178 protein-coding genes, 1 pseudogene, 3 riboswitches and 1 other annotated feature (1 of these 183 only partly in view) are annotated in these 175,153 nt (G+C 41.4%); of the genes and pseudogenes, 34 read left to right on the top strand and 145 right to left on the bottom strand.

The window, feature by feature from the left end:
- A protein-coding gene (locus B1K52_RS01510) for a hypothetical protein (RefSeq protein ID WP_077304569.1) crosses the window boundary here: on the bottom strand, window positions 1–205 show its start. 899 nt of this gene lie to the left of the window's left edge; only the first 205 of its 1,104 coding nucleotides appear in the window; its start codon is at window positions 203–205; its stop codon lies beyond the left edge, outside the window.
- Window positions 206–331: 126 nt separating this feature from the next.
- On the bottom strand, window positions 332–802 hold the full coding sequence (locus tag B1K52_RS01515) for a GNAT family N-acetyltransferase (protein ID WP_077304572.1): 471 nt from the start codon (window positions 800–802) through the stop codon (window positions 332–334).
- A gap of 99 nt (window positions 803–901) precedes the next feature.
- Here B1K52_RS01515 and B1K52_RS01520 point away from each other — a divergent pair, with 99 nt between their 5' ends.
- The gene (locus B1K52_RS01520) at window positions 902–1,099 is read left to right on the top strand and encodes a hypothetical protein (protein ID WP_077304574.1); all 198 of its coding nucleotides are present in this window, start codon (window positions 902–904) and stop codon (window positions 1,097–1,099) included.
- A gap of 277 nt (window positions 1,100–1,376) precedes the next feature.
- On the opposite strand, the gene B1K52_RS01525 is transcribed toward B1K52_RS01520, so the two are convergent.
- From B1K52_RS01525 to B1K52_RS01540, 5 genes are all read right to left on the bottom strand, one after another.
- Window positions 1,377–2,273 carry a 3-hydroxyacyl-CoA dehydrogenase gene (locus B1K52_RS01525; RefSeq protein ID WP_077304576.1) on the bottom strand — a complete coding sequence of 299 codons (897 nt, stop codon included), beginning with the start codon at window positions 2,271–2,273 and terminating at the stop codon, window positions 1,377–1,379.
- A gap of 116 nt (window positions 2,274–2,389) precedes the next feature.
- On the bottom strand, window positions 2,390–3,637 hold the full coding sequence (gene sstT, locus B1K52_RS01530; RefSeq protein WP_077304579.1) for a serine/threonine transporter SstT: 1,248 nt from the start codon (window positions 3,635–3,637) through the stop codon (window positions 2,390–2,392).
- 160 nt (window positions 3,638–3,797) lie between these two features.
- Window positions 3,798–4,220: a hypothetical protein gene (locus tag B1K52_RS18145; protein WP_256855814.1), complete on the bottom strand. Its 423-nt coding sequence runs from the start codon at window positions 4,218–4,220 to the stop codon at window positions 3,798–3,800.
- Window positions 4,221–4,336: 116 nt separating this feature from the next.
- Window positions 4,337–4,765: an HD domain-containing protein gene (locus B1K52_RS18150; RefSeq protein ID WP_256855815.1), complete on the bottom strand. Its 429-nt coding sequence runs from the start codon at window positions 4,763–4,765 to the stop codon at window positions 4,337–4,339.
- Between the two features lie 31 nt (window positions 4,766–4,796).
- Window positions 4,797–5,846 (bottom strand): SDR family oxidoreductase, encoded by a 1,050-nt coding sequence (locus B1K52_RS01540; protein WP_077304582.1) that lies wholly within the window; start codon window positions 5,844–5,846, stop codon window positions 4,797–4,799.
- Between the two features lie 242 nt (window positions 5,847–6,088).
- On the opposite strand from B1K52_RS01540, the gene B1K52_RS01545 reads away from it, so the two are divergent.
- Both B1K52_RS01545 and B1K52_RS01550 read left to right on the top strand, forming a co-directional pair.
- Window positions 6,089–6,391, top strand: a complete 303-nt coding sequence (locus tag B1K52_RS01545) for a hypothetical protein (protein ID WP_077304585.1) — start codon at window positions 6,089–6,091, stop codon at window positions 6,389–6,391.
- Between the two features lie 24 nt (window positions 6,392–6,415).
- Window positions 6,416–6,811, top strand: coding sequence for a DUF350 domain-containing protein (locus B1K52_RS01550; RefSeq protein ID WP_077304588.1), 396 nt, complete (start codon window positions 6,416–6,418; stop codon window positions 6,809–6,811).
- 26 nt (window positions 6,812–6,837) lie between these two features.
- On the opposite strand, the gene B1K52_RS01555 is transcribed toward B1K52_RS01550, so the two are convergent.
- Window positions 6,838–7,296, bottom strand: a complete 459-nt coding sequence (locus B1K52_RS01555; protein ID WP_077304591.1) for a hypothetical protein — start codon at window positions 7,294–7,296, stop codon at window positions 6,838–6,840.
- A 72-nt stretch (window positions 7,297–7,368) separates the two neighbouring features.
- Between B1K52_RS01555 and B1K52_RS01560 the strand changes: the two genes are divergently transcribed.
- Window positions 7,369–8,616 (top strand): glutathionylspermidine synthase family protein, encoded by a 1,248-nt coding sequence (locus tag B1K52_RS01560; protein WP_256855816.1) that lies wholly within the window; start codon window positions 7,369–7,371, stop codon window positions 8,614–8,616.
- A gap of 268 nt (window positions 8,617–8,884) precedes the next feature.
- The gene (locus B1K52_RS01565) at window positions 8,885–9,781 is read left to right on the top strand and encodes a WD40/YVTN/BNR-like repeat-containing protein (protein WP_077304594.1); all 897 of its coding nucleotides are present in this window, start codon (window positions 8,885–8,887) and stop codon (window positions 9,779–9,781) included.
- 92 nt (window positions 9,782–9,873) lie between these two features.
- On the opposite strand, the gene B1K52_RS18375 is transcribed toward B1K52_RS01565, so the two are convergent.
- Window positions 9,874–10,728 (bottom strand): methyl-accepting chemotaxis protein, encoded by an 855-nt coding sequence (locus tag B1K52_RS18375; RefSeq protein ID WP_306278106.1) that lies wholly within the window; start codon window positions 10,726–10,728, stop codon window positions 9,874–9,876.
- A gap of 446 nt (window positions 10,729–11,174) precedes the next feature.
- Here B1K52_RS18375 and B1K52_RS01575 point away from each other — a divergent pair, with 446 nt between their 5' ends.
- Entirely contained in the window at window positions 11,175–12,059 is an 885-nt protein-coding gene (locus B1K52_RS01575) for a glycine betaine ABC transporter substrate-binding protein (protein WP_256855817.1), read from the top strand.
- Window positions 12,060–12,295: 236 nt separating this feature from the next.
- On the top strand, window positions 12,296–13,675 hold the full coding sequence (locus B1K52_RS01580; protein WP_077304600.1) for an FAD-binding oxidoreductase: 1,380 nt from the start codon (window positions 12,296–12,298) through the stop codon (window positions 13,673–13,675).
- A 136-nt stretch (window positions 13,676–13,811) separates the two neighbouring features.
- Here B1K52_RS01580 and rlmD (B1K52_RS01585) read toward each other — a convergent pair whose 3' ends face one another.
- Together rlmD (B1K52_RS01585) and B1K52_RS01590 are read right to left on the bottom strand one after the other, a co-directional pair.
- The gene (gene rlmD, locus B1K52_RS01585) at window positions 13,812–15,227 is read right to left on the bottom strand and encodes a 23S rRNA (uracil(1939)-C(5))-methyltransferase RlmD (RefSeq protein ID WP_077304603.1); all 1,416 of its coding nucleotides are present in this window, start codon (window positions 15,225–15,227) and stop codon (window positions 13,812–13,814) included.
- A gap of 184 nt (window positions 15,228–15,411) precedes the next feature.
- Window positions 15,412–16,941: an AbgT family transporter gene (locus B1K52_RS01590; protein ID WP_077304606.1), complete on the bottom strand. Its 1,530-nt coding sequence runs from the start codon at window positions 16,939–16,941 to the stop codon at window positions 15,412–15,414.
- 628 nt (window positions 16,942–17,569) lie between these two features.
- Here B1K52_RS01590 and B1K52_RS01595 point away from each other — a divergent pair.
- On the top strand, window positions 17,570–18,910 hold the full coding sequence (locus tag B1K52_RS01595) for an MATE family efflux transporter (RefSeq protein ID WP_143588811.1): 1,341 nt from the start codon (window positions 17,570–17,572) through the stop codon (window positions 18,908–18,910).
- A 64-nt stretch (window positions 18,911–18,974) separates the two neighbouring features.
- Here B1K52_RS01595 and B1K52_RS01600 read toward each other — a convergent pair whose 3' ends face one another.
- From B1K52_RS01600 to B1K52_RS18440, 14 genes are all read right to left on the bottom strand, one after another.
- Entirely contained in the window at window positions 18,975–19,811 is an 837-nt protein-coding gene (locus B1K52_RS01600) for a DUF3500 domain-containing protein (RefSeq protein WP_077304609.1), read from the bottom strand.
- On the bottom strand, window positions 19,778–20,173 hold the full coding sequence (locus B1K52_RS01605; protein ID WP_077304612.1) for a hypothetical protein: 396 nt from the start codon (window positions 20,171–20,173) through the stop codon (window positions 19,778–19,780). Before B1K52_RS01605 ends, B1K52_RS01600 begins: the two co-directional genes overlap by 34 nt.
- 162 nt (window positions 20,174–20,335) lie before the next feature.
- Window positions 20,336–20,623 carry a YczI family protein gene (locus tag B1K52_RS18435; RefSeq protein ID WP_077304615.1) on the bottom strand — a complete coding sequence of 96 codons (288 nt, stop codon included), beginning with the start codon at window positions 20,621–20,623 and terminating at the stop codon, window positions 20,336–20,338.
- On the bottom strand, window positions 20,601–21,260 hold the full coding sequence (locus tag B1K52_RS01615; protein WP_077304618.1) for a hypothetical protein: 660 nt from the start codon (window positions 21,258–21,260) through the stop codon (window positions 20,601–20,603). Before B1K52_RS01615 ends, B1K52_RS18435 begins: the two co-directional genes overlap by 23 nt.
- Window positions 21,261–21,407: 147 nt before the next feature.
- A complete protein-coding gene (locus B1K52_RS01620) occupies window positions 21,408–21,641 on the bottom strand; it encodes a hypothetical protein (protein ID WP_077304621.1) in 234 nt (77 codons plus the stop codon).
- Window positions 21,642–22,071: 430 nt separating this feature from the next.
- Window positions 22,072–23,049 (bottom strand): tRNA dihydrouridine synthase, encoded by a 978-nt coding sequence (locus tag B1K52_RS01625; protein ID WP_077304624.1) that lies wholly within the window; start codon window positions 23,047–23,049, stop codon window positions 22,072–22,074.
- Window positions 23,050–23,304: 255 nt separating this feature from the next.
- The gene (locus tag B1K52_RS01630; RefSeq protein WP_077304627.1) at window positions 23,305–23,901 is read right to left on the bottom strand and encodes a kinase; all 597 of its coding nucleotides are present in this window, start codon (window positions 23,899–23,901) and stop codon (window positions 23,305–23,307) included.
- A gap of 40 nt (window positions 23,902–23,941) precedes the next feature.
- Window positions 23,942–24,619 (bottom strand): N-acetylmannosamine-6-phosphate 2-epimerase, encoded by a 678-nt coding sequence (locus B1K52_RS01635; protein ID WP_077304630.1) that lies wholly within the window; start codon window positions 24,617–24,619, stop codon window positions 23,942–23,944.
- A 54-nt stretch (window positions 24,620–24,673) separates the two neighbouring features.
- On the bottom strand, window positions 24,674–26,683 hold the full coding sequence (locus tag B1K52_RS01640; RefSeq protein WP_077304633.1) for a glycosyl hydrolase 115 family protein: 2,010 nt from the start codon (window positions 26,681–26,683) through the stop codon (window positions 24,674–24,676).
- A 445-nt stretch (window positions 26,684–27,128) separates the two neighbouring features.
- Complete coding sequence (locus B1K52_RS01645) at window positions 27,129–28,148, bottom strand: hypothetical protein (protein WP_077304636.1); 1,020 nt, start codon at window positions 28,146–28,148, stop codon at window positions 27,129–27,131.
- Between the two features lie 108 nt (window positions 28,149–28,256).
- A complete protein-coding gene (locus B1K52_RS01650) occupies window positions 28,257–28,631 on the bottom strand; it encodes a hypothetical protein (RefSeq protein WP_077304639.1) in 375 nt (124 codons plus the stop codon).
- Window positions 28,632–28,685: 54 nt separating this feature from the next.
- Complete coding sequence (locus B1K52_RS01655; protein ID WP_077304642.1) at window positions 28,686–29,465, bottom strand: hypothetical protein; 780 nt, start codon at window positions 29,463–29,465, stop codon at window positions 28,686–28,688.
- Between the two features lie 24 nt (window positions 29,466–29,489).
- Window positions 29,490–31,073 carry a T7SS effector LXG polymorphic toxin gene (locus B1K52_RS01660; RefSeq protein WP_077304645.1) on the bottom strand — a complete coding sequence of 528 codons (1,584 nt, stop codon included), beginning with the start codon at window positions 31,071–31,073 and terminating at the stop codon, window positions 29,490–29,492.
- A gap of 14 nt (window positions 31,074–31,087) precedes the next feature.
- Window positions 31,088–31,237, bottom strand: a complete 150-nt coding sequence (locus B1K52_RS18440) for a DUF5344 family protein (RefSeq protein ID WP_179106425.1) — start codon at window positions 31,235–31,237, stop codon at window positions 31,088–31,090.
- 141 nt (window positions 31,238–31,378) lie between these two features.
- Here B1K52_RS18440 and istA point away from each other — a divergent pair, with 141 nt between their 5' ends.
- Window positions 31,379–32,920: an IS21 family transposase gene (gene istA / locus B1K52_RS01665; protein ID WP_143588798.1), complete on the top strand. Its 1,542-nt coding sequence runs from the start codon at window positions 31,379–31,381 to the stop codon at window positions 32,918–32,920.
- Window positions 32,920–33,684: an IS21-like element IS643 family helper ATPase IstB gene (gene istB / locus B1K52_RS01670; RefSeq protein ID WP_077303950.1), complete on the top strand. Its 765-nt coding sequence runs from the start codon at window positions 32,920–32,922 to the stop codon at window positions 33,682–33,684. The genes istA and istB overlap by 1 nt, the downstream gene beginning before the upstream one ends.
- A gap of 210 nt (window positions 33,685–33,894) precedes the next feature.
- Here istB and B1K52_RS01675 read toward each other — a convergent pair whose 3' ends face one another.
- The gene (locus tag B1K52_RS01675) at window positions 33,895–34,179 is read right to left on the bottom strand and encodes a helix-turn-helix domain-containing protein (protein ID WP_077304648.1); all 285 of its coding nucleotides are present in this window, start codon (window positions 34,177–34,179) and stop codon (window positions 33,895–33,897) included.
- Window positions 34,180–36,015: 1,836 nt separating this feature from the next.
- Between B1K52_RS01675 and B1K52_RS01690 the strand changes: the two genes are divergently transcribed.
- Entirely contained in the window at window positions 36,016–36,201 is a 186-nt protein-coding gene (locus B1K52_RS01690; RefSeq protein WP_077304658.1) for a hypothetical protein, read from the top strand.
- A gap of 94 nt (window positions 36,202–36,295) precedes the next feature.
- Entirely contained in the window at window positions 36,296–36,532 is a 237-nt protein-coding gene (locus B1K52_RS18445) for a helix-turn-helix domain-containing protein (protein WP_077304661.1), read from the top strand.
- 47 nt (window positions 36,533–36,579) lie between these two features.
- Here B1K52_RS18445 and B1K52_RS01700 read toward each other — a convergent pair whose 3' ends face one another.
- From B1K52_RS01700 to B1K52_RS01805, 21 genes are all read right to left on the bottom strand, one after another.
- A complete protein-coding gene (locus B1K52_RS01700) occupies window positions 36,580–36,918 on the bottom strand; it encodes a hypothetical protein (RefSeq protein ID WP_077304664.1) in 339 nt (112 codons plus the stop codon).
- Entirely contained in the window at window positions 36,919–38,751 is a 1,833-nt protein-coding gene (locus B1K52_RS01705; protein ID WP_077304667.1) for a DUF6792 domain-containing protein, read from the bottom strand.
- Between the two features lie 5 nt (window positions 38,752–38,756).
- Complete coding sequence (locus B1K52_RS01710) at window positions 38,757–39,365, bottom strand: hypothetical protein (RefSeq protein WP_077304671.1); 609 nt, start codon at window positions 39,363–39,365, stop codon at window positions 38,757–38,759.
- 221 nt (window positions 39,366–39,586) lie between these two features.
- On the bottom strand, window positions 39,587–39,781 hold the full coding sequence (locus tag B1K52_RS01715) for a hypothetical protein (RefSeq protein WP_077304674.1): 195 nt from the start codon (window positions 39,779–39,781) through the stop codon (window positions 39,587–39,589).
- A 941-nt stretch (window positions 39,782–40,722) separates the two neighbouring features.
- Complete coding sequence (locus B1K52_RS01725) at window positions 40,723–41,691, bottom strand: hypothetical protein (RefSeq protein WP_077304678.1); 969 nt, start codon at window positions 41,689–41,691, stop codon at window positions 40,723–40,725.
- A 422-nt stretch (window positions 41,692–42,113) separates the two neighbouring features.
- Entirely contained in the window at window positions 42,114–42,767 is a 654-nt protein-coding gene (locus tag B1K52_RS01730; RefSeq protein ID WP_143588813.1) for a hypothetical protein, read from the bottom strand.
- A 565-nt stretch (window positions 42,768–43,332) separates the two neighbouring features.
- The gene (rlmD, locus tag B1K52_RS01735) at window positions 43,333–44,718 is read right to left on the bottom strand and encodes a 23S rRNA (uracil(1939)-C(5))-methyltransferase RlmD (protein ID WP_077304684.1); all 1,386 of its coding nucleotides are present in this window, start codon (window positions 44,716–44,718) and stop codon (window positions 43,333–43,335) included.
- Between the two features lie 109 nt (window positions 44,719–44,827).
- A complete protein-coding gene (locus B1K52_RS01740; RefSeq protein WP_077304687.1) occupies window positions 44,828–45,745 on the bottom strand; it encodes a diacylglycerol kinase in 918 nt (305 codons plus the stop codon).
- A 142-nt stretch (window positions 45,746–45,887) separates the two neighbouring features.
- A complete protein-coding gene (locus B1K52_RS01745; protein ID WP_083731683.1) occupies window positions 45,888–46,337 on the bottom strand; it encodes a DinB family protein in 450 nt (149 codons plus the stop codon).
- Window positions 46,338–46,562: 225 nt separating this feature from the next.
- Window positions 46,563–47,276, bottom strand: a complete 714-nt coding sequence (locus tag B1K52_RS01750; protein WP_077304693.1) for an alpha/beta fold hydrolase — start codon at window positions 47,274–47,276, stop codon at window positions 46,563–46,565.
- Between the two features lie 124 nt (window positions 47,277–47,400).
- Window positions 47,401–48,831 (bottom strand): Asp-tRNA(Asn)/Glu-tRNA(Gln) amidotransferase subunit GatB, encoded by a 1,431-nt coding sequence (gene gatB, locus B1K52_RS01755; protein ID WP_077304696.1) that lies wholly within the window; start codon window positions 48,829–48,831, stop codon window positions 47,401–47,403.
- Window positions 48,828–50,294, bottom strand: a complete 1,467-nt coding sequence (gene gatA / locus B1K52_RS01760) for an Asp-tRNA(Asn)/Glu-tRNA(Gln) amidotransferase subunit GatA (RefSeq protein ID WP_077304699.1) — start codon at window positions 50,292–50,294, stop codon at window positions 48,828–48,830. Before gatA ends, gatB begins: the two co-directional genes overlap by 4 nt.
- 11 nt (window positions 50,295–50,305) lie before the next feature.
- Window positions 50,306–50,596, bottom strand: a complete 291-nt coding sequence (gatC, locus tag B1K52_RS01765; RefSeq protein ID WP_077304702.1) for an Asp-tRNA(Asn)/Glu-tRNA(Gln) amidotransferase subunit GatC — start codon at window positions 50,594–50,596, stop codon at window positions 50,306–50,308.
- 281 nt (window positions 50,597–50,877) lie between these two features.
- On the bottom strand, window positions 50,878–51,078 hold the full coding sequence (locus B1K52_RS01770) for a hypothetical protein (RefSeq protein ID WP_077304705.1): 201 nt from the start codon (window positions 51,076–51,078) through the stop codon (window positions 50,878–50,880).
- Between the two features lie 11 nt (window positions 51,079–51,089).
- Complete coding sequence (locus B1K52_RS01775; RefSeq protein ID WP_077304708.1) at window positions 51,090–52,436, bottom strand: helix-turn-helix domain-containing protein; 1,347 nt, start codon at window positions 52,434–52,436, stop codon at window positions 51,090–51,092.
- 129 nt (window positions 52,437–52,565) lie between these two features.
- Entirely contained in the window at window positions 52,566–53,780 is a 1,215-nt protein-coding gene (locus B1K52_RS01780) for a CamS family sex pheromone protein (RefSeq protein ID WP_077304711.1), read from the bottom strand.
- A gap of 13 nt (window positions 53,781–53,793) precedes the next feature.
- Window positions 53,794–55,800 (bottom strand): NAD-dependent DNA ligase LigA, encoded by a 2,007-nt coding sequence (gene ligA / locus B1K52_RS01785; RefSeq protein ID WP_077304714.1) that lies wholly within the window; start codon window positions 55,798–55,800, stop codon window positions 53,794–53,796.
- 15 nt (window positions 55,801–55,815) lie between these two features.
- Entirely contained in the window at window positions 55,816–58,035 is a 2,220-nt protein-coding gene (pcrA, locus tag B1K52_RS01790) for a DNA helicase PcrA (protein WP_077304717.1), read from the bottom strand.
- 19 nt (window positions 58,036–58,054) lie between these two features.
- Entirely contained in the window at window positions 58,055–58,738 is a 684-nt protein-coding gene (locus B1K52_RS01795) for a heptaprenylglyceryl phosphate synthase (protein ID WP_077304720.1), read from the bottom strand.
- 138 nt (window positions 58,739–58,876) lie between these two features.
- On the bottom strand, window positions 58,877–59,869 hold the full coding sequence (locus B1K52_RS01800) for a Gfo/Idh/MocA family protein (RefSeq protein WP_077304724.1): 993 nt from the start codon (window positions 59,867–59,869) through the stop codon (window positions 58,877–58,879).
- A 13-nt stretch (window positions 59,870–59,882) separates the two neighbouring features.
- Window positions 59,883–60,185: a YerC/YecD family TrpR-related protein gene (locus B1K52_RS01805; protein WP_077304727.1), complete on the bottom strand. Its 303-nt coding sequence runs from the start codon at window positions 60,183–60,185 to the stop codon at window positions 59,883–59,885.
- A gap of 161 nt (window positions 60,186–60,346) precedes the next feature.
- Here B1K52_RS01805 and B1K52_RS01810 point away from each other — a divergent pair, with 161 nt between their 5' ends.
- Window positions 60,347–60,580, top strand: coding sequence for a YgaP family membrane protein (locus tag B1K52_RS01810; protein WP_077304730.1), 234 nt, complete (start codon window positions 60,347–60,349; stop codon window positions 60,578–60,580).
- Window positions 60,581–60,957: 377 nt separating this feature from the next.
- Here the strand turns inward: B1K52_RS01810 and purD are convergent, their stop codons facing one another.
- The 17 genes from purD to B1K52_RS01895 all read right to left on the bottom strand — a co-directional run bounded on the left by purD (window position 60,958) and on the right by B1K52_RS01895 (window position 78,753).
- Window positions 60,958–62,211, bottom strand: a complete 1,254-nt coding sequence (gene purD / locus B1K52_RS01815) for a phosphoribosylamine--glycine ligase (protein WP_077304733.1) — start codon at window positions 62,209–62,211, stop codon at window positions 60,958–60,960.
- 18 nt (window positions 62,212–62,229) lie between these two features.
- Window positions 62,230–63,756: a bifunctional phosphoribosylaminoimidazolecarboxamide formyltransferase/IMP cyclohydrolase gene (gene purH / locus B1K52_RS01820; protein WP_077304736.1), complete on the bottom strand. Its 1,527-nt coding sequence runs from the start codon at window positions 63,754–63,756 to the stop codon at window positions 62,230–62,232.
- Window positions 63,757–63,762: 6 nt separating this feature from the next.
- Complete coding sequence (gene purN, locus B1K52_RS01825; RefSeq protein ID WP_077304738.1) at window positions 63,763–64,332, bottom strand: phosphoribosylglycinamide formyltransferase; 570 nt, start codon at window positions 64,330–64,332, stop codon at window positions 63,763–63,765.
- The gene (gene purM, locus B1K52_RS01830) at window positions 64,329–65,354 is read right to left on the bottom strand and encodes a phosphoribosylformylglycinamidine cyclo-ligase (RefSeq protein ID WP_077304741.1); all 1,026 of its coding nucleotides are present in this window, start codon (window positions 65,352–65,354) and stop codon (window positions 64,329–64,331) included. Before purM ends, purN begins: the two co-directional genes overlap by 4 nt.
- 10 nt (window positions 65,355–65,364) lie before the next feature.
- Window positions 65,365–66,777, bottom strand: a complete 1,413-nt coding sequence (gene purF, locus B1K52_RS01835) for an amidophosphoribosyltransferase (protein WP_077304744.1) — start codon at window positions 66,775–66,777, stop codon at window positions 65,365–65,367.
- Window positions 66,753–68,975 carry a phosphoribosylformylglycinamidine synthase subunit PurL gene (gene purL, locus B1K52_RS01840; protein ID WP_077304747.1) on the bottom strand — a complete coding sequence of 741 codons (2,223 nt, stop codon included), beginning with the start codon at window positions 68,973–68,975 and terminating at the stop codon, window positions 66,753–66,755. Before purL ends, purF begins: the two co-directional genes overlap by 25 nt.
- On the bottom strand, window positions 68,959–69,642 hold the full coding sequence (gene purQ / locus B1K52_RS01845; protein ID WP_077304750.1) for a phosphoribosylformylglycinamidine synthase subunit PurQ: 684 nt from the start codon (window positions 69,640–69,642) through the stop codon (window positions 68,959–68,961). Before purQ ends, purL begins: the two co-directional genes overlap by 17 nt.
- Window positions 69,639–69,890 carry a phosphoribosylformylglycinamidine synthase subunit PurS gene (gene purS / locus B1K52_RS01850; protein WP_077304753.1) on the bottom strand — a complete coding sequence of 84 codons (252 nt, stop codon included), beginning with the start codon at window positions 69,888–69,890 and terminating at the stop codon, window positions 69,639–69,641. The genes purQ and purS overlap by 4 nt, the downstream gene beginning before the upstream one ends.
- A complete protein-coding gene (purC, locus tag B1K52_RS01855) occupies window positions 69,887–70,600 on the bottom strand; it encodes a phosphoribosylaminoimidazolesuccinocarboxamide synthase (RefSeq protein ID WP_077304756.1) in 714 nt (237 codons plus the stop codon). Before purC ends, purS begins: the two co-directional genes overlap by 4 nt.
- Before the next feature lie 25 nt (window positions 70,601–70,625).
- On the bottom strand, window positions 70,626–71,921 hold the full coding sequence (purB, locus tag B1K52_RS01860; RefSeq protein WP_077304759.1) for an adenylosuccinate lyase: 1,296 nt from the start codon (window positions 71,919–71,921) through the stop codon (window positions 70,626–70,628).
- Window positions 71,918–73,045, bottom strand: a complete 1,128-nt coding sequence (purK, locus tag B1K52_RS01865) for a 5-(carboxyamino)imidazole ribonucleotide synthase (RefSeq protein ID WP_256855818.1) — start codon at window positions 73,043–73,045, stop codon at window positions 71,918–71,920. Before purK ends, purB begins: the two co-directional genes overlap by 4 nt.
- A complete protein-coding gene (gene purE / locus B1K52_RS01870; RefSeq protein ID WP_077304762.1) occupies window positions 73,032–73,523 on the bottom strand; it encodes a 5-(carboxyamino)imidazole ribonucleotide mutase in 492 nt (163 codons plus the stop codon). Before purE ends, purK begins: the two co-directional genes overlap by 14 nt.
- 127 nt (window positions 73,524–73,650) lie before the next feature.
- A riboswitch (purine riboswitch) is annotated at window positions 73,651–73,750 on the bottom strand.
- Between the two features lie 115 nt (window positions 73,751–73,865).
- Window positions 73,866–74,084, bottom strand: a complete 219-nt coding sequence (locus tag B1K52_RS01875) for an NETI motif-containing protein (RefSeq protein ID WP_077304765.1) — start codon at window positions 74,082–74,084, stop codon at window positions 73,866–73,868.
- Window positions 74,047–74,625 (bottom strand): DUF2179 domain-containing protein, encoded by a 579-nt coding sequence (locus B1K52_RS01880; RefSeq protein ID WP_077304768.1) that lies wholly within the window; start codon window positions 74,623–74,625, stop codon window positions 74,047–74,049. The genes B1K52_RS01875 and B1K52_RS01880 overlap by 38 nt, the downstream gene beginning before the upstream one ends.
- 35 nt (window positions 74,626–74,660) lie before the next feature.
- Complete coding sequence (locus B1K52_RS01885; RefSeq protein WP_077304771.1) at window positions 74,661–75,428, bottom strand: tryptophan-rich sensory protein; 768 nt, start codon at window positions 75,426–75,428, stop codon at window positions 74,661–74,663.
- 162 nt (window positions 75,429–75,590) lie between these two features.
- Window positions 75,591–76,928, bottom strand: a complete 1,338-nt coding sequence (locus tag B1K52_RS01890) for an NCS2 family permease (RefSeq protein ID WP_077304774.1) — start codon at window positions 76,926–76,928, stop codon at window positions 75,591–75,593.
- A gap of 116 nt (window positions 76,929–77,044) precedes the next feature.
- Window positions 77,045–77,146: riboswitch (purine riboswitch) on the bottom strand.
- A 95-nt stretch (window positions 77,147–77,241) separates the two neighbouring features.
- The gene (locus B1K52_RS01895) at window positions 77,242–78,753 is read right to left on the bottom strand and encodes a UDP-N-acetylmuramoyl-L-alanyl-D-glutamate--2,6-diaminopimelate ligase (protein WP_077304777.1); all 1,512 of its coding nucleotides are present in this window, start codon (window positions 78,751–78,753) and stop codon (window positions 77,242–77,244) included.
- A gap of 179 nt (window positions 78,754–78,932) precedes the next feature.
- Here B1K52_RS01895 and B1K52_RS01900 point away from each other — a divergent pair, with 179 nt between their 5' ends.
- Window positions 78,933–79,982 carry an FUSC family protein gene (locus B1K52_RS01900; RefSeq protein WP_077304780.1) on the top strand — a complete coding sequence of 350 codons (1,050 nt, stop codon included), beginning with the start codon at window positions 78,933–78,935 and terminating at the stop codon, window positions 79,980–79,982.
- A 19-nt stretch (window positions 79,983–80,001) separates the two neighbouring features.
- Here the strand turns inward: B1K52_RS01900 and guaA are convergent, their stop codons facing one another.
- The 7 genes from guaA to B1K52_RS01935 form a co-directional block, all read right to left on the bottom strand.
- Complete coding sequence (guaA, locus tag B1K52_RS01905; RefSeq protein WP_371747623.1) at window positions 80,002–81,522, bottom strand: glutamine-hydrolyzing GMP synthase; 1,521 nt, start codon at window positions 81,520–81,522, stop codon at window positions 80,002–80,004.
- Between the two features lie 251 nt (window positions 81,523–81,773).
- Window positions 81,774–83,966 (bottom strand): transglutaminase TgpA family protein, encoded by a 2,193-nt coding sequence (locus B1K52_RS01910; protein WP_077304786.1) that lies wholly within the window; start codon window positions 83,964–83,966, stop codon window positions 81,774–81,776.
- Window positions 83,959–85,197, bottom strand: coding sequence for a DUF58 domain-containing protein (locus B1K52_RS01915; RefSeq protein ID WP_077304789.1), 1,239 nt, complete (start codon window positions 85,195–85,197; stop codon window positions 83,959–83,961). The genes B1K52_RS01910 and B1K52_RS01915 overlap by 8 nt, the downstream gene beginning before the upstream one ends.
- A complete protein-coding gene (locus B1K52_RS01920) occupies window positions 85,187–86,155 on the bottom strand; it encodes an AAA family ATPase (protein ID WP_077304792.1) in 969 nt (322 codons plus the stop codon). Before B1K52_RS01920 ends, B1K52_RS01915 begins: the two co-directional genes overlap by 11 nt.
- 152 nt (window positions 86,156–86,307) lie before the next feature.
- Complete coding sequence (locus B1K52_RS01925; RefSeq protein ID WP_077304795.1) at window positions 86,308–87,525, bottom strand: cation:proton antiporter; 1,218 nt, start codon at window positions 87,523–87,525, stop codon at window positions 86,308–86,310.
- Window positions 87,526–87,528: 3 nt separating this feature from the next.
- Window positions 87,529–88,026: a cation:proton antiporter regulatory subunit gene (locus tag B1K52_RS01930; RefSeq protein ID WP_077304798.1), complete on the bottom strand. Its 498-nt coding sequence runs from the start codon at window positions 88,024–88,026 to the stop codon at window positions 87,529–87,531.
- 11 nt (window positions 88,027–88,037) lie between these two features.
- Window positions 88,038–88,256 (bottom strand): AbrB/MazE/SpoVT family DNA-binding domain-containing protein, encoded by a 219-nt coding sequence (locus B1K52_RS01935; RefSeq protein WP_077304801.1) that lies wholly within the window; start codon window positions 88,254–88,256, stop codon window positions 88,038–88,040.
- Between the two features lie 252 nt (window positions 88,257–88,508).
- On the opposite strand from B1K52_RS01935, the gene B1K52_RS01940 reads away from it, so the two are divergent.
- Complete coding sequence (locus tag B1K52_RS01940) at window positions 88,509–88,784, top strand: hypothetical protein (RefSeq protein WP_077304804.1); 276 nt, start codon at window positions 88,509–88,511, stop codon at window positions 88,782–88,784.
- A 34-nt stretch (window positions 88,785–88,818) separates the two neighbouring features.
- Here the strand turns inward: B1K52_RS01940 and B1K52_RS01945 are convergent, their stop codons facing one another.
- From B1K52_RS01945 to B1K52_RS01955, 3 genes are all read right to left on the bottom strand, one after another.
- Window positions 88,819–89,910 (bottom strand): N-acetylmuramoyl-L-alanine amidase family protein, encoded by a 1,092-nt coding sequence (locus tag B1K52_RS01945; protein ID WP_179106426.1) that lies wholly within the window; start codon window positions 89,908–89,910, stop codon window positions 88,819–88,821.
- A gap of 214 nt (window positions 89,911–90,124) precedes the next feature.
- Window positions 90,125–90,937, bottom strand: coding sequence for an N-acetylmuramoyl-L-alanine amidase (locus B1K52_RS01950; RefSeq protein ID WP_077304810.1), 813 nt, complete (start codon window positions 90,935–90,937; stop codon window positions 90,125–90,127).
- 178 nt (window positions 90,938–91,115) lie between these two features.
- Entirely contained in the window at window positions 91,116–91,589 is a 474-nt protein-coding gene (locus tag B1K52_RS01955; protein ID WP_077304813.1) for a VOC family protein, read from the bottom strand.
- Window positions 91,590–91,718: 129 nt separating this feature from the next.
- On the opposite strand from B1K52_RS01955, the gene B1K52_RS01960 reads away from it, so the two are divergent.
- A complete protein-coding gene (locus tag B1K52_RS01960; RefSeq protein ID WP_179106427.1) occupies window positions 91,719–93,461 on the top strand; it encodes a methyl-accepting chemotaxis protein in 1,743 nt (580 codons plus the stop codon).
- 39 nt (window positions 93,462–93,500) lie between these two features.
- Here B1K52_RS01960 and B1K52_RS01965 read toward each other — a convergent pair whose 3' ends face one another.
- Complete coding sequence (locus B1K52_RS01965) at window positions 93,501–93,713, bottom strand: hypothetical protein (protein WP_077304818.1); 213 nt, start codon at window positions 93,711–93,713, stop codon at window positions 93,501–93,503.
- A 226-nt stretch (window positions 93,714–93,939) separates the two neighbouring features.
- On the opposite strand from B1K52_RS01965, the gene B1K52_RS01970 reads away from it, so the two are divergent.
- A complete protein-coding gene (locus B1K52_RS01970) occupies window positions 93,940–94,227 on the top strand; it encodes a hypothetical protein (protein WP_077304820.1) in 288 nt (95 codons plus the stop codon).
- Window positions 94,228–94,255: 28 nt separating this feature from the next.
- Here B1K52_RS01970 and B1K52_RS01975 read toward each other — a convergent pair whose 3' ends face one another.
- Complete coding sequence (locus tag B1K52_RS01975; protein ID WP_077304823.1) at window positions 94,256–94,753, bottom strand: GNAT family N-acetyltransferase; 498 nt, start codon at window positions 94,751–94,753, stop codon at window positions 94,256–94,258.
- A gap of 468 nt (window positions 94,754–95,221) precedes the next feature.
- Between B1K52_RS01975 and B1K52_RS01980 the strand changes: the two genes are divergently transcribed.
- Window positions 95,222–95,440 (top strand): YozQ family protein, encoded by a 219-nt coding sequence (locus tag B1K52_RS01980; protein ID WP_077304826.1) that lies wholly within the window; start codon window positions 95,222–95,224, stop codon window positions 95,438–95,440.
- 44 nt (window positions 95,441–95,484) lie between these two features.
- Here the strand turns inward: B1K52_RS01980 and B1K52_RS01985 are convergent, their stop codons facing one another.
- The 15 genes from B1K52_RS01985 to B1K52_RS02055 all read right to left on the bottom strand — a co-directional run bounded on the left by B1K52_RS01985 (window position 95,485) and on the right by B1K52_RS02055 (window position 110,397).
- On the bottom strand, window positions 95,485–96,975 hold the full coding sequence (locus B1K52_RS01985) for a PH domain-containing protein (protein ID WP_077304829.1): 1,491 nt from the start codon (window positions 96,973–96,975) through the stop codon (window positions 95,485–95,487).
- Window positions 96,975–97,469, bottom strand: coding sequence for a PH domain-containing protein (locus B1K52_RS01990; RefSeq protein WP_077304832.1), 495 nt, complete (start codon window positions 97,467–97,469; stop codon window positions 96,975–96,977). The genes B1K52_RS01985 and B1K52_RS01990 overlap by 1 nt, the downstream gene beginning before the upstream one ends.
- Before the next feature lie 227 nt (window positions 97,470–97,696).
- On the bottom strand, window positions 97,697–99,166 hold the full coding sequence (locus B1K52_RS01995; RefSeq protein ID WP_077305841.1) for a DHA2 family efflux MFS transporter permease subunit: 1,470 nt from the start codon (window positions 99,164–99,166) through the stop codon (window positions 97,697–97,699).
- A gap of 179 nt (window positions 99,167–99,345) precedes the next feature.
- Window positions 99,346–99,969 carry a TetR/AcrR family transcriptional regulator gene (locus B1K52_RS02000; protein WP_077304835.1) on the bottom strand — a complete coding sequence of 208 codons (624 nt, stop codon included), beginning with the start codon at window positions 99,967–99,969 and terminating at the stop codon, window positions 99,346–99,348.
- 152 nt (window positions 99,970–100,121) lie between these two features.
- Window positions 100,122–101,030, bottom strand: coding sequence for an aldo/keto reductase (locus B1K52_RS02005; RefSeq protein WP_077304837.1), 909 nt, complete (start codon window positions 101,028–101,030; stop codon window positions 100,122–100,124).
- A 14-nt stretch (window positions 101,031–101,044) separates the two neighbouring features.
- Complete coding sequence (locus B1K52_RS02010; protein ID WP_077304839.1) at window positions 101,045–102,241, bottom strand: ornithine--oxo-acid transaminase; 1,197 nt, start codon at window positions 102,239–102,241, stop codon at window positions 101,045–101,047.
- 156 nt (window positions 102,242–102,397) lie between these two features.
- Entirely contained in the window at window positions 102,398–102,796 is a 399-nt protein-coding gene (locus B1K52_RS02015; protein WP_077305843.1) for a GNAT family N-acetyltransferase, read from the bottom strand.
- 173 nt (window positions 102,797–102,969) lie between these two features.
- Window positions 102,970–103,548, bottom strand: coding sequence for a DUF2238 domain-containing protein (locus B1K52_RS02020; RefSeq protein ID WP_077304842.1), 579 nt, complete (start codon window positions 103,546–103,548; stop codon window positions 102,970–102,972).
- Window positions 103,549–103,651: 103 nt separating this feature from the next.
- Window positions 103,652–104,812: a D-alanyl-lipoteichoic acid biosynthesis protein DltD gene (gene dltD / locus B1K52_RS02025; RefSeq protein ID WP_077304845.1), complete on the bottom strand. Its 1,161-nt coding sequence runs from the start codon at window positions 104,810–104,812 to the stop codon at window positions 103,652–103,654.
- Window positions 104,812–105,048, bottom strand: a complete 237-nt coding sequence (gene dltC / locus B1K52_RS02030; protein ID WP_077304848.1) for a D-alanine--poly(phosphoribitol) ligase subunit DltC — start codon at window positions 105,046–105,048, stop codon at window positions 104,812–104,814. The genes dltD and dltC overlap by 1 nt, the downstream gene beginning before the upstream one ends.
- A gap of 15 nt (window positions 105,049–105,063) precedes the next feature.
- A complete protein-coding gene (dltB, locus tag B1K52_RS02035) occupies window positions 105,064–106,221 on the bottom strand; it encodes a D-alanyl-lipoteichoic acid biosynthesis protein DltB (protein WP_077304852.1) in 1,158 nt (385 codons plus the stop codon).
- Window positions 106,218–107,720 (bottom strand): D-alanine--poly(phosphoribitol) ligase subunit DltA, encoded by a 1,503-nt coding sequence (dltA, locus tag B1K52_RS02040; RefSeq protein ID WP_077304855.1) that lies wholly within the window; start codon window positions 107,718–107,720, stop codon window positions 106,218–106,220. The genes dltB and dltA overlap by 4 nt, the downstream gene beginning before the upstream one ends.
- Before the next feature lie 17 nt (window positions 107,721–107,737).
- The gene (locus tag B1K52_RS02045) at window positions 107,738–107,884 is read right to left on the bottom strand and encodes a teichoic acid D-Ala incorporation-associated protein DltX (protein WP_077304858.1); all 147 of its coding nucleotides are present in this window, start codon (window positions 107,882–107,884) and stop codon (window positions 107,738–107,740) included.
- A 14-nt stretch (window positions 107,885–107,898) separates the two neighbouring features.
- Window positions 107,899–108,570, bottom strand: coding sequence for a response regulator transcription factor (locus B1K52_RS02050; protein WP_077304861.1), 672 nt, complete (start codon window positions 108,568–108,570; stop codon window positions 107,899–107,901).
- 78 nt (window positions 108,571–108,648) lie between these two features.
- On the bottom strand, window positions 108,649–110,397 hold the full coding sequence (locus tag B1K52_RS02055) for a sensor histidine kinase (protein ID WP_077304864.1): 1,749 nt from the start codon (window positions 110,395–110,397) through the stop codon (window positions 108,649–108,651).
- Window positions 110,398–110,592: 195 nt separating this feature from the next.
- On the opposite strand from B1K52_RS02055, the gene B1K52_RS02060 reads away from it, so the two are divergent.
- Window positions 110,593–111,234: a cupin domain-containing protein gene (locus B1K52_RS02060; protein WP_077304867.1), complete on the top strand. Its 642-nt coding sequence runs from the start codon at window positions 110,593–110,595 to the stop codon at window positions 111,232–111,234.
- Window positions 111,235–111,277: 43 nt separating this feature from the next.
- On the opposite strand, the gene B1K52_RS02065 is transcribed toward B1K52_RS02060, so the two are convergent.
- Window positions 111,278–111,709 carry an RrF2 family transcriptional regulator gene (locus B1K52_RS02065; protein WP_077304870.1) on the bottom strand — a complete coding sequence of 144 codons (432 nt, stop codon included), beginning with the start codon at window positions 111,707–111,709 and terminating at the stop codon, window positions 111,278–111,280.
- A 156-nt stretch (window positions 111,710–111,865) separates the two neighbouring features.
- Between B1K52_RS02065 and hmpA the strand changes: the two genes are divergently transcribed.
- Window positions 111,866–113,041, top strand: coding sequence for an NO-inducible flavohemoprotein (hmpA, locus tag B1K52_RS02070; protein ID WP_077304873.1), 1,176 nt, complete (start codon window positions 111,866–111,868; stop codon window positions 113,039–113,041).
- Between the two features lie 40 nt (window positions 113,042–113,081).
- On the opposite strand, the gene B1K52_RS02075 is transcribed toward hmpA, so the two are convergent.
- Window positions 113,082–113,519 carry an Rrf2 family transcriptional regulator gene (locus B1K52_RS02075; RefSeq protein WP_077304876.1) on the bottom strand — a complete coding sequence of 146 codons (438 nt, stop codon included), beginning with the start codon at window positions 113,517–113,519 and terminating at the stop codon, window positions 113,082–113,084.
- Window positions 113,520–113,638: 119 nt separating this feature from the next.
- Between B1K52_RS02075 and B1K52_RS02080 the strand changes: the two genes are divergently transcribed.
- Window positions 113,639–114,280 (top strand): NAD(P)-dependent oxidoreductase, encoded by a 642-nt coding sequence (locus B1K52_RS02080; RefSeq protein WP_077304879.1) that lies wholly within the window; start codon window positions 113,639–113,641, stop codon window positions 114,278–114,280.
- Between the two features lie 37 nt (window positions 114,281–114,317).
- Here B1K52_RS02080 and B1K52_RS02085 read toward each other — a convergent pair whose 3' ends face one another.
- The 11 genes from B1K52_RS02085 to B1K52_RS02135 form a co-directional block, all read right to left on the bottom strand.
- Complete coding sequence (locus B1K52_RS02085) at window positions 114,318–114,827, bottom strand: cysteine protease YraA (RefSeq protein ID WP_077304882.1); 510 nt, start codon at window positions 114,825–114,827, stop codon at window positions 114,318–114,320.
- Between the two features lie 295 nt (window positions 114,828–115,122).
- Window positions 115,123–115,740: a P-loop nucleotide/nucleoside kinase family protein gene (locus tag B1K52_RS02090; protein WP_077304885.1), complete on the bottom strand. Its 618-nt coding sequence runs from the start codon at window positions 115,738–115,740 to the stop codon at window positions 115,123–115,125.
- Window positions 115,741–115,809: 69 nt separating this feature from the next.
- Window positions 115,810–116,676 (bottom strand): class II fructose-bisphosphate aldolase, encoded by an 867-nt coding sequence (locus B1K52_RS02095; RefSeq protein WP_077304888.1) that lies wholly within the window; start codon window positions 116,674–116,676, stop codon window positions 115,810–115,812.
- Between the two features lie 38 nt (window positions 116,677–116,714).
- Window positions 116,715–117,119 carry a hypothetical protein gene (locus B1K52_RS02100; RefSeq protein WP_077304889.1) on the bottom strand — a complete coding sequence of 135 codons (405 nt, stop codon included), beginning with the start codon at window positions 117,117–117,119 and terminating at the stop codon, window positions 116,715–116,717.
- Window positions 117,120–117,134: 15 nt separating this feature from the next.
- The gene (locus B1K52_RS02105) at window positions 117,135–118,424 is read right to left on the bottom strand and encodes a PTS sugar transporter subunit IIC (protein WP_077304892.1); all 1,290 of its coding nucleotides are present in this window, start codon (window positions 118,422–118,424) and stop codon (window positions 117,135–117,137) included.
- A 36-nt stretch (window positions 118,425–118,460) separates the two neighbouring features.
- Window positions 118,461–118,769: a PTS sugar transporter subunit IIB gene (locus B1K52_RS02110; protein ID WP_077304895.1), complete on the bottom strand. Its 309-nt coding sequence runs from the start codon at window positions 118,767–118,769 to the stop codon at window positions 118,461–118,463.
- Complete coding sequence (locus B1K52_RS02115; RefSeq protein WP_077304898.1) at window positions 118,766–120,895, bottom strand: BglG family transcription antiterminator; 2,130 nt, start codon at window positions 120,893–120,895, stop codon at window positions 118,766–118,768. Before B1K52_RS02115 ends, B1K52_RS02110 begins: the two co-directional genes overlap by 4 nt.
- A 157-nt stretch (window positions 120,896–121,052) precedes the next feature.
- Entirely contained in the window at window positions 121,053–122,417 is a 1,365-nt protein-coding gene (locus B1K52_RS02120) for an amino acid permease (RefSeq protein WP_077304901.1), read from the bottom strand.
- A 143-nt stretch (window positions 122,418–122,560) separates the two neighbouring features.
- Complete coding sequence (locus B1K52_RS02125; RefSeq protein WP_077304904.1) at window positions 122,561–123,907, bottom strand: amino acid permease; 1,347 nt, start codon at window positions 123,905–123,907, stop codon at window positions 122,561–122,563.
- A 74-nt stretch (window positions 123,908–123,981) separates the two neighbouring features.
- Window positions 123,982–124,208: a binding site (T-box leader), on the bottom strand.
- Window positions 124,209–124,280: 72 nt separating this feature from the next.
- Window positions 124,281–125,075 carry a 2-keto-4-pentenoate hydratase gene (locus tag B1K52_RS02130; RefSeq protein WP_077304907.1) on the bottom strand — a complete coding sequence of 265 codons (795 nt, stop codon included), beginning with the start codon at window positions 125,073–125,075 and terminating at the stop codon, window positions 124,281–124,283.
- A 139-nt stretch (window positions 125,076–125,214) separates the two neighbouring features.
- Window positions 125,215–125,403, bottom strand: coding sequence for a hypothetical protein (locus B1K52_RS02135; RefSeq protein ID WP_077304910.1), 189 nt, complete (start codon window positions 125,401–125,403; stop codon window positions 125,215–125,217).
- Window positions 125,404–125,535: 132 nt separating this feature from the next.
- On the opposite strand from B1K52_RS02135, the gene B1K52_RS17815 reads away from it, so the two are divergent.
- On the top strand, window positions 125,536–125,709 hold the full coding sequence (locus tag B1K52_RS17815; protein ID WP_179106429.1) for a hypothetical protein: 174 nt from the start codon (window positions 125,536–125,538) through the stop codon (window positions 125,707–125,709).
- Here B1K52_RS17815 and B1K52_RS02140 read toward each other — a convergent pair.
- Both B1K52_RS02140 and B1K52_RS02145 read right to left on the bottom strand, forming a co-directional pair.
- Complete coding sequence (locus B1K52_RS02140) at window positions 125,706–126,338, bottom strand: DUF2306 domain-containing protein (RefSeq protein WP_077304912.1); 633 nt, start codon at window positions 126,336–126,338, stop codon at window positions 125,706–125,708. The genes B1K52_RS17815 and B1K52_RS02140 overlap by 4 nt on opposite strands.
- A 56-nt stretch (window positions 126,339–126,394) precedes the next feature.
- On the bottom strand, window positions 126,395–126,943 hold the full coding sequence (locus B1K52_RS02145) for a TetR/AcrR family transcriptional regulator (protein ID WP_077304914.1): 549 nt from the start codon (window positions 126,941–126,943) through the stop codon (window positions 126,395–126,397).
- Window positions 126,944–127,119: 176 nt separating this feature from the next.
- Here B1K52_RS02145 and B1K52_RS18165 point away from each other — a divergent pair, with 176 nt between their 5' ends.
- Window positions 127,120–127,245 (top strand): hypothetical protein, encoded by a 126-nt coding sequence (locus B1K52_RS18165; RefSeq protein WP_256855819.1) that lies wholly within the window; start codon window positions 127,120–127,122, stop codon window positions 127,243–127,245.
- A gap of 112 nt (window positions 127,246–127,357) precedes the next feature.
- Window positions 127,358–128,026 carry a hypothetical protein gene (locus B1K52_RS02150; protein ID WP_077304917.1) on the top strand — a complete coding sequence of 223 codons (669 nt, stop codon included), beginning with the start codon at window positions 127,358–127,360 and terminating at the stop codon, window positions 128,024–128,026.
- A 295-nt stretch (window positions 128,027–128,321) separates the two neighbouring features.
- Here the strand turns inward: B1K52_RS02150 and B1K52_RS02155 are convergent, their stop codons facing one another.
- The 3 genes from B1K52_RS02155 to B1K52_RS02165 all read right to left on the bottom strand — a co-directional run bounded on the left by B1K52_RS02155 (window position 128,322) and on the right by B1K52_RS02165 (window position 130,793).
- Window positions 128,322–128,966, bottom strand: a complete 645-nt coding sequence (locus tag B1K52_RS02155) for a hypothetical protein (RefSeq protein WP_077304920.1) — start codon at window positions 128,964–128,966, stop codon at window positions 128,322–128,324.
- Window positions 128,967–129,159: 193 nt separating this feature from the next.
- Window positions 129,160–129,726, bottom strand: a complete 567-nt coding sequence (locus B1K52_RS02160) for an NADPH-dependent FMN reductase (protein WP_077304923.1) — start codon at window positions 129,724–129,726, stop codon at window positions 129,160–129,162.
- A complete protein-coding gene (locus tag B1K52_RS02165; protein WP_077304926.1) occupies window positions 129,723–130,793 on the bottom strand; it encodes an LLM class flavin-dependent oxidoreductase in 1,071 nt (356 codons plus the stop codon). The genes B1K52_RS02160 and B1K52_RS02165 overlap by 4 nt, the downstream gene beginning before the upstream one ends.
- Before the next feature lie 120 nt (window positions 130,794–130,913).
- Between B1K52_RS02165 and B1K52_RS02170 the strand changes: the two genes are divergently transcribed.
- Together B1K52_RS02170 and B1K52_RS02175 are read left to right on the top strand one after the other, a co-directional pair.
- Window positions 130,914–131,282: a winged helix-turn-helix transcriptional regulator gene (locus B1K52_RS02170; RefSeq protein ID WP_077304929.1), complete on the top strand. Its 369-nt coding sequence runs from the start codon at window positions 130,914–130,916 to the stop codon at window positions 131,280–131,282.
- Between the two features lie 106 nt (window positions 131,283–131,388).
- Window positions 131,389–131,967 (top strand): YjgB family protein, encoded by a 579-nt coding sequence (locus B1K52_RS02175; RefSeq protein WP_077304932.1) that lies wholly within the window; start codon window positions 131,389–131,391, stop codon window positions 131,965–131,967.
- A gap of 77 nt (window positions 131,968–132,044) precedes the next feature.
- On the opposite strand, the gene B1K52_RS02180 is transcribed toward B1K52_RS02175, so the two are convergent.
- The 17 genes from B1K52_RS02180 to B1K52_RS02265 all read right to left on the bottom strand — a co-directional run bounded on the left by B1K52_RS02180 (window position 132,045) and on the right by B1K52_RS02265 (window position 148,164).
- Complete coding sequence (locus B1K52_RS02180; RefSeq protein WP_077304935.1) at window positions 132,045–132,677, bottom strand: FMN-dependent NADH-azoreductase; 633 nt, start codon at window positions 132,675–132,677, stop codon at window positions 132,045–132,047.
- 177 nt (window positions 132,678–132,854) lie between these two features.
- Window positions 132,855–133,364, bottom strand: coding sequence for a DUF3231 family protein (locus B1K52_RS02185; RefSeq protein WP_077304938.1), 510 nt, complete (start codon window positions 133,362–133,364; stop codon window positions 132,855–132,857).
- 586 nt (window positions 133,365–133,950) lie between these two features.
- Window positions 133,951–134,562, bottom strand: a complete 612-nt coding sequence (locus B1K52_RS02195) for a DUF421 domain-containing protein (RefSeq protein WP_077304943.1) — start codon at window positions 134,560–134,562, stop codon at window positions 133,951–133,953.
- Window positions 134,563–134,701: 139 nt separating this feature from the next.
- Window positions 134,702–135,181 carry a GNAT family N-acetyltransferase gene (locus B1K52_RS02200; RefSeq protein ID WP_077304946.1) on the bottom strand — a complete coding sequence of 160 codons (480 nt, stop codon included), beginning with the start codon at window positions 135,179–135,181 and terminating at the stop codon, window positions 134,702–134,704.
- A gap of 31 nt (window positions 135,182–135,212) precedes the next feature.
- A complete protein-coding gene (locus B1K52_RS02205; protein WP_077304949.1) occupies window positions 135,213–135,581 on the bottom strand; it encodes a VOC family protein in 369 nt (122 codons plus the stop codon).
- Window positions 135,582–135,616: 35 nt separating this feature from the next.
- Complete coding sequence (locus B1K52_RS02210) at window positions 135,617–136,042, bottom strand: DinB family protein (protein ID WP_077304952.1); 426 nt, start codon at window positions 136,040–136,042, stop codon at window positions 135,617–135,619.
- A gap of 138 nt (window positions 136,043–136,180) precedes the next feature.
- Window positions 136,181–137,326 (bottom strand): family 43 glycosylhydrolase, encoded by a 1,146-nt coding sequence (locus B1K52_RS02215; RefSeq protein WP_077304955.1) that lies wholly within the window; start codon window positions 137,324–137,326, stop codon window positions 136,181–136,183.
- A gap of 18 nt (window positions 137,327–137,344) precedes the next feature.
- Complete coding sequence (locus tag B1K52_RS02220) at window positions 137,345–138,130, bottom strand: HAD-IIA family hydrolase (RefSeq protein ID WP_077304958.1); 786 nt, start codon at window positions 138,128–138,130, stop codon at window positions 137,345–137,347.
- 22 nt (window positions 138,131–138,152) lie between these two features.
- Entirely contained in the window at window positions 138,153–138,410 is a 258-nt protein-coding gene (locus B1K52_RS02225; RefSeq protein WP_077304959.1) for a DUF6171 family protein, read from the bottom strand.
- A complete protein-coding gene (locus tag B1K52_RS02230) occupies window positions 138,407–139,621 on the bottom strand; it encodes a sn-glycerol-1-phosphate dehydrogenase (protein WP_077304962.1) in 1,215 nt (404 codons plus the stop codon). Before B1K52_RS02230 ends, B1K52_RS02225 begins: the two co-directional genes overlap by 4 nt.
- Window positions 139,621–141,111, bottom strand: a complete 1,491-nt coding sequence (locus tag B1K52_RS02235) for an alpha-N-arabinofuranosidase (protein ID WP_077304965.1) — start codon at window positions 141,109–141,111, stop codon at window positions 139,621–139,623. Before B1K52_RS02235 ends, B1K52_RS02230 begins: the two co-directional genes overlap by 1 nt.
- A gap of 31 nt (window positions 141,112–141,142) precedes the next feature.
- The gene (locus tag B1K52_RS02240) at window positions 141,143–141,766 is read right to left on the bottom strand and encodes a YesL family protein (RefSeq protein ID WP_077304968.1); all 624 of its coding nucleotides are present in this window, start codon (window positions 141,764–141,766) and stop codon (window positions 141,143–141,145) included.
- Between the two features lie 65 nt (window positions 141,767–141,831).
- Window positions 141,832–142,671 (bottom strand): carbohydrate ABC transporter permease, encoded by an 840-nt coding sequence (locus B1K52_RS02245; protein ID WP_077304972.1) that lies wholly within the window; start codon window positions 142,669–142,671, stop codon window positions 141,832–141,834.
- Entirely contained in the window at window positions 142,671–143,612 is a 942-nt protein-coding gene (locus B1K52_RS02250) for a carbohydrate ABC transporter permease (protein ID WP_077304975.1), read from the bottom strand. Before B1K52_RS02250 ends, B1K52_RS02245 begins: the two co-directional genes overlap by 1 nt.
- Before the next feature lie 12 nt (window positions 143,613–143,624).
- The gene (gene arfA, locus B1K52_RS02255; protein ID WP_077304978.1) at window positions 143,625–145,151 is read right to left on the bottom strand and encodes an arabinosylfuranosidase ArfA; all 1,527 of its coding nucleotides are present in this window, start codon (window positions 145,149–145,151) and stop codon (window positions 143,625–143,627) included.
- 241 nt (window positions 145,152–145,392) lie between these two features.
- Window positions 145,393–146,733: an ABC transporter substrate-binding protein gene (locus B1K52_RS02260; protein WP_077305845.1), complete on the bottom strand. Its 1,341-nt coding sequence runs from the start codon at window positions 146,731–146,733 to the stop codon at window positions 145,393–145,395.
- Window positions 146,734–147,036: 303 nt separating this feature from the next.
- Entirely contained in the window at window positions 147,037–148,164 is a 1,128-nt protein-coding gene (locus B1K52_RS02265; protein WP_077304981.1) for a GntR family transcriptional regulator, read from the bottom strand.
- A 232-nt stretch (window positions 148,165–148,396) separates the two neighbouring features.
- On the opposite strand from B1K52_RS02265, the gene B1K52_RS02270 reads away from it, so the two are divergent.
- On the top strand, window positions 148,397–149,086 hold the full coding sequence (locus B1K52_RS02270) for a YjjG family noncanonical pyrimidine nucleotidase (RefSeq protein WP_077304984.1): 690 nt from the start codon (window positions 148,397–148,399) through the stop codon (window positions 149,084–149,086).
- Window positions 149,087–149,170: 84 nt separating this feature from the next.
- On the opposite strand, the gene araA is transcribed toward B1K52_RS02270, so the two are convergent.
- The 3 genes from araA to araD are packed head-to-tail and all read right to left on the bottom strand — an operon-like array spanning window position 149,171 to window position 153,064.
- Window positions 149,171–150,643 carry an L-arabinose isomerase gene (araA, locus tag B1K52_RS02275; RefSeq protein WP_077304987.1) on the bottom strand — a complete coding sequence of 491 codons (1,473 nt, stop codon included), beginning with the start codon at window positions 150,641–150,643 and terminating at the stop codon, window positions 149,171–149,173.
- Window positions 150,644–150,655: 12 nt separating this feature from the next.
- Window positions 150,656–152,350 carry a ribulokinase gene (locus B1K52_RS02280; RefSeq protein WP_077304990.1) on the bottom strand — a complete coding sequence of 565 codons (1,695 nt, stop codon included), beginning with the start codon at window positions 152,348–152,350 and terminating at the stop codon, window positions 150,656–150,658.
- A 12-nt stretch (window positions 152,351–152,362) separates the two neighbouring features.
- Entirely contained in the window at window positions 152,363–153,064 is a 702-nt protein-coding gene (araD, locus tag B1K52_RS02285) for an L-ribulose-5-phosphate 4-epimerase (RefSeq protein ID WP_077304993.1), read from the bottom strand.
- A 225-nt stretch (window positions 153,065–153,289) separates the two neighbouring features.
- Here araD and B1K52_RS02290 point away from each other — a divergent pair, with 225 nt between their 5' ends.
- The gene (locus B1K52_RS02290; RefSeq protein ID WP_179106430.1) at window positions 153,290–153,838 is read left to right on the top strand and encodes a DUF4825 domain-containing protein; all 549 of its coding nucleotides are present in this window, start codon (window positions 153,290–153,292) and stop codon (window positions 153,836–153,838) included.
- 57 nt (window positions 153,839–153,895) lie between these two features.
- Here the strand turns inward: B1K52_RS02290 and B1K52_RS02295 are convergent, their stop codons facing one another.
- From B1K52_RS02295 to B1K52_RS02335, 10 genes are all read right to left on the bottom strand, one after another.
- Entirely contained in the window at window positions 153,896–154,489 is a 594-nt protein-coding gene (locus tag B1K52_RS02295) for a type 1 glutamine amidotransferase family protein (protein ID WP_256855820.1), read from the bottom strand.
- Between the two features lie 23 nt (window positions 154,490–154,512).
- Window positions 154,513–154,941 carry a GNAT family N-acetyltransferase gene (locus B1K52_RS02300; protein WP_077304999.1) on the bottom strand — a complete coding sequence of 143 codons (429 nt, stop codon included), beginning with the start codon at window positions 154,939–154,941 and terminating at the stop codon, window positions 154,513–154,515.
- Between the two features lie 11 nt (window positions 154,942–154,952).
- Window positions 154,953–155,417: a GNAT family N-acetyltransferase gene (locus B1K52_RS02305; RefSeq protein ID WP_077305002.1), complete on the bottom strand. Its 465-nt coding sequence runs from the start codon at window positions 155,415–155,417 to the stop codon at window positions 154,953–154,955.
- A 258-nt stretch (window positions 155,418–155,675) separates the two neighbouring features.
- Window positions 155,676–156,395, bottom strand: coding sequence for an AAA family ATPase (locus tag B1K52_RS02310; protein WP_077305005.1), 720 nt, complete (start codon window positions 156,393–156,395; stop codon window positions 155,676–155,678).
- Between the two features lie 211 nt (window positions 156,396–156,606).
- Window positions 156,607–157,794 (bottom strand): acyl-CoA dehydrogenase family protein, encoded by a 1,188-nt coding sequence (locus B1K52_RS02315; RefSeq protein WP_077305008.1) that lies wholly within the window; start codon window positions 157,792–157,794, stop codon window positions 156,607–156,609.
- 121 nt (window positions 157,795–157,915) lie between these two features.
- Window positions 157,916–158,018: riboswitch (SAM riboswitch) on the bottom strand.
- Window positions 158,019–158,410: 392 nt separating this feature from the next.
- Window positions 158,411–158,497 (bottom strand): putative holin-like toxin, encoded by an 87-nt coding sequence (locus B1K52_RS18170; protein WP_256444542.1) that lies wholly within the window; start codon window positions 158,495–158,497, stop codon window positions 158,411–158,413.
- Between the two features lie 164 nt (window positions 158,498–158,661).
- A complete protein-coding gene (locus tag B1K52_RS02320; RefSeq protein WP_179106431.1) occupies window positions 158,662–159,867 on the bottom strand; it encodes an aminotransferase class V-fold PLP-dependent enzyme in 1,206 nt (401 codons plus the stop codon).
- 145 nt (window positions 159,868–160,012) lie between these two features.
- The gene (locus B1K52_RS02325; protein WP_077305015.1) at window positions 160,013–160,705 is read right to left on the bottom strand and encodes a DUF4937 domain-containing protein; all 693 of its coding nucleotides are present in this window, start codon (window positions 160,703–160,705) and stop codon (window positions 160,013–160,015) included.
- Window positions 160,706–161,115: 410 nt separating this feature from the next.
- Window positions 161,116–161,493 (bottom strand): DUF4870 domain-containing protein, encoded by a 378-nt coding sequence (locus B1K52_RS02330; RefSeq protein WP_256855821.1) that lies wholly within the window; start codon window positions 161,491–161,493, stop codon window positions 161,116–161,118.
- 251 nt (window positions 161,494–161,744) lie between these two features.
- The gene (locus B1K52_RS02335) at window positions 161,745–162,617 is read right to left on the bottom strand and encodes a YitT family protein (RefSeq protein WP_077305018.1); all 873 of its coding nucleotides are present in this window, start codon (window positions 162,615–162,617) and stop codon (window positions 161,745–161,747) included.
- A 470-nt stretch (window positions 162,618–163,087) separates the two neighbouring features.
- Here B1K52_RS02335 and fbp point away from each other — a divergent pair, with 470 nt between their 5' ends.
- Window positions 163,088–165,019 (top strand): fructose-1,6-bisphosphatase, encoded by a 1,932-nt coding sequence (gene fbp / locus B1K52_RS02340; protein WP_077305021.1) that lies wholly within the window; start codon window positions 163,088–163,090, stop codon window positions 165,017–165,019.
- A gap of 55 nt (window positions 165,020–165,074) precedes the next feature.
- On the opposite strand, the gene B1K52_RS02345 is transcribed toward fbp, so the two are convergent.
- Entirely contained in the window at window positions 165,075–165,845 is a 771-nt protein-coding gene (locus B1K52_RS02345; protein WP_077305024.1) for an SDR family NAD(P)-dependent oxidoreductase, read from the bottom strand.
- Window positions 165,846–165,848: 3 nt separating this feature from the next.
- On the bottom strand, window positions 165,849–166,529 hold the full coding sequence (locus B1K52_RS02350) for a type 1 glutamine amidotransferase domain-containing protein (protein WP_077305027.1): 681 nt from the start codon (window positions 166,527–166,529) through the stop codon (window positions 165,849–165,851).
- Window positions 166,530–166,765: 236 nt separating this feature from the next.
- Between B1K52_RS02350 and B1K52_RS02355 the strand changes: the two genes are divergently transcribed.
- Entirely contained in the window at window positions 166,766–167,257 is a 492-nt protein-coding gene (locus B1K52_RS02355) for a hypothetical protein (protein WP_077305030.1), read from the top strand.
- Window positions 167,258–167,305: 48 nt separating this feature from the next.
- Here the strand turns inward: B1K52_RS02355 and B1K52_RS17820 are convergent, their stop codons facing one another.
- Complete coding sequence (locus B1K52_RS17820) at window positions 167,306–167,482, bottom strand: hypothetical protein (protein ID WP_179106432.1); 177 nt, start codon at window positions 167,480–167,482, stop codon at window positions 167,306–167,308.
- Between the two features lie 563 nt (window positions 167,483–168,045).
- Between B1K52_RS17820 and B1K52_RS02365 the strand changes: the two genes are divergently transcribed.
- From B1K52_RS02365 to B1K52_RS02380, 4 genes are all read left to right on the top strand, one after another.
- Window positions 168,046–168,843, top strand: a complete 798-nt coding sequence (locus tag B1K52_RS02365; protein WP_077305036.1) for an AAC(3) family N-acetyltransferase — start codon at window positions 168,046–168,048, stop codon at window positions 168,841–168,843.
- Window positions 168,844–169,076: 233 nt separating this feature from the next.
- On the top strand, window positions 169,077–170,762 hold the full coding sequence (locus B1K52_RS02370; RefSeq protein ID WP_077305851.1) for a methyl-accepting chemotaxis protein: 1,686 nt from the start codon (window positions 169,077–169,079) through the stop codon (window positions 170,760–170,762).
- A gap of 334 nt (window positions 170,763–171,096) precedes the next feature.
- Window positions 171,097–172,503, top strand: coding sequence for a YhgE/Pip domain-containing protein (locus tag B1K52_RS02375; protein WP_256855822.1), 1,407 nt, complete (start codon window positions 171,097–171,099; stop codon window positions 172,501–172,503).
- A gap of 133 nt (window positions 172,504–172,636) precedes the next feature.
- Window positions 172,637–173,290, top strand: a complete 654-nt coding sequence (locus tag B1K52_RS02380; protein WP_077305042.1) for a TetR/AcrR family transcriptional regulator — start codon at window positions 172,637–172,639, stop codon at window positions 173,288–173,290.
- Window positions 173,291–173,364: 74 nt separating this feature from the next.
- Here the strand turns inward: B1K52_RS02380 and B1K52_RS02385 are convergent, their stop codons facing one another.
- From B1K52_RS02385 to B1K52_RS18450, 3 genes and pseudogenes are all read right to left on the bottom strand, one after another.
- Entirely contained in the window at window positions 173,365–173,550 is a 186-nt protein-coding gene (locus B1K52_RS02385) for a hypothetical protein (RefSeq protein WP_077305045.1), read from the bottom strand.
- A 12-nt stretch (window positions 173,551–173,562) separates the two neighbouring features.
- A complete protein-coding gene (locus B1K52_RS02390; RefSeq protein ID WP_077305048.1) occupies window positions 173,563–174,759 on the bottom strand; it encodes a class I SAM-dependent rRNA methyltransferase in 1,197 nt (398 codons plus the stop codon).
- Window positions 174,760–174,939: 180 nt separating this feature from the next.
- Window positions 174,940–175,050: pseudogene (locus B1K52_RS18450) on the bottom strand (LPXTG cell wall anchor domain-containing protein); the annotation flags it as partial.
- Window positions 175,051–175,153 lie beyond the last annotated feature (103 nt).

The following is a 175,153-nucleotide window of genomic DNA, read 5'->3' on the forward strand; positions in this document are numbered from 1 at the left end:
CTCTTGTTAACAGAACAAGTAACATGAGACCGCATCCTGCCAACAACGGTATGTTCGTGCGAAGCTGCCCAATGTACGTAATCGTATCTGCTAATCGCCATGCAAACCAATAAAACAGCAACAGGAAAACAGTGTATACACTATCGAAAAATAGATTCTTGATCAGTAATATGCGGTATGTCTTTTTGTTTGATTTTTGTTCCAATTTGAAGTCTGACTCCTTATTAATGATTCAAAGCTATTAATAAATCATAGCATGTTAATGGAATCATATGGAAGAGTTTGAGCTATATGAAATGATACTATTTCAGTATTGTACCGCAGCTTTTGATCATAATGAACTCGTATGAAACCTTTGAATATATTTATTACTTTCGAATCTTTCTCCCATTTCTCCTTTAGTAATATCCAAAATCAATCCTCTCCAAAATGCTTGAGCTGGACGATTTTTCTCTATTTGAGAAATATTCCAGTATCCATCAAAGGTTTCGAATAGCCTTCTTGCTGCTGTCTTCCCATAACCCTTTCCTTGGTAACCCGCCAGAATGAAAAATTCACGGACTGTATTTTCTTGCTGATTGCTTTCGATAAGAGCAAAGCCGATAAGTTCCGTATCTAAATAAATAAAAAACGCATGATGTATCTCACTATTCCAGTATGATCTCAGGTCAAATGGCTTAAAGGTACCGTCTTCCTCTAATTTAATATCGGAAATATAGCTGCTGAATTCATAGATGTAGAATTGCATAAGGTGATGAAGGAATTTCTCTTCGCTTGGTTTTATCTTTCTAATTTTAATCATACATTGCCTCCTCGCCGGAATAACATTTTACAAAATTAGCAGCTGTTTCCTGTTAATATATATATCATATCAGGAAAAACACATAACGAAGGAGATAGCATGAATAAATTAAGACTTAGTATCTTTGGCATTGTTTTCGTAACCATGGTAATTGTCATAGCCATCTATGCATATGAGAGAGCCACTGATGATACTTATGCAGGGATGTCTATCATTCCAGAAGAACATGAAGATATTCCGCTTTTTGAAGGATTAGAACCGACAAGAAGTGACTATGAAATCGATGGAGATAGATGAGGAGAAATTTATACATATTATAATGATCAACTCGCTCTCAATGGATGGAAAGTTCTATTTGAAGACACTTCCTTAAATAATAACGATTCTGAAGACGAATGGGGCGGCTTTTATTCCCGTTGGCGGAAAGAAGGATTTGAGGGTGAATTGTGGCTGTCTGCCGGTTACGATAAGGAGAACAAGCAGACGAGCGTCCTCTTTGATCATATTCAAAATGAATAAAGCAATCTAAAAACGCTCAGTAAGTGCTGAGCGTTTTTGTTAGAGTAAATTCTACTTACTTCAAGAAATCTTCTCTTTCAAAACTTGGATTTGGATAGTTATAGAAACCTTCGCCAGTCGCCGCACCAAGCTTTCCTTTATCGATATACTCCGCTTTTAAGACATCAGCTATCTTTTTATAGGTAGGATCTCCGGTCGCTACCGCTTTTGCATGAGAAATGTTATAAGCTGTATTAATTCCTACAACATCTAATATGGCAAATGGTCCTTTTGGTGAGCCTGTCGCAACCATCCATGTCTTATCAATTGTTTCTACATCAGATACTTCATTGACGAGCAGCTTTTGAGCAGCATCAAGCAGCGGTACAAGCAAGGAGTTTAGGATATACCCAGGCTGTTCCTTCTGTAGAGGCAGTGCGACCATTCCGATTGACTTGGCAAACTCGACAATTTCATCGAATATGTTCTCGTCTGTGCCTGGGTGTTTCATTATTTCAGCAGTATTATTAAGCCAAATTTCATTAGCAAAATGCAGCGCTAAAAACTTCTCCGGACGTCCCGTTGCTTCGGCAAACTGACTAGGAAGCAACGTAGAAGAGTTCGTCACAAAGATTGTCTTAGCAGGAGCCACACTGCCCAGCTTTTGATAAAAGTCTGTTTTAATATCAATGACTTCCGGAATTGCTTCAATGACAAGATCGGCATTGGAAGCTGCCTCCACTAGATCACTGCTGTAAGAAATTCGCTGAAATGCAGTCTGTACTTCTTCCTCAGAAGCATGCAGGTCCTCTATATAATTCGCTTGCAGTTTTTGCAGTCTTTCCTTCGCTTTTCCAGTTGCCTCTTCATTGATGTCATAAACGATGACACTGTACCCTTTGTATGCTGATTGAAAGGCGATTTGACTTCCCAATACGCCGCCTCCAGCAACTGTTACATGTTGAAAATTCATTCTCCCATCCCTTTCTATTACAGATATATTTCCTCAATTTTTATTTTCTCTCTTTTTTATATAATTAAACAGGAACATAAAAAGACTGCATCCATTTTAGATGCAGTCTTTGCTTTTTATGCCGTTTTATTTGAAGGCTTCGCTATCTTTTTTCCCGCTTTTCGTCTCTCTCTGTATTCAGCTGTTGCTGTAAATAGGACATCAGTGGAAGAGTTAAGAGCCGTTTCAGTAGAATCTTGCACAACACCGATTATGAAGCCGACGCCAACTACTTGCATCGCAACTTCTGCTGGGATACCGAACAAGCTGCTTGCTAATGGAATCAACAGCAATGACCCGCCGGCTACACCAGATGCACCACATGCACTGACAGCTGCTAATACACTTAGAAGAATTGCAGTAACAAAATTCACTTCCATGTTGAGCGTATGAACAGCAGCTAACGTTAGTACCGTAATAGTGATGGCAGCACCGGCCATATTAATCGTTGCACCTAATGGAATAGATACAGAATAGCTATCTTTATTCAATCCTAGTTTTTCACTTAGCTTCATATTCACGGGAATATTAGCTGCCGAGCTGCGTGTAAAGAAGGCTGTAACACCGCTTTCCTTTATGCAAGTAAAAACAAGCGGATATGGATTTTGTTTGATAGAAAGGAAAACAATCAGCGGATTGACAACCAGCGCTACGAATACCATGCTTCCGAGCAGTACAGCTAGCACTTGACCATAGCTCGCTAGCGATGACAAGCCGTTCTCTGAAATAGACTGATATACGAGCCCCATAATACCTAATGGTGCAAATTTAATGACCCAAGTGATGACTTTTGAGATGGCGTCTGATATATTCGAAATCATTGTTTTCGTCGTATCTGGCGCACTTCGAAGTGCAATACCAAAGAGCACCGCCCAAGCCAGGATACCGATGAAGTTGGAATTTACAAGCGCACTCACTGGGTTATCTACAATATTAAGTAACAGCGTTTGCATGACTTCGCCTAAACCACCAGGAGCTGCCGCTACATCTTCCGGACGATCTGCAAGTGATAAAGTGACTGGGAAAAGGAAGCTTGCCACTACTGCCACAAGCGCTGCAGCAAACGTAGCGAGAAGATACAGTCCAATAACAGACTTCATATTCGTCTGCTGTCCTTTTTTATGCTGAGATATAGCTGACACGACCAAGAAAAAGACAAGCAACGGCGCAATTGCTTTTAATGCACCGACAAACAGCGTCCCAAATATCGTAATAGATGTTCCTGCATTGGGAATCGTCAGCGCAAAAATGATACCAATAATAAGACCAATAATAATTTGCTGCACCAAACTTATCCGATTCCACTGCTTTAACATGTTTCTCATCGAATCCCCCCACTCTAATGTCCACACGAGCTGCTAAAAGAGAGAACTTCAATATATGTCCTCTCTAAAAAGACAACTGTCTTTATAATAAGAACAATTATAGAGCTATTTAGAATGGATTACAAGATTTTTCGATGTTTTTTTATATCTTTGCAAATTTTTATGGATTGATCCTTACATAATAAGTGAATTCAAGATTAGCTAAACCATCTATAATACGTTTTGCTTCTACACTCACTTCTGATAAAGGACGACCATTACATAGAGGCACTTTTGCATAAATTTTTCTAACATTAATCTGGTGCCCTTCCCCCACTTGATCGAAAATGCATATATTATCCGGCTTGTATAGCAACGTTTCAATTATGCGTTGAGCTTCTAAGGAAGAAGAAGATGTTAACATTGCTACCACATCTGCATCCGTAAGCACTACAAAACTTTCTCTGTCAGCATGCTGGGGCTGCTCGTTCCAATGCAATTTTATCGCTTCTGCTAACAAACAGTCGGCAGCTACTAAGAAGGGAGACAAAAAGAGCTCGTGATCTTTCTTTATCAACTGCAGCAAGTACAAACCAATATCCATATCTGTCTCAATTCCTTGCTCGGTACACACTAGGTTCGACAAGATTTGCATAGGAGAAACTTCCAGATTGTAATACATATACGTATCTCGAAAAAAGCTATCCAAATGATCGATACCTAGGATATCGTCTGTTCAGTTAAAACAGACGGTTTACGCAGAAGTTCAACAACAGCAGAGGACTCTATGGAAGCTTTAGCCAAGATTGAAGTAATTTCTTCCCCTAAAATCCTTTTTTCTGTGAGTTGATGGTGATTAAAATTCAACGCACTTTCCACTGCATGTGAGAACGGCAGATGCCCGATATCGTGAAGAATAGCCGCTGCTCTCAACAACTTGTCATCGGGGAAGAAGTAAGATGCCAGCTTCCAAACACCAATTGTATGTTCATACCTACTGTGCACAACTGATGTTACAAGTGCCCCAGCTCCAAAGTGAGCCAAATGCTTTAAACGTCTGACAGGCTTGCTTTGAAAAAGTTCTACTTCCCATGGGAGTGGCTGACAGAATGCGTATAGCGGTTCTTGCAACATTGTATGGAAGTTCATTGTTACCCCCTCATTTTATAAATATTTCCATTTAATCATCTCCTTTTCTCGTCATTTTCGTCAAGACCCATGCGCCAACACTTGCTAGAATAATTCTTGTTATGACTGGATGTTTGGCAGCTTTGACGAAGATACTGCTTTTCCGCTTCCACCCAAGGTTTGTTCCACGTTCATGTAAACCATAACCAGCATGATACAAATTGCTGTCTTCCAGCGGGTTTGCGTGCCTATGTTTATCATATTGTGTTGGAGGAAATACAGCTTCCCATAACTTATCTGTAAAACGCGGAAAATTTGAACCTAGGAACTGCAGCATCTTCGCTTGCGATCCGACGTAAACATCTCGTTTTGGGTTGGCTGCTGCATACAAAATGGCCTCCGCTACTGCTTCTGGAGGGTAAATCATTCCCTTATGTACAGGCATATATTCCTCGTAGCTGCGGGCATGTTCGTTATAAGGTGTGTCCACTTTGGCAGGGTGAATTAACGTAATGGAAACAGGCACACCTTCCCGTTCACACTCCATACGCAGACTGTCTGTCCAGCCATGAACAGCAAACTTTGAAGATGCATACGCAGATTGGACAAGCGTTCCCCGATCACCAAAGATACTGCCTACGTTAATTAATGCTCCCCTATCCCCTCGCTCGAGATAGTAACGAACCGCTGTTCTCGATCCATAAACAACGCCCCAATAATTCGTCGCAAACAATCGCTTCATATCCTGGTCACTAACGTCCATTGCACGACCGTAAATACCTACACCAGCATTATTTACCCATGTATCAAAACGCCCGAATTCCTTCATGGCTGTTTCGGCTATTCTTATAACATCTTCTTCCAGACCAACATCTGCTTTCACATAAATAGCTTCATGACCCGCCTGCTGCAGCTCGTCTGTCAGTTCATGCAGTGCTTCTTCGTTCCTCGCTGCTAAGACGACTTTGGCACCTTTTGCCGCTGCCATACGAGCGGTAACCAATCCAATGCCGCTGGATGCGCCGGTTATGACGATTACTTGATCTTTTAAGTTCTTCAAGTTAGTCATTTTCTCTTTTTGTATCGCAACTTGTTCATTCATACTCCACACTCCTAGTTATTCTTATACGTTAGTATGAAGTCCAGTCATTAATACATGTATCCATCCAAAAATGAATTTGATACTTATTAAAAAAGCGAAACCAATTTCTTCCGATATCGTATAAATGTTACTGAGAACGTGGTGAATAAAATTCTCTGCTTATTGTATAGGCGATGGACGGATGTACATATATATCTTAGCTGTCGCTCTCTGCACAACTTAATGAAAAGGATGAGTCGCTCTTGAGTAAATCAACGAAATGGGTTACGGGTATCTCTGCAGTTGCGCTTATCGCAAGTATGACAGGATGTGCCAACTCAACAAAAGCCAGTTCTGCTCCTAAGGACACAGACTGCGAAGAATGGGAGCAGGAAGGAGATGCATGGGAATGCGAGGATTCAAGCTCTTCTCATTACAATCATTTCTTCTATAATGGTACCTTCTATAAGAATAGCAGCAACTTGAAAAATGCCATTAAGAAGAACACGTCCAGCACCAAAGTAAGCAAAGGCTTTGGCAGCGGATCCAAATCATTTGGCGGATAATATTGTATAAAGGGGAAAATAATCATGGATTTATTCTTAAACTTCTTATCATACCTTGGAGCAGCAATTGTACTTTTGGCAATCGGTACAGCTCTTTTCGAAATCTCAACAAAAGCAAAGGAATTTAAGCTTATTACAAACGGAAATCAAACGGCCGCTTTAGTACTCGGTGGAAAAGTAGTTGGGCTGGCTTTCGTATTAGGTTCATCTATCGCCCATTCTATCAGCATGATAGATATGATTGTCTGGGGAGCAGTCGGGATTGTCAGCCAGATTGTTCTCTATTATATTGCGGAGCTAGCCACCATTCGGTTCAGTATCCATAAAGCAGTAGAAGCAGACAATAAAGCAATCGGTATTCTTTTATTCCTTCTTTCCATTTCAGTAGGCTGGATCATTGCGCAATGCCTTACTTATTAAAAAATCCCCAACCAGGGGATTTTTTACTACTCGACGTAGATGACATAACAAGATCGGTCTTCATCAATTTCAGTTGATGTGACACTCATTTTGCCAAATGCCGGTACCTCAATTGCATCTTTTGTGAGATAACGCAGCACATCCCAATGATTGTCTACTTTTATTGTATTCAAATACGTATTAGCTGCGTTGCCATGGCTTCCAGGGTACAGCACTTTTCGGAACTCTACTGGTATACCGAAAGCAGGGTCATAATTCTGTTCATCCGTTTCTTTCGGATTTTCACCAAGATCTTTCAAGGTAAGTTCTTCTTCCTTTTGGGTCATTTCATTTGCTAACAATTCGTATTGACGACCTTGCAGGATGTGGTAGGTACATAGTTGTCGCGCCAGCATTTCGTCCTTTTCAATTGCGGGTGTTTTATACTCTAAGAAAGGTTCGTATGTGTTTAATCCTCTATCAATATAATAGGTCAGCTTATTCATTTCCTGCCTCCTGTAAATTCCATTATCTAGTATAATAATTTAAACAAAACATGACCGGAAAGGTGATTTGAAGTGGATCAATTTAAACAAAAAAGAGAAAGCTTTTACAGAACTATACCTAATTTTTGGGCCAATATGTATGGCGAAGAATACAGCCTTTATGATATACGAACAATTAGCGAAAAAGATACACACAGAAAAAGACTTTTTGCCTACCGCTGTGGAAAGATTCTATTTAAGACTGCCGATTTACTAGCAAAGAAAGAAATTGATGATGCGTCTTTACTCCGTCTCGGATTCCCCAAAGAAACACTGCGCTTGATTCGCTTGCAAACCATGAAAAACAAAACTATTATCGGTCGATTTGATTCTGTAGAAGTTCATGGTGTTGAGAAGCTACTAGAATTCAATAGCGATACACCTACATTTATTAAGGAATTATTCCATATTAATGGAGCCGTATGTGACGAATTTAGATACAGCAATCCAAATCAAAGCGAAGAGAAAAGACTGCGGGCAGTATTAAGAGATGCCATTATTGGTGAAGCACGTAAAATTAATACGGATGAAGTGAACGTCGTGTTTACCTCCCACAGTGATAATATAGAAGATCGAAACACCGTCCTTTACTTGCAGGAACTTGCTGAGCTTCCTTCACGATACACCCCTTTGGAGAAACTGCGAATCCGTAAAGGGGAAGGCTTATACGACGATCTGGACAACAAAATTGATGTATTATACCGCCAGACATTTCCAATTGAAAATCTAATTGAGGATGAAGATCCAGATAGCGGGGAGAAAATTGGCATCTTAATGCTAGACCTCGTAGAAAGAAATAAATTAAGAATCATCAACCCGCCAAGCGCATTCCTCCTCCAAAACAAAGCTCTAATGGCGACTGTCTGGGCACTGCACGAAGAAAACAATCCTTTCTTTACAGCAGAAGAACACCAGTGGATTGAAAGCTACTTCCTCCCCACCTACTTGGATCCTGCACCTTTCTTGAAATCAGGTTCCAGCTTTGTAAAGAAACCGGCTTTCGGCAGAGAAGGCGACACAGTGGAGATATACAACAGCAAGGGGAAAAAGCTAAAAGAAGATAAACAGAAAAGCTATACAAACTACCTCTCGGTTTATCAACAGTACGTAGATTTACCGAAAGTCAAAATTCAGACAGTAAAAGGCGAGCAAGAACTCCATCTTATGACTGGTACCTTCCTGTTAAACGGGAAACCGAGTGCTATTGGGTTTCGAGTTGGGAAGCAAATTACAGATAACTTATCTTATTTTTTGCCATGCGGTTATCAACAAGAAGAATAGACCATGACATTACGGGTCTATCCACTTCTTTTAAGTTCCAATATAAAGGTGCTCAGCAGATTTTTATCAAAGGATTTACATGCAGACTACTAAAATATAAAAGACGAATCTCTGTCTAAATTATAAATATTCAAGTTATAAGTATCGAGCCTCTTCTAAGGAGCTCAATACTTATTTTCTTAAGATTCTCAAAAGTTAGATTACCATTATAAGGTTGTGCTCTCTCCCCCAGTCACCATAAAATAGAACGATAGAAAGGGAGTATAAAATGCGTTATGTTATTGGTTTTTGTCTCTGTTTACTTCTAATCACAGGGTGTCAAAAAGAAGAGGAAGCTGCAAAGCCCGAGGAAAAACCTGAACCTTCCGGACCCGCTGTAGCATATAAGATTGATCAGTCAGGCTTACAAGTGACCGCAAACAGCGGGCAGGACTGGAGGAAAGTACCTGCGGAAGTTGACGAGCTTTTTGGAGGAGAACATCAAGGATCAGAAACAGAGTTAATTGATCAAAGTTATGTTCTAACCGAAGACAACTTTGCTTTTATCATTGGAGGGTTTGAGGAAACATCAGTCTTATCCTCTACGGACCAGGGAAAGACATGGGATACGGCAGTACTGCCAGATGCAATTGAAGGTATACGATACCGAAAGATTGGATTTACCAGCGAGAAGAATGGTTTCGTCATTTTGTCTGGCGGCAGGACCATGTCTGCTGAAGGAAATCAAATCTACCAAACAACCGATGGCGGCGAGACGTGGAAACTGATGGGAAGTGCACCAACCACACGGATCGTCCAAAGCGGAACATTCGTTTCCAAAGATTTAGGCTTTATGAGCTTTGCTTTGACCGGACAAACAGAATATTACCGCACATCGGACGGCGGTGTGAATTGGCAGCCATTCGACGTTGCCTTACCTGGCATATACAGTGAGGTCTTTACCACAATGGAATCAACAGAACAGGATGGAGACCAGATTACCATGACTATGGGACAAGGCTCTAATGGAGATTATTATGGCGGAAACGTAAAAGCCGAGCTAGTTTCCAACGATAATGGAGCCACCTTTGAAATGACTGGATTGATTGACCCCGACGATGTCATGACAGAGGAAGAAGAGAAAAATTGGCGAGAAATTGATGATTGGGATTCGTATTTCCAATAAACACAAAAGGCTTTGCTCTTCTAGTAAGAGTCAAAGCCTTTTGTATCTTGGTAAGGAATGTATGATTGCTGCTTCTTGCGAGCTCGTTGAAATTAAGTTATATCTGACAATCTCTCTGCTGTAGCTGCTATTCGCTCATAAGCACCTTTAAGCTCTCCAATAGATCCGTAATTTTTATCAATGCTGCTCATCACTTGATTTACCATCTCGGACATTACTGCTACTGATTTCGTAATCTGATTTAACTGGGCTGAAATGTCCTCAACAGAATGTTTGCTCGTATCTGCCATTTTACGCACTTCACTTGCCACCACGGAAAAACCTCGTCCATGCTCCCCCGCTCTTGCTGCTTCAATGCTGGCATTCAGTCCTAATAAATTGGATTGATCTGCTATTCCTTTTACTGTGGAAGCCATGTTCTTAATTTTATCGATATTTTCTTTTACAACCCGAAATTCTCCGATTAATTTGTCCATATCCGTAACAGCCAGCTGAGAAGATTGATGCACTTCGCTTGTACTGCTATTCATCTCTTCCACTAAAGTCATAAACTCTTTAGAGCTTTGCTTTAAAATAGTTTCCTGCTTCGTTATATCTGTAGCTATTTTTATAATACTGTCTACTTCACCATTTTCATTAACTACTGGTGTATAAAATGCATCCAGCCATAAACTGCTTCCATCTTTTTTAACTCTTTGCACCTTATCGTTATACATCTTATTATTACGCAGATTGTTCCAAAACCCTGTGTAATCTTGACTCTGCGTATACGTTTGTAAACATAACTGTCGGTGATTCATATTTTGCAGCTCGTTTACCCCGTACCCAATCACTCCAGCGAAAATATCATTTGCCCACAAGATATTTCCTTGTGAATCAAATAGAATCATTGCTATTGAACGTTCAATAGCTGTAAACAATTTCTCTTGTTCTAGATTATATTGCACTACCGTTCCCCCATCATCTTTATCTCTCTTTTTAACTCGCGGTCAGTTCTACTTCGTTTTCAAGATTAGATTCTCGTTTTAGTTGTATTCTGTATCGCATGGTATTTTCTTAGCATTAGTAATATCGGTAATTCTTTTACATTCATAAAGCAAATAAAAGATTTAGTTAAATTTTGGTTAACTTTTCACAAATTACTTGCTAGTAAGTATATGTTTGTGACCCGGATGTGCAGATACAGCCAAAAGTTCTATTTTTGTAATTATTCTATTCAAATGAGCGCTTAAACCAGACCATCTCTGCGTAATCATGTGGGTAAGCCTTCTTAATACCTCTAACGCTTCTTCACAGCTTTAAATACAATAGCAAGCCCTATTATCCGAATTTACTGTAATTTTAGTGTGCGTTATGATTAATGTTGTGTTTACAAGCCAAAGGGGGAATCATTTTGATTAGAGTATTTGGAATTATCTTCACTTTATCTGTAGTTCTTTTGCTAACAGGTTGCGCATCCCAAAGTAACAGCAGCTCTGGAAGTAATTTGGGGGAAGATCTTGATTACACAATTACAGGACTGGAGCCCGGATCAGGAGCAATGGGGCTTACCGAAGATGTGATAGAGGGTTATGATAATTTGAACGACTGGGAATTATTAGAAGGGTCAACTGCCAGCATGCTAACCGAGCTGGGCGAAGCAATTGATAATGAAGAACCGATTGTAATCGTTGGCTGGAATCCGCACTGGATGTTTGCATCGTATGACCTAAAATATTTAGATGATTCAGAAGGCATATATGGCGGTGAAGAGAGCATACATACAATTGCTAGAAAAGGTTTAGAAGATGATTTACCAGGAGCTTATGAAATTCTCGACCGGTTTAACTGGGAATCAGAAGATATGGAGTCAGTGATGGATGATGCACAAGATGTGGAATTTGAGGAAGCTGCAAGCAAATGGATTGAAGCAAATTCAGATAAAGTAAATGAATGGATTGATGGAATTGAGAAAGTGCAAGGGGAAGAGATTGAACTAGTTTCTACACCTTGGGATTCAGAACGAGCTTCAGGTGAAGTCGTGAAACAAGTATTAGAACAACAAGGATTTGAAGTAACAGTAACACCTGTTGATCCGGCCATTATGTTCCAAGCTATTGGGCAAGGAGAAGCGGATGCTTCAGTTGCACCATGGCTGCCAACCACCCATGGCTCGTTCTTTGAACAATACGAGGGTGACTTTATTGATTTAGGTGCAAACCTCACAGGTGCTCAAACTGGCATGGTTGTACCATCTTATGTAGACATTGATTCGATAGAAGATTTGCCAACAAAATAACTGGCACCATTAAACTAGACAGATCACGTATGCAGTGCTCTGTCTCGTTTCTATTTATATCTCCCCGGATAACAGGACAACTACTAGCAGACCTAAAGTCCTTTATATAAAGTTTAATTGCTATTTCTCCAAAGTAATTACTTCATCCTTGCACCCTCTACACCTTTACCCATGCACTTTTATCACTTCTACATACAATATTCTGTTACCAGTTTGCTTAAGCATTACATTTTATTATGGAGGTGTTAGTCATCGCATCAGAAACGAAATTAACCGGTCGTGTTATTTTCAGAGGTGAACCTGGTTATGAAGAAGCACGCCTAAATTGGAATCCGTACACGAACACATATCCCCTCGTTATTGTGTTCGCACAGGAGCATGATGATGTGGTTCATGCAATAAAATGGGCCCGAGAAAATAATGTTCCTCTTCGTGCTCGGGGCGGGCGTCACGCATTGGAAAGAAGTATGTCTGTTGTGAAAGACGGTATTGTTATCGACGTCAGTGAAATGACTCGAGTTCGACTCAATAGCAAGAAGGAAATAGCGCTTATCGAAACCGGCATCGATGTTGGGCCGCTTGTCAGTTCATTAGCTGCAAGAGGCTTTATGTCTCCCTTTGGAGATAGTCCTACCGTTGGAATCGCTGGTCTCACACTAGGGGGAGGAATTGGGCCGCTTCAACGCACAATTGGTCTTGCTAGTGATAATTTGATTGGGGTAAAAATGGTTGATGCTGAAGGAAGAACCATTATAGCAGATGAGAATAATAATGCTGACCTTCTGTGGGCTTCGCGCGGCGGAGGCGGAGGAAATTTCGGCATCGCTACAGAATACAAATTCAAGGTGCACCGTGCCCCTGAAAGAGCGACTGTATTCGACATTAATTGGCCGTGGGAGCAATTCGAAGATGTAGTGAAGGTCTGGCAAAAATGGTCTCCTTCTGCTGACGACAGATTAGGCACTAGTTTAGAGGTTTACACGAAAGACAATGGGCTGCTTCAAGCAACAGGACTGTTTCTCGGTTCAAAGGAAGAGTTAACTCATGAGTTAAAACCACTATTAAAAACAGGTACGCCATCAGAAGTTAACATTCAAACGTTACCTTGGCCAGCTGTCGTTGAAAATCGACTGCAGCCTGACCAAATACCAACAGATGCTGCAAACAAATTTTCTTCATCCTATGGTTTCCAGCCATTCCCTGATGAAGCAATCAAAGCGATGCGATATTTCCTCGAAAACGCAACCGGCACCGACTCTAATTTCTTCTTCCTAAACTGGGGTGGCGCTGTAAGCAGAGTTGCTCCTGAAGCAACCGCATTCTTCTGGCGCGATCCGAAGTATTATTTTGAGTGGAGTGCAACCTGGAAAAATCCTTCTGACGCGCAAAGAAACATTGCTGTAGTAGAAAGAACGCGCCAGATGTTAGCGCCATTCTCTAAAGGATCTTATGTCAACGTTCCGGATTTTAACATTAGAAACTTTGGTAGTGCTTATTATGGAGCAAACTTTGACAGACTCCGGCAAGTAAAAACAAAATATGATCCAAATAATGTATTCAATTACCCGCAAAGTATTCCTCCATTAAACGGAAGATCTGGTTTTAGATTGTTCTAAGATGGAAGATAATTTGTATGTAAAGAAGGGAGAAACCAAGAAGGTCTCTCCCTTCTTTACCATTACACATAGAAAAAGACCCGAAATCGGAGATGTTATTCTCACGAAATCAAGGTCCTCAGACGAAATGCTTATTTTAGTTAGATTCTATCTTCTCCAGCATCGCAACACACTCTACGTGCACTGTATGCGGGAACAAATCAACCGGTTGAACTTGATCGAGACGGTAACCGAATTGCTCAAGCTCTTTAATATCTTCAGCAAATGTTTCTGGATTACAAGAAACGTAAATGACTTTCTTCGGTTCAGAACGTCCGATTTTACGCATCACTTTGCCGCCTGCACCTGCGCGCGGCGGGTCGAGCAGCAGCAAGTCTGGTGTGCCAAAGTGTTCGAGAACTTGGTCGATACCGTGTCTTGCATTTTCAGCAAGGAAGTACGTGTTGGAAATGCCGTTATCAGATGCATTTCGCTTCGCAGATTCAATCGAACTTTCTACTATCTCAATACCAGCAAGTTTTTTCACTCGACTGGCAAATGGCAGGGAGAAGGTTCCAACGCCGCAGAATAGCTCCAGCATATTTTCCGTGCCTTGAGGATTGGCCATTTCAAGCGCTAAATCAATTAGCTTTTGTGCTTGTACCGGGTTCGTTTGGAAGAAGGTATCAAACCATAAACGATAACGGTAGCCGCTAATTTCATCATAAATGAAGTCGCGTCCAGACAAGAGATGCATGTCCTCTGCCTGTGTACGATCTGCCAAGTCTGTATTGACGAACCACATGAAGCTCTTCACTTTCGGGTAGTTCTGTTCAATACGTTCTTTCAGCTGCTCAACAGCTTCTGCCAACTCAGCATCAGGTGCTTGTGTGGCGAACAGACCTAACATGATTTCATCTGTTACGAATGATTGTCTTACCATTAAATGACGAAGCAATCCTTCATGTGTATCTTTGTTATAACCGCTAAGCGCATACTCTTTTACCCAAGCAGAAATCTCCATAGCAGCATTCTTCATATCTTCTCCGGCAATCAAACATGTTTCAAGCGGGATAATATTGCGGAAGTTGCCTTGCTCATGAAGCCCCATGGAACCATCCGCTGCGAATGTGAACTCCATTTTATTACGGTAATTCCACGGATCTTCCTCCATGCCAATTGTGTCCTTCACAAGCTCTGGATCAAAACCTTGACTGATGAGTGAATTCTTCACAAAATCTGTCTTTTGTTTTAGCTGGCCTTCATACTGCCAATGCTGCCACACACAGCCACCGCATAAGTCAAAATGCGGACATGGTGCCGTAACACGCTCTGGATGCGCCTCAACTATTTCCTCTAAATCGGCTTTCGATCTTTTCGCATGCGGCCAAGTTACAGTGGCGCGCACCTTTTCACCTGGCAGTGTTTTTGGGATGGTTACTTTTATGTTATGAGTCTTGACCAGTTCGTGTTCATACCGAACAACTGCTTGGCCAGCCCCTTTATGATCTAACTGATTAATGTCGAGTTCCATTAACTCTGGATCTAATTCAATGCGTTTTGCTTTTGGCATTATTCTTCCTCCTTCCTTCATGGAATCTTTAATCTATTATCTAAATAAAAGGTAATTTATAAAAAGGATTCCTATACTTTTTTATCATGTTTTGCGGTTTGATGCTAGCTAAAATTGCAAAAGTCTCGTTTCATAAGAAAAAGACTCGATCCCTAAAAGAATCGAGTCCACCTTGTCACGCAGTTCACTGCGTGTACTCAATAGGAGTTCCAGGACCGATTGGCAGCCCCGTGAGCATCCAGATTAACAGCATTACGACCCAGCCGATTGTAAAGACAATGGAGTAAGGAAGCATGGTTGAAACCAATGTTCCGATCCCAACCTTTTTGTCATATTTCTGCGCGAATGCGATAACAATAGCAAAATACGGCATGAGGGGAGAAATAACATTTGTAGTGGAATCAGCTATTCGGTACACAAGCTGTGTGAACTCCGGTGAATAGCCGGACAGCATCATCATTGGTATAAAAACTGGGGCCATGATTGCCCACTTAGCAGAGGCACTTCCTATAAATAGATTGATGAAGCCAGATACAACGATGAAAGTGAGAATTAGCGGGATTCCTTTAAACCCTGTCGCGTCAATAAGTGCTGCGCCTTTTACAGCAAGCACAGTGCCTAAATTGGATTCGCTAAAGTAAGCGACGAATTGGGCTGCCGCAAAGGCCAGCACGATATACGCACCCATCGTAGCCATTGTTTCCGACAATTGATTGGCAACGTCTTTATCATTCTTAATTTCTTTGGTGATAAGTCCATACACCAATCCAGGAATAAAGAATACAATCAGTATTACGGGCACAAGTGTACCTAAGAAAGGCGTATCGATAAAGTTGTCTTCTCCTGCCCGTAACGGTCCCCAAGATGGCACAACCAATAATGCAACACCGGCAACCGTTACGAGGAATGCAAGAAGTGCTCCCCACAGCCCTTTCTTTTCTTCTGGTCGCAAGTATGTTACATCTTCCTTCACACTTCCTCTGTACGTTCCAAGACGTGGTTCTACAATCTTATCCGTAACCAGCGTCCCTAGGATTGTTAGCAGGATGACCGAGCCGAACATAAAGTAATAATTCATCGCATAGTTGATGCCTTCCGCATAAACGGGATCAATAATGGCAGCAGCATCTTTTGTTAAACCGCCAAGCAGCGGATCAAGTGACGTGAGTAAAAGGTTCGCACTGAATCCACCTGATACTCCGGCAAAAGCGGCAGCAAGGCCTGCTAATGGATGGCGTCCCAAACCAGCAAACAACACTGCACCCAACGGCGTTAGCACCACGTAGCCGGCATCTGCTGCCATACTGGACATAACACCGCCAAATACTAAAGCTGCTGTCATCAATGTACGAGGAACAGAAGTAACGAGCCCTCTTAAGGCTGCACTAATCAATCCAGAACGTTCAGCAATTCCAATACCAAGCATCGTCACCAAGACAGTTCCGAGCGGCGCAAAATTAGTAAAGTTGGTAACAGCACTCTCAAAAAGATAAAGAATACCTTCTGAGCTAAGCAGGTTTTTTACTGCAATTGTCTCTCCTTTGTTAATCGGGTCTTCCACACTAAGTCCGATAGCAGAAAAAACTGCTGATAAAATAACCACAGCTATAGCAAAAATGAAAAAAAGCGTAACAGGATGAGGAAGCTTGTTACCGACTCGTTCGATACCATTCAGAGCGCGCATAATGAAACTTGTGTTTTGAGACTTCTCCATGCTCTTTACCTCCTACGAGTATAAATTCAAATTATTGCGCGAAATCATACTCTATATATAGACAAGAGCTCTAATCATTAGAATAGGTAAAAAATCCGGATCTTTAAGCTAAAACAATCCAAAATAAGACCTAACATTGGTAAAGTGTCTTCACCAATACTAGGTCTTACTAAGGAATACCTAATGAATACCTGTTAGATTACTGTCTGAACAGATTAATTTCTTCCGCCCCGAGAGTTTGATCTTGCTTTCCCTCTTCTTTGTTCGTCTGGGCGCTTACCTTCACCATTTTTCTTTTCCCGAGGTGCATAAGAATCTTTTACCATGAAATGACCCTCCTCTTATCGTAATCGTACAGAGTTAGGATTTCCGGAAGAAAATCTGTTATGCAGATCAAGATAGGATTAAAAACGCTTCTTTAGAGTAGGAAGGAATTATAAGATTCGTCATCACGAAGAAAGTTGTGGCAAATAATACACTCAAAATAACTGCACAAATCTGAAGTTCTCTAATTTGTGCGGTCTTCTGCTCTGTGTTATAACCATATTTAGTGTGTGAACAGAAACTCATCTCACAATCATCTACCTTTATTAATTGTATCTATACATAGACAGGAGTGTTCCTTCCCTTGGCGCAGCAGGATTTTACAAGAGGTCCAATTTTGAAGCAGCTGATTACGTTTGCCGGCCCAATTATGCTTACGAACTTATTGCAAGTTTCTTATCAATTCATTGACAGTCTTTGGGTTGGAAATCTTTTAGGCGCAAATGCACTTGGCGCGGTAACCATCTCTTCCACCATTGTATTAACGATTCTTGCCTTTATTATCGGGATCAACAACACCACACTGACGATCCTTTCTCAGCAAAGAGGAAGCGGTGACAAACAAGGTCTTAAAGCTTATTTAAATGCCTTTGTTATTGTGTTAGGTTTGTTATCCATATTCGTAGGCATCATTGGATTGTTATTCTCCCGGCAAATGCTAGGTCTGCTTAATACACCAGCAGACATGGTAGAGCAAGCCCAAACGTATTTGCAGGTGAACTTTCTAGGCATTTTGTTTTTAATGGGTTACAACTTTATCGGTACCGTTTTAAGAGCTTTAGGTGATAGTAAAACGCCGTTAAAATTTGTTTTTGCGGCTGTTCTTTTGAATGTTGTGTTAGATCCGCTCTTTATTGCTGTATTTGACTGGGGTATTCAAGGCGCTGCGTATGCGACCGTCTTATCGCAAGGTGTTGCCTTTTTATTAGGTCTAGGTTACACCCTGCGTCATCGGCTCGCTCCTTTTACCATCCCTTTCTTACCGACAAATAAGCAGGTATGGCTGATCCTGAAGCTTGGTATTCCATCCGGACTGCAAATGATGGTTATTTATGCTGGCGTAACAGCGATAATGAGTGTCGTCAATTCTTTCGGCGGAGCCGTTACAGCAGGCTTCGGAGCATCGCAGCGAATAGACAGCTTGATCACGCTGCCCGCTATGGCATTAGGAACAGCGGTGAACAGTATGGCCGGACAAAATATTGGGATTGGCCGCTGGGACCGTGTCAAGGAGATTGCTAAATATGGCGCCCTCTACAATCTAGGAATCATGTTCGTCATAGCAGTTCTTGTTTTTCTTTTAGCAGAACCGCTAACCGGTCTGTTTATTGAAGAGAATCAGGCTTACGCATTTGGTACGGATTACTTAAAAATCATCGCCTTCTTCTATCCATTTATTGGCCTTAATTTTATCTTAAATGGTATCGTCCGGAGCTCAGGAGCGATGTACCAAGTCTTAATCTTGAACATCATTTCCTTTTGGCTGCTTCGATACCCACTCACCTATGTTTGTTCGGCTCTTATCGGGCAGAATGGTATTGCCTTAGGAATGGGAATCAGTTTTATTCTGAGCAGTATTTTTTCTTTCTCCTATTATAAATGGGGCAAATGGAACAAGAAGCAGTTATTCAGTGAAAGAAATTAACTCAGCAAAAAAGAAAAGGCATTGCATCTGTTTAGCAGCTGCAATACCTTTTCTTTTTTAACTGTTATTCTGTAAACGACCCGCCATAATCGGCTAGTTTGTCACGCCATACTGTATGGAAGTGTGCTTCCGCATCTTCTCCGCTGTTGTAGCCTACACCTTGCTGTGAAGCGAATTCCAGCCAAAGACGAGGCCCGTCAATTCTTACATAAGAACCTACATCATCATAATCAGTAGATCCAGCCCAGCCAATATATGTTTCGGCAAGTGCTTCATCAGATAAGTATACATCTAGCAATTCTTGTGCAGTATCCTCATCAGCATCTTCTACCCAAGCTTTAATAGCTGTTTGCACAAGCTCCTGCTGCTCCTCACTCAAGTCTGTATACAAAATTCCTTCACTTTCTTCAGGAAACTCACCGTCACTGTCTGCTCCTACTACTACATCTCGGAATGTTTCATCGATTTTCGCCTCGGCAAGCTGATTTTCATCTAGTGAATTGATAATAGAGTACAACCCATCTTTACGTGTTTCAATTGGAGAGTACGTTGTGCCATCCAATTCAAACGTCTGCGGTTCTGTACCAGTGAATTGCGGAGTCGCGCTGACTTCTTCCCCATTAAATACAAGGTTCTCTGCCAAATGGTGTCCGCTAATCTGCAGCATCCACGTATCCGTATCGGAGGGTTCACCTAATATAGCGATATAGTACATGCCAGAACCCCATTCAGTCCGGCCCGTATCCGTTGTCAAGAACTCATCTGCTCGTACAATATTAAGCATCGTCTCATAACCCTGTTCACTTAATGATACCTTAGCAAGTGCTAATGCAGCTTCCACGCTTTCCTCAGATAAATCACCTAATGCTACTCCATTACGGTTTGTGGAGTTAGCAGGCAAGTTCGTCCAATGCTGTGCATTTTCTTGGTAAACTCATATGTAACTGTTTCTTTTTGATCATCTGTTAACGTATCTAAGAAAGCTTCAGCTAGTTCAGCCTCTGTACCATCTTCAGCTTCCGTATCAGCAGATGCTTCTACTAAATCAATAATGGAGTCTTTGGGCTCAGACTGCATTGCCGCTCCATCGGGCGCTTCTCCTCCTGGTCCGCCTTGTCCATTCCCCATCTCAGGAGCTCCAGTTTCAGTTGCTGTTGCTGTATCTGATTTCGTATCTGTTGTTGTATCCGAGTTTGCACATCCCGTTAAAAGCAGAAAGCTTGAAGCCATCGCGTAGATTCCATTCTTCATCCAAGTATTCATATTTGTACCTCCGTTATTAAATTGCTGTGTTGTTTACATGTCTTACTTTATCAGCAGATTGTGTAAACGGAATGGCACAAATATAGAAAAAGATAGCGAGTACGCCTAAGTTTTTCCATAGAATTTTAAGTTGACTGAAGTGGATAGCCACTTATTTTTCCACTACACTAAAATAGTACTTACAGTAGCAAATAGGATGAATATAGAAGTTAGAAACAACATGATAGCTATAGGTTTTCTCCTGTTCATATATTCAGAACCACCCCACAAAAGAAACATCATTCCTAAAAAGAAGAACATATAGACATGGTTATTGGAATTATTTGTGGTTAACCCATATATTGAAAAACATAGTACTATTATTGCACACGCGATTTGCATCACTTTTAACAAACCCCACACCTCATCTCGGTAGAACCATTCTAACTTACAGCTTTCGCAATTTTTCATCCGACTTCATAATAATATGCACGCCAGAAACACTAGCCCAATCAACGTGATTTTCCCTATCAGAAACATCAATCTTTTTCCTTAGCTTTACTGTTTTGGTTTCATTTCCTGGTAAACTTATTTCAAAAGGCTTTTTATTATTCATTAGCGAAACCACCGGGAGTTCGTCATCAAACAAGTGTTTCTCGTAAAATGTAACAGTGAATTGAACAACTTCCTCACTTTTATTTTCAAATACAAGTTCACATCCACCATCCATTGTAGATTCCCCAACCATCTCAAATTCGCAAGTGCTACGCTCTCCATCATAAGAAACGGCGTAAATGCCTGTTGCAAATGTCTCTTGATATGAATTTACAACCATAGCAGGTACATAAATTGTAACCAATATCCACAGGAATACAGCACGTTTATGATATTTTTCTAACGACCTGGTCAAGAAAAATAAGCTTACAATAAACAATACAAGTGAAGTAATTCCAACATATTGCAGACCATTCATAGGTTGGGGAGGGACATGCAATTTCGTCATAATGGTCTCTCCAAAAGGTACTGCATTTGGAAATTGAACCGTTATTGCTGAAGATACAATAAGAAGAATAAGAGCAATCCAGAAGTATTTTATATTTTTAATCAATTCAACACCTCTTTTACAGCCAAGTTAATATAGCAGTGTAAAGAACGAATAGGCACAAAACATAATATGATTACCACATTTTTGGTTTATAGTCATGGTACTCGTCACAAATATCCTTAGACACAGCAAGAGAATCATCGTATTATCCTATAGCTTACGCGTCTTATCACCAGACTTAATAATAATATTTATCTCTGAAGCACCTCCGCCTTGTATATGCTTCTTCATATTCGAGACATTAATGTTAGTCTGTATCTTTACCACCTTACTTTCCTTTCCTTGCAAACGCACATTATAAGGCGCATCGTTATTCATGAGTGAAACAACCGGTGTATCATCATCAAATAAATGCTCCTCATAAAAATCTAAAGTAAATTGCACTTCTTCCTCGCTACGATTCTCAAAGGGCAGCTCACATTCTCCGTATAAAGTTGAATCATCAACCAGTGTAAAATTACAATTACTTCTAAACTTATCATACGTTACCGCATAAGTTCCCGTAGCTAACGTCTTTCTGCAATCACATCATAACCACAACAACAATAGCTAAAGGTAATATTGTATAGTCAAAACATTCTTATAATTATACAGGAAAAATACTAAGGTTTGGTGATTCTCATCTATTGCCTTTAAGCCCCTTACCGTTCCCACGTGTTTCTAGGACAGAAGGCTGAATGAAAAAAGACCTGAAATCGATAGTATTCATTTATCGATTTCAGGTCTAATTAAATGTTGTTGATCAATCATAGCTTTCTTTACAAATTAGCAAAGCGGAATTAGCCCACTTTACCAATGAGTTAATATCTTAATCTTACTCCACCACAGTAAGATATTTCTCCTCAAACTCATCCAACAATTCTCTTGCTTCATTGGTTGATTTTGTATTCATTAATTCATTTCTTAATGCACTTGCCCCTTTGAAGCCTTTCACGTATATCTTAAAGAAACGCGGAAGTGGCTTGAATGGGCGTTTTACTTCTTGTGAATATTTATCGTGAAGATCCAGATGCAGCCTTAAGAGATCGAGCAATTCCTTGCTGCTATGTTCTTTCGGCTCTTTCTCAAAGGCGAATGGATTTGTAAAAATTCCGCGCCCAATCATAATCCCGTCAACACCGTATTTTTCAACGAGTTCCAATCCAGTTTTACGATCAGGAATGTCGCCATTGATTGTTAAAAGTGTGTCCGGTGCTACTTCGTCACGAAGTTTCTTAATTTCGGGAATTAATTCCCAGTGTGCGTCGACTTTACTCATTTCTGCTCTTGTACGCAAATGAATAGAAAGATTAGCAATGTCTTGCTTCAGCACATGAGTCAGCCAATCACGCCACTCTTCGATTTCCGTGTAACCAAGTCTTGTCTTCACACTTACAGGCAGCCCGCCTGCTTTAGCTGCTTGAATTAACTCAGCCGCAACTTCGGGACGACAAATTAGGCCGCTGCCTTTTCCATTCCCAGCTACATTCGGGACAGGGCAGCCCATATTGAGATCAACGCCCTTAAAGCCTTGCTGCGCCATCCCAATACTCATCTCACGAAAATTCTCAGGGCGATCTCCCCATATATGTGCAACCATTGGTTGTTCATCTTCTGTAAAAGTCAAACGACCACGAACGCTATCCTTCCCGTCAGGATGACAATAGCTTTCCGAGTTCGTAAATTCTGTAAAGAACACATCAGGTCTAGCTGCTTCACTCACTACATGACGAAAAACAACATCCGTCACATCCTCCATGGGAGCCAACACAAAAAATGGACGCGGTAAATCACGCCAAAAATTATCTTTCATATATAAAATCCTCTCATTATAGTTACCAGGCAAACCTTTATCTAAATCTAATAAAGCTAAATAGACTATACTTCTTTTACTTTTATAGCATGTTGGAGTACTTTTTATCAAACGACAGTAAATTTAGAAAATTCAACACATGTTTAGGTTTGGTCAAAGTAATCTATTATAACGAAGGCATTGTATGCGCATAAAAAAGCCTTAGAAATCAGTAGTTGTCATTTTACTGATGTCCTAAGCTTAAGACAAGGTATTTTAAGAGTCGATAACTATATCAGCTGAAATAACAGGACAGATCTTGTTAGAGTAGTATTCCTCCGCTTTCCAATACCTTGATTTAAATTTTTCTATTTTCCCTTGAGTTTCTAATGACTCTCGTTCAAAGCGTTCTTCACGAGGACAATCTAAATAGACCATTAAATCAAACAAGCTCCTCCATTGCTCTCGCTGAAGAAATACGCCTTCAATAATAACAATACATTCTTGCGGGATTAACTTTGTTCTTATTTCCATTTCATCAAGGTCATTCTGATAATAAGGTAACGTGATTTTATTTTCTGTTCTCAATCTCGCAAATAAATTCTCTCGTAAATAGTCCACGTCCCATTGCAAATTATAGTATTCATACCATTCATCAAAACCAGTACCATATCTTAGTTTACGTTTTACTATATAATCATCTATATGAAAGGTTATGACCTTGTAGTCAATCTCGTTTAACAGCTCTGATAAACTCTTAGCGAGTGTGCTTTTACCAGATCTGCTTAAACCGTCTAGACCAAGTATAAAACGTCCATTAGTATATCTAGCCTTAACCAGCTCTAACAACCTTATACGATTACTAAAATTCATATATCCTCCTTGATTGTGTAGCATACACAATAGCTAGCAATCAATTTATAGTCTCCACAAACCGTTCCGTAATCTGCTGCGGCCTAGTAATTGCACCACCAACCACCACGGCATGCGCACCAATCTGTAAGCATCGTTTAGCCATTTCCGGCGTCGCTACATTGCCTTCAGCAATTACAGGAGTACGAACATGTTCAATCACTTGCTTTAAAAATGCAAAATCGTTGTCGTAAAGCTTCTTCTTATTTGTTTCCTCTGTGTATCCGTATAGTGTAGTTGAGATACAGTCAAAACCAAGTTTCTCCGCTTGTATAGCTTCTTCTAGGGTAGCAATATCCGCCATCAGTTGTACCGCTGCATCTTTTCCCCGAACATATGTTACTAGTTTACCTAATGCAATATTTTCAGGTCTTCTCCGTACTGTCGCATCCATGGCAATCATCTCACAGCCACTTTCAAGCAGCTCATCAATTTCTCGATAAGTGGCTGTGATAAATACAGAGGAATCTTTATAGTCACGCTTCACTATTCCTACGACTGGCAAGCTCACTTCTTTTTTTATTTCTATAATATCTGTCTTAGAATTTGCCCGTATCCCTTTTGCACCGCCCTGCTTTGCAGCTAGTGCCATTTTCGACATAATAAAGGAACTATGCAAGGCTTCGTCGGGTAAAGCTTGGCAAGATACAATTAGATTATTTTTAACAGCGTTTAACATTCTTCCTTCCCTCCTACCAGTTAAATAGATTTCCTACCGACATAGACCTATTCCCTAGCTATAGATATTTTTTTCTTTCATCGCAAGAAAGAGCTCATCGTCTGTCATGTGGTTCCGCAGATTGGTCAGCAGCATAATCCTTCTATCTTCTTCTGCATACATGAGTTCTCGCTGCCAGTCAAAAAATCTCGGTCCCTCTCCAATCATGCGTATGTAGCTCATCAGATTTTTGAGGATATATGCAGTAAACTTACAATTACTTAAGCAATCATTTTCATAAAACCCGTTCCAGACGCCGTATTCACTCTTTCTCATTTCTGCATTTGCTGCTTGGAACTTTTCAGATGCCCTGCCAGCCTTGTAAAATGCACGCATATATTTTTCACCCGTAAAATCCTCATAAGCATCGCAAAAATCTAATACGCCCTGTATACAATACAAATGTAACTTTGACTGCATATATATGGTAGAATCAAACACCTTTTTTTGTGGCTCTGGCAGTGCATTGCTAACTTTCTCGCATTTACTGACCAAATCAGAAAAAGAATTCAAACCCTTTGTACAAGTATTTTCAAGAAAGGCAACTTGTCTGCCAAATGATCCATTTTCCGCTGCCCATGCAAAATCTGGTGAATGATTGTTGTTATCCTTCATCCATTGTGTTGCCAGCACTCTTACCCCGTAATTATAGAATTGCTCACCAGCGTGGTCATCTTCATGATCGCCATACTTCACCGTACATTTCGCGTAATCTGAAAAACAAGCCGCAACATTACCAAAATCACCAAAATATTCTGAAACAAACACTTGTGCATGGCCCGTACTATCAATCTCTTTTCCTTCCCAAATCTTTTTAATAGCTTCTAAATAAAACACATGCGACCGTATATTAGAGCAATTCACGATTAGGAAATCACCTACACCTTTTGCGAATGCATGGTGTAATTCCTGGTTAACAAAGTCGATAGAGTTTGGAAGCATTGTAATATGGTTTGCTGCTTGCAAATCATAAAACGACACATGATAATAAATTCCATGACGCCCTTTATTAGTTGGCAGAGCTGGTACTCTCAAGTTAGTACTTTCTTGCCTTCTAGAAACCATTTTACCGTACCCATTATCCGCCCATATCTTTATGATTTCTGGATTCAACTGAATATGACCTTCATTGTAAAGTTCCATAACCTCGCCATATAAATTTGTACAGCAAACAGGATTATCTACATATTTTTCGACCAGATCATACTGAATATTGATTAATTCGCTAATTAACGCGCCTCTTTTTTGAGGAGTATCATATGCCGAATCCTCTGCCCAAAAAGGATAATCCCCTTGTCCTCGAAAACCTAAATTAAAAATCGTCTTATGATCCTTCTGCTCCGCTATGCCCTCTTCCCAAAGCGCATGAAAAAATTTAGGATATTTTTTATAAGATGCTTCTAAATGAGGATATTTTCGCGTAAACATTTCCGCACCCAAAGGCTCCGCATGATGATGCGTTATCCAAAGTCCTGTATCCACAGCTTTTTGCCGAAACTTTCTCGAATTCCGATCTGTCCCTGGAATAACCATATTCCCCCCGCACCTAAGCAACGCCTCAAAAGCCATATCCCACAACTCATCCGACTGATTTTTCTCACACATATAATCAATCAAAACCTCATCATTAATAAACCAGCCTCTGTATTTTACTGCCTTCCTTGAAGAGGTATATGTCTGTATAGGAATTTCAATATAATCCACAGACTCGATTTCTTGATCCATCCAAAACCAGAATGGCTTAATCTTCAGAAATTCATTACTTAAGTAAAGTAAGGCATACACAAATCCTAAATCATCGGAGGCTCTTATCTCCATAGCGTCTGGAGCGGAAAATACAATTCTATATACTTCTGGATTAAGCTCCGAATCTTGAACTAAGTCAATCCTGTTTTCTACTCCCTCTGTTACATTGAATTTCTTTTCCATATCTCGCTTTAAGATTTTTATACCGTTTAGAATAGGTCTGGAAGCTAGATTTGAATTGATTTTTGTGCATATATTAAAGTAATAGAAGTTGTTCATTATTTCCTCCCCCTTAATAATTAATTCACTAGTATGCTTTGAATCTGTGTCTGTAATTATTTCACTTGAAGTACCCTTTACTTAATTTAGATGAAGGGGATTGTAATCTTCTATTACTACCATTATACATAATCGAAAGCGCTTTAATAAAATTCGGCTTGTTTTCTAAAAGATCTGCTTTTACCTTTTTTCTTAAGCTATATTTATACAAGGAGTTGCTTTAGGAAAAGCGAAAACTTAATAGAATAAAATAGACCCGTATCCTTTCAATTAGAATACGAGTTCTACATAAGTGCTATATTGATTAAGTAATTTTAAGTGGTGCACATTCTATCGATCTTAAACCGCTTTAGTGCTTTCTAGGAGATAGACTTGGACTTGAGACAGCCCAAATTCGATTTAGGTATGTACCGAATATATTGAAAGACGCCAAAAGGTATCCGTTTTATTTCCTATCTCTAAAGCAAGCAATGAAGGAACATGTTAAAATGAATACCTCCCCTAGGATTATAAACACCTCCACTGCCGTTTCGCCATCCCATACCCAGCTTGACTTGTTAATCCAGAAAAATAAAAGTGCTATTAACAAGAAAGAATTACTTTTCCAAAAAAATGAAAAACCCCTCTTGAATGAGAATATCTTCTCTTTTTTATTTTTAGTGGTCTTATTTTTTTTCTTTTGAGAGGCAAGAGGTTTATCACTTTCTAGAAAGTTTATTAAAGATTCTTGTACAGTTTCCACATATAGACTGACCGAAATGCTGATAAACAAGTATTTATTTCCATCTGATTTATCCATCTCAATATTCCATATATAGTTTTTCCCTGGAACAAGTATCATCCCAGTCTCCAAATTCCATTGATCTTTGTTACTTATTCTTTTATTGTATAAAATTTTACTCGCTTGCTGGTTATTTCTTTTAAAATCTTTTAGAAATAAAGGTATTTTGGGATCGAAATCTCCCTCCTCTGCAATTTTATCTAATACTACTGGGTCTACATTGTGAAGTTCTTCAAATTGGTCATCCGTAATCTCTATTATAATTTTAAACGGATCTTCATTAGATGTTGAATCAAGATTATAGAAATCACCAATGACTTTATTCAACTCTGAGTTTTTAGTCTGGAAAATTATATGTTTTTGTTCTTTTAATTGCACCCACTCTACAATAACGGTTGAATCCTCAGACGGATACACTAACATTAGCTTATCCAAGCTTTCAAATCTTCCTACTTTATTAGCTTCTCTAGTATTTATGGCAATTTCTTTTAGTAAGCTTAGCTGTTGATCTTCATACTTCTGATTACTAATGAAGGTTTGAGGTGCTTTGATAATCTGATTTATTTCCTTCTTAGAAATCTCAAAGTCCTTCGCTACCTTTCTTGCTTCCTCGGCAGAACATGAATCAACAATAACTGCCAAAAGTACTTGTGTTGTGATTCTCACTTTTTCATTTAGTATCATGTGATTTTTCCTCCAACTCCCACAAGCTCACTCAATTACAAATCCGTTTTTAAGACATTTAATACGTATTACATCCTAACGCTTGAAATTAAAAAAATACTACTAAATTCAATTATTAAATATAAAACCTAACATAGACCACATTAAAATATGGAAAATAAAAAACAACAAAGCAGCTAATTTATTTAAAATAAATGGAAGTCTTCTAAATATAATCTGTATGTAGTAATTCATACCAGATGTCAGGATTGCTATATACTTAAATAGATAATCTGCTATACTTTTAGGTTCTCCAAAAACATTCGATTCATAAAGAGTAATTACTAAACGTTGCAAAAAGATTGAAAAGAAAGCAAAGATAGTATTGGCTGTAATAATTAAAGCAATATAAGAACTTGGGATTGGAATGTTAATTCCTAATAAAGCCAATGATAATAAATTCCATAAAATAATAGCAATTACTAACCCAATGATTTTCTTCATGTGTTATTTATGACCTTCCCTTCCCAAGTCGAGTATCTTATCTAAGGTTTATTCTTAGATGAACTGTGATATTTCCTCACTTAACTTCTCACTATAAAATTTACCGTTATATGGAACCACAAAAACTTCCTTTTCATGTATGTTGTCATAATCAAGGTGCCAAACCAAATTTGCACTCGGTAATAAGAATATAACTTGTTTCATCTCAAAATAATCATTTATATAGTCCATTTCTATAAAGGACAGATTATCAAATTCTTGACTATTTGATTTAAAATCTGATAGAAATTGTCTCAGATGCTTTTCTAATTTCTCATCAAAAATCATGGAATCCAGAGTATTTAAATCCATTTGATGGAGTAGATTATAAATCTCTTCTGACAATTGCAAAGCTGGCGTCTCTTGACATTCTAACTTACCACTTAATTCAAAATGCTTAAGCAAAACAGACTGAAAACCATTGTCTTTTAATTGAACGGAGAATACATGTTTACCTTTGCTAATTTCTTGAAATACTACTTTCTCTTCACCTTCTATAAGGTGGATAAATAACACTTTATCTCTCCTGATACATCTTACTTTTTTTTTGGATTGGACTAGAATATGTATTAATTCTTCTAATTCCGCACCAACCATGGTGTCCCTACTATCATCTTTTAAACCTTTTACTGTCAATGAAAGGTCTGTATCTTCAATAAATCGATCTATTGCGACATTGTTTTCTTCTAGGTTCAAGCTATTTAGTATCTGACTTGCCATACTCTCGTACCCGCATAGCGCTAATGCGGAAGCAAGCTCATTTGTTGTTAATGTGCACAATTCAGATTTCATCATTACTCTCTACTCCTCTTTATTAATCTACTTAAATAAGCCTGTAACGAAATTTTTAGCACCGGATAAAGAATCACTAACATCCTCTTTCAACTCTTTATAATTTTCTTTAGTGTTTTCTAATTGTTCATCAACCCACTTACCAGCCTTTTCGCCAAAGTCCTTCACTTTATTTTCAAATGCTATCGAGGATACGATACCAACTGTTGCCCCAACTGCTCCGCCAATTAGTGTGCCAACTCCTGGGCAAATCATCGTACCAATTGCTGCCCCACCCGTTGTAAGTCCTGCCACACCAACGTCCATTCCTAGACCCGCTGCAAACCTTCCTCCTTTTTCCAAGAATGTTTTATCCTTATTCTTATCACTAAAAAATTCTCCACCGTTTGTTCCCAAAGAAAAAATTATTCCTCCATAAGGTATTTTTTTAACGAGCCCTTTTACCATTTTTGTATTTGTTAGTTGCCCAAATGTTTTTGGAATATCAAGAGGCATTTTTCCATAATTGTTAAGAGTAACTTTAGAGTATTTAGCAAAGGAAGAAAAAGTTTCTAGTATCTTCCCATAACTTTTAGTAGTAGTACCAGGTCTAAAACCAACAAGATGCCGCAACAGATTACTTGGTGCATTATCATATTTTTCTAAGACAGTTCTAACTGCGCTTATAGAACTTGTACTTCCTTTTTTTAATATACTGTATAACTTATCTGCTAGTTTGGATTTATATTTTCCGTTCTTTTGTACCCAGTCAGGATGAGCTTTCACTTTAAACTTCCCGTTATCTGTTCTCACTAAAGTGAGTCTCTTACTTATAAGAATAGATGCCGCTAAAGCATTTTTACTTGCATCTAATCCACCATTTAATTTACCTAACTTATCCAGCCAATCAGAAACATTTCCTAAAGCTGTGGCGTCTCCATCTTTTATTGATAATTCTACAGCCGCATCGACTAACTTATTAATCGTTTCGTTTCCAGCAAAATATTTATCAATCTCTTTCATTGTACCAGAATCGAGCCTAATTCCCTTCGATTCCCAAGATGCAACGCGATCGATGTAATCAACAATAGCATCTAATTCAGCAGCAGATTCTTTTAATGCTTTTGAGCTTTTATCATTTAGATCAGTTAAATCTTCCATAGTTTTATCAACACTATGGTTCGCCATGTCAAAACGCTGTGACAAAGAAGTAAGAGAGATTGATGGTATTCCTACAATGTCACTGACAGAATGGATTTCTCTATTTATATCCTCAATTGTACTCATGGCCAGCTTTTCAATAGATTTTATTTCTGTCTTTACATCTTGTTCCAAAAATTCTTGTTTAACAAATCCTGTTCCTTCTTCAAATTCTGATATATATTTTTTTACTTCATCCAAGTTTTTAAGGTGGTTTTCGATGAATAGGTTTAACATTAAGATGGCAGGAATATGAAGGACGGTAAGGTGATCTTTAATTGCGCTTGCTCCATCACCTTTAAAAGCATCACCCAAATTAATGATTTTGTTTACCGAATCACGGAGATCCAATACTTGCTCTTTCTCATTTTCTTTCTTTTTTTTTGACTGATCCAATTCTGGTAGAACTTCAGATACCTTTATTACATTCATTCTGCCATACTCCTTTATTTTATTTGCTCGGCAAGCTCTTTATCCTTTTCGATCAGCTGATCAATCTGTGTCCTCATCTCGTTTTCCGTTCGTAAGAGAAGTCTTTTATATGTTTCTATAGCTTTGTAATACTTTTCTTCAATATTAATAACTTCATTCAACATGTCTAAACGGTGTAAACGCTAGAATAAAGTTGACACTTTTTGCTCGATAGGAATTTACACTTTTGCTCAATCAACCTACTACTTTAGTAAAATAGATTTGACGTTATTTTACTGGAGGTTAGTATTTTGGAGGAGAAGTTAGTGTTATATATTAAGATTAAGGAATTACATAAGAGAAAGTTTAAAGTAGCACAAATCTCTAAGGAGCTTAAGATCTCAAGACCGACTGTCTATAAGTATTTAGAAATGACATTCGATGAGGCAAAGGCCTATACTGAACAGCCCTCGAGAAAGATGAAAAAATTAGATCACTATAAGGACTGGATACTGGCCTGGCTAGAAGAGTATCCCCACCTAAGCAGTGCTCAGATCCATGATTGGCTTTTAGAAAGATACCCCGACCTAGTGGTCGGCGGAAGTACTGTAAGAACATATGTAAGGGATATTCGAGAAGTCTATCAGATTGAGAAAAAGATGATTGTTCGTCAATACGAAGCAGTTCCTGAGCAGCCAATGGGTAAACAACTCCAGGTAGATTGGGGAGAAACAAAACAGAAAAACGTGAACAATAAGGAAATCAAACTATACTTTATTGCCTTTGTACTCGCTAACTCACGACACAAATATATGGAATGGCAAGCACGTCCATTCACTACAAGAGATGCGATTCGTTGTCACGAAAACGCATTCCAGTTCTATGGGGGACGAACAGAAGAAATTGTCTATGATCAGGATCACTTAATCTCAGTAAGTGAAAATGCAGGTCAACTACTTTTAACAGCTGAGTTTCAAAGCTATGTAAACGAGCGTAAATTCAAAGTTCACCTGTGCCGAAGAGCGGATCCAGAATCTAAAGGTATGATTGAAAATGTAGTGAAATACATAAAAGGCAACTTCGCTGATAGTCGTGTGTTTAGAGATATAGAAGATTGGAATAAACGGGCAAGGCAGTGGCTCGAGCGTACTGGAAACCACCAGGTTCACCAGACAATGAAAAAAAGACCAGCAGAAGTGTTTCTCCTCGAAAAGCAACACTTACAGCCAGTCTCTTCGTTACTTTCATATGAAAGTACCAATAACCAAAGTATAACAAGAAGTGTCAGCAAGGACAACACGATCCGGTACAAGTCAAACCGTTACTCTGTCCCACTGGGGACTTATCAAAATATGAGTGAGAATCTTGTGTGGATTGAAATCAGGGAAGATGATCAGGCCCTGATCATCCGTAAAGAAGCAAATGGTGAAGTGATTGGCGAGCATATGATCAGTTCTGAAAAGGGAAAGCTGATTCAAAACCGTCACCATACTCGTGATCGCTCCAAAGGTGTGGAAGAGCTTAAACAACGCCTCATTTCCCACTTTGGAGATCAGGTTCGCGCAGCTGCATATTTAGATGAGATTAGCCAAAGATACCCTAGGTATCGGAGAGATCAATTTACAATTATTCATAAGGTGATCCAACAATACCCAGCTTTAATTGATACTGTTTTAACCAAGTGCACGACAGAAAAGCTCTACAATGCGAATGACTTTCGCGATATCGCTCATCACCTTGATGCTTTACGAGATGAGCCGATTGAAGAAGTACAATCTTATTACACGAGTCCGCCAAAACATTCTCATATCAAAGCCTCTACCCGTTCTCTAAATGCCTATACTAGCATTTTAGGAGGTAGAGCATGATGAATAAGACAGTACATGAACTACAAAATCAATTCCGGCAGCTACGCTTAGCAGAAACGGCGGAGGAGCTACCACAGCTTCTTCGCGAAGCTGAAAAAGCATCGTGGACTTACTTGGAATTTTTAGAGTCTATCACTCGCTTTGAATTAGCCAAGCGTGAAGCGAAAAGTCTGGAGAAAAGAATGAAATGGGCACGCTTCCCTTTCGTGAAGTCATTAGACGAGTTTGAGCTGAAAGGCCAAAACATTCTGACGGCTCGCCAGCTCTCTCAACTGCGAGAATTAAGCTGGCTGGAGCAACAGTACAATCTCATTCTTTTAGGTCCTCCCGGCATCGGAAAAACGTATATCGCAATTGGTCTTGGATTGGAGGCTGTTTACAGAGGGTTCAATGTTAATTTCGCTACAATGGGAGAACTTGTGCAGCTTCTAAAATCAGAAGAATACCTGAACAAATCTAAAGTTCAGCTTAAGAGAATTAGAAATGCCGACCTAGTGATCATTGATGATTTAATGTATATGGCCATGGATCAAAGAGAAGCAAACCTATTCTTTCATTTGATTAATCATCTGTACGAACGAAGTTCGATTATCCTGACGTCAAATAAAAGTCCAGATGAATGGGGCAATTTAATCGGAGACCAAGGTATCACCACAGCGATTTTAGACCGTTTACTTCATCGAGTGGAAGTGATTCATGGAGGCGAGGAAGAGGAAAGCTATCGGATGAAAAATCGGAAGAGCATCTTTTCAGCAGAAGTGTAAAAAGGAAACGAGCAAAAAGTGTAAAATTCAACTTGACGTCTACAACTATTCACTAGTAATCGTTTTTTATATCAAGGGCAATCTTTTTATGTTTTGTAATAAAACTAGTAACTTATTTATATATATGTATAGGGTTATGATTCGGTAATCCTGATTCAGGACCAATAAAATAGACTGCTGACTATATGTCGCAGTCTTCACTCATAAAAATCAATCTATGATTCTTTTTAAGGATTCTTTATTCTGAATAATTGTTTTCAGATACTTCTCCGCCTCTTCTTCCATTCCGAAACCGTTTAATAGAATGTTAAGTTTCGTAGTTAATTCACATCCTCTTTTCCCTCTAATTAAACGATAAATATAACTAGGGGACAAATTCGTTCTATCCGATATTTCGTGCAAGCTATACCCTCGTTCTTTTTTTAATACTTCTACTAACTCACCAAATCGCTCGTCAATCATTTTAACAATAGTCATCTTCTCTTCGTTAAGCATTTCTTTCCCTCCCACAAAACTACAATTAAGCAGTACCTATTTTGTTATTGCCTTTTATTCTAAGCAATTCGAACAAGTTAATTACCACTATGAGAGGTCTAATTACTACGTGATGCAATATAATCTAACAATATTCAAATCAGGATGACCGAATCATAACCCTATATAAATTATTGTTGAATTTAAGTTTAAACGGTCTCTAATTGAAAGCGATCCATGAATTCAAAAAGACACTATTTAAAGATAAACTAAGTAGCGCAACATAAAACAATAAACTCTTATTATTTTTGAACCAGGTACGTATATTAAGAGGAGGCAATAGTTACAACCTAACTTGTTTAAAATGAAAGATGCATTCCTCTATAGCCCTACCTAACTGCATAAAGAGTCTATATATTCACAAAAAGCATAGTCACAATTGTATTTTTGATTACCGGTTTTGACTTTAGGTAAAACTCGTGACAACCCTACCGCTGAGTGTTGCAGTTTTTCATAAGAATTTCACCTATTTTTTGAAAAAACTCTATTCGTTTATTTCCGATAGTCAAAACCGGGAAAAATCTACCGCTGACTGTTGGAACTTTGATTAAGCTAAAAGAACTTATTTGTACCTATTGTCAACTAAGTCTACTAGATTCAATTCACTTATTCATTTATTGTCTTTAGTCAATTTATATTTGGCGATTTACCGCAAACTATTGTAATCTCTAAAACTTTGTCCATTTCTACCGCTGATTCCTGCAGTTTTTACGTTACACAGTTTAACTACTTGGTATAATCATATATAATTGAATGCCATTCAGTTTGAGTCATGCTGTTCAGAAATAAGAGTTAATAGGAATTCCTCAAACTGCTTATCTTCTAAATAATACAAATCAATGAAAAGGTATGGCTGCTTATCTCCTTTTGCTACCGTTTCATAGCCCTCTCTCCTTCCAAAACGATCATTTCTTGAAGAATATTCGTACCCCAACCAGTCCAACAATTGAAAAAAACGCATTGTGGGGTGGGATCTCCAGATCTCATACACCAAACTTATTATTTTACTTTTATGTTCCATCTTTTATATTCAATCCTTCCATATTAATGTAGTGTGTAGTGGTTAGTTTTTCCCCATATACCCTAGAAATACAAGGCAAAGACGAAAAGAAATGCCACCATTATCTCCACACTTTATACAACTGTTAATTGTGTATACACTTTCTCAGATAAATACTGATACCATGCGAAAATTGACTACAAAAGTGTTAACCAAAGTATCATCTAAAAGCCAAAGTTAGCAGTAAATCAAGTTTTAAGTGTAAACACATTCGAATATACACTGTAATATCATGAGACTTTCACATTTATTTTAAACACTGTATAATGGTCTTAGAGGGCGAAGATACTATTTCTACCTTCATCTTTCTAGGAATCTATTCATTTCGGCTAAGCTAAGATCAGCAGGTTTTTTACCCGTCTTTTTGCAATAGTTAAATAATGCCCTTACTTTTATTCTTGGTTCCTTCGGATCACGTGGAATTACATATACTCCATCCAACAAAGCATCATCAAACTTATTTATTTCATCGTTTATTTTATTCTTATCTCTTTTTACTTTATATAATCTGAGCCATCTCCATACAATAAGGAAACACACCGTATAACCCAACGCTATGCTAGTAATCCTCATGCTATCCACCTCTAACTTTGTTATTCTCAATCCACTTCTGAAACTACTAGTACTATAAATATAGAATATAACTTGTATGCTGCTATGACTTTTTAACTTTTTAGTTAGAAAGCCCTCCAACTCCCTTTTTCAAAAAAACAATCTAGTAAAGGAGCAACTTTCGTATGCCACTCGGTAAAGAAATAAATCAAAACCTAATCAAGAATGCTAAGAAGACTGCAGCCAAACATCAGAGGTTCAAAGAAAGCCTCAAAAGCTTTTATCTCAATAACAGAGAAAAAGAGTATCAACAAAACCAACTTGAAATGTCACAGCTCTTAAAAGATTTAGATAGTAGACAACAACAATAGTGAATCTGTAGCAAAGTTTATCCTTTATAACTTTTTGGTTAAAAAGGATTTTATAAAACCAAATCAAAATCTACTATGAAAGGCACAATACGTGATGAAACTATATCCAGAAAGAGAAGCAGCAAAAAAACTTGGTTTGAGTATTGGCACTATTCAACGTATGTGTGAAACTGGAAAGTTAAAGGGCTGCTATAAAATTAACGACACTTGGCAAATTCCTCAAGATAATTTCATTACTAACAAAACACATGATATTAGGTCAGAAAGTTATGTACGGTATCTTGATAGGAAGAACAGTCACCATGGTAACTTAGATGAGTTTGACCTATAAAATTTAGAACAAGAAGAAGGAACTAGTATGCATGGCTAGTCCCTTCTTCATTCCATATTGTGATCTTCATAAGTGACTGATATCCGCTGCTCCTTCATGTCTTCCACTTGTTCATTAAATGTAGTTACAGCTTTGTTTATCTTTCTGGTAACATCTTCACATAGCTCTTCATCATGATTCATCCGACTTGTCGTTTCCTTCTTCATCGCATCAATGATTTTACCTTTTTGATCTTCACTAATGATTATCTTATTGACATAAGAGTAGAAGCGTTCATCATTTTCTCTAATACCATCTATGGGAGTCTTTAGAGCCTTTTTCTTGTCGGAGTAATCCTTGTTAGGGATTAGCTGTTCGGTAGCTTGGAATGTGCGTTGCTGTCCCATTTAGAACCTCCTTGAAAAATCGAATAGCCTGGATACATTGTCCTCTTCATCAAATAAATCCTCGATGGCCTTTCGGTACTTCTCGATATACAGCTTACCGCTTTCCACTGACTTCTTTAGTTCATGGATTTCTTCATCAAAATCATTATTCTCCAAAGGGTAAAAGACTTCATGTACTTTTATAGACTTCATTTCTTTATTAAATGTGGGTAAGTGTCCATGCTTGGCTAATAAGTCACGGTAACTACTTGGACTGGATTCCATGCGATCGATCTCGTCCTGGACTTTCCGTTGTTCATCCTTATAACTATCATCTAATACCTCTTTTACCGCTTGCTCGAAATTCCGAATCTTGGTTTCTTTTTCTTCTAGGATGGGGAGGGTCTCTCGATACATGCGGAGTGCTGCGGAGATGTTCACTTTGATAGGATCGCCATTAGTTGCTGTGTAGACCATATCTGTACCGAAATAGCTTTTATTCCCTTTCGACATGGCAGCAAGTAGTTCCGGTATGCTATGGCTAGCTACTATTTTATTTAGACTCTCAAAAAAACCGCTATCTTTCATGCGATCCATTGATGCCGTTAACGATGACTTTATCCATAATATACTTCCGCCAAATGCAACCGTAGAGATATCTTGCAAAAATTGAACACCAGACAAACTGGAATTGGCATTTAATCCATCTTCTATCGTTGAAAGGTGAGACTCTATCAGTTCCAGTTCTTCAATCATCGTATCTTTTTCTTTAAGGGATATATAACCCGCTTCTTGTAACCGTCCAAATATCAAGTCCTTGTTATCCAAAACGACTCTTACTTTATCCAGTAAGGGCGGGACACTCTTATTTAGAGCTTTTACTGTTTCATCGAATTCTCCTTGATTAAACGTGTACCAACTCAAGAAACTCCCGAAGCTGTTTACATCCTTCAGATAGTCTATATTCACCCCAAAGAGCTGTTTAGCGACCTCTTTTGTGCCACCTGCATTATCTGCTTTTGCATAAATTACTGCTAAGTCCTGTACATCCTTTATAACTTCAGGAGGAATGTCTTTTGCTAACTCTTTAATTCCCGAGACATCTGGGTTGGTGTCAACAACTTCAATCTGCCCCAATTCTACCATCCCTGGAATAAAAGGGGTCAACCCGTTTAGCGGGTCATCAGAAGAGATTATTTGATGTATGTTTTTGGATTCGTCTTTAAAAAACTCTTTAGTGAACACCTCTAACTCATCCGCAGAAACTCTTTGGCGTAGATCCGCATCGTTTCTCACCTTAAACTTTTCTATTACTGCTTTTTGAAAGTCAATATTCATATCAAATAACTGATAAGCGTTAACTTGGGCCCCATTCATACCATAAACCTCGTCGAAAGTGCCATAGCCTAAGTATGCCTCTGCATTATTGTGGTGGCCAAGTGAATGCCCCCAAGAGATCACCTTAGCGTCTTCGTCTACGCCTAATTTATTCTTGGCCTTTTCAACAAATAAATCTGTAGCTTGAGGTTGGTCAATTGATTCCCCTGCAAGTGGACCTTTGGCATTAAATGACCAGTCTGGTCCATTGGTGGTTCCTTGAGAGATAACGTACATCTCTTCTTGATTTCCGTCATCAATGTATATGGCTGTACCGTTATAGCCCGTCTGATTAATTAAACTATCTTCAGTATCAGAGGAGTGGAATATTTTTATATCTGCATCTAAAAGTGAGCCTGTCTCTTCTAGGTAAATTTGTTGTATGGTTGACTTTAATTTATCTGCGGTCATATTTTCGTATTCTTTATTAGTTAATCGCATTGCCATCAGTTCATAATCAAGTATGCCTTTAGCCATTGCATTCACTTACCTTTGTCATTGTTAAATTGAATCGATTTTAACACATCTGATACTTTTTCTTTCTCTTCTTCTTTTAGAGAATCACACTGATTATTTTCAATATCTTCTCTACAAATAATGCTTGTAAATACCTGTATTTCTTGTTTACTTTCATTTCTTACTATGGCTGCAATATAACTAGTTGAATCATCCGAATCCATTTCAGCAATCTCAAGATGTTGGTTCTCATTCTCACTCGGTACTTTTTTAAAATCCAGTTCTTCTCCAGCTCTACGATTCATTAGATCTCTACTATATTCAATATCAGGTATGGAGCTATAGTAGTTAATGATGAATTGGTCCATTACATCTGCATCATTGTCATCATAATAAAAGATCAGAGATTCTGAATTTCCTTCATTACCCGCCATACTTGTTTCGTCTACAACCATGTCTTCAGGAAAATCAAGAGTGAAAGTATTAGTAGCTGATTTAAGAGTGTAATAACCTTCTCTGACTGGTTCAGTTGATTCTAAGTAATCTCTCGTCAATTCATCCTGGAAAGCCGGCACATCCGGCAAGTCTTTGGGATCCATCTCAGAAGGGGAGAGGGACTCTTTGCCATTACTCATATTGCATCCTCCTAAAATCAGCGTAGTAAGTATCACAATGATTGCAAATTTATATTTCACGCAGCGTTACCTCCATAAGGTTTGGATTGTTGCTGTAATGTAGTCCATAAAAATTATACAAAACACATCCAATCATTCCCAGCCTTTGTAAGAAGCTTTTCCAAAACGGTTCTTTAGTCTTGGGGATATGTACCAGTGTTATTTTCCTGACAAAAATGCTATTATCCTTCTTCCTCTTCGTTTAGTGGAATGATTTTGCCATTAGGGTACTCCTTTACCAACTTGCCATCCTTTTCGTATACGATATATGTATTATTCTTTTTTGCCTGTTCCATGGCCACTTCTCCGGTTCGTTTTATGTACTCATCCATCCACTCATACTTTCTTTTTGTTCGATTGTTCTTGTTATCTGCCATACTTAAGACCTCCTATCAGTTCTTAGTAAAAGTTTAATTGTCCTTCCTTCTTATACATCTAGGTATCTTTAGGATGCGCTTTTAAGCTTCTCATGCTACGTTCACATTGCCTTTTACCTCCTCCTACTTATCTCATCCTAGATAACCCAATAGCCTTTTTACTTGCATTGTGAGCTGCTTTATAAAGCGGGTTATACCTCTTTTCGTCTGACTTTAGATAGCTAACAATCAAATGTATGTCCGGATTAGAAAGAGAGAATAATTTTAGCTTTTTATTTATTCTCTTAGCAACATCATTTATAGTTGGAAACTTCTCTAGTAGCATTTTCTCATCATGCACTAAGTCAATTCCATTCCAGTACGAAATCCAGATGCTTTAGCGCAAAGTCAACAGCCATAATCTCTCCATAGATACTTACAGTCTGCATACTGCTGTTATACTGTTTTTTAGATTATACAAATGTACATCCTTGTCCTACATAAATAGCACCTAAACCAAATATACTTTATCTTTTTAATTCTGAAGCATCAACAAACACCCGAAGTATCTCTTGATCCTACAACCAATTATCTGCTCTTCTCTCGCTTCTTTTGACGGTACCTTTTGTTCTCTATGAAGTGCTCTTAGTCTCCATTCCTATTCACCTGATACACTCTTCTATTCCTCAACAGAAATCCTCCTTTTACTAACGACTATAGGCAAAATAAATACAGCTCACATCCGATTGAATGTGAGCTGTATTTATTAAGCAAGCTGTCTATACATTTATTCTTAAAAGTCATCTTGATTCCTGCTTTTTAATAAAGTTATGGCCTAGAAGAAAAAAATATTTATTCATTCATTCTTCTAGTAATTATCAGAGAAGCTACTGAGATTCAATTGCTATTATACACAAAATAATAGTCCATGTAGTCAACGTCAATCTCTTTTACCTTAATTTTTATTCCCTCCAATAACCGCCACCTTCGCTATTTGATAAATTTATACTCGTATCTCCATCTCCATCAATCCAAATCTCTGATCCTTCCGATAACGTGCGAAAGTGTGGGTCAACAAATTCTAAACTTCCATCTGCCACTGCATTTATATTATCTAAAGCTTCTAAAGCATCAATTGCCTCTACTATTGCACCAATACCTAGTAGCCCTATACCTAACTTCAGACCACTTTTGATTACTTTTTCAGAATTTCCAGTTGCGATACCGCTCACAATATTAATAGTATGCCTAACTGGTGCTGTAATAATAGCAAAACCACCATCTAATATTTTATCAGTTAAAGTAGGTTTTTTTATTCTTTCAAGTCTATGTATCTCTTCGTTACATTTTTTAACTTCATCATATATATTACTTATTATTATCTCGCAATGAGATTCAATATTTTTCAAATACATTAACCATTGATGATATATTTGTTTAAAATGCTTTTCATAGCCAAATACTTCTGAATCAATTTCTAAAACAACTTTTGTCTTGTTAGCAACTAATCCCTGGTCCTCATAGTACTTAATTGCATTAGTAAGAGTTTGCCTCATTAAAAGGACATTTTTTATTTCTTCAAGAGCATCCCCTCTTATTCTTAAATTACTTCTTTTATAGGTATCATACCCCTCCGGCTCCAAGCTTGATTCATTTTTAGGTTCAATGTATTTCATAAATTCATTACTTTTTATATCAATATAATTAAAATAAGTCTTATATGATCTCTCCATGTTGATATAGATTTTACGAAAATAAGCTATACTCTTATATGAGTGTTTATCCTTTGGATAATATCTCCATATAATTTGATTATAATATTTTTTCTTATTCCGAATGGAAATGAATTTAATCCCAATAATCACCACAGAAAATAATGATATAAATATACTAATAAAGTAAAAAAGCATATTTGAATCGATATTATCCATATTCTTTTATTTCTCCGTTCACTTAGTTATTGTGAGATATACATAGCTATAGTCTTAATAAACTGCGAGATAAAACATCTAGCAATTTTTACCTAGTAAATTATACCATGTTCTGGAATTGTAGAACTGTTATTTATTCATATTTAGATATATAGATAGTATCATTAACTGTTCTACACACAACTCTTATGATATTTGCATCTTTCCTACAATAAGACTAGTTGGTGGTAACATGAACGAAAAAGCCGAGAAGGAGGAAAGCTGCCGAAACTCTATAAGAACAAGGTTTATTACATATAAAACAAAAAGATACTGGATCAATTACTGATCCAGTATTCTAAAACTTATTATTATCCAGTAAACGCTCTTGTTTTTTTCCTTTGAGGGGAAATATGAATCTACTCAATTACTATGGTTTTATATTAAGCTTCTAACAACCTTGCTAGGTTAATCGTAATGGTATGTTCCTCAGCCGACTCTTTAAACATGAGCAGGATTTCATTTTTACATTTAACTTGTTCTTTTAAGCTATTAAGTAAATCGGAATTTGACAAAAGCTGCTTACGTTTTTCTGCTGTAACGTTTATTGCTAAGAAAATACCTTTTTTATATTTATATCTGTCTATAAACTGATCAATCTTATATATATCTTTTTTCATATCTTTAACAGAAAGGTTTGGGTTAGCTTTTACTTCAATAATTAAGTCTTGGTTATCGGTGGTATAAGGTTCATGTATTAAAAAGTCAGGATAATATGGTCCTTCGGTGCTTTTAATATTGAATAAATGTTCAATATCACTACTTACTTGAGATTTCCGAAGTTCAGCCTGTAATATTACATTTTCATCCTTCTCATTTTGTTCCATAATTTTGCGAGATTGATGATAGAGTTCATAACAAAAGACCCTTTCATGATGCATACTCAAATAAGGTATTAGCTTTTCTCTTTTCGGGTCCTGAGTATCAATTTCATTAGCATTTATCATTGAATCAACCCAGTTTTGATTTCCAAAGTAAACATCCTTGACGTTATTGAGTGCTCTTCTAAGAAATTTTATATAGTTATTAATATTCAATAAGCAACTCTCCAATTTAATATTTAAAAGCATGAATACCTTCCCATCAAACCCTAATAGATTCTGTTCATAATCCGTGGAACAAAAGCGATCTTATCTTTAGAATCCTTATTTTCAACTACTATTATAGCATTACTTATATTTTACAAGGATATGCTTTTACCTCTAAGTTCTTAATTCTTAACTCTTATACTAATAACGTAAAATGTGCAAACGAAATTGATTTCTTGACTCTACTATGTACAAAAATAATAAACATTTCCTAAAAAGACCCGCTCCAACCCGCATTCCACCGTTCGAGTTAAAATAAAGATTTCCTACCGAACCCCCATTTCCACACTTTTTCTGTTCAAAATTGGCCGTTTTTCACCCGTTTTTCCACCTGTTTTTTCACCCTTTTTCCTCAGTTAAAATAAAGATCTCCGATAATGGAAGGAAGAGAATATCGAGAAAAGACAGTAGGGACAAGGGATAATAGAAAAAAGACCCAGAAATCGGAATTGTTTATTTTACCGAAATCCAGGTCTTAATAGGAAAAGTTTATTTTCACTGAGAAATGTTTATTTTAGTTAGACACTTTCAACTCAATCTCCGCCACACATTCAATATGCCCGGTCTGTGGGAACATGTCGACTGGCTGTACTTGTTTTGTCTCGAAGCCGCCGTCTTCCAGGAAGCGCAAATCACGAGCTAGTGTGCTTGGGTTGCAGCTTACGTAGACGATGCGTTTTGGTTTCATGTCGATCATGGCTTGCAGCAGTTCTTCGTCGCAGCCTTTGCGTGGTGGGTCGACGACGATGACGTCTGGGTTGAGGCCTTGGGCTTTCCACCATGGCATTACTTCTTCGGCTTTGCCGACGTAGAATTCAGCGTTGTCCATGTAGTTTAGCTTGGCGTTCATTTTCGCGTCTGATACTGCTTGCGGTACGATTTCGACTCCGTAAACTTTCTTGGCTTTTTGTGCCAGAAACAAGGAGATGGTGCCGATACCAGAGTAAGCGTCGATGACTGTTTCATTTCCGCTTAAGTTTGCATATTTTAACGCTTGGTCATACAACACCTTTGTTTGTGCTGGGTTTACTTGGTAGAAGGACTGCGCTGAAATAGCGAATTTGATATCTCCGATTGTATCGTAGATGTACTCTTCTCCCCATAGAAGCTTTGTCTTACGGCCAAGGATGACGTTTGTGCGTTCTTTGTTGATGTTTTGAACAATTGATTTGATATGAGGGTACGTTTCGTGCAGCTCAGCTACAAGCTCTTTCGCATATGGCAGTTCATTGGTACGTGTAACGAGCACAATCATCGTTTCATTCGTCTGTTGACCAGTACGGACCATGATGTGACGTAAAACACCGCGATGCTGCTCTTCATTATAAGCCGGAATTCCAAGACGGCTGGCAATACGGCGGACTGCTTCGACCATGCGGTCATTGACCTCATCTTGAATAACACATGTTTCCATGTCGTCAATGATATCGTGGCTTCGTTTACGATAGAAACCAGTGATCATCTCCCCATTGCGTTCGGCTGCTGGAATTTGAATTTTGTTTCGGTAGCGCCACGGATCATCCATGCCAAGAGATGGGTGTACAGGTACATGCTCTAAATGGCCAATTTTCTTCATTGCGTTCTGCACTTGTCTTTGCTTCATGTCCAGCTGCATGGTATAGCTCATATGCTGCAGCTGACAGCCACCACATTGGATATACACATCACATGGCGGTTCTACTCGATGTTCACTCGGCTTCGTTACTTCAAGCAGCTTGCCAAATCCGAAGTTCTTTTTCGTTTTAATTACTTTTACTTGCGCTGTCTCACCTGGAAGCGCATATGGAACAAACAATGGATAGCCGTTTACTTTCCCTACACCGTCCCCATCATGGGTAAGATCTTCGAAAGTGAGCTCAATTGTCTGATTCTTTTCAACTGGTGGCGTCGTTTTTGCCATTTTCATCGTCCTTTTTGTGTTTGCTTTCATGAGTGTATCACATTGTGACTAAAATCCGAAATACAGGTCTATTGCCCGGGAAATATGTCGAAAAAAGAAACAAGACAGCTTATTTTTGTAAGCTATCTTGTTTCTTTATGAATTCATCGGTTACGAAGTATTCAATGTGCTGATGCAGATTGACGAATTCACCTGGCAATGAGCCGCCGTATTCACCATCAATATTCAGCTGCATCTTATCAGCTGGTTTTACTTTAATCCGGTTAGCTTTTGTATAGAAGATCAGATTATGATCCAAGTGTGCTCCTCGAATGGCTAAGGAAACAACACGAATGAATTCTGCGATATTTGTCTTCCGTAAAATAACCAAATCGAATAAACCATCGTCCAGCAAAGCATCTGGAGCTAGTTTTTCGAAGCCACCGACAGAGTTTGTATTGGATACAAGGAAGAGCATGATCTCATCCTCAAACCATTTGCCATCATACTCAATTTCAACCTTGATTGGGCGAAGGGAAGGCAGCATTTCAATACCTTTAAGGTAATACGCCATCTGACCAAGCATCGTCTTCGTTTTGCTGGGCACGTCATATGTAAGCTCTGTCAGCTTTCCGCCTCCAGCAATATTCATAAAGTAATGGTCATTTACTTTTCCAATATCAAGCTTGCGTGTCTTGCCTTCCACAATAATCTCCGCTGCTCGTTTGATATTGCGGGGAATATTTAATGCACGAGCCAAGTCATTTGTCGTCCCGACCGGAATAATACCAAGTTTCGGGCGGTTTGGCTGTTCAGCTAAACCAGAGACGACTTCATTCACAGTACCATCTCCGCCGCATGCAACGACAAGCTCGTAGCCTCGCTCTACTGCCAAGCGTGCTGCTGTCTTAGCGTCGCCTTCACAGGTGGTCGCATGTGCCGAAGTTTCATAGCCTGCTTTTTCAAAGATTTCAAGTACATCCGGGAGCTCCCGTCTGAACGCTTCTTTCCCAGAAGTTGGATTATAAATGATCCGAGCGCGTTTCATCGTATTGCCTCCTACCAAACCTTACGTTCATATTCTCCATGCTCTATCATAGCTTTTTTTTCCTATTTTGAAAAGGTCTTTGCCGCTGCAGGAAGCCTGTCTACTCTCAGTATAGGAAATACAAGCCTTATTTAACCCGTTTTCAGGAAATTCCCTGTTCTTTTCGCCAAGATCCCTGCACTTTGCGAATATGAACGATTTGACCTGTATGGTACGTGATATGCTGGCAAATATGAGCTATCTCTTTTGCCCATGTCTGGAGCTTTTCTTCATCCGCTTCCTCTACTGCCTGAAGCCAGCTATCCATAATCACAAATAGCTGTTGTACGGTTTTCTCCCAGCTCTCTTCACCCTCAAAAGTCTGCTGAATTTCTGTAACCTCCGTTCTCTCCTTACCATCTGTAAACTGCTTTAAATAATCAGCTTTGTAGAAAAGCAAATGCCGGATAATGTCGTGAATGGAATTCGTCTCTTCTGCCTGTGTCCATGCCGCTTGCTCTGCCGTCAGTCCTTCGATTGCTGGCTTTATCGGCACAAACCAGGTAGTTTTGTTATAGGAAGACTCGAGTTGATCTAGTATGTATGATTTCACTTGTATTCCCCGTTTCTAAATTGATATATTCCATTCTTTGTACACTAGTTTGCATGTAATGTACCAGTATAATGTACTGCTAGCACAGCATCTTAACTGTCAAGTGTAAACTATACGCAGATTTCTATATAATCTATCCTTGCTATAAATGGTAAGCATGAAAAGTAATCCCACACGTACACTTCTTAAAACTCTTATCCATCACTCTAGCAAGCAGCTTATGCTTCATCTAGTACTTCCCTCAAATTGCTCAGTCAGCCAATATCTCATGCCTTCAACCATATCTGCTGTAAACTGATGATCCACATCTTTATAAATATCAAATACAACCTGCGAACTATGACAATGAGCGGCATACGCATGCTGACCTTTCACATTTATGATTGTGTCTCTGTCACCGTGCATAAGTAAGACCGGTGCTCCGCTGTATTTTTGCTCAACAGGGTCATAAGCTTTTAGCCGTTCTTTCTCTTCTTCTGTTAAAGCGGCTCTTCCATCTTCCTGCCGAAATAGTTCTTCTGACAGGATAAAAGCACCTGATCCATTCACATTCACCAACCCTTGTATTTCATCATACCTTGCAAAGATTCCACTGGCGATAAAGCCGCCCATGGAACTGCCAATAACGAGTATGTCTTCCATATCAACATCTAAGTCAGATATCAGGTGTTCGAATTCATCGATTGTCTGGAACACTGTACTCCAAAACAATTGCTGTCGTGATTTCCCATCAAAATGATTAGCTATCGGATCTCTGCTGTCATGTTGAATAATATCTGGTAAGACTACCGTGTACCCATCTCCCTGCAGCTCTTGTGCCAGGTCATCATAACCAGCTGTACTTCCGCCCCAGCCGTGGTAGATGAAAAGAATCGGCGCTTCTGTATTCGAACCTTTATACATGTGATAAGGGAGTTGTGCTTCCTCTCTTTCCCTCATGATAGTCCCCCTGTCTATTTCGCTCACTCTGCTTATAGTCTATCAAATAACAGAACGGCAATCAGACCGTATAAAAATCTTCTATACAAAAAAAAGACCCTGTCACAAGACAGGATCTTCATTTTTAGCGCTTATTCATTTCCGCAACTAGGATTTTGTTTACCATCGGCGGGTTGGCTTGGCCTTTTGTCTGTTTCATAACTTGGCCGACTAGGAAGCCTAGGGCACGGTCTTTCCCGTTCTTGAAGTCAATAACAGACTGTTCATTCTGGTCAAGGATTGCTGTGATGATTTCTGTCAGCTGTCCTTCATCAGAGATTTGAACAAGTCCTTTATCTTTTACGATTTGTTCTGGATCGCCACCATTTTCTACAAGTTCAGCGAATACTTTCTTCGCCATCTTAGAAGAAATTGTGCCATTTTCGATTAGTGTAATCATTTTCGATAGGCCTTCAGGAGTCAAGGCAATATCAGCAAGGTCTTTCTGCTGTTTGTTCAAGTAAGCAGAAACCTCACCCATCAGCCAGTTAGAAGCTCCTTTAGCATCTGCGCCAGCTTTCAAGGTTGCCTCAAAGAAGTCAGACATCTCTACGCTAAGCGTCAATACCATTGCATCATAGGCAGGCAAGCCAAGCTCATTTATATAGCGAGCTTTACGAGCATCCGGAAGCTCAGGAATAGATGCGCGGATGCGCTCCTTCCAAGCGTCGTCGATATACAATGGTACAAGATCAGGCTCTGGGAAGTAACGGTAATCGTCAGCGCCTTCTTTAATACGCATTAGAATCGTCTCTTTTGTGGACTCATCATAACGGCGTGTTTCTTGAAGGATTTCACCGCCGGCTAGCAATACTTTCTGCTGGCGTTTTTCTTCGAATTCAAGACCTTTTTGAACGAATGTGAAGCTGTTCAAGTTTTTCAGCTCTGCTTTTGTACCAAATTTCTCTTGTCCAATTGGACGAAGTGAAATATTAGCATCACAGCGCAAGGAACCTTCTTCCATCTTCACGTCAGAAACGCCAGTGTACTGGATGATATTACGAAGCTTTTCCAAGTACGCATATGCTTCCGCCGGTGTACGAAGATCTGGCTCTGATACGATTTCAATTAGAGGCGTACCTTGACGGTTGTAATCGACTAGAGAATAGCCATCGCCTGTGTGGGACAGTTTACCAGCATCTTCTTCCATGTGGATACGTGTGATACCGATTTTCTTCGTATAGCCGTCTACTTCAATTTCAATCCAGCCGTTTTCACCGATCGGCTGATCAAATTGTGAGATTTGATATGCTTTCGGGTTATCCGGATAGAAGTAGTTTTTTCGGTCAAATTTGGTATGTGTTGCAATCTCACAGTTCAGTGCCATCGCAGCTTTCATCGCAAAATTGACTGCTTCTTTATTTAAAACTGGAAGCACACCTGGGTACCCAAGATCGATTGGGTTTGTGTTTTCATTTGGTTCGGCACCGAATGCATTTGGGCTCGGGCTGAAGATTTTAGATTTTGTCTTCAGCTCTACGTGTACTTCGAGTCCGATAATAGTTTCGAAATTCATCCTTTTACGCCTCCCAATGCCGGTTTCTGTTTGTGATGATCTGTCGCTTGCTCGAACGCATGAGCAGCACGGTAGATCGTCTCCTCATCAAAGTGCTTACCGATGATTTGCAAGCCGATCGGCAGCCCTTCGCTTGAGAATCCGCATGGCAGGGAGATTCCAGGAACACCTGCAAGGTTTACCGGGATAGTCAGGATATCTGTTGCATACATTGTCAATGGATCTTCCACTTTTTCGCCCACTTTAAAAGCAGGTGTCGGTGTAGTTGGTCCAACGATTACATCATAGTCTTCGAACACTTTATCGAAGTCGTTTTTAATCAATGTACGAGCTTTTTGAGCTTTTTTATAATATGCGTCGTAGTAACCAGAGCTTAACGCAAATGTACCAAGCATGATACGGCGTTTTACTTCTTCACCGAAACCATCGCGGCGGGAGTATTTGAATACATCCACCATGTTCTCTGCTTGTGTAGAACGTACGCCATAACGTACACCGTCAAAGCGTGCAAGGTTTGCCGATGCTTCTGAAGAAGACAGCAAGTAGTACGCTGCTACAGCGTAACGAGAGTGCGGCAAGGAAACTTCTTCCCAAGATGCGCCCAAGTCTTCATATACTTTCAATGCAGCTTTAATGGATTCACGTACTTCATCTGAGACACCTTCGCCAAGGTATTCAGAAGGAACCGCGATGCGAAGACCTTTCACATCTTGTTTCAATGCTTCTGTGTAATTTGGAATTTCTACATCAGCACTTGTCGAGTCCATTTCATCATGACCTACGATTGCTTGCAGCAAGTGTGCATTGTCTTCTACGGTACGTGTCATTGGTCCGATTTGGTCAAGTGAAGATGCAAATGCAACTAGACCAAAACGAGAAACAAGACCGTACGTAGGCTTCAAGCCGACAACGCCGCAGAATGCTGCTGGTTCACGGATAGAACCGCCTGTATCAGAACCTAGGGAGAAGAAAACCTCTCCTGCTGCTACAGCTGCAGCAGATGCACCACTAGATCCGCCTGGTACATAATCTGTATTCCATGGGTTGCGCGTTGTGAAATAAGCAGAGTTCTCATTAGAAGAACCCATCGCAAATTCATCCATGTTCAGCTTACCAATTGTTACCGTATTTTTCTCTTTTAGCTTGGAAACAACTGTCGCATCGTAAAGCGGGTCTGTGAAGTTATCCAAAAACTTACTCGCACAAGTAGTACGAAGACCTTTGGTTACAATATTATCTTTAATTCCAATCGGAATACCGAATAGCGGATTGTCGCTGCCCTGCTCGTCCAATTCCTTCGCATGAGCACGCGCTTTCTCCTCATCAAGTGTCAAGAAAGCTTTTACTTCATCATCCACTTCCTTAATACGATTATAGGAAGCATCGACGAGATCAGTAATTGTGATCTCCTTGTTATGTAGCTTCTCTTGTAATTCTTTCAATGTATAATCAAACAAAGACATAATCTTCCTCCTTAGTCCAAAATCGACGGCACACGGAACTGGCCATTCTTCTCATCCGGTGCATTCTTCAATGCATCCTCCCGGTCGATCCATTTACGCGGTTCATCCTCACGCATGACGTTCTTCAAATCAAGCACATGCGTCGTAGGCTCCACATTATCCGTATCAAGCTCATTCAAAAGCTCAGCATACCCAATAATCGCATCGAGTTCCTTCGTCATTTTTTCTGCTTCTTCATCAGTAATGGCAAGACGCGCCAAATGCGCAACATGCAAAACCTGTTCTTTCGTAATCTCTGACATACTGTCACCTCCGGAATTCACCATACATGTATATAAAAATGATCATAGCAAAAGGAGCTGCCGTAAAGCAACCAGACTATAACTTATAACTATTTTAGCACGTTTTGACCGTCAAATTAAGCTAAGCTCTCCACAAAAAGAAAAAGCCCGCCTTATTCGAAAATAAAGCGAGCAATTGAGGGTCTTACTTAAGGGAAATAGTACATGATGTATATATTCGGTGAAGGTTTGGAATCTCCTTCTAAGAAAAAGAAAAAAATGTAGCCAGTAGGGCTACATTTTTAAAATGCTCCAGGCTGTAAATCAAGAGCCACTAGATTACTCTCTGAGAAGGCACCTGGCTGTAAGTCCAATACAGTCGGATTCTTTGTCGAGAACGCTCCTGGTTGTAAGTCTAATGCTTCTGGGTTACTACTGCCACTGAATACTAGGCCAACACTTAATAGAACTGCCCCAACTGTAATTCCAATAACTTTTTTCATACGATTTCCTCCTATAATCTTAATAAACCTTGGTAATACTTGTTAGCCATCTTGTAGAACAAAGAAGCATTCTTGTATTTCTTTATTTCTTCGTATTTTTCTGCAATCATATTGGAATAAATAATAACGTTAATATTATCTTCTTGTTCTATTAAATGCGGGAGTAATAGATTAGTTATAGTATTTTCTAGCCGTAAAAAGTCACCGTTTAGCGCTGCTTGGAAGATTTCTATCTCCCATTTTATAACCTTACCACCTAATTTTTGCTTAGCCATTATTTCCTCAGCTTGGTTAATTAAGCATTGAGCTTCTTTAAATCTATTTGTGATATAGTATTCTCTAATTAGAGAAGTAACCGTAGTTAAATTGAAACTCATCTGCATATTATCCATATCAAATGCAGTCTTATAATACTTTATTGCTTCTTCCGATTGACCAGCTCGAGAGTATAGATAACCTAGATTGTGGTTTGTAAGCTGGATAATATCATTTTCTTCAGTTATTTCACCAAGGTGCTTAGCTAAGTTATATTGCTTTATTGCCATATCATGCATATGCAATCTCCTATAGGCAATTCCCAGCACTATATGACACTGCGCACAGCGCACAAAATTGTAATTTTCTCGGAAAACAGAAAGTGCTTTTTGCCCATACTCTAGCGCGTTCAAATCATTTACTAGTTTACTATGAAGAACCGCTAAGAGATAATGAATATCAGCAATCTCATTGTCTGCTAATTCAATTGAGTCCATTATAGATTCGGCAAATTCATAACTAGATATTGCCTTAGAGTATTCTTCAGTTACTGTATGAGAATAATTTCCCAAAAATTTATTCCAATAGAATAAATGAATTGACTCAAAAGTATTTTTTAGTGATTCAAGTCGCTCAATCTGTTCCTTCGCTTCCTCAACTCTGCCTTCCACCAAATAAAACCTAATCTTTTGAATCTCGAACAACATTTCATGGTCGGAATTATTTGCTTTAAACAGAATCTCAAGTTCCTCGAAGCGTTGTCTTCTTTCGTCGGCATTGTGTACCTCGTACAGCATGCCGTACCATTCCTCTGCCTTCTCCTTGATCATATCTTCATTCTCTGCGTTCAGCTGGATGCCGAGTCGTTCACAAAGAAGGCTGATGACTTCAGGGCTGGCGTCGGTTTTTTGGTTTTCGATTTTGGACAGGTAGGATTCTGAAACAATGCCCGCTGCTAGGTCTTCTTGTGTCATATTTTGCTTGATTCTATGTAGTTTAATTAAAGGGCCTATTTCCATTTGGGCTACACCTCGAAACATTTTTTTCTTTCTGCGTAAGAGCTTGTGCCCAAGACCATTGCTGGAATGTGTTTCTGTTTCCATTTTAACACATCCCAACTTTTAGTGTATTGGGAAAGTAGGGATTAAAGCGTATGCTTCTCTACCTATTTCCAGGCAATACTTTCCTGGTCTTGTCTAACATTGTATGCTTTTTTCTCTATATTGGCTGCTTTAATTAAGAATATAAACTTTTGGTTCTTTTGTATCGTGTTCTCTTGTGATGAGGGCTTCGGTTTGATCATTGGATGTGATGTTCATTTCCAAATCATAATAGTTTGGGAAGATATCCATAATTTGTCCGTAAGCATACTGTGAGAATGCGACAACTTCGGCATTTCCTTCAAATTGAATCGGTATATCAATTGTCAGCTTTTTCAGCTCGCCATCCCGGTAAAAGCCTCTGCCGACCATGCCTGTATAGTTCGGGAAGAAACTTGCTACTTTTGTTTCAAAAGCGGTAATATATTGGCTCTCATCAGGATAGTTTTCTTCTGCATCATCAGATGGGAACAAAACGTTATCTTCCTTAATCTTTTTCCAATCTCCTACCGAACTGCTGCCTTCTTCCACGGTCGTTTCTGCAACAAAATTACCTGGTACGACTGATTCTTTTTTTGCTTCACGGTAGATAGCAATATGAATTGGCACTTGTCCAAGACCTTCTTTTTCTCGCATTCTGTCTACAATTTTCTTCGCCATATCATTGGCTTGTGAAAGCATCTCGTCTTGTGAAATATCTTCACGGTATGGGCCTTTACCGCCTGTTGTAAATTGGTATTCCGACTTCATGGCAAGTGCAATGGAAACCCCGCCGAGTTTGATGTCGCCATTATCATCCTCCATCATATAGTCCTGCTCAAGTATGTGAGAAAGATATTTCGGATTATCGCGGAAGTCATCCACCTTCGCTTCGTCTTCATTCAACTCCGGGTTCAGACCGAGTTCTTTTGCTTTTTCTTCATCGGAGATCTTTCCATCTTTATCTTTTTGCGCCTTGGAATAACGGCTCAGCCAGCTGTACAGCGTATCACTATCGAGCATTTGTCCTTCACGGAAATAATAATCTTCTGGACTGAATACATCCTTGGAATGATTACGCAGCCCTTCTTCTACTTCATGAATATCCAATCGGTTGGCAATCTGATTGACGATTACGCCACGTGCTGCGCTCGTTTCGTAATTAACAACACCCTTAGCTTTGCTGCTTTCATATGGGAGCAGCACTTTATATTCTTCATCTGAATAATTATAGCTGGAAACAACCGACGTTTTTTCCCCGCCGTCTGCTGTTTCCTGCTTCACTTCTTCTTCACCGCCGCCTACCGGTCCGCAGCTTGCCAGCAAAAAGAGTGCTCCTAGTCCAAGAACACCTGCTATTTTCTTCATGTGTTTCTCCTCTCTATTCCTGTAACGCTTCAATCAAACGCGCTTCATCCCATATCTCTATACCGAGCTTCTCGGCTTTATCATATTTCGAACCAGCATCTTCACCGGCAATCAATAAATCTGTCTTCTTGCTTACGCTGCCTGTGACAATTCCGCCGAGTGCTTCAATCTTCTCTTTCGCCTGCGGGCGTGAGAGAGCCTCCATTTTACCAGTCAGCACGATTGTCTTTCCAGTAAATACACTATCAGCTGTTACCTCTTGCGGCTTGATACCTTTATACGTCATATTCACTCCGACTGTTTTCAGCTCTTCAATCAATTGGATTACTTTATCCTCTTGGAAATGCTGATAAATAGAATCTGCCATTTTTTCGCCAATCTCATCAATTGCAACAAGCTCTTCAACGGTTGCCTGCTGCAATCTGTCTATCGTTTCAAAAGCTTGTGCTAACGTTTTAGCTGCCTTGGATCCAACAAACCGGATACCCAATCCAAACAATAGACGCTCCAGTGAATTTTCTTTCGACGCTTCAATTGACTGCAGCAGATTATCAGCAGACTTCTCGCCCATGCGCTCAAGCTCGAGCAGCTTGTCTCGTTGTAACTTGTACAAGTCATCAATCGTATGCACTAATTCTGCTTTGTACAGCTGTATAATTACTTTTTCACCTAAGCCATCGATATTCATCGCATTCCGGGAAACAAAGTGAATTAAGCCTTCAACGAGCTGTGCCGGACAGCTCGGATTAATACAGCGCAATGCCACTTCATCTTCCAGCCGAACCGTTTCGCTGCCGCATTCTGGGCAGTGTTCCGGCATATGAAATTCCTTTTCATCTCCAGTACGTGCTTCGGTTACGACACGGACAACTTCCGGAATAATATCGCCAGCTTTTTTGATGACAACTGTATCGCCAATACGAATATCTTTCTCGCGAATAAGATCTTCGTTATGCAAAGTAGCGCGCTGCACAGTTGTGCCCGCTACTCGGACTGGCTCCAACAGCGCTGTTGGCGTGATAACACCAGTACGTCCGACATTTAGCTCAATATCATACAGCTTTGTGGTCACTTCCTCGGCTGGGAACTTATAAGCAATTGCCCAGCGTGGCGTTCGTGCTGTAAAGCCAAGTTCATCTTGCTGCTCACGCTTGTCTACTTTGATAACAATTCCATCAATTTCATAGCTAAGATCAGCACGTTTAGCGCTCCACTCTTCCACGTAAGCTAGCACTTCTTCGATTGTTTCACAGCGGCGGCGTTCTTTATTTGTCTTGAAGCCTTGCTGTTGCAAATAGTCGAGCAAACCGCTATGGGAATCCAAATCATTTGTCTCCCATTGACCAGAACCATAGAGAAAGACGTCTAAGTTACGGCTGGCAGCAATTTTAGGATCTAACTGCCGCAGAGAACCAGCAGCTGCATTACGCGGATTTGCAAATGGCGCTTCGCCGTTTTCTTCTTTCTGCGCATTCAGAGCCGCAAACGATTTTTGCGGCATAAAGGCTTCCCCGCGCACTTCAATTGCTTCCTCTAAATTAATTCGAAGCGGAATGCTGCGAATTGTCCGCAGATTTTGGGTAATATCTTCTCCCGTTGTACCGTCGCCACGTGTCGCTCCTTGAACAAATTCACCATTCTCATAGCGCAAGGATACGGCCAGGCCGTCAATCTTCAATTCGCAAATATACGAATAATCATCGGTATCTAGTCCATTTTTCACGCGCTTGTCAAAGTTTCGCAGATCCTCTTCATTGAAAGCATTGCCGAGTGAAAGCATCGGTACGCGATGCTCCACCTTCTGAAAACCTTCGAGCGGTGCCCCGCCTACACGTTGGGAAGGCGAATCACTTGTAACTAGATCAGGAAATTCTGCTTCTATGTCTAAAAGCCGCTTTAGTGTCTGATCATATTCGTAGTCAGACACTTGCGGATTATCAAGCACATGGTAGTCATAATTATATTGATTGAGCTTTTTACGCAAATCAGCAAGCTCTTGCATTGCTTCTTCTCTTTTCATGCTGTGCCACCTCAGTTAATCTTTTGTGATAGGTGCGAATGTAGCGAGCAGGCGCTTAATTCCAACTGGTGCAGGGAAGGCGATATCAAGCTCCATCGCTTCTCCTTCGCCGTTCACTTTCACGACTGTTCCTTCGCCCCATTTCTTATGAACAGCCTTATCGCCAAGCCCCCATCCGAGTGCATCAGCACCTGATTTTGGTTTCGGTTTGCGTACAACACGCTTTGGAGCCTGCTTTTGAGCTGCCGCTTGTCTGCTGCCCTGGCCAAATGTATTTTGTTTTGTTTCCTGCATTCCCTCAAGCAGTTCACTTGGAATCTCACTAATGAATCGGCTGACTGGGTTCATATTTGTCCGACCGAACAACGTACGCATTTTTGCACGAGTAAGATAGAGTTCTTCTTCTGCACGGGTAATCCCAACATACGCAAGACGGCGTTCTTCCTCCATCTCTGTTTCGTCCATTTGCGAGCGGCTGTGCGGAAATACATTCTCTTCCATTCCGATTAGGAACACAACAGGAAACTCCAGTCCTTTTGCGCCGTGCAGTGTCATCAAGATGACCTTGTCGTCGCTAGCTGGATCTTCATCCATCGAATCAATATCTGCAATCAATGCAAGGTCAGTCAAGAAGGCAATCAATGACTTGTCCTCACTCGTTTGCTCAAAGTTCTTTGTTACTGTTTTGAACTCTTCTAAGTTCTCCAGACGACTTTGTGATTCGATGCTTTTCTCCGCACGCAGCATCTCTTCATAGCCTGAGCCTTCTAGCACTTGCTGAACCATATCTGTTGCTGTCAGGAATTCGACTTGCTTCGTCCAGTTGTTGATCATTGTTCCAAATTCACTCAGCGCATTAGCAGCTTTTGCACTGACACCAGTAAAATCAACTTCTTTTAATGTATCGAACAAAGATATTTCATGCATGTTCGCATATGCTTGCAATTTCTCGATAGAAGTCTTCCCAATACCGCGTTTTGGCTCGTTAACAACACGCTCAAAGCTGATGTCATCATCTGGATTGGCAATTAAGCGAAGATAAGCGAGCATATCTTTAATTTCTTTACGGTCGTAGAACTTCGTGCCGCCAATCATCTGATATGGAACGCCTGCTTTTACGAACGTTTCCTCAATAGAACGAGACTGCGCGTTCGTACGGTACAAAATAGCAATATCTCGATAATGCTTTTTCTTTTCTGTAATAACCATTTCTTCGATCTTCTCTGTTACGTACAAAGCTTCATCCCGCTCCGTCGCTGCTTCGTAATAACGAAGCTTGGAACCATCCATGTTATCCGTCCACAAATTCTTCGGCTTGCGCCCTGTATTGTTGCCAATTACTTTGTTGGCTGCATCAAGAATCGTCTTCGTTGAGCGGTAATTTTGTTCGAGCATAACGACCTTTGCATTTGGATAATCCTTTTCAAAGGAAAGGATATTTGCAATATCAGCTCCGCGCCAGCGATAAATCGATTGGTCGGAGTCTCCTACTACACAAAGGTTTTTATAACGAGATGCCAATTGGTTTACCAAACGATACTGCGCGTGGTTGGTATCCTGGTACTCATCCACATGGATGTATTGGAAACGGCGCTGGTAGTATTGCAATACTTCCGGTACGCGGTCGAACAGCTGAATTGTTTGCATGATCAAGTCATCAAAATCGAGTGACTGATTGCGGCGCAATGTTTTCTGATATAAATCAAATACTTCGGCCACTTTCTTTTCATACAAGCTTCCAGCTTCCTTGAGGTATTCTTCAGGCGTAATCAATTCGTTTTTCGAGGAACTAATAGCACCAAGCATTGCACGAGGGTCATATTGTTTTGGATCCAGATTGAGCCGTTTCAGAGCTTGTTTAATGACAGACAGCTGATCACTCGAATCCAAAATAGAAAAGTTGCTGTTGTATCCTATTCTGTCTATATCGCGACGTAAAATGCGCACACACATGGAGTGGAAAGTCGAAACCCAAATCTGAGCGCCTTCTTCTCCCACTAATTTGTGCACACGTTCCCGCATTTCACGAGCTGCTTTGTTTGTGAAAGTAATCGCCAAAATACTGCGCGGCGACACTTCTTTTTCTCCAAGCAGATAAGCAATTCGGTTCGTCAGCACGCGGGTCTTACCGCTTCCTGCACCTGCCATAATTAAAAGCGGTCCTTCCGTATGCTGCACCGCTTCTGCTTGCTCTTTATTTAAACCATTTATTAAATCATTCGCCAATTGGCTCATGTTTGCACCGCCTTTATTTCTATCCTTTTACTGCTTTGACTGTCTTCAGAGCAGCCTTTATATTATCATACACATGGTTTCCGACAATAATCACATCCGCATGCCGCTTCATCTCTGCTGCCTGTTCGGCTGACGTAATGCCGCCTCCGTAAAATAACAGTGTATTCGACAGCTGGCTTTTCACTTTTTGTACGAGTGATGGGTCGGCGTACGCGCCACTGTTTTCTAAATAGAAAACTGGAAGCTTGTACATATGTTCTGCCATATAAGCATAAGCGATTATATCTTCCTCAGACGGCATGTCGCATTGCGTATGTGTAAACACTTTTGCATCCGGATTAATGACACAATACCCTTCCATCACAATTTCGTCCCAATGCATCATATCACGATAAGCTTTCACTGCTTCATGGTGCAGACCCATGATCCATTGCTTGTTCTTACTATTCATCACCATTGGCACATAATAGTAATCAAAACCGGGTGTGATTGCCTCCATATCGCTAATCTCCAAAATAACTGGAACGGTATGACGGCGAATTCGCGCAAGCAAATCAAGTACACCATCCAGCGTCACATTGTCAGTACCTCCAACAATGACGGCATCTGTACCAGACTCACAGATTTTCTCTAAATCCTCATCGGCAATCGCTTTAGCCGGATCAAGCTTGAATATATGTTGCCACTCTTTCATGTTATACACGTGTACGTCCTCCATTACTTGCTTCCATAACGTACATTATAGCAAAAATCGACGGGATAATTTAGTGGTTGCCAGAGGAAAATACGAACAGTTAACGAACGAAGAAAGCCTGGCAACGGATTGCCAGGCTTTTCTTGTTTATTGGATTCGATCAGCAGGGAATATTAAGCCGAATTGGCTTCGGGCTTTATCCATAATTTCCGCTACAGAAAGCGCCAAATCATGGGTATTGATACTGGATTCCCGTTTACCGGATTGAATTAAGCTTACGAATTCTTCTATCTCGTATACCATGCGGTGCTCATTATCCTGCGGTCCGCTAATGGTTTCTTCTGTGCTGTCGTGATATTGAATCGTTACATCTTCTAAATGGCCGATGTGGTCTATTTTAATTGTTGCATCTTCGCCTTGAATTTCAGAAGGCTGTGTGGAGCTTGTGATTTTGGAATAGTAAACGACTGCCTCCATTCCTTCATACGTCAGCGTAATCGTTGCTTGTCCGTCCACGCCGGATTCGAGCAACGTTCCGCTCGCCTTAACATCCTGTGGTTTACCGAACAACGCAATAAGTGGATACAAGCAATAAATACCGATGTCCATTGTAGCTCCGTTACTGAGCTCTGGATTGAAGGCGTTTAGTATTTCTCCTTGCCTGTAAGCATCATAACGAGAAGAATACTGGCAAAGCTGGGCAACATAACGGCGAACTGGCCCAATTTTATCCAAATGCTGCTGCAAAATGCGGTAATTCGGCAAAAATGTCGTCTTCATTGCTTCCATTAACAACACATCGTGCTGTTTAGCAGTCTCAATTAAGTCTTTCACTTCTGCTGCATTTGATGCAAGCGGCTTTTCACATAATACGTGTACGCCATGCTGCATAAAGATCTTCGCTTGACTTGCGTGCAATGCATTCGGGCTGGCGATATAAACAGCGTCCACTTTCCCGCTTGCCGCCATTTCCTCCATGTCAGTGAATGTATGTACAGCTCCTTGCTTCTCCGCAAATGCTGCTGCTCGTTCAGCATGTCGAGAATACACAGTTGTCAGTTCAAAACCCTTAACCTTTCTTCCTGCTTCCAAAAAAGATTCCGTTATCCAGTTCGTTCCGATTACACCAAAGCGTACCATCCACGTCAGCTCCTTAATCTTCTTTTTTATCTTCCAAACGTTCCAAAACTGTGTTGTACCCATCGTTCCCATAGTTTAGGCAGCGCTTCACACGTGAAATAGTCGTTGTAGACGCACTTGTCTCTTGTACGATTGCGTGATACGTTGCCCCTTCACGCAGCATTTTTGCCACTTGCAGGCGTTGTGTCAGTGATTGTATTTCACTAATCGTCGCAATATCATCAAAGAAGCGATAGCAATCTTCCTTATCTTTCAGCGTCAGAATTGCCTCAAACAATTCATCTAAATGCTCACCACGGAGCTTGTCAAGCTGCATACAGCTTCCCTCCCCATACGCACGATTGTGCTTGTTACCTTATTCTTTATCATACATCATCTGAAACATTTTTGCGTCATTTGCGTCCAATGGAATTTTTATACTCGCATAGGCTGCTCATGCTGAGGAAAAATAAGGTCAAAAGAAAAGAGGTGCCACAAATGCTGAAACCGAATATTGGGATTGTCCAAGCTTTAATCCGAATTGCCGCCGGCGTCAGCATGGTCGGTTATGCGACAGCTGCTCTCGTCACTAAACCGAAGCAGCTTACTGCCCACTTAACGCTGCTAGCCGGTGCAGTTAAAATCGCTGAAGGTATTGTGCGGTACTGCCCAAGTATGGCTTTGATCAATCAATTCCGGCATAAAGAAGATTTAGAATCAGAAGGCTCATAAAAAAACTAACACATAACCTTTTAAGCAAAAAATCCAAATAACACTGCAATTAACAGCAGTGTTATTTGGATTTATGCATGGAAACTAAGTTGAGAGCACCGCTCCGGAAATACACTCCGCTTTCCTGCAGGAGTCTCCGTGTATTTCCTACGCTGATTTGTGTTATGAAAACCTTCACTAGTGTAGGTAGAATACGTAGACTCCTCGAAAATAAAAAGCGATTTTCTTGTCGGTATCTTAGTTCAAATGCTATTCCTGTCTAACGGTAACAGCAAGAGTTGGAGAGGCAGTAACAGCCGGGGGACTGCATTAAGATTGGATGTTTTAATTGCTCGCTAACATACCGAATTAATCTTGTTTGTCCCAGTCTCTACCTATCAATCCCCAAACCCAATGTCAGTTCGATAATGGAAATTCGGGTTATCTTTAAAGGTTTGCAGTCCTTCTTTGACACTTTTTACGGCGTCAGACCGATTTTGATGTACAGCGCCAATGAACAAAATACGGCCGCCATTGGACACATACCCATCCGCAGTCTTATCTGACCCAGCATGGATGCAGTATACATCTTGTGGTAAAGAAGACAAATCTGGAATAGGAAGCTGCTTTTCATAACTCCCAGGATAACCGCTTGCTGCAATCACGGTTCCAGTTGCATACGCATCCTTCCACGTCAGCAACGGATCTTTGCCAGCAGTTACATCCTGCATCACTTGCAGCAAGTCATTTTCCAAAAGTGGCAAAATCACTTGTGTTTCCGGATCTCCGAAGCGTGCATTAAATTCAATCACTTTTGGTCCGTCTGTTGTTTCAATCAAACCTGCGTAAAGAACACCTGTGAAAGAACGCCCTTCCTTTACTAAACCGGCTGCAGCTGGGATGAGGATACGCTCGATTGCCTCATCAATAACTGCTTGCTGCAAATCCGGGATCGGGGCATAAGCCCCCATGCCTCCCGTATTTGGGCCTTGATCATGATCGTAAACGCGCTTATGATCACGAGCTGGAACAAGCGGGAATACATTCTTTCCATGTACAAAAGCCATGAGTGAAAACTCTTTACCATCCAAGAAATCTTCAATAACAACCAGATTGCCAGCCTGACCGAATTGGTTTCCTACAAGCATGTTTTCTACAGCCTCATTTGCTTGTTCCACCGTCTGCGCCACAACGACACCTTTACCTGCTGCTAGACCGTCTGCTTTTACAACAATCGGTGCACCTTTTTCGGCAATATAGGCTTTTGCTTTTGCTGCATCCGAGAAGGTTTGACTTGCAGCTGTTGGAATATGGTGTGCTTGCATAAACTGCTTGGCATAATCCTTACTTCCCTCAATTAAAGCTGCTTCTTTTGTCGGTCCAAACACATGCAGTCCTGCCTGCTGAAAAGCATTGACGACACCAGCCAACAATGGAATCTCCGGTCCGACGAAGGTCCAGTCAATTTTCTCTTCTTTTGCATAGCTTACCAGGTCATCCACTGCTGTTACATCAATTGGCACACAGGTAGCCAAATCAGCGATTCCGCCATTTCCTGGTGCTGCGTATAACGCGGTTATTTCCGTACTTAAAGATAGCTTTGCAACGATACTGTGCTCCCGGCCGCCGCTGCCGATTACAAGAACTTTCACATGTACTCCCCCTGACAATTAATGCTTAAAGTGACGCATTTCTGTAAAGACCATGGCAATATTGTGCGCATTACATACAGCGATAGAATCTTCATCTCGTTTCGATCCGCCAGGCTGAATAATTGCCGTCACGCCAGCTTGAATAGCTGCTTCCACCGTGTCTGGCATCGGGAAGAACGCATCAGATGCAAGGACACTTCCTGCTGCTTTGTCACCAGCTTGCTCTAGCGCAATTTTAGCTGCACCGACACGGTTCATCTGACCTGCACCAACACCGATTGTTTGATCATCTTTTGCTGCCACAATCGCATTGGATTTCACATGCTTCACGACTTTCCAAGCGAAAAGCAAATTCTTCAATTCTTCGTCTGTTGGCTTACGGTCGGTTGCCACTGTAAGATCAGCTTCTGTAACTGCTCCCGTATCATAGTCCTGCACGAGCAGTCCGCCGCTAACGCTGACAACTTTTTTCGGCTGCTCTATTTTATCGGCAGCAAGCTCCAGCAAGCGAATATTTTTCTTTTCTGTAAGCAGTGTTAATGCTTCTTCTGTGAAGCTTGGGGCAATCACAATTTCTAAGAAGATTTCTTTCAGCTGTAAGGCTGTGTCTTTGTCTACCTCTCGGTTCAAAGCTACAATACCGCCAAAGATAGAAGTAGAATCTGCTTCAAATGCTTTGCGGAAAGCATCCGAAATTGTTTCTCCGATTCCGACGCCGCATGGATTCATATGTTTTACTGCCACTGCAGCTGGTTCTTGGAACTCCATGACAATCTCGAGCGCTGCATTAGCATCTTGGATATTATTATAAGAAAGCTCTTTGCCGTGCAGCTGCTTTGCATTCGCTATTGAAGCCCCTTTTACGATCGGGTCTTTGTAGAATGCGGCTGCTTGGTGCGGGTTTTCTCCATAACGTAAAGATTGCACTTTTTCGTACGTAAGCGTCAGTGTTTCCGTGTCCTGCTCCTCATTCAATTCCGCCAAGTAACCTGCAATCATCGCATCGTAGTTAGCTGTATGACGGAACACTTTCCCGGCTAAGCGACGTTTCGCTTCATAAGAAAGCTCTCCTTCTCGCAAAGCAGCTAGGGTGGCATCATAATCTGCTGGGTCTACCAAAACTGTGACGCCAGCAAAGTTCTTCGCTGCAGAACGAAGCATTGTTGGACCGCCAATATCAATGTTTTCAATTGCATCAGCTTCTGTTACATCTGGCTTCTCGATTGTATTTTTAAAAGGATACAGATTAACAACAACCAAATCAATTGGTGTGATGTCACGTTCTTTCAGCTGCTGCATATGACTTTCGTCATCTCTTCTAGCCAATAGGCCGCCATGGATGGCTGGGTGCAATGTTTTCACACGTCCGTCCATAATTTCATCAAATTTCGTCACGTCAGATACTGCTGCAGCTGGAATTCCTGCATCCTTCAGCTGTTTTAGCGTTCCTCCGGTTGAAATGATGTCATATTCCATTGCTGCCAACTCCTTGGCAAATGGGATGATTCCTGTTTTATCTGAAACGCTGATTAACGCACGTGGCATTAGCTGTCATTCCTTTCCTTCTCGTGTAAGTATGTATCGAATCGTTTCCGGGTACAAACGGTGCTCAATTTGCTGTATCCGCTGATGTAAGGTTTGGTGTGTATCTTCCGGGCAAACAGGAACTGCTTCCTGCGCGATAATGGTGCCTGTGTCCATGCCGCTATCGACAAAATGAATGGTTACACCGCTCACTTTTACCCCAGCGGCTAACGCTTGTCCGATAGCATCTTTGCCGGCGAATGCTGGCAATAAGGATGGATGAATATTTAAGATCCGTTCGGCAAATGCCTCTAGCAAGGTAGATCCGATTAACCGCATATAGCCCGCCAAAAAGATCCACTCAATTTGCATGTCATGTAATTTCGTTAGGATTGCTTGTTCATAGGCTTGCTTATCTGGAAAAGTTTTTGGATCGCAAACTAAGACGTCTACATTCCAACCTGCTGCTTTTTGGATAACTGGGGCTTCAGGCTTATCACAAACAAGCAGGCGAACAGCGCATGGTAATGCAGAAGCTTGCACAATCGCCTCCGCATTGCTGCCGCTGCCAGAAGCGAAGACAGCAGCTGCAATCATGCTTGGAACTCCACGCCGTTTTGCTCTGTCACTTCGCCGATGATCCAGGCTCTCTCGCCAGCATCCTGAAGTAAGCTCATGCACTGGTCTGCTTCTTCTTGCGATACGATCAGCGCCATGCCGATTCCGGTATTAAATACGCCAAGCATATCTTCAAAAGTGATATCTGCTTTGTCCATCAAGAATTCATAAACAGCCGGCAGTTCCCAGCTGCCTGTCTGAATGCGTACACCCAGATGCTCCGGCACCGCGCGAGGGAGATTCTCATGAAACCCGCCGCCGGTAATATGAGAAATACCGTGAATGTCTACTTTTTCTTGGACAGCACGGACAGCTTTTGCATAAATTTTTGTTGGTTCAAGCAAGATCTCTCCTAAAGGACGGTCAAACGGTGCATATACGTCATCCAGCGAAAGATTATGCTCCTCTAGCAGGCGGCGAACCAATGAAAAACCATTTGAATGCAAACCGCTTGATGCGATTCCAATGATTGTGTCACCAGCTTGCACAGCAGCTCCGCTGATGAGCTCTGACTTCTCGCCGATACCGACAACAAAACCAGCCAAATCATACTCGTCTTCTGCATACATGCCTGGCATTTCCGCCGTTTCACCGCCGATTAAAGCAGCACCTGCTTCTACACAGCCATCAGAAATTCCTTTAACAATCTGTTCAATTTTCTCTGGTTCATTTTTTCCGCAAGCAATGTAATCAAGGAAAAACAATGCCTGTGCACCTTGTGCAATAATGTCATTCACACACATCGCGACCAAGTCAATGCCGACTGTATCATGCTGATTCATATCAAATGCCAGCTTCAGCTTCGTGCCGACTCCATCTGTACCAGAAACAAGTACCGGCTCCTTATAAGAAAACGACGATAAATCAAATAGTCCAGCAAACGCTCCGACACCGCCAATGACCTCTGGACGGTTCGTACGCTTGATATGTTTTTTCATCAAATCCACTGCGCGATAGCCTGCTTCCACATCTACGCCGGCTTGTTTGTAAAGTTCACTCATGCTTGGCCTCCTAACACTTGTATGCCGGAAGTACAGTATCCGGGTAGATCTCAGTTGGGTAGTTTCCTGTAAAGCATGCTTTGCAGATGCCGTGTGTCATGACGTCGTTATCGCCAACAATGCAATCCTGCAGACCATCGACGCTAAGGAAAGAAAGTGAATCTGCTTCAATCAATTCCCGCATTTCTTCGATGCTGTGATTCGCAGCAATTAACTCCGAAGTCGTCGACGTGTCAATGCCGTAAAAACACGGATTCTGAATTGGCGGTGATGCAATCCGCACATGTACTTCTGTTGCTCCAGCTTCTTTCAGCATGCGGACAATCCGCTTACTCGTCGTACCGCGAACGATAGAGTCATCGACCATTACGACACGCTTGCCTTTCACGATTCCACGTACAGCAGACAATTTCATCTTCACGCCTTGTTCCCGCAGCTCTTGGGAGGGTTGGATAAACGTCCGGCCAACATAACGGTTTTTAATCAATCCAAGCTCGTATGGAATGCCAGTAGCTTCGGAGAATCCGATTGCAGCTGAAATACTGGAATCAGGTACTCCTGTGACAACATCCGCTTCAATTGGCGCTTCCTGTGCGAGCACTTTACCCATTTTTTTTCGGGAAGCATGCACATTTTGACCGTTCAAATCGGAATCCGGCCGGGAGAAATAGACATACTCCATGGAACAAAGTGACCGCTCCAACGTGGAGGAAAAGCGCTGTGAATGCAGGCCGGTATCGCTGATTGTAATCAATTCGCCTGGCTCTACTTCACGTACATATTCCGCTCCTGTTACATCAAAAGCACATGTTTCCGAAGATACAACCCAGGCATCTCCGAGTTTACCGAGCGATAAGGGACGCAAGCCTTTCGGATCTACTGCAACGAACATTTGCGTTTCTGTGAGAATCGTCAAGCTGTACGCACCTTTGACCATACTGAGTGCAGATTTGATCGCTTCATCCAATTCAATTTGACCGCTGCGCTTAATCAAATGCGCAATCACTTCTGTATCAGAAGAAGTTTGCAAGATGCTGCCTTGTGCTTCCAGCTGCTGCTTTAATCCGTATGCATTGACAAGGTTGCCGTTATGGGCAATTGCGAGACTATCTCTCTGGGAACGAAACAACAATGGCTGCACATTTTCATAGCCTCCGCCCCCTGCAGTTGCATAACGAACGTGACCTATTGCCGCATTGCCGTTCAGTTTATTAAACTCTCCTCCAGCAAACACTTCATTAATCAAGCCAAGACCTTTGTGCAAATGCAGATTTTCTCGGTCTGTTGTCACAACGCCAGCACCTTCCTGCCCGCGGTGCTGCAAGGCATGAAGACCGTAATACGTTACTTCTGCTGCTTTTTCATGTCCCCAAATCGCAAAGACGCCGCATTCCTCGTTCAAGCCTTTGATTTCAGCAAGCATGGAATAGCTCCTTTCCAAAGTGCCTCAAGTGTTGGTACTGCTTCTAGGATGATCGTCTTGTCTCCCTGTACAACTGTAAGCTCCGCTGTTTCTGTCACAACACCGATTTGTGCTGCCGCTGGTACAGCCTCTTCAAAGGCTGCTTGCTTTTCAGGTGAAACGGATACTAGAAAACGTGATTGAGATTCACTGAAGAGTGATGCTGTTGCATCTTCTTCTACTGTCACTTGTGCACCAAGCTTTGTGTCAAACAAGCTTTCCGCCAATGCGACAGCCAAACCACCCTCGGCAAGATCATGTGCAGAAGCTAGTAATCCTTGCTGGATACTAGCTAGCACAGCTTGCTGATTGCTTGCTTCGGTATCAAGATCAATAGCAGGAGCTTTCCCGTAATAACGTTCTTCAAGCAGATTTTGCAGCTCACTGCCGCCGAACTCTGCTTTTGTTTCCCCTACTAGATAGATAGCATCACCAGCTTGCTTAAATGTGCTCGTCGTTACATGTTTGATGTCTTCTACTAAGCCAACCATACCGACAATCGGCGTCGGGAAAATAGACTGTTGGTTAGATTCATTATAAAGTGATACATTTCCGCTGATGACTGGTGTTTCCAATGCAAGACAAGCAGCACTCATGCCGTCTACACTCTTTTCCATCTGCCAGAAGTTCTCCGGCTTATCTGGATTTCCAAAGTTCAAGCCATCAGTCAGTGCCAGTGGTTTTGCACCAGAACTGATGATATTTCTTGCTGCTTCTGCTACTGCAATTTTTCCGCCTGTTTCCGGATCCAAGTAAATATAACGAGAATTACAGTCTGTCGTCATTGCGATAGCTTTTTGTGTTCCACGAACGCGAACAATCGCTGCGTCGCTTCCTGGTGCCACCACTGTATCAGCACCAACCATGCTGTCATATTGATCGTACACCCATTCTTTGCTGGCAATGGTCGGCTGCTGCAGCAGTTGTTTGAGCGTTTCTGCATAGTTTGTGACAGCTGGCTTATAATCAATTGTTTGAAACTCTTTGAAATAGTCCGGTACTTTGGAGTCTTTATAGTAAACTGGCGCATCTTCTGCCAAACTATCAACCGGTATCTCAGCAGCAACTTCCCCATGATGCAGCAAACGGAACTGCTTATCGTCAGTCACTGTTCCGACCGCAACAGCTTGTAAGCCGTATTTCTCGAATACATCAATAATGCCTTGTTCCTGTCCTTTTTTCACAACGAGCAGCATGCGCTCTTGTGATTCAGACAACATCAATTCGTAAGGCGTCATATGCAGCTCCCGCTGCGGTACAAGATCCAAATTCATTTCCATTCCCATGCCAGCTTTACTAGCCATCTCGCTCGCACTTGATGTTAAACCAGCAGCACCCATGTCCTGCATACCAACAAGCGCTTCATGCTGGATAACTTCCAAACAAGCTTCGATCAGCAGTTTTTCCATAAACGGATCGCCAACTTGCACGGACGGACGTTTTGATTCGGACTCTTCGCTCAAATCTTCTGAAGCGAAGGTCGCGCCATGGATTCCATCGCGGCCAGTTGGAGCACCAGCGTAAATCACGGTATTGCCAACGCCTGCCGCGATTCCTTTTTGAATATCCTTCTGCTCAATCAAACCGACACACATGGCATTCACTAGTGGATTGCCTTCATAGCTTGTATCGAATTGAATTTCACCGCCGACGGTTGGTACACCAACACAGTTGCCGTACCCTGCAATACCGTGGACAACTTCCTCCAATAAATATTTCACACGTGGTGTTGTCAGATTGCCGAAGCGTAAAGAATTCAATAGCGCAATGGGACGCGCTCCCATGGAAAATACATCACGGATAATACCGCCGACACCTGTTGCGGCACCTTGGTAAGGCTCGACCGCGGAAGGATGGTTATGACTCTCGATCTTGAACACGACTGCCTTGTCATCACCAATATCAACAATTCCAGCTCCTTCGCCGGGTCCTTGTAACACATGCGGTCCCTTTGTCGGGAATTTACGCAATAATGGCTTGGATGTTTTATAGCTGCAATGCTCGGACCACATAACGGAGAAAATGCCTGTTTCAGTGAAGTTTGGCTGTCTGCCTAAAATGTTTTTAACAGATTGAAACTCTTCATCTGTCATACCCATATCGCGATACAGACGGTCTTGTTCGATTTTTTCTGGGCTGATTTCAGCTTGTTGTAACATACATTTCCCTCCAGTGGTGTAGTACAGATTGGAATAGTGCTAAACCGTCTTTTGAACCAAGCAGATCTTCAACCGCTCGTTCCGGATGCGGCATCATACCGAGTACGTTTCCTGCTTTGTTGACAATACCGGCAATATTAGCTCGAGAACCGTTCGGATTATTTTTGTAAGTGAAAACAATCTGATTATTCTGCTGTAACGTCTCCAGCGTTGCATCATCACAATAGTAATTTCCTTCACCATGCGCAATGGGAATTTGAATTTCCTGTCCCTTTTCATAACCACTTGTAAATAGCGTATCGTTACGTTCGACTACTAATGTTTCGTAGTGGCACATAAATTTCAATTTTTCATTTCGCAGCATAGCTCCTGGCAGCAAACCTGTTTCCAAAAGAATTTGGAATCCGTTGCAAACGCCAAGGACAGGTGTACCTGTTTCAGCTTTTTGTTTAATCTGATTTAATACGTTTGATACCGACGCGATAGCTCCGGAGCGAAGATAATCACCATAACTAAAACCGCCTGGCAGCAAAATAGCATCATAGTCTGCTAGATTCGCATTTTCATACCATACAAGATCAGCTTCTTCTCCTAAACCGTCCCGGACCGCATGATACATGTCTCGGTCGCAGTTGGAGCCTGGAAAAACAATGACAGCGAATTTCACGACTTGATGCCCTCCTCGACTGTGTAGCTGTATTCTTCCATCACAGGATTGGCTAGCAGCTTGTCACACATACGCTGCACTTCTTGTGCTACATCGGCACTATCTGACAAACTCATTTCGATGTATTTCCCGACACGCGTATCCGCTACTTCCGGAAAACCATTTGCCTGCAGTGCTTCTTGTACTGCCTTACCTTGTGGGTCTAATACCCCTTCTTTCAGCGTGATGAAGATTCTGACTTTTTTCATTTTGCTGCCTCCAGTCGATTTAAAATTGCATCATATACATCAATCAAATTCCCAATATCTTCACGGAACACATCTTTATCCATCTTACTGCCACTCTCTTTATCCCAAAGCCGGCACGTATCCGGTGAAATCTCATCGGAGAGAAGAATAGAGCCATTCTGATCGCGGCCGAATTCCAGTTTGAAATCGACCAGCTGCAGGCCGACTCTATCGAAGAATGCCTGCAAATGCCGGTTGACTTCTAATGCTGCTTGCTTAATGAAAACAAGCTCATCTTCATTCAGATCCGTCAGCAACAGCGCATGCGCGTCATTGATAATCGGATCATCTAAACTGTCATCTTTGTAGTAAAGCTCTGTCAAAACGGGGTGGAAAACGGTTTTCTCAGGAATACCAAGTCTTCTGATAATGCTTCCTGCTGCAACATTCCGAACAACTACTTCGAGCGGTATAATGGACGTCTGCCGCACTAGCTGCTCTGTCTCATTAAGCGCCTTAATAAAGTGTGAAGTAATGCCCTTCTCTTTCAAGTAGTCAAAGATATGAGCAGAGATCAGATTGTTGTAACGGCCTTTTCCTTCGAAGCTCGCTTTCTTCTTGCCATTGAATGCTGTTGCATCATTCTTATAAGAGAGCACAAGCTGCTGCTCGTCCTCCATAGATTGAAATACTTGCTTGGCTTTTCCTTCATACAGCAATTTACCTTTCACGTTCTCCACCCCGTTTGTCAAAGTATTATTCTAAACCAATTTTATGGAAAATCTGATCTACGTTCTTCAAGTGGTACGTATAGTCGAAGCAATCATCAATCTCTTCCTGGCTAAGGAAAGCAGAGATTTCTGTTTCCGCCTCGATCAGCTGTTTGAAGTGTGTCTGTGTTTCCCATGCTTCCATCGCTTTAGGCTGCACAATATCATAGGCTTGCTCTCGGCTCATGCCCTTGTCGATAAGTGCTAACAGTACACGTTGTGAGAAAATAACGCCGTATGTGCGGTCGATATTGCGCTTCATATTTTCCGGGAAAACTGTCAAGTTCTTCACAATGTTAGAGAAGCGGCTCAGCATGTAATCAAGTGCAATTGTTGCATCTGGTAAAATCACACGCTCTGCAGAAGAATGAGAGATATCTCTTTCATGCCAAAGTGCAACGTTCTCGTAAGCTGTTACCATATGTCCGCGAATCAGACGAGACATGCCGACCATGTTTTCGGACCCGATTGGATTTCGTTTATGCGGCATTGCGGAAGATCCTTTTTGCCCTTTTGCGAAGAATTCTTCTACTTCACGTGTTTCTGTTTTTTGCAGGCCGCGAATCTCCGTTGCAAATTTTTCAATGCTTGTTGCAATCAATGCCAATGTGCTCATATATTGCGCATGACGATCACGCTGCAATGTTTGTGTAGATACTGGTGCTGGCTTCAAGCCTAGCTTTTTCGTAACATATTTCTCTACATACGGATCGATGTTTGCATATGTACCGACCGCACCGGAAAGTTTGCCGTATTGAATCGTATCAGCAGCTGCATCAAAACGCTCTAAGTTGCGTTTCATTTCTTCGTACCAAAGTGCCAGCTTCAAACCGAATGTTGTCGGCTCTGCGTGTACACCATGTGTACGTCCCATCATCACAGTATGCTTATGTTCTTTCGCTTTCGCTTCCAGAATGTCGATAAAGTTGACAATACCTTTGCGGATGATTTGGTTCGCTTGCAGCAATATATAGGAAAGGGCAGTGTCGACAACATCTGTGGATGTCAGACCGTAATGCACCCATTTGCGCTCTTCCCCAAGCGTTTCAGAGACAGCACGCGTGAAAGCTACTACATCATGTCGCGTTTCCTGTTCAATCTCTAAAATACGATTAATATCAAAGGATGCGTTTTCGCGAAGTACTTTGACATCTGCCTCAGGAATAATGCCAAGGTCACTCCAAGCTTCACATGCTAAGATTTCTACCTCGAGCCATGCACGGTACTTATTTTCGTCTGTCCAAATTTTACCCATTTCTTCTCTTGTATAACGTTCAATCATGCCTTGTTTCCTCCTAGTGATCGTGTAAAGGCGTCGGTTGCATCCAGCAAGACCTCTCTTGACGTACCAACCATTGTTAAATGCCCCATCTTTCGTTTCGGCTTGGCTTCTTGTTTGCCGTAATCATGGAGATGAGCAAGCGGTTTGTCAGGAGATTGCCAATACTGGTCCAGCGCTTCTCCTAATAAATTTATCATAACAGCGGCCCCGATAAAATGGACCGGCAAAAGTGGCAGTCCGCAAATAGCGCGGATGTGCTGCTCAAATTGCGATACCGTGCAAGCTTCAATCGTATAATGACCGGAATTATGCGGGCGAGGCGCCACTTCATTCATATACAATTGATTGCCAGCAACAAACATTTCGACGGTGAATGTGCCAACAACTCCCGCCGCCTCAGCCAGCTTGCCCGCTGCTGCACGAGCTTGCTCCGCTACTTCTTCCGGAATAGCGGCTGGCACAATTGTTCGAGACAGGATGTGTTCACGGTGCTCATTTTCGGCTACTGGGAAATAAGTAATTGCTCCATCTGTACCTCTTGTGAGCACAATGGATATTTCTCTATCAAATGTCAGCCATGATTCGAGTATGCAGCGCCCATTTTTCCGGACAAATGCAGCCGCTTCTTGCAGATCATCCTTACTAGTCAGTTTTAGCTGCCCTTTGCCATCGTATCCGCCGCGGCATGTTTTCACAACAGCCGGAAAACCAATGCTTCTAATTTCAGTCAGCAATTCTTTCTCCTCGTTTACAATTGCAAAAGGAGCTGACGGCAGATGAAGATCCTTCATTAGATTCTTTTCATTCGCTCGGTCTCGGCTGATTTCCAAGAGCCGAGAACCTTGCGGAAGCTTCTCGGCTTCTTCAAGTAATCTGGCTGCTTCCAAATCTACATTTTCGAATTCATAGGTGACAACATCACTGATGTTTGCAAGTTCTCGGATGGCGGTTAAATCATCATAAGCCGCTTTAATATGGTTATCTGCTACTTGTGCTGTCGGACAATCGGGCGTTGGATCGAGGACAACGATTCGGTACCCCATATGTTTAGCAGCTGTGGCCATCATCCTTCCAAGCTGACCGCCGCCGAGAATGCCGATTGTTTTGCTATTATTTGGTCGCAAGCTGATTCCTCATTTCTGCAACTTGTTTCTTCATACTTTCCTGATAAGCAGCTAGTCGCTGGGCAATACGAAAATCATGGATACCGAGCATCTGTGCGGCTAGGATGCCTGCATTCTTTGCTCCAGCCTTACCAATGGCTACCGTCGCAACAGGTACGCCGCCAGGCATTTGAACAATCGAGAGAAGGGAATCCATGCCATCGAGCGCTTTCGTCTGAACTGGTACACCTATTACCGGCAATGTTGTCTTACTGGCCACCATTCCTGGCAAATGTGCTGCCCCGCCGGCTCCGGCAATGATTACCTTCAACCCTCTATCCCTGGCTGCTGCCGCATAATCGAACATATCCTCCGGAGTACGGTGCGCTGATATCACTTCTTTTTCATAAGCGATGTCCAGCTCTTCCAATAGCTTGCACGAATGCTCCATCGTCTCCCAATCTGAGATGCTGCCCATGATGATTCCAATCTCCGCCAATCCAATCCCTCTTTCCTCTTTTTTGCCGTAAAAAAAGCCTATTCACCCCTCCCGTAAAATCAGAGAGAAGATGAATAGGCTAACATTGCTGTAAGCTCATAATCATGCACACGTCCAGCCGATCTTCGGCTGTTCCATCTTCCCTCATAGTCCGCCATTTACGGTAGCAGGTAGAAACTTCCGGACCGTATCTCCGGAAATATATGAGGTGTGATCTATAAATACAGCTAAGTTGCTGTACGATATTATCAAATCTAGCCGTGTCTTTCATGCATGTATTATGATAACAATTTTGATACCTATCGTCAATGAGAAAATCGAACGATGATCAAATCGTTATATTTATTGTTCGGTTTTTAGAGGCTTTGCATCAAACATGACGCTCTTCCCAATCGGCTCTACCTTCTTTACGCCGTTTTCGGTTGTTTCACGGAAGATTGGTTCTTCTACTTTTCGAACCGGCATATAGCCCTCCGCTTTTATACGGGCAAGGCAAGCATCGATTGACTCATTCTCACCAAGCTCAAACCGTTTCTTTGTTATCTTTTTTTGGTTTGCCATTTCGACGAATTCGCTCCCTTTTTACACTTTTAACCCAGAATCCGCCTGAGATTTGCCGCGGTTCGTAGGAGATAATAAATGCTTTTGGGTCAATCTCCTGAATCGTTTCATAAAGCTTGAGTTCATATTTTCGCGGTGTCAGAATCTGCATCGCCAGTCGGTCACCTTCCATGCCATATGCGAACCAGCTCGTAACCCCGTACCCTTTCTCACGAAGCTTCTTCGTAAACTCAATACTCGGATCGGAGGAAATAACGTTGGCGGTAACATAACCTAAAGCCAGCTTCTCTTCTATTTTCGAGCCGAGGACGACACCAATACCAAATCCGAGCGCATAAGCAATCAGATTCTGGATTTGGTCGAGATTGTTCAATACAAGTCCCAGACCAACTGTATAGATTGTAACCTCAAACACACTGACAGTTGCGGAAATATAGCGACGTCCTTTTAATGTTAAGATAACACGCAACGTATTGAGGGTAACATACACAATATTCACAACAAAGATGATAAGCACCATCACGAGTGGTATTTCTAACAAATTACTTCCTCCTTAAAGGCTATCACATACTGTAATCAATAGCCGTATTGCTTGCGCTTGCGCCGAAACAAATGAATCGGGATAGCAATGAGAATAACTAGCGCCATAATGCTTGCTACAGCTGTAATGGCGGGAAAATTCTCTGCCCTGGCAGCGGCAATAGCTACATATGCCCAAATAAACACGAGCGGATAAATACTGTCGCGGAATATATGCATAAAGCTAATTGCTAAGATAGCCCCAATAATGATAAGAATAATTGTCCAAACCTCACCGGACAACAGCCATCCATCTACATTATCGACGCCAAGTGATACAAATAGAATACCAACATTTAAGATGGTCGCAACAGATACCCAGCCAATATAAATGGAAAACGGAAATAAATCAAACTTTCCGCGGTCTGGGGATGTTGAAACAGATTGATACAAGACGATCAGCGATATAAGCAGCGCAGCCATTGGGATAATGGAAAGACTGAATAGCTGATAATGAAAACTGAACAACCAAGCGATATTGAAAATACAGCTGGCTACGAATGCACTTGCTGCTTTTCCATACCATTCCTTTTCACGTGTCGACCGGAAAAACAGACGGATGATCCAAATAAAAACAAACAGATAAATAATCCCCCAAATACTAAATGCATAACCTGCTGGCTGAAACAGCACACCAAGCTGATCTGATAATTGCTGCATCGTTTTGCCTCCAAGCGGCAAGGCATTGGACAGGTAATTGACGACGATCACTGCGATGAATGCAAGTAAGCTAATCCAAGCCAGCTTCACAGAGCGGTTACTCATGTAAATTTCCTCCTCCTCGCCTAAACAGACGATTCTAATCTCTCGTTAGTATAATACAATTATACCCTCAAGCCTCGCAAACAACGCACAAAGGGAAAATCCTCCTAAGGAATTGTCATATTTCGCTATAAGAAAAGCCGCCCCAATTGGGACGGCTTTTATTTATGCCAAGTAAATGAAATACAGAATGAATATCACGAACAGGAACCACATGACCGGATGAACTTCTTTGACACGACCTTTGACAAGCAATGTTAGCGGGTAGAAGATAAATCCAATTGCAATACCAGTTGCGATACTTGCTGTCAGCGGCATCATAAGGATCGTGAAGAATGCTGGTACAGCAAACTCTATTTTATCCCATTCAATCTCTTTTAGAGAAGAACACATGAGCACCCCAACAACAATTAGAGCTGGTGCTGTTACTTCGTTCGTGATGACAGATAGCAGCGGGCTGAAGAACAATGCCAATAAGAAACAGATAGCTGTGACAACAGCTGTAAAGCCGCTTCTCCCTCCTGCACCTACGCCTGTCGTGGACTCTACATATGCCGTCGTATTCGATGTACCAATGATAGCACCAGCAACTGTTGCACCAGAATCGGCCAGCAACGCTTTCCCTGGATTCGGCAGCTTGCCATCTTTCATTAACCCTGCTTTAGTAGCTACTGCCACTAACGTACCAGCAGTATCAAAGAAATCAACAAACAAGAATGTCAGGATAACCGTCAGCATTTGGATGGTGAAAATATCACCAAAATGGTCGAATGCTGCACCGAATGTAGGCGCTAGACTAGGTACACTACCAACAACGTCATTAACTGCAGTTGGCGGAGCAATCAATCCAGCAATCATACCAGCAGCCGCTGTAATCAGCATCCCGATGAAGATTGCTGCACGTAATCCTTTTACCATTAAAAGAGCTGTTACAAAAACGCCAAAGATTGTTAACAGAACTGGACCGCTTGTAATATCGCCAAGCGCTACAACTGTATCCTCACTTGCAACTACTAAGTTCGCATTTTTCAAACCAATGAATGCGATAAAAAGACCAATACCGGCACCCATCGCTAATTTTAAATTCGGCGGAATTGCATTGATTAGCAATTCACGCAGTCCGGAAAGAGACAGAACCATGAAAATTACACCGGAAGCAAATACACCAGCCAATGCAGTTTCCCAAGGGATTTGATAAGTTAGGACAACTGTGAATGCGAAGAAAGCATTCAATCCCATACCTGGCGCCAGTGCAATCGGCAACTTAGCAAAAAGACCCATAATCAGTGTACCAATTGCGGAAGCAATCGCTGTTGCTGTAAAGATAGCACCTGGGTCCATACGGCCGGAACCAGGCAGCGCATTATCTGGAATGCCTTGCAAAGAAAGAACATTTGGATTAACGAACAAAATGTATGCCATCGCCAAAAATGTTGTTACGCCGGCAATGATCTCCGTCCGGTAAGAAGTGTTCAATTCGTCAAAGCGGAAAAAACGTTTCATAGCTTGTTACTCCTCCTGTTGCTTCGTTGGGGGGTCAGGATAAGCTTTCAAATAAAAAACACTTCTGCCCAAAGAGCAAGAAGCGTTTCTTATCTACACCACATCTGCGTATGTAACTCAGATCGAAATGTCAGCGTAGTCAGGTTAATGACGGTAACCTGGTAGAAACTCATGGGCCATATTCCCAAAATTATACGAAGACGAAAAATATAAGTATTATTACTATTTCACTATAAAAGCAACTTACTCGATTCGTCAATGTTTTTTCAGTAATTGGACCTAAATATAGTATTAGTAATCGTTTCCAAGTTATTCAGCTGATAGTCGATTGCATTTTTTTAGAAGTGGTGTTTGTAAAATATGCTTGAATAATAGCATGATCAGAATGCGGAATTGCTTCCCCTTTTACGAGCTGGGCACCGTTGATTTGTCCGCTTGTCAGCAGGACAATGTCACCTTCTCCGCTAAGATCAAGTGCAAGCCGCACTGCCTCTTTTCTTGTTTCTGCGGTAGATACAGGTTGCTTACTGGAAAAACCGTCACAAACTGCTTTAATAACATCTTTTGGATTATTATAGCCTGGATGATCAACAGATACGACAATCTCATCTGCTCTGCCTTCCACTGTCTGTGCCATTTTTGGCATTTTAGCAAAGTCTCGAATGCCGATTCCCATAATCATGACAATCAGACGTCGATGCGGAATTGCATTTACAGCAATAAGCAGTTGATCCAAAGCCACTGGTGTATGCGCGTAGTCGAGAATAATTTTTCTTTCGCCATACTCCTCGATCACTTCAAATCGTCCTTCAGGGCTTTCAATCGTCTCCGATGTCTCTACAATAGCTTCGATATCATATCCAAGCTGGATAGCTGTGCATATTGCAGACAGCAGGTTAGCGACATTGTATTGGCCGAAAATCGGCGCGTGCGCTGGGTAGACTTTTCCGCCTATCACCAGCTCGAAATGCGTTCCATGCGCATCTGTGTGAAGTTGCTGTGCAATTACATCTGCCTTACTTTCTGGATTCAAACTGTAGGTCATCAAGTCACCTGAATAGCTATTCAAGATATCTTGAGCCATCCCCTCATCGTCCAGATTTACAACTGCGCTTTTTGCCTGCTGGAACAGCTTTAATTTTGCACGTTTATAATTTTCAAATGTTTCATGAAACTCCAGATGTTCGGGTGACAGATTTGTATGAATTGCCACATCAAATGTCATGGCAGCTGTGCGCTTTTGATCGAGCGCAATGGAAGTTGCCTCCATCACAACAGCTTTTTCTCCATCAGTCTCAAGCTTTTGGAACAACGCATGCAAATCAGCTGATTCAGGCGTCGTTGGTGTACTTTTGAAGAAATCAATTTTTTCTTTTGATGTAATGATGCCGCAGGTTCCAATGGAAGTTGTCTTTAATTGGAGCTGATTCAGCAAAGAATGAACGTAAGCCGCGACTGTTGTCTTGCCATTTGTCCCCGTCACTCCAACTGTGGTGAGCTTTTCCCAAGCATTAGCAGACAGCAGTACCGCCATCTGGGCCATTGCCAGCCTGGCATCTTCTACAGCTAGGAATGTACGGTCTTCATGCTGAAGGTAGTGTGCCTTCAAAAGATCTTCATCGGTGCCGACAATCACAGAAGCGCCTTGAGCAAGCACATCCTCTATGTAGGCGTGTCCATCATGGTTGGTACCTTTCACACAAACAAACACATCATTGTTTGTGACCTGACGTGAATCAAAACGCACAAGATTGGCAATTGTATTAGACGCACCATAAATGCGCTTAAAGTGGACTTTATTTTGTTTCATCATGTTGATTATCATGGTTACCCCCCGTATTTCCGGTCCAAGTGTTTTCTTTGTTTACCCGAAATGCAGGACGCTTATACCACGTACACGAAAATCAAACAGCAAGTCCTATAAATTTACCAATTCCGCCCATTGCCATCCTTTCTGTACTTTGTTTTAATGTAAACATGTTAGATTAAAGGTGTTGACAGAAAGTGAAGAAACCTATTATCGGCAACCGCGTCATTAAGACGGGCATTGCCGTATTTTTTACTGCATTATTATGTGAGTTCGTACAAATAACACCGGCATTTGCAGTGGTTGCCGCGATTGTTACGATTGAACCGACCATTCATGCATCTATTCAAAAAGGATTAATTCGTTTACCTGCCAGTATGATCGGAGCAGCATTTGCCGTATTATCCATCTATCTATTCGGTGCTTCTCCGCTGACCTATACGGCAGCGGCTTTTTTGACGATTGTCGTCTGTTACAAGTTGAAGCTGCATGCTGGCTTAATTGTAGCGACCATAACTGCTGTTGCCATGATTGACGTAACCCATACTAGTCTATGGATAGACTTCTTAGCGCGGCTAGGAGGCAGTGTGATTGGAATTGTTATTTCGACTATCGTAAATATGGTGATACTGCCGCCTGACTATCTTAAAAAATCACGCCAGCAGCTGGAAGTGGTCATCAACCATACCAATCAGCTCCTAGACGATTTTATTGCTATCAGAATCAAACAAACAGAAGGCAGCCATCCTGCGCTTGTACTGACGAAATCCTTTCAAAAGCTGACAGAAGAGCGGCTGCGTCTGGAGCAATATATTCAGCAGCAGCAAAGTGAAATGCGCTATCATCTTCCTAACTCTGAAATCAAAGCGATTCTGGAAGAAGAATCTGCCGAAGCACGACAGCTGACACTCATTCACTATCATCTGTGGAACTTAATCCACGCTGGCCGAAGCGGCAAACAATTGCATTGGAATAAGGAGCAGCGTGATTACTACATTTTGGCCGCCGAAGCTGTACAGCAAAACCTACTTCGCTGGACAAGTACAGGTTGTGCAATAAACAATAAGCCATTTCAAGATTTGTTCCGGCTGTACTGGAGTATTGAAATACCAGAAAACCCAGAAGAAGCGTATTTTCCGATTGAAAGCATCTACTTGTATGAACTGTTATCGATTAACCAGCTGATTGAGGAACAGCAAAGCGGAAATACGCATTTACCACAAAAAAAGGCCGTGCTATCGGATTGATAGCACGGCCCTTTTTCTATTATTCCCACTCAATCGTTGCAGGTGGCTTACTTGTAATATCATACACAACGCGGTTTACGTGGTTCACTTCATTTACGAAGCGCACGGAGATACGCTCTAGTACATCCCAAGGAATACGAGCCCAGTCGGATGTCATGCCGTCGATGCTTGTTACCGCACGAATACCTAGTGTGTAGTCATACGTACGGGCATCGCCCATTACGCCGACACTCTTGAAGCCTGGAAGCACGGTGAAGTACTGCCAAATATCACGGTCTAGTCCTGCTTTCACGATTTCTTCTTGCAGGATAGCGTCTGATTCACGTACAATTTCAAGCTTCTCTTCCGTGATTTCGCCGATCACACGGATAGCCAGTCCTGGTCCAGGGAATGGCTGACGATGCACGATAGCATCTGGCAAGCCAAGTTCTGTTCCAAGTTCACGTACTTCATCTTTGAACAATGTTTTCAGCGGTTCAATCAATTCGAATTGCATATCTTCTGGCAGTCCGCCCACATTATGGTGGGATTTGATTGTCTGTGCTGTTTCTGTACCACTTTCAACGATATCTGTATAAAGGGTACCTTGTGCTAGGAAGTCCATGTTCTCTAGCTTAGACGCTTCATCATCAAATACGTAGATGAATTCATTACCAATGATTTTACGTTTTTGTTCCGGATCAGAAACACCTTCAAGCTTGCTCAAGAAACGCTCTTGTGCAGGCACAGCAATCAGGTTTATTTTAAATTCATCGCGGAATGTTTTCTCGACCATTGCACCTTCGTTTTTACGCAGCAAACCGTGATCAACAAAAATACATGTTAGCTGATCGCCGATTGCTTTGTGAATCAAGGCAGCTACAACAGAAGAATCCACGCCGCCGCTCAATGCACATAGTACATTACGATCGCCAACTTGCTGACGGATTTTTTCTGTTTCCATTTCGATGAAGTTCTCCATCGTCCATTCTGCTTTCGCATGACAAACGTCAAATACGAACTGCTTCAGCATATGGTTGCCGTATTCGGAATGGCGTACTTCTGGGTGGTACTGCACACCGTAAAGATTGCGCTCTTTGTTGCTAATCGCTGCAACTGGGGTGGACGGGCTTGTCGCATCAACGCTGAAACCAGGTGCTGGATCAAGCACTTTATCGCCGTGGCTCATCCACACAAGCTGTGTTTCGGGTGAATCTTTAAAAATAACAGATGGATTCGTCAACGTGATCTCTGCACGGCCATATTCCCGGCTGTCTGCGCGCTGTACATTTCCGCCGAAATGCTGCGTCATTAGCTGCATGCCGTAGCAGATACCCAATACTGGGATACCTAGCTCAAAGATTTCTTCGTCACAACGGAAACTATTCTCATCGTAAACGCTGTGCGGTCCGCCGGAAAGGATGATACCTTTCGGGTTCATTTTGCGAATTTCATCTGCTGTGAGTCTGTGGGAATGCAATTCACTGTACACGCCGAACTCCCGGATTCTCCGTGTGATTAATTGATTGTACTGGCTGCCAAAGTCCAGTACTAATATCATATCTGTATCGATATCCAAGTCTGTCCACTCCTTCATAGTTCGTTCTCTAGATATAAGCAGGTCGGGTGCAAGCACCACATTTTACCTTTATCACGTTGTGAAAAAACAGAAGCTGAATCCGCGCCATCTAGTAAGGCGGAATCCAGCAAAGGTAACGCTGTCGGCTCAAGCCTTCACCAACATCAACAGCTGAGCTGCACTTGTCTGAAGGTGCTTATTGCCTCTTATTCTATCAATGAGCCTAAATGGGGTCAAGATGCCGCTTGTTTAATTAAATTTTCCCACAATTCAACAGCATTTTCCCACAAAGGTTCGCTATTTTCGTTTCGATAGAGAATTCGCTCATACGCGGTTGTTAATTCAGACATTCGCGTGTTGCCGTACGCTTTATCAATTGTCTGCGCGTATTCTCGCAATGTTTGTCCGGCTTGCCGCTTATAGCCTTTATGAGCCAGCAGACGTAACAAGTAGTCATATGCTTTTTCGTATGTTTCCTCCGAACGTTCTTTTCCATACTTGCGAATGTAATAAGCTGTCAGCCATTTGTAGCGGGTTACGTACAGAAGCAATGCCACGGCCACAAGTACGATAATTGGAATAATCCAATATAGCGGAGAAATAGCTGTGCTTGTTTCTGCTTGCACTGTTTCATTTTCTGCTTCTTCCGCTTGCGGCTCCTCCTGTTGTTGTGCAGCTGCTTCCTCTTCCTGCTCCGGTTCTGGCGTTTCTGCTTCTGGTGTTTCAGGAGCTGCATCGTCTTCGCTCGTGAATTCTGCCGGATTGCTAAAGCCTTGTGTCGGCTCGAACGGAACCCAGCCAGTCTCCGGAAAATACACTTCTACCCAAGAATGTGCATTGGCGTTTGTCACAACATAGGAGTCCATATTATCTGGAGTAGAAACATTCGGATTAGAACCCGGCTGTCCTTCGGTAAATCCTTTCACCCACCGAGCAGGAATATCTGCCGCCCGCAGCAGCACAACCATCGCAGACGAAAAGTTATCACAATATCCAATTTTCGACTCAAATAAAAATTGGTCCACATAATCCTGGTCTTCTTCTGGTACCGGCACGTCTTGTGTTCGGTATTGGAATCCGTTTTGATTAAAGTACTGCTCGACCGCTTTTGCTTTATCGTACCGAGTAGCTTCAGAGCCTGTTATCTCCGCTGCCAGCTCTCTAACCCGATCTGGCAATGTTTCAGGCAGCTGTGTATAGCGGTTATGTGTATTTTGATCTTCAATACCAGGATCTCGCTGCAAATCCTCGATATTATATTGCGGCTCGTTAAAAGCAATCGTATACGGTTCATTCGGGTATTGTGATCGATTAAATGTTTCTACTACACCAAAATCTGAATCCACAGCTGCCGAAACAGGATCGCTGAAAAATGTTTGCGCACCGTAAGGATACAGAAGTCGATCTAATACCTCATTTACATTTGGATATACAATGGCTTCCCGAGGCTCTGTCACTATATTTTCTTGGTAAAGGTCTAAATTCAGTAACTCTCCGCTTTGGAAGCTCTGCGGCTGAACTTGTCTCGAGCGTTCCCAGCCTTTACCCGTGTAAACATCTTTACTGTCTGCTCGCCAATAACCGCTAGCTTCGGTCGCTGCCCAAAAAGCCACGGAATTATCTTGGACAAATGGTCCGCCAAGCTGGGAATCGTCTTCGCCAAAGCCAACTTTTCGAACGCCTCCGCTGCCTGCCTCTTCGTTTTCCGTTCCCGACATCTTCTGAATGAAAGGCACGGGATCTGCCCATTGTGGCGGCAGCTTGGGGGCAGCATAACCAACTGCTGCTGACAAAACGAGCAAAGTTAGCAAAGGACCGCTCCAGAGCAGCAATCGCTTTGGAAGCTGCTGCTTTTCACCAGTTTGGTAAATCCTTATAAAAGCAGCAATCCCCATCGCAAAGAAGCTGAGCACAAAAACTCGGACAATTGGGCCGCTGCCATCGTATGGCGTAAACGTATCCAGTACAGCAATATAAACAAATGTCATGATAATAAAAAAGAAGATTCGATTGGCTATGATAAACCAATAATACAAAAGGTAACTCATCAGCCATAAAAGAATTAGAAACAGTAACGTTCGGAAAAATGGTGTCAGTAACGTGAACTCTCCTGTAAACAGCAGCTGCAGATTGGTTTGGATTTCATCCTGGAAAAGCGCCACCCAGCTTCCGGATAACAAGTTCTCTTCTGCTAAGATAACTTGCAGGACGGCTGCAGTAAGTACAAGCTTTAACAGGAAGCTAAGCCACCAGCGCAGTTTCAGCGCGGATAGCAGGAAACACACCGCTGTAAACAGCACAAACATTGGCAAATTGCCTGTATCACTAATCTCTTCCAGCGGACGAAGCCACTCCCAAAATAAAAGAAATCCACATAAATAGACGAGGTAGCGAAGGCCTTGCATTTGCTTGTCTTTTCTAGGCATTCTGCCGCACCTCCGATCTGTGGGCGGTTTCTTGCATTGGGTATATCTCTACTTCATGTCCAAGCTGACGAATGCCGCGAATTAAGTTGCTATCTGCTTCAGCTAGACGGCAAATGTACAACACAACAAGCAAATAGCCGCTTTGTCTTAGTGCACGCAATACCGGAAAATCACGTATATCCAACTCTGTTGTCACATAATAAACAGTAGAACCTTTTGGCTGTTTCGTGAGCTCTGCAGCAAGTGATTGTATCCGAGTAGGTTCTTGTTCATAACGAACCGTGGTCAAATGCTGCTGGACACGTTGCAGTTGTGCACTGCCCATTGTTGCCGGCAGCCATTTGACTTCTCTGCCGATACTTAAGAAACCAACTTGTTCATTGCGGCGCTTTAGCTGCTGATAAACAGAATAGACGATCACAATGCTGTATTCAAAAAGATCCTCCGACTGCGTTGCTGTTCTTCGATCCAAAGCCACGAGTACATCCGCACTTTTCTCTTGTTCAAATTCCTTGGTCATCATATCTTGTTTGCGCGCCGATGCTTTCCAGTCGATCCAGCTGAAACGGTCGCCTGGCGTATATTCACGGATGCCGGAAACGACATTGGTTTGTTTCGAACGAGGAGCGAAAGCGGCAGCAGCTCCCTCCTCGTACACACTTGGCGGGTTGCCGAGCATAATCTCCTTTGGCGTAGGATACACATGCAGCTGTTGCGGCAAGTCAAATATTGCCTCTTTTATAATTAGCTGAAATGGATCACCTGTACGTATACGCACGCGATACAAATGATGCTCACCGCGCGGAAGCTTGTCCAGTACATATCCAACTTGCAGTTGTTTACGGAACCCCGGGAAAAGGATATGCTGTTTCACTTGACGCGATTGCGCTGGGAGCATCGTCCCATCCGTTTTTGTTATTTTTAAGAGCGACTTGTCAAACAAATCTTCTACTTGTACATATGAAAGCGGAAAAGGAAAACGCCGACGCAAAGAAAGCTCTACTTTTACTTCACCGCCGCTTTTCACATAAGTCTTAGAAAGCGAACGATCGACATCCCAGCTTCCAATTGGGTAGAAAAGCAAGATGAGCACGTAAAGCAGAATCGGCATGTAGGCATAAAACAGGAACCAGCTGACAAATCCGCCTTGAAACATACTATAAGAAAACAGGATGCCCGCAAGCAGGATTAGGCTTCCTAACTTCATAGCAAAGCGCAATCTACCTTTCATGTACAGATTCCTTCTCCACCGGTACCTCCACTGCTTCTAACAAACGCTGTATCAGTTTCTCCGATGTCAGCCCATCAAAACGCGCTTCCGAACGAAGCAGAACACGGTGACCAATCACGTAAGGTGCCAGCGTTTGCACATCATCTGGAATAACGTAGTCGCGATAATGGATATACGCATAAGCTTTCGCCGCCCGAACCAATGCAATAGAGCCGCGCGGACTAAGGCCAAGATATACATCTGGATGTTTGCGTGATGCTTGAGCCAAATTCACGATATACTGCTGTATTTGCTGGTCCATGTATACATTTGTTACATCCTTTTGCATTTGCAGAAGCTCATTCTTCGTCATAACAGGCTCTACTCGCGTAATCGGATGATTCGCGCCAACAGATGCAAGCATACGAAGTTCCTCGGCCGCATTCGGATAACCCATCTGAATCTTCAGCAGAAAGCGGTCCAGCTGTGCTTCTGGCAGCGGATAAGTTCCTTCATAATCAACTGGGTTTTGCGTTGCCATAACAAAAAATGGATCCGCAAGCGGCAATGCATTGCCCTCCACTGTAATGTTCTTTTCTTCCATCGCCTCCAGCAAGGAGGACTGCGTTTTCGGAGATGTACGATTGATTTCATCTGCTAAGACAATGTTGCCCAAAATGGGTCCTGGACGGAATTCAAATTCAAGCGTCTTTGGATTATAAATAGAAACACCTGTTACATCAGACGGCAATAAATCAGGTGTAAATTGAATACGTTTAAAGTCACAATCAACAGAGCGTGCAAGAGAACGCACAAGCATCGTTTTACCGACTCCAGGCACATCTTCGAGCAATACATGACCGCCAGCCAGTAAAGCCGTCAAACTTAGGATAATCGGTTCTTCTTTTCCGATAATTACTTTATTAATATTCTCTATTATCCGCGTAACAGCAGGATGATAGGTTGATAGCTTCGTCATAACAGCATTCCTTTCCAAGTTAAATTCGACAGAAAATTTTGGACAAGTGTTCCTTTCATGTTACCTGCCATATGAAGCATCGGCAAGCTATATACATGTAAAATTACTACAAGAATGTAAAGAAGGCACACAACTGTGTGCCTTCAAAAGATTTATGATTCACGAACTCTCTTCGGCTTGATCTCCTGCCATTTGAATAGCTTGTTCAAGAAGAGAAAGATCCATTTTGATTCCTTCGTTAGTAAAGGACCAAGAATAGCAAGGATTAGTACATATAAAGCTGAGAACGGCTGCAGCACACCCATCAATCCGCCGGCCATACCTAAGTTCGCCATAATGATGGAGAATTCACCTCGAGAAACGATGGTTAAACCAATATTTGTGGATGCTTTATGCGATAAGCCGGCGCGGCGTCCTGCAATCATGCCAGCGGCAAAGTTTCCGATAATGGTAATAACGACTGCACCTAGCGCAAGCCATACCGCATCACCAAGTGTGGTTGGGTCAATACTCAAACCAAAGCTAAAGAAGAAAATGGCCCCAAAGAAATCTCGGAACGGCACTACCAGATGCTCAATCCGTTCTCCTTGATCTGTTTCCGAGAATACTAGTCCGAGTAAGAGGGCACCGATTGCTTCGGCAACATGAATTGTTTCCGAGAAGCCGGCGATAAAAAATAGAGAAGCAAAAACAACAATAATAAATACCTCATTAGAGGATATACGCAGAAGTTTGCTTAATAGAGGCGCCGCCTTTCGTGCGATTACAAAAAACAGCAGCATATAACCAAGTGCGATTAAGATGGATAGAATCGTTCCGCCCAAGGAGTTGGAGTCTCCTAAAATCAGGCCTGATACAGTGGATAAATAAACAGCGAGGAAGATATCTTCAAACATAATGATACCTAAGATCAGCTCCGTCTCAGCATTACCAGTACGCCGCAGGTCGACAAGCACTTTGGCTACGATGGCGCTGGAACTAATCGTGATGATACCTGCGATGATTAAGGTCTCTTTGATCGGAAACCCGAGCAGGAACGGATAAAGAAAGCCTAATGCAAAGTTTATTCCGATGTAAATACTGCCGCCAACGACAATCGATTTACCAGATTTAATTAACTTTCCAATCGAGAATTCGAGGCCTAAGTAGAATAAGAGAAACAGAACACCAATCCGTCCGAGAAATGCAATAATATCTTCACTGTGGACAAACTGGAGATTGATAATGCCAAGATTAGGTGCATGCGGTCCGACCAGCATCCCGATTATAATGAGAAACGGAATAATGGAGAAGTTTAACTTGTTGGCTAAAATGGCTGCGATTGCGACTAAAACAAGCGCAGTTCCTACTTCAAAAACTAAATGATCCATCGCTTATCCCCTTTCCTTTAAAAATAGCTCATTGTTGGCGCGTTTCAAATCTGCTCGCTCACCAGAGATTACGAGTGTGTCTCCACTCTTGAATACAGAATCAACACCAGGATTAAGCTGCTTGGAGTGATCTTTCCGGATAATACCGATAATATTAATATTGTAATTTTGGCGGATGCCAATTTCCCCGATTGTCTTCCCGATAATTGGCGCGCTCGGTCCAAGCTTATACCACTCAATTACCAGGTCATCAAATGCAACCTCAATCGTTTCCACCGCTTTCGGCTTATATGTCATCCCGCCGATTATTGAAGCAAGCTGTCTTGCTTCCGAATCTGTGAACGTCACACCGGAAATGCTTTCTTCCCAATCATCATCATCATAGTGGTATACTTCTCTGCGGCCGTCATCATGAATAACCACCACCACTTTATCGTCATTATCCGTCATAAGCTCAAACTTCTTGCCAATACCCGGTAAATCTGATTCGCGAACATTCATACACGTACCTCCTATTTTAGTGATTTAGCTTTCTGGACGACTTCCTTGAACTTGCTGTCGCTTAGAATTTCCTGCAAGTCATGAATAGAATCAAGATCAGCTTTTGCCATAAATACAATCCCGCATTCCTCCACAAATGCTACGTGCTCCCCTTCCTCGACGTCCAGCACTTCCCGAATATGTTTCGGCACTGTAATTTGCCCTTTTGAACTAAGCTTTGCTAATTCCACGATTTCGCCCTTCTTTCAAATATTCCTTACATTCTTTACTTTCCTTACAATTAAAGTTTACTAAATACTTTGTCACCTTACAAGTCAATCGCTTCCATTTCTGTGACTTTTCTGCTCAGCTATTCAATTTTCTGACACATCTTTAGGCTTCCATTGCCTTTTCACTAGTCACATGGCAGCTTATCCAGTATACTATTTATAGGAACAAACGTTCTTGTTTTTTCATTACACAACAGGGGGAATGGCTGCAAGATGCAATTTCGATACGCATATACTGCAGGGAAAGAAGCAGTTGTCCGGCATGAGCTGGAGCGGAGTATTTCCAATTATGTGCAGGAGATTATCCCAGATGCACATCGACTCTATTCAAAGAGGACTTCTTCTTCCAATAAAGGTCAGATTCGACAGGATTGGCGTAATGTCATCAACAAAGAAGGCCAAGAAATAAATCAAATCTACATTGAAATGTATAAGGAACAAGCTGATGATTCTTCCTATTACGTCGCTGATGTAGATTTAACAAAATAAAAACGATGCGGACATTCCGCATCGTTTTCTATAATTACTTATAATAGCTCTCGAGCCCTTTCACAATTCCAGTTGCCGCTTTTTGCTGGTAGCTGTCTGTTAGTAGATTAGCAGCTTCAGCCGAATTCGTTATATAACCAATTTCAGCTAAAATTGCTGGTGCTTGTGTGTTTCGCAGCACACTGAAATCAGCTGCTTGCGTTCCGCGATCAGCGGAACCAAGTTGTGATGTTAAGTTCTCCTGTACAGTAGAGGCAAGCTGTACACTTGTATCACCATCCGGGTAATAATACACTTCTGTTCCATTCACATATTCCTCGGATGTTGCATTTAAATGCAGGCTGACGAACATGGAAGCATGCGCCGCATTCGACATAGCTGCCCGGGTTTCCAATTCAACGAATGTATCGTCATCTCGTGTCATAATGACATTTGCCCCGAGATTCTCCAGTTGCGCCTGTGTTTTTAATGCAATAGATAGAACAGCAGATTTCTCATAAAAATAATCTCCAATTGCTCCGCTGTCTTTTCCACCGTGACCTGCATCAATCACAATTGTTTTTCCTTTCAGCGGTGATAAGCTGTAACTCGCTTCATTCTCACTGGTTGTAATATAATCCATACTCACATAACCTGTATTACCGTTATGCTCAATTTGTGCCCAATTATCTTGAATAGAGACTATAGAGACTGCTTCTCCATTGTATAAGCTTTCTGTAACAGCAGCAGACATATTTGGTGCTGACCTAACATTCAGCGACGTAGCAACTTGAACATATCCTTCGGTTGCAGTATCAGACGGAACCGCTGTTTGCTGTACATTCGGAGCTGCCGACGCGGTTTCTTGAACACCGCTGACAAATACCATACTTATGTATCCTTCTTGCCCATAATAGTCAATTTTACCCCAATCGTGCTTGATTTCCTCGATTTCAACTGCTTGTCCACCTTGAAGTTTGCCAATTACTTCTGCATTATTCGAAGGTTCAGCGCGTACATTCAGAGACGTCGATACATCGATTGTTCCACTAGCCGCATAGCTCTTTGCTGGTAAAAATGCTACAGATGCAATGAGTGCAATAATAACGACCAAGCATGAGCGACGGTACAGATGTTTGTCCAGCATACGTTTCTCCCTTCCACATTGTAGAATTTTGTAGTTTGCCATTATTATAGATGAATATCTTGCCATTGAATAGTCTAATAGTCTTACCAATTAATTGACAGTAGATGTCGAATTCAAAATTTCTTATTATTCCAGTCTTTCTTGAACAAGTTTTCTAGCCAAAAAAGCAGCAAATTACGAGATTTGCTGCTTTTTATCTACGGGATTTTACTTATTAATCCATATAGTCACGTACACCTTGCACAAGTCCGGCTGCGGCTTTTTCCTGATATGCAGCAGATGCGAGTTTTTGTGCTTCTGGCGCATTTGTCAAAAAGCCTATTTCAGCCAATACAGCTGGCATGCTTGTGTTACGGAGCACATTGAAGTCAGCGTTTTTGACACCGCGATTATGTGATCCAAGCTGATTTAGTAATCCATTCTGTACAGCAGCAGCTAAAGCATGGCCGCTTGAAGAATTCGGATAATAGAATACCTCTGTTCCACTTGCCGCAGTTGCTAAAGCTGCATTCGCATGGATACTGACAAAAGCATCTGCTCCGGCTGCGTTTGCTTTCCTAGCTCTTTCTTCTAACTCAATAAAGGAGTCGTTAGACCTCGTCATTACTACTTCTGCGCCTTTCGCCTGGAGTTTGGCCTGCGTTTTCTGTGCAATTGGCAGAACGACTTGCTTCTCTAACACACCATTTGCGATAGCGCCGCTGTCTTTCCCGCCATGACCTGCATCAATCGCGATTACTTTTCCTGCTAATTCACTCGTCCCAATATGTATGTAATTCATGCTCACATAACCTGTCTCTCCCTTATAGGAAATGCTCCCCCAATTGTCGGCAACTTCCTGCAATTCGACAACGTCACCTGGAGATAAGCTGCCTATGATATCTGATGAGGCGGATGGCGCTTGCCGTACATTCAATGTGGTGTCCACATCCACCGTACCGCTTTGAGCAAATCCTGTTGCCGGGTACAGTACGATGGCTGTGAAAATGATGCATATTCCAATCAAAAGCTGTCTATTTCTGATCATACATGCCCTCCTATACTGACAAAGAATCGAATGTTGTCATAATTATAGAAGACATGCCGAACAGCAGGTAGACCTATTCGCAGAAAAGGTCCGGAGGCTCTAGGTGATAGACTAGTTTTTCCAGACGCCTCTCGCAATTCCTAACCTTCTGCCCATTACGAATCAGCCACACGCTGCATTATCGATTCGCAAAGATCTGTTCGGTACTATGAGAATACACTTCAATAATATTTCCGAATGGGTCTTGGCAGTAGACGAGATAGTATTTACTGTCTTCATTTAACGGCCAAAATTGACTGATAATTTTCCCGCCGGTCTTTTCAACTTTCTTCGCCAAACGATGGACATCTCCGTCCTCCGCTACTACACAAAGATGAAACATACCTGGATCCCATGGATTTCTTTCGGTCTTTCCAATTGTTTTAGGTTCAATAAATTCAAACAATTCAATACCGACTTGATTCGCTGCACTCATGTGGACATTGCGAATATGTTTTACTTGATCACCTTGCAAGTCTTGGGTCATATCCCCTGCTTCGGGTTTTATATCAAATGGACCTGCGATGATTCGAAATCCGAGCGCCTCCTTATAAAAATTAATCGCTGCATTTAAATCCGATACCGTCAAACCGATGTGTGTAATTGCTGCCATACCCTATTCCCCTCCCAATATTTAGCTGTTTCTTACAAAAAAATTATATCCTATACCTATTTCACTTCACAATTGGTTTTAAACTCCGATTATATAGGTGAACAGTTCTACGTTCAAAGGGGGATGACCATGAAAAAAAGACATGGCTTAGCAGGAAAGTTAATGATTGTTGTTGCATTGGTTACGATTATTTGCGGGACGGCTGTTGGTACAATCAGCTACTTAACAGCTAAAAATCAGCTTATTGAAGCTGGAAAAATGGACTTGCAGCATTTGGCCAACAGTGCCACTAGCGTACTAGCGCTGCTCAATGAACAAGTGGAAAACGGTGAAATTACGGAAGAAGAAGCACAAGAGAAAGCTCGTGTTATCTTGAATGGTCCTATCGAGGCCGGTGAATATAATTTATCGCAATCAAACTTTAATTATAAAAATGGTGCCGGTTACATCCTGGCTTATGATAATCAAGCGAATATGGTGCTTCATCCCAGAGAAGAGATTAACTCAGCTCCAGCAGATGATAGTACAAAGCAAAACCGGGAAGATATGATTGCATTAGCACAATCAGAAGATGATGCTGACAGTTTCTTTATCTACGATGATACCGATGAACAGACAGGTGATGTTCGGGAAAAAATGGCTTACGTGAACTATTTCGAGCCATGGAATTGGACAGTGGGCATCACGGTTTATACCGATTTATTCTACGAAAGCCTAAAAACGGTAAAATGGATCATTGTTGCTGTTACTGCCGGTATGACGATTCTCAGTCTTGTTTTATTTTACTTCATTATGCGTCCAAAACTGGTACAGCTTAAGTCAGTTACGGATGCAGCCACCCAGCTCGCTGCCGGTGATTTCCGCGAACAGCAGCTGAAAGAATCAAAAGATGAAATTGGCGTGTTGAGCCATGCATTCACAAAAATGGCAGGAGAGCTGCGCCTCTTGGTACAAAGTATTATTCAATCCAGCGACAAAGTATCAGACGCAGCCTCCGAGCTGTCTGCAGTGAGTGAAGAAACTTCTGCCAGCAGTGAACAAGTTGGTGTAGCAGTAGATGATATTGCCAACGGAGCAAGTTCCCAAGCAGCTGATTTGGAAACGACAGCGCACCATTTGAGCGGATTCAATAATTCCATTCGAACGATGACCGCTCAAAGTGATGCAATCGCCCAAGCTGCACTTCAAACAAGTGATGCGACGTCGAAAGGCAGCACGATGATGCTTGATTTACAATCAGCAAACGATGCGTCTATGCAAAAAGTGGAAGCCATTTCTGATGGTATGAGAGAACTAGATAAGAATCTGCAGCAGATCGTTAAAATTACAGATGTTATTGAAAATATTACCGAAGAGACAAACTTACTTGCATTGAATGCAAGCATTGAAGCAGCGCGTGCTGGAGAACACGGGAAGGGCTTTGCTGTGGTTGCGAGTGAAGTTCGAAAACTTGCAGATCAATCCAATGCTGCCACAAAAGAAATTCAGCAAATGATATCTTCTATCACGAAAGAAGCAGCGGAGAACGTTGCCCTAATTGAATCAAATAAACAGCAAGCAGAACAACTGAATCGTTCCGTCGTTTCCACGGCGGCTGAATTTGCAGCCATTGAAGCTGCAGCAGAAGCAACGAAGAATGCAGGCAATAAGCTGATCGACGAAATCAAGCAAGTAACGTCGCAGACGAATGGCATTACAGACAGCATCCAAAATGCATCTAGTGTTTCCGAAGAAACGGCTGCCAGCGTCGAAGAAATCGCTGCATCTATTGCAGATCAAATTCAAGCAGTCGCCAATATCGCCACATCAGCTGAGGAGCTGACACATATTAGCAGACAGTTGAATGAATCTATCGCTGTTTTCAAACTATAAAAAAAGACCCGAAGCTGAGGAGCTTCGGGTCTCTTTAAATCAGGTACAGCCTTCACATTCGTAATAATGTTTGCTCGCATCCAATGTGCGAAGCAAGCTGCCGATTTCGACTTCTTCTGGTTCTACGAATTCCAAATCTGCCACACGTTCCTGGATGGACTGGCGAGCTTCTTCTTCAGATTCAGCTACGTAGCTGAATTCGCTCTTTTCGCCAGTTGGCAGAATCTTGTACTCGAATAAGTATCTTTGCATATTACCGGCCTCCGTAACACAATATCTAGTGTACGTACACTATACACCATCCCATATATGCAGGTCAATTGTAAAAATTCCATTCTGCTATATTGCTAGTTTTCTTAATAATCTGTTACCCCAGCAATCCGTTTCATTAAACCGTTTTCTTTAGAGAAGGAATTTTAATTTCAAGTTTAATATGTTGGGACAACCAAGCATACGTTATATAAAGGAGGTAGGGACGTTGGAATTTCCTATGATTATGACGAACTTCTGGGATGCTGTGCTTGGTGTTCCCATCGTTCTCATATTTACTCAAATTGTAAAGCATTTGCTTCCGCTTCCCGGTAAGTATACACCTACAATTGCCTTACTGAGCGGCTTACTGTTGTCTTTTCTTTTTACTCATCCTCACAACTTGATAGCTGCAATCTTTATGGGATACTTTTATGGTTATGCCGCCATTGGCAGCTATGCCGCGCTTCGAACTGCTTTCCGCTCCTACCGGAAAGACAAGCATGATTATCGCTGACATGCTGAACGCCAATTTTGGCGTTCTTTTATATACCGTAAACATGCTTGAGTATGTTTTGTTTCACTTGGTCAAAGTTCTTTGCGTCAAGAGCCTGCGGATAGCTCATCAGCTGCAAAGGCACAGCCTCTCCTCCCTGACGCAGAGCTGGCTGCTCATAAGAAAAATCGTTTAGATGAAAACCTAGCTGTTTATAAAAGCGCACACGCCGGGCTGCGTCTATCGAATCAGCAGGAGGTTCTACTTCCAGTATAATGCGCTGCTTCGTTCCAGCTATTACTTCGCGCATAATTTGACTGCCAAGTCCTTGTCCCCGGTAATATTCATCCACTGCGATGTGTTCAATGAAAGATAGCTCAGCCAGCGTATACATCGCATAAAATGCTGCCAAGCTGCCGTTTTTTACATATGTATGGATATGGTAATCTCCTCTTTCCAGAAGCGCCAATTGATCCTCATAATTTCTATATTCTACTTGTGGGAATGAACGCTGCATTAAGTTGTAAACGGAATGAAAGTCCTGCATTAGAATACTTCCTTTTTCTTATTAGTATACATGAAAAAAGCGCCAGCTTCTGCTGACGCTTTTCTGCTCTGTTAGGACACCGCTTCCGATATCCCCTTCGCAACTGCAATAAGAGTAACCCATAACGGAATACTTAAGCCTGTACCATATAATAACCCTACGAAAAAATTATTGTCATTCTTTTTCATGTCACGTCCACTCCTTCTATTGTGAGGATGTAGAATAGCTTCTTGCTTAAATACATTTTAATATGAAAGCGTTTACAATGCAATGAATTTCACTTGCTAAATTTCTTCAATATCCGCCCTCTTATTTATATTTTTCCCAATACGGTTTTGTTATAAACACTTCCATTAATAAACAGGAGTTTTGCTGTATATTACAGGGAATTTCTTCAAGAGAAAGAGTGTGGCATATTCTGTGCACATTTTTGAGAAACTAAGGCTTAATTGGAAGGAGGAATACAAAATGGCAAAATCAAAAAAGCGAGCGCAAGAGAATGCAAATAAAGTTGCAGAGAAGCAATATGATTCTTCAGACTATGGAGCAACTAGCGAGATTGATCAAGGAACAGCAGTTACACACGAACAAGTGACGGACACGTACACAGAAGGTACAATTGACGGGAACATTGATAATGTGACAAAGAATGGTTCTCTAAGAAACAAACAAGGAAAAGATATCTAAAGTAACAAAAAGGACAGCCCCTTGTGAGCTGTCCTTTTCAATGCCTATTGCTTACGAACATCCTCTGTTCGCTGATGAAACCATGCATAGAAACGTGCCGCTTCTATTGCAGGAATATCTTTAATCTTATTATGCAAAACGGGCTTTGCACGATTAATAGATGTAATGGTAGCTAATCCGAGCCAGCGCTGCAATGGATTTTGCATTCTGGCAATCTCAATCATTTTATTTCGCTTTGTAACAAACATCGTTGTCGTAAACGCACCTGATTTTATTTGAAAGAAATTCTCACTAATCAAATATCGGGTATGCTTGAAATCTAAATAACGATACAGCTCGATAAAACAGAACAGTACAATGGCTACAATCCACCATGTAATTTCAACCCCCGTTACTTCCGGCCGCCAGAAAAACAGCGTGATGGTGACAATCAGCCAAATGATGCTCGGCTGCAGCATGCGGTAAACAAGAACTTTCGGCTCTAATTTATCCATGTTTCGTTTTACTTCGTATTCTGGAAGTATTTCTGCGAGTAACGTGTATGCCCGCTCTAAAGGGAAATAAGGATACAAGGAGTTAATCTCTTCTGTATCATCACTTAAATCCAATGCACCTGTAGTAATCAGCTTTATTTTAGCCAAGCCGAGAAGACGATGTAAAAGCGGTTGGGCTATTTCAATTCCCTGCACGCGATTCTTGCGAATGGAAAACGATGATTCATCCAGGAGCCCAGTCCGTATGTAGATGTTGTTATCGTCTGTTGCTAGTTCGTAGTTGCCATATTTCTGCAGTATTCGCCACATCCCAATCAGCATGGACAGTACAATCAGAATGAGAAGTCCGATTCCCGAAATCCACCACACCTTTAATAAAGGTAAATACTGACGAACATCATTCCAATCAAAGAAAATGTCTGCCTTTAATAGAAAGGATACAAGCAACGGAGGTATAATTAGGAAGCTTAACGATGTAAAGGAAGCCTTGATCAGCTCTTTTTTGGTTGGTTTGAAATGGATGAATCGGTCCTTTCCCTTAGGCTGCGGTGCTTCGGCCGTAATTTCATCCAATACCTCTTCTATTTCAGCTGCCTCCTGAGTCGGCACAGATTCCTGTCTTGTCAGCTGCTCCAGCCGATCTGCCTCTTCTTTTCTAAGCACTTGGAATTCAACTGCTTGCTCCTGCGATCCTGTCTCAAACTTAATCGCAGACAAACCTAACAAACGATGCAGCAATTTTTTATGTTTTGTTACATTCTGGATTTTCTCATATGGTACTGTGCGACTAGATTTCGTAAAGATTCCGCTGTATAAGTGAAAGGCATCGTCATCTGTAGCATATTTCTCAAAAAACCATTTCAAGACATCATGAAAAATGGATAACAGTATAATAGCCAACACGATATAACCAGCATATTTTCCCCACCAATTATCAGCACTATTAAAAACTGTGACAATGACAAGCGGAACAATCCAAGCCTTTATCGCCTTCGCAATTCCAAACAACAAAATAGCCGGATGATAACGTTTTGTCTCCATCAGTCATCCTCTTCCTTCGCTTTAGCATACGCTGCAATTTCATCTCGCAGTGCATATGCTTCCTTTTCTGGCATCCCTGGAATACTATAGTCGCCGGCCATTGTCTCCATTTCGACTTTCCGGAGTTTATATTTCCTTAGTAACGGGCCTTGCTTCGTTTCGACCGATTGAATCTTTGTCACAGGAATAAGCTGATCCTTTTGGAACCAGGCACCCTGTCGCAGCTGCACATATTCTTCATCTATGTCGTAGCGCCAATTACGATGATCAATAACGGTTGTGAAATAGCCGATAACACTAAACAGCACAAAGACAATGAACAGAATAAGCAGCACGATCCCTATCCAGGCCGGCCACTTAAACAGAAAATCCAAAACAAATAATCCCGCAAAAATGAGCAGAATAATCGCTTCAAAAATAATGTCACCTATGATTCCGACCCGCAATGATTCTTTGGGCAGTTTATATCTCGGTTCTTTTACTTGTGTTTCCATATGCTCCCCCACTTTATCTTTATTTCTAGTTATATACGGTTACTAGTCTAAATAGTTTCAAAAGTTGTACTACTCTAATAGTACAGTTTACAGAGCAAGCAGACAATCGCTCCATTGTTAAAAAGAAGTAAATAAGGATTATCATGGATATAAGAGTGCGTTACGATCATTGAAATTTTAGGAATAAAAAAAAAGAATGGACCCGGCAAAAGCCGAATCCATTCTTTTTAGTTTGCAGGTTTAACCTGACTCATGTCTGTCTTCTCTATTTTCGCAACAGCTTCGCTGCTTGTATCTACTCGTTTAACAAACAGTGCAAGCACTAATGCCAAGATGTTGATACCAAGTGCAACATAGAAGGAAGCATGAATACCAGCAAGCAATGCTTTTTGTGTCATTAAAGCAGTTGCTGTCTCTGTCAGCGTTGCTGGATCTACGCCAGCCATCAAGTTTGTCGCTTCATCTTTTGTTACAGAGTTCATAATCGTAACGAGGACGGCAGTACCAATAGAACCAGATACTTGCTGTGCTGTGTTATTCACTGCTGTACCATGCGGGTTCAAAGCGGTCGGCAATTGGTTCAGACCATTTGTCATAATTGGCATCATAACCATAGACATACCGAACATACGCAATGTATATACAACAATAATATAAGCATAACTGGAATCCAGCTGCAGATGCGCTAGCATATAAGTGGATACAGCCGTAATCGTCAAGCCGATAGCTGCCAGGATACGCGGTCCGAATTTATCAAAAAGCCGACCGGTTATTGGCATCATTATACCCATAATAATCGCACCAGGAAGCATCATTAAACCGGAATCTAACGGCGAAATGCCGCGTACATTCTGTACGTATGCCGGTGTCAGAATCATACCGGAGAACATCGCCACGGCATTTACAATCGAAATGACAGAACCTAGTGCAAACATCGGATGTTTATATACACGAAGATCTAGCAAAGGTTTTTCGATTCGCAATTGGCGTAAAACAAAAATAACGAGTGCAATCGCTCCTGCAATCAAAGTTGTCAACACAACTGGATCAGTCCAGCCGTCAGAGCTGGCAGAACTAAAGCCGTAAAGCAAGCCGCCAAAACCGATGGAAGACAAAACAATTGATAAATAATCAAGAGTTGCTTCTTTATTTTGCGGCATCACGTTTTTTAGTTTCCAAACTGCCAGCAATACACTAATTACTGCCAATGGAAGAATCATCTCAAACAATACACGCCAGTCATAATATTCCACGATATAACCGGACAATGTCGGTCCGATAGCTGGTGCTGTAATCATAACCAGACCAAAAATACCCATTGCCGCGCCACGTTTTTCACGCGGGAAACTGACAAGCATAATATTCATAAGCAGTGGACCCATAACAGAGGAGCCTGCCGCCTGAATCATACGACCAGTTAGCAATAAGCCGAAGTTAGGTGCAAAGGCTGCTAAAGCTGTACCTACTGTGAAGATAGCCATAGCCGTAATGAATAACATACGGTTGGAAAAACGTGTTACTAAAAATGCTGAAGCAGGAATCAAGACCCCACTAACTAGCATATAACCAGTTGCCAGCCATTGGACGGTCGAGTAATCTTTGATATCCAAGTCCACCATGATGGAAGGCAATGCGACGTTTAGCAAAGAGTTATTTAAGAACGAAACAAACGCTCCGACAAATAAGATAGCCAACATTAAGTATGGCACTTTTCTTGGTTGTGATATTTCTGAATTCAACTTTCTATCTCCCTTTATATAATTTTAATGTTGTAAAGACGGCCGTTTACAAAGGCTAGCGTTAATTCCTTGTTTTTGCAGTGTCTCAACTACTTTCTTCATTAATTTGTCGCTCTTCTTGATTACCTTGTTATACATTACATATCCTCTTTTCTTTGCAGACCTCTTTTTATCAGATCAATCTGCGTCGTATAATTCGTAATCGCCTCTTCTTCCGTCAAGTCATGAACAAATACCTGAACGAGATTATGAAACGTAATAGCACCGACAATCTTAATGATATGCAATAATTCCTGCTTATCTTCTATATTCAAATAGGAAGTATCCACTAATTCCAACGTCTGAGATCGCTCATTTTTCAAGCTTTCTTTGTACATGCTGTTCGCCATCGTATTTTCTTTGCGATAGTTCATGTTACGAAAAGCATGATTTAACAGCTCCCCGTGTTCGGGATCATGGCGCAATGAAATCATATGACGGAACGCTTCCTCCAAGGTCTCTAGAAGGTTACCGTTCTTCTCCTTCAGAATAGCTGTAATTCGTTTATTATTTTCTTGAGACAGCTGGTTCAACAGATGATAATAAAGATCTTCCTTATCCTCAAAATATTGATAAAAGCTGCCTCGCGGTATACCTGCATCTTTTATAATGTTCGCAATGGAGGCTTCATGGAGAGGTACACGTGAAAATTCTTTCTTAGCTGATTGAATCAATGTCTCCTGTTTATCCTTTGGTAAATGAAGAAACGTCTGTTTTGGCATATTTTCTTCTCCCTTGCTCACTTATGACACCGTGTCACATTGATGATAGATTTATTATAATATGACACGGTGTCATAAGTCAACACCCTTAGCTGAGCTAACTCAAAAACGGATTACCTAATCATTAGGCAATCCGTTTTTCGTATTTACTATTAAGGTAAATTATTGCCTGCTGCCCGGTAAAGACCGTACCACTCTTCCCGGCTCAGCTTCACACTCTGTGCCTCGCTAATGGAGCGGATTCTATCTGGATTCATTGATCCAATTACAGCTTGAATCCCTGCAGGGTGCCGCAATATCCAAGCAATAGCAATTGCTGATTTACTGACGTTGTGCGTTTCCGCAACTTCCTGCAATGCTTTGTTGACGTCCGGATAAGCCGGATTGTCGATAAAGACGCCTTCAATCATGCCAAATTGGAATGGCGACCAAGCTTGCACTGTCATCCCGTTCAGCTGACTGTAAGGCAGTACACCAGCGTCTCGCACCACTGATTCTCGATTTTGCATATTAAGATTCAAGCTGGCATCAAGCAACGGTGTATGCATCAAACTGAATTGCAGCTGATTAATAATAAGATCTTCTTTTACATACTGCTTTAACAGATCAATTTGATATGGCTGATGATTGCTGACACCAAAATGCCTTACCTTTCCGCTTTCCTTCAGCTGGTGAAAAGCTTCCGCCACTTCTTCTGGTTCCATTAAGCTATCCGGCCGATGCAACAAAAGTACGTCAAGATAGTCTGTCTGCAGCCTTTCCAGTATTCCATCGACACTAGATAGAATATGCTGCTTCGAAAAATCAAAAAAACCATTTCGAATGCCGCATTTCGATTGAAGAATAATATCCTCACGCTTCACCACGCTTTCTTTAAGAGCTGCAGCAAATACTTCCTCTGATGTCCCTGCGCCGTATATATCCGCGTGATCAAATAAGGTGATGCCAGCCTCTTTACTAGTTTCAATTACTCGTAAAGCCTCCAGTTTATTTAAATCATTCATTCGCATACACCCGAGTGCAATAGGAGCTGTATTTAGTCCACTAGTTCCTAATTTCATTGTGATGCCTCCTTTTACTGTAATACTTGCTTCAATCTATCTATTGCCCATTCGAGCTCATCTTCCGTAATAATTAAAGGCGGAGCGATTCGAATAACGCTTTCGTGCGTTTCCTTGCAAAGCACACCCAGTTCTTTGAGTTTTTCACAGTACGGTCGCGCAGGTTCGGTTAGTTCAATTCCAACAAATAACCCTCTTCCTCTTACTTCTTTAATTTTGTCCGACGTCAGCTGCTGCAGCTGATCTTGTAAATAAGAGCCAAGCCTGTTGGACCTTGCCGCAAGATCTTCCTCTTCTATTACTTCCAGTGCAGCAATGGATACCGCACATGCCAGCGGGTTTCCGCCAAATGTAGATCCGTGCGAACCAGGATTGAATACCCCTAATACTTGCTTATCTCCAGCTACACAGGAAATAGGGAAAACGCCACCGCCAAGTGCTTTACCTAGAATGAATAAATCCGGTACAACATCTTCCCAGTCACAAGCAAACCGTTTGCCCGTGCGGCCTAAACCTACTTGAATCTCATCTGCAATGAATAGCACATTTTCTTCTTTACATAGTTCGGAAGCTGCTTTCAAATAGCCGTCTGGCGGAATGATGATACCTGCTTCTCCTTGAATCGGCTCCAGCAGGAAGGCTGCTGTATTCGGTGTGATGGCAGCCTTCAAACTTTCCAAATCACCATAAGGAATTATCTTAATACCAGGCAGCATCGGTCCAAATCCGCGTCGATATGCCGCTTCGGAAGACAATGACACAGCTGCCATCGTCCGGCCATGGAAATTCCCGCTGCAGACGATGATCTCTGCTTGGTCTTCCGCAATGCCCTTGACGTCATACCCCCAACGCCTGGCAGCTTTAAAAGCTGTCTCAACCGCTTCTGCCCCCGTATTCATTGGTAAGATCATCTCTTTATCAGTGAAAGCCGCCATTTTTTCGTACCATAACCCGAGCTGGTCATTATGAAAGGCGCGGGAAGTGAGTGTCACCTTTTGCGCTTGTTCGATCAGAGCTGTGATGACTTTCGGATGCCGGTGTCCTTGATTCACTGCCGAATAGGCACTCAGCATATCCATATACCGCTTCCCCTCGGTATCCTCCACCCATACTCCCTCCGCCTTCGAAATAACAATAGGAAGCGGGTGGTAGTTATTTGCCCCAAACTGATCCGTCAACTGCATCAAATTCTGTGCATTTGTAGCTTTCATCCCAACTGCCCCTTTCCAGGTTCATTTGGCGCCCATGATCAGCGCAATGTTTCTGACTATTCTTTCATTCTAACAAAGCAGTCTAACTTTGTAAGCGTTTAAACGAAAAACCAAAAAAATGCCCAGCTGAACTGGACATTTTATAGAAACAATTATTTACGATAATGCTGCTGTATTTTCCTGCTTGTCCATCACCACATGCGGAATACCGTCTTCATCAAACACATCGGACGCTTCCGCATAACCGAGCTTTCGGTAAAAGCCGCTCGCCTGCACTTGTGCATGCAGCTTAAATTTCGTTTTCCCAGCTTGACGGACAAGCTCCTCTAGACTCTCGATAATAACCCGTCCAAGACCGTGCTTACGAAATTCCTTCAGCATACAAATACGCTCCAGCTTTCCGTACTCTCCCACAAACCGAAGCCGCCCTGTTCCAACAGCTTCTCCTTCATGGAAAACCAATATATGCTGACAAGCTCCACCCAGCACATCATATTGATCAAACTCATCCTCATGCGGTACACCCTGTTCTTCTACAAATACTGCCGCACGCATTGCTTTTGCTTTTTCGAAATCTTTTTCTTCTGTAATGACTTTGTATGTATTCAATGAGGTAACCTGCCTTTACTTATTTGCTAGTTTTATTTAAACAAGCAATATAATCTAATTGCAAGATTTTTCACTCATCTTCGTCTCAATAAAAAATCTGTTTGCACCCTTTTTCAGATTTATATCTTTTTCCCTTCCAACGGCTTATTCCGTAACAAAGCAACAATCCCTATAATCACTCCGCCAATCAGCCCTGCAATCAAATCGGTCATAGTATCTTTGTTGCCGCTTCGCTGCATCACACTCGTTACCGTCATGTCGCCAATAAATTCAATACTTTCCCAAATGGCACTTCCTAGAGCAGCTATACCTAATACAAAAAGAAAGATTATCCACCGCGAAATTTCCATTCCCGCAGGCCGAAGCACTTTATACCGATAAATAGCCAGACCGAGCCATGCAACATACATACTGCCCACTACATGCAGTGTTACATCCCACCATTTGTAGGTATCATAAAAATGAAAGATAGCTCCTAATATGAAGGTACAAACGAGTAAGGCGTAGTAGCCTAGAATATGCGACACACGGAATGGAGTGCGCTGGAGAAACAGTAACCCTAACGGCAATGCACTCATAATTACGCGGCCGCCGCCTTTCGTCCAAGAGTTAATATCTCCGGTTTTAATCTCTAGTACAAAAGAGACTAGCATAAAGCTGATAAATAAAATGCTTAACGCAATAATTGTTTTTTTCACATTCTCTCTCCTTTGACGCTTTTTCCATAGTCTAACCAGTCAAAGCAGGTCTTAATGCAAATACAAAAAAGACGATTCACCTCTCAAGTGAATCGTCTCCATACTAGTTAAGGAATTTTTGCATATCCTCATCTAAATAAACCCAGCCTTTCCAGCCGATATGAATTGTGTCACGCATAAAATACGGATCATATTCGTGGCCGGAATAATCGGCGTACGTAAAGCCGCTATCCGAAATCTGTTTTTTAATTCGGTCATAGTAGGCTTCTCTTCCTTGCTTTGGAAAACCGGTGTAATCGTAGTATGCACCGTTAACAGGAATCACAACAAACAGCGGTTTCGCTTGCGCTTGTTTTAGAATATCCAGCATCAGCTGGAAGTCCTCATATTCAAGTGACTCCGCATAGGAATGCCCTTTATTCTTTCCTTCCATCTTCTTGATGTAGTGCTGCTTATGCTTATACACCTTATCATCCATATAGAATTGGGAGTGCTGTGTCCGTTTCTCGCCATATGTATCAGCTTGGGCCTGCAGTTCTTCCCATGTCTTGTTCTTCACTGTATCTAACTGATGCCGATTGGTTGGTTTATCTTTCAGAAGTGTGAAATACAAATCTTTTTTCTGAAGCATGGATATATACGCCTTTGCAGGAACAGATAAACTATTGAACAAAATCTTTTTGTCATTCAGATACGCATCGTAAAGCTGATAAAGCATCGTGTCGTTCTTGACCGCATCATATGTCATCAAACGCTCCATCAACTTTCGTTTCACCTGCTCGTCTATTTCCTTGTTGTAAGGCAGCTGAAATGCCTGCAGCGAAGAGTAGTTTGGTGCAAAATGCTGCTCGTCTGTACCATGCTTAACAAACCATTGCGGCGATACGATAATCACCATCTGCTTGTTTTTCAGTTGATCAGCATGTGTTGCAAAGTTTACATCATGAATTATAGAAGTCATCCCGCCTTTTCCTACTAAATATGGTGTAAAGGCAGCATCGTTCGTTTCAAAATAATTCGATGGATGGTATGGATCCCAGCGCGACAATTCAGAAGAACCATAGATCGGAACATATGATGAATGTTTAAGCATTTCGCTTTGTAGATACGTTCCCTGGAACATATTTGGTTCCAGACTGATAGCGGATTCCTGCAAACGATCTGCTGGAACTAACTTAGCCAGCCACGATGCCGGTACGAACACGACTCCGGCAAACAGGACCAATGCGAGAATGATTGGTCCAAACAGATACTTCTTTTTCATTATTTCAGCTCATTCAGACGATCTACAATAGCATTTGGTGTGTTCCATGTATCTCGGTCGAATTCTGTAATTGGTACATTGATAGCTAGCTGCTCTTCAAATTGAACAAGTAATTCTACTGTCGCGAAGGAATCAATCAGTCCTGCGTCGAAAATATCCATATCATGCTCTTCTTTTACAACATCATCTTCACAAACTTCTGCAATAACTTGTAGTACTTTCTCTTTAAAATCCATCATTCTATTCCCCTTTTATTGAAATGGTCTGCCCGAAAACAGATAAAATCCGAAACAGACGACATGGAAAGTAATGATGATTGACACAACCGTCATCATTCTTCCTGTCGGCCAGCGTTTATGTTTTTTATTCCATGTCTCGAAGAAATTAAATCCGGTCATCATCAAGGCATGATATGCGCCATAAATAATGTACTGAATAGCTAATCCATGCCATATTCCCATCAGCAGAAACAGCAGGATATACCCTAGATTTGAGACGAGCATCTTGTTTTGTATCCATTTTTTCTTCTTCATTAAAAATACAAAGCGCATGAACACATAATCTCGGAACCAGAACGAAAGCGACATATGCCATCGGTTCCAGAAGTCTTTGATATTGCGGCTGATGAATGGCTTATTAAAGTTCTCCGGTGACCGAATTCCCATTATATAGCTGACTCCGACTGCAAACGCCGTATAACCGGCAAAGTCGAAGAATAAGTACAAGCTGTAGCTGTACATGTACAGCAAATGATACGTAAACATGCCATCTGCTATATGATCAAGATTCATAATGAAGTACGTATTGATGCTGTAGCCGATAATAAACTTATACAAAAATCCAAGGAAGATCTTGTTGATTCCTTTATAAAGCAGTTCCTTGTATTCCTCCGGTGCCCAGCGCTTTTCTTCATCTTTCTGGAAGCGGCGGAAACGATCAATCGGACCTGACGAGATTGTCGGGTAAAACAGCATAAAATGAACAAGCTGATAAATAGAGAGCTGCTGCTTAATTAGGCCATCTCTTGTTTCGATAATGATTTGGACAGCTCGAAATGTAAGATAAGAGATACCGAGAAAACTCGCCAAATTATCCACTGCCAAAATCGGTAACACCTTTGATAAGATCAAAGGCAGAATTGACAGCATACTCATTACATAGAATACGAGACTGTTATTCTTTTTCTGCCTATAAGCAATGTAGCCTTTGATTAGTAGCAGCTGCAGGGCTGTGAAGGCAACTAATGAGAGAAAACCTGCGCTTCCTTCTGAAAATATAATAGCCAATACAACAATGGAGACGAACACATTGTAATACCGCAGGCGCTTGCCCATTATGCCGAGAACCATTGTTGGCAGCAGCAAGACACCTAGAATAATAAAGAAAAGGAAGGAACTATACGGGGTCATGCGAGTACCTCTTCCTTCATTCTTTTACGATCTGCTTTTCCATTCATCGTCATGGGAATTGCAGTGTGATACGTGAATTTCCGCGGAATCATGTATGCGGGCAAACGCAGCGCAAGATCCTTACGAATAGCAGCTGTCAGCTGGTATTCTTTCTCAAAGTCATGATTAGCTGGTACGACTGCTGCAATCAAGTATTCTATCTCCTCATTAGGCGCATGCGGAATAATAAGTGCAGCCTTTATATAATCAGACTGATTCAAGTGGAACTCAATCTCTTCCAGCTCCATCCGGTAGCCATGCAGCTTGATTTGATAATCCAGCCGGCCTTGGCAGTACACCAATCCGTCCTGAATAAAGCCCGCGTCTCCGGTACGATAGGCAGCCATTCCGTTTATGATGCCAAATGCATTCTCCGTAAGCAGCGGCTCACCAAGATAGCCTTTTGACACACTCGGCCCTGCAAGGATAAGCTCCCCTTTTTCTCCGTCAGCCAACGGATTGCCCGCTTCGTCTACAACGAGAATACGCATATCCGATTTTGGATACCCAACCGGCAGTGCAGTCTCTTTTGCGAGCAATTCTTCGGTAATTTCAACAGATGTTACGGCAACCGTTGCTTCTGTAGGTCCATACGTATTAAAAATCCTTGCTCTTGGGAAACGGTTTTTAAGTTCCTTGGCCACCGCGAGCGGCAGTACTTCCCCGCAGAACAGGAATACCTCAAGCTCCGGAAGCATCTTTTCATTAAAGTCTGGATTTGGAAAACACATCTGTACGAAAGAAGGCGTTGATGTCCATACTTGTAAGGCAGAACGACTCAAGTTCTCAAACAAAAGCTTTGGCTTATTGATTACTTCTTTCTCCAAGGCATGCACAGTTCCACCGCTTTGCAGCGCGGGATAAAAATCCATGACAGACAAATCAAACGAAAACGGCGCCTGATTCAAGAATACTTTTCCTTGATTTAAGGGGAAGTCACCTGTCATCCAATCTGTGAAAGACTGCAAATTTGCAGCAGTTATTTGAACGCCTTTTGGATTTCCGGTACTGCCGGAGGTATAAATGATATAAAACACTTCATCCGGCTGAACCCAGTGGTCACCATCGATAGGCTGTTCTTTTTCCAGGTGCAGGGCCTGCATATGTAAAATAGCAACATGATCCAGGTCCAGTACGCTATCTGTCGTATTGATTACTAATTGTGCACCGGATTTTTCCACGATAAGACGCATCCGTTCCATTGGAATGGATGTATCTACCGGAATATAAGGGTGGCCAGCCTGTGCACAGGCGAGGAACGATACCGGCATATCGGCTCCCATATGACCATACACAACAATTGGCGTCTGCCGAACAAGCTGCGTGGCATGTATGAAACTTGCCAGTCTGCTTGACTTGTCCCAAAGCAATCCGTAAGTCAGCACTTGGTCATCTGTACGAAATGCTGCCTGCTCTGGTTTGCTTGCCGCATGCTGTGCAATACGTGTTAAAAGTTTCATCTTTTTATCTTCTCCATTTAGAAATCATTATAAATATAGTTGCCTGTATTGGCTGTGTGGAAGCCGTACATCAGAAACAAGGTGACAAGGATTGCCAGATAAAAACAAGTATGTAAAGCAAAACGGATACCAACATGCATATACAGCTGTTTGAGCTTATTCATTCTCTTTCTTCCTTTTATTCAAATTTATAGCCAGTTCCAATGACAGTCCGAATATGATGGGATTCACAGTTTAACTTGGCACGCAGCTTTTTTATATGTGTATCGACAACTCGACTATCCCCATCAAAGTCTAATCCCCATACGTGATTCAAAATTGTTTCACGTGAAAGGACGTTATTTTTGTGCTGAAGCAGGAATACCAATAACTCATATTCTTTTGGTGTCAATTCGACTTGCTGGCCATCAAGCTCAAGCTGATGAGACTTCGTATTAACGATTGCTTGCCCGAAGCTGATCATATGACCAGTCGGTAAGTAATGTTCGGTTGCCCGCTTCATCAACGAATTGGCACGTGCTACTAGCACTTTTGGGCTGAATGGCTTGGTAACATAATCATCGGCACCAAGTTCAAATCCATGAATTTTGTCATCATCACTAGATTTTGCTGTCAGCAAAATAATCGGTACACCAGACCGCATGCGAACCTGCTTGGTAACAGCAAATCCATCCATTTGCGGCATCATAATATCGAGAATGACTAAATCGGGATAAATCGTATCAAACCAGTCAATAGCACTGCTGCCATTATCCGTTTCATACACTTCCCAGTCGTCCTTTTTGAAGTAATCAGCTACTACCTCCCGGATTCTCACTTCATCCTCGACAAGCAACACTTTCTTCCCCATCGTGAATCTTCCTTCCACTCTATATACATAAATTAACAAGCTTGTATGTCTTTCATGTGTCCTTCTAAGCAATTTTTCCTACTTCTTATCAAACTGAACAAAGAAGCGTACACCTTCTGGCGTGTTTTCCACTCCGTAATCAAATCGATGCAGGGTGAGTATTTGCTGAATGATTGCTAATCCAAGCCCCGTACCGCCTGTCATACGGCTTCGTGAAGATTCTGTCCGATAAAAACGCGTCCAAATCTTCTTCATCTGCTCCTCTGGTATATGCAGCCCTTTGTTCTCAATGCTAAAGTTACTGCTGCCGGTTTCTTGGTCTGACGCTACTCTTATGGTAATCACAGAATCAGCTTCGCTGTGCCGGATAGCGTTCACAAGAAAGTTCCGCATAACGCGCTCTAGCCACTCACAGTCGGCCGTTATAGGCAGTTCGTTTTGCGGTATGATTTCTATTGCTACATTTTTCTCTTTTGCCATATTAAATAGCTTGGCAGCTAAATCCTCTATCATTTCACTGAGCATAATAGACGTTTTGCGCAGCTTAATGGCACCGTTCTCTAGCTTAGCTAAATCCAGCATATCTTTGATCAGGACTTCCATCTTATCTGACTCTTCTATAATTACTTGTACATAATGATCCTGCTTGTCTGGACTGACTCCATCCTGCAGCCCTTCTGCGAAGCTTTTGACAATACTAAGCGGTGTTTTCAGCTCATGTGAAGCATGCTCGAAAAACTCCCTTTGCGCCTTTTCCATCTGCTTTCTTTTTTCCATATCTTGCTTTAGCTGTCCATTTGCTTGCTTTAATTCACTCAAAGCAGCATCAAGGTTCTGCGCCATTGTCAGCAAATTATTCGAAAGACTTCCCAACTCGTCCTTTTGTTTTATCGGCTTAGCCGAGGAAAAATCAAGATGCACCATCTTTTTCGCCATTTCATTCAGCTTGATCAGCGGTCTGCTGACAAGACGGGAATAAATAAGAGACAGCAAAAGAATTAGCACGAAGCCAGCAATTCCGATATACAAATAAAACAACTGTAATGCTTCATTTGTATCCTTAATCTCCTGCAATGACGTAACAGAGAATAAATATTGCTTTTCTCCTTCTTTTTCAACGGGGTCAATTAATACGAGATTATGTTTTCCGCTCCATGGTTCTATCCAGTCTAACTGCAGACTTTCTCCTTTAGATAGCTTTTTCAACTCGGCTTTTTCTAGTGGGAACCACTCCAGTAAAGCGTCATAAAGCAGACCTATTCCTTTATTCAACATCCCTGATTCGGGCAGCGAGATACTTATTACTTCCCCTTCCATTGTTACTTCGTTATCTACCAAATCTTCACCGACACTGGCATCTCCATTTGTAATAATAGAAGGATACATAACCTTAGTGATCGTCCCATCTGTTTCTCCTTGGACGGTTAGACTGTCTCCTTTTTCAATGTCCAATGCACGTAAGTCCTCCCCGTAATCCGTAACGAGTAAAGAAAGTGCTACTTCCACTTCTTCACCACTTTCTGTCTTCATCATGATGTTAAACGGATCTCGTACAAGCTGGTAGCCGTCTTTGTCCACTATTGTTAATGGGCTCTTTGTTTTGCTCATGTAAGCTAACGTCTGCTTTGTCAGTTCTTCCTCACTCCAGGAATCTTCCTCATAGCCATTTGCTAACCGGTGCAAATGCGCTGCAGCTTCTTTTGTTTTATGATGCTCGTAAAATCGATCAAAAAATAACAGCTGAAAGATCATCATCATGGCGTAAAACGCCAGAAAGAACAAAGCTGTTACAGCAAACAATTTAACGGTAATGCCGCGCTTTCTCATGTTGTACTCCTTTATTTCTTACGACGATTTGGTATGTATACTTTATATCACGAGTATGTTTTCTGTGTGTCCACAGGTTCAGCCTCCATATCGTACCTTTTTTTCAAAAAATGCGGAACCTTTTTTTGTAAAATCCAAACTTCAAGCTGCTGCATAAGCTAACCTCGGGACATATCACCAGAAAAGAGGGTACACATGGGGAAAGATAACGAATACATGGATTACACCAAAGCAAATGTGCACTATTTTAGTGATGTAAATAAAAATCGTTTATTCACTCGCGATAATCAGAACTACATCAACCGGCTTGGACGTGATGTATTAAATACATTAGGGAATGTATCTCTGCTCGATATTTTCTTGAGCAAGGGAAAGACAGTTGAACCGCATTATCATCAAAATGCTGCCGAGCTTGTTTATGCTATACAAGGTTCCGCACATGTATCGCTCATTAACCCTTTTACCAACAACGTCGAAACCATTTCGATTACGCCAGGACAAGTGGCAAATATTCCGCAAGGCTGGTGGCATTGGGAGACAGCCGCTGAAGATGAAACGCACTTGCTGACTATATTTGATGCACCTTATCCGGAATATATTTTCGGTTCTGATATCCTAGCTCGAACGCCTGTCGAAGTATTGGCACAAACATATTGCCTCGATAAAAAGAAACTGCAGGAAACACTGCGCCCGCTTCACAATCAAACGATTGTCATTGGTCCACCAGATGAATGCAATCAAAGGCCTGTTCCAGAAGAAAGTGCTATGAATCAAGAATCGAACACTTCTCATTCAGCGTATTATACAGATGGACAACAGTATTATCGCTTCAAATAAAAACAGCCTCTCCCACTAGAGAAAGGCTGTTTTCCTTACATAACTATCGAAGCAGCATCCGCAAATCCGCTTCATTTTGTAATAAATCCTGCAACGTATAGGCGTCCAGCACCTGCAAATATGCATACAATGCTTTACCGAGAACCCCTCTTAGGCCGCAAACAGAAGCAATCGGACAAGTATTGTTTTCCCGATTAAAGCACTCTACCAAATGAAAATCATCTTCCATCTGCCTTACGACAGCTCCTACATTAATGTCCTTTGGATCACGAGCCAGCCTGATACCTCCTGACCGACCTCTTACTGCTTCTATATAACCTGCTTGCCGCAGTTCATGCGACACTTTCATTAAGTGATTTTTAGATATTTTATAAGCAGTCGCGATTTCCTGAATCGTCGACAGCTTGACTTTTTCTTGTGTTCCCAAATATAGAAGGATCCGCAGGGAGAAATCTGTATACATTGTCAACCGCATTATTATTCCTCCTCTTCTTGAGGATTATAGCATAATTGGCAAAGCGAATGGACAAAAAGAGAATGTGACACTTTTGTTAAAGTGGTATTTAAAATATATCTTTTATACATAATTAGTCTTATGATAGGAGTAATCCACCGAAAGAAGGAATCAACTATGTTATCACAAGAAACGATTAACATTATTAAAAGCACTGTACCTGTACTAGAAGTACACGGAACACAAATTACGACTGTCTTTTATGAAGAACTATTCAAAGCTCATCCAGAACTGCTGAACATTTTCAACCACGCTAACCAAGCTCAAGGAAAACAACAGACTGCACTTGCGAATGCTGTCTATGCTGCTGCTGTGCATATTGATAAGCTAGAAAAAATTCTCCCGACTGTCGTACAGATTGCACATAAACACGTCAGCCTTGGTGTTAAACCAGAGCATTACCCTATTGTAGGCGAATACTTACTCAAAGCGATCAAGATGGTACTAGGAGATAACGCAACTCCAGAGATTCTTCATGCATGGGGAGAAGCATACGGTGTTATCGCGGATGCGTTCATCGGTGTAGAAGCCACAATGTATGAAGAAAACGAGAAAAAAGAAGGCGGCTGGGCGTATTTCAAAGACTTTGTTGTCGAGAAAAAAGTTCCAGAAAGTGACGTTATCACTTCCTTCTACTTAAAGCCTGCTGATGCAGCGCATGTACCTTCGTATGAACCAGGGCAGTATATTTCCGTCCGTGTGTCCATTCCTGGCGAGGAATATATGATGATTCGTCAGTACAGTTTATCCAAGACGCCATCATCAGATTTGTTCCGTATTTCCGTGAAAAAGGAAGACGATAATAATCCAGATGGTAAGGTTTCCGTATACTTGCATGACCAAGTAAAAGAGGGAGATACACTTGAAGTAAGTGCACCAGCTGGTGACTTTACGCTTAGCGGAAAGTCAGATAAAGCTATTACATTCATTGCTGGCGGCGTAGGAATTACACCAATAATGAGTATGATGGAGACACTTGCAGCAAAGGATCCAAGTCGGGAAATTGTCTTCCTTCAAGCAGCACGCACACCAGCATACGCTGCCTTTACGAAGCAAATACAAAGTCTTCAAGAGAAGATGTCTAATTTAACTTATAAAACATATTACGAAGAAAATCGAATTGACGAAACTGTCCTCAAGGAGATGGTCAACGCAGATAGCGATGTTTATGTCTGCGGTCCAGCTGGATTCATGGAATTCGTCATCTCTACCCTCTATCGTGCTGGCTTCAGCAAAGAGCAGATCCATTTCGAATTTTTCGGACCAGCTGCCGACTTAGAAAAAGCAGAATAACAATTAGAAAAAAGCGCATTGCCGAGGCAATACGCTTTTTTTAATCACCCTTTTTTTCCTGCTCTTCGATACCTTTCACCACATCAGCGATTGTAACATGAGCCAATGCCTTCTCCATCGCTGCTTGAGCACCGGCGAAAATTGGAAGAACAGCTGCTTGAATATGACGACCGACGGTACATTTGGGATTTGGGCTGCCATGAGCACGGAACAGTTCATTTTCCGGTACCGCTTCAACAGCCTGATATACTTCTAACAACGTAATCTCGTCAAGTCTCTGCGCCAATTCCGCACCAGCCACACCTGGCCGAACCTTAACCAAGCCTGCCTTCTTCAACATGCCCATTATTTTTCTAATAACGACTGGGTTTGTATTGACGCTGGAAGCAATGAAGTCAGACGTATTCACCTCTTCCTTATACACTTCCAAAAGCAACAATATATGAATGCCAACCGCGAAACGGCTGCTTATCGACATAACTTCCAGCTCACTTTCTATTAAAATCCTATCTTTCTAGTATAACGCAAAATAAAACGGGTAAAAGGTATGTGTAGGCAGGTTTTAATTTGTAACACCTAAATGAAGGAGGAATACAAATGAAGATTGGTATCATTGGCGCAACAGGAAAAGCCGGAAGCCTCATTACAAAAGAAGCTGCAGAACGCGGCCACGAAGTAACAGCTATTGTACGGAACCCGGCTAAAGTTCAAAAAGAAGATATTAACATAATAGAAAAGAATATTTTTGATATCAAAACAGAGGATATCAATGACTTCGAGGTGATTGTTAATGCCTTTAATGCACCTTCTGGTCAAGAAGAGCAGCATATAGAAGCAGGCCGCATACTCATGCATGCACTGAAAGGTGCTCCTTCCACTCGACTCCTCGTTGTTGGCGGTGCTGGAACTTTGTTCACAGATGAAAAGAAAACGACTCGTATTCTGGAGACAGAAGACTTCCCGGAAAGTTTCTATCCGACAGCTTCTAATATGGCTGAGAATCTAAAAGAATTGCAAGACAGCAACGACATTCAATGGACATTCATCAGTCCAGCCAGTATTTTTGACGCAGATGGGAAACGGACTGGCAACTACCAAACTGGCGGCGACATCCTCCTATTGAACGATCAAGGTGAGAGCTATATCAGCTATGCTGATTTTGCGATAGCTGCCTTAGATGAAATTGAAAAACCAGCTCATCCAAATGAACGCTTCTCCGTTGTAGGGGAAAAAGCATAAAAAAAGAGCGCTAGACTCAAAGTCTAGCGCTCTTGGCTTATTTTAATAGATCCAATGATTCACGGTTGAATGCTTCCAAATCATCAGGTGTTCTGCTTGTTACGATATTATGGCTTACTACCACTTCTTCATCCTTGAAGTTTGCGCCAGCATTAATCAAATCTTTACGAATACTGCGGAAGCCTGTTATATCTTTGCCTTTAAGCAAGTCTGTATCAATCAATACTTGCGGGCCATGGCAAATAGCAAAAACAGGTTTTTCATCTTCTACGAAAGCTTTTGCGAACTCACCTGGGCGGTCATCGGCACGAAGCAAGTCAGGAGAGAAGCCGCCAGGAATGAGCAATGCATCAAAATCACTTGCCTCCACATCAGAAAGCGCCTTGTCGATCTTTACTTTCTCACCATGCTTGCCAGTAACTTCTTTGCCAGCTTCCAAGTCAATGCTGACAACACTGTGACCAGCTTCTTCGTATGCTTTTACCGGACTCGTATACTCGACGTCTTCGAATTGGTCGGTTACTAAAACTGCAATCTTTTTACTCATATATAGCCCCTCCTATTTCAATCTGTTTCTATCGTAGCAAATGCCCTTGCACGCATTCAATTATGTTGCTCAAGATACTATAAGCATAATACCTATCTAAAAAGCGACTGTATAACTTGGTCTCGTCCCAAATATCATAGTCAATAAAAATCTATTACTCTTTAAAATGTATTCTCCATAAAAAAACTCTTCTAGTAGACAGACATTAGTGATCTGTAACTAAAAGAGAAATATATAGTAAGGAACTTTTAAAATACCGCGCTCAATCTAAAAACTTACATGTAAGATATACTAATTAATGTATAGCTTCCTCCAAGTATATTCCAACCTTCTTAATCAGCTCTGAATAATTAACTCTTGAAAAGTCGGTTACATCTACCTCAACTAACTTTCCCATCTGAAATAAATCGTAACCTCTCGTTGTGCACCGTTCTATAAACTCGTTGTATGTGAGTAAGCCATCTGCCTCATTTCTATTCTCCAAACGATCACCAATCCGGTATGATGATACAACATGACTTAAATGCCTAGATGTATCTAAATCTCTTTTTCTTTGGCGTTCGTACAAAATATCCAAATCAGCTATCAGACGAATTGTCACGACTTTATATTGGTACTTTTCTGTTAATCGTTGAAGAAATGGTTGCTGTTTTTTACTGAATGGATAATCAGTTATGATTTTCTTTTCTGCGTGCATCTGATAATCCAACGCTTCATAATATTTATTCCATGCTCTTTCCACAAGCTTTTGTTTTTCCTTCAAGTTTTGAAACCCATATATATCGAAATAATGCTCTTTTAAATCGTCTGGTGAAATTTTTGAATACGGTCCTAAATTCTCATCAATAATTTTGCTTAAATATGTTTTACCTGTTCCCGGAAATCCAGCTAGCAATATTAGTATTTTACACAATTAATCACCTTCTATCTACCTACTAGTTACGGGTAAGGCAGTTTCCCTTCTGCTTCATATTTATATAAATTACCTCAATATAAGGGAGCGATCCTCAATGTTCATAAAGATACTGATTTTGTGTTTAACTACTTCTTTTACTGCCTGATTGCATGGAATTATATTATGTCGCAGTGATTTGGTTTCTTTCGTCTCTTCAAATGTTTCTTTTGCTTTTCTAGTCCAAGCCACCAGCAATTCCGTACCTACATTGAATTTACGGATCCCATTGTTAATTAATTCATGTATATCCTGCTCGTTTACACCGGTTCCTCCATGAATAACTAATGGTACATCAACCACTGCATCAATCTCTCTTAATAATGGTATATTTACTTGCGTCTTTGATTTATATTGACCATGATTAGTACCTATAGCTACTGCTAGTGCATCTACTTTAGTCGCCTTAACAAACTCTACCGCATCTTTTGGGTTCGTATAAACCTTATCATCTTCACCTACATGTATTCCTTCTTCTGTTCCGCCAATGGTCCCTAGTTCTCCTTCAACAGAAACCCCTTGCTTATGCGCATATTCCACTACTGCGCGTGTTTTCATAATATTTTCTTTCAAAGGTAAGTGCGAACCATCAAACATAACAGATGTATATCCTTTATCAATAGCTTCTTTAATGTCATCAAAATTTCTTGCATGATCCAGATGCAATACTACATCTACCATTTCTTTTGTTGCCATAGACTTGCATACCGCAACAAAATTTTCATGGCCGATATATTTTGCAGTATCTATACTTGTTTGAATAATAATCGGTGAACCCTGTTCTTTCGCAGCACGAATCATATCAGGCAGCATTTCTAAATTGTGTGCATTGAAAGCACCGACTGTATAATTTAGTTGCTCAGCTTTGCTTGTAACTTCTTTTAAAGTAGTATACATGGATAATTTCGCTCCTCTTAACAATAATTTGGTACTACTTACCGTACACCTCGTGTTACATCTTTAGAGACTTGCATCATCTGATCCATTTTCTCCAGATAGACCTGCAAGGATTTATCGTCATTCATTCTCGCTGCCTCTGCCCTTTTTTTGTTATATAAACTTAGTAAACTCTTGTATCCATCTCCCAGTGTTTTCTTATGTTGAATACTCTTTTCAAGCGCATCTATTGCCTGATCGTCTTCTCCGATTTTCAAATATGTCATACCAATAACCTCATAGATTTTAGCCTTTTCCTCTTCATCTGCCTGAATTAGTTCTTGTTCTCTCATAGAGATTGTGCGTAGCATCTCTTCTTTGTCTTCTTCCGTTATAATCGCCGTTTCCGGCTCAATGGACTCTTGTTTTGGTTTCTTTGTTTTCTTCTTACCAAATCCAAACATTAATTCTTCCCCCTTTTAAAACGCTTTTAGAAGCGGGCCAATTAGCCATGCATATAGTAAAGCAGCAGTTACTGTATCAACGTCAGTCGCTGTCGTATTCACAAAACCCATAGAATTAAAAGTAGTGACTAGCAGCGCAGGAAGTAGTGTGATGAAGAAGCCATGTGCAATACCACCAATAACTGCTCCGCGTCTTCCGCCAACTAGATTACCAAATATCCCCGCCGTTCCCCCTGCAAAGAATGCCGTCAGCATACCTGGTAAGATCATAGCTAACCCAAACACCGGCAGTACGAACATGGCAATAACACAGCCAATAGTAGTTGTAATAAAACCTACAATCACCGCATTAGGACTAAATGGAAAAAGCACCGGACAATCCAAAGCAGGTTTGGCATTGGGAACAAGGCGCATGGCAATCCCTCTAAACGCAGGAACAATTTCTCCTAACAACAAACGGACCCCTGATAATAGTACGTACACTCCTACTACGAACTGAATTGCTTGGAGGAATGCAAACATTAAATAATGTGTATCACCTGATAATGTAGAAGCGAACTCTGCACCAGCAAATGCTGCTGTAATAATATAAAGCGGAACCATAATAACCATTACTGAAAGGTAGGTATCTTGTAAGAATTCTAATTGAGCTGGAAGCTTTAAGTCTTCTACCGACTTTTTCTTATCTCCTTTTTCCCCGAATACTTTTGCTACACCTGCTTCAAACACATAGCCAACTGTGCAAAAATGTCCTAATGCTATGTCATCTGAGCCTGTAATCTTACGGACAAACGGCTGTGCGATTGCCGGCATAGCAACTGCAAATACAGCACCAATGAAACCGCCTACCAAAATCAGTGTAATACCTCGCAGCCCTGCAAAATAACCAAACACAGTTGTCATAGTAGCCATCCAAAGTATGGCTTGACCTGTTAAGAAAATGTACTTCCACTTAGTAAATCGAGCAATGATTATGTTAAAAACAAAGATAGCAAGGAAGGTTAAAGCAATGTCACGCCCTAGTCCTAATTCATTCATGGCCTGACCGTTAATAGCCTCAATAGATGGGACAATTCCCTGCATGTGAAACCCTTCTGCAAAGATCTTACCGAAATATGTTAAACTCCCCACAATGATACTGGATCCAGCAACCAATACCATAAATCCAAGCATTGTTTTTAATGAGCCAGAAATTACTTGCCCAGCTGATTTTTTCTGCAGAATTAAACCTAGCATAGCAATCAATGCTATTGTGACGGATGCCTGCGTCAAAATGTTTTCGATTATAAAGTTAATAACACTCATACGCTATCTTCCTCCCTCGCTTTTCCTTTCTTCTAATTAAACGAAAGCCCCTTTTTCTTTTAGGATAGGAGTAATTTTATCTTCAATTTCCTGCTTCGATACAATATTGCGCAAGTAAACTATCGTTGTTTGTTTAGAATCTATTGAAAACTTCTCAAACTGTGATTGGAAGTTCTGTGCCGTGATAATAATATCCGGCTTTGCTGAAGCTGCAGAAGAAATATCACTATGATCCAATCTAGCTTCTACACCTAATTTAGTTAACACATCTTCTGCTGCCATTTGACAAGCAAAACTGCTTCCTAAGCCCGCGCCACAAACAAACAAGATATTTAACTTTTTCATGAAAATCTCTCCTTCTCAAATTTATTTTCTTCGCTTCCATAAAGCACCTTATTGAACGTATCTGCATCTTGTACTGCTATTAATCTATTTATTTTTTCTTGATCATTTATTAAATCAATCAGATTTCTCATTACATTAAGATGTGAATAAGCGTCTACCGCTGCAAGGCAAAAAATTATTCTCACAGGATCATTATCCGGATTTCCGAAATTAACTGGTTCTTTTAAAGTCATGACACTAACTCCTAGTTTATTTACGCCATCTTCAGGTCTTGCATGCGCTAATGCTAAATGTTTACCAACAACTATATATGGTCCATATTCTTCAACAGATTTAATCATGGCAGTTATATAACTTTCTTCAATAACTGATTCTTTCAATAAAATCTCAGCAGATTTCGTTATGGTTTCTTTCCAATCTTTACATTCTTGATTCAAAAGAATATTGGTCTCCTTTAGGATATCCTGTAGCATTGGCTGAATCTCCCTTGTATTGATTTTTAAATGATGGCTTTTAAATGTCTCTTCTAATCTTTGATAACTCTCTTTCGTGATTTGACCTCCACTTTCAATCATTAGTGATAAGACATCTTGCATCAGTTTTGTAGCGTCTAAGTTATTGGATACTACTCTTCTTTTATCTTTGTTTTTTTGTAAAAAAGCTTTTATCTCCTTACTATCACTTTCACGCAAAATAGGATTGAGTACTAAGAGTGGTTTTCTCTTGTAATTAATAGGAATTGTCGTAAATACTAAATCTACATCTAACTTGTCAATAAACGGCAATTCGTGCGAGCTTAGCACTGCTACAATATCTATATTGAAATGTTCCTTTAGATTTGCTGCCAACAACTTTCCTGTCGACAGACCGTGGTTGCATAACACAACTGCCTGATAAGAGGATTGTTTTTCCTGCTTCCACCAGCTCGCAGAAGTTGAAAAATAAACGGTAAGAAATCCAATTTCATCTTCCGACAGTGTTTTTTTAGTGTGTTTCTCTATTTGCTTCCTAAAGCAGGAAACTGCTTTATATAAATCGGTATACGATTCCTTAATAGTCTCTTTCAAAGGATTAGAAGCCTGGATATCATTTTTCGCCCTACTTAACAGTCCTGTGATATGCTTATACAATCCTTCATATAAATCTTCCTCTCTTTGCGAAAAGGGGATTCCAGTCATTTTCTCTACATGCTCAATTAGTTGAATAGCAAGCAGTTGCGCTGTAACCCAATCAATTGAATTATTCATATCTTTCGGATTAAAAGATTCGATGGCTGCTGTAATGTACTCTCTTTCACTTAGCGGAATATCTAAATTAAATTCACTGCAGATCGAACTTATAAAGTCTTTAATGGGTCCTTTCATATATCCGATTTTAAAATCGCAATATTCAATTATTTCATTGCCTTCTTGCACCCTTCGTTTCCAAATTGCTAACAACAAAATTACCTGATTACGATATACATAATTAACTTTAATCTTGCATCTTTCTAAAACTTCATCATAAAGTTTACGAATTGTATTTAATACTTTGGCATCTAGATAATCCAACCCTAATCGATCCGGGATAGAGAGTACTACCTCTGTATCTACTGCTCTCATTAAATAATCGATATCAACCATATTTGTAATAACTTTATACAATATGGCCCTTATGGAGCGCTCATCCCCTTGGAATACAACGCCTTGCTTCGGCAGACTTACGACTGATACGTCATGGTCTTTCACAAACAAACGTAACCTTCTCATATCTTCATCTAATGTACTTTTTGAAACTTGAAGCTTTTCTTCCATTTCATAGAGAATCGTTGTAGTCAATGGATTAACAATATCTAGAAGTAATACAAGAAATCTCTCATTAGGTCCATAATAAGCGTGTGTTATTTCATCTCCGATATTTAGAAGTAACCTCTTACGTTCTTTCTCAGAAAGATTTAATTTCAATCCTTTCCCTCTTGCGGTGATAATCTGTGGGTAATCATTTTCAGCAAGATAGTCATTAATTAGAACTAAATCGTTCCGAAGCGTCCGTTCACTAATAAAAAATTCTTTACTCAGATCTTTATAAGTCAAAAAGGAATTAACCGAAGAGAATCTAATTAGTATTTTCTGAGTGCGCTCTTTCATGCATGTAACCCCTTTCATAGTTTGATTATATGTTGTCAGTTTCAGAAAGTTTAGTGTACATTTTTGCAACTTAAACTCGCAATATTGTAAGCGCTTACCAAAAATGCACGACTATCCTTTCTCTTGAAATAAAAAAAGCCCTATATAAGGGCTTTTCTCAATTACTTCTGGTATTATTTCTCGCCTTCACTCGAATCTGATAAACAACCAGCAATAGGATAAACCACACCGGCGTTACAAACAAAGCAATTCGTGTGTCTTCAGCTAAAGCAAGTACAACGACAACGAACGCTAAGAAAGCTAAAATTAAGTAGTTCGAGATTGGTGATAATGGCATTTTGAACTTACTTTTCTTTGCTAATTCCGGACGTGTTTTACGATATTTCAAGTGAGCAAGTACGGTTATGCTCCAAATAAAGATGAAGCAAACTGTTGAGATACTCGTGATCAGCGTGAAAACACCTTCAGGAATAATGTAGTTGAGCACGACTGCAATTAAAATGATAATCATTGAAAAGAACAGTGCGTTCTTAGGTACTTGGCGCAAATTCAATTTCTTAAATGGCTTCGGTGCGTGATCCTCTTTTGCCAGCGAATATACCATCCGGCTTGTACTGAACACAGCACTATTACAAGCAGAAGCAGCCGATGTTAACACAACGAAGTTGACAATACCTGCCGCAGCTACGATTCCGACAGCTGTAAATACTTGTACAAACGGACTTTTGGCCGGATTGATTGCATCCCATGGATAGATACTCATAATGACGATGAGTGCACCAATGTAGAAGACAAGAATTCGAATCGGAATATTATTAATTGCTTTAGGAATAACCTTCTCCGGATTTTCTGTTTCTCCAGCTGTCAGTCCGACAAGTTCGATTCCGACGAAGGCGAACACGACCATCTGGAATGACAGAATAAATCCATGTACGCCATTCGGGAAGAAGCCGCCATGATCCCAAAGATTCGAAAAGCTGGACGGTCCAGCATCGGTGGAGAATCCGCGAAGAATCATATACACACCGACAACAATCAAAGCCAAAATAGCAATAATTTTTATTAGAGCGAACCAAAATTCCATTTCTCCAAATAATTTCACTGTCGCAAGGTTCATGATCAGCAAAATAACAAGTGCAATTAATCCTGGCATCCACTGTGGTACTCCCGGGAACCAAAACTTCGTATAGATACCAACAGCTGTTAAATCGGCCATTGCGATGGAAACCCAACAGAACCAGTATGTCCACCCAGTGACAAAGGCAGCTCTGTCACCAAAGTAATCCCCGACAAAGTCCACAAAAGATCCGTATCCTAAATTACTAAGCAGAATTTCTCCCAATGCTCGCATGATAAGAAAACAAAAAATACCGGTAATCAGATAAGCAAAAAGAATAGATGGTCCGGTTAGATGAATCGATTTGCCGGCACCTAGGAACAACCCCGTCCCGATTGCACCGCCAATTGCAATTAATTGAACATGCCTATTCTTTAATCCTCTGGCTAGTTTTTCTTCAGCCATGTTTATGCTCCCCTCTTCTTCATTTCGAGTATGGAACATATAGAAAGCCCTGACTCAAAATAAGTATACTATTATATAGTATCGAAACAGCTAGAGGCGTGCAATAATCAAATTTTTCTAAAACTTAATATATCGTGTAGGTATTAAATCTTATTTCTGCGTTTCTTCATTACGTATGCCCCAATAATAATGAGATAAATAACCAATGTTATCCCGGTAATTACCACAGCAGTTGTCCAGATCACACCAATTAAGATGAGTAGCAGCGCAGTGATTGCAAGCCACGTTGTCACCGGAAAAGCTTTGACATAATAAGTACTTTTATCAGGCTGGCTCTTTCTCGATTTCAAGTGCGCGAATGAAATAATTAGCCAAATGAACAAGACAGTGTACCCAAGGGATCCCATCAAGTAATCAAACGTCTCGCTGCCGATAAAGAGTGAAATAAGCACTCCTACATATAAGAAAGACGTACAAACAAGTATCGAAACGACTGGTACTTGCCGCTTGGAAAGCCAAGCGAAACGTTTGGAAATCCTTCCGTCCAATGCTTGTGTGTAAAGAACGCGAGATGAACCATACAGGCCAGAGTTCATGGACGAGATAATTGCCAAAAGAATAACCGCATTCATCACATGATCCGCACCAGGAATTCCGATAAGCTGGAAGACAAGTACGAACGGACTTACTGCAGATTCATTCACTTCATTCCAAGGAATCAGACTTACAATAATAAAGAACGGAAACAGATAGAACGCTATAATACGCGTTAAGGTGCTGCGAACTGCTCTTGGTACGACTTTTTCCGGATTTTTTGTTTCAGCTAATGTGACACCAATAATTTCTGTTCCGCCATATGAATAAATAACGACCAACATCGCTGAAATCAAACCACCTGCGCCATTCGGCAGAAATCCGCCATGAGCTGTCAGATTAGAAAAGCCGGGTGCTGTATGATCTCCGAAGGATACAAGCAGCAATACAATACCAGCCAAGATGAACAAAATAATAACACTTATCTTAATTAATGCCAGCCAGTATTCTGTCTCGGCAAATGTTTTTACAGAGAATAAATTAACAGCTGTCACAAGTACTGCGACAATTAGCGTCAAAAGCCAGACCGGGTAATCTGGCAGCCAATACTGCAAAAAGATTGCCGCAACCACAGCTTCAGCAGCAATATTTAATACCCACATCTTCCAGTAAATCCAATCAAGGAAGAATGCTGGAAACTTACCAATACTGGACTGGACCAGATCGCGAAATGTTCTCGCATCTTTATTTTGTACTGCCATTTCAGCAAGACCTTGCATAACAAATAATAGAATAATGCCGCCTAGCAAATAAGCAAGTATAACAGCAGGTCCTGCCAAATCAACAGCTGAGCTTGAGCCTTTAAAAAGCCCTGCACCAATTGCACCACCTAGTGCCATCATCATAATATGGCGCGCTGTCATGGTGCGCTTCAGTCCATGTTGTTCTTTCTTCATCATTTTTACCTCCATTTAAGTATTGCAGATTCTATAGAAAAAAAAGCCTTCCGTCTCTTCTCCATATGTGATGGAAAAGAGACGGAAGGCTTTTTGTGCTTTCCGCGGTACCACTCTCGTTGGTTCTAAGGAACCCGCTTTTCACCTTGTAACGAAGGTAACTCGTCAAAACCTAAAGAATCTGTCCTTCAGTTCTGCTGCTCCAGGGTGAGTTCGAGGAAAACACAGGCTGCGTTTCACCAATCCGCAGCTCTCTGTCAGCTGTGTCTGTTCCTCTACTACTCCCATTCGTCGCTTTTGTTAAAATATTTCGACCAAATTAATAATCCTAACTATAAGCGCCGCTGAATAGTTTGTCAATAAATCTTACAAATTAGTTGACTTCCAATTTTATCTGACCTATAAGACTAAAATCAGCTCTAAAGATGCCTCTTGCTAATGGAATCGGTGATAGAAATGTACCAGAGCTTATTGCCATGCCTTTCTTTAAGTATTGATTTCTTTCGGCTAGTTTCTGCGTCAGCCAAGCGACAGATGAAACTGGGTTACCCATTACCTCTGTTGCATAGCCTCTATTAATATGCTCCCCATCATGCGTAAGCGTCAGCTTAATTTGCGCAGCTTCCTCTAGTGTTAAATCATCTCTCCCACCCGCTGCCAGTACAACTTTTCCCGTCACGCCATTATCACAAATTAAATCAGACAACTGAAATTTCGGGAACCAATCAGCAAATCGGGAATCAGGAATTTCTATCCCTGCATGAAGAACGGTTTTCTCCAAGATCTCTTGTTCTGCTGCTCCGAAGCTTAAATCTTCTTTCAGAACGAATACGATCTCGGGCTCCAGCAGTGGTGAGAGCATCGAAGCTAGCTCTAGCTCCGTGTCTCCTCTATGTAAAGTATCTTCAAATAATGTCCCAAATGCCGGTTCGCTTGCGCTGAATAAGGCCTGCGTACTAGGGCTTGTCATGCTGATTTTATAACCCTTTATTTCTTTTCCAGTCTGCTTTAATCTTTTAGCTGCAAACACTTGCTGCACATCATACGATTCTTCGACGGAAAGATGTTGCACTTTGCTGAAGAAATCAATCGGCTGTTTCGTTTCATATACTTCCAGAAGCTGTGCTGCTAGCTGCTCTTTCGTAACCTGCTTCACCTGTTCTGCCATCTTTCCCTCTCCTTTTATCTAAATAATCAAATTTTATAGAATTATAGTACACCTTTCATGTTATTGCCAGTTGTTGCCCTATGGAAATAAATCTTTTTCCATAAAAAAGGCACCTATCCTTCGATAGGTGCCTCCCTCATTATTTCTCTATCACTTTAGCAGATGTCACATTCGCTAGATTGACAACTTCACCAGCTACTCCAAACCAGCCATTCTCACTAGCTTTGATCTCGTTCACTACATGAACATAGGAACCAGACTGGTAATCTGTGAATGTATACTTATCTCCGCCGACAAATGTAAACTCTACATCAAACTTTTCCTGCACGAATAGTGCCTCCTTTGATTTTACCTTCTTAATTAAATATCCCAAAGTTAACACGGTTAAACACATATTTGCTTATTATCAAACTATTTAGTAATCTTAAAGGGCAGCAGCTTGCTACAGAGGGAGATCATGATGGGAAAACATATATTCTTGCATCTTGTTGGCACCTTTATTTTAATTGGCGGCATCTATTTATCACTTACAAACACATTCATTGGTGTTGGGATGGCAATGGTCGGAGCTATTCTGCTTGGAGCAAGCTCCTATTTCGTACCTAGTAAGAAATCAAAGCAGCCGAAACTTTAGAACACATTACTCTTTTTCCGTTTAAGATAAACTAGGACAAACAGCAGATTTGGAACCCAGCAGATCCATGCTGTGTAGGCATAATACACCTCATATTGCTGGAAACCAAAAACAAACACAAATAAACCGAGCCAAATTCGCAGTGTCACCGCAGCAAATGTTAGACTGTAATTCACCATAGTCCAGTATCGATGCTGGACTATTTTTCTTTGGGTAGCTGCTTTGACTGCAAGGATTACCGATATGAACCAAACAATAGCAAGCATACCGAAACCGGTTTGAGCAATCACGCCGCCTGTAGCATAATAAGCTAGATACAACCCAGAAACTCCTCCACCTATTACGCCGGCTGTATACATATAGCCCATGCGTTTATGCAGCATTTTGTTTTTCTGTCTTACCTTTTCCATTAGTAAAAAAGGACCTAGTACAAGCGCGAAGATACTTGTCACAATGTGAACGCCGAGCATCACTTTCCACACACTAGATAGAATCTCTCCTAAACTGATCTTCTGCATAATAAAACCCGCTTTATCCATTCCAACTATTCCGTACTGCACAACAGAATAAATAGCGATTCCTATTGCCAGCACTAAAACGATACGCATTTGCATTCTTTTTGTAATCACAAAGCTCCCCCTTTCATTTTGACCAGTGGTCAATTAAAGTAGATAAAAAAGACCACTCAGATGGTCTCTCTTAAAAAATCAACATGCACTGCAGCTGATTTGGCAACTCCCTCAAAACTTGGGATGCGGTGTAGGTGAAGAGATACAAATCCATGCAGCGCTAGAAAAATTGAGTAAATCGCCTCATTCTGAAGTTCTTTACCGCTAGCTTCTCGCACTGCTGCTGCGAATTTTTCATAACTCGCAGTGGCCGACTGCTGCATTAGACTATCCATTTCTTCACTTTTCAGTAAAAACATCAATTCATATTGATGCGGATAATTAAGACCGAAACGCAAAAATGCAAGAAACAACTCCTGCAATTTATCGTTTTCTGCCTGCTTCACTGTAAGATCAATGAGTAGATTTAATTCATCAAAATAAAACGCTAATACCTCTGAAAAGAGAGTTGTCTTATTCTTAAAATGATAATACAAAGCGCCATGGCTGCATCCTAAATCCTTCGCAATACCACGCATGGAGACTTTTTCATAACCTTGTTCAATAAACAATGTTCTTGCCTGCTCGATAATACGCCTTCTTGTTAATTCAGCTATTTTCCACACCTCTTTGACCAGTGGTCAGTTTTATTATATGCAAATCCCTCTTTATCTGTCTATTATATTCTTTAGACAGCAATCGACACAATCTATGAAAAACTTACAAAACACCCCTCTACCGCCATGCTCCCTATTTTCTTAGAATAAAATCAAGACAAGTACATGACGAGAGGGTGAGCAATGTGACGTTACTCCAGAAGTACATTTCCAGTCTTTATCCATTCAAAAAAGGCGATCCTGGCGGTGCAACCATTCTGTATTTGGCTGCCACTTCTCACTTAGAACTTTCTCATTTTTACTACTCTTAAATGTTTCTCCTATGTACAATATAAACATTTCACAACACTTATTTGGTCATTCCTTCCAATTGTGTTACATTAGAAACAACTACATAACTGTTAGAGATTGGAAGGATTAGCGTTGAAAAGAGCTCGTATATGCTTTTTAATACTGCCTGTTTTTCTTTTACTATTTACAGCATGCAGCAATGCCGAAGAAGAAACAGAACAGCAAAAAAACACGGAAACTGAAACGGAAGCACATACAAGAGATAGTGAAGCAGATCAAGAAGAAACAACACCAGAAACAGCAGCCAACTCTGAACAGGAATCAAGTGATGCTTCAAATAATAAGGGTGAGAACGATACATCTGTAGAGGTTGAGGCAGAGACGAAGCAATTGGATTCTGACCAGCAAACAAAGGTAGTAAACAGCGCAGATGAAGCTATTGCACTGCTCAAGGAACGTCTCGCTATCAAAGAAAAAGATGGTCTTATTATCGATCCAATGGGCGGAAGCCTCGAGGAAGATGAAGCTGGAGCTTATTATACTTTGGTGACGAAAGTAAAGGAATGGGTAGAGAATGGCGGATCCGGTACTGCTGGTATTTACCGTGTGTATGAAGATGGTACAATCATTGATCAATATACAGAAGAGCCTGTTGAACAAACGGAGACAAAAGTTGTCACCAGCCCGAACGACGCCGCTGAACTGCTCGAGGAACAACTCAACATCAAAGATAACAAAGACCTTATTGTTGGCACAGCTGAACACAGTGAAAAAGATAAAATGGTACTTATTATTATGTAACATTAAAGTCTGAATCGGCAATGACAAACAGCGGTACTGGTACTGCGGGCATTTATCGCGTCTATGAAAACGGCACAATTATTGATGCTCAAGCAGAAGCTGCTAACAGAGAACCTAGTGGGATTAACTAAAAAGAGGCAGCCATTTTGGTACTAGCCCTAAAGGATACTAATAAAAAAACACCTCCAATTCTTAAAACGGATAGTATCCGAAAGACTTGGAGGTGTTTTTTAAGAACAAAAGTATGAAACAGAAAGCCGACGAATGATGTACCGGCAGAAGAGATTACGCCGTATCAGAACTCTTTTCTCCAGTCTTCTTGTTCCAGAATAGCACCACTTTCTGCTACATAGGAAAAAATAACGGTACCGTGTTCTAAAATACCCTCCTCTTGTAAATAGGAGACAAACGCATTAAACTGCTTATCGTCTTGTTCTTCTTTCTCACGTGCCACATCTATACGAATAAGCGGCGATACTTCATGTTCTTTATAACTTCCTGGTTCAGAAGCGTCTATTGATAATTCTTTACCTATTTCGTTATCAAACAGAGCGAAATAATCATGCACATCTGTAAAATTTTCTTCTAGATAGGCTCGGATATCATTTTCCAACTCTTCCCTCCATTTATCAGACACGTAGGTATCAATTAGCTTTCTGGTCTCATCGTCCTCATATATCAAAAATTCTACGCCATTGTTTGTGTTACGAGCTTTTGCTGCGTATTCAAATTCAAAGTTCCCCATATTATCATATAAAGTGTCAAATATCTCAAAGTCCCCATTAAAATTCTCACTCAGATAGCTGCTGGCTTTATTCTTAATCGCATCTTCTTTTTCACTGTCGGGTGACATTCCGATTATAAAAGAAACTGCCAGAATAGCAATTATTATAGCTATTCCAATTAATATTCCGAGAATTATTTTTAAGACCTTATTCAAGATATCCGCTCCTTTTTGATTTTTAGACTAACTTATACACCACTTACATTCATCTCCCCATTATAAAGAACCACATAGATAATTAATGCATATATAGTTATTTCTAACAATATATGTATCCAAGGTTGTATTAGATATCGACAAAAAAAAGAGGCAGCCATCTTTCCAGACAGCTGCCTCTTTTTGTTTCTATTTAAAAATCATACTCTGCTTCTCTTTTCTCTCTCACACTTAGTTGTGCTTCCGCTAAGTCAAATGCATCCTCTGCCAATCGCTGAAGTCGGAGATGTACGTCGTCATTGATGACATTTCCGTTCAGGAAGTCTTTTTCTTCGACAAATACATATGATGCTACGATATGTGCTTTCATATAAGACAAAATCGGTTTTAGCTGCTGTTCTGCAACAAGGTAATGCTTTGCTGAACCTGCTGTAACAACAATCCCCGCTACTTTATCCCGAAATGCCTGTGTAGGCAAAAGATCGAATACATTTTTCAATGTCCCTGGTATGGAAGCTTGGAAAATTGGTGTGCCAATAAACAGAATATCTGCTTCCATCAGCTTTTGCGTCACATATGCTGTATCACCTGTGTACTCTAAATAGTTTCTTCCATCACTGAATTGGAGCTTATAATCAGCCAAATCCAATAGCTCATGGTCCGCATCCGGATAGGCTTTGAGCATTTCTTCCCAAAGCAAAGACATCGCTGTTTTGGTTTTAGATCCGACGATTGATCCTGCTAAACCTACTACCCTCATGCATCCGTTCCTCCTTGCTTCGTATATTTCTTAATTGCCGGCAGAATTTCCGTTCCAATCAACTCAATATTACGTTCCATCTTCTCAAACGGTACGCCGCCGAAATCAAGCTGTGCCAGATAGCGCTGATGACCGAATTGCTCATGCTGATAAAGAATCTTCTCGATAATCTGCTGGGGGCTGCCGACATTAATAATGCTGCGGTGATCTTGGGCCTGTGCAAATAACTGTTTCGGGAATCCTTGTCCGTTTGTTTTCTTCATACCCTCATTTATATGCGGATAATAGTCGCGCAAAGCTTCTTGTGTTGTTTCTGCTGCGTAGAAGAAGCCTGTTGTTGCTACTGGAATCTGTGTTGCGTCAAATCCACGTGCTGTTAATGCTTCACGGTAGGCGTCAATTGTTCGCTTGAATACACTTGCAGGTCCGCCAAGCATGGCAGTAATCATTGGTACCCCAGCATAACCAGCTTTAATCGCACTCGCTGGTGTTCCGCCTACAGCACGCCAAATAGGCAATGAGCCTTCCACCGGACGCGGCAGCACTTGCGCGTTCCGCAATGGTTTGCGGAATTCTCCGCTCCAGTTTACAACCTCTTCCTGATTGATCTGCAATAGCAAGTCGAATTTCTCTTCAAAGAGTGCTTCGTAGTCGTGCAAATCATAACCGAGCAATTCAAATAATCCGACACGCGAAGCACGTCCGGCTACAATTTCAGCTCTTCCGCCCGATAGCAAATCAAGCGTAGCAAAATTCTCATATACCCGTACTGGATCGGAGGTACTAATAATCGTTGAGGAACTGCCGATTTTTATCTTCTCCGTCGCTTGTGCAATTGCGGCCAATATAACTGCGTGAGCCTGCGATGCAAAATAAGGCTGATGGCTTTCCCCGACACTAAAGAAATCAAGACCAGCTTGATCTGCTAACTGTGCCAATCGCACCAACTGCTGCACTCTCTCTTGCGCAGAAATTCGTTCTCCTGTATGCGGATTAGCTAAATGATCACCTAATGTGTAAATACCAAATTCCATACCTTTACTTGGATCAATACGATAATTTTCCATAAATCTGTCTCCCTAAATTTTATCTTACAGCCATTATCCACCAAGGATTACTTATTGGAAAGTACGCACTTAAAAGTGGTATAGTATAAAAAAAGATACTGTGGAAGCGGGGGATAAAAGATGGACAATCATAACGAAGAAATTGTGCCGGAAATGTGTAAAGTAACAGATGCACTTGGTATCTTAGTTGGAAAGTGGAAACCTGTCATTCTGCTTCATTTGCTGAAGAATGGAACACAGCGGTTTAATGAACTGAAACGTAGTTTGCCCGGAATTACACAGAAAATGCTGACAAACCAGCTTCGTGAGCTAGAAGAAGAAGACATTATCGAGCGTAAAGTATACGCCCAAGTGCCTCCAAAAGTGGAGTATTCAATTACAGATTACGGCACAAGCCTAGAGCCCATTCTACATGCCATGCATGTATGGGGAACAAATCATACGATTCATAAGCAAACAAAACGAAATAATCAGGCGGAAGCTAAATAAAAAAGATGGACTGGTGACAGTTCATCTTTTTCGTTTTTTATAACGCTTATGTTTACGAGCGCAAATGTTGCGGTAAACAGAACTATAACTAAAGGAGGAATACATCATGGCAAGAAAGAAACCAGTACACATGGCAGCGTTAGGCATCCTTACTGCCGGAACTGTTTTAGGAACTGGGAGCTTAATTGCACCGAGCCAGGCCGATGCCGAACCTCGAAAATCAACGAACGTTTCCGTAACGGCAGAGTCAGCGCATGGGATGTTAATCAACCTTTATAGTCAGGCAGCAAATGGCGCATCCATTGATATCGCCAGCGATTTCACAATTGGAGAAACAACACGTGCTGATGTCATTGATAAAATTGGACAACCTTATACTTCGGGAACATTTGATACCTATCATGCAGAAATGGGAAATCCCGGTTTTCACTTTAAATACAACCAAGATGGCATCTTAAAAGAAATCCGTTACCTTGGCACGAACGTAGAACGCAAGACAAACTTAGGCAGCATTACGCCTGCTGTGTTAGAGCAGCAGATTGGAAAAGCTGATACAATAACTTCCATTCCGTCAACAGACCAGCATAAATATAGTTACGAGACTGGCAGCTATCAGCTGGAGTTTATCGTTAACGATGACACCCTTAAAGTGGATCATGTGAATCTTGTGACCGAGACCTATTAGATGATTTATATTAAAAGCTGAGCAGAAAAAAAGCAGAGAAACCGAAGTTTCTCTGCTTTTTTGTCTGTATAAGATACTTAGTTTTTCAAACGTGCTGCTGCTTCTTTTACTTGTCCAAGACCATCTTCGATGATTTGAGCTGCTTGATCAGGAGAAGCATTATGTCCTTCAATAACAACTTCATCGATGATTTCCATACCGAAAACGCCGCCGAATACATTGCGCATGTAGTTAAGAGACATTTCCATAGGTGCAGCTTCGGGTAGAGAGTAAACGCCTCCGCGTGCATTAAGGAAGATCGCTTTCTTGTCTGTCATCAATGGAATTAAGCTACCTTCTGCACTGTATTTGAATGCAAAGCCTGCAGCATATACATAATCAATGAAAGTCTGCAATTTAGCAGGAATTGTCAAGTTCCATAGTGGGAACGCGAATACAACGACATCTGCTGCTGTAACCAAATCCATCGCTTTTTGCTTAGCAGCCAATAGACGCTGCTCTGTATCATTCAGTTCAGCACCATTTTGCACTTTACCGAAAGCATCGAACAATTCTTGTCCGAAATATGGTGTATCCTCTGCGAATACATCATACGTAGTAACAGAAAGATTTTCTGCACCTTCTATTTCTTGCATGAATGTTTCATACATTTTACTCGAAATCGCCTCAGAAGCTGGACGATTATTTGCTTTAACTACTAATACGTTCATTTGTAAAAACCTCCATTATATCTCAATCTGGAATCGTATTCCCCTAAATCCCCTAGTGACTATTATTAAGTTTTTTAGTTAAAACAACAAGTACGCACTTAAAAGTGGCATAGTATCTTAAAGGATACTATTGGAGAATGACAGCAAAAAAGCAGCCATCTGTGGCTGCTTCCTTGGTTAACCTTCTTTATTTGGCTGATGCAGCGGCGGCGGCATCAGCCAGCCTTTTTCCTTCAATAACTTCAAGAATTTTGCACCTAGCATTGCTTTATTCGTATGGAACTGCCCGAACATCATGCCAACATCTTCACGAATAGATTGTCCCATCATTGTGCTGCATGCAACAAGACCTGCAGCTACACCAGCTGAAGCAGTTGCTGCTACATCAGGATCAATGAATCGTGCGCCAACTGGAATAGATTCCAGTTCCACTTTTGGCGGTTCTGGTGCAGACGGCGGTAAAGCGATGCCATTCGCCCGCAAGATTTCCGACACCTGTTTCACTTCTTCTTTTGCTCCATCAATTGCGTCTGTCATAAGTTTTTTCAAGTCGTCATCGCCTACATGGTTTAACAACATTTGATGATTTGCAATCATCTTATTGCCTGTCAAAACGAAAGACCAAAGTCCGTAAACTTCTCCGTAATGTAACGGCTCGTCTTGCGGATTTCCGCTCAAGATTCCCATCGTCATCCTCCTAAATAAATTCATCTTTCAGTGCCGCCTTTCTATTGCACATTATTAGAATGACCTGTTCTGCCTTAGTTTATGTAGAAAGGTTTAAACGTATTTGCAAGCAGGTATTAGGCAGACCGGCACCGAGATTCTTTTGACAGCTTGGAATGGGAAAAATCTGCGCAACTTAGATAAGCCTCTCAGCTTGGTTAGTTCAAATTTATCTACACTGAGTGAACAATGCTTACCCAATTCTCCATTACTATTTCAATAAAGATTCTTCCAAATCAGCTGCTTTGGCTATTGCTGCTTTGAAAGATGCACTTCACGTGATGGAACAGCATCTTCCGAAAGAGACATTACCGAATCCAGTCATTGTGATGCAGACATGTTCATCTATCTTTACATTTTTGAATACATTAGACTTTGTTTCAGTGTCTGAAAAAATGAAGAAGCTCCATACCCTAACCTAACAGAATTAGGTGAAAAAGGTTTGCCTATTCAACCAGCACGAGAGAAACTACAAACATTTGACCAAAGAAAAAAGCTTCTTGCCTTATTACATTTAAATACGAGAAAGTGGCCATCTTAAATCATACTAGTTCAAGCGCTGAGAATGTTCTGGCTGGTGACTGCCTTCAATTTCGGAAAACAAATTAGAAGCTGAAGGTTGTACTTTTGCTAAATCTGACTCAACTTGCTCACCAGTTTGTATACCTTTAATCAATTGATGCAACGCAGCCAGATCCTCTTTCGTCGCAGGCTGCTTGTTTTCTTTCAACATATAGCCAAGTTGGCCGCTTGGTTCGACCGTAGCCCATTTGAGATCTTGAATGGAAGCAATTCCTTGCTGCCTGAGCCGCATTTCTAGTTTGTCCACAGATAGTTTTAATTTTTTGAGGGTTTTTACATCCAGCTGCCCATTCTCGATGACAATTTTAGCTTTGCCAGTGAAGAAGGATTCTGCTTTGTTCCATTTTAATTGCAAAAACTCTAATATCATTAGCGTTACAATTAAAAGCGCTGCAATGGCGAAAGTCCCCCAAAGATTTTTCCCGCTAACTGGCTGGATTAGTAACGTACCAATTGAGATCATGATGACAGTCTGGGAAATTGTCATTTGGGATATAGACCTTCTTCCAGAGAACCGAATCAGCAAGATACCGACGATAATAATGAGGATAGATTTCCATATAACATTTAAATCCAATTAAATCACCTTCTGCAGTATATTTTCTTCTTAACTTGCCAGTCTAAGTGAAAAACATGCACGCAGATTATAAAAGCCAGCCTACTCGGCTGGCTTTAACTTTGCTTCGTCTTCCCTTACCCTATACTTACCTGCAGAGTTAAACATGAACTGATACAGGGCAGCTCATTACGATAAGCATTCCTTTTCTCCCCATCACTCGGCGGCCAGTATCCTGATAACCCCCCTTTTCATAAAGCCTGCGGGCTAATTCATTTCCTTCATTTACCGCCAGAACAATCTCTTCTATATGCGGAAACGCTTGCTGCATAAACGCTGGCAATCTTTCCAGAGCTCCTTTTCCATATCCTTTTCCAAGATGGTGATAATCCGTCGAAAAAGTCCGCAAAAGAATGGCTGCTGGGTTATCAGAAAAGCGCTGAACACCCTCTTGTTCATGCAAAGCAAAATAAGTCACCAGTACAGCATCCTCAATTCCCAAGATAGCATGACGATTTGGATTCACTCGGCACAAAGCAACACTTTCAACTGGATGCCCAGTAAAACGCAGCTGCTCTTCTGACAATGTATACGTCTCGATTAAGTGTGCATATTCTTCTCGAAAGCGAGTTAGTTGCATGTTCTTTTCTCCGTTACTACTAAGATTTCCTTCATGATGTCACCCGCACATAATACCCATCATGATCAATTACTCGAAAGTCACGCTTTCCCCATGATCTATCTGCAAGCTGTGATTCTATCTGTGCTGGGTATATACTGAGGAAATTGTTGAAAACCTGGTCTACTTTATCAACTGTCATGATAAGCTCCACTCCCTTTCCTTTTGCCGAATCATGCATAGAATTAAAATAATGATTTGTATTCAAAACAGATTCATCCGTCAACCTTAAGACAGTTCCTCTTGCATCTTCAAAGAGAGCACTTGTTTCGTTGTAACTAGCACACCCTTTTCCTAACAAGCATCGATAGAACACAACGGAAGAAGCTAGATTTTGGACAAATAATTCCACTTGAAACATTCCCTTACCTCCCGATAACACGTGAGTTACACTGTTTAAAACAATGGTCCATCAAATCCATTTAACCTTGCAATCACACCAACTTGTCCAGCATGATACGCTTCATGTGAATACACATGGTGAAACAGCCATTGCATTGTCGGCTCAGAAGGCGGCCGCCAGCCATCCGAAAAATCAGGTACATCAACCAATCGTTCCCACTCTTTCTCCTTCAAGGAATGTAAAACCTTGTCTGTTTCTTCTCGGATACGGATATAGTTGGTTAATGGATTCTGATTGTCCAATTTCCTGCTGTTTTGTTTCATTCCAATTTGAAATACCCAGTAGTCTTCCGTTTGCGCCATATGCTCGATTACCCAGGAAATACTGTTATGATAGGCGTTAGCCTGCCATTTTTCAGCGGTTAGTTGCTGTAAGTAAGGTATTAAAATTTTCCTTACATCATTACGGTATGGAAACAAACTTCCTCATCTCCTTAGATTTACAAGTGACAATATATAGAATATTTTATCAATACATACAATAACCGGAAAGTAAAGTGCCATATTAATTTTTGCTGTATATAAAAAGCCCCTGCACGCACATGCAGGGACTTTCCGTTACTCTATAATAATTTTCGCTTTAGGTACTACTGCTATATCTGTCTTATACCCTGGTTCACCGAAATAAGGCATCTCATCCTTCCAAAAGAAACGCTGTACACGTGCATGCCGGTTTGGATCATAAAGCGGATTGCCTTCAATCTCCTTATAAGGTCTGGCATGGTAGACGAGCAGATCAAAGCCATCTTCTGTCACCGTAAAGCTGTTGTGCCCTGGCCCGTAAAGACCAGTATCAGCAGAGCTCGTCAGCACAGGCTCTGGCACTTTTGTCCAAGCAGCAGGATCCAGCAGATCAGCATCTTCATCCGCATATAAAAGTCCCATAACATAACGGTCATCGGTCGCACTTGCGGAAAAGGTTAGAAACACCTTGCCATAACGGCGAAGAAAGGCAGGGCCCTCATTTACATCAAAACCTGCTCTTTCCCAGTCATACTCTGGCTTGGTGAGCAGCACCTGTTCACCTTTGATTGTCCATGGGTTCTCCATTTCGGCGATATAAAGATTGGAAATGGTGTCGTTCTCTGTTTTTTGCGCCCAGACAAGATACTGCTTGTTATGATGTTCGAACGTCGTTGCGTCCAAGGAGAAGCTCTGAAATTCGGTATTAATAGCTCCCTTTACTGTCCATTCATCCTTTAGCGGATCACCACCACATTCAAATACATACGGGCGGATGGCCCACACATCCTTCTTGTCTCCCGCTGCAACATGTATGTACCATTTACCGTTAATATGATGCAACTCTGGAGCCCAAATATGTTCTGATAGAATACCAGATTCATGCGCCCGCCACACTGTATGCTCCTCTGCTTCGCGCAATCCCTCTATCGTCTTCGCACGGCGCAGGACGATTCTGTCATACTTCGGATAGGAGCCAGTAAAGTAATAGAACCCGTCATCTGCTTTCAAAATATAAGGGTCCGCTCGCTGGGCAATGAAAGGCTCCGGATAATTTTCTACTACTATTTCCCCTTCTACTTCATACACTCCAGCCCTGCTCGTATCAGGTAAAGCCGACCAGCTGACAGGATAGGCGGCTTGCACGCCTTCTTCTATTTGAACATCTACTGCTGTCGGCAATTCGATTGTTTCTCCTTGTTTAACATGCACTTCAATTGGATTAACACTGTCGATTTTCATCTTATCTCCTCCAAATTCTTAAGCGAATGGAAGTTCCTTAATGGAAGGCAGAATTAAATCGGGCTTAATGCTCGAAATAGCTGCCTGCTCCTTTGTTGTATTGCCTGTCAGCACTAATGCTGTCTTTAGCCCGAACATAGCTCCCATTGCTATGTCTGATGTCAAACTGTCGCCGACGATCATTGTCTTTTCCGGATTGCTGCCTGCTTGCTGCATGACTTTTTGATACATAAAGTGAGATGGTTTACCGACGATAATATCGGTTTTCTTCCCTGTTGATGCTTCAATTGCGCCGATCAAACCGCCGACGTCGAGCTGCAGACCGTCCTTGCCTGGAAAAACAGGGTCCTGATTTGTAGCAAGTATTCTCGCTCCATGGATAACGGCGCGAAACGCTTGATTCAAATCATGATACGTAACACCAGTGTGCAAAGAAATAACCAGCCAATCGGCATCTTCAGGCTTTGCAGCAAGTGTCAAACCCGCTTCCTGCAATTCCTCCCGAAGCCCCTCTTCCCCAAGCACCCAAACTGGCAGCTTCGGATAATGTGTCTGCAAGTAATCAGCCGCAAGATACGAAGACATAATAATGTCTTCCTTCTCCCAGTGAATACCTTGCTCCTGAAAATAAGCAGCAATCTGCGTTCTGGAGTGGGTGCCTCGATTACTCAATCCAATCACGCGTTTGCCAGCTTCCTGCAAGGTACGTATCGTATCCGCAGCTCCGTCAATCAGCATGAAATCTTTCCATACGGTACCGTCCAAATCAAATAAAACTGCGTCCAGCTCCTGATAATACGTCATAGCAGTCGCCTCCTTTCTTCCATTATACCTGCTGCCAGCGGTCTCCGTCAGGATCAGGACAGCGCTTATACGGAAGGGAAGCCCGAAACTGAATAAAACAGCCGCAGTGAGCGCATGTATGTTCTGCAGTCAAAGATGGACAAGTATTGCAAATCGCTAAACGCGCCGACACCGCAGCTTCATCTGCTAAAATAGGTTCCAACGCTAACTGCTCTCGGACAAGCACCTCGGCTTCTGCTGCAGAATAGCTTTTTCTCTTCGGACAAGTCGGACAAGTCATCGGCTGCCAATTCGATCCTGCAGCGGATAACTGATTGGCTCTTTTTTATATTGATTCATGAGCAGCAATCCTGTACAGCGATCACGCAGATGATAAGCTTCATTTAAACTATCCTGTACAAGTGATTCCTGGATGCCAATCTCATCTGCTGTCGCAGGAGCCCCCACTTGATATAAGTAATATTGCAATGCTTCTGGCGTAGGCAGTGCGGCGATTTTCAGCCGGATATCCTGCCAGTATTCCTGCAATAAAAGAGCATAATCACCTTCTGCTTCCAGCGGATCAAACTGTTCACTCCAGTTTTTATAAAGTTCGGTGATGATTGCACACGCGACACCAACTTTGGATCCATGCAGCAGCTGTCTTTTGTCGGCTTCCAGCAAATGCATCTCCCAATAATGAGACAAGTGATGCTCTGCTCCAGAAGCGGGCCGGGAAAAGTCCAGTACTTGCATCACAAGGCCCGATTCAATCAGTGCCTCCATCAAAATTTTGATGCCGGCTTCATTTGCTTTGGCGATCTCCTCCACATGCTCCACACAGTTATCAAGCGACTGCCTTGTCATCTTTGCGGCTAGCGCATTATACGGTTCTTTTCCAACTAAAGCAGAAATCTCCCAATCCAACAGAGATGTGAACTTTCCTAAAATATCGCCAAACCCCGCAGCTGTCAGTGCACGTGGTGCAGCACATAAAATATTGAGATCAGCAAAAACTGCGACTGGTGCTGCCGTTTGAATTGTCTGCTTCACACCGCGTAAGATTAATGGTGCACCTTTGGAGGTAAAACCATCAACAGATGCCGCTGTCGGGACACTCACAAATGGAATCGAAAGCTTCTGACTGCAAAAACGGGTAATATCGTGAATCGTCCCCGCCCCTACAGCTAGCAGCACATCTGTATCCATTGGTGTTTCGACAAGCACTTGTACGAGCGAGGCTTCATCTGCATTCACCTGATCATGGTGATTCGCAACCAATTCAACCATCTGAACTCGAATGCCGTTATCTTGCAAATGCACCGCGAGCTGCTCACCTGCTGCAGCTCTTGTTTGAGCATCTACAAGGAGAACTGCCTGCGACCAGTTTTTTTCTTTTAAGAAGGATGCGACAGAAGTGAGCGCTCCTGCTTCTACTTCCAATCGTGGAAAAGTGTCAGCGTTAATTCCATATTCTTCAGCTAATGCGAGCAAATCTGCCGAAAGCTGCATTATGCTCCCTCCTCAATTGTGAGCACCGTAACACTCATTGGCGGCAATGTAACATGCAGTCCTTTGCCGTGCTTTGTGAAATTTGTGAACGCAGTTGTCTGTACTGCATCAGGCTTTTCAAATGTATTTCGGGCATCCTTTTCATTCGCCGTAAGCACCTGGCCGCTTACCCTCCCTGCTGCAGCGCCGCGAAGTTCTGTATCAACTTTCACGTCATTTGTAGCATCAAGATTACAAAAACTAATATGAATCTTGCCATCCTGCCCTTTTGATACCGAGGTAGTGACAGATGGATATGCAAGTTCCCCGTGTGTCAGATCATCTGTTTCCAGATGGAAGGATAGACGGTCTGCATCCTGGTGCACCTGATACAAATCAAATACATGATATGTTGGTGTTTTAATCATTTCCTGTCCTTCTGTTAGAATCATTGCTTGCAGCACATTGACCGTTTGAGCGATATTAGCCATTTGCACACGATCGCTATGATTATTGAAGATATTGAGTGACGCTCCAGCTACGAGCGCATCCCGGATTGTATTTTGCTGATAAAGAAAACCTGGGTTTGTTCCTGGTTCTACGTCAAACCATGTTCCCCACTCATCGATAATCAAGCCGACACGTTTTTCCGGATCATACTTATCCATAATGGTGCCATGCTTTTCAATCAGCTCTTCAATCCATAGCGCACGCTTCAGCGTCAAGTGCCATTCCTTCTCGGTAAAGTCTGTCGCAGAGCCTTTTCCAAGCCAGAAATCACCAGGAATCGTGTAATAATGCAGACTCAAGCCATCCATCATTGTAGCTGCCTCTCGCATGAGTACATCGGTCCAATGGTAATCATCAATATTGGCGCCACCAGCAATTTTGTACAAGGTGTTCTCGCCATAGTTGCGTACATATGTCTGGTATCGACGATAAAGATCTGCATAATATTCCGGGCGCATATTTCCGCCGCAGCCCCAGTTTTCGTTTCCAACCCCAAAATACTTTAGCTTCCAAGGTTCCTTGCGTCCATTTTCCTGACGCCAAGCGGTCATTGGGGATTCGCCGTCGAATGTCATATACTCCACCCACTCCGACATTTCCTGCACAGTTCCGCTGCCAACATTCCCGCAAATATAAGGCTCGGCATCTAGAAGTTCACAAAGTGTAAAAAATTCGTGCGTACCAAAATGGTTATTCTCGACAACGCCGCCCCAGTGCGTGTTAACCATACGCTTACGCTCCTCGCGCGGACCGATGCCATCTTTCCAGTGATATTCATCAGCAAAACAGCCGCCTGGCCAGCGCAGTACTGGTATGTGCAGCTTCTGCAATGCTTCAAGGACATCATTCCGAATTCCTTTTGTATTCGGTATGGAAGAATCTTCTCCGACCCAAATCCCTTCATAAATCCCTCTTCCAAGATGTTCCGCAAAGTGACCGTAAATATTTTTGTTAATTTTCCCTTCGGTAACATCAGCCTGGATTAGTAGTTTCGTTGACATGCGAATCGCTCCAATCTTTATTCAAAATGAATTAGCTCGCTAATTGTTTTTGCTGTTTCATCGTGTTGAATACTTTCAGGCTCAGCCACATCCATCCGAAGGCACTGAAACTGAAACAGAAGAACAGCAGCAGTACAGGCAAACCGATGGAATGATACAGAACCGCAAATAAAAGCACCCCAATCGAGAGCGTCATATGAAACCTCGTGAGGCCAATAATGAATGCATTCTTCACTATCTGGAAAGTTCCTGCCTTATATTGCGCCAGCAACGGAAAACTCCAGATGACGACTGTCACATAAAACAAAATGAGGACGTAGAAAAGGAATGGAACTAGGAAGAACAACTGCCCATCCGCCTGCCCGATAAGCAGAAAGTTGATATACAGAATGAACCCTGCTGCTGCCAGCAGCCATCCGAGCTTGTTCGCTGCCCAAAATTCTTCTTTGTAAGCGCGACGGAATGCTGGATGAAGCTTTACTTCCTCCCCATTCAATAGTTTTCGAGAAACCTGTAAAGCAGCTACTGTTGCCGGCGCCACACCAGCAATGAACAAACCTAACAGACTGTATAGTAAAAACAAGGCATTCAAATAGGCAAAACGTGTAATCCATAACAGCGTTTTATCTAAGTTTTTCAACCCTTTTTTCAGCATCTTCCTAACCCCTTTCCTTTAATACACAGGCTGCTAGTTCAATAGACAAACTAGCAGCCCACCCATCAGCCTTTCACACCGCCGACAGTCAAACCAGAAATAAAGTAACGCTGGAAGAATAAGAACAGAATAACGATTGGAATAATCGTCATGACCGACCCAGCAATCAGGATGTCGTAGTTGTTGCCGTATGGTGTTAGCAGTGTTGCGAGTCCAAGCGGCAATGTGAACATATCATTCGATCGGAGCACCAAAAGCGGCCATAGGAAGTTATTCCAGCTGCCCAGCCCTTGCAAAATAGCCATTGCTGCAAGTGACGGCCCCATTAACGGCAGCATAATTTTAAAGAAGATACCGTATTCGGTGGATCCATCAATCCGAGCTGCGTCCATTAATTCTTTCGGCAAGCCAAGTGCATATTGCCGGAAAAAGAACACAGCTACAGGTGCCACTATGCCCGGCAGGATGACGCCTAGATACGTATCAACCAGCATCATATCAATCATGAGCTGGAAGAGCGGCAGCATAAGAATCTCAAATGGCACCATAAGGATAAACACTACAGCGACAAAGAAAAGATTACTGCCTTTAAAGTCGTACATCGCAAGCGCATAGCCGACCATGGAAGAAAAGAAGAGGGACAGGACGATCATGAGCGCTGAAATCCATAAACTGTTTCCATACCAAGTCCAATATTCTGCCGACTGGGTAAAGATGTACGTGTAGTTGCTTAGCGTTAATTCACTCCAAGGAAAACTGAACGATATCCCATTCCGCATTAGGGAAGAAGACGGGATAAACGAAGACAGCACCATACTGATAATCGGGAAAAGCGCAATCAAGCTGACGATGGCCATGACAACAGTGGCAATGATGCTGAGCAGTTTACTGTTATTCTTTTTCATCATCTGCCCTCCTTCTTAAATGTTCCTGTCGCAATCAAGTAAATAATACTGATGACGAAGATGATAAGCATGAGCACAACGCCTAATGCAGCACCAAAGCCCATGTCGTTTTGCTGAATTCCTTGCTGATAAATATAAGCCGCAATAGAAAGACCAATGTTACCTGGTGAACCGACCGCCCAGAATACATAACTCTCTTCGAACATTCGGAAACCATTAATAATGGTAATCGTACTAACGAATACAATGATTGGCTTCAGCATTGGCATCGTGATAAAACGGAAACGCTGCATTCTTGTTGCACCATCAATTTGTGCTGCTTCATACATTTCATCCGGCACGTTCTGCAAAGCAGCTAGGAAGTACAGTATATTTACGCCTATCCAGCGCCAGCTGGCTAGGAGTACCATGAGCAAGATTGCCGCCCACGGCGAAAACATCCATTTTACAGAATCAAACCCGAAAAATCCGATGAACTGGTTTGCTACTGCACTGTCTTGTTCACTGAACATGAAGCGAAAGATCATCCCGCCGACGATTGTTGATGTAAGGGCAGGAATAAACAGTGATGCTCGGAAAATATTTCGGAAACGCACATGCTTCGAATTCAGTATAACGGCGAGTACCATCGGAATGATGGTCAAAATCAATACGGTGAGAATAACATAAATCGTCGTATTCGATACAGCTCGGTAGAACGTCGGATTGAATACACGTTCATAATTGCTCATCCCAATGAATTCCACTTGTCCTGGCAGCACGCTCTGAAAACTCATCATCACACCTTGAATAGCTGGATAAACGGTAAACAGAAGCAGTGACAAAACAAATGGTGAAATGAAAACAAAAGGCACTACTTTTTTAGAATTTAGAAATCGGACGAACTTGTTTTGTTTTTTTCGATCTGGTACCGGTGTCACTGGATTTGTAACTGTGTTCACAACAATCCCCCCTCACGATTCGTTAGATTTTGTTTTATGCAGCCGAATGACATTCCAAGAAGTTCGATGCAGCTGCGCATGTAGCTTCCCATCTGCCAAGCTGGAATCTCCGTTTGTATGCGGGGTCACACGTGCTGTATCTTCTGTGTTAGCGGCTTTCAAGTCATGATGCTCTAGTACAATATGTTCTTTAATCGTGTAGCCTTCAAAGCTTCGCACATCCACCTCAAGCGGAATCGTGTCTTCTAAGTGTTTATTGACGAGGAAAATGGTTAATCCTTCTCCTTGTTCATCGTACACAGCTGCACAATCAATAAATGGTACATCTGTGAAATCTTTGCTGTCGTATTTCGGAGATGAAAGGATTGGCTGTAAGCTTACCCCCCGGCCAAATACAGATGCGTGCAAGTAAGGATAATAGATTGTCTGTTTCCAAGATTGACCGTTATTTTCGGTCATGATCGGCGCAATAACATTCACGAGCTGTGCCATACACGCCATCTTCACGCGGTCTGCATGGCGAAGCATCGTAATCAGCATACTTCCCACCAGCAAGGCGTCCTCAAAATTGTAGACATCCTCTAACTGCGGCGGCGCTACTGTCCACGGCTCCAGCTTTTCATCATGCTCTCTGGAGTGATACCAAACATTCCATTCATCAAAGCTTAAGTTGATCGTCTTCTTGCTGCGGTGTTTCGCTTTGATATAGTCACAAGTTGCGGTTACTGTTTTAATAAAATGATCCATGTCCATGTTCTTTGCCAAATAGTTAGCAGGATCATTGGAACTGTTGCCGTAATATTGATGAAGTGATATAAAATCAACTTCTTCGTAAGCGATATCAAGTGTTGTTGCTTCATATTCCGGGAATGTCGGCATATCCGTATTAGAGCTGCCGCATGCTACTAGCTCAATTGTTGGATCAACAAGCTTCATTGCTTTGCCTGTTTCTTTTGCAATTTTTCCATATTCGGCAGCTGTTTTCTGCCCTACCTGCCATGGACCATCCATTTCATTACCTAAGCACCACGTTTTGATTTGATGTGGCTGTTCATAGCCATGTGCTCTGCGTAAATCGCTCCAGTACGTGCCACTTGGATGATTGGTATACTCAATTAAGTTACGTGCAGCATCGATGCCTCTCGTACCAAGGTTTACTGCCATCATCACGTCTGCTCCTGCTTTTTTCGCCCAATCAACAAATTCATTCGTTCCCATTTCATTTGTTTCGATTGTGCGCCACGCTAGCTCCAGCCGTCTCGGTCTTTCTTCTTTTGGTCCGACGCCATCTTCCCAGTTATAAGCAGACACCATATTACCGCCAGGGTAACGGACAATTGGTACTTGCAGTTCCTTGACCAGATCAATTACATCTTTTCGAAAACCTTGTTCGTCCGCTTCCGGGTGGCCTGGTTCATAAATGCCGCCATATACTGCTCTTCCAAGATGTTCAATAAACGAACCGTAAATACGTTGATCGACCTCGCTGATTTGATAACTCTTATCCAGCACCATTGTCGCTTGCAGCTTATTTGCCATTCATTCCACTCCCTTTATATTGATAACGCTTACAAATATAGTAAAAAAAGAAGGCGATTCGCATCGCGCCTTGTACGAACATATTTTGGAGACACCTCGTTAACTGGAAATATGTACGTATAAGTTTATATATTTAGTATAGTCAGAAATCACTTTAAAAACAAGCATTTTTTGCAACATTAACTATACAAAAAACCGAGCAGCTTGCAGAACCGCTGCTCGGAGATAGTTAAAATCATCCTTATTTTTTCATGGTGCTCTCAATCTTATCAGCAGCCTCTTTCATTGCTTCCTCTGGTGTTTTGTTCTTCTGCCTTAACACAGAATCGGCGATGATTGTGTTATATTCAGTGGAGACATCTGGTGTACTTTCCGTAATATTAAGCGTGTTGATTTCATCTTTTACTTCCAACAACATATCGAAGATGCCATCACCAAAGAATTGATAGTATTTGTTATCTTCTTTGACTGCATCGCTTTCCCATACATCCCAGCGAGGCGGGTCAAATCCAAGAACCTTCCACAAGTTAATGCTTCCCTCTTCTGAAATCTTCGTATACGCAAGGAATTCTTTAGCCAGATCCGTACTTTCGGACTGGTTTGTTACCGCTGTGCCTGTTCCGCCCATACCAGCTGAACGTTTGCCGCCTTCTTCCCACGCAGGAAGTGGTTTAATCGCAATCTTCCCTTCCATCTCTGGCATATTATCAAGGAAACGCCCCATATACCAAAGCGGAGCTAAAATGGCAGCAGATTTACCTTCTGTGTAATATTTATAAAAGTCTTCTGACTGGTTTGTTCCGCCAGGAGTAAGCTCTGCAATTTTATCTGTATAAACCGTGTCATAAAGGAATTGCAATGTATCTATATTTGTTTCGTTATCGAGTGTCAAATTTCCTTCTGTATCAAAAAAATCAGAATCCTGCTGAGAGACCATCGGCCATAGATCCATTAAGAAGTCGGCAGTTCCGACGTTCCACATGAACGCATCTGTCTTTTCTGTTACTTGTTTGCCAGCTTCTACAAAATCATCCCAAGTCTGGATGGAATCAATATCAACGCCAGCTTGATCCATGATTTCTGTATTGTAATACATCACTGTGGCGCCTACATGTGTTGGTACTCCATAATATTCTCCGTCTTTTGCATATAATTCAAAACGAGCTGTGACGGAATCGTCCAATACTGGCTCTACATATTCATTCATCGGTTCCAGCTGCGGCTTACCCTGCAAGAAGTTTGGAAACTTACTCAATTCAATATCTGCAATATCTGGTGCACCTTTACCAGACTGCAAGCTTAGCAGCAAATTGTTGTGCATCTGGTCAAATGGATATGTTTCTGCTGTAAGCTTGATCGGCCGGTCCGGAAATTCTTTATTCCAGCGTTCTGCCGATTCTTTAAACAAATCCATATGCTGCCCAACAAATGTCCAATAAGTCAATTCTGTTGCACCCTCTAAATCTGCGCCAACAACTTCTGTTTCATCCGCTTCACTGCCTCCACCGCCGCTGCCTTTACTGCAAGCAACTAATACGACAATCATGAGACCAATCATCAGCGTTTTTAAAACTTTCTTCATCAAAGCTACCCCCTCATTTTTATTCATGGCAAGCACTTCTTTGAAAGCGTTCACTAAAGAGGTCATACCTCCCTTACCGTAATCAGCTAACGTGAGACAGTCTGGATGATAGCGCATACATTTTTGTTCGTCAGCTTTTACGATGCGTGTTACATCTATCCTAGCACCATGATACCAATCAGTCAATAAGTTTTCTCTCTTTTTCACCAAAACTTATACGAACAACTTTAGGAACCTATTTCATAGCACATTTTTTTATTCATGATAGTAAAAAAGCTGAACAAACGTCAGCTCTCTTTGTTTCTATATCTTTTCTAATCTATTTACCCCTATTGCTTGTGTTGAATTTCTCGTTACCAGCTCCGTCGGAAATACAACACTATCAATTGTCTTCCCTGAGCCCTTGCCATGCTTGCTTTCAATCAAATCTATAATCAACTTGCCCGCTGCTCGGCCAAGTTCAGCTTTTGGATGCTCAACTGAAGTAAGTTTCACTTCTGATAACTCAGCTAAGTTAGAATTATCGAATCCAACAATCGACATATCTTGCGGGACCTTCATATCCCGGGTACGCAGTACATCGAGCAACTTGATTGCGAGCTCATCATTGTAGCAAACTAGTCCCGTCGGCTTTGCATCTGCTTGATCAAGCAGCACTTCAAGCTCATGTATTGGCTTCTGATGCTTTTCTTCTGTTTTGTACGTGACAATATGTTTAGGGTTGATTGGTACTTTGTTTTCGCGATGCGCCTTCAAGTATCCTTTCATCCGAAGTGTTCCTTGCATATCGTCCGTCTTGAAGAAACCAACAATATCACGATGTCCTTGCTGAATCAGATGTTCGGTTTGCAAAAACGCACCACGTTCATCGTCCACAAGCACCCGAAACGGCTCCAGCGCATCATAGTAAGCATTAATCATAATGTAGGGAATTTGAAGTCGCTCTAAATTCAAATAATAATTGATATTTGGATTGGCAGAAGCACTTTTCGTCGGCTCAATAATTGCGCCGTCAAAGCCTGTCGTAATAATCCGCTCCAAGTATTCTCGTTCTTTTTCATGGTTATTATCGGTGTTGAATAAGCTCACATTATAGCCATGTTCACTTAGAAAGGCCTCTGCTCCCCGAATAATTGATGGAAAGATATAATCAGAGATGTAAGTAGTCACAATAGCAATATTTTTATTCTGCATACCATTCTGCTGCAGCTGATGCTTGGAACGATCCGCACAAAATGTACCTGCACCTTGCTCTCGGTAAAGCCAGCCTTCATTCACCAGCTCACCTATTGCCAGCCGCACCGTATGACGGCTAACATCGAACTGCTTCATCATGACACTCTCGGATGGAATTTTCGCATGCGGCTCATACGTACCATCGAGGATTTTGGACTTGATTGCTTGTTTTACAATTGCATACTTTGTCTGCATAACTCACACCAGCTTCCTTGACATGTTCGTATAAGTTAGCATACCACAGGTGATGGGAAAGGCGCACTATGTTGTTATCTATTACGGTAAGATCTTTCTGTTTCAGGCAGGACATATCCATCTATTTTTCTCTATGTTCTCTTATGGTAGTATCAGAGCAGCAGCAAATAATACATAAGATGCGCGCTCAACCTATAAGAGAACGCTCGTTTTATTGGAGGACAGTACCATAATGAAAAACTACCAGGCTTTATTTTTTGATGTAGATAATACAATTCTCGATTTTACGAAAACGGAGCAGGAAGCCCTCCCTCTTCTATTTCAACAACATGGATTGCCAATAGATGAAGAAGCCATGACAGTCTACCGCACCATTAATAAGCGCCTATGGAGTTCCTTTGAAAAAGGAGAAATTGATCGGGATACAGTTGTGCAGTCAAGATTCCGTGAGTTTTCTGCGCTTTACGGCCGTGAAAATAATGGTGCAGAATTAGATGCAGCTTATCGCGAGCTGTTAGGACAAGGAACACATATGATAGTTGGCGCTGCCGAAGTATTAGAAGAACTGAGCAAGCACTATCCGCTTTACATCGTGACGAACGGCGTTTCTGAAACACAATATCGTCGCCTAAAAGCAACCGGCCTGCTGCCGTATTTCCAGTCTGTTTTCGTCTCCGAAGACACTGGCTTCCAGAAACCAATGGCCGAATTCTTTGATTATGTGTTTGAACGCGTTCCCGACGTAAGCCCGAGCCATTCCCTCATTATTGGCGATTCGTTAGCAGCTGACATACAGGGAGGTCATAAAGCTGGTATGGATACATGCTGGTTTAACCCTGGCAAGCTACAGAATCATCTACCAGTAGTGCCTGATTATGAAATAACTGTATTAGAAGAACTCAAGCGTTTACTTGCTATATGATTCAGCAATTTCTAAGTAGAGATAAATTGTGATTAAAAACTATTATTCAAAAAAGATGTGCAAAAACGCACATCTTTTTTGTTCTTATCTCCACACTGCCTGATTCCACTGCAATTCTTTTCGGAATTGCTTTAACTTTGTATCGTTATCAATTGTTACACATTCTATGCCAATTATGTCAGCAAAGTCTTCCAGCTGCTCAGCGGTCAGGGTAAAGGTAAGCGCAGTATGGTGAGCACCTCCAGCATAAATCCACGCTTCTGTCGCTTCACTTAAAGATGGCTGCGGCTTCCACAATACTTTGGCTACCGGCAAGTTTGGTGTTTCTCTTTCTGCCTCGACGGCATCTACTTTATTGATGATCATACGGAAACGGCCGCCGAGCTCAATGATGGAAACGTTAATTGCTTCACCGGCAATCCCATCAAATACGATTCGCGCTGGATCATCTTTGCCGCCGATGCCTAACGGGTGCACTTGAATAGATGGTCTGTTTTTGGCAACTGTCGGACAAACTTCCAGCATATGTGATCCTAAGATTAATTCCGCACCTTCTTCTAAATGGTACGTGTAATCTTCCATAAAGGATGTTTTTTCATTATTGGCCATTGCCTTTAGCAGACGAACGAGTGCTGCTGTACGCCAATCTCCTTCGCCAGCAAAGCCGTAACCTTGCGCCATCAGATGCTGAACAGCGAGTCCTGGCAGCTGGTTCATTCCATGCAAATCTTCGAAGTTCGTACTGAACGCTTGGTAACCGCCTCGATCTAAAAAGCGCTTTAATGCCACTTCTATTTTGGCCTGTTCACGCACAGAAGCTACCTGTTCTGCTTCTGTCGGCAGATCGTACACTTCCTTATAAGCCGCAACGAGGTCATCTACATCTGCGTCACTTACTTCATTCATTTCCGCAACAAGATCACCAATGCCATAATAATCGACAGTCCAGCCAAACTTAATTTGTGCTTCCACTTTATCACCGTCAGTAACGGCAACGTTACGCATGTTATCGCCAAATCGCGCTACCTTGATTTGCTGACTTTCGTTAACGCCAACAGCTGTTGTCATCCAATCAGCAATGCGCCCCTGTATTTTGGCATCGCCCCAATAGCCGACTATCACTTTTCTAGCTTTGTTAAGACGTGTTCCCATAAAGCCATATTCACGGTCGCCATGAGCGGCTTGATTCAAGTTCATAAAGTCCATGTCAATGGTATCCCAAGGTACATCACGGTTGTACTGCGTATGCAAATGCAAAAGCGGCTTCTGCAGCGTCTTTAGTCCGCCAATCCACATTTTCGCTGGTGAGAACGTGTGCATCCACGTAATCAAGCCCGCACATTCTGGATCGGCATTTGCCTCCAAACTCACTCGCTGTATGTCTGCTGCGTTCGTGAGCACCTCTTTAAAGGTAATTGGAAATGGCAGATTGCCTTGCTCATTTAATTTATGGATCAAATCCTCCGAATTACCTTGCACTTGCTTTAGTGTTTCTTCCCCATATAAATGCTGACTTCCTGTAACGAACCAAAATTGATAAGGCTTTACTTGTAACATGATTTCTCCCCCTTAGTTCTGTGCAGTCAATTTTCTTTCCGATTGTGAACGAATTCCTTTTAAACGCTTCATGACATCATTGGCTCCGCGTCCGAAATAGTCATGCAGCGCATTGTATTCCTCGTAAAGCCGCTCATAAATGTCCACATTTTCTGGGATAGGCTGTATGACTTCTTCCTTTACCCGCGCCATATGTTCAGCTGCCTCCAGGATGCTGTCATAGCCACCAGCATCTGCTCCTGCTGCAACAGCGCCAAACATAGCTGCTCCAACAGCTGGTGTCTGTACTGAGTCAGCAATATAAATCGGCCGGTTCGTTACATCAGCAAAAATTTGCATAAGCAGCTTATTTTTCTGCGGCAGTCCGCCACATGCATATAATTCATCAACAGCTACACCATTTTGATGGAAAGCGTCTACAATTTTACGCGTGCCAAAGGCAGTCGCTTCCAGCAGCGCCCGATATACTTCTTCTGGTTTGGTCTGCAGTGTCAGCCCAATGATAAGGCCGCTCAGTTCTGTATCCACGAGCACAGATCGGTTGCCATTCATCCAGTCCAGCGCTAGCAAACCTGTTTCTCCTGGACGATAAGCAGCCGCATGAGCTTCCAGCCACTGGTGCACATTCTGTCCAGCTGCTTCTGCCTGCTTGTGCACATATTCCGGCACTTGTTCATCAACGAACCAGCCAAAAATATCACCAACTGCCGACTGCCCAGCTTCATAACCATAGTAGCCTTCAATAATACCGTCCTCAACCACTCCGCACATGCCTTCGACAGTGCGTTCTTCTGTGCCAAGCACCATATGGCAAATAGAAGTTCCCATCGCCATTACCAATTTGCCCGGCGTCACCACACCCATTGCTGGCACTGCCGCATGAGCATCCACATTTCCAACAGCCACTGCAATACCTGCCGGCAGATTCATCGGTACAGCAAGCGAGGATTGCAATTCGCCAGCCTTGGAACCGAGCGGATAAACCTCCCCGCGCAGTTTTGTTTCAGTCACATCTCGCAACGCAGGATGCAGACTGCCGAAGAAATCTTGCGAAGGATAGCCGTCTTGCTTATGCCATATTGCTTTGTATCCAGCAGTACAGCTATTTCGTTTCAATTCACCTGTAAGCTGCGATATTACCCAATCTGTTGCTTCGATAAATTGATCTGCCGCCTCATACATTTCTGGTGCTTCATCTGCAATTTGCCAGATTTTTGGTATCATCCACTCGGAGGAAATCTTGCCCCCATACCGGGAAAGAAAAGCCTCACCTTTGTCTTGCGCAATGTCATTTAACTTATTGGCCTCATCCTGCGCAGCATGGTGTTTCCAAAGCTTCACCCAGCTATGGGGATTATCACGATATAACGGGTTAAAGCACAATGGTTCCAGATTTTCGTCGACTGGCAGCATCGTGCAGGCAGTAAAATCAATTCCTAAGCCGATGACGTCTGCCGGTTCCACACCTGCTGTTTTCATCACAGCTGGCACGGAATTCCGCAGTACGTCCAGATAATCCATTGGATGCTGCAAGGCCCATTCATAGCCTAATGCTTTATCTAAATGCGGAAGCTTTACATCCATTACCCCATGCGCGTACGCTGTTACATGGTCAGCCATCTCTATTCCATCACGTAAACGGACGAGCACTGCTCTGCCCGACTGCGTGCCATAATCAATTCCGATTGTGTATTTTTCCGTCCCCATTTGCATTTCCTCCTATGTGGTCTTCTGGCCGTAATAGGCACCTGCACCATGTTTTCGCAGATAATGTTTATCCAGCAGTACTTGATCCATATCGTCCACCTGGTGATCCAGCTGATAAGATAAATGCGCAAGTCTGGCTACTTCCTCCAAAACAACAGCATTATGCACAGCTTCCGCAGGTGATTTCCCCCAGTTAAATGGTGCATGCTTATGCACGAGCACACTTGGAATTTGATTTGGATCTAAGCCTTGCTTTTGAAATGTCTCGACAATGACATTGCCTGTCTCTAACTCATAGTTATGCTGTATCTCTTGTACAGTCATCGGCCGCGTACAGGGCACTGTTCCATAGAAGTAGTCCGCATGAGTTGTCCCAAGTGCCGGCACCCCTTTGGCTGACTGCGCGAAAGCTGTCGCCCATGTGGAATGCGTATGCACGATGCCGCCAATAGCCTCAAAATGCTTATACAAAACAAGATGGGTTGCTGTATCCGATGAAGGCTTCAAATCTCCCTCCACCACTTCACCATCCAAGTTGACAACAACCATGTCTTTCACGGTTAGCTTCTCATAAGCCACACCGCTAGGCTTAATCACAACCAATCCGGAATCCCTATTGATACCGCTTACATTTCCCCATGTAAAAGTTACCAGCTCATGCTTCGGCAGATCCAGGTTCGCTTGCAGCACCTGTTCCTTCAAATCATTCAGCATCAGGTCCACCTCTTCTTGTACGTATATTTAACTCCTTAACGTGATTTTAACTTAATTGGTACGTACAATCAATCTATTTTTCTTCGATTCTGTCATCTTACACGTACAAGTGAAGAATAGGGGTGCTATTTTTTCATGTCAGCTAAAATTCTTGGTAATGGTATATTTTTCTTTCACACTGCTTGTGTACTGCGTTACGATAGAAGAAAAAGCAGGTGGGTGTTTATGAAGAAAAAGATATCCGGAATCATTGGTCTTCTGCCATTCCTATGTATTACTGCTTGTTCCTCTGCTGATGAAGACATAAGCATTGAAACGGTGGATTATCATGCGTTAGCTGATTATGAAGAAACGTACATAGGTAACAACAGTGATGTTGGAGCTATCCTCACGAAGCTTCCGGGCAGCAATGCGCTGGAAGAGACAAGCTTGTCTGATGGAAATCTGATGGTACAGTATGATACAAATAAAATTGACAAACAAAAAGAAAATGCGTGGTACAACAAACAATCAGAAATCCAGGAAGTCTTTCTCCACAATATCCTGTATCTCTCTGCTTTAATTAAAAATGAAAAAAACATTACCTTAACTTTGCAAAGCGACGAAACGAACTATCAAATTGAACTCTCATCTTCGGAATTGGAGAAATTTCTAAACATTGACTTGGCAGAAAAAATAAAGCATGAGCAAGAATGGAATAGCTATTTAGAAGAGAAATTGCGAGCAGAAAATCAGCGTAAACTAGTGAAAAAATATCCATTACAAGTACAATGATTTTTATTTATAGCGAACACAGAAATGTCCGGGATAATTTCTGTGCTCGCTTTATTATTAACCCTTAAAATCAATCGCTCCTTGCTTAAAGAAACGGTACCAGCCGTCAATTTTTTCTTCTTCCCGCACTCTAAGCAGCTTCAGTATTTCCCTTGCAAACTCTAAAGGCGCGGTACCATTCGCAGTGATCAAATCTTCCTCACGCACTGCTTGAGAATGAACGTACAAGTTTTCACCTTTGTAGGCAGGTGCACCTTCTTGCAAGTACTCCAAACTATTACTGGTATGCGGCACTTTATCTAAGAAACCATATCTCCCCAGAAAAACGGTAGCATCGCAAATGGCTGCAATAGGGATGTCCTTTGCTGCACAATGCGCTAGCAGCTCTTTTACTGGAACAGCAGCAGCTTCCCTCCATGTGTTTCCGCCCGGGAGAATGAGCATGTGAATATCCTCGTGCTTTAATACCTCCTCTAAGCTATAGTCAGGAAGCACTGTAAATCCGCCAATAGAGGAAACCGGCTGGCCATCTAAGGTTACTGTTTTTACTGTATAACCAGAGTGCGGCGCTTGCAGCTCGGCTGCCGTATAACTCGCTTCCCAATCAGCGTATTGCTCTGTCAAAAAGATAAGTACCGTTTTATTCATCATACTGCCACCTCCCTTTTTCGCAGCTAAACATCTCGGCTTAAAAACATTAATCTTCCAATCTCGTTAAAGCCATTTCTTTTATAAAATGTCTCCGCAGGCAGTCCGCGATCTGTCAGTAAGCTGATTGTCTCTGCGTCTGTAGTTTTAAGAAGATAATGCATTAACGCCTTGCCTACACCTTTACTTTGCTGATCAGTTCGCACACACATCTCATTGATAAAAAATTCATCACCTGACCACCACTTTCGTTTCACCCCAAAGATGAAGCCGATAATATTTTGATTTTCTACTGCTAAAATCCCTGTAAATCCAGGTGTGTGATAAAAATCCTTCAAGTATTGCTGTGCCGCTTCTGGAGTCCAAGCTTCATTCCACGGCTCCTCACAGAAAACATTCGCGAAGATATCACTGCACACTTCTAGATCGCTTTCCATACATGCACGCATGTTCATAAAAACTCCTCCTACAGTTTCTTTGTCTTCACGATAGATGCCGTTTCATACCCTAATCGCTCATATAATCGCTGGGCACCCTCGTTTGCTGCAAATACATTGAGCGCCATCCTGCCAACGCTTTCTCGCCTCGCCACTTCTTCAACCAATGTCAACGCTGCATGCGCATACCCTTGCTTACGGAATGCTTCTTCTATGTAAATATGATAGATGAATACGCGATCTCGCTCAGCCTGTATGTTATACCAAATGATTCCGACATTCTGTTTTTTCTCCTCACAAAAAACATGCCCAATATATTGACCGTTTTTTCTGTTCTCTTCAGATAGAAGCTTGTATGTTTTTTCAGCATCACGAAGTGCCACTTCTTTCGGAATACCTTGGTTACTTGATACATTCTCTGCATAGATGGGGCTCTGTAACTCTATGTACTTCTGAACTTCCTCTGCGGTCAATTCTTGTAATGAAATCTCCATCAACCAACCTCCTATATTTTGTATATTTCTATTGTACAGGAATGTGCAATAAAAGCGTGGTTATCTATAGCACTTTAGGGGTTTTATATCGTTTGTACATAGAAATATGGAAAATAAAGGAGGTGTAATGGATTGGGATCTGATTCTCTTCACGTTTCTCGTTATTTATTCGCTTACAATTACTTTCTTCTATTTGTCTTAAAGGCTTTGGAAAAGAGACAACGAAAGGAATACCTGCAAGGCAGCGACCAACCTTACCTAATCTTCCATAAATAAATAATTCAAGTACGCATCGCGATTTTGCAGAAACCCTCGTGTTATTTGATAATGTTCTGTTTCTTCATAATCAATCTGCTGAATTCCCTCCTCGCTGAAGTGCAGAATCTCTGCATCAGGGTATCCGAGCAATATAGGCGAATGTGTTGCAATAATGAATTGCACATCACCTGTTTTCTCAAGATCACGGATGAGACGAAGAAAGGAGAGCTGCCTTTGCGGGGACAGTGCAGCCTCCGGCTCATCAAGCAAGTAGATTGCCTTACCGCCGAAACGATTTTGGAACAAAGAAAGAAATGCTTCCCCGTGAGATTGATGATGCAGCGACTTACCACCATACGCATCAAACGAACCTATTTCATCAATATGCGAGGCAAAATGGTAAAAAGATTCTGCTCGTAGGAAAAAACCATTTGTCACCTTTGGCAGCCAAGAAAGCCGGATATAATCCGCTAGTGCAGCTTCCGATGCGTCAACATCATATGTATTATTCCGACCGCCTCCTGCAGTATTGAATCCGCATATATCTGCGATTGCTTCCATTAAAGTTGATTTTCCACTTCCGTTTTCCCCGACAAAAAAGGTAACCGATTTATTAATATTCAGCTCGTCCAGCTGTCGGAGTGCCGGGATGGAAAATGGATATACACACTGCTTATATGCAGTGTGCTCTTGCAAGAGTTTGACTCTTTTTAGGAACAATTCTTCAGCTCCTTTTATGCTGATTGCTTACACAACTAACATACAATAATTTTGTATAACGATATTCGCCTCCTTAACATTTCGCTGCTTATGGCAGTAAATCCTCTGTCTTTCCGCTTCCGTCCCACAGCAAGAAATCAAACGAAAGCTAAAAAAACGGAGAGAAGCCTTCTTACATGCTTCTCTCCGTCTCGCAAAAACAGCCTTGCCTTTATGAGTACACAGTTGGCGTTGGATACTCACCAGTTAACACCCATTGTCCTATGTTTTTCCGTTTATATTCAATTGGATTATGAAGAGAATGTGTGCGGACATTTCGCCAAAAACGATCAAAATTATTTTTTCTAGTAGCTGAACGAGCACCCATTACTTGAAAAATGCTGCTTGTTACATGTAAGGCTACCTTCGTACCAAAAGCATTCGCTGCTCCAGTTAAAAGAACTGTTTCTCCTCGTTCTTCTTTGGTTAGGGAACGGTCTCTGTTCCAAGCTTCATCGACTTTATCCCCCGCCTTTTCGACTAACTGAACAGCAGCCTGAATATCAATCCAAAATTCTCCGAAACTTCGTTGAATAAATGGATCATCGGTAGCTTTTTCATAATCTGTAAGATACCAAGGCCGTGATTTAGTAATCGTATAATTTTTTGCTTCTTCTAGTGCTCCTTCAGCAGAACCAACAAATACATTTGCTAAAACAATCTGAGATAAAATAGCATCAAATGTAGCAAATGGTGTTCCTTTCGATTCTGTTAAATCAATGATCTCATCTGCTTCTACTACAACATTGTCGAAAGTAACGGATCCACTATCCGTTTGCCTTTGCCCCATTCCATCCCAATCATCATGAATGGTAATCCCATCTCTAGAAGTAGAGATAATGCCAATGTACAGGGTGTTTTTTTCAAAACTGTCGTACCACGTGATAGCTAAACGATCAGAATCCTTTGCTCCTGTGCTGAACGTGTTATGTCCATTTACAACAAATACTTCTCCCACTCTTTCTCCAATTAAACTAGGTTCAATCGGATTAGACGAGTTTCCCCAGAACCAATTGTTTTTTGCTGATTCTCTATAAAAATGCTCCTTTTGTTTCGCAGTACCTGCAATATGCGGCAAAACAGTTTGAAAAGCATGGTAGCCATACAAATGACCAAGTGCTGCATCCGTCTTCGCTAGTTCGCGAACAATCCGAAGAACAAGTGACCAAGGCTGCCCTTCCCCGCCGTATTCTTTTGGGATATGAAGTTTTAATAGCCCGCTGTCTCTTAGTGCGTCTCGCTGTGCCTTAGCCGTACCGCCTGCTCTATCACGTCTTGCTGCATCCTCTCCAAACGTTTGAGCCAGTAGTTCTGCCGTTTTCAGGTATTGCGCTGATTCCTGTACAATCGTTGTTTCCATTGTAAGCTTCCACTCCCATTCATTTTTATCAATTCTTCGAGGACACTGCTTCAACACGAAATGTGCACAAAAAAACCTCTTCTAAAATAAGAAGAGGTTTTCTAACCGTTCACTTTTACTCCTCTTATCTCTCAAGCATACGCTTGCTGGAATTGGCACAGTGCTTAAAAAAGTCTGTTGCCGAGGTATCGCAGGGCCAGTCCCTCCACCTCTCTTGATAAGCTTATTTGATTGTTACTTGAAAATATAATCCATGCGAAAATCAAAGTCAATACTTTTCTGAATAATTTATAATTTGAATAATCATGTACACTTGGCTATCGATTTCTCTTCCTTATTTTACTAACAACACAATGTTCTAAGCTGAAATGCTAGTGCATGTTAAAACGGTTTGAAAAAAGCAAAATGAGGTAACAGAAATGTAATCAATTTTTGTGCCAATAGTCACATGACAATACCTTCCATCTGCGCTACTATAATATTTGTGCATAGAAAAAGACCGTCCGGTGCTGCCAACACCAATCGGTCTGTCTAGGAATAGCATGATTCCCTAGGGGATTTGCGCGAAAAAAGAGGTAAGATAACCATCCTTCTCGAGCTGCCAACTCAAGGGTGGTTATTTTTTCTGGTTCTTGTCAGACATGATTGCAACAATTAACGTTCCAAAGCCGATCATCAACGTCAACGCCTCTGCCACCGTCATCCGCTACACCACCCTCCATGAAACAAAAGGTAATGCGCAAACCACCCTTGAGTCACCTATGCTATTGTCCTACAATTATAACAGAGGATTTAAAAAGCCCATACGTTACAAAAGTCCATATTTTGCCAAAGCATCCGTTACTTTAGCACCTTAAGCAAGCCTTGTTACTTCAGTGAATGTATCGCTTCCAGTACCTGATCAATCTCTTCCGGTGTGTTGTAGATGCCTGGGGTTAAACGTGCAAATGTGGTTTGGTATGGAGCAACTGTCCCGATTATCTTCTTATCATGCAGTTTTTTTATTACATTCTTCGATTTCATTCCTTTTACTTCAAATGCAGTAATACCCGCTGATAATTCATCTGCAATTGGTGTATGCAGTGTGACATGGGACATGGAAGCCAAACCTTCTTTTACTTGTCTATTCAGCTGATGAACTCTTTCATAAATAGCCTCTTTGCCAATATCCAATGCAAACTCAAATGCGTCCTTCAACGCCCATCTATGCTCCATTGAATGAAAACCGCCTGGGGTCATTTGCACCCCGTTCATCGCTTTTGGGTGCTCTTCGTTTAGGGTTACCATACTCAGAATAGTATACGAGGGGATTACGGGTGTCACAGAACCCCAAGCTTCCTTTTTGGCAGCGACAAAACCTGTACCGCGAGGACCGTACAGCCATTTGTGGCAGCTTGTAATAAAGAAATCACAGTCCAGTTCCGGGAAGGTTTCTGTTTCAATGCCAAAACCGTGCGTACCGTCCAATACGACGATAATTTGGTTTGCCTTTTCACGTTGCTTATTAACCTTCTTTAGTTGGTTCATAAACTTCTTTACAGGGAACTTTAGCCCGGTATCAGACTGTACCCAAGTCAAGCCAATCACAACCGTATTGTCCCTTATTTCGTTCAGCAGCGCCTGCACAAGGCTTTCTTCTGTTACATCTTTCATCTGATGGTAAATTGGCACTTCACGGAAGCTGGCGCCTGTCCGATTCACCACCTGCCGTATTGCTTCCTGATGAGAGTAGTGGTTATGTTCCGGTGTGAGAATATCATGCTCTTCATTAATATTTAAACCTGTATAAATGATACCCAAGCCCATCGTAGCGCTATCTGTCAATGCAATAAGATTAGGGTCATCAATTCCCATATACTGCACAAGCTTCTTCCTAACCTGCAATGGAAAATTCTCTTCATTATTTTCCGTGAAGTTCGTCGGATTCTCATCCAATTGCTTCCGGTACTTCTCAATTGCGTCCCGAATATGCTTCGGATGTGATACAAAATATTGTGACGTACCAATATGTATGTACTCTCTATCTAAATTAAATAATGCTCTAACTTTATCCCAATCCACTTGTTTAGCCATTATCCTTGCTCCTCTTCTCATCGTAAAATCTTCCATCATTTCATTATGAGAAGAGAAGCAGGGTTTTATACTTAAAGGGTAAAACATAGGTGACAGTTCTAGCTTATTAAGTATCAATCCCTATAGTTTACATTCCTACTGGATACTAAAAGAAGCAAATATCCTGCAGCAGAAGATAAATATAATGTTTGCCCTTTTTCTGCCTAACATGTACTAGTTTTTCGTACAATCCAATTCTTCTCGACAACAAAGCTGAAACCCTCTGCAAATCTGCATATGTATGAATGTCTGCTGCTTGGAATAATTCCGGAAACCTATTTTCTGGATAGCATTCATCCTTTTCAAGACTATCCCATCCAGTTACTGTTAAAAATAAGTTTTCTTGTTTGTATGATTCTCCAAAAATCGTTCTCCCCACTTTTCCGGCTGATAACATCCCCGGTACCAACACTTGTGTGAAATGGAACTTCTGCAGCCTGTTAACTAGAAACCGCTCAATTCGAATACAGCTGCTGTCTGTAAAGTAATCAGCTGTTTCTTTAACTTCTGGAAACGGAAGAGATATAGCAAAGGTTCCCACTTCTATGTGTTGTATAGATGGAGATTGAGGTATATTTTCATATATTTCGTCATGCATATTATTCATAAAATAGTGATAAGAATTGGCATCTTCCCACATGGAAACTATATGCGCCATCTGATTATCTTTGATGTCCCATCCGCCAATTTGCCCTAAAAACCCTGATATTGTATTCAATTGATTCCACGAAGCTTGTCCACTATTAAACATAGCTTCTTTTCCTGTACAAACCTGACATTTAATTAGTTTTAATAGCAAGTCTGCCCTGCTCCTTTAATAAAGAAGTATGTAAAGATAAGAGAGCATCGTATTACAGAAGTCTCTCCGGCTCTTCTGCATACCATTCCACAAACCCACAATTACTGCACACGTTGGGATTAATCTTTGTATGTTTTTTATTACTAAAAAGTTTTTCACCTGCAGGATTCTTAACGGTCAGTCCTTTGAAACCTTCATCTGCGTAACAAACAATCATATTGCCATTGCATCTTGGACAACTGATACTAACCCTCCTCATAAGATTAGATTCACTAATACATATACGGATCGTTATTATATAGGTTTCAGAACGCTTTTAGTTTTTAGGTTTTATGTGCAGACAACAGATTATAGATAGATCTATTAAAAAAGGACACTCGATAAAGTATCCTTTCGCTAAATCTATTTTATTACGAAACGAATTTAGCAGCCATGTTACCAATAAACGGAAGCTTATAATATTCTTCCTGGTGTGCTTTAGCCATCAAAATAACCCAAAATACTAGTGAGATGGGAGCGATAAGAAGGCTGACCAGCAAGCCGATAATCGGAATAAACACGAAGACAATATGGATAACCAATAAAGATGCAGAAAATAGAATAGACTGTAATGCATGGAAACGAACGAATTCACTATCTTTCTCTAAAACAAAAAATACAATGCCTGTGATTAATCCAAGTGTATAAGATAGCATCGCTGCGGTGTTGGGGTTCATGTTCGTAGAAGTTTTATTGTTTTGATTTGAAGATGCGGCATCTTTATTCTCTGGGATGGGAGTCTCCGTCAATTACAATTCCTCCTTTATAAAGATTGGCAGTGTTAACATCTAACTACTTTGATTATACAATTCGTCCTGGAGATTCATTCCGCTTTCTTGCAGCTATAATGTTATACCCTTTTTCGCATTAATATATCTCCTCTTTTGCTCCCGTTTTAATCGTCGGTAATGACATATCAATAAAAAAAGTTCATCCCTTTTTCTTGGAATGAACTTTTCCTATATGATGATAGTAGAGTTGCTGACATCAATCGTTAAGGTTAGTGAATGTCATTTTTCCTAAAGTTACCGCCTTTAACCTCCGCAACATCATAGATCGTTACGAATGCTCCATCATCAATATCATTGATAATTTCTTTGAGCTTACTTTCTTCCAGACGGTTAATAACACAGGTAATCTCCATAAATTTTTCATGTGTGTAACCACCGTATGCTTCTTTGTATGTCGCACTTCTTCCTAACCGATCACGTATGGTATCGACCATCAATTTCGGGTCGGTAGTAATAATTTTGAAGGTTTTGGATCCGCTAAGACCTTCTTCAACAATGTGGATGACTTTTGAAGCGATAAAGTAGGCAATTGCGGAAAGAATAGCTCCTTTTAAACCGAATACAGTGGAAACAAAGATAAAAACGAACAAGTTAAGGAATAAAATTAGGTCACTTGTTCCAAATGGTAATTTTCGCGCTAACAGCACGGCCAGCATGTCAATTCCATCTACCGCGCCGCCATTACGAAGTGCAAGCCCCATACCTAAGCCTAGAATAATACCGCCGACAACAGTAACGAGCAGTGTATCTCCACCTATAATAGCTGGCGTGTGATGCATAAGTACTGTTCCAACAGATAATGAAGCAATACCAATAACAGAATAAATTGCAAAACTCTTTCCTATCTGTTTATAGCCTAACCACACAAATGGAACGTTAAGAATTGCAATGAGTAAGCCTAGCGGCAGACCGGCTAATTGAGAAATACCGATACTGATTCCCGTGACGCCTCCATCTGATACATTATTAGGAATTAGGACAGTTTCAAGACCATAAGCTGCAATTAATCCCCCGAGAACAACAGCTAGTCCTCGTAAAAAAATAAATAATTTGCTGCGATTGCGTTTCTTGCCTTTAACTATGATATGTCACCTCAATCTACGTAATATCCTTTATTTTATCATATTACAAAGCATGCTGCTGTTATGCCGTTTGTGACGCTGTGACGCTATCACACTAGACGCATTAAAATGTGTCCATGCGTAATTTATCAGGATTATTATTCACAACTGTTGCATTAATTATCAGCTCACACGCTTTTGAATCTAATACTAATTTTTTTCGAAGGATGTAGCATAGTTTGTTTATTAATTTTTGTCCAATCTTCTCCCTTTCCATTCGCGCTAGTCCCTTTATTTTAATAAGATTTTTATACCCTTCCTATTATTGGAAGCAAATTACTTGTATCCCCTAGAACTATATAATACGCTTAAATATAGGGATATTTTTTATTTTCGGGAAAATAAATACAGCACATGATCGTAAGTTTCTCTTATAATAGAATAAGGTAAACTATACATATACGATTTCGTTTTAAAGGAGCTATGCAACGGTGAATACCAAATACTTAGACTTACTGGCACAAAAATATGATACGGAAGAGAAAGTTGTTACGGAGATCATTAATTTAAAAGCCATCCTTAACTTACCAAAAGGGACAGAGCATTTTGTCAGTGATTTGCACGGCGAGTATCAAGCCTTTCAGCATGTGTTGCGCAATGGTTCCGGTAGAGTAAAAGAGAAAATCAGAGATATTTTTAGCGGCAGCATTTATGAGAAGGAAATCGATGAACTGGCTGCATTGGTTTATTATCCGGAAGACAAACTTCAAGTTATCAAAAATGACTTTAATAAAGATGAAGCATTAAATGAGTGGTATAAAAAAACGATTAAACGGCTGATCAAGCTCGTTTCTTATTCTTCCTCTAAATATACACGCTCAAAATTACGGAAGGCGCTTCCTAGCCAGTTTGCTTATATCATTGAAGAGCTTCTATATAAAACAGAAGAAAACGGCAATAAAGAACAATATTACTCCGAGATTATTGAGCAAGTGATTACCCTTGGACAAGCTGAAAAGCTCGTGATTGGACTAGCTTACAGCACGCAGCAGCTAGTCGTAGATCACTTACATGTTGTCGGCGATATTTACGATCGTGGACCAGAACCGGATAAGATTATGGAGGAGCTTATTAATTATCACTCTGTTGACGTGCAATGGGGAAACCATGATGTGCTCTGGATCGGTGCTTTTGCTGGATCAAAAGTGTGCTTAGCGAATATTCTTCGTATTTGTGCACGTTATGATAATCTGGACATCATTGAAGATGCCTATGGTATTAATCTTCGTCCGCTGTTGAATTTAGCGGAGAAATATTATGATGACAATCCTGCTTTTCGTCCAAAAATGCAGACAGATAAAAAAACTTCAGAACATGAGATACAACAGATTACTAAAATGCATCAGGCAATTGCCATGATCCAGTTTAAACTAGAAAGCCCGATTATCAAAAGACGGCCGAATTTCAATATGAAAGAACGCTTGCTGCTTGAAAAAATTGACTATACTTCCAACGACATTACACTAGGCGGCAGCACATATGATTTGAAAAATACTTGTTTTGCTACAATTAATCCGAAACAACCCGATATGCTATTAGAAGAAGAACAGCAAGTTATCGATAAGCTGTTATTCTCTGTCCAGCATTCTGAGAAATTAGCTCGACACATGAATTTCTTGATGCGAAAAGGCAGTCTGTATTTACGATATAACGGAAATCTATTAATTCACGGCTGTATTCCAATTGATGAAAACGGCGATATGGAGAAGATGGAGATTGAAGGCAAGTCTTACGCAGGTCGTGAACTGCTCGATCGCTTTGAAAGGTACCTTCGCGAAGCATTTGCTTCGCCAGAGAAAACAGACGATCTTGCAACGGACATGGTCTGGTATTTATGGACAGGCGAATACTCCTCCCTCTTCGGGAAACGAGCGATGACAACATTTGAACGTTACTTTATTGAAGATAAAACCGTTCATAAAGAAGTGAAAAATCACTATTATTATTTGCGCGAAAATGAAGATACATGTCACAAAATCCTGACAGAATTTGATTTAGACCCGCAACATGGGCATATTATAAATGGGCATACTCCAGTAAAAGAGATTGAAGGCGAAAACCCGATTAAAGCAAATGGACGAATTATCGTTATCGATGGCGGTTTTTCTAAAGCTTATCAATCCACAACCGGCATTGCCGGCTACACCTTGCTGTACAATTCCTATGGCATGCAGCTTGTCGCTCATAAGCATTTTAACTCAAAAAATGAAGTGCTCAACGACGGAACAGATGTCTTATCTGTGAAACGATTGGTCGACAAAGAGCTAGAACGGAAAAAGGTACTTGAAACCAACGTTGGTGAAGAATTATGCCAAGAGATATCCATCTTGAAAGATTTGATGGAATATCGGTATATGAAATAAAGAAAAAAAAGACTCCAAAGCATTAAGCTCTGGAGTCTTTTTTTGTCAGTATGCATTAAAATGCATACGTTGTTACGCCGCCATCGATAAAGAGGTTTTGTCCAGTAATGTAACTAGAGCTGTCAGAACTGAACATGATGACAGGTGCAACTAGCTCTTCTAATTTTCCAAGTCGCTGCATTGGCGTTCGGTTCTCTAATGTACTGCGGAATTCTTCGTTTTCTAATGATGCTGCATTTAATGCTGTTTTAAAGAACCAAGGACTAATCGCATTTACCGTAATCCCTTTTGTTGCCCATTCGTTTGCCATTTGCCTCGTTAGCTGCACAACGCCTGCTTTACTTGGTCCATAGGGCGTGCCTGACGATAGCGTTAAAGCAGATGCAACAGACGCGACATTAATGATTCGTCCGAAGTTTTGTTTTACCATGTATTTACCGGCTGCTTTAGACATTAAGAATACCGATTTAAAGTTCACATCCATAACCATATCCCAGTTGTCTTCTGATAGATCCAAGGTTGTCTCCCGAACGCTAGTACCAGCATTATTTATTAAGATATCAAGATGACCAAAGTGCTCATACACTTTTTTTACCGTGTTTTGCACCGACTCACTGTCCGTAACATCGCACACTAATGCTAACGTACTGCGGCCAGTAGTAGCCGCTATTTTATCAGCAGCTTCGGTCACTTCTTTTTCCGTACGTGCCACTAATGCCACATCTGCGCCAGCATTAGCCAATCCTTCTGCAAGCGTACGACCTATCCCTCTCCCTGCTCCTGTTACAATAGCCGCTTTGCCAGTTAAATCAAACATTCCTGTCATACTTTAGTTCGCCTCTTTCAGTGCTTTTACTAACTCTTCTCCCATTAGTTTAGACGAAAATGGATCACGGCTTGTAACAATCTGCTTGTCAGCCCAAACAGCATGAGCTGGTTTATCCAAATCTCCTTTTTCATAATCAGCGACCTTCGTCATTTCCTGCTCCAAGCTGAATGGCAGAATATCCAATAAGCCCTCTGGTTCTATTTCATCTGGATACCCTGTCACTTCTTTGCCTGCTATAATACTGGATCCATCCGGCCGTATCGTCCAAATCAGTGGTGCCGGTCCATGACACTCGGCCGCGACAATTCCGCCATTGTCATAGATAGTATTGATAATCCGGTGCAAATCTTCATTCTTAGCTAGATCATACATCGCGCCATGACCGCCTACTATTAAAACAACATCGTATTCCTTCGGGTCTGCATCTGCTAGCTTTTGCGTCTCATCCGCTCGTCCAGTTTCATACAATGCCTTAAACGTTTCCTCTGGATCATACTCTGGTAAGAAGCTTGTCTGATCAACCACAGGTTTTCCGCCTAATGGAGAAGCCAGATCCACCTGATGTCCCGCTTCTTCCAAAGCATGAAGAGGTGCAAACAGTTCCTCCCCCCACCAGCCTGTTTCGTAATTATTTGCTTCGTCTTTATATCCGCTTGATAAAACTGCTAAGATTTTCGCCATTTCATATTCCTCCTTATTTCTGATGATGGGCTTTACCCGATTTCCCATAGAAAATGACTATATAGGCCATACTTTTTTAGAAAAACCTTTTTTATTGTTTGATATAGTTAGGCAGCTAATACATGAAATTCTCTCTGCAACATATTAAGTTTTCCTCCATTCAAGACATTTCACTGCACCCCGAACGCAAAGTCACAAACCCACATATCCTACAAGGAACACAGGGGGTATGTTTTATGACCAACTTTTATTCCTTCCAGGGAACTGTTACGACAATTCGTGACTTTCCTCAGAATGGCGAGGGCTGCTATAAGTTTATAACATTAGAAAACAATGCCGGCGCAGTTGTCAATTTCATCGCATCTCCTTCTACTTACTTTGTGGACCATAGTATGCTAGCTGTCGGCGATGTCGTAACTGGCTACTATAATGGCGATGCACCGGCAATTCTTATCTACCCACCCCAATACGTAGCGCTTGTTATGGTGAAAGAAAACAGAAATCAGAATGTGAAGGTAAGTTATTTTAATGAGCAGCTTGTAAGTAATGACGGGCAGCTGCAACTGAACCTTTCCCCGTATACGCCTTTGCTGCTTACAAACGGGCAAGCGTTTACGAGTAACCTAGCCAATAGGGACCTTATCGTGGTGTATGGACCTGCGACAAAGAGTATCCCAGCTCAGACTGTACCTTACAAAATAATCGTTTTGTGTTTGCAGCAGCATTAGAATTAAAAAAGGCGCACCGTAATGGTGTGCCTTTAAACAATGTATCTATTAATTGGAATTGGATTCTTCTTCTTCCTCTGTACCTTCATCTGTTTCACCTGCATCATCTTGATCTTCTTGCTCTTCGATTTGTTCATCATCAGCTGGTTCTTCATCGTCATTACCGCAAGCCGCCAACGCTAACACTGATACTAATCCCACAGCCAGCATCCATTTTTTAAGCAAAGAAAACCTCTCCTTTTTGATAAACAAAATAAGATACGTAAGTAAGATACCAAACTGTTGTTAAGGAGTGGTCAAGCTATCGTAAATAAGTGTTAAGCTTAGCGATAATCGGCTGTTATATTTAATAGAAACTTTTTGCATAAATTAAAGGAGATTTTCTTATGCAGTGAAATCAACATTCTTCTTCCTGCTGCACCTTGTTTGCTCTTCTCCTTAAATGAATAATAATAAAACCAATTCCCATCACCAGCGCTAATAGCGGCCACCACAAAATATTGCCGGTATATGCACTGTGACTTCCGCCCGCGTCAGAAACGATTTCATGCGGAGAAATGAGAGATAAGACTTGAATAACAAAGAACATCACAAATGAAGCTAAAGCGATAAAACACCTGATAATAAGTACATCTTCGCCATCCCCTGCCTATAGGTAGTTATATTTCTATCTTAGCTTTCATTTGCAGTATTTGGTAGATAATTCTAATGCTTGCAACCAAATAGAACTCTCCATATGTTAAAATATTCTAAAATAAGAAATAAAATAATAGTTTAGGAGCTTAGCCATGTCTGAACAAGATACCATTCAAAACACCAGCACTCCGCAAACGCGCAGTTCCATAGCAAACGATCTGCGAAATCTAGGTTTAACAGAAGGAATGACCGTCTTAGTCCACAGCTCTATGAGCACATTGGGTTGGGTTTGCGGCGGTCCAGTAGCTGTCATACAAGCACTGCAAGATGTCTTAACACCGAGCGGGACACTAATTATGCCTGCTCATAGCGCCAACGTATCGGACCCTGCAGAGTGGGGAAACCCGCCAGTGCCAGAAGCATGGTGGGAAACAATCCGAGAAGAAATGCCAGCATTTGACCCTCAAATAACGCCTGCCTTCTTTATGGGAAAAATTGTTGATACGTTTCTAACCTTCCCAGATGTGAAGCGTAGCTATCATCCTGTTTCCTCCTTCGCAGCCTGGGGGAAGCATCAAGACCAAATCATAGGCACTCATTCTTTAGATAATAGCCTTGGCGAAGACTCTCCCTTGGCCCGCATCTATGACTTACATGGACACGTTCTGCTGCTCGGAATCGGTTATGACAACAATACCTCCATGCATCTTGGGGAGTATAGAGCTGGACATATGCCAGTTATTACGAAGAGCAGTCCCGTATTTGAAAATGGGAAGAAGGTTTGGAGGACATTTTCTGATTTAGAGTTTGATGAAGAACGCTTTCCCGCTATCGGAGAAGCATTCGAGAAAGAACATCATGTAAGCCTTGGTAAGATTGGAGATGCAGAGGCGAGACTGATGTCTCAGCCAGCTATTGTTGATTATACAGCTAGTTATCTTCAAGGATAGATGTTTCTTAATATAGTTTTTTACTTAAACGAAGCGCGGGTGACCAAGTGATAATGGTCACCCGCTTTTTTCTTCCTTCATTGCCTAAAAGATAAAATAGCATGCTTCACTTTAAAAAGGTTTGAAGATGCCGATATAAAGAAGTGCATGTTATTACAAATTCTGGAGCTTGCATAACTTAATATAAGCAAAATGCTTCAGATAGATACTTTTAGGAAGAAAGGAATGGCATGGTGAAAATTAAAACAAAACTCTTAGGGATTATCTCCATATTGATATTTTCATTAGTGTTAATTGGAGGTTCCTCTCTTTATATCAATTCTTCTATGGTCGAGAAGAATGAAATCTTGAAGGATAAAATGGAATTTCAGAATCAAATCAAGCATGTACAATACCGATTAGCCGGCTTGTCCAATGATGAGAGAGGTTTTATCGTCACTGGTGATAGTCAATTTGCTGATGGAATGCAAGAAAAAAGTGACGACATCTTTTCTACTTTGGACCAATTAGAAACACTAATCCACAATCAAGCGTATAGACAAAATGTAGATGATATCCGAGCGAATTTCACAGCTTTCTGGGGCATGAATCAGGAAGTTATTTCTCAATATACTTCCAATTCAGAGGAAGCTGAAGCACTTCACTTCGGCGAGGAAAGAACCTTACGGAAGGAAGTATTAGATCCATCCGTCAATGACTTAGTCGATCAGTTGAATGAGGATGTAACAGACCTTAAAAATGATATTCATAGCTACGGATCGGTTAGTAAGTGGTTCATCACAGCTGTGACAATCATTTCAATTGTACTAGGAATTGTTTTAAGTCTGCTCCTGCTAAGATCAATCTTAGTACCGCTTAGAAGCTTGAATCAACAGCTTGAAGAGATAGCTCAGGGAGATGCTGACCTCACGCAAACTGTAGAAGTCAAAAGTAAAGACGAATTTGGCCAGCTTGCTGCTTCGTTTAATGCATTTGTTGACTCTCTTGCAAGTATTGTAAAGCAAATAAGCAGCTCATCTCAGCAAGTGGCAGCTTCTTCAGAAGAATTATCAGCAAGTGCCGAGCAGTCCAGAGCAACTTCTGATCAAATTTCGCACTCTATGAAGGAAATTGCTGCAACGAGTACAAACCAAAGTACGATGACCGAGAAAAGCAATGCATCAATCACGGAAATATTAGCGAGTCTCTCCAGTGTGGCGGAAAATACCAATAGCATTGCGGAAAGTTCATCTCTTATGAAAGACAAAGCAGAGATAGGTGCCGCGTCGATACATACAACATCGGAACAAATGACTATAATTGACCAGTCCGTTCGAGAAGCTGGCAATGGATTAGCATCATTAATGAAAGGTACAACGGAGATAAGTCACATCTCCTCCTTTATCACAGATATCTCGGAACAAACGAACCTCCTTGCATTAAATGCTGCCATAGAAGCCGCACGAGCAGGAGAACATGGAAAAGGCTTCGCCGTTGTAGCAGAAGAAGTTCGCAAGCTTGCTGATGAAACAAATACATCAGCCGGCCATATTAAGCAACTCGTTTCCACAATCGAAGCAGACTCAAAAGATACCGAACATAATATCAATAACGTACAGCAAAACGTAGCTTCAGGAATGAATCTAACGCTTGAAACTAAACAGCAATTTGACGAAATAGTAAGCTACGTAGAACAAGTAACCTCTCAAATTCAAGAAGTTGCAGCTGCCACACAACAACTAACGGCAGGCGTTGACGTTATTCAGCATACGATTTCAACTCTAGACACAGGAACGAAGGAAACAGCAAACAGATCCGGCGCAGCCGCAGTAGCAACAGCGGAACAGTTAGGGTCAATGGAGGAAATTTCAAGTGCTGCTGTTTCACTTTCGCATTTGGCGGAAGAATTGCAGATGGTGGTTGGTCGGTTTAAGTATTAGAAAAACAATTTCATGTTAATCAAAAGAGTAGGTCCCAAAAGATATATGTGGGACCTACTCTTATTCTATTAGCTGTATTCATTCGTTATTATCGACCTTTCTTGATTCGTCCCCGTTTCCATACACATCTGAACTACACTTCACCAAATTTCAGTTTTTGCAAATCAAAATACTTCATATTTTCCCCTCATTAAAAGTGAGTAATCACTTTACTTCTTATAAGGGTGTCCCTTATACTGACTTTGGAACATACAAAGATTTACATGTGCTTCGCAAGGAAAGCCCTCTTTCCATCCAATTAAATTAAAATATTTTTTCTTAAGGAGGATTAATGATGAACAATGAATGGAAATCTCTAATTAAAAGCAGGAAAACTCTAGTCGGTCTGATTGTAGTACTTTTTATTCCGGTTCTGTATTGCGGTACATTTCTTTGGGCATTTTGGGATCCATATGATGCAACTGATGAAATTCGTGTTGCTGTTGTCAATCAAGATGAGGCCGTGGATTATAATGGTACTTCCATTAATTTCGGTGAAAGAATTGTTGAACAACTAGAGAATAACGAAAGTTTTGGTTGGGAGTTTGTTTCTAAAGAAGAAGCCATGGAAGGTTTAGAAGATCAAGCGTATTTTATGATGGTGGAAATTCCAAAGGATTTCTCCGAGAATTCTACTACAGCTTTGCGTTCCAATCCTGCACAGCCAACGCTCCACTATACACCACATGAAAGTCGTAATTTCTTGGTCACAATGATTGAGAAAAGCGGAATAGAAAATCTTCAGCAAAACGTATCTAACACATTAACTTCTACTTACCTTCAAACACTAGCAGAAACAATGAAGCAAACTAGTGAAGGATTGTTAACAGCAGGTGAATCAACAACCAATTTAGCAGAGTCTGTGTCAGTAATGAAAAATAATGTTGATAACGTCATACAAAGTCATCCTAACCTAACGGCATACCAAAAAAATCAATCCATCTCATCTTTTAACTCACTCAATGAAGGAGCAAACAATCTAGCCACCCGCTTAACAGATGGGACGAAACAGCTTCAAGACGTAAACCTCACCCAGGAAAATATAGACATGATCGCCAATCCAGTAAAAATTAATACTGATAAATTTACAAGTGTCCCTAACTATGGGCATGGATTTGCGCCGTTTACATTGTCGCTCGGTCTTTTTATCGGCGCAATGCTTATTTCGATTGTCTTTCCTGTTCGCGATACTGCCTTCACGCCTTCTTCTCCGTTTAGCTGGTTTATAAGTAAATTCAGTATTATTGGATTAGCAGCTATTATTCAGGCATTAATTGCATGTGTTTTTCTATTAGGAATTCTTGATTTGCAGGTTGGCAATACAGGCTACTTTCTTCTGTTTACGTTGTTTACTAGTTTAGCTTTTATTACCCTAATCCAACTGATTGTATCCGTTTTAGGAGAAAAGGGACGTTTCTTAATTATTCTGTTGTTAATATTACAAATTACGAGCAGTGGCGGAACGTTTCCGGTTGAGATGATACCTACTATCTTGCAAGAAGTAAGCACGTATCTTCCTATGACCTACTCTGTATCGGGATTCAGAACGCTTGTATCAAACAGTAACCATGAGCTCATGTGGCAAAATATTGGATTTTTAACTATCTTTGCTGTCATTTCCATTATAGGAACACTATGCTATTTAACAGTCAAACACCGAAAGATAGATAAAGAAGCACGTATAAATGAGAATCCTATGTAGACTTAAACTTACGTGATGATGCAGTTGTAGAATGTACTATGATAAAATTAGTAAGTCTAGTTTCCATGCATGACACTTGCGTATTGCATGGATTTCTTTTTTAAAAATACTCCATGAGTTGGGTGAATAGGTAATGGAACAAAAACTAGTTGATAAAATTAAAATGATAAATGAAGAACAACTTAAAATGACAAAAAAGCAAAGCAGAATAATTGAAGTCGCTATCGAAGAATTTGCTCAAAACGGTTTTGCTTCCACATCTACAAGTCAAATTGCAACAAAAGCTGGTGTAGCTGAAGGAACCATTTTTAAGCATTACAAAAATAAAAAGAACTTATTGCTCTCCATTGTTACACCTACCATGACAAAATTGGTAGCACCCTTTGTTATGAATGGGTTTGATATCGTTTTTGATCAAGAGTATAACTCTTTTGGTGATTTTCTTAGAGATATCTTAAAAAATCGGTTCGAGTTTATGAAGGATAACTTATCGATACTGAAAATTTTTATGCAGGAGATTTCTTTTCATCCTGAACTTCAGGAAAGTTACAAAGAATATATCGCGCAGCCGCTATTCAAACGCTTAGAAGATACTATCACTCATTTTCAAGAGAAAGGCGAGATCAAAGAGTTGCCTGTACCTACTGTCATTCGATTCACAGCTTCTACTATCATGGGTCTCTTGTTCAGCAGGCATATTGTCTCTACCGATGCAAGCTGGGACGAGAATAGTGAAATTGAAATGACTGTTAATCTTATTGTGAATGGGCTTTCGCCCGGATCATAATAAGATTCTCTCTCTGTTTATACGGAAAAAGCGTCAAACCCTAGGTGCTGACGCTTTTCCTGCTTCCTGTATAATCACGGACGCTCTAGTGCCTTATAATCCTCCATATACTTACCGCTATTCGCTACAAAAGAATGATACAGTGCTTTAACAGCAAAATCTTTTTCTAAGTCCATTTCAGCTTTGAGCCTTTTTAATTCTTGACGTAATTCGCTGTTTTGGTCAATTAATTTCGTCATGATTGTTTTATTGTATTTCATGTAGACACATCCTTACTTCATTACTTTTATAAATACGACTTTTAAATAGTTAAATTCGGGGTAATTGTTTGGTACGGTAAAATCTTCTGGCAGCTGGTGTTCTTCTAAGATTTTGTAGCGTGTATTCGTTTCGGTAAATGCTTTATCAATAAATGTTTTAAACTTCTTCATGTTGAAGCTTGCGTTATTTGTCGATGCAATAATTACACCATCATCACTTGTTATCTTCAAAGTGTCTTGAAGCAGCTTCGGATAGTCCTTGGCTGTGCTAAATGTTATTTTCTTTGTCCGTGCAAAGCTTGGCGGATCCAATACGACAACATCAAACTTCAAATCATGTCGAGCCGCATATCGGAAGTAATCAAATACATCCATCACTTTAATATCCTGCGCTTCATAATCAATTTCATTTACGGCAAATTGCTCGATTGTTTTTGGCAGGCTTCGTTTTGCTACGTCCACGCTTGTTGTCTTCACAGCACCACCAAGAGCAGCTGCTACGGAAAACGCACCTGTATAAGAAAAGGTATTCAGGACCGTTTTTCCATCTGAATATTGGTCACGTAATGCCTTCCGCACATTACGCTGATCTAAGAAGATGCCTGTCATGGCTCCATCATTTAAATCAACCGCATATTTCATCCCGTTTTCAAAGACGATTAAAGGAAACTCTCCCTTTTCACCAGACACGTAATCATCTTGTTCCACGTATTGGCCATTCGTATTAAATCGTAATTTCTCGTACAACCCACGAACGCTTACCACTTCGTTCAACGCTTGATAGATAGCTTCCCGAAACGAATGAATGCCTTCACTGTACCAATTCACTACGTAAAAGCCGTCATAGTAATCAATGATTAAACCGCCGATACCGTCACCTTCCCCATTAAATACACGGAAAGCAGTCGTATCCTTCGTTTCGTATAAATTCTTCCGTCTAGCAACAGCAGCACTAAGTTTCTTAACAAAAAACGTCGTATCAATTTTTTCCTGTTCTTTACGCGTTAAAACCCAGCCTATCCCTTTATTTTGCAACCCATAATATGCTGTTGCAAGATATCTGCCGCTGGAGTCAACTAAGCGTAAAATACTTCCTTCATCCATTGTGACTCCTGAGGTTTCAACCGCTTCCTTAGCGAGTAACGGATAGCCATTTGTTATATTTTTAACCGACTTCGGTTTTACTTTTACTTCTACTAACTGTCTCATACTGTCACCCTTACTTTTCTGGTTTATATTAATTATGCCATTGTTTAATAAAATTAGCGAAATTCCTGTTAAAACAAACACGACTCAACCTATCAAGAAAGGAAAAAGGCTTCTCAAAAGTCTAATTGACTGATGAAAAGCCTTTTGGCTCTGTTAATTATCTATTGATTTACTTACCAATTATGCTTTTCTTCTTCTAATAAAGAAGAAAATCGTTCCACTTACAAGAAGAATCAATCCAGCTAACAAGTACTGATAGGTATTAGTGGCGGTGTTTGGGAGGTTTTTTTCGTCTCCTGCTTCCGATTGTTGCTGTGTTTTTTATGTGGATAAGAGACAGTAAACAATGTATCTATTTATTTGAATTGGGTTTTTTTTTTTTCTCTTTACCTTC

Source organism: Terribacillus halophilus, assembly GCF_900162685.1.
Taxonomy (GTDB): domain Bacteria; phylum Bacillota; class Bacilli; order Bacillales; family Amphibacillaceae; genus Terribacillus; species Terribacillus halophilus_A.

Bases quoted from the DNA above. Each gene is read 5' to 3' on its own strand.
- B1K52_RS02125 (WP_077304904.1), bottom strand. From the start codon at position 123,907: ATGAAGAAAGAACAACATGGACTGAAGCGCACCATGACAGCGCGCCAT.
- guaA (WP_371747623.1), bottom strand. From the start codon at position 81,522: ATGATATTAGTACTGGACTTTGGCAGCCAGTACAATCAATTAATCACA.
- sstT (WP_077304579.1), bottom strand. From the start codon at position 3,637: ATGAGAAACATGTTAAAGCAGTGGAATCGGATAAGTTTGGTGCAGCAA.
- B1K52_RS01625 (WP_077304624.1), bottom strand. From the start codon at position 23,049: ATGAAAGATAATTTTTGGCGTGATTTACCGCGTCCATTTTTTGTGTTG.
- B1K52_RS02390 (WP_077305048.1), bottom strand. From the start codon at position 174,759: ATGAGACAGTTAGTAGAAGTAAAAGTAAAACCGAAGTCGGTTAAAAAT.
- purM (WP_077304741.1), bottom strand. From the start codon at position 65,354: ATGAGTGAACTTTACAAACAAGCCGGCGTAGATGTGGAAGCAGGCTAT.
- B1K52_RS02225 (WP_077304959.1), bottom strand. From the start codon at position 138,410: ATGACTTGTCCGACTTGTCCGAAGAGAAAAAGCTATTCTGCAGCAGAA.
- B1K52_RS02375 (WP_256855822.1), top strand. From the start codon at position 171,097: ATGAACAATGAATGGAAATCTCTAATTAAAAGCAGGAAAACTCTAGTC.
- B1K52_RS02235 (WP_077304965.1), bottom strand. From the start codon at position 141,111: ATGTCAACGAAACTACTAATCCAGGCTGATGTTACCGAAGGGAAAATT.
- araA (WP_077304987.1), bottom strand. From the start codon at position 150,643: ATGTTACAAGTAAAGCCTTATCAATTTTGGTTCGTTACAGGAAGTCAG.
- B1K52_RS01675 (WP_077304648.1), bottom strand. From the start codon at position 34,179: ATGCTTAACGAAGAGAAGATGACTATTGTTAAAATGATTGACGAGCGA.
- B1K52_RS02055 (WP_077304864.1), bottom strand. From the start codon at position 110,397: ATGAGAAAGCGCGGCATTACCGTTAAATTGTTTGCTGTAACAGCTTTG.
- B1K52_RS01650 (WP_077304639.1), bottom strand. From the start codon at position 28,631: ATGAAGAAAATCATTGGGTTAGTAATTGCTATTATTTTATGGAATTTA.
- B1K52_RS02180 (WP_077304935.1), bottom strand. From the start codon at position 132,677: ATGAACGTATTAGTAGTTAAAGCAAATAATCGTCCAGCTTCTGAGGCG.
- gatC (WP_077304702.1), bottom strand. From the start codon at position 50,596: ATGTCAGAGATTACGAAAGAACAGGTTTTGCATGTTGCGCATTTGGCG.
- B1K52_RS01640 (WP_077304633.1), bottom strand. From the start codon at position 26,683: ATGAACAACTTCTATTACTTTAATATATGCACAAAAATCAATTCAAAT.
- B1K52_RS02205 (WP_077304949.1), bottom strand. From the start codon at position 135,581: ATGTTTCAAGTGGAATTATTTGTCCAAAATCTAGCTTCTTCCGTTGTG.
- B1K52_RS01710 (WP_077304671.1), bottom strand. From the start codon at position 39,365: ATGAGTAATGGCAAAGAGTCCCTCTCCCCTTCTGAGATGGATCCCAAA.
- B1K52_RS02015 (WP_077305843.1), bottom strand. From the start codon at position 102,796: ATGCGTGCGGCAGTATTTGTAGAAGAACAGGGTGTACCGCATGAGGAT.
- B1K52_RS01945 (WP_179106426.1), bottom strand. From the start codon at position 89,910: ATGCTGGACAAACATCTGTACCGTCGCTCATGCTTGGTCGTTATTATT.
- B1K52_RS18445 (WP_077304661.1), top strand. From the start codon at position 36,296: ATGAAACTATATCCAGAAAGAGAAGCAGCAAAAAAACTTGGTTTGAGT.
- B1K52_RS02045 (WP_077304858.1), bottom strand. From the start codon at position 107,884: ATGAATAAGCTCAAACAGCTGTATATGCATGTTGGTATCCGTTTTGCT.
- B1K52_RS01885 (WP_077304771.1), bottom strand. From the start codon at position 75,428: ATGAGTAACCGCTCTGTGAAGCTGGCTTGGATTAGCTTACTTGCATTC.
- B1K52_RS02060 (WP_077304867.1), top strand. From the start codon at position 110,593: ATGGGGAAAGATAACGAATACATGGATTACACCAAAGCAAATGTGCAC.
- B1K52_RS01630 (WP_077304627.1), bottom strand. From the start codon at position 23,901: ATGAATTTTAGTAATCGTATAAGGTTGTTAGAGCTGGTTAAGGCTAGA.
- dltA (WP_077304855.1), bottom strand. From the start codon at position 107,720: ATGAAACTTTTAACACGTATTGCACAGCATGCGGCAAGCAAACCAGAG.
- B1K52_RS01605 (WP_077304612.1), bottom strand. From the start codon at position 20,173: ATGAATACTTGGATGAAGAATGGAATCTACGCGATGGCTTCAAGCTTT.
- B1K52_RS01960 (WP_179106427.1), top strand. From the start codon at position 91,719: ATGAAAAAAAGACATGGCTTAGCAGGAAAGTTAATGATTGTTGTTGCA.
- B1K52_RS01950 (WP_077304810.1), bottom strand. From the start codon at position 90,937: ATGATCAGAAATAGACAGCTTTTGATTGGAATATGCATCATTTTCACA.
- B1K52_RS02175 (WP_077304932.1), top strand. From the start codon at position 131,389: ATGGCAAGAAAGAAACCAGTACACATGGCAGCGTTAGGCATCCTTACT.
- B1K52_RS02100 (WP_077304889.1), bottom strand. From the start codon at position 117,119: ATGTTTGGATTTGGTAAGAAGAAAACAAAGAAACCAAAACAAGAGTCC.
- B1K52_RS18170 (WP_256444542.1), bottom strand. From the start codon at position 158,497: ATGACGGTGGCAGAGGCGTTGACGTTGATGATCGGCTTTGGAACGTTA.
- B1K52_RS02280 (WP_077304990.1), bottom strand. From the start codon at position 152,350: ATGGGGACGGAAAAATACACAATCGGAATTGATTATGGCACGCAGTCG.
- B1K52_RS01930 (WP_077304798.1), bottom strand. From the start codon at position 88,026: ATGAATGTTCGCGAATCAGATTTACCGGGTATTGGCAAGAAGTTTGAG.
- purL (WP_077304747.1), bottom strand. From the start codon at position 68,975: ATGTTACAACAAGCTGAAATCAGCCCAGAAAAAATCGAACAAGACCGT.
- B1K52_RS02320 (WP_179106431.1), bottom strand. From the start codon at position 159,867: ATGGCTAAACAAGTGGATTGGGATAAAGTTAGAGCATTATTTAATTTA.
- B1K52_RS01990 (WP_077304832.1), bottom strand. From the start codon at position 97,469: ATGGAAACACAAGTAAAAGAACCGAGATATAAACTGCCCAAAGAATCA.
- B1K52_RS02345 (WP_077305024.1), bottom strand. From the start codon at position 165,845: ATGACAGGAATGTTTGATTTAACTGGCAAAGCGGCTATTGTAACAGGA.
- B1K52_RS01940 (WP_077304804.1), top strand. From the start codon at position 88,509: ATGCAATTTCGATACGCATATACTGCAGGGAAAGAAGCAGTTGTCCGG.
- B1K52_RS02380 (WP_077305042.1), top strand. From the start codon at position 172,637: ATGGAACAAAAACTAGTTGATAAAATTAAAATGATAAATGAAGAACAA.
- B1K52_RS01915 (WP_077304789.1), bottom strand. From the start codon at position 85,197: ATGAAAGGTAGATTGCGCTTTGCTATGAAGTTAGGAAGCCTAATCCTG.
- B1K52_RS02215 (WP_077304955.1), bottom strand. From the start codon at position 137,326: ATGAAAATCGACAGTGTTAATCCAATTGAAGTGCATGTTAAACAAGGA.
- dltB (WP_077304852.1), bottom strand. From the start codon at position 106,221: ATGACCCCGTATAGTTCCTTCCTTTTCTTTATTATTCTAGGTGTCTTG.
- B1K52_RS01775 (WP_077304708.1), bottom strand. From the start codon at position 52,436: ATGGAAACAGAAACACATTCCAGCAATGGTCTTGGGCACAAGCTCTTA.
- B1K52_RS02260 (WP_077305845.1), bottom strand. From the start codon at position 146,733: ATGAAGAAAGTTTTAAAAACGCTGATGATTGGTCTCATGATTGTCGTA.
- B1K52_RS01895 (WP_077304777.1), bottom strand. From the start codon at position 78,753: ATGATAATCAACATGATGAAACAAAATAAAGTCCACTTTAAGCGCATT.
- B1K52_RS01690 (WP_077304658.1), top strand. From the start codon at position 36,016: ATGCCACTCGGTAAAGAAATAAATCAAAACCTAATCAAGAATGCTAAG.
- B1K52_RS01550 (WP_077304588.1), top strand. From the start codon at position 6,416: ATGGATTTATTCTTAAACTTCTTATCATACCTTGGAGCAGCAATTGTA.
- B1K52_RS01740 (WP_077304687.1), bottom strand. From the start codon at position 45,745: ATGAAACGCGCTCGGATCATTTATAATCCAACTTCTGGGAAAGAAGCG.
- dltC (WP_077304848.1), bottom strand. From the start codon at position 105,048: ATGGATTTTAAAGAGAAAGTACTACAAGTTATTGCAGAAGTTTGTGAA.
- B1K52_RS01890 (WP_077304774.1), bottom strand. From the start codon at position 76,928: ATGAAACGTTTTTTCCGCTTTGACGAATTGAACACTTCTTACCGGACG.
- B1K52_RS18150 (WP_256855815.1), bottom strand. From the start codon at position 4,765: ATGAACTTCCATACAATGTTGCAAGAACCGCTATACGCATTCTGTCAG.
- B1K52_RS02160 (WP_077304923.1), bottom strand. From the start codon at position 129,726: ATGAGGGTAGTAGGTTTAGCAGGATCAATCGTCGGATCTAAAACCAAA.
- istB (WP_077303950.1), top strand. From the start codon at position 32,920: ATGAATAAGACAGTACATGAACTACAAAATCAATTCCGGCAGCTACGC.
- B1K52_RS02305 (WP_077305002.1), bottom strand. From the start codon at position 155,417: ATGGAGATTTCATTACAAGAATTGACCGCAGAGGAAGTTCAGAAGTAC.
- B1K52_RS01705 (WP_077304667.1), bottom strand. From the start codon at position 38,751: ATGGCTAAAGGCATACTTGATTATGAACTGATGGCAATGCGATTAACT.
- B1K52_RS01525 (WP_077304576.1), bottom strand. From the start codon at position 2,273: ATGAATTTTCAACATGTAACAGTTGCTGGAGGCGGCGTATTGGGAAGT.
- B1K52_RS01955 (WP_077304813.1), bottom strand. From the start codon at position 91,589: ATGGCAGCAATTACACACATCGGTTTGACGGTATCGGATTTAAATGCA.
- gatB (WP_077304696.1), bottom strand. From the start codon at position 48,831: ATGAATTTCGAAACTATTATCGGACTCGAAGTACACGTAGAGCTGAAG.
- B1K52_RS02350 (WP_077305027.1), bottom strand. From the start codon at position 166,529: ATGGCGAAAATCTTAGCAGTTTTATCAAGCGGATATAAAGACGAAGCA.
- B1K52_RS02295 (WP_256855820.1), bottom strand. From the start codon at position 154,489: ATGATGAATAAAACGGTACTTATCTTTTTGACAGAGCAATACGCTGAT.
- B1K52_RS01515 (WP_077304572.1), bottom strand. From the start codon at position 802: ATGATTAAAATTAGAAAGATAAAACCAAGCGAAGAGAAATTCCTTCAT.
- B1K52_RS02095 (WP_077304888.1), bottom strand. From the start codon at position 116,676: ATGTATACTACTTTAAAAGAAGTTACAAGCAAAGCTGAGCAACTAAAT.
- B1K52_RS01875 (WP_077304765.1), bottom strand. From the start codon at position 74,084: ATGGCAAACCAAAAAAAGATAACAAAGAAACGGTTTGAGCTTGGTGAG.
- arfA (WP_077304978.1), bottom strand. From the start codon at position 145,151: ATGGCAAATAAGCTGCAAGCGACAATGGTGCTGGATAAGAGTTATCAA.
- B1K52_RS02115 (WP_077304898.1), bottom strand. From the start codon at position 120,895: ATGAAAGAGCGCACTCAGAAAATACTAATTAGATTCTCTTCGGTTAAT.
- B1K52_RS02245 (WP_077304972.1), bottom strand. From the start codon at position 142,671: ATGAAAAAGAATAACAGTAAACTGCTCAGCATCATTGCCACTGTTGTC.
- B1K52_RS01555 (WP_077304591.1), bottom strand. From the start codon at position 7,296: ATGAATAAGCTGACCTATTATATTGATAGAGGATTAAACACATACGAA.
- B1K52_RS01750 (WP_077304693.1), bottom strand. From the start codon at position 47,276: ATGAGGGAAAGAGAGGAAGCACAACTCCCTTATCACATGTATAAAGGT.
- B1K52_RS02300 (WP_077304999.1), bottom strand. From the start codon at position 154,941: ATGAACATGCGTGCATGTATGGAAAGCGATCTAGAAGTGTGCAGTGAT.
- B1K52_RS02075 (WP_077304876.1), bottom strand. From the start codon at position 113,519: ATGTCGATAAGCAGCCGTTTCGCGGTTGGCATTCATATATTGTTGCTT.
- B1K52_RS02050 (WP_077304861.1), bottom strand. From the start codon at position 108,570: ATGGGGAAGAAAGTGTTGCTTGTCGAGGATGAAGTGAGAATCCGGGAG.
- B1K52_RS02185 (WP_077304938.1), bottom strand. From the start codon at position 133,364: ATGGGAATCTTGAGCGGAAATCCGCAAGACGAGCCGTTACATTACGGA.
- B1K52_RS02065 (WP_077304870.1), bottom strand. From the start codon at position 111,709: ATGCGGTTGACAATGTATACAGATTTCTCCCTGCGGATCCTTCTATAT.
- B1K52_RS01725 (WP_077304678.1), bottom strand. From the start codon at position 41,691: ATGGATAATATCGATTCAAATATGCTTTTTTACTTTATTAGTATATTT.
- B1K52_RS01590 (WP_077304606.1), bottom strand. From the start codon at position 16,941: ATGGAGAAGTCTCAAAACACAAGTTTCATTATGCGCGCTCTGAATGGT.
- B1K52_RS02385 (WP_077305045.1), bottom strand. From the start codon at position 173,550: ATGAAATACAATAAAACAATCATGACGAAATTAATTGACCAAAACAGC.
- purS (WP_077304753.1), bottom strand. From the start codon at position 69,890: ATGAAAAAAGTCAGAATCTTCATCACGCTGAAAGAAGGGGTATTAGAC.
- B1K52_RS02230 (WP_077304962.1), bottom strand. From the start codon at position 139,621: ATGCAGCTTTCGGCAGATTTGCTCGCATTAGCTGAAGAATATGGAATT.
- B1K52_RS02265 (WP_077304981.1), bottom strand. From the start codon at position 148,164: ATGCAGACAAAGTATGCAATTGTAAAACAAGCAATCAAGTCCAAAATC.
- B1K52_RS02270 (WP_077304984.1), top strand. From the start codon at position 148,397: ATGAAAAACTACCAGGCTTTATTTTTTGATGTAGATAATACAATTCTC.
- B1K52_RS01635 (WP_077304630.1), bottom strand. From the start codon at position 24,619: ATGTTAAACGCTGTTAAAAATAATCTAATTGTATCTTGCCAAGCTTTA.
- B1K52_RS02110 (WP_077304895.1), bottom strand. From the start codon at position 118,769: ATGAAAAAGTTAAATATCTTGTTTGTTTGTGGCGCGGGCTTAGGAAGC.
- B1K52_RS01780 (WP_077304711.1), bottom strand. From the start codon at position 53,780: ATGAAGAAAATAGCAGGTGTTCTTGGACTAGGAGCACTCTTTTTGCTG.
- B1K52_RS01770 (WP_077304705.1), bottom strand. From the start codon at position 51,078: ATGAAAAAAGTTATTGGAATTACAGTTGGGGCAGTTCTATTAAGTGTT.
- B1K52_RS01700 (WP_077304664.1), bottom strand. From the start codon at position 36,918: ATGGGACAGCAACGCACATTCCAAGCTACCGAACAGCTAATCCCTAAC.
- B1K52_RS01645 (WP_077304636.1), bottom strand. From the start codon at position 28,148: ATGATACTAAATGAAAAAGTGAGAATCACAACACAAGTACTTTTGGCA.
- purB (WP_077304759.1), bottom strand. From the start codon at position 71,921: ATGATTGAACGTTATACAAGAGAAGAAATGGGTAAAATTTGGACAGAC.
- B1K52_RS02080 (WP_077304879.1), top strand. From the start codon at position 113,639: ATGAAGATTGGTATCATTGGCGCAACAGGAAAAGCCGGAAGCCTCATT.
- B1K52_RS01910 (WP_077304786.1), bottom strand. From the start codon at position 83,966: ATGCCTAGAAAAGACAAGCAAATGCAAGGCCTTCGCTACCTCGTCTAT.
- B1K52_RS02105 (WP_077304892.1), bottom strand. From the start codon at position 118,424: ATGAGTGTTATTAACTTTATAATCGAAAACATTTTGACGCAGGCATCC.
- B1K52_RS01520 (WP_077304574.1), top strand. From the start codon at position 902: ATGAATAAATTAAGACTTAGTATCTTTGGCATTGTTTTCGTAACCATG.
- B1K52_RS02005 (WP_077304837.1), bottom strand. From the start codon at position 101,030: ATGAAATTAGGAACTAGTGGACTAAATACAGCTCCTATTGCACTCGGG.
- B1K52_RS01715 (WP_077304674.1), bottom strand. From the start codon at position 39,781: ATGGCAGATAACAAGAACAATCGAACAAAAAGAAAGTATGAGTGGATG.
- purH (WP_077304736.1), bottom strand. From the start codon at position 63,756: ATGCCACGTGCGTTAATCAGCGTTTCAGATAAAACAGGAATCATCCCA.
- B1K52_RS02165 (WP_077304926.1), bottom strand. From the start codon at position 130,793: ATGGAAAATTATCGTATTGATCCAAGTAAAGGTATGGAATTTGGTATT.
- B1K52_RS01540 (WP_077304582.1), bottom strand. From the start codon at position 5,846: ATGAATGAACAAGTTGCGATACAAAAAGAGAAAATGACTAACTTGAAG.
- B1K52_RS01580 (WP_077304600.1), top strand. From the start codon at position 12,296: ATGGAGGTGTTAGTCATCGCATCAGAAACGAAATTAACCGGTCGTGTT.
- dltD (WP_077304845.1), bottom strand. From the start codon at position 104,812: ATGAAAAAGAAGTATCTGTTTGGACCAATCATTCTCGCATTGGTCCTG.
- rlmD (WP_077304684.1), bottom strand. From the start codon at position 44,718: ATGGCAAAAACGACGCCACCAGTTGAAAAGAATCAGACAATTGAGCTC.
- B1K52_RS01810 (WP_077304730.1), top strand. From the start codon at position 60,347: ATGCTGAAACCGAATATTGGGATTGTCCAAGCTTTAATCCGAATTGCC.
- purN (WP_077304738.1), bottom strand. From the start codon at position 64,332: ATGATTGCAGCTGCTGTCTTCGCTTCTGGCAGCGGCAGCAATGCGGAG.
- B1K52_RS02000 (WP_077304835.1), bottom strand. From the start codon at position 99,969: ATGCCAAAACAGACGTTTCTTCATTTACCAAAGGATAAACAGGAGACA.
- B1K52_RS01565 (WP_077304594.1), top strand. From the start codon at position 8,885: ATGCGTTATGTTATTGGTTTTTGTCTCTGTTTACTTCTAATCACAGGG.
- B1K52_RS01975 (WP_077304823.1), bottom strand. From the start codon at position 94,753: ATGCAGGACTTTCATTCCGTTTACAACTTAATGCAGCGTTCATTCCCA.
- araD (WP_077304993.1), bottom strand. From the start codon at position 153,064: ATGCTGAATGATTTGAAGGAACAGGTGCTGCAAGCGAACCTGGATCTG.
- hmpA (WP_077304873.1), top strand. From the start codon at position 111,866: ATGTTATCACAAGAAACGATTAACATTATTAAAAGCACTGTACCTGTA.
- gatA (WP_077304699.1), bottom strand. From the start codon at position 50,294: ATGTCTTTGTTTGATTATACATTGAAAGAATTACAAGAGAAGCTACAT.
- B1K52_RS01925 (WP_077304795.1), bottom strand. From the start codon at position 87,525: ATGGATCATTTAGTTTTTGAAGTAGGAACTGCGCTTGTTTTAGTCGCA.
- B1K52_RS02200 (WP_077304946.1), bottom strand. From the start codon at position 135,181: ATGCAACTAACTCGCTTTCGAGAAGAATATGCACACTTAATCGAGACG.
- B1K52_RS18440 (WP_179106425.1), bottom strand. From the start codon at position 31,237: ATGTTGAATGAAGTTATTAATATTGAAGAAAAGTATTACAAAGCTATA.
- B1K52_RS02120 (WP_077304901.1), bottom strand. From the start codon at position 122,417: ATGGCTGAAGAAAAACTAGCCAGAGGATTAAAGAATAGGCATGTTCAA.
- B1K52_RS02240 (WP_077304968.1), bottom strand. From the start codon at position 141,766: ATGCTGAAAAAAGGGTTGAAAAACTTAGATAAAACGCTGTTATGGATT.
- rlmD (WP_077304603.1), bottom strand. From the start codon at position 15,227: ATGCCAAAAGCAAAACGCATTGAATTAGATCCAGAGTTAATGGAACTC.
- B1K52_RS02315 (WP_077305008.1), bottom strand. From the start codon at position 157,794: ATGGAAACAACGATTGTACAGGAATCAGCGCAATACCTGAAAACGGCA.
- ligA (WP_077304714.1), bottom strand. From the start codon at position 55,800: ATGAAAAGAGAAGAAGCAATGCAAGAGCTTGCTGATTTGCGTAAAAAG.
- B1K52_RS01965 (WP_077304818.1), bottom strand. From the start codon at position 93,713: ATGCAAAGATACTTATTCGAGTACAAGATTCTGCCAACTGGCGAAAAG.
- B1K52_RS01655 (WP_077304642.1), bottom strand. From the start codon at position 29,465: ATGATGAAATCTGAATTGTGCACATTAACAACAAATGAGCTTGCTTCC.
- B1K52_RS02355 (WP_077305030.1), top strand. From the start codon at position 166,766: ATGACCAACTTTTATTCCTTCCAGGGAACTGTTACGACAATTCGTGAC.
- B1K52_RS01985 (WP_077304829.1), bottom strand. From the start codon at position 96,975: ATGGAGACAAAACGTTATCATCCGGCTATTTTGTTGTTTGGAATTGCG.
- B1K52_RS02130 (WP_077304907.1), bottom strand. From the start codon at position 125,075: ATGGCAGAACAGGTGAAGCAGGTTACGAAAGAGCAGCTAGCAGCACAG.
- B1K52_RS01805 (WP_077304727.1), bottom strand. From the start codon at position 60,185: ATGCAGCTTGACAAGCTCCGTGGTGAGCATTTAGATGAATTGTTTGAG.
- B1K52_RS17815 (WP_179106429.1), top strand. From the start codon at position 125,536: ATGGGAAAACATATATTCTTGCATCTTGTTGGCACCTTTATTTTAATT.
- B1K52_RS02290 (WP_179106430.1), top strand. From the start codon at position 153,290: ATGAAGAAAAAGATATCCGGAATCATTGGTCTTCTGCCATTCCTATGT.
- B1K52_RS01800 (WP_077304724.1), bottom strand. From the start codon at position 59,869: ATGGTACGCTTTGGTGTAATCGGAACGAACTGGATAACGGAATCTTTT.
- B1K52_RS02220 (WP_077304958.1), bottom strand. From the start codon at position 138,130: ATGACGTATTATCAGGAGCTGGACGCAGTTTTATTTGATTTGGACGGT.
- B1K52_RS02170 (WP_077304929.1), top strand. From the start codon at position 130,914: ATGGACAATCATAACGAAGAAATTGTGCCGGAAATGTGTAAAGTAACA.
- purF (WP_077304744.1), bottom strand. From the start codon at position 66,777: ATGCTTGCTGAAATCAAAGGCTTGAACGAGGAATGCGGCGTCTTTGCG.
- B1K52_RS01660 (WP_077304645.1), bottom strand. From the start codon at position 31,073: ATGAATGTAATAAAGGTATCTGAAGTTCTACCAGAATTGGATCAGTCA.
- B1K52_RS01920 (WP_077304792.1), bottom strand. From the start codon at position 86,155: ATGACGAAGCTATCAACCTATCATCCTGCTGTTACGCGGATAATAGAG.
- B1K52_RS02010 (WP_077304839.1), bottom strand. From the start codon at position 102,241: ATGAAAGCTACAAATGCACAGAATTTGATGCAGTTGACGGATCAGTTT.
- B1K52_RS18435 (WP_077304615.1), bottom strand. From the start codon at position 20,623: ATGAAAAATTGCGAAAGCTGTAAGTTAGAATGGTTCTACCGAGATGAG.
- pcrA (WP_077304717.1), bottom strand. From the start codon at position 58,035: ATGAGCCAATTGGCGAATGATTTAATAAATGGTTTAAATAAAGAGCAA.
- B1K52_RS02085 (WP_077304882.1), bottom strand. From the start codon at position 114,827: ATGAGTAAAAAGATTGCAGTTTTAGTAACCGACCAATTCGAAGACGTC.
- B1K52_RS02365 (WP_077305036.1), top strand. From the start codon at position 168,046: ATGTCTGAACAAGATACCATTCAAAACACCAGCACTCCGCAAACGCGC.
- B1K52_RS18145 (WP_256855814.1), bottom strand. From the start codon at position 4,220: ATGGATATTGGTTTGTACTTGCTGCAGTTGATAAAGAAAGATCACGAG.
- B1K52_RS01995 (WP_077305841.1), bottom strand. From the start codon at position 99,166: ATGTTGGCTATCTTATTTGTCGGAGCGTTTGTTTCGTTCTTAAATAAC.
- B1K52_RS01980 (WP_077304826.1), top strand. From the start codon at position 95,222: ATGGCAAAATCAAAAAAGCGAGCGCAAGAGAATGCAAATAAAGTTGCA.